This is a genomic window from Xanthobacter variabilis (assembly GCF_043831965.2).
Taxonomy (GTDB): domain Bacteria; phylum Pseudomonadota; class Alphaproteobacteria; order Rhizobiales; family Xanthobacteraceae; genus Xanthobacter.
Genome location: NZ_CM195533.1, coordinates 1,189,751 through 1,418,134 on the forward strand (window position 1 = coordinate 1,189,751; position 228,384 = coordinate 1,418,134).

Annotated in this window: 192 protein-coding genes, 2 tRNA genes and 1 other RNA gene (2 of these 195 only partly in view); 86 read left to right on the forward strand and 109 right to left on the reverse strand. The window is 67.7% G+C overall.

Annotated features, from left to right (window positions below; all coding sequences use genetic code 11):
• On the reverse strand, nt 1-919 hold the 5' portion of the coding sequence (locus V5F26_RS05160) for a phosphoenolpyruvate carboxykinase (RefSeq protein WP_394057325.1). Its footprint begins 695 nt before the window's first position; 919 of the gene's 1,614 nt are visible here — the first part of the coding sequence; its start codon is at nt 917-919; its stop codon lies beyond the left edge, outside the window.
• Between the two features lie 130 nt (nt 920-1,049).
• Nucleotides 1,050-1,796 (reverse strand): HugZ family pyridoxamine 5'-phosphate oxidase, encoded by a 747-nt coding sequence (locus V5F26_RS05165; RefSeq protein WP_394057323.1) that lies wholly within the window; start codon nt 1,794-1,796, stop codon nt 1,050-1,052.
• A 311-nt stretch (nt 1,797-2,107) separates the two neighbouring features.
• On the opposite strand from V5F26_RS05165, the gene V5F26_RS05170 reads away from it, so the two are divergent.
• The 7 genes from V5F26_RS05170 to V5F26_RS05200 all read left to right on the forward strand — a co-directional run bounded on the left by V5F26_RS05170 (nt 2,108) and on the right by V5F26_RS05200 (nt 8,023).
• Nucleotides 2,108-2,806, forward strand: a complete 699-nt coding sequence (locus V5F26_RS05170; RefSeq protein WP_394057321.1) for a response regulator transcription factor — start codon at nt 2,108-2,110, stop codon at nt 2,804-2,806.
• A gap of 99 nt (nt 2,807-2,905) precedes the next feature.
• A complete protein-coding gene (locus tag V5F26_RS05175) occupies nt 2,906-4,693 on the forward strand; it encodes a sensor histidine kinase (RefSeq protein ID WP_394057320.1) in 1,788 nt (595 codons plus the stop codon).
• Nucleotides 4,694-4,699: 6 nt separating this feature from the next.
• Nucleotides 4,700-5,149: an HPr kinase/phosphorylase gene (locus V5F26_RS05180; RefSeq protein ID WP_394946859.1), complete on the forward strand. Its 450-nt coding sequence runs from the start codon at nt 4,700-4,702 to the stop codon at nt 5,147-5,149.
• A 106-nt stretch (nt 5,150-5,255) separates the two neighbouring features.
• A complete protein-coding gene (locus V5F26_RS05185) occupies nt 5,256-5,657 on the forward strand; it encodes a PTS sugar transporter subunit IIA (protein WP_234053366.1) in 402 nt (133 codons plus the stop codon).
• Between the two features lie 19 nt (nt 5,658-5,676).
• A complete protein-coding gene (locus tag V5F26_RS05190) occupies nt 5,677-5,991 on the forward strand; it encodes an HPr family phosphocarrier protein (protein ID WP_394057430.1) in 315 nt (104 codons plus the stop codon).
• Between the two features lie 301 nt (nt 5,992-6,292).
• Nucleotides 6,293-7,768, forward strand: a complete 1,476-nt coding sequence (locus V5F26_RS05195; protein ID WP_234053367.1) for an ATP-binding protein — start codon at nt 6,293-6,295, stop codon at nt 7,766-7,768.
• Nucleotides 7,769-7,946: 178 nt separating this feature from the next.
• Nucleotides 7,947-8,023 (forward strand) — tRNA-Arg (locus tag V5F26_RS05200).
• Between the two features lie 466 nt (nt 8,024-8,489).
• Here the strand turns inward: V5F26_RS05200 and V5F26_RS05205 are convergent.
• The 8 genes from V5F26_RS05205 to rpsT form a co-directional block, all read right to left on the reverse strand.
• On the reverse strand, nt 8,490-8,612 hold the full coding sequence (locus V5F26_RS05205; protein WP_394946860.1) for a hypothetical protein: 123 nt from the start codon (nt 8,610-8,612) through the stop codon (nt 8,490-8,492).
• Between the two features lie 718 nt (nt 8,613-9,330).
• Entirely contained in the window at nt 9,331-10,860 is a 1,530-nt protein-coding gene (hisS, locus tag V5F26_RS05210) for a histidine--tRNA ligase (protein WP_394946861.1), read from the reverse strand.
• Nucleotides 10,861-10,987: 127 nt separating this feature from the next.
• A complete protein-coding gene (gene mdlC, locus V5F26_RS05215; protein ID WP_394946862.1) occupies nt 10,988-12,634 on the reverse strand; it encodes a benzoylformate decarboxylase in 1,647 nt (548 codons plus the stop codon).
• A gap of 171 nt (nt 12,635-12,805) precedes the next feature.
• The gene (locus tag V5F26_RS05220; protein WP_370640779.1) at nt 12,806-13,432 is read right to left on the reverse strand and encodes a L,D-transpeptidase; all 627 of its coding nucleotides are present in this window, start codon (nt 13,430-13,432) and stop codon (nt 12,806-12,808) included.
• 289 nt (nt 13,433-13,721) lie between these two features.
• Nucleotides 13,722-14,861 carry a DNA replication/repair protein RecF gene (gene recF, locus V5F26_RS05225; protein ID WP_394946863.1) on the reverse strand — a complete coding sequence of 380 codons (1,140 nt, stop codon included), beginning with the start codon at nt 14,859-14,861 and terminating at the stop codon, nt 13,722-13,724.
• 225 nt (nt 14,862-15,086) lie between these two features.
• Entirely contained in the window at nt 15,087-16,211 is a 1,125-nt protein-coding gene (dnaN, locus tag V5F26_RS05230) for a DNA polymerase III subunit beta (protein WP_234053595.1), read from the reverse strand.
• A 459-nt stretch (nt 16,212-16,670) separates the two neighbouring features.
• Nucleotides 16,671-18,104, reverse strand: coding sequence for a chromosomal replication initiator protein DnaA (dnaA, locus tag V5F26_RS05235; RefSeq protein ID WP_394947090.1), 1,434 nt, complete (start codon nt 18,102-18,104; stop codon nt 16,671-16,673).
• Between the two features lie 1,134 nt (nt 18,105-19,238).
• Nucleotides 19,239-19,505, reverse strand: coding sequence for a 30S ribosomal protein S20 (gene rpsT / locus V5F26_RS05240; protein WP_234053594.1), 267 nt, complete (start codon nt 19,503-19,505; stop codon nt 19,239-19,241).
• Between the two features lie 389 nt (nt 19,506-19,894).
• On the opposite strand from rpsT, the gene V5F26_RS05245 reads away from it, so the two are divergent.
• The 13 genes from V5F26_RS05245 (at nt 19,895) to trxA (ending at nt 38,657) form a co-directional block, all read left to right on the forward strand.
• On the forward strand, nt 19,895-20,896 hold the full coding sequence (locus tag V5F26_RS05245; RefSeq protein ID WP_234053593.1) for a complex I NDUFA9 subunit family protein: 1,002 nt from the start codon (nt 19,895-19,897) through the stop codon (nt 20,894-20,896).
• A 104-nt stretch (nt 20,897-21,000) separates the two neighbouring features.
• Entirely contained in the window at nt 21,001-21,690 is a 690-nt protein-coding gene (locus V5F26_RS05250; protein WP_234053592.1) for a phosphoribosylanthranilate isomerase, read from the forward strand.
• Nucleotides 21,687-22,898 carry a tryptophan synthase subunit beta gene (trpB, locus tag V5F26_RS05255; RefSeq protein WP_234053591.1) on the forward strand — a complete coding sequence of 404 codons (1,212 nt, stop codon included), beginning with the start codon at nt 21,687-21,689 and terminating at the stop codon, nt 22,896-22,898. Before V5F26_RS05250 ends, trpB begins: the two co-directional genes overlap by 4 nt.
• Nucleotides 22,895-23,236 carry a hypothetical protein gene (locus V5F26_RS05260; protein ID WP_394946864.1) on the forward strand — a complete coding sequence of 114 codons (342 nt, stop codon included), beginning with the start codon at nt 22,895-22,897 and terminating at the stop codon, nt 23,234-23,236. The genes trpB and V5F26_RS05260 overlap by 4 nt, the downstream gene beginning before the upstream one ends.
• 49 nt (nt 23,237-23,285) lie before the next feature.
• Nucleotides 23,286-24,113 (forward strand): tryptophan synthase subunit alpha, encoded by an 828-nt coding sequence (gene trpA / locus V5F26_RS05265; protein ID WP_394057306.1) that lies wholly within the window; start codon nt 23,286-23,288, stop codon nt 24,111-24,113.
• Nucleotides 24,114-24,237: 124 nt separating this feature from the next.
• The gene (gene accD / locus V5F26_RS05270; RefSeq protein ID WP_234053588.1) at nt 24,238-25,131 is read left to right on the forward strand and encodes an acetyl-CoA carboxylase, carboxyltransferase subunit beta; all 894 of its coding nucleotides are present in this window, start codon (nt 24,238-24,240) and stop codon (nt 25,129-25,131) included.
• Nucleotides 25,132-25,155: 24 nt separating this feature from the next.
• The gene (locus V5F26_RS05275; protein WP_394946865.1) at nt 25,156-26,484 is read left to right on the forward strand and encodes a bifunctional folylpolyglutamate synthase/dihydrofolate synthase; all 1,329 of its coding nucleotides are present in this window, start codon (nt 25,156-25,158) and stop codon (nt 26,482-26,484) included.
• 543 nt (nt 26,485-27,027) lie between these two features.
• Nucleotides 27,028-29,355: a sensor histidine kinase gene (locus tag V5F26_RS05280; RefSeq protein WP_394946866.1), complete on the forward strand. Its 2,328-nt coding sequence runs from the start codon at nt 27,028-27,030 to the stop codon at nt 29,353-29,355.
• Nucleotides 29,355-30,908, forward strand: coding sequence for a tRNA (adenosine(37)-N6)-threonylcarbamoyltransferase complex ATPase subunit type 1 TsaE (tsaE, locus tag V5F26_RS05285; protein ID WP_394057301.1), 1,554 nt, complete (start codon nt 29,355-29,357; stop codon nt 30,906-30,908). Before V5F26_RS05280 ends, tsaE begins: the two co-directional genes overlap by 1 nt.
• 17 nt (nt 30,909-30,925) lie before the next feature.
• Entirely contained in the window at nt 30,926-31,627 is a 702-nt protein-coding gene (locus V5F26_RS05290) for a nucleotidyltransferase family protein (RefSeq protein WP_394947091.1), read from the forward strand.
• A 31-nt stretch (nt 31,628-31,658) separates the two neighbouring features.
• Complete coding sequence (gene addB / locus V5F26_RS05295) at nt 31,659-34,709, forward strand: double-strand break repair protein AddB (protein WP_394946867.1); 3,051 nt, start codon at nt 31,659-31,661, stop codon at nt 34,707-34,709.
• Nucleotides 34,706-38,251, forward strand: a complete 3,546-nt coding sequence (addA, locus tag V5F26_RS05300) for a double-strand break repair helicase AddA (protein ID WP_394946868.1) — start codon at nt 34,706-34,708, stop codon at nt 38,249-38,251. Before addB ends, addA begins: the two co-directional genes overlap by 4 nt.
• A gap of 85 nt (nt 38,252-38,336) precedes the next feature.
• Nucleotides 38,337-38,657, forward strand: coding sequence for a thioredoxin (gene trxA, locus V5F26_RS05305; protein ID WP_234053582.1), 321 nt, complete (start codon nt 38,337-38,339; stop codon nt 38,655-38,657).
• 177 nt (nt 38,658-38,834) lie between these two features.
• Here the strand turns inward: trxA and rfbA are convergent, their stop codons facing one another.
• The 7 genes from rfbA to V5F26_RS05340 all read right to left on the reverse strand — a co-directional run bounded on the left by rfbA (nt 38,835) and on the right by V5F26_RS05340 (nt 49,207).
• Nucleotides 38,835-39,707 (reverse strand): glucose-1-phosphate thymidylyltransferase RfbA, encoded by an 873-nt coding sequence (gene rfbA / locus V5F26_RS05310; protein ID WP_394057296.1) that lies wholly within the window; start codon nt 39,705-39,707, stop codon nt 38,835-38,837.
• A gap of 184 nt (nt 39,708-39,891) precedes the next feature.
• Entirely contained in the window at nt 39,892-41,058 is a 1,167-nt protein-coding gene (locus V5F26_RS05315; protein ID WP_394946869.1) for a nucleotide sugar dehydrogenase, read from the reverse strand.
• A 331-nt stretch (nt 41,059-41,389) separates the two neighbouring features.
• Nucleotides 41,390-42,265, reverse strand: coding sequence for a phosphotransferase (locus V5F26_RS05320; RefSeq protein WP_394946870.1), 876 nt, complete (start codon nt 42,263-42,265; stop codon nt 41,390-41,392).
• Between the two features lie 5 nt (nt 42,266-42,270).
• A complete protein-coding gene (locus V5F26_RS05325) occupies nt 42,271-44,313 on the reverse strand; it encodes an ABC transporter permease (protein ID WP_394946871.1) in 2,043 nt (680 codons plus the stop codon).
• Complete coding sequence (locus V5F26_RS05330) at nt 44,310-45,344, reverse strand: quaternary amine ABC transporter ATP-binding protein (protein WP_394946872.1); 1,035 nt, start codon at nt 45,342-45,344, stop codon at nt 44,310-44,312. The genes V5F26_RS05325 and V5F26_RS05330 overlap by 4 nt, the downstream gene beginning before the upstream one ends.
• Before the next feature lie 203 nt (nt 45,345-45,547).
• The gene (locus V5F26_RS05335; protein WP_394946873.1) at nt 45,548-46,498 is read right to left on the reverse strand and encodes an ABC transporter substrate-binding protein; all 951 of its coding nucleotides are present in this window, start codon (nt 46,496-46,498) and stop codon (nt 45,548-45,550) included.
• A 255-nt stretch (nt 46,499-46,753) separates the two neighbouring features.
• Nucleotides 46,754-49,207: a GcvT family protein gene (locus tag V5F26_RS05340; RefSeq protein ID WP_445329472.1), complete on the reverse strand. Its 2,454-nt coding sequence runs from the start codon at nt 49,205-49,207 to the stop codon at nt 46,754-46,756.
• Between the two features lie 209 nt (nt 49,208-49,416).
• On the opposite strand from V5F26_RS05340, the gene V5F26_RS05345 reads away from it, so the two are divergent.
• On the forward strand, nt 49,417-50,202 hold the full coding sequence (locus V5F26_RS05345) for an inositol monophosphatase family protein (protein WP_394946875.1): 786 nt from the start codon (nt 49,417-49,419) through the stop codon (nt 50,200-50,202).
• Between the two features lie 726 nt (nt 50,203-50,928).
• Here the strand turns inward: V5F26_RS05345 and V5F26_RS05350 are convergent.
• Nucleotides 50,929-52,197 carry a methyl-accepting chemotaxis protein gene (locus tag V5F26_RS05350; RefSeq protein WP_234053573.1) on the reverse strand — a complete coding sequence of 423 codons (1,269 nt, stop codon included), beginning with the start codon at nt 52,195-52,197 and terminating at the stop codon, nt 50,929-50,931.
• A 218-nt stretch (nt 52,198-52,415) separates the two neighbouring features.
• On the opposite strand from V5F26_RS05350, the gene V5F26_RS05355 reads away from it, so the two are divergent.
• Entirely contained in the window at nt 52,416-53,537 is a 1,122-nt protein-coding gene (locus tag V5F26_RS05355; RefSeq protein ID WP_394057283.1) for a helix-turn-helix transcriptional regulator, read from the forward strand.
• Between the two features lie 67 nt (nt 53,538-53,604).
• On the opposite strand, the gene V5F26_RS05360 is transcribed toward V5F26_RS05355, so the two are convergent.
• Nucleotides 53,605-54,378: an SDR family oxidoreductase gene (locus V5F26_RS05360; protein WP_394946876.1), complete on the reverse strand. Its 774-nt coding sequence runs from the start codon at nt 54,376-54,378 to the stop codon at nt 53,605-53,607.
• Nucleotides 54,379-54,574: 196 nt separating this feature from the next.
• On the opposite strand from V5F26_RS05360, the gene V5F26_RS05365 reads away from it, so the two are divergent.
• Nucleotides 54,575-55,498 (forward strand): LysR family transcriptional regulator, encoded by a 924-nt coding sequence (locus V5F26_RS05365; RefSeq protein WP_394057425.1) that lies wholly within the window; start codon nt 54,575-54,577, stop codon nt 55,496-55,498.
• Between the two features lie 30 nt (nt 55,499-55,528).
• Here the strand turns inward: V5F26_RS05365 and V5F26_RS05370 are convergent, their stop codons facing one another.
• Nucleotides 55,529-59,458 (reverse strand): DNA translocase FtsK, encoded by a 3,930-nt coding sequence (locus V5F26_RS05370; RefSeq protein WP_394946877.1) that lies wholly within the window; start codon nt 59,456-59,458, stop codon nt 55,529-55,531.
• A gap of 238 nt (nt 59,459-59,696) precedes the next feature.
• On the opposite strand from V5F26_RS05370, the gene V5F26_RS05375 reads away from it, so the two are divergent.
• A complete protein-coding gene (locus V5F26_RS05375) occupies nt 59,697-60,902 on the forward strand; it encodes a BaiN/RdsA family NAD(P)/FAD-dependent oxidoreductase (RefSeq protein ID WP_394946878.1) in 1,206 nt (401 codons plus the stop codon).
• Between the two features lie 670 nt (nt 60,903-61,572).
• On the opposite strand, the gene V5F26_RS05380 is transcribed toward V5F26_RS05375, so the two are convergent.
• The 4 genes from V5F26_RS05380 to V5F26_RS05395 form a co-directional block, all read right to left on the reverse strand.
• A complete protein-coding gene (locus V5F26_RS05380) occupies nt 61,573-62,139 on the reverse strand; it encodes a DUF924 family protein (RefSeq protein ID WP_394946879.1) in 567 nt (188 codons plus the stop codon).
• A complete protein-coding gene (locus V5F26_RS05385; RefSeq protein ID WP_394946880.1) occupies nt 62,136-63,272 on the reverse strand; it encodes a CobW family GTP-binding protein in 1,137 nt (378 codons plus the stop codon). Before V5F26_RS05385 ends, V5F26_RS05380 begins: the two co-directional genes overlap by 4 nt.
• Nucleotides 63,273-64,011: 739 nt before the next feature.
• A complete protein-coding gene (locus V5F26_RS05390; protein WP_394946881.1) occupies nt 64,012-65,331 on the reverse strand; it encodes a D-alanyl-D-alanine carboxypeptidase family protein in 1,320 nt (439 codons plus the stop codon).
• A gap of 275 nt (nt 65,332-65,606) precedes the next feature.
• Complete coding sequence (locus V5F26_RS05395) at nt 65,607-67,391, reverse strand: glucan ABC transporter ATP-binding protein/ permease (RefSeq protein ID WP_394057273.1); 1,785 nt, start codon at nt 67,389-67,391, stop codon at nt 65,607-65,609.
• 330 nt (nt 67,392-67,721) lie between these two features.
• Between V5F26_RS05395 and rpmH the strand changes: the two genes are divergently transcribed.
• The 4 genes from rpmH (at nt 67,722) to V5F26_RS05415 (ending at nt 71,163) form a co-directional block, all read left to right on the forward strand.
• Nucleotides 67,722-67,856: a 50S ribosomal protein L34 gene (gene rpmH / locus V5F26_RS05400; RefSeq protein ID WP_029349589.1), complete on the forward strand. Its 135-nt coding sequence runs from the start codon at nt 67,722-67,724 to the stop codon at nt 67,854-67,856.
• A gap of 19 nt (nt 67,857-67,875) precedes the next feature.
• The gene (gene rnpA / locus V5F26_RS05405; protein WP_509210541.1) at nt 67,876-68,400 is read left to right on the forward strand and encodes a ribonuclease P protein component; all 525 of its coding nucleotides are present in this window, start codon (nt 67,876-67,878) and stop codon (nt 68,398-68,400) included.
• Entirely contained in the window at nt 68,397-70,232 is a 1,836-nt protein-coding gene (gene yidC, locus V5F26_RS05410; RefSeq protein WP_394057270.1) for a membrane protein insertase YidC, read from the forward strand. The genes rnpA and yidC overlap by 4 nt, the downstream gene beginning before the upstream one ends.
• A gap of 142 nt (nt 70,233-70,374) precedes the next feature.
• Entirely contained in the window at nt 70,375-71,163 is a 789-nt protein-coding gene (locus tag V5F26_RS05415) for an ArsR/SmtB family transcription factor (protein WP_394946882.1), read from the forward strand.
• 65 nt (nt 71,164-71,228) lie between these two features.
• On the opposite strand, the gene hemA is transcribed toward V5F26_RS05415, so the two are convergent.
• Entirely contained in the window at nt 71,229-72,512 is a 1,284-nt protein-coding gene (hemA, locus tag V5F26_RS05420) for a 5-aminolevulinate synthase (protein WP_234053563.1), read from the reverse strand.
• 167 nt (nt 72,513-72,679) lie between these two features.
• Nucleotides 72,680-73,336: a hypothetical protein gene (locus V5F26_RS05425; protein ID WP_394057267.1), complete on the reverse strand. Its 657-nt coding sequence runs from the start codon at nt 73,334-73,336 to the stop codon at nt 72,680-72,682.
• 528 nt (nt 73,337-73,864) lie between these two features.
• On the opposite strand from V5F26_RS05425, the gene V5F26_RS05430 reads away from it, so the two are divergent.
• Both V5F26_RS05430 and V5F26_RS05435 read left to right on the forward strand, forming a co-directional pair.
• Nucleotides 73,865-74,995 (forward strand): type III PLP-dependent enzyme, encoded by a 1,131-nt coding sequence (locus V5F26_RS05430; protein WP_234053561.1) that lies wholly within the window; start codon nt 73,865-73,867, stop codon nt 74,993-74,995.
• Between the two features lie 257 nt (nt 74,996-75,252).
• A complete protein-coding gene (locus V5F26_RS05435; protein WP_394946883.1) occupies nt 75,253-75,825 on the forward strand; it encodes a GNAT family N-acetyltransferase in 573 nt (190 codons plus the stop codon).
• A gap of 470 nt (nt 75,826-76,295) precedes the next feature.
• On the opposite strand, the gene V5F26_RS05440 is transcribed toward V5F26_RS05435, so the two are convergent.
• Complete coding sequence (locus V5F26_RS05440) at nt 76,296-77,726, reverse strand: homospermidine synthase (protein ID WP_394057266.1); 1,431 nt, start codon at nt 77,724-77,726, stop codon at nt 76,296-76,298.
• An 843-nt stretch (nt 77,727-78,569) separates the two neighbouring features.
• Nucleotides 78,570-79,787: a polyhydroxyalkanoate depolymerase gene (locus V5F26_RS05445; RefSeq protein ID WP_394057264.1), complete on the reverse strand. Its 1,218-nt coding sequence runs from the start codon at nt 79,785-79,787 to the stop codon at nt 78,570-78,572.
• A gap of 356 nt (nt 79,788-80,143) precedes the next feature.
• Here V5F26_RS05445 and V5F26_RS05450 point away from each other — a divergent pair, with 356 nt between their 5' ends.
• The 9 genes from V5F26_RS05450 to murI all read left to right on the forward strand — a co-directional run bounded on the left by V5F26_RS05450 (nt 80,144) and on the right by murI (nt 88,565).
• The gene (locus V5F26_RS05450) at nt 80,144-80,794 is read left to right on the forward strand and encodes a glutathione S-transferase family protein (RefSeq protein ID WP_370640782.1); all 651 of its coding nucleotides are present in this window, start codon (nt 80,144-80,146) and stop codon (nt 80,792-80,794) included.
• Nucleotides 80,795-81,305: 511 nt separating this feature from the next.
• Nucleotides 81,306-81,911, forward strand: a complete 606-nt coding sequence (locus V5F26_RS05455; protein WP_234053556.1) for an invasion associated locus B family protein — start codon at nt 81,306-81,308, stop codon at nt 81,909-81,911.
• Between the two features lie 315 nt (nt 81,912-82,226).
• Nucleotides 82,227-82,496, forward strand: a complete 270-nt coding sequence (locus tag V5F26_RS05460) for a YMGG-like glycine zipper-containing protein (protein WP_234053555.1) — start codon at nt 82,227-82,229, stop codon at nt 82,494-82,496.
• Between the two features lie 204 nt (nt 82,497-82,700).
• Nucleotides 82,701-83,048, forward strand: a complete 348-nt coding sequence (locus V5F26_RS05465) for a hypothetical protein (RefSeq protein WP_234053554.1) — start codon at nt 82,701-82,703, stop codon at nt 83,046-83,048.
• A 222-nt stretch (nt 83,049-83,270) separates the two neighbouring features.
• Entirely contained in the window at nt 83,271-83,594 is a 324-nt protein-coding gene (locus V5F26_RS05470) for a hypothetical protein (protein WP_394946884.1), read from the forward strand.
• Between the two features lie 206 nt (nt 83,595-83,800).
• On the forward strand, nt 83,801-84,877 hold the full coding sequence (locus V5F26_RS05475; RefSeq protein WP_394946885.1) for an extensin-like domain-containing protein: 1,077 nt from the start codon (nt 83,801-83,803) through the stop codon (nt 84,875-84,877).
• 166 nt (nt 84,878-85,043) lie between these two features.
• The gene (locus V5F26_RS05480; RefSeq protein WP_394946886.1) at nt 85,044-85,865 is read left to right on the forward strand and encodes a DUF429 domain-containing protein; all 822 of its coding nucleotides are present in this window, start codon (nt 85,044-85,046) and stop codon (nt 85,863-85,865) included.
• A gap of 111 nt (nt 85,866-85,976) precedes the next feature.
• A complete protein-coding gene (gene scpC / locus V5F26_RS05485) occupies nt 85,977-87,503 on the forward strand; it encodes a succinyl-CoA:acetate CoA-transferase ScpC (RefSeq protein WP_234053550.1) in 1,527 nt (508 codons plus the stop codon).
• 213 nt (nt 87,504-87,716) lie between these two features.
• Nucleotides 87,717-88,565, forward strand: coding sequence for a glutamate racemase (gene murI, locus V5F26_RS05490; RefSeq protein ID WP_234053549.1), 849 nt, complete (start codon nt 87,717-87,719; stop codon nt 88,563-88,565).
• A 248-nt stretch (nt 88,566-88,813) separates the two neighbouring features.
• Here the strand turns inward: murI and rpe are convergent, their stop codons facing one another.
• The 8 genes from rpe to V5F26_RS05530 all read right to left on the reverse strand — a co-directional run bounded on the left by rpe (nt 88,814) and on the right by V5F26_RS05530 (nt 98,577).
• A complete protein-coding gene (gene rpe, locus V5F26_RS05495; RefSeq protein ID WP_234053548.1) occupies nt 88,814-89,506 on the reverse strand; it encodes a ribulose-phosphate 3-epimerase in 693 nt (230 codons plus the stop codon).
• Between the two features lie 361 nt (nt 89,507-89,867).
• Nucleotides 89,868-90,932, reverse strand: coding sequence for a class II fructose-bisphosphate aldolase (gene fba, locus V5F26_RS05500; protein ID WP_234053547.1), 1,065 nt, complete (start codon nt 90,930-90,932; stop codon nt 89,868-89,870).
• Nucleotides 90,933-91,073: 141 nt separating this feature from the next.
• Nucleotides 91,074-93,113, reverse strand: a complete 2,040-nt coding sequence (tkt, locus tag V5F26_RS05505; RefSeq protein ID WP_394946887.1) for a transketolase — start codon at nt 93,111-93,113, stop codon at nt 91,074-91,076.
• A 454-nt stretch (nt 93,114-93,567) separates the two neighbouring features.
• Nucleotides 93,568-94,443, reverse strand: a complete 876-nt coding sequence (locus V5F26_RS05510) for a phosphoribulokinase (RefSeq protein ID WP_234053546.1) — start codon at nt 94,441-94,443, stop codon at nt 93,568-93,570.
• A 19-nt stretch (nt 94,444-94,462) separates the two neighbouring features.
• Nucleotides 94,463-95,542 (reverse strand): class 1 fructose-bisphosphatase, encoded by a 1,080-nt coding sequence (locus V5F26_RS05515; RefSeq protein WP_394057250.1) that lies wholly within the window; start codon nt 95,540-95,542, stop codon nt 94,463-94,465.
• 82 nt (nt 95,543-95,624) lie between these two features.
• Complete coding sequence (gene cbbX, locus V5F26_RS05520; protein ID WP_234053544.1) at nt 95,625-96,575, reverse strand: CbbX protein; 951 nt, start codon at nt 96,573-96,575, stop codon at nt 95,625-95,627.
• Nucleotides 96,576-96,694: 119 nt separating this feature from the next.
• Nucleotides 96,695-97,099, reverse strand: coding sequence for a ribulose bisphosphate carboxylase small subunit (locus tag V5F26_RS05525; protein WP_234053543.1), 405 nt, complete (start codon nt 97,097-97,099; stop codon nt 96,695-96,697).
• An 11-nt stretch (nt 97,100-97,110) separates the two neighbouring features.
• Nucleotides 97,111-98,577, reverse strand: a complete 1,467-nt coding sequence (locus V5F26_RS05530; protein ID WP_234053542.1) for a form I ribulose bisphosphate carboxylase large subunit — start codon at nt 98,575-98,577, stop codon at nt 97,111-97,113.
• A 96-nt stretch (nt 98,578-98,673) separates the two neighbouring features.
• On the opposite strand from V5F26_RS05530, the gene V5F26_RS05535 reads away from it, so the two are divergent.
• Entirely contained in the window at nt 98,674-99,594 is a 921-nt protein-coding gene (locus tag V5F26_RS05535; protein WP_394057248.1) for a LysR family transcriptional regulator, read from the forward strand.
• Nucleotides 99,595-100,212: 618 nt separating this feature from the next.
• Here the strand turns inward: V5F26_RS05535 and V5F26_RS05540 are convergent.
• Nucleotides 100,213-100,962: a hypothetical protein gene (locus V5F26_RS05540; protein WP_394946888.1), complete on the reverse strand. Its 750-nt coding sequence runs from the start codon at nt 100,960-100,962 to the stop codon at nt 100,213-100,215.
• 199 nt (nt 100,963-101,161) lie between these two features.
• On the opposite strand from V5F26_RS05540, the gene V5F26_RS05545 reads away from it, so the two are divergent.
• Nucleotides 101,162-101,893 (forward strand): response regulator, encoded by a 732-nt coding sequence (locus V5F26_RS05545; RefSeq protein ID WP_394057244.1) that lies wholly within the window; start codon nt 101,162-101,164, stop codon nt 101,891-101,893.
• Nucleotides 101,890-103,230, forward strand: coding sequence for an ATP-binding protein (locus V5F26_RS05550; protein ID WP_394946889.1), 1,341 nt, complete (start codon nt 101,890-101,892; stop codon nt 103,228-103,230). The genes V5F26_RS05545 and V5F26_RS05550 overlap by 4 nt, the downstream gene beginning before the upstream one ends.
• 431 nt (nt 103,231-103,661) lie before the next feature.
• Here the strand turns inward: V5F26_RS05550 and V5F26_RS05555 are convergent, their stop codons facing one another.
• The 7 genes from V5F26_RS05555 to V5F26_RS05585 form a co-directional block, all read right to left on the reverse strand.
• On the reverse strand, nt 103,662-104,543 hold the full coding sequence (locus V5F26_RS05555) for a 3-hydroxybutyryl-CoA dehydrogenase (protein ID WP_234053538.1): 882 nt from the start codon (nt 104,541-104,543) through the stop codon (nt 103,662-103,664).
• Nucleotides 104,544-104,756: 213 nt separating this feature from the next.
• Nucleotides 104,757-105,701, reverse strand: coding sequence for an electron transfer flavoprotein subunit alpha/FixB family protein (locus tag V5F26_RS05560; protein ID WP_234053537.1), 945 nt, complete (start codon nt 105,699-105,701; stop codon nt 104,757-104,759).
• Nucleotides 105,701-106,450 (reverse strand): electron transfer flavoprotein subunit beta/FixA family protein, encoded by a 750-nt coding sequence (locus V5F26_RS05565; RefSeq protein WP_234053536.1) that lies wholly within the window; start codon nt 106,448-106,450, stop codon nt 105,701-105,703. The genes V5F26_RS05560 and V5F26_RS05565 overlap by 1 nt, the downstream gene beginning before the upstream one ends.
• A 135-nt stretch (nt 106,451-106,585) precedes the next feature.
• Nucleotides 106,586-107,332 (reverse strand): rhomboid family intramembrane serine protease, encoded by a 747-nt coding sequence (locus tag V5F26_RS05570; protein WP_394057241.1) that lies wholly within the window; start codon nt 107,330-107,332, stop codon nt 106,586-106,588.
• A gap of 135 nt (nt 107,333-107,467) precedes the next feature.
• On the reverse strand, nt 107,468-108,046 hold the full coding sequence (locus V5F26_RS05575) for a cob(I)yrinic acid a,c-diamide adenosyltransferase (protein ID WP_394946890.1): 579 nt from the start codon (nt 108,044-108,046) through the stop codon (nt 107,468-107,470).
• A gap of 42 nt (nt 108,047-108,088) precedes the next feature.
• On the reverse strand, nt 108,089-108,283 hold the full coding sequence (locus V5F26_RS05580) for a twin transmembrane helix small protein (protein WP_234053533.1): 195 nt from the start codon (nt 108,281-108,283) through the stop codon (nt 108,089-108,091).
• Nucleotides 108,284-109,213: 930 nt separating this feature from the next.
• The gene (locus V5F26_RS05585; protein WP_394057239.1) at nt 109,214-109,657 is read right to left on the reverse strand and encodes a host attachment protein; all 444 of its coding nucleotides are present in this window, start codon (nt 109,655-109,657) and stop codon (nt 109,214-109,216) included.
• Nucleotides 109,658-109,926: 269 nt separating this feature from the next.
• Here V5F26_RS05585 and V5F26_RS05590 point away from each other — a divergent pair, with 269 nt between their 5' ends.
• The gene (locus tag V5F26_RS05590; protein WP_234053531.1) at nt 109,927-110,220 is read left to right on the forward strand and encodes a hypothetical protein; all 294 of its coding nucleotides are present in this window, start codon (nt 109,927-109,929) and stop codon (nt 110,218-110,220) included.
• 1,943 nt (nt 110,221-112,163) lie between these two features.
• On the opposite strand, the gene V5F26_RS05595 is transcribed toward V5F26_RS05590, so the two are convergent.
• The 9 genes from V5F26_RS05595 to V5F26_RS05635 all read right to left on the reverse strand — a co-directional run bounded on the left by V5F26_RS05595 (nt 112,164) and on the right by V5F26_RS05635 (nt 122,750).
• Entirely contained in the window at nt 112,164-114,533 is a 2,370-nt protein-coding gene (locus tag V5F26_RS05595) for a Tex family protein (RefSeq protein ID WP_394946891.1), read from the reverse strand.
• A 249-nt stretch (nt 114,534-114,782) separates the two neighbouring features.
• The gene (locus V5F26_RS05600; RefSeq protein WP_394057235.1) at nt 114,783-116,120 is read right to left on the reverse strand and encodes an aspartate aminotransferase family protein; all 1,338 of its coding nucleotides are present in this window, start codon (nt 116,118-116,120) and stop codon (nt 114,783-114,785) included.
• A gap of 41 nt (nt 116,121-116,161) precedes the next feature.
• Nucleotides 116,162-117,145 carry a phosphotransferase enzyme family protein gene (locus tag V5F26_RS05605; RefSeq protein ID WP_394946892.1) on the reverse strand — a complete coding sequence of 328 codons (984 nt, stop codon included), beginning with the start codon at nt 117,143-117,145 and terminating at the stop codon, nt 116,162-116,164.
• Between the two features lie 12 nt (nt 117,146-117,157).
• On the reverse strand, nt 117,158-117,856 hold the full coding sequence (locus tag V5F26_RS05610) for a cysteine hydrolase family protein (protein ID WP_394947092.1): 699 nt from the start codon (nt 117,854-117,856) through the stop codon (nt 117,158-117,160).
• A 2-nt stretch (nt 117,857-117,858) separates the two neighbouring features.
• Nucleotides 117,859-118,689, reverse strand: a complete 831-nt coding sequence (locus tag V5F26_RS05615) for a DeoR/GlpR family DNA-binding transcription regulator (RefSeq protein WP_394057232.1) — start codon at nt 118,687-118,689, stop codon at nt 117,859-117,861.
• Nucleotides 118,686-119,486, reverse strand: coding sequence for an ABC transporter permease (locus V5F26_RS05620; protein WP_234053526.1), 801 nt, complete (start codon nt 119,484-119,486; stop codon nt 118,686-118,688). Before V5F26_RS05620 ends, V5F26_RS05615 begins: the two co-directional genes overlap by 4 nt.
• Nucleotides 119,486-120,403: an ABC transporter permease gene (locus V5F26_RS05625; protein ID WP_394946893.1), complete on the reverse strand. Its 918-nt coding sequence runs from the start codon at nt 120,401-120,403 to the stop codon at nt 119,486-119,488. The genes V5F26_RS05620 and V5F26_RS05625 overlap by 1 nt, the downstream gene beginning before the upstream one ends.
• A gap of 16 nt (nt 120,404-120,419) precedes the next feature.
• Nucleotides 120,420-121,499 (reverse strand): ABC transporter ATP-binding protein, encoded by a 1,080-nt coding sequence (locus V5F26_RS05630; protein WP_234053524.1) that lies wholly within the window; start codon nt 121,497-121,499, stop codon nt 120,420-120,422.
• A gap of 108 nt (nt 121,500-121,607) precedes the next feature.
• Nucleotides 121,608-122,750, reverse strand: coding sequence for an ABC transporter substrate-binding protein (locus V5F26_RS05635; protein WP_394947093.1), 1,143 nt, complete (start codon nt 122,748-122,750; stop codon nt 121,608-121,610).
• Between the two features lie 265 nt (nt 122,751-123,015).
• On the opposite strand from V5F26_RS05635, the gene fabG reads away from it, so the two are divergent.
• Entirely contained in the window at nt 123,016-123,795 is a 780-nt protein-coding gene (fabG, locus tag V5F26_RS05640) for a 3-oxoacyl-ACP reductase FabG (protein ID WP_234053522.1), read from the forward strand.
• A 72-nt stretch (nt 123,796-123,867) separates the two neighbouring features.
• Here fabG and V5F26_RS05645 read toward each other — a convergent pair whose 3' ends face one another.
• The 18 genes from V5F26_RS05645 to V5F26_RS05730 form a co-directional block, all read right to left on the reverse strand.
• Nucleotides 123,868-124,467, reverse strand: a complete 600-nt coding sequence (locus tag V5F26_RS05645; RefSeq protein WP_394057225.1) for a HupE/UreJ family protein — start codon at nt 124,465-124,467, stop codon at nt 123,868-123,870.
• Between the two features lie 40 nt (nt 124,468-124,507).
• A complete protein-coding gene (hypE, locus tag V5F26_RS05650) occupies nt 124,508-125,566 on the reverse strand; it encodes a hydrogenase expression/formation protein HypE (protein ID WP_394946894.1) in 1,059 nt (352 codons plus the stop codon).
• Nucleotides 125,563-126,687 carry a hydrogenase formation protein HypD gene (gene hypD, locus V5F26_RS05655; RefSeq protein ID WP_394946895.1) on the reverse strand — a complete coding sequence of 375 codons (1,125 nt, stop codon included), beginning with the start codon at nt 126,685-126,687 and terminating at the stop codon, nt 125,563-125,565. Before hypD ends, hypE begins: the two co-directional genes overlap by 4 nt.
• A gap of 11 nt (nt 126,688-126,698) precedes the next feature.
• A complete protein-coding gene (locus V5F26_RS05660) occupies nt 126,699-127,001 on the reverse strand; it encodes a HypC/HybG/HupF family hydrogenase formation chaperone (RefSeq protein WP_394946896.1) in 303 nt (100 codons plus the stop codon).
• 19 nt (nt 127,002-127,020) lie between these two features.
• Complete coding sequence (locus V5F26_RS05665; protein WP_394057219.1) at nt 127,021-128,490, reverse strand: sigma-54-dependent transcriptional regulator; 1,470 nt, start codon at nt 128,488-128,490, stop codon at nt 127,021-127,023.
• A 1-nt stretch (nt 128,491) separates the two neighbouring features.
• Entirely contained in the window at nt 128,492-129,727 is a 1,236-nt protein-coding gene (gene hypB / locus V5F26_RS05670) for a hydrogenase nickel incorporation protein HypB (protein WP_509210558.1), read from the reverse strand.
• Entirely contained in the window at nt 129,658-129,999 is a 342-nt protein-coding gene (gene hypA / locus V5F26_RS05675) for a hydrogenase maturation nickel metallochaperone HypA (RefSeq protein ID WP_394057215.1), read from the reverse strand. Before hypA ends, hypB begins: the two co-directional genes overlap by 70 nt.
• Complete coding sequence (locus V5F26_RS05680) at nt 129,992-131,011, reverse strand: nickel-dependent hydrogenase large subunit (RefSeq protein ID WP_394946898.1); 1,020 nt, start codon at nt 131,009-131,011, stop codon at nt 129,992-129,994. Before V5F26_RS05680 ends, hypA begins: the two co-directional genes overlap by 8 nt.
• A complete protein-coding gene (locus tag V5F26_RS05685; RefSeq protein WP_394946899.1) occupies nt 131,008-131,979 on the reverse strand; it encodes a [NiFe]-hydrogenase assembly chaperone HybE in 972 nt (323 codons plus the stop codon). The genes V5F26_RS05680 and V5F26_RS05685 overlap by 4 nt, the downstream gene beginning before the upstream one ends.
• Before the next feature lie 7 nt (nt 131,980-131,986).
• A complete protein-coding gene (locus V5F26_RS05690; RefSeq protein ID WP_394946900.1) occupies nt 131,987-132,838 on the reverse strand; it encodes a hydrogenase expression/formation protein in 852 nt (283 codons plus the stop codon).
• Between the two features lie 22 nt (nt 132,839-132,860).
• Nucleotides 132,861-133,256, reverse strand: a complete 396-nt coding sequence (locus V5F26_RS05695) for a thioredoxin domain-containing protein (RefSeq protein ID WP_394946901.1) — start codon at nt 133,254-133,256, stop codon at nt 132,861-132,863.
• The gene (locus tag V5F26_RS05700; RefSeq protein WP_394057206.1) at nt 133,256-133,588 is read right to left on the reverse strand and encodes a HypC/HybG/HupF family hydrogenase formation chaperone; all 333 of its coding nucleotides are present in this window, start codon (nt 133,586-133,588) and stop codon (nt 133,256-133,258) included. Before V5F26_RS05700 ends, V5F26_RS05695 begins: the two co-directional genes overlap by 1 nt.
• Before the next feature lie 23 nt (nt 133,589-133,611).
• The gene (locus tag V5F26_RS05705; protein WP_394057204.1) at nt 133,612-134,235 is read right to left on the reverse strand and encodes a HyaD/HybD family hydrogenase maturation endopeptidase; all 624 of its coding nucleotides are present in this window, start codon (nt 134,233-134,235) and stop codon (nt 133,612-133,614) included.
• Between the two features lie 340 nt (nt 134,236-134,575).
• The gene (cybH, locus tag V5F26_RS05710; RefSeq protein ID WP_394946902.1) at nt 134,576-135,337 is read right to left on the reverse strand and encodes a Ni/Fe-hydrogenase, b-type cytochrome subunit; all 762 of its coding nucleotides are present in this window, start codon (nt 135,335-135,337) and stop codon (nt 134,576-134,578) included.
• 11 nt (nt 135,338-135,348) lie between these two features.
• Nucleotides 135,349-137,163 carry a nickel-dependent hydrogenase large subunit gene (locus V5F26_RS05715; RefSeq protein WP_394946903.1) on the reverse strand — a complete coding sequence of 605 codons (1,815 nt, stop codon included), beginning with the start codon at nt 137,161-137,163 and terminating at the stop codon, nt 135,349-135,351.
• Complete coding sequence (locus V5F26_RS05720; RefSeq protein WP_394946904.1) at nt 137,160-138,266, reverse strand: hydrogenase small subunit; 1,107 nt, start codon at nt 138,264-138,266, stop codon at nt 137,160-137,162. Before V5F26_RS05720 ends, V5F26_RS05715 begins: the two co-directional genes overlap by 4 nt.
• 294 nt (nt 138,267-138,560) lie before the next feature.
• The gene (locus V5F26_RS05725; protein WP_394946905.1) at nt 138,561-139,283 is read right to left on the reverse strand and encodes a hypothetical protein; all 723 of its coding nucleotides are present in this window, start codon (nt 139,281-139,283) and stop codon (nt 138,561-138,563) included.
• A gap of 74 nt (nt 139,284-139,357) precedes the next feature.
• Nucleotides 139,358-139,996 (reverse strand): DUF502 domain-containing protein, encoded by a 639-nt coding sequence (locus tag V5F26_RS05730; RefSeq protein ID WP_394946906.1) that lies wholly within the window; start codon nt 139,994-139,996, stop codon nt 139,358-139,360.
• A gap of 309 nt (nt 139,997-140,305) precedes the next feature.
• Here V5F26_RS05730 and ffs point away from each other — a divergent pair.
• From ffs to V5F26_RS05750, 4 genes are all read left to right on the forward strand, one after another.
• Nucleotides 140,306-140,404: signal recognition particle sRNA small type (gene ffs, locus V5F26_RS05735), an RNA gene on the forward strand.
• A 195-nt stretch (nt 140,405-140,599) separates the two neighbouring features.
• Nucleotides 140,600-140,821, forward strand: a complete 222-nt coding sequence (locus V5F26_RS05740; RefSeq protein ID WP_234053501.1) for a hypothetical protein — start codon at nt 140,600-140,602, stop codon at nt 140,819-140,821.
• A gap of 102 nt (nt 140,822-140,923) precedes the next feature.
• Nucleotides 140,924-142,771, forward strand: coding sequence for a DNA polymerase III subunit gamma/tau (locus V5F26_RS05745; protein WP_394946907.1), 1,848 nt, complete (start codon nt 140,924-140,926; stop codon nt 142,769-142,771).
• An 18-nt stretch (nt 142,772-142,789) separates the two neighbouring features.
• The gene (locus V5F26_RS05750) at nt 142,790-143,110 is read left to right on the forward strand and encodes a YbaB/EbfC family nucleoid-associated protein (protein WP_234053497.1); all 321 of its coding nucleotides are present in this window, start codon (nt 142,790-142,792) and stop codon (nt 143,108-143,110) included.
• Between the two features lie 675 nt (nt 143,111-143,785).
• On the opposite strand, the gene V5F26_RS05755 is transcribed toward V5F26_RS05750, so the two are convergent.
• From V5F26_RS05755 to V5F26_RS05805, 11 genes are all read right to left on the reverse strand, one after another.
• The gene (locus V5F26_RS05755; protein WP_394057192.1) at nt 143,786-144,262 is read right to left on the reverse strand and encodes a ferritin-like domain-containing protein; all 477 of its coding nucleotides are present in this window, start codon (nt 144,260-144,262) and stop codon (nt 143,786-143,788) included.
• A 325-nt stretch (nt 144,263-144,587) separates the two neighbouring features.
• Nucleotides 144,588-146,777: a polyribonucleotide nucleotidyltransferase gene (gene pnp, locus V5F26_RS05760; protein WP_394057190.1), complete on the reverse strand. Its 2,190-nt coding sequence runs from the start codon at nt 146,775-146,777 to the stop codon at nt 144,588-144,590.
• A gap of 318 nt (nt 146,778-147,095) precedes the next feature.
• The gene (gene rpsO / locus V5F26_RS05765; protein WP_234053489.1) at nt 147,096-147,365 is read right to left on the reverse strand and encodes a 30S ribosomal protein S15; all 270 of its coding nucleotides are present in this window, start codon (nt 147,363-147,365) and stop codon (nt 147,096-147,098) included.
• 229 nt (nt 147,366-147,594) lie between these two features.
• The gene (locus V5F26_RS05770) at nt 147,595-147,882 is read right to left on the reverse strand and encodes an SH3 domain-containing protein (RefSeq protein ID WP_234053488.1); all 288 of its coding nucleotides are present in this window, start codon (nt 147,880-147,882) and stop codon (nt 147,595-147,597) included.
• An 85-nt stretch (nt 147,883-147,967) separates the two neighbouring features.
• Nucleotides 147,968-149,029: a tRNA pseudouridine(55) synthase TruB gene (truB, locus tag V5F26_RS05775; RefSeq protein WP_234053486.1), complete on the reverse strand. Its 1,062-nt coding sequence runs from the start codon at nt 149,027-149,029 to the stop codon at nt 147,968-147,970.
• Nucleotides 149,026-149,460 (reverse strand): 30S ribosome-binding factor RbfA, encoded by a 435-nt coding sequence (gene rbfA / locus V5F26_RS05780; RefSeq protein WP_234053484.1) that lies wholly within the window; start codon nt 149,458-149,460, stop codon nt 149,026-149,028. The genes truB and rbfA overlap by 4 nt, the downstream gene beginning before the upstream one ends.
• Nucleotides 149,461-149,744: 284 nt before the next feature.
• A complete protein-coding gene (gene infB / locus V5F26_RS05785) occupies nt 149,745-152,930 on the reverse strand; it encodes a translation initiation factor IF-2 (RefSeq protein WP_394946909.1) in 3,186 nt (1,061 codons plus the stop codon).
• Nucleotides 152,927-153,760, reverse strand: a complete 834-nt coding sequence (locus V5F26_RS05790; RefSeq protein WP_394057182.1) for an RNA-binding protein — start codon at nt 153,758-153,760, stop codon at nt 152,927-152,929. Before V5F26_RS05790 ends, infB begins: the two co-directional genes overlap by 4 nt.
• 21 nt (nt 153,761-153,781) lie before the next feature.
• Nucleotides 153,782-155,389 (reverse strand): transcription termination factor NusA, encoded by a 1,608-nt coding sequence (gene nusA, locus V5F26_RS05795; protein WP_394946910.1) that lies wholly within the window; start codon nt 155,387-155,389, stop codon nt 153,782-153,784.
• Nucleotides 155,389-156,222, reverse strand: coding sequence for a ribosome maturation factor RimP (rimP, locus tag V5F26_RS05800; protein WP_394057179.1), 834 nt, complete (start codon nt 156,220-156,222; stop codon nt 155,389-155,391). The genes nusA and rimP overlap by 1 nt, the downstream gene beginning before the upstream one ends.
• A gap of 340 nt (nt 156,223-156,562) precedes the next feature.
• Nucleotides 156,563-157,045, reverse strand: coding sequence for a MarR family winged helix-turn-helix transcriptional regulator (locus V5F26_RS05805; protein WP_394057178.1), 483 nt, complete (start codon nt 157,043-157,045; stop codon nt 156,563-156,565).
• Between the two features lie 164 nt (nt 157,046-157,209).
• On the opposite strand from V5F26_RS05805, the gene V5F26_RS05810 reads away from it, so the two are divergent.
• Entirely contained in the window at nt 157,210-157,638 is a 429-nt protein-coding gene (locus tag V5F26_RS05810; protein ID WP_394946911.1) for an organic hydroperoxide resistance protein, read from the forward strand.
• Nucleotides 157,639-157,847: 209 nt separating this feature from the next.
• On the forward strand, nt 157,848-159,311 hold the full coding sequence (locus V5F26_RS05815) for a peptide MFS transporter (protein ID WP_394946912.1): 1,464 nt from the start codon (nt 157,848-157,850) through the stop codon (nt 159,309-159,311).
• Nucleotides 159,312-159,655: 344 nt separating this feature from the next.
• On the opposite strand, the gene rpoN is transcribed toward V5F26_RS05815, so the two are convergent.
• From rpoN to V5F26_RS05840, 5 genes are all read right to left on the reverse strand, one after another.
• Nucleotides 159,656-161,191, reverse strand: a complete 1,536-nt coding sequence (gene rpoN, locus V5F26_RS05820) for an RNA polymerase factor sigma-54 (RefSeq protein ID WP_394946913.1) — start codon at nt 161,189-161,191, stop codon at nt 159,656-159,658.
• Between the two features lie 34 nt (nt 161,192-161,225).
• Nucleotides 161,226-162,236, reverse strand: a complete 1,011-nt coding sequence (gene lptB, locus V5F26_RS05825) for an LPS export ABC transporter ATP-binding protein (RefSeq protein WP_394946914.1) — start codon at nt 162,234-162,236, stop codon at nt 161,226-161,228.
• 370 nt (nt 162,237-162,606) lie between these two features.
• Nucleotides 162,607-163,206, reverse strand: a complete 600-nt coding sequence (locus V5F26_RS05830) for an LptA/OstA family protein (RefSeq protein ID WP_394057171.1) — start codon at nt 163,204-163,206, stop codon at nt 162,607-162,609.
• Nucleotides 163,203-164,084 carry an LPS export ABC transporter periplasmic protein LptC gene (lptC, locus tag V5F26_RS05835; protein WP_234054211.1) on the reverse strand — a complete coding sequence of 294 codons (882 nt, stop codon included), beginning with the start codon at nt 164,082-164,084 and terminating at the stop codon, nt 163,203-163,205. The genes V5F26_RS05830 and lptC overlap by 4 nt, the downstream gene beginning before the upstream one ends.
• Nucleotides 164,085-164,272: 188 nt before the next feature.
• On the reverse strand, nt 164,273-164,893 hold the full coding sequence (locus V5F26_RS05840) for a ribonuclease D (RefSeq protein WP_234054210.1): 621 nt from the start codon (nt 164,891-164,893) through the stop codon (nt 164,273-164,275).
• Between the two features lie 406 nt (nt 164,894-165,299).
• Between V5F26_RS05840 and V5F26_RS05845 the strand changes: the two genes are divergently transcribed.
• Together V5F26_RS05845 and V5F26_RS05850 are read left to right on the forward strand one after the other, a co-directional pair.
• Nucleotides 165,300-165,977 carry a CVNH domain-containing protein gene (locus tag V5F26_RS05845; RefSeq protein ID WP_394946915.1) on the forward strand — a complete coding sequence of 226 codons (678 nt, stop codon included), beginning with the start codon at nt 165,300-165,302 and terminating at the stop codon, nt 165,975-165,977.
• A gap of 81 nt (nt 165,978-166,058) precedes the next feature.
• On the forward strand, nt 166,059-166,538 hold the full coding sequence (locus tag V5F26_RS05850; RefSeq protein WP_394946916.1) for a CVNH domain-containing protein: 480 nt from the start codon (nt 166,059-166,061) through the stop codon (nt 166,536-166,538).
• 54 nt (nt 166,539-166,592) lie between these two features.
• Here V5F26_RS05850 and ilvD read toward each other — a convergent pair whose 3' ends face one another.
• From ilvD to coaBC, 7 genes are all read right to left on the reverse strand, one after another.
• Nucleotides 166,593-168,446, reverse strand: coding sequence for a dihydroxy-acid dehydratase (gene ilvD / locus V5F26_RS05855; protein WP_234054207.1), 1,854 nt, complete (start codon nt 168,444-168,446; stop codon nt 166,593-166,595).
• A gap of 253 nt (nt 168,447-168,699) precedes the next feature.
• Nucleotides 168,700-169,236 carry a DUF6456 domain-containing protein gene (locus tag V5F26_RS05860; protein WP_394946917.1) on the reverse strand — a complete coding sequence of 179 codons (537 nt, stop codon included), beginning with the start codon at nt 169,234-169,236 and terminating at the stop codon, nt 168,700-168,702.
• 3 nt (nt 169,237-169,239) lie between these two features.
• Nucleotides 169,240-169,632, reverse strand: coding sequence for a helix-turn-helix domain-containing protein (locus tag V5F26_RS05865; protein ID WP_234054205.1), 393 nt, complete (start codon nt 169,630-169,632; stop codon nt 169,240-169,242).
• A gap of 508 nt (nt 169,633-170,140) precedes the next feature.
• Complete coding sequence (cysK, locus tag V5F26_RS05870) at nt 170,141-171,124, reverse strand: cysteine synthase A (protein WP_234054204.1); 984 nt, start codon at nt 171,122-171,124, stop codon at nt 170,141-170,143.
• Nucleotides 171,125-171,177: 53 nt separating this feature from the next.
• Entirely contained in the window at nt 171,178-171,618 is a 441-nt protein-coding gene (locus tag V5F26_RS05875; protein ID WP_234054203.1) for an RrF2 family transcriptional regulator, read from the reverse strand.
• Nucleotides 171,619-171,639: 21 nt separating this feature from the next.
• Nucleotides 171,640-172,104 (reverse strand): dUTP diphosphatase, encoded by a 465-nt coding sequence (dut, locus tag V5F26_RS05880; protein WP_394057161.1) that lies wholly within the window; start codon nt 172,102-172,104, stop codon nt 171,640-171,642.
• On the reverse strand, nt 172,101-173,345 hold the full coding sequence (coaBC, locus tag V5F26_RS05885; protein ID WP_394946918.1) for a bifunctional phosphopantothenoylcysteine decarboxylase/phosphopantothenate--cysteine ligase CoaBC: 1,245 nt from the start codon (nt 173,343-173,345) through the stop codon (nt 172,101-172,103). Before coaBC ends, dut begins: the two co-directional genes overlap by 4 nt.
• A 251-nt stretch (nt 173,346-173,596) precedes the next feature.
• Here coaBC and V5F26_RS05890 point away from each other — a divergent pair, with 251 nt between their 5' ends.
• The 20 genes from V5F26_RS05890 to V5F26_RS05985 all read left to right on the forward strand — a co-directional run bounded on the left by V5F26_RS05890 (nt 173,597) and on the right by V5F26_RS05985 (nt 198,597).
• A complete protein-coding gene (locus V5F26_RS05890; RefSeq protein ID WP_394946919.1) occupies nt 173,597-175,930 on the forward strand; it encodes a putative bifunctional diguanylate cyclase/phosphodiesterase in 2,334 nt (777 codons plus the stop codon).
• 504 nt (nt 175,931-176,434) lie between these two features.
• On the forward strand, nt 176,435-178,240 hold the full coding sequence (gene nifA / locus V5F26_RS05895) for a nif-specific transcriptional activator NifA (RefSeq protein WP_394057156.1): 1,806 nt from the start codon (nt 176,435-176,437) through the stop codon (nt 178,238-178,240).
• Nucleotides 178,241-178,540: 300 nt separating this feature from the next.
• Entirely contained in the window at nt 178,541-178,735 is a 195-nt protein-coding gene (locus tag V5F26_RS05900) for a 4Fe-4S dicluster domain-containing protein (RefSeq protein ID WP_234054198.1), read from the forward strand.
• A gap of 356 nt (nt 178,736-179,091) precedes the next feature.
• The gene (gene sufB / locus V5F26_RS05905) at nt 179,092-180,576 is read left to right on the forward strand and encodes a Fe-S cluster assembly protein SufB (protein ID WP_394946920.1); all 1,485 of its coding nucleotides are present in this window, start codon (nt 179,092-179,094) and stop codon (nt 180,574-180,576) included.
• A 39-nt stretch (nt 180,577-180,615) separates the two neighbouring features.
• The gene (sufC, locus tag V5F26_RS05910) at nt 180,616-181,377 is read left to right on the forward strand and encodes a Fe-S cluster assembly ATPase SufC (RefSeq protein WP_234054196.1); all 762 of its coding nucleotides are present in this window, start codon (nt 180,616-180,618) and stop codon (nt 181,375-181,377) included.
• Between the two features lie 5 nt (nt 181,378-181,382).
• Nucleotides 181,383-182,711 carry a Fe-S cluster assembly protein SufD gene (gene sufD / locus V5F26_RS05915; protein WP_394946921.1) on the forward strand — a complete coding sequence of 443 codons (1,329 nt, stop codon included), beginning with the start codon at nt 181,383-181,385 and terminating at the stop codon, nt 182,709-182,711.
• A gap of 5 nt (nt 182,712-182,716) precedes the next feature.
• On the forward strand, nt 182,717-183,958 hold the full coding sequence (locus tag V5F26_RS05920) for a cysteine desulfurase (RefSeq protein WP_394057151.1): 1,242 nt from the start codon (nt 182,717-182,719) through the stop codon (nt 183,956-183,958).
• 1,053 nt (nt 183,959-185,011) lie between these two features.
• Nucleotides 185,012-185,890: a nitrogenase iron protein gene (gene nifH, locus V5F26_RS05925; RefSeq protein ID WP_394946922.1), complete on the forward strand. Its 879-nt coding sequence runs from the start codon at nt 185,012-185,014 to the stop codon at nt 185,888-185,890.
• 75 nt (nt 185,891-185,965) lie between these two features.
• Nucleotides 185,966-187,471: a nitrogenase molybdenum-iron protein alpha chain gene (gene nifD / locus V5F26_RS05930; RefSeq protein WP_234053935.1), complete on the forward strand. Its 1,506-nt coding sequence runs from the start codon at nt 185,966-185,968 to the stop codon at nt 187,469-187,471.
• A gap of 110 nt (nt 187,472-187,581) precedes the next feature.
• Nucleotides 187,582-189,141: a nitrogenase molybdenum-iron protein subunit beta gene (nifK, locus tag V5F26_RS05935; protein ID WP_394058788.1), complete on the forward strand. Its 1,560-nt coding sequence runs from the start codon at nt 187,582-187,584 to the stop codon at nt 189,139-189,141.
• A 146-nt stretch (nt 189,142-189,287) separates the two neighbouring features.
• Complete coding sequence (nifE, locus tag V5F26_RS05940) at nt 189,288-191,195, forward strand: nitrogenase iron-molybdenum cofactor biosynthesis protein NifE (RefSeq protein ID WP_394946923.1); 1,908 nt, start codon at nt 189,288-189,290, stop codon at nt 191,193-191,195.
• Between the two features lie 10 nt (nt 191,196-191,205).
• Nucleotides 191,206-192,609: a nitrogenase iron-molybdenum cofactor biosynthesis protein NifN gene (gene nifN, locus V5F26_RS05945; protein ID WP_394946924.1), complete on the forward strand. Its 1,404-nt coding sequence runs from the start codon at nt 191,206-191,208 to the stop codon at nt 192,607-192,609.
• 24 nt (nt 192,610-192,633) lie between these two features.
• Nucleotides 192,634-193,029 (forward strand): nitrogen fixation protein NifX, encoded by a 396-nt coding sequence (gene nifX / locus V5F26_RS05950; protein ID WP_234053930.1) that lies wholly within the window; start codon nt 192,634-192,636, stop codon nt 193,027-193,029.
• A 111-nt stretch (nt 193,030-193,140) separates the two neighbouring features.
• The gene (locus V5F26_RS05955; RefSeq protein WP_234053929.1) at nt 193,141-193,614 is read left to right on the forward strand and encodes a NifX-associated nitrogen fixation protein; all 474 of its coding nucleotides are present in this window, start codon (nt 193,141-193,143) and stop codon (nt 193,612-193,614) included.
• A gap of 7 nt (nt 193,615-193,621) precedes the next feature.
• On the forward strand, nt 193,622-193,822 hold the full coding sequence (locus tag V5F26_RS05960; protein WP_234053928.1) for a CCE_0567 family metalloprotein: 201 nt from the start codon (nt 193,622-193,624) through the stop codon (nt 193,820-193,822).
• Nucleotides 193,823-193,882: 60 nt separating this feature from the next.
• Nucleotides 193,883-194,176, forward strand: a complete 294-nt coding sequence (gene fdxB, locus V5F26_RS05965) for a ferredoxin III, nif-specific (protein WP_234053927.1) — start codon at nt 193,883-193,885, stop codon at nt 194,174-194,176.
• 16 nt (nt 194,177-194,192) lie between these two features.
• Entirely contained in the window at nt 194,193-194,846 is a 654-nt protein-coding gene (locus V5F26_RS05970; RefSeq protein WP_394946925.1) for a nitrogen fixation protein NifQ, read from the forward strand.
• A gap of 657 nt (nt 194,847-195,503) precedes the next feature.
• Nucleotides 195,504-196,499, forward strand: coding sequence for a sulfate ABC transporter substrate-binding protein (locus tag V5F26_RS05975; RefSeq protein WP_394947094.1), 996 nt, complete (start codon nt 195,504-195,506; stop codon nt 196,497-196,499).
• A 126-nt stretch (nt 196,500-196,625) separates the two neighbouring features.
• Complete coding sequence (gene cysT, locus V5F26_RS05980; RefSeq protein ID WP_234053924.1) at nt 196,626-197,480, forward strand: sulfate ABC transporter permease subunit CysT; 855 nt, start codon at nt 196,626-196,628, stop codon at nt 197,478-197,480.
• A 67-nt stretch (nt 197,481-197,547) separates the two neighbouring features.
• On the forward strand, nt 197,548-198,597 hold the full coding sequence (locus V5F26_RS05985) for a sulfate/molybdate ABC transporter ATP-binding protein (RefSeq protein ID WP_394946926.1): 1,050 nt from the start codon (nt 197,548-197,550) through the stop codon (nt 198,595-198,597).
• A gap of 300 nt (nt 198,598-198,897) precedes the next feature.
• Here V5F26_RS05985 and V5F26_RS05990 read toward each other — a convergent pair whose 3' ends face one another.
• Nucleotides 198,898-199,944 (reverse strand): aldo/keto reductase, encoded by a 1,047-nt coding sequence (locus V5F26_RS05990; RefSeq protein WP_234053942.1) that lies wholly within the window; start codon nt 199,942-199,944, stop codon nt 198,898-198,900.
• A gap of 355 nt (nt 199,945-200,299) precedes the next feature.
• Between V5F26_RS05990 and V5F26_RS05995 the strand changes: the two genes are divergently transcribed.
• Complete coding sequence (locus V5F26_RS05995; RefSeq protein WP_234053922.1) at nt 200,300-201,664, forward strand: MFS transporter; 1,365 nt, start codon at nt 200,300-200,302, stop codon at nt 201,662-201,664.
• A 93-nt stretch (nt 201,665-201,757) separates the two neighbouring features.
• Here the strand turns inward: V5F26_RS05995 and V5F26_RS06000 are convergent, their stop codons facing one another.
• Complete coding sequence (locus V5F26_RS06000; protein WP_394946927.1) at nt 201,758-203,974, reverse strand: TonB-dependent receptor; 2,217 nt, start codon at nt 203,972-203,974, stop codon at nt 201,758-201,760.
• Nucleotides 203,975-204,147: 173 nt separating this feature from the next.
• Nucleotides 204,148-204,495, reverse strand: coding sequence for a DUF2946 family protein (locus V5F26_RS06005; RefSeq protein WP_394946928.1), 348 nt, complete (start codon nt 204,493-204,495; stop codon nt 204,148-204,150).
• Nucleotides 204,496-204,731: 236 nt separating this feature from the next.
• Between V5F26_RS06005 and V5F26_RS06010 the strand changes: the two genes are divergently transcribed.
• Nucleotides 204,732-205,127 (forward strand): hypothetical protein, encoded by a 396-nt coding sequence (locus tag V5F26_RS06010; RefSeq protein WP_394946929.1) that lies wholly within the window; start codon nt 204,732-204,734, stop codon nt 205,125-205,127.
• 124 nt (nt 205,128-205,251) lie between these two features.
• The gene (locus tag V5F26_RS06015) at nt 205,252-205,797 is read left to right on the forward strand and encodes a copper chaperone PCu(A)C (RefSeq protein WP_394946930.1); all 546 of its coding nucleotides are present in this window, start codon (nt 205,252-205,254) and stop codon (nt 205,795-205,797) included.
• Between the two features lie 108 nt (nt 205,798-205,905).
• Here the strand turns inward: V5F26_RS06015 and V5F26_RS06020 are convergent, their stop codons facing one another.
• Nucleotides 205,906-206,268 (reverse strand): EutQ-related cupin domain-containing protein, encoded by a 363-nt coding sequence (locus V5F26_RS06020; RefSeq protein WP_234053915.1) that lies wholly within the window; start codon nt 206,266-206,268, stop codon nt 205,906-205,908.
• A gap of 373 nt (nt 206,269-206,641) precedes the next feature.
• On the opposite strand from V5F26_RS06020, the gene V5F26_RS06025 reads away from it, so the two are divergent.
• The gene (locus tag V5F26_RS06025) at nt 206,642-207,439 is read left to right on the forward strand and encodes a DeoR/GlpR family DNA-binding transcription regulator (protein ID WP_394058771.1); all 798 of its coding nucleotides are present in this window, start codon (nt 206,642-206,644) and stop codon (nt 207,437-207,439) included.
• Between the two features lie 237 nt (nt 207,440-207,676).
• Here V5F26_RS06025 and V5F26_RS06030 read toward each other — a convergent pair whose 3' ends face one another.
• A complete protein-coding gene (locus V5F26_RS06030; protein WP_394946931.1) occupies nt 207,677-208,273 on the reverse strand; it encodes a hypothetical protein in 597 nt (198 codons plus the stop codon).
• Nucleotides 208,274-208,605: 332 nt separating this feature from the next.
• On the opposite strand from V5F26_RS06030, the gene olsB reads away from it, so the two are divergent.
• On the forward strand, nt 208,606-209,718 hold the full coding sequence (gene olsB, locus V5F26_RS06035; protein WP_394058767.1) for a l-ornithine N(alpha)-acyltransferase: 1,113 nt from the start codon (nt 208,606-208,608) through the stop codon (nt 209,716-209,718).
• A 110-nt stretch (nt 209,719-209,828) separates the two neighbouring features.
• Nucleotides 209,829-210,251: an alternative ribosome rescue aminoacyl-tRNA hydrolase ArfB gene (arfB, locus tag V5F26_RS06040; protein WP_234053911.1), complete on the forward strand. Its 423-nt coding sequence runs from the start codon at nt 209,829-209,831 to the stop codon at nt 210,249-210,251.
• An 868-nt stretch (nt 210,252-211,119) separates the two neighbouring features.
• On the opposite strand, the gene recN is transcribed toward arfB, so the two are convergent.
• From recN to def, 5 genes are all read right to left on the reverse strand, one after another.
• Nucleotides 211,120-212,817 (reverse strand): DNA repair protein RecN, encoded by a 1,698-nt coding sequence (recN, locus tag V5F26_RS06045; RefSeq protein WP_394946932.1) that lies wholly within the window; start codon nt 212,815-212,817, stop codon nt 211,120-211,122.
• 6 nt (nt 212,818-212,823) lie between these two features.
• Entirely contained in the window at nt 212,824-213,690 is an 867-nt protein-coding gene (locus tag V5F26_RS06050; protein WP_234053941.1) for an outer membrane protein assembly factor BamD, read from the reverse strand.
• Nucleotides 213,691-214,111: 421 nt separating this feature from the next.
• The gene (gene truA, locus V5F26_RS06055; protein ID WP_394946933.1) at nt 214,112-214,849 is read right to left on the reverse strand and encodes a tRNA pseudouridine(38-40) synthase TruA; all 738 of its coding nucleotides are present in this window, start codon (nt 214,847-214,849) and stop codon (nt 214,112-214,114) included.
• A 259-nt stretch (nt 214,850-215,108) separates the two neighbouring features.
• The gene (gene fmt, locus V5F26_RS06060) at nt 215,109-216,032 is read right to left on the reverse strand and encodes a methionyl-tRNA formyltransferase (protein WP_394946934.1); all 924 of its coding nucleotides are present in this window, start codon (nt 216,030-216,032) and stop codon (nt 215,109-215,111) included.
• A gap of 27 nt (nt 216,033-216,059) precedes the next feature.
• Nucleotides 216,060-216,578: a peptide deformylase gene (def, locus tag V5F26_RS06065; protein ID WP_394946935.1), complete on the reverse strand. Its 519-nt coding sequence runs from the start codon at nt 216,576-216,578 to the stop codon at nt 216,060-216,062.
• A gap of 81 nt (nt 216,579-216,659) precedes the next feature.
• On the opposite strand from def, the gene V5F26_RS06070 reads away from it, so the two are divergent.
• The 4 genes from V5F26_RS06070 (at nt 216,660) to V5F26_RS06085 (ending at nt 219,959) form a co-directional block, all read left to right on the forward strand.
• On the forward strand, nt 216,660-217,814 hold the full coding sequence (locus tag V5F26_RS06070) for a DNA recombination protein RmuC (protein WP_394058755.1): 1,155 nt from the start codon (nt 216,660-216,662) through the stop codon (nt 217,812-217,814).
• 91 nt (nt 217,815-217,905) lie between these two features.
• The gene (mutM, locus tag V5F26_RS06075) at nt 217,906-218,787 is read left to right on the forward strand and encodes a bifunctional DNA-formamidopyrimidine glycosylase/DNA-(apurinic or apyrimidinic site) lyase (RefSeq protein WP_234053905.1); all 882 of its coding nucleotides are present in this window, start codon (nt 217,906-217,908) and stop codon (nt 218,785-218,787) included.
• 159 nt (nt 218,788-218,946) lie between these two features.
• On the forward strand, nt 218,947-219,717 hold the full coding sequence (locus V5F26_RS06080; RefSeq protein WP_234053904.1) for an enoyl-CoA hydratase: 771 nt from the start codon (nt 218,947-218,949) through the stop codon (nt 219,715-219,717).
• 157 nt (nt 219,718-219,874) lie between these two features.
• Nucleotides 219,875-219,959 (forward strand) — tRNA-Leu (locus V5F26_RS06085).
• Nucleotides 219,960-220,269: 310 nt separating this feature from the next.
• On the opposite strand, the gene V5F26_RS06090 is transcribed toward V5F26_RS06085, so the two are convergent.
• Nucleotides 220,270-221,802 carry a YifB family Mg chelatase-like AAA ATPase gene (locus tag V5F26_RS06090; RefSeq protein ID WP_394058753.1) on the reverse strand — a complete coding sequence of 511 codons (1,533 nt, stop codon included), beginning with the start codon at nt 221,800-221,802 and terminating at the stop codon, nt 220,270-220,272.
• 254 nt (nt 221,803-222,056) lie between these two features.
• Here V5F26_RS06090 and V5F26_RS06095 point away from each other — a divergent pair, with 254 nt between their 5' ends.
• Nucleotides 222,057-223,334, forward strand: coding sequence for an MFS transporter (locus V5F26_RS06095; RefSeq protein WP_394058751.1), 1,278 nt, complete (start codon nt 222,057-222,059; stop codon nt 223,332-223,334).
• A gap of 96 nt (nt 223,335-223,430) precedes the next feature.
• Entirely contained in the window at nt 223,431-224,213 is a 783-nt protein-coding gene (locus V5F26_RS06100; protein ID WP_234053901.1) for a class I SAM-dependent methyltransferase, read from the forward strand.
• A 3-nt stretch (nt 224,214-224,216) separates the two neighbouring features.
• Here V5F26_RS06100 and V5F26_RS06105 read toward each other — a convergent pair whose 3' ends face one another.
• The 4 genes from V5F26_RS06105 to rsmI all read right to left on the reverse strand — a co-directional run bounded on the left by V5F26_RS06105 (nt 224,217) and on the right by rsmI (nt 227,105).
• Entirely contained in the window at nt 224,217-224,666 is a 450-nt protein-coding gene (locus tag V5F26_RS06105) for a PepSY domain-containing protein (protein WP_394058796.1), read from the reverse strand.
• Between the two features lie 41 nt (nt 224,667-224,707).
• Nucleotides 224,708-225,652 carry a glutathione synthase gene (gene gshB / locus V5F26_RS06110; RefSeq protein ID WP_394058749.1) on the reverse strand — a complete coding sequence of 315 codons (945 nt, stop codon included), beginning with the start codon at nt 225,650-225,652 and terminating at the stop codon, nt 224,708-224,710.
• A gap of 99 nt (nt 225,653-225,751) precedes the next feature.
• Nucleotides 225,752-226,144 carry a YraN family protein gene (locus V5F26_RS06115; RefSeq protein ID WP_394058748.1) on the reverse strand — a complete coding sequence of 131 codons (393 nt, stop codon included), beginning with the start codon at nt 226,142-226,144 and terminating at the stop codon, nt 225,752-225,754.
• Nucleotides 226,134-227,105: a 16S rRNA (cytidine(1402)-2'-O)-methyltransferase gene (rsmI, locus tag V5F26_RS06120; protein WP_394946936.1), complete on the reverse strand. Its 972-nt coding sequence runs from the start codon at nt 227,103-227,105 to the stop codon at nt 226,134-226,136. The genes V5F26_RS06115 and rsmI overlap by 11 nt, the downstream gene beginning before the upstream one ends.
• Before the next feature lie 145 nt (nt 227,106-227,250).
• Here rsmI and V5F26_RS06125 point away from each other — a divergent pair, with 145 nt between their 5' ends.
• The gene (locus V5F26_RS06125) at nt 227,251-227,469 is read left to right on the forward strand and encodes a hypothetical protein (protein WP_394946937.1); all 219 of its coding nucleotides are present in this window, start codon (nt 227,251-227,253) and stop codon (nt 227,467-227,469) included.
• A gap of 99 nt (nt 227,470-227,568) precedes the next feature.
• Nucleotides 227,569-228,384: the 5' portion of a sensor histidine kinase gene (locus V5F26_RS06130; RefSeq protein ID WP_394946938.1), read on the forward strand. It continues 564 nt past the right edge of the window; the window shows 816 of its 1,380 coding nt (coding positions 1-816); its start codon is at nt 227,569-227,571; its stop codon lies beyond the right edge, outside the window.

Sequence of the window (228,384 nt, forward strand, 5' to 3'; positions counted from 1 at the left end):
TGGGGTCGAGCCCCACATTCTCCAGCACCGTGCCGAAGCGGTTGGCGGCGGAGAAGATTTCCGGCTCCGCCTCCGCCGAGAGGCGAATGGTCTTGGCGTAGCAGCCGCCCTCGAAATTGAACACGCCCTGCGGGCTCCAGCCGTGTTCGTCGTCTCCCACCAGGGTGCGGCGCGCATCCGCCGAAAGGGTGGTCTTGCCGGTGCCGGAGAGGCCGAAGAACAGGCAGACGTCCCCCTCCACGCCCACATTGGCCGAGCAATGCATGGGCATGACGCCCTTTTCGGGCAGCAGGTAATTGAGGACGGTGAATACCGACTTCTTCATCTCGCCCGCATAGGACGAATTGCCGATGAGCACGATCCCACGGCTCAGATTCACCGCGATCACCGTTTCCGAGCGCACGCCATGGCGGGCCGGATCGGCCTTGAAGGAGGGCAGGTCGATGATGGTGAGCTCAGGCACGAAGCCGTCCAGCTCCTCCCGCTCGGGCCGGCGCAGCAGCGTGCGGATGAAGAGCGAGTGCCAGGCGAGCTCGGTATAGACCCGTACTTTAATACGGCAGGCCGGGTCGGCGCCGCCGTAAAGGTCCTGGGCATACAGCTCCTTGCCCTCGGCCGCGCCCAGGAAGTCCTGGTAGAGCGTCTCGAACTGGTCGGGGGAGAGGGCGCCGTTATTGTCCCACCAGACCGCATCCTCGGTGGTGGCGTCGCGCACCACGAACTTGTCCTTGGGGCTGCGGCCGGTATGGGCCCCGGTCTCGGCCACCAGGGCGCCGCCGGAGGAAAGCCGGGCCTCCATGCGCTCCAGGGCATGCTCGTAAAGCTGCGGCTCGAGAAGGTTCCAGTGAACGCCCGTCAGGTGCCTCAAGCCGAAGCTGTCCGCGCCGCAAGCCTTGTTGCGATGACCGGTCTCAAGCACGGCGTCTCCTCCATCCATTGTCTTCGCCGGCTTGGGCGCCGGCCTTGGGCGCGGGGGGGGGGCTGGTCCACGCGCCACAAGGCTAGAAGAAGACTTTGGTGAAGAAAAGACAATAAACGCGGCGCACTGTTCAGGCTGCGCTTGCTTTCCGGGCCTGTTCCACCAGGGAGACAAGATTTTTCCTGATCTCGCCGACGCTGTTGTTGCGCTGCGGAAAGATAAGGTGCCGCACCTGCTCACTGGATGCGATCTCGAAGCCTTCGGGGTCGATGCCCACCATGCGCCATGCCGCCTCGGGCGCCTTGGCCAGCACGGTGGCGTAGAGGGAGACGGCGTCCGCGTGGTCCGCATTCATGTGGGAGATGATGCCGTCATGGGCGGCGCGGATGTCGTCGGCGCCGGACCAGTCGGTGATCAGCTGCTCACCGGGCACGTCCACGATGCGGCCGAAGCCCTCGACCAGATGGGCATGGTCCAGGTCCACGCGGTAGAAGCCGAAATCGGCGAAGTCGGCATAGCCGGTGGCGGCTTCGTGGCGGGCGAGGTAGCGGGCGCGCACCAGCGGGTCACCCGCCTCCACGATGCGGCCGATGAGGCTGGCCCGCGCCGCATTGAGCGGGTCGGCGGCGCCGGCGTCCGAGATCATCAGCGACACGCGGGTGTCGCGGGCGATGTTCTTGGTGTGCCGGGCAAGCTTGGAGATGAGCAGGGTCGGCCGGCCTTCCGGATCGGTCGCCACCGCCACCAGGGAGGCATAGGGGCCGCCGTCCTCGTCCAGGGTGGCGAGCGTGCCGAAGCGCGCCTCGCGGATGAGGCGGCGGACGGTGGCGGCGGCGGTCACCGCCACGGGCGGGGCTTCGGATGCGGGTTCGGTCACGGTCGCGTCTCCCTCTTGTCGGCGGCGGAGGATGGCGAGGGGCCGGACGCTCCGCAAGGCCCGCGCGCGGCGCCGGGGCCACATTGGAGCCGTTCCGAGCAGGCCGGAACCCGCGCCCGGGAGGGGGGCGTCGTCCCCACCATCCACCGGCTTCGCGCGCAGAAGGTCGCGGAAGGTTTTGCGTCTGGCGAGAATCTCGCTATTTTGCGGCGATTGGTGCTTGAGTGTCACATTTTGGCCACGCGCAGCGGGTTCACAGGCGCGTTACGGCCGCAGGAACGCCGGCTTGCCCAACGGCTGAAAGAGGTGTCATGCCCACCATCGCCCTGGTTGACGACGATCGCAACATCCTCACCTCGGTGTCCATCGCCCTGGAGGCGGAAGGCTATCGTATCGACACCTACACCGATGGCGCCTCCGCGCTCGACGGCTTCAAGACCAATCCGCCGGATCTCGCCATCCTGGACATCAAGATGCCCCGCATGGACGGCATGGAGCTGCTGCGCCGCCTGCGCCAGAAGACCGACATGCCGGTGATCTTCCTCACCTCCAAGGATGAGGAGATCGACGAATTGTTCGGCCTCAAGATGGGCGCCGACGATTTCATCAAGAAGCCCTTCTCCCAGCGCCTGCTGGTGGAGCGGGTGAAGGCGGTGCTGCGCCGCTCCGGCGCCAAGGATGGCGTCGCGCCCCGCGAGACCGACAGCGCCAAGGTGCTGGAGCGCGGCAACCTGCGCATGGACCCCGAGCGCCACACCTGCACCTGGAAGGGCGAGCCGGTGACGCTCACGGTCACCGAATTCCTCATCCTCCAGGCCCTGGCCCAGCGCCCCGGCGTGGTGAAGAGCCGCAACGCCCTCATGGACGCGGCCTATGACGACCAGGTCTATGTGGACGACCGCACCATCGACAGCCACATCAAGCGCCTGCGCAAGAAGTTCAAGTCCGTCGACGAGAGCTTCGAGATGATCGAGACCCTCTACGGCGTCGGCTACCGCTTCAAGGAATGAGCGGGTTCGCGGCCTGACGGCGCGCGGCGGCCCGCCCGGAGCCTTCGCTCCGGGGCCGGGGGCGGCGCGCGCCGAAGCCGTGGCAATCGGGATCAGCACATGACCATGGAAGCCGACCATCGCGAGGGCGCGGGCGAACCGCCGGCGCGCGGGCAGGGGAACGAGCGTGAAAAGGGGCTGCTGGGGGCGCTGAAGCGGCTGCGCCGCTTCGTGGCGGTCAAGAGCTTCTCCTCCCTCACCCAGCGCATCGTGCTCCTGAACCTTGCCGGCCTGTGCGCGCTGGTTTCCGGCATCCTCTATCTGTCCGAATTCCGCTCGGGCCTCATCGACGCGCGCATCCAGAGCCTTCTGGTGCAGGGCGAGATCATCGCCGCCGCCATCGCCTCCTCGGCCCAGGTGGAGACCAATTCCATCACCGTGGACCCGGAACGGCTCCTGGAGCTGCAGGCGGGTGAAAGCTACGGCCCCGGCGAGGAAGGCTTCGCGCCGCTCGAATTCCCCATCAATCCGGAGCGGGTGGCGCCGGTGCTGCGGCGCCTGGTGGGCCCCACCCGCACCCGCGCCCGCATCTATGACCGCGACGGGCAGCTGCTGCTCGATTCCCGCTCGCTCTATTCGCGCGGCGAGATCCTGCGCTTCGACCTGCCGTCCCCCACCGAGCCGCGGCCGGGGCCGATGGAGCGCCTGTGGCGGGCCATCCAGCTCTGGTTCGGCCGGGGTGACCTGCCGCTCTACAAGGAATATGGCCCCCAGGCCGGCAAGAACTATCCGGAGGTCGCGACTGCCGCTCTGGGCGGCAAGGCAAGCGAGGTGCGGGTGGACGAGCGCGGCCGGGTGGTGGTTTCGGTGGCGGTGCCCATCCAGCGCTTCCGCGCCATCCTCGGCGTGCTGCTGCTCTCCACCCAGGGCGGCGAGATCGACGAGGCGGTGCGCGCCGAGCGGTTCGTGATCGTGCGCGTGTTCCTGGTGGCGGCGGCGGTGATGGTGCTGCTCTCTGTGCTGCTGGCCGGCACCATCGCCGGCCCGGTGCGCAAGCTGGCGGCGGCGGCCGAGCGGGTGCGCCGGCGCATCAAGACGCGCGTGGAAATCCCCGATTTCACCTCCCGTTCCGACGAGATCGGCCATCTGTCCGGCGCGCTGCGGGACATGACGCGCGCGCTCTACAATCGCATCGAGGCCATCGAAAGCTTCGCGGCCGACGTAGCGCACGAGCTGAAGAACCCGCTCACCTCCCTGCGCAGCGCGGTGGAAACCCTGCCGCTGGCCAAGACCGACAATTCCCGCACCCGCCTGCTGGAGGTGATCCAGCACGACGTGAAGCGGCTCGACCGCCTGATCTCCGACATTTCCGACGCCAGCCGCCTCGATGCCGAGCTCCAGCGCCAGGAAGCGGTGGCGGTGGACCTGAAGCAGCTCATGGAAATGGTGGTGGGCATGGCCCAGGACGTGCGCAAGGACGATGGCGTGCGCGTCTCCCTGGCCTTCGAGCGGGCGTCCGGCGCGTCTGCCTCGTTCGTGGTGCCGGGGCACGCCTCGCGGCTGGGTCAGGTGGTGGACAATCTGGTGTCCAACGCCCGCTCCTTCTCGCCCAAGGGCGGGGAAGTGCGCGTCACCTGCCGCCATCTGAAGGATGCGATTGAGATCATCGTTGACGATGACGGCCCCGGCATCCAGCCCGACGCCCTCTCGCGCATCTTCGAGCGCTTCTACACCGACCGGCCGCACCAGGGCTTTGGCCAGAATTCCGGCCTGGGCCTGTCCATCTCCAAGCAGATCATTGAGGCCCATGGCGGGCAGATCTGGGCGGAGAACCGCATGACGAAGGGGGCGGACGGTGAGGAGCGGGTGGCTGGCGCGCGCTTCCTCGTACGCCTGCCGGCGGGCTGAGGCGCCATGGCCGAGCCTCCCTCGATCCATGCGAGCTGCGTCGCCATCGGCGGGCGGGGGGTACTGATCCGGGGCGCCTCGGGGGCTGGAAAGTCGGCGCTGGCGCTCTCCCTCATCCTCGACGCGCCGCGGGTGCTGGAGCCGGCGGAACTGGTGGCAGATGACCGGGTTCTTCTGGCGGTGGAGGCGGGCGCGCTGGTGGCGCGGCCGGTCCCGGTCCTCGCCGGGCTGATCGAGGTGCGCGGGCTGGGGCTGCGCCGGCTGCCCCATCGCGACAGGGTGTCGCTGTCCCTGGTGGTGGATCTTCAGGCTGCCGATGCGGCACGCCTGCCGCCGGAAGAGGCGCAAACCGTTCTCATCTCTGGCTGCGCGCTCCCGCGCATCGCCCCCGAGCGCATTGAAACCGCAGCATTGTTGGTGGCCGCGGCGCTCTCTTGTGAACCTTACGAAAACTAAATCTGCTTTTGTGCGTTGCACCCCTTGCGTAATTTTTGAGCCGCTCTGAATATGGTGTTCCCCGCGATGCGGGAGGCCTTCATCGGGGGATGAGGGCGGAGGAAGCATGATCGGTCTTGTCCTCGTCACCCATGGTCGCCTCGCCGATGAGTTCTGCTCAGCGCTAGAGCACGTCATGGGGCCTCAAAACCAGATCGCCACCGTGACCATCGGGCCGGAGGACGACATGGAGCGTCGCCGACGCGACATCATCGACGCCGTGGAGCGTGTCCGCTCCGGCGACGGTGTGGTCATCCTCACCGACATGTTCGGTGGCACACCTTCCAACCTCGCCATCTCGGTCATGAACACGCCGGACGTGGAAGTGGTGGCGGGCATCAACCTGCCCATGCTGGTGAAGCTCGCCAAGGTGCGGGGCGAGCTGCCGCTGGCGGAGGCCGTGGACGTGGCCCAGGAAGCAGGCAGGAAATACATCAATGTCGCAAGCCGCGTCCTCGCCGGCAAATAGCGCCTTCGATCCCGCCCTTATGGAAGAGGCGGGTCTGGCCTGTGGCCATCCCATCGCCGCCGATGCGCTGGTGCGGGTGCTGCCCATCATCAACAAGCGCGGCCTGCACGCCCGCGCCTCCGCCAAATTCGTTCAGACTGTCGAGCAGTATGATGCCAAGGTCAGCGTATGCCGTGGCGGCGAGGAGGTGTGTGGCAATTCCATCATGGGGCTGATGATGCTGGCGGCCTCGCCGGGCACGTCGGTCACCGTCACTGCCCGGGGGGCGGCCGCCGAGGCGGTGCTCGACGCCCTGACGACCCTGGTGGCCGAGCGCTTCGGCGAAGAGGAATGACGCTCAAGGGCCGCGGCCTGGAGACGTTCCGCGTTTTCGCTCCATTCTGGTAGAGAAGCGCAAGTTACCGCCACCGCCCCAAAAAGACCCGCGCGACCGCGTGCGCCGCTTTGAGCGCGTTGTGATCGTGCTGCACAACCTCTTCTCTTTCATCGACTTTGGACCACGCTGCCGGGCGCCGATCGTTTCAATCTGCGCGGATTGTGGTCTAGCGCCTGGGCGCCACTCCGCTTATCTCTAGCGTTCACATTTCCGCGCGCGGTGCGCGGAAGCCGGGGACGGGCGTCTTGCCCAAGGTGCCATGTTCGCTTCGAGAGCCGACCAGCCCGCGACGAATCCGCAGCCTGCCCGTCGGCGCCGTTTCAGCCTGTCGGCCAAGCTGCTGGCGCTGACGGTGATCGTGGTCGCTGCGGTGGAAGCGGCTGTGCTCGTGCCCACCATCGCCAACTTCCGCATTGCCTGGCTTTCGGATCGCCTCGCCGCCGCCCGCACCGCGGCCCTGGTGCTGGACGCCGCCCCTCAGGACAGCATTCCCATGGACCTCACCCGCCAGCTCCTGGGCAGCGTGGGCGCCAAGGTGATCGTGGTGAAGCGGGAGGACACGCGCCGCCTGCTGGCCGTCTCCGACATGCCGCCGCAGGTGGACGAGCACCTGGACATGCGCGACGTGACCCTGCTGGGGGCGGTCTACGGGGCGCTGGACACGCTGACGGCGCCCAAGGGCCGCATGCTGCGGGTGGTGGGTGATCCGCCCTCGGGGGCCGATTTCATCGAGATTGTGCTCTCCGAGACGCCGCTGAAGCGGGCGCTGCTGCGCTTCACCATCACCACGCTGCTGGTTTCGCTGCTGGTGGCGGGGGCGGCCGGCGCGCTCGTCTATTTCAGCCTCAATGCGCTGTTCGTGCGCCCCATGCGGCGCCTGACGGAGCGCATGTCGGCCTTCCGCGAGAATCCGGAGGATGCCTCCCGCATCATCGTGCCGAGCGGCCGGCGCGACGAGATCGGCACCGCCGAGGAGACGCTGGAGGAATTGCAGCGGGCGCTGGTGCAGACCTTGAGCCAGAAAAGCCACTTGGCGGCGCTGGGCCTCGCGGTTTCCAAGATCAATCATGATTTGCGCAATCTTCTGGCCTCCGCGCAGCTGCTCTCCGACCGTCTGGCGGGGCTGCCGGACCCGACGGTGCAGCGCTTCGCCCCCAAGCTGCTGGCGGCGCTGGATCGCGCGATCACCTATTGCGAGCAGACCCTGTCCTATGGCCGCGCCATGGAGCCGCTGCCGGACCGGCGCGACGTGGACCTTGCCCATCTCCTCGACGAGGTGCGCGAGACCCTGGGACTGGGCGGCGGGGCGGGAATCGGCTGGGTGGTGTCCCTTGAGCCGGGGCTGAGGGTGGATGCCGATCCGGACCAGTTGTTCCGGGTCATCCTTAATCTCGGCCGCAATGCCATGCAGGCGCTCGAGGCGCGTGCGCCACTCGATCCCGAACGCGACCAGATCCGCATCAAGGGCAAGCGCCTCGGCACCACGGTGCAGATCGAGCTGGCGGATACCGGGCCCGGCATTCCGCCCGAGCGGCGGGGGCACCTGTTCGAGGCGTTCGTGTCCTCAGCGCGGCGCGGCGGCACGGGGCTGGGGCTGCCCATCGCCGCAGAGCTGGTGCGCGCCCATGGCGGCGAGATCCAGCTCATTGACTCCGCGGTGGGCACCGCCTTTCGCATCACCCTTCCCGATCTTGCGGAAGAGGGCCGCCAGCGTCGCGAGCGGCTGCGGGCCTGAACGCGGCTGTTATCCACAGCTTGGCGGCATTTGCGCGGTGAAATTTCGTTTGGCGCTTGCGCACCGGAACGAATGGGCGTAGCAGACGGACCTCGCCGGCGGAGAGATCCGCTGCGGGTCCCCGGGAGGCTCCAACCTCCAGTTCGCGCTCTTCGGGCCGAACCTGAACGGGGATGATGCGCCGGTAGCTCAGCTGGATAGAGCACCAGACTACGAATCTGGGGGTCGGGAGTTCGAATCTTCCCCGGCGCGCCATCTAAATCAAAGACTTAGCGCCTAAGGCCAAGTCGCCGCAAAATCAGAAATCGTCGCTGAGTCGCCTCCGGAAGGCCGGCGGTCCTGAAGTCGGACGCAGTCTGCTGAGGGCTTCCCAGATGAGCTCGAAGGCGTTGTCTTCCCACAGGACGTTGCACGCTCTACGTGCCGGGCGGCATCGTGCGGGGCCTTTCCGCGCCACAGGCCGGCGCGGTTGAGGGGAAGCGGCGGTATCGGACACCCACACGGCCCTCAAGGTTCCCGTGCGCTCGGGTGTCGTGGCTTCTGCCGCCGAGATGGAGAGGGCGCGCGGGTAGAGGAGGCGATCGGAAACGCTTCCACCAGCCCCTTCACGATCTCCTCGACGAAGTGGCGGGCCAGAGGTTGCCGTCGCCATTCGCGGTCGCGGCGAGGGGCTTCATCTTCTGGCCGGTCGCTTTGTCGCTCCGGCGCCCATCGGGCGCGCTCAAAAGGTGAACGCCTTCGTCCGCAGCACCCCTTTCTTGCTCTTGGTGGTTATGCCCGGCTGGTTTGGCTCGGCCTCGATCCGGTCGGCCACGCTCTTCACGCTGCCCACCTTGTCTTCCACGGCCTTCAGGCGTGGGTGGAGGCCGGCGACGCTCTGTTCCAGGCCCCGCCCCGCAGGTGCGTCCGTGGCGGGTGCGTCGGCGGTGTTGCGGGCATTTCAATCGGTGCATTCCATCGCGCGTCGCACATGCGGCCGATGTCACGCTGCACAGGCGCATCTGGCTCAATGCCGGGCGAGGATGATCTCAGGCCGATCAATGTGCTGAAGGGGCCGGATGCCGCCCGCAGAGCGCTGAGACCTCACTGCGAGAGGGACAGCTGCGAGGGTCTCCGCCGCACCGGCGCCCATCAGCTTGTACGTGCCCGGGGCAGCGGGGTTGGAAAGGCCGATCTCGCAGTTAGCCTTCAAGCTCGGCTCATCTTCCTCGATTTCGGTGCGGGCGCCGATGGGCGCGCCTGTGTGCTCAAGGGGCATGGTTTCGAGTGCGGCTCGGCCGACAGATCGCTCCAGCCCTGCGGGACCGGCTCGGCTGCGCGCGGCCCGCGAGCCGGTAGACGCCCGCCCCTGTCCTCCGGCAGCGCATTCCGCTCCATGGCGAGTGGTCTGACAGCCCGGATGGGCAGAGCCCAGCATCGCCCCCCAGCGCGGAGGCCGCCGGGAATTGAGAGGGCGCTTCCCCGTCTTGACTGCTCGGGGAAGCGCTCCTGCGTCCTGCAATGATCCCCCGCCTTGCGCGGGAAGCGGCCGTTGGCGCGAAAACACCCGTCCGGGCGGGATGTCAGTCGTCGAGGCCCAGCGTCGGGGCGGCGCGGCGTTCCAGTACGTCACGAATGGCGGCCACCAGCTCGTTTTCCTTCACCGCGAACTGGGCGGGGCGGGCGGCGCGATATTCCGCATTGTCGGCGATGGAGGCGGCGATCTTGGCGCCCTCCACCAGATCCTTGATCTGGAGCTCGCCGGCGGCCTTCTCGTTGGAGCCCTGGATCACCACGGCCGGCGCGCCGCGCTTGTCGGCGTATTTCATCTGCGCCTTCATGCCGCCGCCGCCCTGGTACATCTCGGCGCGGATACCGTTGGCGCGCAGGTCCGACACCATCTTCATATAATCGGCGAGGCGCGCGGGCTCCTTGTCCATGACCAGGATCACCACCGGGCCCACCTCCGCCTCGTCGTCCATCTTGCCGAGGAAAGCCAGCGCCGAGAGCAGGCGCGACACGCCGATGGAAAAGCCGGTGGCCGGCACCTTCTCGCCCTTGAAGCGGGCCACCAGCCCATCATAGCGCCCGCCGCCCGCCACCGAGCCGAAGCGCACCGGGCGGCCGTCCTCATCCTTGATCTCGAAGGTCAGCTCCGCCTCGTAGACGGGGCCGGTATAATATTCGAGGCCGCGCACCACGGAGGGGTCGATCTTCACCCGGTCCTCATAGCCGGCAGCGGCCACCAGCATGCGGATGGTGTTGAGCTCGTCCATGCCTTCCAGGAAGGCGGCATTGGTCGCAAGGGCGGCGGCCAGCTCCACGTCGCCGGGGATCTCCACCTTCACCCCGTCCGCGTCGGCAGTGACACCCTCGCCCGTGAGCATGGCGAGCACCACGGCGCTCTGGCGCTCGTTCAGGCCGGCGCCCTTGGTGAAGTCGCCGCTCTCGTCCTTGCGGCCGGCGCCCAGCAGCAGGCGCACGCCTTCCACGCCGAACTTGTCGTATTTGTCGATGGCGCGCAGCACCGTGAGCCGGCGCCCGGCATTCTCCTCGCCGGCGAGGCCGATGGCCTCCAGCACGCCGTCGAGCACCTTGCGGTTATTGACGCGGATCACATAATCCCCGCGCGGCACGCCCACGGCTTCCAGCGTGTCGGCGGCCATCATGCAGATCTCGGCATCGGCCGAGACCGAGGGCGCGCCCACCGTGTCGGCGTCGCACTGCATGAACTGGCGGAAGCGGCCGGGGCCGGGCTTCTCATTGCGGAACACATAGCCGGCGCGGTGCGAGCGATAGGGCTTCGGCAGCGCGTCGAAATGCTCGGCCACATAGCGCGCGAGCGGCGCCGTGAGATCATAGCGCAGGGACAGCCACTGCTCGTCATCGTCCTGGAAGGAAAAGACGCCCTCGTTCGGCCGGTCCTGGTCGGGCAGGAACTTGCCCAAAGCGTCGGTATATTCGAAGGCCGGGGTTTCCAGCGCCTCGAACCCGTAGAGGGCATAGACGGCGCGGATCTTGGCCAGCATGGAATGGGTGGCGGCAAGCTCCGCGCCGGTGCGGTCGGCAAGGCCGCGCGGCAGGCGGGCCTTCGGCTTCAGATCTTTCGCCATGGCACTCTTCAACGCTCAATTGGATTGGGAATCGTGAGGGCGTCTTATACCCATTTTCGTTCAGGGGAACCCCTCGAAAATGGGCCGCGCCCGCAATGGGCGCGGCGCTACTCACGCCTCCACCTGCTCAGATCAGCGGCGGAATGTCCGGATTGATGGGCACCTCGATCACCAGCGGGCCGGGGCCGGCAAAGCCCTCCTTCACCCGGGCCTTGAGGGTGTCGAGGTCGGCGATGCGCTCGGCCGCGCAGCCATAGCCCTTGGCGAGGCTGACAATGTCGATGCCGGGAATGTCGAGCCCCGGCACGCCGGGTGTTTCCTCCAGAACGGCGAAGGATTTCAGGATTCCATATTCGCCATTGCGCAGAACGATGAAGACGATGGGCAGCTTATGCTGCGCGGCGGTCCACAAGGACTGTACTGAATACTGAAAAGACCCGTCGCCGATGACCACCATCACCGGCTGCCGCCGCCCGGTGGACCGCTCGCCCAAAGCGATGCCCACGGAGGCCGGCAGGTTCCAGCCCAGCCCACCCGAGGCGAAGGTGAAGAAGGTCTCCGGCTCGGTGATGGGCCAGTGGCGGTGCAGATCGGCGAGGTTGGAGGGCGATTCCTCCACCAGCACGCAGTGGTCCGGCCGCACCTGGGCCAGGGCGGCGAACACGTCGGCGGCCGTGGGCACGCCGTTCGCCCCGCCCGGGGGCTGGTCCGGATGGCGCGCGGGATGGGGCGCCATGCGATGAGGGGCGGGCGCGACACGGCTCGCCGTGGCCGGGCTTTCCGGCGCCTTCACCAGATCGATGAGGGCATGGGTGGCGAGCACCGCATCGGCCACCAGGCTGTCGCCCACAGGTGCGCGGGCGGTCTCGGCCGGGTCATCGGAAATGTGCAGCAGGCGGGTGCCCTGTGGCAGGTAATCCCCCGCCACATAAGGATAATAGCGGAATACCGGTGCACCGATGACGATCGCCAGGTCATGCCCCTTCAGCCGCTCGCACAGCGGGCCGATGGCGAAGGGCAGGCCGCCGGCATAGAGCGGGTGCGTCTCCGGGAAGGGGCAGCGCTCGGACGCGGGCGCGGCGAAGACGGTCGCCCCCAGCTTCTCAGCCAGAGCCACCGCCGCCGGCCAGCCCTGGCCGCGATCAATGGCGGCGCCGAAAATGAGGGCCGGGGCCTTGGCCTTGGAGAGCAGGTCCGCGAAGGCGCGCAGCCGGTCCATATCCGGGGCGATGCGGCGGCTGACGCTGCGCAGCACGGCGGGGCCCGCCAGCGGCTTATCCCAATCGTCGAGCGGCAGAGAGAGGAAGACCGGCCCGGCGGGCGCCTGCACGGCGGTGGCGTAGGCGCGCATGAAGGCGGCGGGCACATCCTCCGGCCGCGTCGGCTCATAGGCCCATTTCACCCAGGGGCGGGGGAGCTGAGTGGAATCCACATTGGTGAGCCAGGGTTCCATCAGCAGCATCTCGCGGGTCTGCTGGCCGGCGGTGATGATGAGGGGCGTCTTGTTGAGGCTCGCCGTGATGAGGTTGCCCATGGCGTTGCCGAGGCCGGCGGCCGTGTGCACGTTCACCAGCGCCGGCTTGCCGGTGGCCTGCGCATATCCGTCCGCGATGGCGATGGCGGAGGCTTCCTGCAGCGCGAGGTGATAGGTGAAGTCGGCCGGAAAGTCCTTCAGGAAGGTCTCTTCCGTGGAGCCCGGATTGCCGAAGAAGGTGGTGAGGCCGAGCTTGCGCAGGAGATCGTGGGTAACGGTGCGTACGGTTGATGTCGCCATGGGGCCTCCCTCCGCGCGCTCCCTCTGCCGCGGCGCGACGCGACGGCACGGAACGCGGCCGGTAAGGTCCCTGAAATGCGCGTCATCCGCCAGCCCCCAAATGGGAACACCCCGCCGCGGCGCCCGCGACGGGGTGTTCTGGTGGCTTTCACCACTCCGGTGGCGCGTGCGTCAGCCGACGACCAGCACGCGGGTGCCGGAGGGCACGCGGCCATAAAGGTCGATGATGTCCTGGTTCAGCAGGCGGATGCAGCCGGAGGACACCTGCTGGCCGATGCTCCAGGGCTCAATAGTGCCGTGGATGCGGAACATGGTGTCGCGGTCGCCGTCATAGAGATAGAGCGCACGCGGGCCCAGCGGATTGTCCTCGCCGCCCGGCAGGCCGGCGGCATAGGGTCCATAGCGCTGGGGCTGCAGCTTGATCATGTTGGCCGTGGGGGTCCAGTGCGGCCACTCTTCCTTGCGCTTGATGGTGGCCCAGCCCTTGAAGGAATAGCCCTGCTTGCCCACGCCCACGCCGTAGCGCATGGCCTTGCCGTTCTTCTGGACCAGATAGAGGTACTTGTCGTTGATATCGACGACGATGGTGCCCGGCGCCACCTGCGGCAGGCTGCGGGGATAGTCCACTTCCTGGCGCAGATACTGGGGGTCCACCTCGCTGATGTCGGTGGCCTCAACCGGATGGGCCTCCCCATTCACGGGGCCGTACATGCTCACCATGGGGCTCACCCGCGGCGGCGGATTGGTGACGCATGCCGCCAGCATGAGGGGAGCCGCGAGAATGACGAGGCGGCGCATCAGAGATTCAGGCTTTATGGGATCAATGGCCATGGTCTGCCCAACACGAAACGAAACGAGTTGCCATCGCGCGTCCACGCACGGCGCGCGGCGGGAGGCCCGCCTGCATTCTGCGCATCTAATCGCGGTGAGGTGGCGTTAAGGTTAACGCCGGGCGAAAAACCGAAAGCGGCCTCTCGCAAGCGCGAGAAAATGTCTAGCACGGGGTGCCGTGCTTCGGGTGGCGTGCATGCAACACCCCCTGGGCGAATGGCGTTATGACTGGATTTTTTGCGTGTCTGCGGCGCGCTCACGCCTCGCGCATCAGGCTTCCGGGCGAGACCGTGAAACGCTGGGCCCCGCGCAGGGCGCAAAAGGCGTCCGGATCGGCCCCCGTCATCCAGACCTGGGCACCGAGACGCTCCAGGGCCTCGAACAGGCCGGCCCGCCGCTGCGAATCAAGGTAGGCCACCACGTCGTCCAGCAGCAGCACCGGCGAGAGGCCCTGCATGGCCGCCACCAGCCGGGCATGGGACAAGGTGAGCCCGATGAGCAGGGATTTCTGCTCGCCGGTGGAGCAGCGGGCGGCCGGCAGGCGCTTCAGGCCATGGCTCACCTGCAGATCGCACAGATGCGGGCCTTCCAGGGTGCGGCCGGCGGCGCGGTCGCGGCTTCGGTTGTCGCGCAGCAGGGCCCGGTAGCGGTCCTCGGCCTCGATCGCCGGCATCTCCGCCACCAGCCGTTCCACGGCCCCCTCGAGGGCGATCTGGGCGAACGGGAAGGGGGAGGCCTCGTCGCGATGGGCGGCGATCTCCCCCGCAAGGCGCGCCACCGTTTCCAGGCGCGCGGCCGAGACGGCCACCGCCAGCTCGGCCAGCTCGCGTTCCACCGCATCAAGGAAGCGCGGGGCGCCATTGTCCTCCAGCAAGCGGTTGCGCGAGCGCAGCGCCCGCTCCAGCGCATTGACACGGCTGCCATGGGTGCCGTCCACCGCCAGCACCAGCCGGTCGAGATAGCGCCGCCGGTCGGAAGGCGGGCCGGTGAACAGGCCATCCATTTCCGGGGTCAGCCAGATCACCTTCAGGTGGTCGAGAAAGGCGGTGGCGGAGGATGCCGGCTCGCCGTCGATGCGGCATCGGCGCTGGGCGGCGCCGGCTTCCTCCAGTCCGGTCCCGAGCCGGACTTCGCCCAGCGCGCCTTCCACCAGCGCGGAGACCGCCCAGATGGCTCCCGCCGCGTCATCGCCGGGCGCCTGGTAGCCGACATCCGCCAGCTGGGCGCGCCGCAGGCCGCGGCCGGGGGAAAGGAAGGAGACGGCTTCAAGCACGTTGGTCTTGCCGGCGCCATTGGGGCCGGTGAGCACCACGGGTCCGTCATCCAGCACCAGATGCGCGCTCACATAGGAGCGGAAGCGCGTGAGGGCGAGCTTGCGGATGCGGGCGTGAAGCATGGCCGGGAGCAATTCCAGCAGGGATGTGTCGCGGTCTTGCGTCCGGAATTGCGACAAAAGGCAAGCAGGCCGGCAAAAATCCGCCGGATGCTCGGAACTCAGTGTGTGTCAGCCTCGAGGGCCGGAAGTCCGTGGCTTCAGTCGCCGAGCTGCGGGCGGCGCCGGACGGCCCGCGTGGAAACGGCGCCTGTCGCCGTCCCACCCGTCGTCTTTACACCCGCGCCCTCACACCCGCATGGGCATCAGCACATAGAGGGAATCGGTCTTGGTGGAATCGCGCACCAGGGTCGGCGAGCCGGGGTCGGCCAGCTTCAGCTCAGCGGTGTCGCCCTCGAGCTGGGAGGTGATGTCCAGCAGATAGCGGGAATTGAAGCCGATCTCCAACGGCTCGGAGGCATAGTCCACCTCCAGTTCCTCGGTGGCGCTGCCCGAATCGGGGTTGGTCACCGAAAGGGTGAGCTTGCCCTCGGTGATGGCCAGCTTCACCGCCCGCCCGCGCTCGCTGGACACGGTGGAGACGCGGTCCACGGCGGCCGCGAACTCGTCCTTGTCCACGTTCAGGATCTTGTCATTGCCCTGGGGAATGACACGCCCGTAATCCGGGAATGTGCCGTCGATGAGCTTGGAAGTGAGGGTAATGGCCCCCACCTGCACGCGGATCTTGGTGGCGGAGACGGACACGGTGGCCTCCGCCTCCTTGTCCTCCAGCAGCTTCTGGATTTCCGCCACGGTCTTGCGCGGCACGATCACGCCGGGCAGGCCCGCAGCGCCCTCCGGCGCCTCCAGCTCGGCCTGAGCCAGGCGGTGGCCGTCGGTGGCGACGGCGCGCAGCATGGGTTTTCCGGTCTGGGCGGGATCGGTCACATGCAAATAGATGCCGTTGAGATAATAGCGCGTCTCCTCGGTGGAGATGGCGAATTGGGTCTTGTCCACCAGGCGGCGGAATTCCACGCCCTTCACCTTGAAGGTGTGGGGGAAGTCGCCGGCCGCGAGGTCGGGGAAGTCAGTCTCGGGCAGGGTCTGGAGCTGGAAGCGGGCGCGGCCGGCGCGCACCGTGAGGTTGCCGCGCTCGCCGCCGGCTTCCAGCTGCACCTGGGCGCCCTCGGGCAATTTGCGCACGATGTCGTAGAGCACATGGGCCGGCACCGTGGTGGCGCCTTCCTGGCCCACCTCGGCCGGCACCGTCTCCACCACCTCCAGGTCGAGGTCGGTGGCCTTCAGCTCCAGCCCCGATTTGCCGGCGCGCATCAGCACGTTGGCGAGGATCGGAATGGTGTTGCGCCGCTCGACGACGCGATGCACATGGCTGAGCGACTTGAGAAGCTCGGTGCGCTCGACGGTGACCTTCATGGCCCTGCCCGTTTGCTCTGTGCGCTAGCGCGTCCCGCGTTCGCCCCAAGGCGCGCGCCGAACACCTAGGCCATTGATCGACACGATTCCTTCGCGCAAACCCGAACTCGCGCTTGAAACCGCTCCGGAGCCGGTTCCCGCCGGATGCTGTCGATCCGGGTGGCGGGAACGCCTCCAAATTCGAGGATAGGAGCTTCGGCCCGGCCCGTCCCCTTCGGGGGGACCGTAACCTGCTCCAGGGTGGCGGCGTTCGCGGATGCGAGCGCCGGGCTGCCGACATTGCCGCCCACGCCCACGCAAAGCAAGGGCGCCGGACGATTTTCCCGCCCCGGCGGCGCTTGTCCGGCCAATCCACAGGGGGCCATCACGAACGAAGGCCGGCGCCAGGGTGCGGCGCCGGCCTTCGGGAGGGGAATATTGCCGTCGGCGGATGCGGAGAATGCCGCGCCCGCCCGCCGGTCACGCTTCCTGGACGGCGCGCTTCAGCACCTCGACCTCGTCGGCGAGGGCGCGATCGGTGGCGATCAGCCGGTCGATCTTGCGCACGGCGTGGAGCACCGTGGTGTGGTCGCGGCCACCGAAGCGACGGCCGATCTCCGGCAGCGAGCGCAGGGTGAGCGTCTTGGCCAGATACATGGCCACCTGGCGCGGCTTCACCACATTGGCGGTGCGGCGCTGGGAGAGGAGGTCGGCGCGCGACACATTATAGTGCTTGGCGACGATGCGCAGGATGTCGTCCACCCGCACCCGCTTGGGGTCGCAGGGACGGATGATGTCCTTGATGGCGTTCTCGGCCATCTCCAGGGTCACCGGCTCGCCGGTGAGCTGGTTGAAGGCGAGCAGCTTGTTGAGCGCGCCGTCGAGGTCGCGGCCGCTCTGGCCCACCGAGCGCGCCAGGAATTCCAGCACCGGAGCGGGAACCGTGAAGCCCTTGTGCTGCTCCGCCAGGGTCTGGTAGCGCGCCCTCAGGATCTCCAGTCGCAGGTCTTCCTCAAGGGTGGCGAGCTCCACCACCAGCCCGCCCGCGAGTCGCGAGCGCACCCGCTCGTCGAGATGCTCCAGCTCCGCAGGCACGCAATCGGCGGCCACCACCACCTGCCGGCCGCTATCGAGCAGGGCATTGAGCGTGTGGCAGAATTCCTGCTGGAGATTGTTGCCCTTCAGGAACTGGAGGTCATCGATCACCAGGGTATCGATGGTGCGCAGGGCATCCTTGAAGGCGATGGCGGAATGGGTCTTCAGCGCCGCCACGAAGCCGTACATGAAGCGCTCGGCGGTGAGATAGATGGCGCGTCGGCCCTTCTGGCCTGCCGCCCACACCACCGCCTGCAGCAGGTGGGTCTTGCCGAGGCCCACGGAGGCGTGAAGGTAGAGCGGGTTGAACACCGGGTTGGCGCCGCTGGCGGCTTCGGCCACCTGCCGCGCGGCCGCATGGGCCAGCGAATTGGACTTGCCCACCATGAAGGTGTCGAAGGTCAGCCGCGGGTCCAGCGGCGAGCCGGAGGACATGTCCGAGGCGATGGCATTGACGGTGGCGGGCGCCGCCGCCGCGGGGGTCGCAAGAGGGGCTGCGGGGGCGGTGGGGCGCGCCTCGGGGCTGCGCTCGCTCACCACTTCGCGGCGGCCGGTGGCCTTCAGCGGCACGGGGCGCGCCACGGCGCTGCGCACGGCCACGTCCACACGGCGGCTGCTTCCGCTCTCCTCCGCGAACAGCTCGCGGATGCGCGGCAGGTAATTCTCCTGGATCCAGGACTTCAGGAACCGCGTAGGCACCGAAAGATGCACGGCCTCGCTGGTGAGCCCGTCCAGCTCCATGCGCGCGAACCAGCTGGAGAACTTCTCTTCTCCGATCTCGTCATGCAGGCGCTGGCGCACACGCTCCCAAGGGGTCATTTCGGCATCGGTCCCAACTGTGGCGGCAAGGCCGGCCGGAAAGGCGGGTCTGCCGGATTGTGAGTCATCGGTGGAATGCGGTTTGAGCATAAAAGGCCATCCGCGCCCCGAGCGCGGCCCCGATTTTAGCGCAGACATTCTCCGCGCCCGGAAGTGGGCGGCGGGTGCTCATGCGCAGTCTTGGATCAAATGATGCGGGCCGGTCCCCGTTCGATGTCGCGCTACCGCGGCATCATGCGCTCATCCCGATCTTGCACGCGTGCCGACAGGCACGGATCGGAAGCGACCAGGCAGCCAGGGCTTCGCGGCTGGGCGGCTGCGGAGGAACGAGCCACACGGTGCACGGCAGAACCGAGGAAGAAGCAAGAGCTGCTGCATTCGATGCGCGATCCGTGCGTGAAGTCATAGCTGCCCCATCCGCCGCCGGCATAGGTGCCGCGGCCGTCGCTTGAATGAACCAGAATTCCTGCTGCTTTTAAATCATCCGAGAGTGGAATTGATGTCCGTTCTCAGAATGGCAGCTACAGCCTGAAGGCTACCTTTATGGAACATGAGATAGACACAGGAAGTGTCATGTATACTTAAAGTCACGACACTCCCCTCCTCATCCACGAAGAGCCCTGAAACCTTCAATCTGTAGGTGAAACTCGGTATCGCCCCCGAGGTGAATTTGACCATACACAGCCCCTCCGGGGGGTGCAACGCCTTTCCCTGCCCCTGTGGGATAGCGGGTAAAAAGGTCGCTTCTCACGCCGTCCACAGGTGTCCGGATCAGCCGGCAAACCTCTGGCGAAGCAACGAGAATCCCGGTGTTCCGTACAATCCTGCCAGTTTCGCGGAGCACGTGCATCTGGGTGTTTTCGTACCTGTCGCGAGCGTGGTGGGGAGGGGGTATCCGCCTTTGCCCTGTAAGTCGCTAAGCCGCATATCGATTTTCTGCGCGATGGAAGCGCGAGTGCAAAAAAGGATATGCAGCCTCCGGCTGTAGGGTAACTTGACGGGAGGGGCCAATTGCGCCAGCCCCCGATTCTCTCCCGGGCCTGACGGAATGCAGGCACGAAAAAGGCCCGGCTCAGCCGGGCCTTCGGGAATCTTCTCAGGGGAAGCGGATGTCAGCGCGCGGGGCGCTTGAAATCAGGCGCTGATCTTGCGCACCCGGGCCGCGAGGCGGGACACCTTGCGGGACGCGGTGTTCTTGTGCAGCACGCCCTTGGTGACGGCCCGCATGATCTCCGGCTCGGCCGCCTTGAAGGCAGCGGTGGCGGCGGCGGCGTCACCCGTGCTGAGGGCGTCCTCGAGCTTGCGCAGATAGGTGCGCACGCGCGAACGACGCGAACGGTTCACTTCGGTCCGGCGCTCGATCTTGCGCGCCGCTTTCTTGGCGGAAGGCGTATTGGCCATCGGCCGTCCTTGCTGGTTTGCGCAATGCGGATCGAAGCCTTGCGGCCAACCCGTCCTGCGTTGGAATGGCTGAAAACGCGGGCGGCTCACGCTGCCTGCGGAGTGCGGGGCTTATAGTGGGCACCGGCCCGCCCGTCAAGACGGCGGCGCGATTTGCCCCTTCACGCGCGTGGCCGCCGCTCCCTCGCGCCGCTGCCGTTGAATGCGGCTCTCGTCGCAAGGGCGCTTTGGCCGCTGGACGAAAACCGCCTCCATCGCGTATGTCGTGGCAACGTTCTATATAGAGTGTGTCCGGCGGCGGAGGGAGCGGTGTGCTCGCCCCCGCCGGACGTGAGGGCCGGGTCGATGGTCTTCGGGCCGGCGGACAGATTGAGGAGCGGGGGTCAGGCATGAGCGACGCGGTCGTGAGCGATTTGGCGGTGACCGATCGTCCGGTGAGCGACAGCCTCGTGACGGTGTTCGGGGGCTCCGGCTTCCTGGGCCGCCACGTGGTGCGGGCGCTGGCGCTGAGGGGCTATCGCCTGCGGGTCGCCGTGCGGCGGCCGGAGCTTGCGGGCTTCCTCCAGCCGCTGGGCTATGTGGGGCAGATCCAGGTGGTGCAGGCCAATGTGCGCTTCCCCGAGTCGGTGGACCGCGCGGTGGCCGGGGCTTCCGCGGTGGTGAACCTGGTGGGCGTGCTGGCCGAAACCGGCAAGCAGCGCTACGACGCGGTGCATGTGGCCGGCGCGCGCGCGGTGGCCAGCGCCGCCGCCAAGGCGGGCGTGCCGCTGGTGCACATTTCCGCCATCGGCGCGGACAAGTCCTCTCCCTCCGGCTATGGCCGCAGCAAGGCCGATGGCGAGGAAGCGGTGAAGGCCGCCCATGGCGAGGCCGTCATCATGCGCCCGTCCGTGGTGTTCGGGCCGGAGGACACCTTTTTCAATCGTTTCGCCTCCATGGCCCAGCTCTCGCCGGTGCTGCCGCTGATCGGCGGCGGCGTGACCCGGTTCCAGCCGGTGTTCGTGGGCGACGTGGCCATGGCGGTCGCGCGCGCGGTGGACGGCAAGGCCAAGGCGGGCGCCACCTATGAGCTGGGCGGCCCCGAGGTGCGCACCTTCAAGGAGCTGATGCAGCTGATGCTGCGTGAGATCGGCGCCAAGAAGACGCTGCTCTCCGTGCCGTTCGGCCTGGCGAGCCTGATGGCCGCGCTCACCCAGTGGATTCCCGGCGCGCCGCTCACCACCGATCAGGTGGCGATGCTGAAGGCCGATAATGTGGTGTCGGAAGGCGCCAAGACCGAGGGGCGCACCCTGGAGGGGCTGGGCGTCATGGCCACCGCCCTGCGGGTGGAGCTGCCCACCTATCTTTGGCGATTCCGCAAGGCAGGCCAGTTCACGCAACTGGAATTCTGATGATGCGGTGCCCGCCGGCTCCGCGGCGGGCGAGCGACAGGCCAGGGGCCGAAGCTTCGGCCCTGGTTTTCGGGGCGGGCGGATTTCATCCGGGGATCTGATCCATGGGATTTGAAATCAAGATCTGCGGCCTCAAGACCCATGAGGCCCTCGATGCGGCGCTCTCGGCGGGCGCCGATCTCGTGGGTTTCGTGCATTTTCCCAAGAGCCCGCGCCATGTTTCGCTGGCCGATGCGCCGGGGCTCGTCGCCCATGTGCGCGGCCGGGCGCTGAAGGTGGCGCTGGTGGTGAATGCTGACGATGCCCTTCTGGCCGACGTGGTTGCCGCGCTCGATCCGGACATTCTGCAGCTCCATGGTGCCGAGACACCGGAACGGGTGGGCGAGATTCGCGCCCGCTTCGGCCGCCCGGTGATGAAGGCGCTGCCGGTGGCGGTGCGTGAGGATCTTGCCCCCGTGCGCGCCTATGCGGCGGTGGCCGACCGGCTCCTGTTCGATGCCAAGCCAGCGCCCGGCGCCCTTCTGCCCGGCGGCAACGGGCGGGTGTTCGACTGGGAGCTGATCCGCGGCCTTGACGCCGGTCGCCCCGTCATGCTTTCCGGAGGTCTTGACGCCGGCAACGTCGCCGAGGCCATCGGGGCAACCAGGGTGGGCGGGGTGGATGTCTCCTCGGGGGTCGAAACGGCACCCGGGGTGAAGTCGCCCGAGAAGATCCACGCCTTCGTCGCCGCCGCGCGCCGCGCGAGTGCCGCCGCCCTTTGTTCGAACCTCCCATCGAAAGCCCAGGCTTCGTGAACGCGCCCAATTCCTATCGCACCGGCCCCGACGATCGCGGCCATTTCGGCATCCATGGCGGCCGCTTCGTCGCCGAAACCCTGATGCCGCTCATCCTGGAATTGGAGGCGGCCTATAAGGCGGCCCGGGCCGATCCCGCCTTCCAGGCCGAGATGGACGGCTATCTGTCCCATTATGTGGGCCGCCCCTCGCCGCTCTATTTCGCCGAGCGCCTCACCGAGCATCTGGGTGGCGCCAAGGTGTTCCTGAAGCGGGAGGAGCTGAATCATACCGGCTCCCACAAGGTGAATAATGTTCTCGGCCAGATCCTGCTCGCCCGCCGCATGGGCAAGAAGCGGATCATCGCCGAGACCGGCGCCGGCCAGCATGGCGTCGCCACCGCCACCCTGTGCGCCCGCTTCGGCCTGCAATGCGTGGTTTATATGGGCGCCGTGGACGTGGAGCGGCAGGCGCCCAACGTGTTCCGCATGAAGCTCCTGGGGGCCGAGGTGGTGCCGGTGCAGTCCGGCTCGCGCACCCTCAAGGACGCCATGAACGAGGCCCTGCGCGACTGGGTCACCAACGTCACAGACACCTTCTACTGCATCGGCACGGTGGCGGGCCCGCACCCCTATCCGGGCATGGTGCGCGACTTCCAGTCCATCATCGGTCGCGAGACCCGCGCCCAGATGATGGAGATGGAAGGGCGCCTGCCGGACAGCCTGGTGGCGGCCGTGGGCGGCGGCTCCAACGCCATGGGCCTGTTCCACGAATTCCTGGATGACCCGAGCGTGGAGATTTTCGGCGTCGAGGCGGCCGGGCGCGGCGTCGAGACCGGGGAGCACGCGGCCGCCATCATCGGTGGGCGGCCGGGCGTGCTGCACGGCAACCGCACCTATCTGCTCATGGACGGCGACGGTCAGATCAAGGAAGCCCATTCCATTTCGGCGGGCCTTGATTATCCGGGCATCGGGCCGGAGCATTCCTGGCTCAACGACGTGGGCCGGGTGAAGTACATTCCCTGCACGGACATGGAAGCGCTCGAGGCGTTCCAGATCCTCACCAAGCTCGAAGGCATCATCCCGGCGCTGGAAAGCGCCCATGCGGTGGCCAAGGTGCTGGAGCTCGCGCCGCAGCGGCCTAAGGATCATCTGATGGTGGTCAATCTCTCGGGCCGCGGTGACAAGGACGTGCCGCAGGTGGCCGAGATTCTGGGGACGAGCCTATGATGTCGAACGGATTGAAGGTCGCCTGCGCCGCCGCTCTCTCGCTGCTCGGCATCGGGAGCGCCCTGGCGGCGGCTCCCGATGGGCTGAAGCTCACCACCGGCCCGCTGCGCACCGACGCCGCGGGGGCCTTCATCTCGGTGGAGGTGGCCAACGCCACGCAGAAGGTGTTCGGCCAGATCGTGGTCACCTGCACCTTCGCCGGTGGCGGGCAGACGCTGGGCACCTCTTCCACCACCCTGTTTTCCACCGTGGGCGGCGCCACCGGCGCCGATCAGGTGCGCCTGTTCGGCGCCACCTCGGCCAAGGCCGCCAATTGCGAGATCACCAGCGCCCAGTGAGCGCGCCCTCTCCTTTCGGGGGGAGGCAACCCATGGCAAGTCCCATCCGATGACCACCCGCATCGCCGCCCGTTTCGCCGCGCTCAAGGAAGAGGGCCGCCCGGCGCTCGTGACCTTCATCACCGCCGGCGACCCCGACGCCGAGACCTCCCTCGGCCTTCTGAGGACGCTGCCGGGCGCCGGCGCGGACATCATCGAGCTGGGCATTCCCTTCACCGATCCCATGGCCGATGGCCCGGCCATCCAGGCCGCCGGCCTGCGTGCCCTCAAGGGCGGGCAGACCCTGGCGAAGACCCTCGCCATGGTGAAGATGTTCCGCGCCGAGGACGACGCGACCCCCATCGTGCTGATGGGCTATTTCAACCCCATCTACGTCTATGGCGTGGACCGCTTCCTGAAGGATGCGCTGGACGCGGGCGTGGATGGCCTCATCGTCGTGGACCTGCCGCCGGAGGAGGATGACGAGCTCTGCCTGCCGGCCCTTCAGGCGGGGATCGACTTCATCCGCCTCGCCACCCCCACCACCGATGACAAGCGCCTGCCCACCGTGCTGAAGCACACGGCGGGCTTCGTCTATTACGTGTCCATCACCGGCATCACCGGCTCGGCCACGCCGGACGCGGACGTGGTGGGGCGCGCGGTGGCGCGCATCAAGTCGCACACCGACCTGCCGGTGGCGGTCGGCTTCGGCGTGAGGACGCCCGAGCAGGCCCGCTCCATCGCCGCTGGTGCGGACGGGGTGGTGGTGGGCTCGGCTCTGGTGGAGGCCGTGCGGCACACGCTGGATGCCGAAGGCCGGGCGACCGCCAATACCGTGCCGGCCGTGGAAGCGCTGGTGGGCGGATTGGCGGAGGCGGTGCGCAGCGTCCGCCGCTGATCGCCGCACCGTGCCCATGGGTCAGGGGTCTGCCGCACTTTCGCCGCGACGGGCTCGCCATTAGATGGGATAATGCTGCACTGCGACGCGCGGCCGTGCCCGCTCGTCTCCGGAGAACTGTCCTGTGAACTGGATTTCCAACGTCGTCCGCCCGAAGATCCGCGACTTCCTGGCGCGCCGGGAGGTGCCGGAGAATCTGTGGGTGAAATGCCCCGAAACCGGGCAGATGGTGTTCCACAAGGACCTCGAGGCGAACCTCTATGTGATCCCGGGCTCCGGCTATCACATGCGCATGGACGCCGTGAAGCGCCTGAAGGCCACCTTCGACAACGGCGTCTATGAAGAGGTGCCGCTGCCGGAGGTCGCCATCGACCCGCTGAAGTTCCGTGATGAGCGCCGCTATATCGACCGCCTGAAGGACGCCCGCACCAAGACCGGCTATCAGGACGCGGTGAAGGTCGCCACCGGCCTTCTGGAAGAGCTGCCGGTGACCATCGCCGTGCAGGATTTCGGCTTCATGGGCGGCTCGCTCGGCATGGCCGCCGGTGAGGCGGTGGTGAAGGGGCTGGAAACCGCGGCGGACAAGGGCACGCCGTTCATCATGTTCGCGGCCTCCGGCGGGGCGCGCATGCAGGAGGGCATCCTGTCCCTCATGCAGATGCCGCGCACCACCGCCGCCATCCAGGAGCTGCGGGAAGCGAAGAAGCCCTACATCGTGGTGCTCACCAATCCCACCACGGGCGGTGTGACCGCCTCCTACGCCATGCTGGGTGACGTGCAGATCTCCGAGCCCGGGGCCCTCATCGGCTTCGCCGGTCCGCGGGTGATCGAGCAGACCATCCGCGAGAAGCTGCCCGACGGGTTCCAGCGCGCCGAATATCTCTATGCCCATGGCATGCTCGACATGGTGGTGCACCGCCACCAGATGCGTGAAACCCTTGGCCGGCTGTGCCGCCTGCTGATGAAGGCGCCCGCTCTGCCGCCCCAGGGCCGGTTGACCGGCCCGGAAGCGGCCTGAGGCATCCGAAGGCATTCGACGACCATGGCCCTGCCGCAGCTCAAGACCGAACCCGTGGAGATCCTCGCGCGCCTCTCGGCGCTGCATCCCAAGAAGATCGACCTGTCGCTGTCCCGCATGGAGCGCCTGATGGAGGCGCTGGGCCATCCGGAGCGACGGTTGCCGCCCGTGATCCACGTGGCGGGCACCAATGGGAAGGGCTCCACCATCGCCTTCATGCGCGCCATGCTGGAGGCGTCGGGGCGGCTGGTCCATGTTTACACCTCGCCCCACCTGGTGCGCTTCAACGAGCGCATCCGCCTGGGCGCGCCCGGGCGCGGGGAATTGGTGAGCGACACCCTTTTGGCCGCTGCCCTCGACCGGGTGGAGGCGGCCAATGACGGGGCGCCCATCACCTTCTTCGAGATCACCACGGCGGCGGCCTTCGTGCTGTTCTCCGAGCATCCGGCAGATGTGCTGCTGCTGGAAGTGGGCCTGGGCGGGCGGCTGGACGCCACCAATGTGGTGCCCTCGCCCCGCACCAGCGTCATTACGCCCGTGTCCATCGACCATGTGGATTTCCTGGGCGCCACGGTGGACGCCATCGCCGCCGAGAAGGCGGGCATCATCAAGCCACGCGTTCCGGTGGTGGTGGGCGAGCAGCAGCGCGAGGCCCTCGGCGTGATCGAGCGGCGGGCCCAGCGCCTGCACGCGCCACTGTTCGTGCGCGGCGAGCACTGGCATGTTCATGAAGAGGCGGGGCGCCTCGTCTATTCCGATGAGGACGGGCTGGTGGATCTGCCGCGCCCGCGCCTCGTGGGGCCGCACCAGATCGATAATGCGGGGCTTGCCGTGGCGGCCCTGCGCAGCCTGCGCCTGTCCGGCGCCGCGCAGGAAGCCGGCATCCTGGCCGCCGAATGGCCGGCGCGGCTGCAGCGTCTGGCTTCCGGCGCCCTGGTGGCACGCGCGCCCAATGGCTCGGAAGTGTGGCTCGACGGTGGCCATAATGCCGCCGGCGGTGCCGTTCTGGCGCATGCTCTGTGCGGGCTCGAGGAGCGCTATTCGCGGCCGCTGGTGATGATCATCGGCATGCTCGGCACCAAGGACGTGACGGGCTTCCTGGCGCCGTTCGCCGGGCTGGTGCGGGAGGCCATCGCCGTGCCGGTACCGGACAACGCGGCGGGTCTGAAGCCCGAGGAGGTGGCGGCCGCCGCCCAGAGCCTGGGCATCAATGCGCGGGTGGCGCCGGACGTGGCGAGTGCCCTCGACAGCCTGGGCACCACGCCCATGGTGCCGCCGGCGCGGGTGCTGATCTGTGGCTCCCTCTATCTCGCTGGCGCGGTGCTGGACGCCAACGGAACCCCGGTCGTCTGACCTCCGCGGCCGGGTCACGGACCCTGTGGATGGCGGGGACGCCCATGGCCGGGCCCCCGCCGCGCGCGCATGGGCCCACCCTCCCGCCCCTTCAACGCCTTCGAGCGCTCCGGTAAGGTCTGATTGACGAAGCCGTGCTTGATTCGGGCACGCGGGGATTGCGGATGAGCCTTCATCCCGGCCCGCGCCGCTTGAGCATGGCTGCCGGGGCTCCGTCCCGGGGCCGCGAATGGCGCGTTAAGGGTTCGAGGGAGCGCTCCACTTGGAGTGCGTGGGCGGTATTTGGTGGCGGAGCAGGGGCTTCGTGCTGGGGCGCCCCGATGGTCATGGCTGCCTGGTCCGGCCGGGACGGCGGCTTCAGCGAGAGGGCAGGGGCGAATGGCGGAGCACGGCGCGAAGCGAGAGGCGGCACAGCTCGTGGCCCGAATGCCTTTCCGCGGTGGGCAGCGGCGGTCGCGACCGCTCCAGGCCGGCTCCCTTTTTTCCAGGTTTCTTCCGGGGCTGCTGGGCTCGACCGCCCTTTGCGCCTTCAGCGTTCCGGCTTTGGCGGCGGGTGGCAACGGGCCTGCGGCGAGTGCTCCCCTCTATCTGTCCCTCGTCCTGGGCGCCGCTGCGGTCGCGGCCTGGGTGGTGGGAAGCCAGCGGGTGAAGAGCGCGCAGGCCGAGGCCCGGCGGGCTCGCGCCGAGGCGGAGGACGCCGCGGCCAGCGCCGCGCGGGCGCGGGCGGAAGCCCACAGCCTGCGCTCCCTGCTGGGGGGCGGCGCTGATTGCACCCTGCTGTGGCTGCGTCCGGGTGGGGCGGTGGAAGGCTTCGGCGTGCCGGATGAGGCGCGCGGGCGCTGGCTCGGCTCCACCGGCGTGCGCGAGCTGGAAGCAGGTGTGGCCGCCTTGCGTGGTGGGCAGGACCGCTTCGAACGCGACATCACAGCGGCAGACGGCCGGACCCTGCGCATTTCGGGCCGGGCCCTCAACGGGGCCGGCGTCCTGGTGGTGCATCCGCTGCCCGCGGGTGCCGGGCCGGCGGATGAGGATCTGCGGGCGGGCCTCATCGCCGTCCTGGATGCCGCGCCCGCGCCCGCCTGGTTACGCGCGCCCGATGGCACGCTGGTTTATGTGAACGCGGCCTTCGTCGCTGCGGTTGGGGCGGCCTCGGCCGATGAGGCGAGGGCGCAGGGGCTTGACCTGCTCGACAGCAAGGCGCGCACCGCCGCCGCCAGCGCCGAGGAGGGCTCCGGCGCCTTCCAGGGCCGGGTGCGCGCGGTCACGCGCGGCCAGCGCCGCCAGCTGGACGTGGTGGAGGTGGCCGGGCCCTTCGGGATCGCTGGGCTGGCCGTGGACGTGACCGACCTCGACGCCGCTCGGGCGGAGACGGCGCGCACGGTCGCCGCCCATCGCCGCACGCTGGATCAGCTCACGACCGCCGTCGCCATTTTCGGCGCCGACGAGCGGCTGGTGTTCCACAATGCCGCCTATGAGCGATTGTTCGATTTCTCGCCCGCTTTCCTGGATCAGCGCCCCTCGGACGGGCAGATCCTCGACAATCTGCGCACCCGCCGCAAGGTGCCGGAGCAGGCCGATTTCCCCGCCTGGCGTGCCCAATTGCGCGAGGCCTATCGCGCCCTGGAGCCGGTGAACGACTGGTGGCACCTGCCCGGCGGCGAGATGCTGCGGGTGGTCATCACCCCCAACGCGGAAGGCGGCGTCACCTATTTGTTCGACGACCTGTCGGAACATGTGGCCCTGGAGAGCCGCTACAACACCTTGATCCGCATCCAGGGCGAGACCCTCGACGCGCTGGCGGAGGCGGTGGCGGTGTTCGGCAGCGAGGGGCGGCTGCACCTTTACAACGAGGCCTTCCTGTCCTTGTGGGAGCTGGATGCCCAGGCTCTCGGCGACAAGCCGCACATCGACGCGGTGGCGGCCCTGTGCCGCTCGCGCCATGGGGAGAGCGCGGCCTTCTCGCGCATCCGCTCGGTGGTCACCGCCATGGAGCACCGGGAGAGCGAGACCCTGCGCCTGGAGCGGGCCGATGGCCGGGTGCTGGACGGCACCGCCCAGCCTCTGCCCGATGGCGGCACGCTGGTGACCTTCCGCGATGTCACCGACAGCGTGAAGGTGGAGCGCGCCTTGATCGAGCGCGCCGAGGCGCTGGAGGCGGCGGACAAGCTGAAGAACGCCTTCGTCTCCCATGTGTCCTACCACCTGCGCACGCCGCTCAACACGCTGATGGGCTATGCGGACATGCTGCGCGAGGGGCTCGCCGGCCCGCTGAACGAGCGCCAGCGCGACTATCTCGACCATATGCGCCAGTCCTCCGACCAGCTGCGCGCGCTCATTGACGACATTCTGGACCTCGCCAGCATCGATGCCGGCGCCATGGAGTTGGATCTGGCCGACGTCGATGTGCGGGAGATGCTGGAGAGCGTGGCGGAGGCCGTGCACGATCAGGTGGAAGCGGCGGGCGTGAAGCTGGCCATGGCGGTGCCGGCCGATGCCGGCCGCTTCACCGCTGATCCCAAGCGGGTGCGGCAGATCCTGTTCAATCTCCTGGCCAATGCCATCGCCGCCTCGCCCGAGGGCGGCACGGTGACGCTTGGGGCCGAGCGGCGGCCCGATGCGCTGGCGCTCACCGTGCGCGACGAGGGGCCGGGCGTGCCTCCGGAGCTGGCCGACACACTGTTCGAGCGGTTCGAGAGCCGCAATGCCAATCCGCGCCATCGCGGCGTCGGGCTGGGGCTGGCCATCGTGCGTTCCTTCATGACCCTGCACGGCGGATCGGTGAGCGTGGGGCCGGCGGTCCCCGGTGCCCGCGGCACCCTTGCCACCTGCGTCTTCCCCCTTTCCGGAAACTCGCACCAAGAGGCGGCCTGATGAGTGCCTTCATCCAGCGCATGTCCGATGAGGACAACGCCTATCAGGTGGTGTTGCCGGACCTCGCCGCCACCGAGCAGCTGGGGGTGATCCTGGCCTCCTGGTTTGGCGCCAACGACGTCATCACCCTGAGCGGCGACCTCGGCGCGGGCAAGACGGAGCTCGCCCGCAGCATCATCCGCGCCGTCGCGGGCAGCGACGACATCGAGGTGCCGAGCCCCACCTTCCCCATCATCATCACCTATGAATTCACCCGTGGCCGCGTGGTGCACGCCGACCTCTACCGCATCGTCGAGGACGAGGAGCTGGACGAGATCGGCTGGGACGAGATCGGCGATGACGCACTGTTGCTGGTGGAGTGGGCCGACCGTGCCGGTGAGCGCCTTTCCGAGAACCGGGTGGACGTGCTGCTGGCCCTCGCCCCGGAGATCGGGCCCAATGCCCGCGTGTGTGAGCTGACGGGCCACGGTGCGCTGGCCCCGCGGCTGAACCGCCTGCATGTGGCGGAAAGCCTGGTGGATTCCGCCGGCTTCGGCGGAGCGGAGCGGGAGTTCGTGCAGGGCGACGCCTCCAGCCGCTCCTACACCCGCCTGCTGGGGGCGGAGCGCAGCGCCATCCTCATGAACGCGCCGCCCAAGCCGGATGGCCCGCCCATCCGCGAGGGCAAGTCCTATAGCCGCCTCGTGCATCTGGCGGAGGACGTGAAGCCGTTCGTGGCCATGGATCGCGCGCTGCTGGCGCAGGGCCTGTCGGCGCCGCAGATCTATGCGGCGGATATCGATGCCGGCCTGCTGGTGCTGGAGGATCTGGGCCGCGAGGGGGTGGTGGCGGGTGACCCGCCCGCGCCCATCCGCGAGCGTTACGAGGCCGCCATCGGCGTGCTGGCCACCTTGCACAGCCGGCCGCTGCCGCAGACCCTTCACGTGGCCCCCCGCGTGGAACGGCCGCTGCCGCTCTACGATGTCGCCGCCTTCCTCACCGAGCTGGACCTGATGCTGGACTGGTACCTGCCGTCGCGCGGCGTGCAGGTGGACGGGGTGATGCGGGAGGAGTTCCACCTGTTCTGGCGGGGCGCGCTGAACCTGGTGCTGGCGGAGCCGCCCACCTGGGTGCTGCGCGACTATCATTCCCCCAACCTCATATGGCTGCCCGGCCGCGACGGGCTGCGCCGGGTGGGGCTGATCGACTTCCAGGACGCGGTGATGGGCCCGGCCGCCTATGACGTGGTCTCCCTGACCCAGGACGCGCGGGTGGATGTGCCGGAGGCCATGGAACTGCAGCTGGTGGGCCAATATGTGAAGGCCCGGCGGGAGGCGGACCCCACCTTCGACGTGCGCGGCTTCGCCCGCTCCTATGCCGCGCTCGGCGCCCAGCGGGCCACCAAGATTCTCGGCATTTTCACACGCCTGGATCGGCGGGACGGCAAACCGCAATATCTGCGTCATATCCCGCGCGTACGGCGCTATCTGGCGCGCTGCCTCGGCCATCAGGAGCTGGGCTCCCTCAGGAATTGGTATGAGGCGGTGCTGCCTGCGAAGGATCTGAACTCGTGACGCCCATCTCGAAGGCGATGGTGCTGGCGGCGGGCCTCGGCACGCGCATGCGCCCGCTCACCGACCGCATCCCCAAGCCCCTGGTTCCCGTCTATGGCCGCCCGCTGCTCGACCATGTGCTCGACGCCCTCGCCGAGGCGGGCATCGCGGAGGCGGTGGTCAATGTCCATTACCTTGCCGACCTGATCGAGGAGCATCTGGCTGCCCGCAAGGGGCCGCCCGCCATTACCATCTCGGACGAGCGCGGGGTGTTGCTCGAGACCGGCGGCGGTGTGCGCAAGGCGTTGCCGCTGCTGGCGCCGGGGCCGTTCCTCTCCATCAATTCCGACACCATCTGGATCGAGGGCACGCGCCCCAATCTCGTGCGGCTGATGGAAGGTTTCGATGCCGAGCGCATGGATGCGCTGCTGCTGCTGGCTCCCAGCGCCACTTCCATCGGCTATGAGGGGGCGGGCGATTTCGTGATGGACGCCAACGGCCGCCTGGCGCGCCGGTCCGAGCGCCTGGTGGCGCCCTTCGTCTTCGCTGGCGCCGCGATCCTCGCGCCGGACCTGTTCGAGGCGACGCCCGACGGGCCTTTCTCCCTCAATCTGGTGTTCGATCGCGCCGCCGCGCGCGAGCGCCTGTTCGGCCTGCGGCTGGATGGGGTGTGGATGCATGTGGGCACGCCGGAGGCCATCGCCCTGGCGGAGGAGGCGATCCAGCTTTCCAGCGAGTAGGATCGCGCATTCGCCGATTCTCTCCCGGAGAGTGCCCTTGCCGCGCGTGCTCACCATTCCGCCCACCGCGCCCTTCCTCTCCACCCTGGCGCGGGCTCTGCTGGACGGGCGGCTGATCGCGGGCTTCGCGCCCGGCGCCTCCGGCCCGTTGGGCCTTGCCGCCGCCACCGTGTTCCTGCCCACCCGCCGCGCCTGCCGCTTGTTCGCCGAGGCGCTGCTGCAGCAGGCCGGCACCGATGCGCTGCTTCTGCCCAGCATCGTGCCGCTGGGGGATGTGGACGAAGATGCGCTGGCCTTTTCGGAGGATGCGCCGGTCCTGGCCGCGCCCCACGCCACCGCGCCGGTGCATCGCCGGCTGGTGCTGGCGAGCCTCGTGGCCCGCTGGCGCGCTGCGCTGAAAGCGGGTGAGGGGCGGGCGGCGGTGGCCGCCGGCCCCGCCGCGACCCTGGCGCTGGCCGATGAGCTGGCGCGGCTGTTCGACGATCTCTCCACCGCCGGGGTGCCGGTCTCGCGCCTGGATGGCCTGACCCCGCGCGAGCTTGATCCCTATTTCGAGATCAGCCTCGAATTCGTGCGCATCGCCCGCATGGGTTTCGACGCCTATCTGGCCGCCGCCGGCCTCGTCGAGCCCGCGGTGCGGCGCGACGCGCTGGTGGATGCGGAGGCGCGCCGCCTCACGGCACTGGGGCTGGAGGCCGGCCCCGTGATCGCCGCCGGTTCCACCGGCTCCATGCCGGCGACCGCGCGCCTGCTAAAGGCCATTTCCCGCCTGCCGCAAGGCGCGGTGGTGCTGCCCGGTCTCGACCTCCACATGGAGGACGAGGCCTTTTCCCTGCTCATCGACCCCATCCAGGGCGCGCCCGACCACCCCCAATACGGCCTCGCCAAGCTGCTCAAGACCCTGGAACTGAAGCGGGCGGACGTGGAGCCGCTTGCCATCGGCGGCAGCCGCGAGCGGCTGTTGAGCGAAGCCATGCGGCAGGCCGAGACGTCCGACCTGTGGGCCCAGCTGCCGCAGCGTTTGCCGCAGGCCGAGCGCGCGCAGGCGGTGGACCGCCTTACCGTCGTGGAGGCGGACGATCCGCGCCAGGAGGCGCTGGCGGTGGCGCTGCTGCTGCGCGAGAGCCTGGAGCGTCCCGGCGAGATGGCGGCCCTGGTTACGCCCGATCGCGATCTTGCCCGCCGGGTGGTTTCGGAGATGGCGCGCTTCGGGGTGGCGGTGGACGATTCCGCCGGCACGCCCTTGGCCGAGGCGCCGGTGGGCCGCCTCGCCCGCCTTATCGCCCAGGTGGCGGCGGAGGGGTGGGCGCCGGTGCCGCTGTTTGCCCTGCTCAGCCACCCGCTGGCGGGCTTTGGCCTCGACCCCGAGCTGAAAGGCGAGGCCCTGGCGGCCCTGGAGCTGGCCGCCCTGCGCGGGCCGCGGCCCCGCGCCGGTGTCTCAGGGTTGCGGGCGGCGCTGGAAAGCTGTGATCCCGATGGCTTCCGGGGCGCCGACCCGCGCCGCCGCCTCACCGATGCCGCCTTGCACCGCGCCGGCCTGCTGGTGGACCAGCTTGAGGCGGCGATGGCCCCCTTGTCTGCCTTGGGCGAGCGCCGTGGCGCCCTGCCGCTGCCGGAGCTGGTGGCGGCCCATCGCGCCGCCTTCGAGGCCATTGCGGGCCCGCTGGACGAGATGGACGAGGACCCCGCCCGCGCCGCTCTCGCGCGCGCTTTCCGGGCGGTGGGGGACGCGGCGGCGGACGGACCTGAGCTCGCCCTTTTCGATTATGCCGACGCCGTCTCCTCTCTCATCGGCGATGCCATGGTGCGGCCCGTTGGCGAACGCCATGCCCGCCTGCGCATCCTGGGGCCGCTGGAAGCGCGGCTGGTACGGGTGGATCGGGTGGTGATGGGGGGGCTGGTGGAGGGCGTGTGGCCGCAGCAGGGGGAGACGGACCCGTGGCTCAGCCGGCCCATGCGGCTCGATCTCGGCCTCGATTTGCCGGAACGGCGCATCGGCCTGTCGGCCCATGACTTCGTGCAGGCGTTCGGCGCGAACGAGGTGGTGCTCACCTATGCCGGCAAGGTGGGCGGCACCCAGAGCGTGCCCTCGCGCTTCCTGAAACGGCTGGAAACCGTGCTGGGGCCGGACCTTACCGGCGAGGTGCGGGCGCGCGGGCGCCGTTGGACGGCGGCCGCGGCGGCCCTCGATGTGGCGCAAAGCGTGCCCCGCGCCACCCGCCCGGCACCGGCCCCGCCTTTGGCCCTGCGCCCGCGCCGGCTGACGGTGACGGAGATCGAGACCTTCCTGCGCGATCCCTATTCCATCTTCGCCCGCCACGTGCTCGGCCTCCAGCCCCTGGACCCGCTGGACGCGGCCCCCGGCGCGGCCGAGCGCGGCACGGCGCTGCACGCGGCGCTGGGCACCTTCACCGGCGCCTTCCCGCGCGATCTGCCCCGCGATGCGCTGGATCAGCTCCTGGCCCATGGGCGCGCCGCCTTCGCGCCGCTGGCCGCCTTTCCGGCCGAGCATGCGGTGTGGTGGGCGCGGTTCGAGCGGGTGGCGGCCTTCGTGGTGGAGTTCGAGCGCCGCCGCCGCGCCGGCTGCGACGTGATCGTGCCCGAGACGCCGGGCCAGCTCGATCTGCCCCTGGGCGAGAACAGCTTCCGCCTCGCCGGCCGGGCCGACCGCATCGAGGTGAAGCGCGACGGAACGCTCGCCATCCTGGACTACAAGACCGGCAGCGCGCCCACTGCCAAGCAGGTGGCCTCCCTCTCGCCCCAGCTCGCGCTTGAAGCGGCCATGGCGGCGCGCGGCGCCTTCCGTGACGTGCCGCCGCTGCCGGTGTCCGAGATCACCTATGTGGAGCTGAAGGGCGGCGCGGCGGGGGGTGAGGAAAAGCCCATCCGCTACAAGGACCGCAGCCCCACCGACGTGGCCGAGACGGCGCTTTCCGGGCTCATCTCCCTCTTGGCGGCGTTCGAGGACGAGGCCCAGGGCTACCGCTCCTTGGCCGCGCCTCAATGGCAGGGCGGCTATGGGGATTATGACCATCTGGCGCGGGTGCGCGAATGGGCGCTGGGCGGGGAGGAAGAGCAATGAGCGCGAACGCTGCCGCCGGGCCCGAGGAGACCTCCCGCTCCAAGGAGCCCACGGGCCCCAAGGAGCCGACTGGGCCGAAGGCCGAGGCCACCCGGCGCCAGTCCCTGGCTTCCGATCCCGCCCATTCGGCCTGGGTCTCGGCCAATGCGGGCTCGGGCAAGACCCATGTGCTGGCGCGACGGGTCATCCGCCTGCTGCTCTCGGGGGTGAAGCCGGCCCGCATCCTCTGCCTGACCTACACCAAGGCTGCGGCGGCCAATATGTCGAACCGGGTGCTGGGCATATTGGGCCGATGGGTGGGGCTGGACGATGCCGGGCTCGACGCTGAGCTCATCGGCGCCACCGGCGAGCGGGTGACGCCGGCTTTGCGCGCCCGCGCGCGGCGGCTGTTCGCGCTGGCCCTGGAAACGCCCGGCGGGCTGAAGATCCAGACCATCCACGCCTTCTGCGGCGGCCTGCTGCACCGTTTCCCGTTCGAGGCGGGGGTGGCGGCGGGTTTCCGTGAGCTGGACGACGTGGCCCGCGCCGAGCTGATGGCCCGCATCCGCCAGGATCTCATCATCGAGGCCACTTCCCGGCCGGACAGCGAGCTGGGCCGGGCCCTGGCGCAGCTGATGGCGGATCTCGCCGACAGCTCCATCACCGCCATGCTGGATGCCGCCATCGGCCAGCGCGAGCATATCGCCGGATTGGGGACGGGCGCGGTGGAGCGCCGCGCCGCCCTGGCGCGCGTCCTGGGCGTGCCCGCCGGGGCCGGGGTGGCTGAGCTGGAAGCGCAGATGCTGGAGAGCCCCCATCTGCCCTGGAGCGAATGGGCGGCGGCCGGCAAGGCCCTCGCCACCTCCGACAAGAAGACCGACCAGGAGCGGGCGGCCGCTCTGCTCGCCGCCTACGAATCCGGGAATCCGGAGGAGGCGCGGGCGGAATATCTCAGCGTCTTCCTTACCGACAAGCGCGAGCCGCGCGCCGACCGCTCGCTGGCCACCAAGTTCGTGGCCGACAATTATCCGGACCTGCTCGCCCGCATGAAGGCGGAGCGCGAGCGCCTCGCGGCGCTGGAAGGCGCCCTGCGCAGCGCGCGGGTGCTGGAGCGCACCGAGGCGGCTCTGGTGCTGGGCGCGGAGGCCTGCCGGCGCTACGAGGCGGAGAAGGCCCAGCGCGGCCTGCTCGATTTCGACGATCTGGTGGCCCGCGCCTCTGGCCTGCTCAATCAGGTGCCCGCTTCCTTCGTGCACTACAAGCTCGACCAGGGCATCGACCATGTGCTGGTGGACGAGGCGCAGGACACGAGCCCGGCCCAATGGCGGGTGGTGCACGGCCTCACCTCCGATTTCTTCTCCGGCGAGGGGGCCCGGCCGGGGGTGAAGCGCACCATTTTCGTGGTGGGCGACGAGAAGCAGTCCATCTTTTCCTTCCAGGGGGCGGACCCCCGCGCGTTCGGCTCCATGCGGTCGGAGTTCGCGCAGAAGGCGGGCGCCGCCGCGTTCCAGGAAGTGCGGCTGCCCCATTCGTTCCGCTCCGCTCCCGGCGTGCTGGAAGCGGTGGACCGCATCTTCGCCGGCGAGGATGCCCGCGCCGGGCTGACGCTGGATTCCTCCGCCCCGGTGCACGCCGCCATCCGCGCCGATGCGCCGGCTTTGGTGGAGCTGTGGCCCACCACGGTGCCGAGCCCGGTGCCGGAGGTGGACGACTGGCGCCGCCCCCTCGATGCCGCGCCGAGCGACGACCCGGTGAGCCTCCTGGCCCAGCGGATCGCGCGGTTCGTGCAGGCCGGCGTGCGCTCCGGCCTTGCCATGCCCTCGCGGTCAGGGCGGGCCATGCGGGCGGGCGACGTGCTGGTGCTGGTGCGCCGGCGTGGGCGGGTGTTCGAAGCCGTCATCCGCGCCCTCAAGGAGCTGAACGACCCGGACGTGGCGGTGGCGGGCGCCGACCGGCTGGTGGTGGCGCAGCACATCGCCGCCCTCGACCTGATGGCACTGGGCGATGCCCTTCTGTCCCCCGATGATGACCTCGCTCTGGCGAGCGTCCTGAAAAGCCCGCTGTTCGGCCTCACCGACGATGACCTGATGACCCTGTGCCCGGGCCGTCCGGGCCGGCTGGTGGATGCGCTCGCGGCTTCCGCGGAGCCCCGTGCCCAGGCCGCTACCCGCCGCCTCTCGGGCTGGCGGGACGAGGCCCTGGGGCTGCGGCCGTTCGATTTCTACGCCCGCGTGCTGGGGCGCGATGGCGGCCGGCGGGCGGTGCTGGCGCGGCTCGGCCCCGAGGCGGCGGACGTGCTCGACGAATTCCTGGCCCTGGCGCGCACCTATGAGGGCGCCGAGCCCGCCAGCCTCGCCGGGTTTCTGGCCTTTCTGCGCCGCGGTGGGGCCGAGACGAAGCGCGACATGGAGAGCGGCCGCAACGAGGTGCGGGTGATGACCGTGCACGGCGCCAAGGGCCTGGAGGCGCCCCTGGTGATTCTGGCCGACACCGTGGACCTGCCGCGCCCGCGCACTTCCGGCGGCTTTCTGCGCCTGACCGCTGAAGGGGGCCGGGAAGTGCCGGTGCTGGCACCGCGCAAGGCGGAGGATTCGCCCACCCTTGGCGCGGCCCGGGCGGCGGCGGCCGCGCGCGATCTCGATGAATATCGCCGCCTGCTCTACGTGGCCCTGACCCGCGCCGAGGATGCCCTCATCGTCTGCGGCGCGGAAACCGCGCTGCCGGCGAAGGACAAGGACCATGCCCGCCCGGACGGCTGCTGGTATGAGCTGGTGCGCACCGCGCTCGCGCCCGATGCGGCACAGGTGCCGGCCCTGGGCTTCGAGGGCACGGTGCTGCGGTGGGGCAAGGCGCCGCTGACGGAAGCCTTCGCCGCGGCCGCCCGCGCCTCCACCCCGGCCCAATCCCCTGCCGCGCCAGCGCCCGTGACCTTCACCGCGCCGCCGCCCCACGAGGCCCCGCCCCGGGTGCTGCGGCCCTCGCGCGCGGCACCGGCGCAGCCCCACGCCAAGGCCGAGGCGGCCGGCGTGCCACCCCTGGTGCGCGGCGACCTGGTGCACCGCCTGCTCGCCGGCCTCGCCGACATCGCGCTGGAGCGGCGGGAGGAGGCGGGGCTGCGCCTGCTGCGCCACGCCGGCCAGGGGCTCGATGCGGAGAGCCATGGGGAGATCCTGGCCGAGGCGATGGCGGTTTTGGGCCATGCGCCCCTCGCGGATCTGTTCGGCCCGCAGAGCCGGCCCGAGCTGCCGGTGGCGGGCCATCTGGACCTTCCCGGTGCCGGCCGGGTGGAGGTGAACGGCCGCATCGACCGCCTGGCGATTCTGTCGGACCGCATCCTCGTGGCCGATTTCAAGACCGACCGCACGCCCCCGCAAAACCTTGCGGGCGTGCCCCGCAGCCATGTGGCGCAGCTGGCTCTGTATGGCGCCGTGCTGTCGCGGGTGTTCGGCGGGCGGGCGGTGGAAGCGCGGCTGGTTTATACCGCCGAGCCGCGCGTGTTCGTTCTGGATGGGGCGGCGCTGGCGGGGGCCCTGGCCGCGCTTTCGGCGCTCACCTCGGCGTGACGCCGCTTGACGGGACGGGGAGGGCATCCCTACGTTCCCAGGCAACATTCAGTGGTTCTTTCATTCTGCCCCTACGAGGTATGTCATGGCCGTCGAAAAGGTGACCGATCAGAACTTCGAAACCGACGTGCTCAATTCCAGCGCGCCGGTGATCGTCGATTTCTGGGCCGAGTGGTGCGGTCCCTGCCGCATGGTGGCGCCGATCCTCGATGAAGTGTCCGGCGAGCTGGCCGGCAAGGTGCGCATCGTGAAGCTGAACGTGGACGAGAATCCGCAGACGGCTTCCAAGTACGGCATCATGTCGATCCCCACCCTGCTCATGTTCAAGGATGGCAAGATCGCCTCCCGCCAGGTGGGCGCCGCCCCCAAGGCCAAGCTGGTGCAGTGGATCAACACCGCGGTCTGAGGCCAGCGGGGGAGATGGCGGGCCCCGAGCGGGGCGCCAAATCCTGGATCCATATGCGTTGAAACGAAAAGGGCATCCGCGCGGTCTCGCGCGGATGCCCTTTTGCTTGACGCAGAGGCGATGATGGTGGCCTGACCCGCTCGCCGATCTGGGCCGGCGCGGTGAGCCGCTCGGGAATCAGGCGGTCTCTTCGGCGATTCGCATCAGATAGCGGCCGTAATCGCTCTTGCCGAGCTTCTCGCCCAGCTTGTGGAGCTGGTCGCGATCGATGAGGCCGGTGACGTAGGCGATCTCTTCCGGGCAGGCGATGCGAAGGCCCTGGCGGCGCTCCAGGGTGCGCACGAAGGTGGCGGCGTCCACCAGGCTGTCATGGGTGCCGGTGTCGAGCCAGGCATAGCCGCGGCCCATCTTCTCCACCTGCAGCTGGCCGCGCTCGAGATAGGCGCGGTTGACGTCGGTGATCTCCAGCTCGCCGCGGGCGGAGGGCTTCAGGTTGGCGGCGATGTCCACCACGCTCGGGTCGTAGAAATAAAGCCCGGTCACCGCCCAGTTGGAGCGTGGCTGCTTGGGCTTTTCCTCGATGGTGAGGGCGTGGCCCTGCGCGTCGAATTCCACGATGCCGTAGCGCTCGGGGTCATTGACGTAATAGGCGAAGACGGTGGCGCCCTCGGTGCGGTGGGCGGCGGGCTGCAGCAGCTCCGGCAGGCCGTGGCCGTAGAAGATGTTGTCGCCGAGGATGAGCGCGGAGCATTCCCCCGCCACGAAGTCGGCGCCGATGATGTAGGCCTGGGCGAGCCCGTCGGGCGAGGGCTGCACGGCGTAGGAGAAGGAGAGGCCCCATTGGCTGCCGTCGCCCAGCAGGCGCTGGAACTGGGGCATGTCCTGCGGGGTGGAGATGATGAGGATGTCGGTGATGCCCGCGCGCATGAGAACGCACAGCGGGTAATAGATCATCGGCTTGTCATAGACCGGCATCAGCTGCTTGGAGGTGACCAGGGTCAGGGGATGCAGGCGCGTGCCGCTGCCGCCGGCGAGAATGATACCCTTCATGCGTTCCCTCTGTTTTGCTGTGCGTCCCGCGGCGTCGCCGCCGTTTCTCCATGCCCGTGTGCGCTGAAACCGCGTGCGGAACAAGCGCCGGCGCGCGCGGCGCCAAGCTGCCGCGTCGTTTCGCCTTGCAATGTGCCCTGAAGAAGGCAGCCGGCGGAGGGATGGAGAGCCTGCGGGGCGGGGCTCAGTCCGAGCCGAACAGGTCGCGGGTGAAGACCTTGTGGGCGACATCGGCCAGTTCGTCGGTGCAGCGGTTGGCAACGATGATGTCCGAGTTGGCCTTGAAGGCGGCGAGGTCCCGTTCCACCGGCGAATTGAAGAAATGGTCATCCTTGAACTGCGGCTCGTAGACCGTGACGGGGATGCCCTTGGCCTTGATCCGCTTCATGATGCCCTGGATGGAGCTGTCGCGGAAATTGTCCGAGCCGGCCTTCATGGTGAGGCGGTAGATGCCCACATTGCGCGGGGCGCGGGCCAGGATGCGCTCGGCGATGAAGTCCTTGCGGGTGGCGTTGGCGTCGACGATGGCGCGGATGAGGTTCTGCGGAACGCTCGAATAATTGGCGAGCAGCTGCTTGGTATCCTTCGGCAGGCAGTAGCCGCCATAGCCGAAGGAGGGATTATTGTAGTGCCCGCCAATGCGCGGATCGAGGCTGACGCCGCCGATGATCTCGCGGCTGTCGAGGCCGAAGGCGAGGGCGTAGCTGTCGAGCTCGTTGAAGAAGGCCACGCGCATGGCAAGGTAGGTATTGGCGAACAGCTTGATGGCCTCCGCCTCGCCCGGCCCGGTGAAGAGCACAGGCACGTCCTCCCTCAAGGCGCACTCCTTCAGCAGGCCGGCAAAGGTGTGGGCTGCCTCGCAATGGTCGCCGACGATGATGCGGGAGGGATAGAGATTGTCGTGGAGCGCCTTGCCCTCGCGCAGGAATTCCGGGGAGAAGATAATGTTCTCCCGCCCCAGCCGCGTGCGCAGGTGCTGCACGAATCCCACGGGAATGGTGGACTTGATGATGATGGTGGCGTCCGGATTGATCTCCAGCGCCTCCCCGATCACCGCCTCAACGGAGTGCGTGTCGAAATGGCTGGTCTCCACGTCGTAATTGGTGGGCGTGGAGACAATGACGAACTGGGCTCCGGCAAAGGCCTCGGCGGGGCTCAGGGTGGCGGTGAGGTCGAGCTCCTTTTCCGCCAGATAGCGCTCGATGTCGGGATCGACGATGGGGGAGCGGCGGGCATTGATGCTTGCGACCCGCGCCGCGTCCACATCCAGCGCCATCACGCTGTGCCTCTGGGCCAGCAGCACCGCGTTGGAAAGGCCCACATATCCCAGGCCGGCGATCGCTATGCGCATGTTACTCGTGTCCCATCGGTTCGCCGCGCGCGGTCATTGGCGGTCGGGTCCGGTGGACGCAGCAGCCATGGGTGCATCCGTTCCGGGCCGAGGGCAGCCTCGCGCGAGAACGCTCTAGAGCAAATCCGGCAAAAGTGTCACGCGGTTTGCGCCCGGATCTCCTCCACCCCGTCCACCCGCGCCGCCAGGTCGCGCGTGACCTTGCGGCTGCTCCCAAGGCGCTGGGGCGCCTTCCGAGAGCTGTCGCGAAGGCCGATCTTTTACGGCGTTCCCATGACGTTATGGCGATGGGCCGGCGATAGAGACGAGACGGGCGCGCCGCCGGCCCTGCTCAGCGCAGGGCTTCAAAATCGGCGAGGGCACGCTCGAAGCGGGTGAGGTTCTTGGCCGTGTAAGCGCGGTAGTCGAAGTCGATGGTGGATTCGAGCTCCGAAATCATGCTCCACAGGCTTTCGCGCAACAGCGAGGCGACGAACATGGCCTGGAATTTCAGGCGCAGGGCGTCGTCCGGCTCGCGCCCATAATAGAGCTGGAGCAGCTCGCGGCGCTGGGCGAGATCCAATTCGTTGTTGGACGCGAGGTTGCCGAGGTCGAACAGGGGGGTGTTGAAGCCGCCATAGTCCCAGTCGATCAGCCACAGTTTCTTGCCGTCGTCGATGAAATTGCCGGGCAGCAGGTCGTTGTGGCCATACACCATCTCGGCCGGGCCAAGGGCGGTCTCCAGGCGCTCGGCGATACCCGCCAGGCGGCTCAGTTCCCCGGCGAGGCGGTGGCGCCGTTCGGAGAGGGCGGCCAGATAGTTGCGCAGCACATGGAAGGTCCAGAAGCTGAGCGCCGGCCCCCGGATGTGGCGGGTCACTTCGCGATGGGTGCGCTTCACCAGCTCCACCACGCGTGGCAGGTGGGCGCGCACATCGGCCTCGGTGAAGGTGTGGCCCTCGATGAAGTCGATGACGATGAGGCCGGGCTCGAAATAGCGCAGGGGCGGGGACACGCCCGCTGCCTCCGCCGCCAGCGCCGCGGCGCGCTCGTTGAAGCGCATCACATTGTGAAGCGGAATGTCGGCGCCGAGGCGGACCACATATTTGCGCGGTCCGTCCTCCACCAGGAAGTTGGAATTGGTGATGCCCCCGCCCAGCGGCAGGGGATCCACGGGCCCGCCCCAGAAGGACAGGGCCCGCACGCGGTCCACGGCTTTCGCGTTCATGGCTCTCAGTGTCCCTTGTGGGTCTTCAGGCGGGCGCTGCCGGCGGTGATGAGCCGGTCGGCGATCATGCCGATGAAGGCCACGCTGAGGCCCGCCACCAGGCCAAGCCCCACATCCGCCTTGGCGAGGGCGGCATAGGTGACCTGACCGAGGTCGCGGGTGCCCACCAAAGCGGTGATGACCAGCATGGACAGGGCCAGCAGGATGGTCTGGTTGAGGCCCAGCAGCATGTCCGGCACCGCCAGCGGCAGGCGGATGCGGGTGAGGATTTGCCGCCGGGTGCAGCCGCTCATCACCCCCGCCTCGATGAGGTGGGGCGAAACCTGCGCCACGCCGTGGGCCGTGTAGCGGATGGCCGGGGCAATGGCGTAGAGCACGATGGCGATGAGGGCCGTGAAGTCGCCCACCCGGAACAGCATCACGATGGGAATGAGGTAGACGAAGGCCGGCAGGGTCTGGAGCGTGTCGATGATCCACTCCACCGCCGTGCGCAGCATCGGCCGCTGGGCGCAGGCAATGCCCACGGGCACGCCGATGAGCACCGAGATCACCACCGCCACGCCGCACAGATAGACGGTGATCATGGTGGCCGGCCACAACCCCACCACCGCCATGAAGGCGCACATGAGGCCCACCGTGAGCGCCAGCCGCGCGCCGCCGAGCCAGTAGCCGGCGAGCGCCGTCACCGCCACCACCCACGGCCAGGGCAAGGCGAGCATGAACTGCTTCACCGGCGAGAGGACGTTGAGCAGGATAAAGGTCTTCACCGCCTCCAGCGGGCCGTAGAAGTTGATGTTGATCCAGGAGACGAGGTCACCCCAGAACGGCCCCGTTGAGAGTTGCCAGCCTTGCGGATAGAGGGCGATGGCGCGCCAGTGGTCGGCCGCGACCCAGCCCGCCGCCGCCACGGCGAGCGCGGCATAGACCGCGTAGGTGACCAGCTTCTGGCTGTCCTGCCGCCGCCGGTTGCGCTTGGCGCGGAAGGCCAGCGCCTGGGCGAAGCGATCGAGCAGGATGGCGAGCACGGTGATGGCGAGGCCCGCTTCCAGGCCGCCGCCGATGTCGAGCCGCCGCAGGGCCGCCAGCACGTCCCAGCCCAGGCCTCCGGCGCCGATCATGGAGGCGATGATGACCACGTTGAGCGAGAGCATGATGACCTGGTTCACGCCCACCATGAGCGCGGGCATGGCGGAGGGCACCAGCATCTTCCAGGTGATCTGGCGCCGGGTGCAGCCGGTCATGCGGCCGAGCGCGTCGATCTCCTCCGGTACCGCGCGGATGGCCACGATGGTGATGCGCACCATGGGCGGCACCGCATAGATGATGGTGGCGATCATGGCCGACACCGGCCCGAAGCCGAACAGGATCAGCATGGGCAGCAGATAGGCGAACACCGGCATGGTCTGCGCCACGTCGAGCAGCGGCGAGATCAGCCGCTCCACCGTCTTCGAGCGCACGCAGGCGAGGCCCAGCAGCAGGCCGCCGAACGAACCGATGATGGACGACACCAGCACCGAGGCGAAGGTGACCATGGCACTCGTCCACTGGCCGAACACCGCGAGATAGAGCAGACCCAGCGCCATGCCGAGGGCGAGCCGCAGCCCGCCGATGGCGTAGGACACGGCGGTGGCCGCGATCACCAGGGAATACCAGGGGATGGGCGGGAACAGCTGCACCGCCATGGAGCCTTCGCCCTGCATGATGCCGGTGGCGAAGATGGCCTTGGCCACCGAGAGCGGAATGTCGAGCAGGGCCGAGATGGCGCGGGTGATGTCGCGCACCGTGAACAGGCCAAAGCTGGCGCTGTTCATCAGCCACTTCATGAAGTCCGAGATCCAGGAGGCCAGCGGCACCTGCCAGGCATGGGGATATTTCCAGACCCAGGACGGAAGGTCTTCGTGGGGCAACATCACCGCGACGACGGTGAGCAGAGCCACCACGGGCCACACCAGGCGGCGCCAGGGGAAGGGGGCCGCGGTGGCCGGTTCCTCGGTGGGATCGCGGGTGGTGTCCTGTGTGGGCGCCATGGTCATGCCATCAGTGCTCATGCCGCCAGGCCCCGCGGCTCGCGGCCCACCAGCACGTCGATCATGGCCAGCCGGTCGATGGCACCGAGGATGCGGCCATTGTCGACCACGCCATAGATGCCATCGGCGGAGCCCACCTGATGGGCAAAGGTGGAGATGCGGGCCTTGGCATCGATGAGCCCGGCGAATTTCGCGTCGGCCGGGGCCGGCGTCATGATGGCGCGGGCGGTGAGGATCTTGGCGCGCGGCGCCTCGCGGGTGAAGGCGCGCACATAATCGGTGGCGGGGGTGAGCACCAGCTCCTCGGCGGTGCCGATCTGCTCCACCTTGCCGTCCTTCATGATGGCGATGCGGTCGGCGATGCGCACCGCCTCGTCGAAATCGTGGGTGATGAAGACGATGGTCTTCTTGAGCATGCCCTGCAGGCGCAGCACCTCATCCTGCATCTCGCGGCGGATGAGGGGGTCGAGGGCGGAGAAGGGTTCGTCCAGAAACCACAGGTCCGGGTCGGCGGCGAGCGAACGGGCAATGCCCACGCGCTGCTGCTGGCCGCCGGAAAGCTCGCTGGGGAAACGGTGCTCGCGGCCCTTGAGGCCCACGAGCTCGATCATCTTGTGGGCCTTCTCCAGCCGCTCGGCCTTGGTGCGGCCCTGGATCTCCAGGGGGAAAGCCACATTCTGCAGGATGTTGAGATGGGGCAGCAGAGCGAAATGCTGAAACACCATGCCCATCTGGTGGCGGCGGATCTGGATCAGCTCGCTCTCGGAATATTTGAACAGGTCGCGCCCTTCAAACAGCACCTCGCCGGCGGTGGGCGGCGTGAGGCCGGACAGGCAGCGCACCAGGGTCGACTTGCCCGAGCCCGACAGGCCCATGATGACAAAGGTCTGCCCGCGCTGGATCTCAAGATTGACGTTGCGCACGGCGGCGGTGACGCCGGCTTCGGCCAGGGTCGCGCCATCGGCGGAAAGGCGTCCGTCGGCGACAAACTTCAGGGCTTTCGCCCCGTACAGCTTGGCGACGTCGCGACAGGCGAGAACGGGATGGCTCATGGTGGTGGACCTTGGCTGCGTGGCCTTGGCTGGATGGCCTGGAAACGAAGGAACCGCCGCGCATCCGAAGGCTGAGGCGGCCCATCGGGTGCGGGTCTTCTGGCAGGGGCGCGGGCGGCGCTGACCTCCCGGCGCCGGTCGGCGACCGGCTGCCGGGAAGGCTGGAGCAAGGGCCCGTGGGGCACGCCCACGGGCCCCCGGCATCACTGCTTCTTCACCCAGGCCTTCCAGGTGGGCTCGTTCTTGGCGACCCAGTCGGCGGCCACGTCTTCCACCTTCTGGCCGTCGATATCCACGCGGGCGGCAAGCTCGCCCATGGTCTGGTTGTCGAACTTGTATTCCTTGATGATTTCGTAAGCGCCCGGCCACTTCTTGCTCATGCCGGACCAGGCCGCCTTCCAGATGGGACCGCGCGGCTTGGCGCAATCATACTTCATTTCCTTATTCACGCCCCAGGCCGGATCTTCGTAGCAGGCGGCCTCATAGGGCGGAAACTCCACGAACTCGCCCTTATACTTGATGGGCGCCCAGTGGGGCGTGTAGATCCACAGGATGATCGGGGCCTTGCGCTCATAGGCGCTCTTCAGCTCGGCGAACATGGCGGCGTCGGTGCCGGCATGGATCACCTCGAACGGCAGGCCGAGGGCTTCCACGCGCTCCTCGTCATAGCCGCCCCAGGTGGAGGGGCCGCCGAGATAGCGCCCCTTGGGGGCGGTGTCCGGGGTGGCGAAGGCGGCGCCGCACTTCTTCAGGGCCTTCCAGTCGGGCAAACCGGGGCACTTTTCCTTCATGTATTCGGGAAACCACCAGTCCTCGCGCGCTTCCATGCCGGAGGAACCCATATTCTCCACGCCGCCAGTCTTCACCGCCGCGTCGAGCGCCTCCTGGGCGGTGGTGGCCCACACTTCGGGTGCAACGGTCAGGTCACCGGTACCCATGCCCGAGAACTGGGCCAAGTAATCGGCCGGGACATATTCGACGTTATAGCCTTCCTTCTTCAGGATCTCACCCATGATGTGGGCGGTGAGAAGCTGGCCGGTCCAGTCGTTGAGGGTAATCTTGATGGGATCCTTGGATTCGGGCGCGGCCGAAGCCGTGCCGACCGCCATGGAGACCGCGCCCGCAAGGGCGATGCGAGACAGAGTGCGAAGCATGCGAAACCCCTTTGGAAGTTTTTCGGCGGCTTACTTCGAAGCCGTTCACTCAACGGAAATTTCAATTCGTCCCAGGAATGAGGCGGAGCATATTTTGTTTTTTTCCAACCTGCCTGCGCGAATTTGCGGCTTCGTGTGACTATTTCGTTGGCACGAAGCGGGGTCTCCTTTCGTCCGGGTGAAGGGGGGCTCAAGGGGAGGGTGGAAGCCGCCGCCTGAGGGGTTGGCGGCGGCTTCCGCGGCATCACTCGCCGGTCAAGCGAGGATCTTCTTCATTTCGGGATCGTAGAGCGGGGCCAGGTGCACCTTGGCCGGAACCCGCACGGTGGCCACATCCAGCTCATAGGTGCCGGAGAGTACGTAGGCCTCGTCCAGTCCTGCCTCAGGCTGGCGCACATAGCCGTAGCCGATGGGCTTGCCCAGGGTGTGGCCGAAGCCGCCGGACGACAGCCAGCCCACCCGCTCGCCGTTGCGATAGATGGTTTCGCGACCCAGAAGCACCACGTTGGGATCATCCACGGTGAAGCCGGCGAGGCGCTTCTTGAGCGGTTCCGCCTTCTTCTTTTCCAGCGCCTCGCGGCCGATGAAGGTCCCGGCCCCTTCCGGCTTGATGGCCCAGCCGAGGCCGCTTTCAAACGGGGTGTGGTCGGGCCCGATATCGGAGCCGGAGGCCCAATAGCCCTTCTCCAGGCGCAGGGTTTCGATGGCCCGGTAGCCCGCATTGCGGATGCCGAATTCGGAACCTGCTTCCATGAGCGCGTCATAGACCGTGGCGGCGAACTCCACGGGAATGTGCAATTCCCAGCCCAGTTCACCCACGAAGGTGAGGCGCAGCGCCATCACCGGCGCGCCGGCCACATTGAGCGTGCGCACCGTGGCGAACGGGAAGGCGGCGTCGGAAACGTCGTCGCGGGTGAGCTTCTCCAGCACCTTGCGGGCGTTCGGCCCCATGAGGGCGAGCACCGCATACATGGAGGACACGTCCATGAGATGGGCGTCGAGGCCCTGGGGCAGATGCCGCTTCAGCCAGTCGAAATCCTTGGTGGCTGCGCCCGTTCCGGCGACGATGTAGTAGCTGTCCGCTGCCAGCCGGCCCACCGTCAGGTCGCACTCGATGCCGCCCCGGGCATTCAGCATGGGCGCATAGGTGAGCGAGCCCACCGGGCGCGTCATGTCGCCGGCGCTGACTGCGGACAGCGCCTGCTCGGCATCCTTGCCGATGAGCATGAACTTGGCGAAGGAGGTCTGGTCGAACACCGTCACGCTCTCGCGGGTCGCCTTGTGCTCGCGGGCGACGGCGTCGGTCCAGTTGGGGCGGCCGAAGGTGTAGTGGTCCTGTGCCTCCTCGCCGGGGGCGGCGAACCAGTTGGGCCGCTCCCAGCCCAGCTTTTCGCCGAACACCGCGCCCTGCGCCTTCAGCCGGTCATAGAGGGGCGAGCGCCGCAGCGGACGGCCGCTTTTGTGCTCCTCGCTCGGCCAGGCGATGGTGTAGTGCTTGGCATAGGCTTCCAGCGTGCGCTGGCGCACCCAGTTCACGTCCTGGTGGTTGCGGCCGAAGCGCAGAATGTCCACGGGAGAGAGGTCGTAAGGCGGCTCGCCGCCGACGATCCATTCCGCCAGCACCTTGCCCGCCCCGCCGCCGGAGGCGATGCCGAAGGCGTTGAAGCCCGCGCCCACATAGAAGCCCGTGAGCTCCGGCGCCTGCCCAAGGATGAAGTTGCCGTCGGGCGTGAAGCTTTCCGGTCCGTTGATGAGCTGCTTGATGCCGGCAGTCTGAAGCGCCGGCACGCGGCCCAGCGCCAGCTCCATGAGCTGCTCGAAATGGTCGAAGTTCGACTGGAGAAGCTGGAAGTTGAACTTCTCCGGGAAGCCGTTGATGGCCCAGGGAATGGGGTTCGGCTCATAGCCGCCCATCACGAGGCCGCCCACCTCTTCCTTGTAATAGGTGAGGCGATCGGGATCGCGCAGCGTGGGCAAAGTGGAGGTGACGCCGGGGATGCGCTCGGTCACCATATATTGGTGCTCAACCGAGACCAGGGGCACATTGACCCCCACCATGGCGCCCACCTCGCGGGCCCACTGGCCGGCGCAGTTCACCACGATCTCGCAGCGGATCGGCCCGCGGCTGGTCTCCACCACCGTGACGCGGCCGTTCTCCACCTTGAAGCCGGTGACTTCCGTATCCTCGAAGATGCGGGCGCCGTTCATGCGCGCGCCCTTGGCGAGGGAGCCGGTGATGTCGGAGGGGTTGGCCTGGCCGTCCGTGGGCAGGAAGGCAGCGCCCACCACGTCCGAAATGTCCATGAGCGGCCACAGGTCCTGCGCCTCCTTCGGCGTCAGCAGGTGCATTTCCAGGCCGAAGGAGCGGGCGGTGGTGGCCTGGCGCTTCACCTCGGTCCAGCGCTCCTGCGTGCAGGCGAGGCGCAGGCCGCCATTCATCTTCCAGCCGGTGGCGAGGCCGGTTTCCTGTTCCAGCGTCTGGTAGATCTTCACCGATTCACCCAGGAGCTGGGTGATGTTGGCGTTGGAGCGCAGCTGACCCACCAGGCCCGCCGCGTGGAAGGTCGAGCCGGAGGTGAGCTTGTGGCGCTCGATGAGCACCGTGTCCTTATAGCCCAGCTTGGCGAGGTGATAGGCGGTGGACGTGCCGATGATGCCGCCGCCGACGATGACGACCTGGGCCTGGGTCGGAAACTCAGCCATGAAGATCCCCTGAGTGGTCCTGTGGCGGGCGGCGCGCGAAGCATGCAGTGGCGCCAGATTGGCCCGCGAACAGCCTCATGATTCCTGCCGCGCTGCGGTGAAGTCAACACAAATCCACAAATCGGTATTGCTTTGTGTGGCAAATAGAGGTTTTTGTGGCTTTGGCCAGTTCCGGCTGCTGCGCCGTCGCGCGATCCGTGGGGAGATGGAGTTCAATGAGCGGTTTCGATCTGGATCTCGATGCGGGTGTTCTGGCGGCCTTCGCCGGTGAGCTGGCGGACCTGGCGCGCGGGCTGGCCCGGGCGCATTTCCGCAAGACCACGGCGTTCGAGCGCAAGGCGGACGAAAGCCCGGTGACCATCGCCGACAAGGCCATTGAGGCCGCCCTGCGCGAGGCCATCGCGGTGCGCTTTCCCGGCCATGCCATCCTCGGGGAAGAGGCGGGCATGAGCGGCGGCGACGACCATCTGTGGGTGATCGATCCCATCGACGGCACCAAGAGCTTCATCACCGGCATGCCCCTGTTCGGCGCGCTCATCGCCTATGCGGAACGCGGCGTGCCGAAGCTGGGGGTGATCGAGGTGCCGCCCTTGGGCGAGCGCTGGGTGGGCCTGCCCGGCGCCACCACCTTCAATGGCGCGCCCGCGCATGTGAGCGGCTGCGCGGCGCTGGAGGATGCGCGGGTCTACACCACCTCCCCGGACTTCTTCGCGCCGGCCGATTGGGCGCGCTATGACGCGCTGAGCCGCAAGGGCGCCATCCGCCGTTTCGGCGGCGATTGCTACCAATACGGCCTTCTAGCCTCGGGCCATTGCGACCTGGTGGTGGAAACGTCGCTCCAGCCCTACGATTACATGGCCCTGGTGCCGGTGGTGGAAGGCGCGGGCGGCATCATGACCGACTGGCTGGGCCGGCCTCTCGGCCTCGGCTCCGACGGCAAGGTGGTGGCGGCGGCCTCGCCCGCTCTGCATGCGGCGGCCCTGCGTGAGCTCAGCGCCTGAGGGCGGAGGGACGGCTCCTCCGGCGCGCGCGCCAGGCAGCCCTGTCCTTCCGCAGGCGGCGGGTGTGTTTCCCCAAAGGCGCGATGAGCGTGGCGGCCGATGACGGCGGCGAGCACCCCTGAGGGGGAGGAAGCGGCCGGCTGTCTCCTGCGCAACGGGGCAGGGCGGGCGTTGCTCTTAATTGACTGTGTTGAGCTTCGCGGGGGAGGGTGAGGCGGGGCAGGCGCGGTATGCTTGTGCGCGAAAACGTCGGGCGCCGGCTCGCGCATGTTCCCGCCGGGGCTGGCCTCGATGCGTCCGGGTTCAATGTCTCGCGCCTTCGCAGCCGCTCGCGCGCCGGATCCACGGTTCCGCGACCGGCCTCGCCTCGGGCGTGGAAAGGCGCATCCTTCCGGCAGCATTCTTGGGGGCTGGAATGTGATCGGCCCCAGGGCCGGTCCGCCTTAGGCGTACGAGGCAGGTTTCCGCGCAGCCACCGAGGCGCTCGTCCGGCGCCACGCCCGCCCGTGAGACCGGGGCGTCGCGTCGACGACGAGGCCACGCCGGCGCGGCGAAGGGCAGGGTCCTGGCCCATCGCGACGGCCTCAAGGCCCGTCCACGCCACCGAGGCGGTCATGGCCCCGAGGCGGTCATTGCCCCCGAGCGGTCATGGCCCCGAGCCTCACTGTGCTCCGCAAAGCCGGAGCAGGCCCTCGCGGGTCCGTGATCCCCGAAATCCCACCCCGTCTAGGCCTGGTTGAGGGCGGTCAGGAACTGATCGACTTCCTTGCGCAGCTCGTCGGCCTGCCCGGTGAGGCGGGTGGCGGCGGAGAGCACGGTTCCGGCCACCGTGCTCGTCATGTCCACCGCCTCCGCGACGCCGGAAATGTTCCGGGAAATCTCGCCGGTGCCCAGCGCCGCCTGCTGCACGTTGTCGGAGATTTCGACGGTCGCCGTCACCTGCTGCTGCGCGGCCATGGCCACGGCGGAGGCGACGTCATTGATGTCGGCGATGGAATGGCTGATCTCGCGGATGGCGCCCACCGTGGAGGTGGTGGCACCTTGGATATCGGCGATCTGTGAGGAGATTTCCTCGGTGGCCTTGGCGGTTTGCTCGGCCAGGGTCTTCACCTCGCTCGCCACCACGGCGAAGCCCTTGCCGGCCTCACCCGCGCGGGCCGCCTCGATGGTGGCGTTGAGGGCGAGCAGGTTGGTCTGGGCGGTGATTTCCTGGATCAGCTGCACCACCGAGCCGATCTTGTCCGCGTCCTTGGCGAGGCGATCCACCACATCCCCGGTGCGGTTGGCCTGCTCCACGGCGGTGGCGGCCATGTCGGAGGCCTTGGACACCTGCCGCCCGATCTCGCGGCTGGAGGCGGTCATCTGCTCGGTGGCGCCGGCCACCGCCTGCACGTTCGAAGAGGCGTCGAGGGAGGCGGAGGCCACCACATTGCTCTGCTGCTGGGTCTGCTGCGAGATCTCCAGCATGCGGGCGGCACTGCTCTGCAGCTCGCTCGCCGCCGCGGTGAGGGCGCCCACGACGGTCTTGATGACGGCCTCGAAGTTCCGCGCGAGGGTGGAGATGCGGTTGCCGTGGGCAATCTTGGCTTCCGCCTCGGCCCGGTTGGCCGCCTCCAGCTCGGCGGCGCGGATGAGGCCTTCGCGCAGCACCTCGAACGAGCGGGCCAGATCGCCGATCTCGTCCTTGCGGGCCAGATAGGGAATGGAGAAATCGGTCTTGCCGTGCTGGAGCACCGCCGTGACGTCGACAATCCGCCGCAGGGGCGGAACGATGGTCAGGATCAGGATGCAGACGATCACGCTGCCGACGGCAATGCCCAGCAGGCCGAACACCAGCGTTGGCGTGAATGAGTCCGGATGGAACTCATAAAGATTGACCAGGTGCAGGATGAAGAAAGTCCAGGCTGCCACGATGGGGGGCAGAAAGCACAGGACGATCCGCAGGCCCAGACCCTTCGTAAAAATGCCAAGGAGGGTTAGGATGTAATTGAGCACGCTGGCGTTTCCTCGCCTCGATGCAAATCTACATAGAATGATGGTATATTTGTAGTGTAGCGTGGACGTGTTTCGGAAACTTTACCAGTCTCCATGGACCATATGGAGCTTGCCGGAAGCTGGGCCGCAACGCCAGTGCTCGGTTCGCGAGAAAATGTGCGGATCCTGAGTTTGGGGTTGTGAAAAGTCTGCCTTATGCTCGCCATAAGGGGGCGCGGATGGCGGATACCGACATTCTGGAGGTGATCGAGGCGCTCTACGGGGCCGCGCTCCAGCCCGATCAATGGCCGCAGGTGCTCGACCGGATCGCCCACGCCTTTGGAGCGGTGGGGGCGTCCATGGTGCCGCTCGGGGCCGAGCATATGATGCGGGCCATGGTTTCGTCCGAGCTCGGCGATCTCAAGGCTGCCTATGACGCGCTGTGGTGGCGGCACGACACGCCGGCCCAGCGGGTGGTGGCGCGCGGGGTCCTGCCGGGGACGGCGAGCACCGATCGGCTGGTGATGACCGAGGAGGAAATCCGCCAGGATCCGTTCTACCAGGAATTCCTGCACGGCTACGGCGTGGGCGAGCTGCTGGCGGCCATCACCGGCAGCCGGGATGGGCAGCTCGTCTCGGTGGCCGTTCACAATCCCATCAAGCGAGACCGCTACCCGCCGGACGACGTCGCGCGCATGGCGGGCCTTGCGGGCCATATCGGACGCGCCCTGTCCATCAGCACGGCGCTGCTGGAGGCGCGCGTGGTGGCGAGCGATTTCGCGGACGCGGTGGACCGCCTGGCGTGGGGCGCCTTCCTGCTGGATCGCGACGGCGCCGTGCGGCATGTGAACGTGATGGGCGAGCGCCTGCTGGGGGACGGGCTGAGCGTCGTCACCCGCCGGTTGCGGGCCGCCCAGCGGCAGGATGACGAGCGGCTTCAGCGCGCCATCGGCGCCGCCCTGCCGGGCGCGGCGGCCGCCCCCGCCCGCGGCGTGCTGATCCGCCGTCCCAGCGGCCGGCCCGCTTTGTATGCGCAGGCGGTCCCCGTCTACCGGCAGTTCGAGGGGCTGGAATTCATCACCTTTGGTGCGGGTGGCGCCATGGTGCTGGTACGGGACCTGGGCGCGCAGGTGCCGCGCCTGTCGCAGCATCTGCGTGACCTGGGGCTGACGCCGGCGGAAGCGCGCGTCGCCGAGGCCATCGGCCATGGCGAGCGCCTGCGCGACATCGCGGACAACCAGGGTATTTCCTATGAAACCGCGCGCAGCCACCTGCGCGCGGTGTTCGCCAAGCTCGGCATCGGCCGCCAGACGGAGTTGGTGGGCCTCCTGAGCCGGCTGGCCTCCGCCATCTCCCGTTAGGGGGCTTTGCGCGGGGCGGATCGCCGCGCGCGTGCGGAGGCACGTCAACTCCATGCGCTGGAGCGTCTTACTTGGTGGTGTAGCCGCCATTGACCAGGATGGTCTGGCCGGTCATCCACCAGCCCTCCGAGACCAGCATGCGCACCCAGGGCACGATGTCGGCGATGTCGGTGAGCCCGGTCTTCGAGAAGGCCGAGAGCGCCGCGGCGGTCTTGTGATAGGCCACCGCGTCCTCACCCTCGGCGGGGTAGAAGAAGGGGGTGTCCATGGGGCCGGGGCCGATGGCGGTCACCGAGATGCCCCGTGGCCCGAACTCCTTGGCCGCCGCGCGGGTGAAGTGCTCCACCGCCGCCTTGGTGCCCGCATAGGACGCGTAAAAGGGCGTGAAGGCGCCCAGCAGCGAGGTGACCAGGGTGACCACCTTGCCATTGTCGTTGAGATGGCGCCCCGCCTCCTTCAGGAAGAAGAACGCGGCCTTGGCGTTCACCGCGCTCATCTCGTCGTATTCGGTCTCGGAAATCTCCAGAATGGGCTTCTTCAGCACCTTGCCGACGGTGTTGATGGCGATATCCAGCCGGCCGACGGCGGCCGCGGCGTCCGCAAACAGGCGCTCCATGGCATCGGCGGTGGTGAGGTCCCCCTGAAGGGCGATGGCCTCGGCCCCCGCCGCCTTCAGGGCGGCCACGGTTGCCTCCGCCTCCGCTTTCGCGCCGGGGCTGTTGTAGTGGATGGCGATGGCGCGGGCGCCATGCGCGGCGAGATCGCGGGCGATCAAGGCGCCGAGATTCTTCCCGCCGCCGGTGATGAGCGCCGTCTTTCCGCGGATTGCGTGATCGGTCATGACGAGAATTCCTGTTCCGACGCATTCATGGGCAGCGGCGGCGGGGGGCGTCCGGCTTCCGCTGGCGCCCTGCCGCGCGCGTCCGCCGGCTGCCCCCTCACCGCCGCCGGGTGCAAGGTTATCGTCTGGACATGGCGGATAAATCCGTTCCTGATGACATCACTTGTCGGATTTTCCGAACAATCGGGGGCGCGCGGTGGACCGCATCGATCTCTTCCGCATCTTCGCCCGAGTGGTGGAGTGCGCGAGCTTCACCCGGGCGGCGGACACGCTGGGCCTGCCGCGCTCGTCGGTCTCGGCTGCGGTGCAGGAACTGGAGGCGCGCCTGGGCACGCGCCTGCTCCACCGCACCACCCGCAAGGTGGCCCCCACCCAGGACGGCGCCGCTTTCTATGAGCGCTGCCTGCGCCTGGTGGCGGACGTGGAGGAGGCCGAGAGCCTGTTCCGCCACGGCGCCTCCATGCCCGCCGGCACGCTGCGGGTGGATGTTCCCGGCCGCATCGGCCGGCTGATCGTGGCGCCCGCTCTGCCGGATTTCCTCGAGCGGTACCGGGGCATCGACATCGAGCTGGGCGTCACCGACCGTGCGGTGGATCTGGTGGAGGATGCGGTTGATTGCGTGCTGCGGATCGGGGAATTGAGCGACAGCGGCCTGATCGCGCGGCCGCTGGGCCGGCTCGATCTCATCAATGTGGCGAGCCCGGCCTATCTCGCTCGCCATGGCGCGCCGCTCGCTCCGGACGATCTCGACGGCCATCTGGCGGTCAATTATGCCTCGCCCTCCACCGGCCGGGTGGCGCCTTGGGAGTGGATGGAAGAGGGGGCGATGTGCTCCCGCGTCGTGCGCGGGCGGGTCAGCGTCAACAGCGCGGAGGCGGCCATTGCCTGCTGCCGCGCGGGGCTGGGGCTGCTCCAGATCCCCGCTTATGACGTGCGGCGGGACATCGAGGCGGGTGCGCTGGTGGAGGTGATGCCCCTTTACCGGGCGGCCCCCATGCCGGCGACATTGCTTTTTCCCCACCGCCGGCAGCTCTCGCGCCGGCTTCAGGTGTTCATGTCCTGGCTGGAGGATCTGTTGCGGCGCGAGCAGGTCCTCAGCCCGCCCCCGACGGCAGCTTGAGAGGGGCGCCTGCCTGGCGCCCCGCCCCGATCAGTGGTCGTCGTCGCGGTCGCGGCCGAAGGAGAGGATCTCGCGCTTGCCGGCATGGTTGGCCGGGCCCACGATCTGTTCCGCCTCCATGCGCTCCATGAGGCTGGCGGCCTTGTTGTACCCCACCTGCAGCCGGCGCTGGATGTAGGACGTGGAGGCCTTGCGATCGCGCAGCACGATGGCCACCGCCTGCTCGTAGAGATCGCCGCCGCTGTCTCCCATCTCGCTCTTGTCGAACACGGCGTCGTCGGAGCCGGAGGGGCCTTCCGCCTCCTCGTCCTGCACCACGTCTTCCAGATATTCCGGCCCGCCCTGGGCCTTCAGGAAGGCGACCACGTGCTCCACCTCCTGGTCGGAGACGAAGGGGCCGTGGACGCGGGTGATGCGCCCGCCGCCGGCCATGAAGAGCATGTCGCCCTGGCCCAGCAGGGTTTCCGCGCCCATCTCGCCGAGAATGGTCCGGCTGTCGATCTTGCTGGTCACCTGGAACGAGATGCGGGTGGGGAAGTTCGCCTTGATGGTGCCGGTGATGACATCCACCGAGGGGCGCTGGGTGGCCATCACGAGGTGGATGCCGGCGGCGCGCGCCATCTGGGCCAGGCGCTGGATGGCGCCCTCGATCTCTTTGCCCGCGACCATCATGAGGTCGGCCATCTCGTCGACGATGATGACGATGTAGGGCAGGGCGGAGAGGTCCATCTGCTGCTCTTCATAGAGCGCCTCGCCGCTTTCCTTGTCGAAGCCCACCTGCACCTGCCGGGTGAGCACCTCGCCCTTCTCGCGGGCCTCCGCCATGCGGGCATTGTAGCCGTCGATGTTGCGCACGGCGAGGCGCGCCATCTTGCGATAGCGGTCCTCCATCTCCTTCACCGCCCACTTGAGGGCAATGATGGCCTTCTTGGGGTCCGTCACCACGGGGGTCAGCAGATGCGGGATGCCCTCATAGACCGACAGCTCCAGCATCTTGGGGTCGATCATGATGAGCCGGCAGGCTTCCGGCGTATGCCGGTAGAGCAGGCTCAGGATCATGGTGTTGATGGCCACCGACTTGCCCGAGCCCGTGGTCCCGGCCACCAGCAGATGGGGCATGCGGGCGAGATCGGTGATGACCGGCACGCCGCCAATGGTCTTGCCCAGGCAGATGCCGAGCTTGGTGCGCGCCTCCTCGAACTCATGGGAGGCGAGCAGCTCGCGCAGCCACACCGTGTCGCGCCGACGGTTCGGCAGCTCGATGCCGATGACGTTGCGCCCTTCCACCACCGCCACGCGGGCGGATACCGCGCTCATGGAGCGGGCGATGTCGGCGGCGAGCGCGATGACGCGGGAAGACTTCACGCCCGGCGCCGGCTCGAACTCATAGAGCGTCACCACCGGGCCGGGATTGGCGTCGATCACCTCGCCGCGAATGCCGAAGTCGCGCAAAATCTGCTGCAGCATGGCCGAGCTCTGGTCGAGGAATTCCTCGGAGAGCTCATAGTCCGGCTCCAGCTGGGGCGGCTCGCCCAGAAGGTCGATGGGCGGCAGGTGGTAGGCGAAGGGGTCATGCGCCGGGTCCACCACCGCCGGCAGGCCGGCGGGCGTGGCGAGGGCCGGCAGCGCCGCCTCGGCGGGCACGTCGATCACGGGGGCGGTGGCTTCCGGGGCGCTGGCCGCGGACGGCTCGGCCGTGGCGTCGGTACCCTTCTCCGCCGGGGCGTCGAGGCTGCCATTGATGCTCAGATGGTAGGGCTGCCAGGCGAAATGGGCGTGGATCAGGTCCGCGGCACGCGCCGCCGCGTCGGCTTCCGGCGCGAGAGGTTCGGGCGCGATGGGGGCAAGGTCCTGCTCAAGGATCTCGGGCAGGGCAAGGCGGCCAACCACGATCATCCGCGTGAGCGGGCGCAGGTGGGCCGGGGCAAGGTCTTCCATGAGCGGATCGGCGGCGGCTGTCTGATCGGGTGTTTCGTCGAGGAAGGCGGAGGCGCCCTCAAGGGCGGCGGCGGCGAGCTGGGCTAGTGTCCCGTCCAGCGGCACGCTTTCCGCCGCCTCGCTCATCTGGTCCGTTTCATCGGCGGCCACAATTTCGGAGGGGGCCGCTGCCTCAGATGCGGGGAGCTCGGCCATGGCGGCGGCCGGCACGTCCGCGTCGGCCGCGGGCGCCTGCACCGACACGTTCGTGTCGGACATCTCCAAGGCTGCATCGGAGGCGGCCATGTCGACCATGGTGACGCCCGGCGCGGAGGTGTCTTCCATCACCGGTGCCGCCGCCATGCCGGCGTCCTGCGGCGCGGCTTCGGCCACGTCCGGGGAGGGGCCGAACGACGAGGTGGCGGGATCAAACGCGGCCATGGTCAGTTCAGAAACACCTTCGCTGAGGGCGGGCGTGGTCGCGGCGTCCATTGCCGGCTGCGGCGCGTCGGTTGCGGCAGCGGTGAAGTCGGCCTCGAAGGCGGTGGCGTCGGTGAATGGCTGGGCTGCGGTGTCCATTCCGTCCATGACCATTTCGGCCGGGGTCTCCTCGGGGAATTGGGGGGCGGGCGCGTCCGCCACATCGCCGGTGCCGGCGAGCGCGGGATCCTCAGCGAAGGCCGCCGCCCCGTTCAGGATGGCCTGCGGAGGCAGGGCTTCGGGCTGTCCCGCAGCGTCGGTGCCGGCTGCGGCCGCATCGACCGGAGCACTGAATTCCGGAGCGGGGAAGGGCTGCGCCATCGCAGCCTCAGACATCTCGGGCTCCATGACGGGCAGGTCTGGGGCGGAGGATTCCACAAATTCCGCGTTGCCGATGAAGGCTGGCGCCGGGCCATCGCATGACGCGAATTCGACGGGTGCGGTGCCGAAGTCCGGCGCCTGCGCGGGAACGCTGTCGCAGGGCGCCGGGGCGAATTCCGGCGTTTCGCTGAAGCCCTGGGCCGAGTTGTTCATCATGGCGGGCTGTCCGCTCGCGTCGGGCTGTGCATTCGCGTCTTGGGGCGCGAAGGGGGCCTCGCTGGTGGCGTTGGCCTCGCCGAGGGGCGGGGTCCAGCCCATGTCCGCAGGGGCCGGGGTTTCCGGTCCCGCCGCGCCGAGGGGAGCGGCGCTGGCGCTAAGGCCCGAGCCGTCGGTGCTGAAGGCGGGCGGCGCCGCGCCATCGTCCGACCAAGCCATGACCGGCGGAGTGGCGAACACGGTCGAATCCGCAGCGGGGAAAGCCGGAGCGTTCTCCATCTCGGTTTGCTGGGGCAGGGAGGTCGGCTGCCAGACCGGCTCCGGGTTCCAGGCTCCGGACGCGGCATGGGGCGCGCCGGCGAATTCATCGGCGCCGAAAGCGTTCTGCTGCGGGGCAAAGGGCTCTTGAGCAAGCGGTTCCTGGGCGAACGCCTCCTGGGCGAACGCCTCCGGCGCCAGGGGGCCGGCGGTAGGGGCCTGCGGCTGCGCGGCGTCGCTCTCGGCGGTGGTGTCGAGGTCCGGCGCCGGGGTCAGGTCCTGCCAGGAGAGGACGGTCTCGCGGCCCTGCTCGTCCACGCTCCAGCCTTCAGCGTGATGGCCGAAGGCGCGGGCGTGCTCGGCTTCCTCACCTTGGGTGCTCTCGCGGGCGGCGCGCAGCGCCGGCAGGTCGGCGAAGGCCTGCTCAAGGGCGGCGATATCGGCCTTCACGCTGGGAATCGGGGCGGCGTCGTCCTGAATGTCGAGGGGCATTTCCAGGAAGTGCCAGGAGGCGCCGGCCGTGCCGTAGCTGGGCAGCGGCTCGGGCTGCGTCTCCTCGGGCGGGCGCAGCAGGTGGTCCGGCGTGCGGGTGAAGCGGGTATTTTGGTCCAGACTGAAGGGCCGCAGCCAGCTCGGCACGAAATCGGCGTTGATCCAGCTATGGACCGTGGAGCCGTCCGGATTCGCCGGGAGCATGTCCTCGTCTTCCTCCGAAACCAGGAGCGAGGGGAAGTTCACCATTCTCGGAGGCTGGTTCGAAGAGGACATCGGAGCAAATCCAGGGCTACTCGGTACGCATCAAGGCATAGGCGCGCGACCTTAAAAGGAGGTTTCGTGCGCCGGCTTCCTCGCCTCCACGGCCCCGGGCCTGTGCATGACGCTGGGGATGGCGCGTGCGAGAGGCCGTGGGGTACGGAAATCCGCGAGCGTTCCCGCGTGACGATTGACGCGGGCCCGCTTGGGCGAAACAACGCGTGGCAGCGCATTTCGAGAGTTTCCGCCCGCAATGGCTTCCACATCCGTTTCCATCATCGGCGCCGGCCCGGCGGGGCTCATGGCCGCCGAGCGCCTGTCGGCCGCCGGTCTCGGCGTTCATGTGCATGAGCGGATGCCCTCGCCCGCGCGCAAGTTCCTGATGGCCGGGCGCGGCGGGCTCAATCTCACCCATTCCGAGCCGTTCGAGCGATTCCTCACCCGCTATGGGCCGCAGGCCGGCCGGCTCGCGCCCGCCCTTTCTGCTTTCACCCCGGATGATCTCAGGGCCTGGGCCGAGGGGCTGGGCGAGCCCACCTTCGTGGGCAGCAGCGGCCGTGTCTTTCCCGAGAGCTTCAAGGCCAGCCCCTTGCTGCGGGCGTGGCTGCGGCGCCTGGCGGGGCAGGGGGTGAACCTCAACACGCGCCACCAGTGGCTGGGCTGGGATGGCGCCGGCCGCCTGCGCTTCGCCACCCCTGAGGGCGAGCTGCTGGAGCAGCCGGCGGCGACCCTGCTCGCCCTCGGCGGGGCATCCTGGCCGCGACTCGGCGCCGATGGCGGCTGGGTGGGGCTGCTGCGCGCGCAGGGGGTGGAGGTGCGAGATTTCGTGCCCGCCAATATGGGCGTGCGCTGCGCGTGGTCCGATCTGTTCCGTTCCCGCTTCGCCGGCACCCCGCTGAAGCGCATCGTCGTGCGCTGCGGTGAGGCGCGCGCGGCCGGTGAGGCGGTGGTCACCGAGGCGGGGCTGGAGGGCGGTGCCATCTATGCGGTGTCGCGGGCGGTGCGCGAGGCGCTGGCGGCGGACGGTGCCACGCTGCATGTGGACCTCCGGCCTGATCTCGATGTCGCGCGCCTTGCCGGGCGCCTGTCGGCGGCGCCGTCCCGGCTCTCCTTCGCCAACCTGCTGCGCAAGGCCGCTGGCCTTTCCCCGGTGGCGGCGGGTCTGCTGCGCGAGGCGATCGGACCCGCCCGGCCGGCGGATGCGGGTGCCCTCGCAGAAGCCATCAAGGCCGTGCCGCTGACCGTGACCGGCGTGGGTGATCTCAGCCGGGCCATTTCCAGCGCCGGGGGCCTGGCCTGGGACGAGGTCGGCGCGGACTTTCAACTTCGCCGCCTGCCCGGCGTTTTCGTGGCGGGGGAAATGCTGGATTGGGAAGCGCCCACCGGTGGCTACCTGCTGCAAGCCTGCTTCGCCACCGGGCGCGCCGCCGCCGAAGGCATTCTCGCGCGCCTCAGCTGATGGCGCCCGGCTTCAGGTCGCCCTGGGGCCTGGGCGGGGCCAGGTTGATCGACATTCAACAGGTCCGGTCGACATTCTCGAGACACGGGTTGCCGAGGGCTCGGTCCCTCTCCCGTTCTCGGGTGAGGGGCGCGCGGGCCGCCGCAGTGGCGCACAGGCCCCCGATTCAAGGCCTTCGGCATTTTCGAGGGGTTGTCCCAGGTCTCGCTGCCGGAGCCACGTTCCCACGTTTCGCCCCCCAACCCGCTCCCGCAGGCGGGAGAGGGAGCTGCGCCACGAAGAACGCGCCACGAGGCAAGCGCCACAGGAAAGCATCACGGGGAACGCGGTCGTGGGCCAGAAGCCACGCCACATGCGATGAATGCCCATCAGCCCTTTGGCTGGATCGAGATGCGCGCATAGGTTGGGCAAGCGCGCCTCCCCTCCTGGCTTCCAGGGGCGGGACGGGGACTTCCCGTAACGCGGCCAAGTCTTCCAGCGTGGCCAAGTCTTCCGACGGCGGGCCGTGAACGCGCGACCGCCGTCCACGGTGGAGCCTCTCTGCCGCTCTGCTGCGTCCAAGCCCCTCGGTTTCCGCCCCTCGCACCGGTCGGAGAGCTGTGACGTGCGGACCGACCGGATGGCAGCCATGGCCCTGCGCTGAATGCCGCCTGGCACCCGGCGGGCTCGATCAGCCCTGGAAGCCGCCAGCGTCGAGATAGGCCTGCTCGGCCGGTGTCATGGCGCGCCCGAGGATCGGGTTGCGGTGGGGGAAACGGCCGAAGCGCGCGATGGCCTCCTGGTGGAGCAGGGCATAAGCGAGCCCGTCCTCGTCCCCGGCCTGGCGGTAGAGGTCCACGCAGCGCTGCTGGCTGGCGTCGTCCTCCGCGTGCATGTAGGGCAGGTAGAAGAAGCCGCGCAGGCTCGGCGCGGCGTTCACCAGCGGGGCTTCGTCGAAGCCGCGTGCGATGGCTCGTCCCGCCACCGTGCGGGCCCGCTCATCGGTGGCGAAGGCGCGGGGCGTTGCGCGGAACACGTTGCGCGGCACCTGATCGAGCAGAATCAGCAGGGCCGCCGCGCCTTCCGGGGTGTCCTCCCAAAGGTCGAGGCGGCCGGCGGCGGCTTCCTCGTGGGCCGGCAGCAGTCGGGCGCGCACCTCATGGTCGAAGCTGGCGCCGCCGCCGAACCAGCGCTCGCGCCCGGCCGCGCGCCACCAGGCGAGGATATCGGCGGGGTTATCGCGGAGGCCCTCGCTCATCGCGGCAGGCCGGGCGGGGCGAGGGGATTGTCCGTGAGGGCGGCGCGATCGGGCGAATCGACTTCGGGCACGCCGAGGAAGGCGTTGAACAGGCGCTCGATCACCTTGGGGTCGAGATCGCGCACGATCATCACCAGCCGCGTGCGGTGGTCGTCGTCGGGCCAGGCGGGCAGTCGTGCGGGCGGATGCAGCACGTGCTGCACGCCGTGCAGCACGATGGGCGCCTGCGGATCCTCCTTCACCTTCACGATGCCCTTGAGCCGCAGCAGGTTGGCGCCATGGGTGGCGCGCAGCAGCTCCAGGAACAGGTCGAGGGTCGAGGCCGGAATGGCGGCGTCGGTGGCGATGGTGAAGGCGCGGATGCGCCCATCGTGACGGTCGGGGTCGGGGGTGCCCGCGGTGGCCTCGGCGGCGGCCACCGCCTCGTCCGAGAGCCAGCGGGCCACGTCGGGGCCCTTGGCGGTGGGATCATAAAGGCCGGTATCGAGCAGCGTGGCGGCGGACGCCTCGGTGCTCTCCAGCAGCCGGGCGGCGGGGGCGAGGCGCCGCAGCCGCGCCCGCAGGGCATCAAGTGCGCGGCGCGCCTCATCGGTGGTCATGAGGTCTGTCTTGGTGAGCACCAGGCGGTCGGCCATGGCCGCCTGCTTCACCGCTTCCTCATAGCTGTCGAGGGTCGCTTCGCCATTCACCGCGTCGATCACGCACACGAGCCCGTCCAGGCGGTAGCGCATGGCGAGGTAAGGGTGCGTCATCAGCGTGTGCAGCACGGGCGCGGGATCGGCGAGGCCCGTGGTCTCGATGATGACGCGGCTGAAGGGCGGCAGGCGGTCATTGTCGCGCCCGCGCAGCAGGTCCTCCAGCGCCGCCACCAGATCGCCCCGCACGGTGCAGCACAGGCAGCCGGAAGAGAGCATGACGATGCCCTCCTCGACCGGCCGCACGAACAGGTGGTCGAGGCCGATCTCGCCGAATTCGTTGATGAGCACCGCAGTGTCCGCCAGCGCCGGATCGGCCAGCAGCCGGTTGAGCAGCGTGGTCTTGCCCGCGCCCAGGAAGCCGGTGAGCACGGTGACGGGAATGGGGGCGGGCGGGCCGCGACGGGCGGGCGCGTCTTCGGAAGCAGGCTGAGGCATGGCCGCAAGCTACCCCATCGGGCCCGCCCGCGCATCCGCCTTCATGCTCGTCTCGCGGCAGCGACGCAGGGCTCTGGCTGCTGGACGCGGACTGCTGCGCCGGGAACGGGGCGTGCTTCCCGCACGGAGAGCCCGTGGTGTCGCCGGACGCCGCCCCGGGGGCGGGCGAGCGGAGCGTGGGCTACCTGCAGGCCGGTGGCCGATGCGCCGGCTCTGCAGCCGTGTCGCGCCCGTCTCGGAACATGGTGCAGCGGACTCGGCGGCTACGGCATTCCCGCATGAGGCGGGAGCCGGTTCGCGCGAGGGACGTGCGCCAAAACAAAAGGATCAGCGGTCTCAGTGTTTCCATGAAACAGCAGACACCGGCTGGTGCGAAAGCGGGGCCTCGAACCTCAGCGTGGCGCGCGGCACCGACGGTTCCCCGCCACCATTCCCACCGACGCGACGCAGGGGGCTCAAGCAGGAGGCTCAATCCGCGATAGGGGCCAGCGCGCGCCACTGATCGCCAGAAGAGCAGACCGGAAGGGGACGTCGAGCGGGCGCGCCGGGAGGGCGTGCGTCGGCCCTTACGGGCTCTAACCGCGCAAGGGGCGCGGATTCCTGTGCTCCGGCGCGGACCTGCTGCCGCGCGGCGGTCGGGAGAAGGGGCCGCACGCGCAATGCTGGCTCGTGCATGCCGGCGGAGGCAAGGGGCGCTTCGCTCAGGCGCGGTGCGCCATGGCGTCGGAACCCGCCCGGCTTACTCGCCCGATTTGGCTGATCCGGTGCTGGCGGCGAGGTCGGGCCGCGGCATGGAAAGGGGCTTGGGGGAAAGCTTGGGCTTTGCCGCCGGCTTCGGCGCCGGCTTCTGCTCGGCGGAGGTCGCCTTGGCCTCCTTGGCGGGCTTCTTGGTGCTCGGCTTGGAGGCGGGCTTGCCCGCGGCGTCGCTGTTTGCCGGCTTCTTGGTGTTGCTGGCGGCCGCCGGCTTCTTCTTCGGCTTATCGTTCTCGTCCGGCGCATAGGCGGAAGCGAGATCCTGCGGAGCGGACCGCGTGCCCACGAAAACCGGAATGGGCGGCATGGAGGGCGGCAGCGGCTGCAGCAGGTCGGCGCCCGAGCGCGGCTGGGTGGGGCCACCGGCGGCCAGGGCGAAGGAGATGGCCTGGCTGTTGATGCCCGGGCTGTCGTCGTCGGCCTCCGAGGCGGTCACCGCGCGCTTCCCGCCACAGACATAGGGCGTCATGTTGAACGGGTCGCCGCCCACATTCTGAATGGCGGAGAGGGTGGGGGCGGCTGAGCCGAAAATGTTCCAGGAGGACTGGAAGCCCTTCTCGAACAGCATGGCGGCCTCCTCCGCGCGGGCGGTGCCGGAGCGGGCGCCGAGCACCACGGCGATGAGCCGCTTGCCGCCGCGGGTGGCGGTGGCCACCAGATTGTAGCCCGAGCCGCAGACGAAGCCGGTCTTCATGCCGTCGGCGCCGGGATAGCGGTCGATCAGCTTGTTGTAATTGCGCAGCACGCTCTTGCCGAGCTTGATGGCCGGGATGCGGAACAGCATCTCGTGCTCGGGGAAATGATAGATCAGCGCCCGGGCCAGAATGGCGAGGTCACGGGCGGTGGAAACCTGGCCCGGGTTCGGCAGGCCGTTGGGGTTCTCGTAATGAGTGCCGGTCATGCCGAGGTGGGCGGCGGTGGCGTTCATCTCGTCCACGAAGGCGGGCATGGAGCCGCCCACGCCTTCGGCCACCACCATGGCCATGTCGTTGGCCGACTTCACCAGCACCATCTTGAGCGCGTTGTCGAGGGTCACCACCGTGCCGGGCTTGAAGCCCATCTTCGAGGGTGACTGCGAGGCCGCGAGGGCGGAGACGGTAAGCGGGCTGTCCATGGTGAGGCGGCCATTCTTGACCGCGTTCAGCGCCACATAGACCGTCATCAGCTTGGTGACGGAGGCCTGGTACCAGGGCTTGCCGGCGTCCTGCTGCTCCAGCACCCGGCCGGTGTCGGCCTCAACCAGGAGAACCGGATTGGCGCGGGCCGGGCCGGCGCAAAGGCCGGTCACCAGGACGGCGCCGGCCACGAGCCTCAACGCCGCGGCGTTCACACGCGCGGTCCATGCGGCAAGATGGGATTTCGAGCGCGCCAACCTGTTCCGCTCCCTTTGTTGGAAGGAGGCCCCCGCCTGAAGGTCCCTTTCCTAGCCGGTTTCGCAGTCGCGGGAAAGTCGAAACCATTCCGCGCCCCGCGCGACGCGTTGAAAACGCCGGGAGCGAACGCCCAAGCTTGCCACATTTGCTGCCACATTCTTGCCGAATTCTGGCGGCGCGCGTGAAAATGCTTCCCGCCGCCGGTGGTTCAGGTTTCCGCCAGGGGCTTCTCCCGCGCCGGGGCCTCCACCATGAACTGGGCCTGCGCCAGCGCGGCGAATCGCCCGCCGAGGGCCACCAGCTCGTCGAAGGTGCCGGCCTCGATGACGCGGCCGTGCTCGAACACCAGGATCCGGTCCGCGTTTCGCACGGTGGCGAGGCGGTGGGCGATGACGAAGGTGGTGCGGCCTTTCATCACCTCGTCGAGGGCGGCCTGCACTTTTGCCTCGGTGGCCGCATCCAGGGCGGAGGTTGCTTCGTCCAGGATCAGGACCGGCGGATTCTTCAGCAGCGCGCGGGCAATGGAGAGGCGCTGGCGCTCGCCGCCGGAGAGCGCACGCCCGCGCTCGCCCACCACTGCCTGAAGGCCGAGGGGGTTGCGCTCCACCAGCTCCAGCGCCTGGGCGCGGGCGAGCGCCGCGCGCAGCTCGGCCTCGGTGGCGTCGGGCTTGCCCACGCGCAGATTGTCCTCGATGGAGCGGTTGAACAGCAGCGGCTCCTGGAACACCACGCCGATGCTCTTGCGCAGCGAGGAGAGGGTGGCGTCACGAATATCCATGCCATCAATGCGGATGGCGCCGGACTGCGGATCGAACACCCGGTGAAGCAAAGCCAGGGCGGTGGACTTGCCCGCACCCGTGGTGCCCACGAAGGCGAAGGTCTGCCCCGGCTCGGCATGGAGCGAGACATCCTCCACCGCCGGCCGCTTGCCGTCATAGGAGAAGGACACGTCGTCGAACACCACATCGCCCTTCACCGCCACCAGCGGGCGGGCATGGGGCCGGTCGCGCACCGCGCCGACCGTGTCCAGCACCTCGAAGAACTGGGCGAGCTGGGGCGCGGACATCATCAGCCGGTTGAAGAAGCTCACCGTGTGATCGAGCCGGCCGATCAGCATGTTGGCGAAGGCCACATAGGTGACGATCTCGCCGATGCCGGCAAGGCCGTGCAGATAGAGCCACGTGCCGATGAGCAGGATGGCGAGGATGGTGAGCGTGGTCGCCGCCTTGGTGGCCATGGACACGACCGCCCACCAGGACAGCACCGGGATCTGCACCCGAAGCACCCGGTTCACCGTGTCCTTCAGGCCGCCCACCTCCGCCTCGACGCGGGTGTAGCTCTGGATCACGGCAACGTTGCCGAGCGCGTCCGAAGTCTGCTCCGCGAGATCGGAGTTATATTCCTCCACCTGCCGCTGCATGGTCTCGGTGCGGCGGATGACATAGGCCGTGATGACGCCGAACACTGCCATCAGCACGATCAGCACCAGCCCAAGCCGCCAGTTGATCCAGATGCCCACCGGCACCAGCACCACCAGCGAGAGGATGGCGGCGCAATCGTCGCGGAAGAAGGAGAGCCAGAGGCCCCACAGGGCATCCACGCCTTCCAGCATCACCTTCAGCAGGCGCCCGGAATGGGTTTCGCCGTGGAAGCTCAGGGGCAGTTGCAACACGTGCTCGAAATACTGGGTGAGCACGCTGAGTCGCCGCCGGTGGGAGAGCCGGTCCGCATGGAGAGAGATGAGGACGCCGGCGCCGATGTTGAACAGGCCGAAGGCGACCCAGGCCGCCAGCAGCGGGGTCAGCTCCTGGAAGGTGGGCAGGCGGGTCGCGGCCTGGGCGGCGGCCAGCGCATCGATGATGCGGCCGAACAGGATCGGCTCGGCGAACTGGGCAATGGCCAGCACCAGATTGGCGAGGGCCAGCAGGGCCCCCATCCGCGCCTGCGGACCGAGCAGAGCGAGGGTGCGCAGATAGACGCGGATCAAGTTCATGGGACGCCGGCTTCCTGGAAAGATGCCCCGTAAGGGTGGCGGAAGATGCGCCCGCAACCCCGCGCCGCGCAAGGGCTTCTCCGGCCATGTGCAGGGCTGGCTGACGCTGGGTCGCCGCGCGCGTTCACGCTTGTGGGGGCGATGCGGTGATTGACGGATGGGCCCGGCCCACCTATAAGCCTCGCCAACTCAGGCGGCTCTGGCGGCCGGAGCTCAGTGGGTATTTGCGTGCCGGCTCATCTTACGGGGCGGCATGGCGGCGCAAGCCGTTGCCACTCTGGGTGCCGTCCCTTGCGCTTAAATCACCTTTAGAATTCGGAGAAGAGACCCGTGAAGCGCACCTATCAACCCAGCAAGCTCGTGCGCAAGCGTCGCCACGGCTTCCGTGCGCGCATGGCGACCCGCAACGGCCGCAAGGTCATCGCCGCCCGCCGCGCCCACGGTCGCAAGCGTCTGTCCGCCTGACGGCGGGCCGGGCGGAGCCGTGCCGATCGTGGATCAGCTCCGCAAACGCCGTGATTTCCTTGCGGCAGCCAAGGCGGAGCGCGCAGGCGTCTCCGCCTTCCTTCTGCAAGGGCGCGATCGCGGCGACGGCGGTGACGTTCGCATCGGTTTTACGGTCACCAAGAAGACCGGCAACGCGGTGGTGCGCAATCGCATCCGCCGCCGTTTGCGCGAGGTGGCCCGCCAGGTGGTGCCCGATGCCGGGCGCCCCGGATATGATTATGTGCTGGTGGCGCGCGAGCAGGCGCTTGCCGCGCCATTCGGCGCTCTTTTGAGTGATCTCGGCAAGGCTTTGCGCAAGCTCCACGATCCCACGCGCGTTGCGCGATCCGGGGGCTCCAGGCGCACACCCCGCAGCCCCGTCGAGCGCCAGATGCGCGAGGGTGGCGCCAAAGGCGCATCGCCGCAGGGCGTTGCGCCAGCCCTGGGCGACGCCCCACATTCCGATTCGAAAATCAGTTCCGACCCCCAGGCGCCATCCGCCGACGGAGGCCATTCGGCATGAGTGACAACCGCAATATGATCATCGCCATCGCTTTGTCGGTGGTGATTCTCATCGGCTGGCAGTTTTTCTATGGCATGCCGCAGGCGGAGCGGCAGCGTCAGGTGGCGGAGCAGCAGCGCATCACCGCGTTGCAGGAGGCCCAGAAGGCCGAGAGCTCGACGCCCGCGCCCGGCAGCGCCGCTCCGGCGCCCGGCTCCGTGCCGCAGGCGGGGGGCTCCACCACCCCGACCAAGGCCCTGACGCGCGAGCAGGCCATCGACGCCACGCCGCGTGCGCTCATCGAGACGCCGCGCCTGAAGGGCTCTATCTCCCTCAAGGGCGCGCGGGTCGACGACCTGCTGCTGACCGAATATCACGAGACGGTGGACCCCAAGAGCCCGAACATCGTTCTGCTCTCTCCCTCGGGCGCGCCGAATCCCTTTTATGCCGAGTTCGGCTGGGCCGCTGCGGCCGGCGCCGGCGCCAAGGTGCCCGGGCCCGAGACGCTGTGGACCTCCAATGGCGGCAAGCTGACGCCCGAGGCGCCCCTGGTGCTGACCTGGGATAATGGCGCGGGCCTCACGTTCCGCCGCACCTTCACCGTCGACGACCATTACATGTTCGCCGTGAAGGACGAGGTGGAGAACAAGGCGGGCACCGCCGTCACCCTCTATCCTTATGCTCTGGTCTCGCGCCACGGCATGCCGCACACCTCCGGCTTCTACATCCTGCATGAGGGCCTCATCGGCGTTCTGGGCGATAATGGCCTGCAGGAAGTGACCTACGCCAAGATGGACAAGGAGAAGCCGCAGGCCTTCTCCGGAGCCACCGGCGGCTGGATGGGCATTACCGACAAGTACTGGGCCGCGACGGTCATTCCCGACCAGAGCGTGAAGTATGACGCGAAGTTCTCCAGCGCCATGGTGGGCAACACCCAGACCTTCCAGGCCGACTTCCTCGCGGCTCCGAAGACGGTGGAGCCGGGCGCCACGGTGTCTACGAAATCCCAGCTGTTCGCGGGCGCCAAGGTGGTGCAGGTGGTCGATGGCTACCAGCACAGCTACAATATCGATCGCTTCGACCTGCTGATCGACTGGGGCTGGTTCTACTTCATCACCAAGCCGCTGTTCCTGGTGCTGGACTGGATCTACAAGCTGGTCGGCAATTTCGGTGTCGCCATCCTCATCGTGACGGTGATCCTGAAGGGCATCTTCTTCCCGCTGGCCAACAAGTCCTACGCCTCCATGGCGAAGATGAAGGCCGTGCAGCCCGAGCTCACCGCCATTCGCGAGCGCTACGCCGACGACAAGGCGAAGCAGCAGCAGGCGATGATGGAGCTGTACAAGAAGGAGAAGATCAATCCGGTCGCAGGCTGCCTTCCCATCCTGATCCAGATCCCGGTGTTCTTCGCGCTCTACAAGGTGCTGTTCGTCACCATCGAGATGCGGCATGCGCCCTTCTTCGGCTGGATCCGCGACCTCTCGGCGCCGGACCCGACCACCATCTTCAACCTGTTCGGCCTCATTCCGTGGGATCCGGCATCGGTTCCGGTGGTTGGCGTCTATCTGATGCTGGGCGCGTGGCCGATCATCATGGGCATCACCATGTGGGTGCAGATGAAGCTGAACCCGGCCCCGCCGGACCCGACCCAGCAGGCCATCTTCAACTGGATGCCCATCATCTTCACCTTCATGCTGGCCCATTTCGCGGCTGGTCTGGTGATCTACTGGGCCTGGAACAACACCCTGTCGGTGGCCCAGCAGGCGCTGATCATGAAGCGCAATGGCGTGAAGATCGAACTCTGGGACAACATCAAGGGCGCCTTCAAAAAGAAGCAGCCCGCCAAGGGGTGAGGCTCCGCCTTTTCCGTTGCCGTAAGCGCCGCCGGTCGAAAGATCCGGCGGCGCTTTGCGTTTGAGGCTGGCGGTTACGTGCGTCGCGTCCTGCGCGCTGTGGTCTTAGTGCAATATGTGACTATATTGACACGTGAGTAATATGGCACATATTAGCGGCATGGATGACGTCTTCGCTGCGCTTGCCAGCCCGGTTCGCCGCGCACTGCTCGACCTTCTCATGGCGAAGGACGGGCAGACCCTGGGGGAGCTTGAGCGCCAAACGCAGCTCACCCGCTTCGGCGTGATGAAGCATCTCAAGGTGCTGGAGGACGCGCATCTGGTGCTGACGCGCAAGGTGGGCCGGGAGAAGCATCATTATCTCAACCCGGCGCCCATCCAGCTTGTGAGTGACCGCTGGATCTCGCGCTATGCCGCTCCCCACGTGGCGGGCATGGCGAACTTGAAGGCTCTTCTAGAAGGAAGCATTCCCATGTCCACCGCGCCGACCCACGTCTATGAGCTCTTCATCCGCGCCACGCCGGAGGCCCTCTGGGCGGTGCTGACCGACGACAGCAAGACGCCGCTCTATGAGCACTTCAACATGACCAGCCGCACTGACTGGCGTGTCGGTGGCGCGCGGGACTACTTCATGGGCGAGCGGCGGGTGATCGAGGGCAAGCTGGTTGAGATCGACCCGCCGCGCCGTCTGGTGATGACGTTTTCCGCTCAGTGGGCGCCGGATGTTGCGGCGGATCTGCCGTCCCGCGTGACCTGGGAGATCACGCCCGTGGGCGAGGACGCCTGCAAGCTCACCTTGACCCATGATGGGTTCGCGGCCGAGACGGCGACCGCCAAGGCGGTCGTCCATGGCTGGCCGGAGGGGCTTTCGCGCCTCAAGACGCTGGTGGAAACCGGCACTGCCTTCGTGGTCGAGGCGCCCGCGGCTTAAGGGTCGCGGCTCCAAAAGAAAATGCCCCGGCGAGCCGGGGCATTTTGCATTCGGAGAAGAAACCTTCAGCCGCCGGCAACCGGCAGCGGAATGGGCGCCGGGCCCAGGGCCACGCGCCGCGAATCGGGGCGCTCCACCACGCGGTCCGCATAGGGCAGCTCCAGCCGCTCCCACACATCCGAAAGCGCCTTCGCCAGATGGGCGATGAGGGCGTCGTCGTGGAACGGGGTGGGGGTGATGCGCAGGCGCTCGGTGCCGCGCGGCACCGTGGGGTAGTTGATGGGCTGAATATAGATGCCGTATTCGGCCAGCAGCAGATCGCTGGCCATCTTGCAGGCCTTGGCGTCGCCAACCATCACCGGAACGATGTGGGTGGGCGTTTCCATTTGCGGCAGGCCGGCGGCGGCCAGCGCCGCTTTCACCTTGGCCACCTGCGCCCGCTGCCCCGCGCGCTCCGCCTGCGAGTCCTTGAGGTGGCGGACGGAGGCGGCTGCCGCAGCGGCGATCGCCGGCGGCAGAGCCGTGGTGAAGATGAAGCCGGGCGCGTAGGAGCGCACCGCATCGATGAGTACGCGCTTGCCGGTGATGTAGCCGCCAACCACGCCGAACGCCTTGCCGAGCGTGCCTTCGATGACGTCGATGCGGTGCATCACGCCTTCCTGCTCGGCCACGCCGCCGCCGCGCTCGCCATACATGCCGACGGCATGGACCTCATCGAGATAGGTCATGGCGCCGTATTTCTCGGCGAGGTCGCAAATGCCAGCCATGGGGGAAATGTCCCCGTCCATGGAATAGACACTCTCGAAGGCAATGAGCTTGGGCCGGTCGCCGGCCGCCTTCAGCAGCTCTTCCAGGTGCTCAAGGTCGTTGTGGCGGAAGATGGCCTTCTGCCGGCCGCCGTGGCGCACGCCCTCGATCATGGAGTTGTGGTTGAGCTCGTCCGACAGCACCACGCAGTCGGGAATGAGCTTCACGATGGTGGAAATGCCGGTGTCGTTGGAGATGTAGCCCGAGGTGAAAACCAGGCCCTGCTCCTTGCCATGCAGATCGGCGAGCTCGCGCTCGAGCATCACGATCTCATGGCTGTTACCGGAGATGTTGCGGGTGCCGCCCGCGCCGGCGCCGCGCTCCTGGGCGGCGGCGCACATGGCTTCGATCACCTTGGGATGGCTGCCCATGCCGAGATAATCGTTCGAGCACCACACGACGATGTCGCGGGGGCCGCCCGGCGAATGCCAGACCGCGCGCGGAAAATGGCGCGCGTCGCGCTCGATCTCGGCGAAGGTACGATAGCGGCGCTCCTTGCGCAGAGCGTCGATGGCGTCAGCGAAGAAATGATCGTAATTCATTCCGGACCCTGCAGACGGCGCGCGGATCGCCGGCAAACGACCCTGCGTTCTTTTCATATTATGATTCCACCTTGCGCCTTGTATTGATGCCAATCAAGGGTGCGCGAGGGGTGCGCGGCGATCGAGCGCGGGTCCGGTGGGGCAGGGGACCTTCGGGGCCTTCCGATTCAATGGGTGAGCGCGGGGAGCTGAGGCAGGAAGGCATCAAAATTGGCGCTGACCTGCTCCCGGGTTCGGGCCATGGCCACCACCGTCACTGTCGCTGCCGGGCCGGGGATGAGGCTGGTGACGACGAACAGCTTGTCGCCATTGGGCTGGGTCCGCTCCTGCCAGGCACTGAAGACGTTGATTCCGTCCAGACTGGTGACCGAGCGCAGGCTCACCACCGACTTGGCGCGGGGATTGGCGGCGTTATCGCTGACATTGTTCTCTTCCTGGAGACGCATGAACGTCTCGGCGGTCATATTCGCCAGCACCTCATGATGGCGGAAGATCGTCAGCACGGCGCCCGATCCCCCGCAGGCCGCCGACTGGCAACGGAAGGTCATCATCCCGTTCCGGGGTGGCAACTGGAGCCAGCCCTCCACCGCCGGCGGGCGGCCTGGCTCCACGGCGGCCGCCTGCGGCGCGAAAGCCGCACTCAGCAGCGCCGCCGAAATCAGCGCGGGGAGCAGGATCGGTCGGGCATGTTGCCGAGGCATCAGCGGGCCTGTGGGTGAGGGTGAGGGCAGCGGGCGGGCACTGCAAAATTGTAGGGCCATTCCCGTTCCGCCGTCGCCTTGATTTTCATCAAATTGCCACTTGCGCCGGCAGGCCGAATCCACTAAACCCCGCCTCGCCCAAATTCGCACGTGCCTGTGGTCGCGTGTCGGTCGGTAGGATCTCCGGACAAGAGGCCGGAAAGCTGCCAGGCGACCGATAGCCGGAGGGAACCGGCCCACCCCGCTCCTCAATGCGGGGGACGTGACTTGAAGCAACGACGTAAGGGCTTTTTTGGTCTCAGCCGCCCCTCCAAAGGTCGGCGACACTGAAGAGGCGCTACATCTTGCCGGCCGTGCGGAGCGGGATTTCCCTCTCCAAGCGTGCGCAGTCGTCTCAAGTTCGCGAGGCTTTCGCCCCTGCGAGCTGTTCGGCTGCCGTTCGGTCCCATGATGCGGCCGGTTGAGAGACCGGCGAAGCGGGTATGGCCCGCGGCCGTGACGGCGTGTCCACATCGCCGCCTCGCCGCATGCGCATGCCCCGGATGGGCCAGAAAACCCACCTTCGTGCTGAAGGCGGGAACGGTCCCGTTCGTCCTGTCGGCGCGCGGCTTCTCCGCGTTTCACTTGGCTTCAGGTCACGGGGAGGACACCATGACCGATCGCATCCGCGAATTCCTGCGTACCCGACGAGAGGATGGCCCCTGCGTGGTGGTGGACCTCGATGTGGTCCGCTCCAATTACCAGGCGTTCGCCCGCGCTTTGCCCGACACCCGCGTGTTCTACGCGGTGAAGGCGAACCCGGATGCCGCCATTCTCCAGGCCCTGGAAGAGCTGGGTTCCTGCTTCGATTGCGCCTCCACCGGCGAGATCGACATGGTGCTGGCCACCGGTGCCGGCCCGGAGCGCATCTCCTTCGGCAACACCATCAAGAAAGAGCGCGACATCGAGCGCGCCTTCAAGGCCGGCGTGCGCCTGTTCGCGGTCGATTCCTACGAGGAAGTCGAGAAGATCGCGCGCGTTGCTCCGCGCTCCAAGGTGTTCTGCCGCATCCTGTGCGATGGCGCGGGCGCCGAATGGCCACTCTCCCGCAAGTTCGGCTGCGAGCCGGAGCTGGCGGTTGAGGTGCTGGAGCATGCCCACCGCCTGGGCCTCGTGGCCTATGGCGTGTCCTTCCATGTGGGTTCCCAGCAGAAGAACGTGAACGCCTGGGACAGCGCGCTGGCCTCCGCCGGCCGCATCTTCCGCGAATGCGGGGAGCGGGGCATTTCCCTCTCCATGGTCAATCTGGGCGGCGGTTTCCCCACCCGCTATCTGCAGGACGTGCCGGCCGCCCGCTCCTATGGCGAGGCCATTTTCTCGTCGCTGCGCAAGCACTTCGGCAACCGCATTCCGGAAACCATCATGGAGCCGGGCCGCGGCATGGTGGGCAATGCCGGCCTCATCGAGGCGGAAGTGGTGCTGATCTCCAAGAAGTCCGACACCGACGCCATGCGCTGGGTCTATCTGGACATCGGCAAGTTCGGCGGCCTGGCTGAGACCATGGACGAGGCCATCCGCTATCCGCTGCGCACCCCGCGCGATGGCGATGACACGGCGCCCTGCGTCCTCGCCGGCCCCACCTGCGATTCGGCCGACGTGCTTTATGAGAAGACGCCGGTGCACCTGCCTTTGTCGCTGGCCATCGGCGACAAGGTCATCATCGAGGCTTGCGGCGCCTACACCACCACCTATTCGGCGGTGGCGTTCAATGGCTTCCCGCCGCTGAAGTCCTACGTGATCTGACCGTTTCGGGCGCTTCCCGCGCGGCGTGAGTTCCGACCTTCTCCGGCGCGTGGCGTGGGGGTGGGCGGCTTCGCGCCTTCAGCAGGCTGGCCCATTGTCCGGCGCCGCGTTGGCGTCCGGGCTCCTCCGGCACCGGCATCCGCCGTCCGGAGGCGATGAGGAGGGGGCTTTCCCCTCGTCTTCCGCACCGTCCCCTTAGCCGGGTTTTCGGCCTGGTCGCAGACGCGGCCGGGGACGGCATTCTTCACGTCTCGGTTATGGCACAGGAGGTGCCGGTGACTGACATTGTGCTGGAATCCGTGGAAGATGTGGCCGCGCGCGAGGTCCTGCTGGACCTGTGCCTGGGCGAGGATCGGCGCGCCAAGTCCTCCGAGCGCCTGCGTGAAGGCCGGCTGCCGGCCGAAGGGCTCGCCTTTTCCGCCCATGGGCCGGACGGCCGCCTGGCGGGCACCGTTCGCCTGTGGAACGTGTGCGCCGGTCCGGGCAAGGCGGCGCTGCTGCTGGGGCCGCTCGCCGTGCACCCCTGGTTCCGCAAGGACGGCCTGGGCGGCGCCCTGATGCGCACGGCGCTGGATGCGGCGCGCGCGCGCGGCCATGGCGCCGTGGTTCTGGTGGGCGATGCTCCCTATTACGCGCGCTTCGGCTTTTCGGCGCAGAAGACCGGCGAATTGTGGATGCCGGGGCCGTTCGACCGCAACCGTCTGCTCGGCCTGGAGCTGACGGCGGGCGCCCTCGATGGCGCGCGCGGCCTCATCAGCCCCACTGGTGTGGAGATCGGCCGGCCCTCCCTCGACGAGCTCATCGCCGGCGAGCTGCGCCGGTCGGCCTGAGGCGTGCGCACCGCCGCCCGTTCGCGCGATTGCACGCGGGCCGGTGGTTTGCGTCGGCCGCCGCCGCGGCGTCGAGGCGGTCCTCCGCTTCGCCCGCTGTCCGGCGCCGACGCGCAGCCTTGGCCGGTGCCGCGCCAGCCCCCTCTCCCTTGCCCCCGTCACCCGTGCCCCGAGCCTCCTTGCTCAGGGTTCTGGTGCGGGAGCGGGGAGCGGGGGCTTTCGTTTGCTTACGACCCAAGAAACGCGAGATTGACGGGCGGCGCCGTCCACGTCTGGTTTTGCTTTGCCGTCGGCGCGCGACCAATAAAAAGGCCCCTCTCCGCGTGGAGAGGGGCCTTTGGTTTGCCGGCAGTCGAGGAAACGCGAGATCGCGGGGCGCCGGCGGCTGGCTTTGCTCTGCCTTCGGCGCGCGGCCAATAAAAAAAGGCCCCCCTCCGCGTGGAGAGGGGCCGTGTTGGGTGACGCTGCGGTCAGCGCACGATGATGTTTTTGAATTGCCAGGGATCCTCGAGGTCGATGTCCTCGGGGAACAGCTTCTGGCGGCCGGTCATGGGCGTCCAGTCGGTATAGGTGCCGATGACGGGGCCGAGATAGGGCATCTGCACTTTCAGGCAGCGATGGAAGTCCAGTTCATCCGCCTCGACGATGCCCGCATTGGGGTTCTCCAGCGCCCACACCATGCCCGCGAGCACGGCGGAGGACACCTGCAGGCCGGTGGCGTTCTGGTAGGGCGCCAGCTCGCGGGTCTGCTCGATGGAGAGCTGGGAGCCGAACCAATAGGCGTTCTTGGCGTGGCCGTAGATGAGCACACCCAGCTCATCGATGCCGTCGACGATCTCATGCTCGTCCAGGATCTTCCACTTGCCCTGGAAGTGGCCGCCATTGCCGAACATCTCGTGCAGCGACAGCACGGCGTCGTTGCAGGGGTGGTAGGCATAGTGGCAGGTGGGGCGGTAGACCACCTTTTCGCCGTCCCGCACCGTCAGATAGTCGGCGATGGAGATGGCCTCGTTGTGGGTGACGAGGAAGCCGAATTGGGGCCCTGGCGTCGGTGTCCAGGAGCGGACGCGGGTTTGGGCGCCCGGCGAGAGCAGATAGATGGCCGCGCCGCAGCCCTCCTTATGGGTGCGCGCCTCCGGGGGCAGCTCCTTCTCATGGGTGCCCCAGCCCAGCTCGGCCGGCTGCAACCCTTCCGACACGAAGCCCTCCACGGACCAGGTGTTCCAGAACTCGCCCATCACCTTGGGGTTGCGAGAGCGCTGGGTGTCGCGCTCGGCGATGTGGATGCCCTTCACGCCCAAAGCGCGGGCGAACTGGGCCCATTCCGCACGGTTCTGAGGCTCGGGCCGGTCAAGGCCGGTGTCGGCGGCGATGTTGAGCAGCGCTTGCTTCACGAACCAGGACACCATGCCCGGATTGGCGCCGCAGGTGGACACCGCCGTGGTGCCGCCAGGATTGCGGCGGCGGGCGTCGAGCAGGCTTTCGCGCAGCGCGTAATTGGTGCGCGCGGCATTGTCCATGCTCTCATCGAAGTAGAAGCCCTTCCACGGCTCAATGACCGTGTCGACATAGAGCGCGCCGAGCTCGCGGGTGAGCTCCATGATGGCGATCGAGGACACGTCCACGGAAAGGTTCACGCAGAAGCCCTGGCCGCCGCCATTGGTGAGCAGGGGAGTGAGCAGCTCGCGGTAATTCTCCGGCGTCACCTCGGACTGGATGTAGCGGATGCCGCGGGCATCGAGCAAGGTGCGGTGCTCCGCCACCGGGTCGATCACCACCATGCGGTCTCGGTCGAAGTCGAAATGACGCTCGATCAGCGGCAGCGTGCCGCGACCGATGGATCCGAAACCGATCATCACGATGGGGCCGTCGATCGTCGCGTGTACCGGCCAGTCGCTCATAATAGGGAACACTCCTCCTGAAATATGCCCGTTATCCGGACACGAGCACCATGGAGGATGAAAACCGGTGCCGTCAACAGGCATTCAGCCGCGCCCCCGAAGGCGCGGTATGAAATTTCGGTCGCTGCCGGCGTACGAATGATCCTGATCGACTTGTTGAATCCTTCAGATGTCACAACTCTGCTGCGTGTTTCCGATTGTGATGACTGCTGCCGGCTTCGGGATTTCCAATATCAGAGGCCGCGCAGCGGAAAAATGCCACGACCAATGCGGGGTTGTCATAATATCTTCATTCGTTGTCGCGCCTCTTTCTGAGGTTTTCTTGCTTTTGCTGCCGTTGCGACAGGCGCCGGACTGAGTTTGGGCGCGCGTGCCGGTCCCGCTCGGCGGTCTACGCCCGGCGCGGCGCGGTGCTTCCGTCCCGTGGTGATGCAGGGGGCTGTCGGAGTTGTGCCCCTTGTGGCGCGCGCGGCCTGCGGACGAACCCGCATGGCGATGTGCCGGCATGGCTGATGGCCGGACGCAAAGAGATCAGGGGTATTCCTCTCCACGCTCGCGCCGTGCCCGGCGGCGCGCCATCGGCTCCACTGCTCGGCAGGGGCGGCACGCATGCAGGGGGGTGAAGTCGGCGCGCGCCAGAAGCGCCGATGACCGCGTGAGCGCGGACCCGGACAATGCGGCCCGGCATCCGTGAGGCCGCGGGATTACTGACGGTATCCGCGTTCCGCCGCAGGCATGTCCCGTTTCATGGAGCGGGGACATGCCACCCAGGTTGGTCGGCGCATCTCCTGCCCGCGGCCCGCATCGCTGGGAATGCGTGTCCGGCCGCGGTGGAAATCAATCTCAGTCGCTGGCCAGGATGTGGTTGCGGACGATGGGATAGACCTGCCCCGCCCATTTGCGGCCAGAGAAGACGCCGTAATGACCCACGCCGGCCTGCATATGGTGGCGCTTCTTGTGGGGGCGAAGGTTCCGGCACAGCTCCTGGGCGGCCACGGTCTGGCCGAGGGAGCAGATGTCGTCGCGCTCGCCTTCCACGGTGAGCAATGCGGTGCGCCGGATGGCGCCGAAGTCCAGCGGACGCCCGCGATAGGTCAATTCACCTTTCGGCAGGCGGTATTCCTGGAACACGTAGCGCACGGTCTGGAGGTAGAAATCCGCATCCAGATCGAGCACCGCGAAATACTCGTCGTAGAAGTTCTTGGTGGTCTCGGCCTTTTCGTCGTCGCCCTCTGCCAGGCTGTTGTAGAGGTCGAAGTGCGCCTTCATGTGGCGGCCGAAATTCATGTTCACGAAGGCGGTGAGCTGGAGGAAGCCCGGATACACCCGCCGGCCCGACCCGGCGAACCCGCGCGGCACTCGTGAGATGAGATTGCGCTCGAACCAGCTGATGGGCTTGGTGGTGGCGAGCTTGTTCACCGCCGTGGGATTGATGCGGCAGTCGATGGGCCCGGCCATGAGGGTCATGGAGCGCGGCGTTGCCGGATTGTTGTCCTGGGACATGACGGCGGTGGCCACCAGGGCCTGCACGCAGGGCTGGCACACCGCCAGAAGGTGGGCCCCCGGCCCCAGCACCTCCAGGAAACGGATCACATGCTCCACATAATCGTCGAAGGCGAAGGGGCCCTCGGACAGGGGCACGTCCCGCGCATTATGCCAGTCGGTAATATAAACGTCATGGTCCGGCAGCAGGGTCTTGACCGTGTTGACCAGGAGCGTCGCGAAGTGACCGGAGAGGGGCGCCACCACCAGCACACGGGGCTGGGCCACGTCCGTTTCCTTCTTGAAGTGCAGGAGGGTGCCGAAGGGCAGAACGGCGGTGTTCTCCTCCGTCACCGGCACTTCCTGGTTGCCCACCTCCACGGTACGGATGCCGAAATCGGGGCGCCCGTGACTGAGGCCGGCGCGCTCCACCAGCTCACAGGCGGCGGAGATGTGGCGCAGCCCGGCATGGGCGAAGCCGTTGATGAGAGGACCGTTGAGGGTCTGCCGCGTGAGCCCCGCCGCAAAGCGCAGCGGCTGCATGAGGTCGGCTTGGGTCTGATAGGCCAAATACATCATGGCTCCCTACACCACCGGGCTCCGGCGGAGGTCGGCAGCACCAAACGAAGAAGGCACCCGATCATGTGGCTGAACCGTCCTTCCGCTCCGCCTTCGAGCTTAAGCGACATCGCGCCGAAAGCGAAACCTTAAGTTATTGTCGCAGGGACGTTTTTGCTCTTTCCTGGTCGCGAGTTCAGTTGTACCTGTTAGAGAGATATTGAAGCGCGGCGTGGTGCATTGCAACATGCTTCGTCACCGGGGCCGAAGGTTTGTCGCTCCCACCCCCCTCGCCAGCACCTGGCGGGGGCGGAGCGCGCCGGAGGTGCCACCGTGTCGTCCCGAAGCCCGTGGAACAGCCGAGGCGTATGGCAAACATGGCAACTCTCACCATCTCCAGCAAGAATTACTCCTCCTGGTCGTTGCGCGGCTGGCTCTTGTGCAAGATGGCGGGCCTCGCCTTCGAGGAAGAGCGGGTGCCGGTCGATGATCCGGACGCGAAGGCGGAGCTGCTGCTGCTGTCCCCCTCCTTCCTGGTGCCGCGCCTGGTGCTGGACGACATCACGGTGTGGGACACCCTGGCCATCGGCGCCATCCTGGCCGAAATTTTCCCTCAGGCGGGGCTGCTGCCGGCGGACCGCGCGGTGCGGGCCCACTGCCTGTCTATCTCGGGCGAGATGCATTCGGGCTTCGCAAATCTGCGCTCGGCGCTGCCCATGAACATCAAGGCCCGTTATCCCGGCTTCAAGGTGTGGGCCGGCGCCCAGGCGGATATCGACCGCATCCTGGCCATCTGGCGCGGCTGCCTCACCGCCCATGGCGGGCCGTTCCTGATGGGGGCCACTCCTACGCTCGCCGATGCCATGTACGCGCCGGTGTGCTCGCGCTTCACCACCTATGACGTCACCGCCGACGCGGAAACCACGGCCTATCGCGACCGGATCATGGCGCTGCCCGTGATGCAGGAGTGGATTGAGGGCGCCCTTGCCGAGCCGGATGAGCTGGAAGAGCTCGACGTGGAGTTTTGAACCCCAGCGCGGCTGACCGGCGACTGGAGGCATCCCCTCCGGTTCACCGGCTGTGGCCAGTGCTGCAAGGCGCGGCTTGATCGCGGCGGCAGTGTCCGCGCGGGGTGATCCGTCGCGAGATGGTGGCCGCCTTCAGGTCTGCGGCCGGCGAGGGGGCGGGCGGCCCCTTTCCCTTTCCCTTTCCCTTTCCCTTTCCCTTTCCCTTTCCCTGGCCCGCGTGCTCCGGCAGAGCCGGGCTGTGGGGAATAGCCCACACCGAACGATGGATTCTCCTCTACAGCCGAAATGCAACCCCCGCGTGCTGGAGGCCGTGGGCGGATTGGGGAGATACCCCTATTCCTGGTAGCTGGGTCGGATTCGACGGGGCCGCCGGAGGCCGTGGCTGGCGCGCCTGATCCCTCGCGCGTACAGGTCCGGGTGTCTGGGGCCGTCAGCGGACCTGTCTTCATCGGCGCCTGCCCATTGGAAGGCTGGCATCGCTTCACCTGTCGCTTGCATGAGGTTTCGTTCGATGGCGCTTTCTGCTCGTCTCTTCACGTCCGCCGGCGGCGCGGTGCTCGCTCTGGCGGTCGGCCTCGTGCTGGGTGGCGCTGGCGCGGCACAGGCCCAGAACGCCGCTGCTTCGGGCAATCAGGCGAAGAAGCCGGCTGCCGCCGCCGAGCCCGCGGGCCCTCAGGCCACCACCGCCACCTATGGCGATTGGGTCGTGCGCTGCGTGGTGCCCCAGCCTCAGGCGGCGAAGGTGTGCGAGGCGGTGACCGGCGTCCAGGCGCAGGGACAGCAGGGCCTGCTCACCCAGATCGTGGTGGGCCGCGCCGCGAAGGACCAGCCGGTGCACCTCATCGTGCAGCTCCCCGCGGGCGTTTTCCTGCCGCCGGGCGCCACGCTCTATCTCGACGACAAGGCGAAGAGCGGCATCGACACGGTGTTTTCCTCGTGCCCGCGCGGCTGCTTTGCCGATGTGGAGCTGAAGGCCGACCAACTGGCCGCCCTGAAGGCCGCGAAGGGGCCGGGTCGGCTTGAATTCGTGGACGCTGCGCGCAAGCGCATCGCCGTGCCGATCTCCTTCAACGGTCTGGGCGCCGCCACGGATGCAGCCCTCAATCCCAAGGATTGAGGCACTCGGGCTCACGGCAGGGCGTTGGGGCTGGCGGCAGCCCCAACGCAGCTGACCCCGCGATGGGGCCGTGGCCCGACGCGTTGGGAGTGCTCGCAAAACGGGTGTTTCTCGTCGGCTCGTCCGCTGGCTGGCGGCTGACAGATATTGGCCGCATCGGTTCGTCCTGTGTTATATGCCGCAGCGTCGGACCGTGTTCTTGACTGGGCGCTCAACCTCGCCCACAGGCACTGCGGAGCCTGCCCCGGAGCATGTCTTGGGTTCGGCTGGATATCTCGGCCCGCTTGGGCGAGATCATGGGCAAGGGAGATGACAATGAAAGCGGCTCTCATTGTGGGTAGCCTGGCGCTCGCTCTCGCGGGATGCAGCGAATATTCCCGTCAGGATCGCGCGGTGGGCGGCGCCCTGCTGGGCGGTGGCGCTGGCGCGGCCATCGGCGCTGCGGCCACGGGCACTGGCACTGGCGCCCTCGTGGGCGGCCTGATCGGTGCCGGCACCGGTGCCATCATCGGCGCGGAAACCACCCCGAAGGCTTGCTGGGCGCGTGACGCCTACGGCAACCGTTACCGGGTGCAGTGCCGCTGACGCCGGCATCAAGGCCAGTGGAGTAATGAAGGGCGCTCATTGAGCGCCCTTTTCATTTGGGACCGTCCTCGCCCCCCGCGGCGCGGGGAACCGGGCCCGGCATCGCGCGTTATATCCCCGCTTACCAAGGTTGCTTGAGCGCGCGGGGGATGCCGTTCACGCGGAAGGCGGGATTGGTCTCGCGAAAGGCGGGGTGGTCCGGCCGTGGAAGGCGATGCGCTCGCGCTCATGCGGACGCAGACATGCTCGCGCATGGAGGATGCCATGAAAGCAATGCAATCCGCGGCCGGGAGGCCCCCTGCCGCATGGCCGGCGAGTGAGGTTCATCGCGGCTACGACACGATGGAGTTCGCGCCGCAGGATTGCGGACGCGATTTTCCCCAGGCCGTGATGCGTCGGCGCCGTATTCGGGTGCGGGATGAGGAGCAGGCCCTGCTGCGGCGTGTCGCCGCAGAATTCTCGGCCAACAACTCGGTCCACGAGGTGGCGGTCGAGGATATGGAGGATGATCAGGCGGTGGGCGATGGCTCCAGCCGGCTCTATCGGGATTGACCCCGCCAGCCAGTCCTCCGCGCGGGGGAGTGGTACGGTGTTCTCCCATATTGAATCGGGGTGGGGAGGGTGTCACACGGGGGCTTCCGTCGGCGCGGGTGTTGCGCGTTTGCCGGCGGAGCCAGCGGCACCAGGGCTGGCCAGCCGGGCGACGTGCTTGCGATGCGCGGCGCGGCGCCTGCCTGTGGTGTCGGCAGGTCCCACCCCCGTGCTTCCTCCCCAATGACCTTGCAGGACCAGAAAGAGACCCGCGGCATGCGCACTCCTCATCGACGCGATATCTCCGCGCGACAGGATCTCCTGGGTCGCGAGCTGCGCCAGCTGTTCGACGATTATGTCCAGGAAGATATGCCGGAAGAGTTGCAGAAGCTTGCGCTTCAGTTGCAATCGGCCATGGAAGAACTTCCGCCCACTGGCGCCACGCAGCACGCCCGCGTCGCTACTCCTGCGGATGACGAGCGGGTTGGGGGCGAGCAGCCGCCCGCGACTACCGACGCCCCGGCCATCCCAGCCGTTGCCGCCGGCAAGCCGTCGGTCCAAGGCTGAGGCGCCGCGACTGGGGCCGACTGGGTGCCCCCTCGCGGCCTGCATCCTTCGCGGGTGCCTCCCCGCCACCGTTCCGGACAGGCGGCGTGATGGGTGCAGGCCTGTGCCCCACCTTCGCCGATGGACCCTGGAAGGGGTCTCGGAAAGGGTGAAAATCTCTGCCGCTTTAACTTCTCCGCAACGCCACATCCGCCAGTGTTCCGCCCATGATGCGCGGCGGACCTTGGTATCTCGTTGCTCCGCTCGTTTGCGCGGTTCTGCTCTCCGGTTGCCGTTTCGGCGATGATGGGCGGGATTCCTGGCGCACCGAGGCTGAAGAGCAGTGCCTGGCGGAGAAGGGCGTAGTGCCTTCCGCCTTCATGGAGCCGTTGTCGGCCATCAACGGCGATGGTGCGTGCGGCATGGAATATCCCTTCCGTGTCCATGCCTTCGCCGAGGGCAATGTGGTGGTGGAGCCGTCCGCCCGGCTCGCCTGCCCGGTCATCCGCGAGCTCGATGCCTGGGTGCAGACGGTGGTGGAACCGGCCGCAGAGGCGTGGCTGGGCCAGCCGGTGGTGGCCATCCGCCAGATGTCCTCCTATTCCTGCCGCAACATGAACGGGCAGGCGAACAGCAAGATTTCCGAGCATGCCTTCGGCAATGCGCTGGATATCGGCGCCTTCCGCACCGCCGACGGCCAGTGGATCACCGTCAAGAACGGCTGGAAGGGCACGCCCGAGGAGCGCGGTTTCCTGCTGCAGGTGCAGGCTGGCGCCTGCGAGCGCTTCACGACCGTGCTCGCGCCCGGCTCCAATATCTTCCACTACGACCATATCCACGTGGATCTGATGCGCCATGCCAAGGGCCGCATGATCTGCAAGCCCGCGCCCAAGCCCATGCCGCTGCCGGCCGGCGCCATGGCCGCCGCGGGCCGGCCCATGCCCGTCGCCATGCCGCCGCAGCCCCAGCCGGAGATGCAGCAGCCGGCGCCCCTGGCTGCGCCGGAACCCATTCCCGAACGTCCGCAGCCGCTGCCGCCGGAGCCCGCCGCCGCGCCAATGGCGCCGCCCGCCCCCGTGCCGGCGCAGCACCGCCAGCAGCCGGCTCCCCGCCCCAATGGCAACCAGCTGCCTCCGGGCTGGCAGGTGGGGCCGGAAGGCATGCGGCCGCCCGGGCCCATGTCCTATGCGCCCTCCGGCAATGGTGACATGACCGGATCACTGCCGAAGCGCCAATACTACTCGGCCCCCGTGCCCCAGCCCTCGACGATCCCTCTCCCGCAGGCCCGGGCCGGCGAGGACTGAACCGGAGCCTGGCGACGCCATGAGCAGGCAAGGCGTTGCGGTCCAAGGTGCGGTGGTCGAAGTCGCGGTGGTCCAAGTCGCAGCTGACCAAGTTGCGGCGGTCCATGGTGCGGCCGACCAAGCCGACGTAGGCAAGGCTGTTACGAGCGAAGTGCCCGGAACCCAAGTGCGCGCCAGCCAAGTGCGCGCCAGCCAACTGCCCGCGAGCGAACCGCCCGCGAGCCCGCTGCCGGTGGAGCGGCTGTTCCTGGGCGTCGATGGTTGCCGGGGTGGCTGGATCTGCGCGCGCTGGAACGGCGCGGACCTCTTGCACATCAGCCGTGTGGAGCGCCTCGCGGACCTGTTCCCGTCGCCGCCCTTTCCCGTGGTCGCCATCGACATGCCGATTGGCTTTCCGGAACGGGCGGGGCCCGGCGGGCGGGAGGCCGAGCGCCTGGTGCGGCCGCTGCTGGGCGGCCGCCAATCCTCGGTCTTCTCTGTGCCGTCGCGCGCCGCCGTGATGGCCGGGCTGCAGCCGGGAGAGGACGAGGGCAAGCGCTATCGCGCCGCCTGCGCCGCGGCCCTGGCATCATCCGATCCGCCACGGGCGGTGGCCAAGCAATGCTTCCACCTGTTCCCGAAGATGGGCGAGGTGGATGCGCTGCTGCGTGAACGTTCCGAGCTGGTGGAGCAGGTGCACGAGTGCCACCCCGAGGTGGCCTTCTGGGCCATGAATGACGGCCAGCCTCTGCCGTTGCCGAAGAAGGTGAAGAATCGGCCCCATCTCCCCGGGCTGGAGCTGCGGCGGTCTCTACTCGCGTCCCGTGGGATACCGGTGGATGCGCTTTCAGCGCAAACCGCCCTTGCACTGAGAGCGGGGCTCGATGACCTGATTGATGCGTGTGCGTGTGCCTGGAGCGCCAAAAGAGTCGCATATGGCAAGGCTTTGCGCTTTCCCGATCCGCCCGGGCGCGACACTTTGGGCCTGCCCATCTGCATCTGCGCGTGAGGCGCTTATTGTCTATAGTCGAATTCCGAGGAAGCCATTGCGCTGGCTATGCGCGGTGGGAACACTGTTTTGGGAACACTGTTCGAGGAAACCCTCGGGGGAAACGCCACCATGCCTCAAGACCGCATTCGCCTCGCCTCCCTGCGTGACAAGATCGTGTCCGCGGACGAGGCTGCCAGCCATATCAAGGATGGGATGATCCTGGGCATGAGCGGGTTCACCCGCGCGGGTGAGGCCAAGGCGGTGCCCATGGCGCTCGCCGCCCGGGCGAAGGAGGCGCACGCCAAGGGCGAGCCCCTCAAGGTCACGCTCATCACCGGCGCCTCGCTGGGCAACGACCTCGACAAGCAGATGGCCGAGGCGCACCTGCTCTCGCGCCGCATCCCGTTCCAGTCCGACCCGGCGCTGCGCAAGGCCATCAATGCCGGCGAGGTGATGTTCGTCGACCAGCATCTGTCGGAGACGGTGGAGCACCTGCGCACCCGCCAGCTGGGCCCCATCGACGTCGCGATCATCGAGGCGGTGGGCATCACCGCGTCCGGTGGCATCGTGCCCACCACGTCCGTCGGCAATTCGGCCACCTTCGCCATCCTGGCGGAAAAGGTGATCGTCGAGATCAACCTGACCCAGCCGGCCGAGCTGGAAGGCCTGCACGACATCTACATTCCCACCCGCCGCCCGTTCCGCGAGCCGATCCCGGTGGTGACCCCCGAGAGCCGAGTGGGCTTGCCCTTCATTCCGGTGCCGCCGGAGAAGATCGCCGCCATCGTCATCACCGAGAAGCTGGATTCGGCCTCCAACGTGCTGCCGCCCGACCATGAGACGGCGGCCATCGCCTCCAACCTCATGGAGTTCCTGGGCCATGAAGTGAAGGTGGGCCGGCTCACCGAGCGCCTGCAGCCGCTCCAGGCCGGCATCGGCACCATCGCCAACGCGGTCATGCACGGCTTCATCGAGAGCCCGTTCCATGACCTCACCATGTATTCCGAGGTGCTGCAGGATTCGACCTTCGACCTGTTCGACGCCGGCAAGCTGAATTTCGCCTCGGGCTCGTCCATCACCCTGTCGAAAGCCAAGCACGACCAAGTGATGCCGCACATCACCGACTACAAGTCGCGCCTCATCCTGCGGCCGCAGGAAATCTCCAACCATCCGGAGATTATCCGCCGCCTGGGCATCATCGGCATCAACACGGCGCTCGAGTTCGACATCTATGGCAATGTGAACTCCACCCATGTGGGCGGCACCCATATGATGAACGGCATTGGCGGCTCGGGCGACTTCGCGCGCAATGCCTATCTGTCGGTGTTCGTCACCAAGTCCATCGCCAAGGGCGGCGCGATCTCCTCGGTGGTGCCCATGGTGAGCCATGTGGACCACACCGAGCACGATGTGGACATCCTTGTCACCGAGGTGGGCCTCGCGGATCTGCGCGAGCTGGCGCCGCGCGAACGGGCGCGCGTCATCATCGACAATTGCGTGCACCCCTCCTTCCGCGACGAGATGGAAGACTATTTCGCCCGCGCCACCGCGCGCGGCGGCCACACGCCGCACGTCATCGAGGAAGCCCTGTCCTGGCATGTGCGGGCCCGCGAGACCGGTTCCATGCACGCCAAGGCGGAACGCAAGATCGCCTGATGCCCGGCAGGCCCGCGAGTATCGCTCGCGGGCCTCGCAGTTCCGCCGGGTCGGGTTCACACGGCCCACCCGGCTGCGGGCGTGCCATGCTCTCCCGCCATCGACCGCCGGATCTTGTCGCTTCCGCATGGTCCATCTCCCCGGCGCAGCAGCTGGTCGCGGCATGGTTTCAACCTCTGGCCCCGGCGCGTCTTTCGCGGCATGAAGTTCACCATGAATATCGGTGTCTTCGATTCGGGGAGCGGCGGCCTTACGGTCATGCGTGCCCTCGACGCGGCCCTGCCGGACCGGAACCTCATCTATCTCGGCGACCACGCCCACGCGCCCTATGGCGACAAGTCGCCCGAGGAGATCTACGCCCTCACCGTGCGCGCGGTGGAGCGCCTGTTCCGCGAGGATTGCGGGCTGGTCATCCTGGCCTGCAACACGGCCGCGGCGCGCGGGCTGCGGCGCTTGCAGCACGAATGGCTGCCCCGCCTTTATCCCGAGCGGCGAGTGCTCGGTGTCATCGTGCCGGTGGTGGAAGAGGTGACCGGGGTGCCCTGGATCGCGGACCAGCCGCCCCTTCCCCGTGTGGATGGCGCCGCCAAGGTGGCGGTGGCCGTGTTCGCCACGCGCCATACGGTGGACAGCGGAGCGTTCGCGGGGGAGATCCACAAGCGCGCGCCCCATGTGGCGGTGTGGCAGCAGGCCTGCCCGAGCCTGGTGCGCCTGATCGAGGATGATGCCGGCGAGGCGGAGCTGGCTCGCGCGGTCGAGGGCTATGTGGCCGACCTGCGCGCGGGCATGGGCGGCCGCGAGCCCGATGTCTGCATCCTCGGCTGCACCCATTATCCGCTGGTGGAGCCCCTGTTCCGCCGCGCGCTTCCGGCGACGACGCAGATCCTCTCCCAGCCCCAGGTGACGGCCATGAGCCTGCGCGCCTATCTTGACCGGCACCCGGATCTCGACACGCGCGGTGCCGGCGTCCGCCGCTTCCTCACCACCGGCGCACCGGACCTCGCGTCACGGATCGCCTCCCGCTTCTTCGGCCGCGCGGTGGCGTTCGAACCGGCGCTGTGACGGCATGATCTGAGGGCCCCGGGGCCGAACCGGTCGGCGCCCCGGAGGCGTGGAATGGACCTGTCGGGCTCCCGGTCGCGTCGGCCTTGCGCAAGCGTCACGGCTGATGGCGCGGGCGATTTGAGATGTCCGGTCTCGATGTTCTTTCCCGCGAGCGCGCGTCCCGCCGGTGCCGCCGCAACCCACGGATGGAAAAGGCCCGCGAGCCAGGCTCACGGGCCTTCATTCTCAGGGGGCGGCCGGCCGGCTCAGGCGGCCGCGGCGGGGCCGGTGGCGGCCGCGATCTCACCCTTCATGGCGGCGATGGTGGCGGCGTAGTCCTTGGCGCCGAAAATGGCGCTGCCAGCCACGAACGTGTCGGCGCCGGCCGCCGCGATGGCGCCGATATTGTCCACCTTCACCCCGCCGTCGATCTCCAGGCGGATGTCGCGGCCCGAGGCGTCGATGCGCTCGCGGATCGCCTTCAGCTTGTCGAGCGCGCTCGGAATGAAGGCCTGTCCGCCGAAGCCGGGGTTCACCGACATCACCAGCACCAGGTCGAGCGCGTCCAGCGTGTAGTCGAGCACCGAGAGGGGGGTGGCCGGGTTCAGCACCAGGCCCGCCTTCACGCCCTTGGAGCGGATGAGCTGGAGCGAGCGGTCCACATGCTCGCTGGCTTCCGGATGGAAGGAGATGAGGCTGGCGCCGGCGGCTGCGAAGGCCTCGATCATGCCATCCACCGGCTTCACCATCAGGTGCACGTCGACGAAGGCGTCGGTGGTCTTGCGCAGGGACTGGAGCACGAGCGGGCCGATGGTGAGGTTCGGCACGTAGTGATTGTCCATCACGTCGAAATGGATCCACTCGGCCCCACCGTCGAGCACCGCCTGCACCTCGGCGCCGAGGCGGGCGAAGTCCGCCGAGAGGATGGACGGGGCGATGATGGGGTGCGCGCGGGCCATGGGAGCCTCCTTGAGGGGTCTTCGATCGATGCTCTTCATACCCGGCCTTGGGCCGGTTCTCCACGTCATGGTGATGACAGGTGCGTGGCCCGCCGGGGCCGGGGCGCCGGGTGAGGTCGCTCCCGGCACCCCGGCCCTTCGCCGCGGCGGCTGCGCGCCGGCGGCTCCGCGTCCTGCCCGGGGACGGCAGGTCACCTGTCGGTCCCACGCGGTCAGCGTCCGCGTGGGGGGCATCAGCCCCTCGACGCCGGTCTTCGACCGGAGCCAGCGCGCTTGCTCAAGCGCCGCGCGAGGGGCCTCAAAGGCCGAAGACGCAGGCCCATGAAGCATACCCAAGGGGCAGGCCCATGGGCCTTTGGCATCAATGCACCGTCTGGCTGAGGCTGCCGGCGGCGTAGCGCCGGGCCATGTCATCCAGGTCGATGGGGCGGATCTTCTCGGCCTGGCCGGCGGAGCCGAACGCCTCGAAGCGGGAGATGCACACCTTCTTGGCCTCGTCCATGGCGGCGGTGAGCAGCTTGCGCGGATCGAACTCGGAAGGGTTCTTGGCCGCCACCCGGCGCATGGCAGCGGTCATGGCGAGGCGGATGTCGGTGTCGATGTTCACCTTGCGCACGCCGTAGCGGATGCCCTCCTGGATCTCCTCCACCGGCACGCCATAGGTTTCCTTGATGTCGCCGCCATAGGTGCGGATCTCTTCCAGCAGCTCCTGGGGTACGGAGGAGGAGCCGTGCATCACCAGGTGGGTGGTGGGAATGCGCTGGTGGATGGCCTTCACCCGCTCGATGGCGAGAATGTCGCCGGTGGGCTTGCGGGTGAACTTGTAGGCGCCGTGAGAGGTGCCGATGGCGATGGCGAGCGCGTCGCACTGGGTGGCCTTCACGAACTGGGCGGCCTCGTCCGGATCGGTGAGCAGCTTGGAATGGTCGAGGGTGCCCTCGGCCCCGTGGCCGTCCTCCGCCTCGCCCTTGCCGGTTTCCAGGGAGCCGAGGCAGCCCAGCTCGCCTTCCACCGAGACGCCCACCGCATGGGCGAATTCCACCACCTTGGCGGTGACGGCGGTGTTGTACTCGGTATCGGCGGGGGTTTTGCCGTCTTCCTTCAGGGAGCCGTCCATCATCACCGAGGAGAAGCCGGACTTGATGGCCGCGAGGCACACGGCGGGGGAGGCGCCATGGTCCTGGTGCATCACCACCGGGATTTCCGGATAGGCTTCCACCGCGGCGGCGATGAGGTGGCGCAAAAACGGCTCGCCCGCATATTTGCGCGCGCCCGCCGAGCCCTGGAGGATGACCGGCGATGAGGTGGCGCGGGCCGCCTCCATGATGGCCTTCACCTGCTCCATGTTGTTCACGTTGAAGGCCGGAAGGCCGTAGGAATGCTCCGCCGCATGGTCAAGCAGCTGGCGCATGGACACGAGGGCCATTGTCCTCTCCCTTGGTTCGTCTGTCGTTTGTGCGGGTCGCTTCCGCCGCCGCACGGGCGGCGCGCTCCCGGGCTCCGTTGATGGAAGGTGGCGGCGGCTCTCTTCCGATCCCTCCCCCGCTGGCGGGAGAGGGCATGTGGCTCACTCGGCCGCGCGGCGCACGGCTTCAGCCACCTTCTCGGCGGTGAAGCCGAACAGGGGCCAGAGGTCCTTTTCAGGGGCGGATTCGCCGAACCGGTCGATGCCGATGGCGGTGACGCCGGAGCAGCCGAGCCCCCGCCAGCCGCGCGTCACCCCCGCTTCCACCGTCACGATAGGGATGATGGCGGGAACCAGCGCCGCGCGCGCTTCCTCGGACAGCGCCTCGAACCGGTCGCGGCAGGGCATGGAGACGAGGCGGGTGGGCACGCCCTCGGCCTCCAGAAGCTCAGCGGCGGCATGAGCCAGCTTCACCTCGGAGCCGGTGGCCACCAGCACCGCCTTGGGCGGCGCGGCGCTCTCGCGCACCACATAGGCGCCGTCGGCCATGGCTTCCGCCTGTGTGGCCGAGTGCTCCCAGCACGGCAGGTTCTGGCGCGAGAGGATGAGGGCGGACGGGCCGTTCTTGCGCGCGAGGGCGCAGCGCCAGGCCACCAGTGTTTCCACCGTGTCGGCGGGGCGCCAGACATCCAGGTTGGGGATGAGGCGCAGGCTCTCCACATGCTCCACCGGCTGGTGGGTGGGCCCGTCCTCTCCCAGGCCGATGGAATCGTGGGTGAGGATGTAGATGACCCTTTGCCCCATCAGCGCGCTCATGCGCATGGCGTTGCGGGCATAGTCCGAGAACACCAGGAACGTGGCCACGAACGGGATGAAGCCGCCGTGCAGGGCGATGCCGTTGGCGATGGCCGACATGCCGAACTCGCGCACCCCGTAGAGCACCTGGTTGCCCGCCGGGTCCCGCGTCACCGGGGTGGAGCCGGGGAAGGTGGTGAGGTTGGAATGGGCAAGGTCCGCCGAGCCGCCCAGGAATTCGGGCACCGCCGGGGCCAGCGCCGCCAGCGCCTGCTGGCTGGCCTTGCGGGTGGCGATGTTCTCCTTCTTCGCGATGGCGGCTTCGAGCGCCGCATCGAAGGTGGAGGTGAAGGCTGCGGAAAGGTCGCCGGCCAGGCGGCGGCGGAATTCGGCGGCCTCGTCGGGATAGGCGCGCTCATAGGCGGCCATGCGGGCTTCCCAGGCCTGCTGGCGGGCGGCGCCGGTCTTGCGGGCGTCCCACGCGGCATAGACCTCGTCGGGAATCTCGAACGGCGCGTGGGTCCAGCCCATGGCGGCCCGGGTGCGCGCGATCTCGTCCGCGCCCAAGGGCGCGCCGTGGGTGTCCTGGTGGCCCTGCTTGGTGGGCGCGCCCCGGCCGATGACGGTCTTGCAGCAGATGAGGGAGGGCTTGCCGGTTTCCGCCAAGGCGGCATCCATGGCCTTGGCGAGGGCGGCGGGGTCGTGGCCGTCCACATCGCGCACGACGTGCCAACCATAGGCCTCGAAGCGGGCGGGGGTGTCGTCAGGGAACCACTCCTCCACCTTGCCGTCGATGGAGATGCCGTTGTCGTCATAGAAGGCGACGAGCTTGCCGAGGCCGAGCCGCCCCGCCAGGGAGCAGGCCTCGTGGCTGACGCCTTCCATCAGGCAGCCGTCGCCCAGGAACACGAAGGTGCGATGGTCGACGATGGCGAGGCCGGGCCGGTTGAACTGGGCGGCCAGGGTCTTTTCCGCCAGCGCCATGCCCACCGCATTGGCGAGGCCCTGGCCCAGCGGGCCGGTGGTGGTCTCCACGCCCGGCGTCATGCCCACTTCCGGATGGCCGGGCGTGCGGGCGTGGAGCTGGCGGAAGCGCTTCAGCTCGGCGATGGGCAGGTCATAGCCCGTCAGGTGCAGCAGCGCATAGATGAGCATGGAGCCATGCCCGTTGGAGAGCACGAAGCGGTCGCGGTCGGGCCAGGAGGGATCGGCGGGATTGTGCCGCAGATGCTCGCGCCACAGCACGGCGGCGATTTCCGCCATGCCCAGGGGGGCGCCGGGATGGCCCGATTTCGCCTGCTCCACCGCATCCATGGCGAGTGCGCGCACGGCGGCGGTGACGGGCCAGGCCAAGGCGCCCGGGGAACGGTCGAGGGCTGGTTCTGTCAGCACGGCGTGCGCGGTCATGATGTTCTCTCCCTTCGCAACCTTGGGTCCCCTTGCGGCTTGTTTCCCTTCGCTCTGAAGGTTTGCGCGCTTGGGCTTGGGGGCCGCGGGCTTGGCTTGGATTTCGACGGCCCGCGGGCAGGGCTCCCGGGCCGTTGGCCGAGCCCGCGTGATGCAAGCCCGCATGATGTTTGAGCGGACCCGCCCGGCACCGGGCGGCATCGCGCCGCTGCCGCAGCCCGCCCCGCGAGGGGAGGGCGATGACCGGGGTGGTCCCCGGCATGGCCCGGGTCCGGCGCGGCGCGAGAACTGGGGGAGGGTGGCTGCCACGCGTCCTAGGGCTCATAGAACGTGCCACCCTCCCCCTGTCTCCCCCACGCGCGGGAGCGGAGCACGCGGGCCAGCCGTTTCCGTTCGGCGCCAGCTGGGCCGGCGCCGGGAGCAGGTCCGCGATGTGGTTTCGGGAAGGCGGGCCTCAGCCGGCCCGGCGCTTCCGGTCCATCAGCTTCATGATGAGGGGCGTCAGCAGGAGCTGCATGGCGAGATCCTGCTTGTTGCCCGGAATGACGATGGAATTCGCCCGCGACATGAAGCTGTTGTGGATCATGGAGAGCAGGTACGGGAAATCGATGCCGTGGGGGTCGCGGAAGCGGATCACCACCATGGATTCGTCCGGCGTCGGGATCCAGCGGGCGACGAACGGGTTGGACGTGTCCACCGTCGGCACGCGCTGGAAGTTGATGTCCGTCTCCGTGAATTGCGGGCAGATATAGTGCACGTAATCGGGCATGCGGCGCAGGATGGTGTCAGTGACATCTTCCGTGGAATAGCCGCGGGTGGCCTTGTCGCGATGGATCTTCTGGATCCATTCGAGGTTGATCACCGGAACCACGCCGATCTTCAGGTCCGCATGCTGGGCGATGTTGATGTCGTCGGTGACAACGGCGCCGTGCAGGCCCTCATAGAAGAGCACGTCGGTGTCCGCCTCCACATCCTCCCACTGGGTGAAGCGGCCGGGCTCGGCGCCGTAGAGCTTGGCTTCGCCCGCATCGTGCACATAGTGGCGGAAGCGGCCGGAGCCGGTGGCGCCATAGTCCCGGAACAGGGTTTCCAGTTCCCCGAGCAGGTTGGTGTCGGGGGAAAAGTGGCTGAAGTGCTTGTTGCCCTTGGCCGCCTCGGCGGCCATCAGCTCGCGCATTTCAAGGCGGTCGTAGCGGTGGAAGGCGTCGCCCTCCACATAGGCCGCCTTCACGCCCTCGCGGCGGAAGATCTGCTCGAAGGTGCGCTTGACCGAGGTCGTTCCCGCGCCCGAAGAGCCGGTGACGACGATGATGGGATGCTTGACCGACATTCTTGAGCCCCGCCGGAAATCAGATGAACAGGCCGCGCCGCGTGAACAAGGGCGAGCGCTCGCCATGGCCCGCGGGCGAAAGGTGGTAGCGCGCCACGCGCGTCACCTCGTCCTTGGCGCCGAACACGAACGGCACCCGCTGGTGCAGCGCCTCGGCGGTGCGGTCCAGGATGTCGGCGCGCCCGTCGCAGGCGGCGCCGCCCGCCTGCTCCATCAGGAAGGCGACCGGGAAGGCCTCGTACAGCAGGCGCAGGCGGCCGTGGGCGTAGCCCTTCCGACCGTCGCCCGGATAGAGATAGATGCCGCCCCGGCGGAAGATGCGGTGGGCATCGGCCACCATGGAGGCCACCCAGCGCATGTTGAACTCGCGCTCACGCGGGCCATTCTTGCCGGCCAGGCAATCGTCCACATAGGCGCGCACGGGCTCGTCCCAGTGGTGGTAGTTCGACATGTTGATGGCGAACTCCGCCAGGCCCTCCTTCACGCTCACCGCCGCATTCACCAGGCGGAACGTGCCCTCGCGGTCCAGGGCGAAGTGCCACGTGCCGGCACCGACCGTGAGCATCAGCGCCACATGGGGTCCGTAGACCACATAGCCGGCGGCGAGCTGGTCGCGCCCGTTCTGGAAGAAGGCGGCGGGATCGGCGGCGTTTGCCCCCTCCGGCCGGCGGAACACCGCGAAGATGGTGCCCACCGAAATGTCGGTGTCGATATTGGACGAGCCGTCGAGCGGGTCGATGGCCACCAGCAGCGGGGCGTCCGCCGCCAGCAGCACGGGGGCCTCGTTCTCCTCGGATGCGACCGCGGCCACCGGGGCTTCGGCCAGGGCGCCGATGACGAGATCATTGGCGATCACGTCCAGCGCCTTCTGTCCCTCGCCGGCCTCGCCGGAAGAAAGGGTGGCGCCGAGATCGCCGCTGAGCGGGCCTTCGGCGATCCTGGCGGCGAGCGCCACCGCCCCCTTGGCCAGGGCGTTGAGGGTGAGGGCCACCTGCCGGCGCGCGCTGTCCTCGCCCGCCCACTCGTCGAGCGCGGCGGAAAGGCTGATGCCGGATGTGGCGCAAGGCGCGGCGGCCGGCGCCGCCTGAGGCTCCAACATGACGTTCGTCTCCCTGAGGGCTTTGCCCTTGCGGACCGTTCGGCGGGCCGTCGTCTGATTTGATCCAGATCGGACTTTAGTCTTACACGCTCGCCGCGCTGCGCGGGGCGTCGATGCCGCCGGAGAAGACGCGACTTGCGCGCACATCCCCTTCGGTGATGGTCTCCAGCGCCTCGCGATCGATGAGGCCGGCGGTGTCGAACAGGCGCAGCGACTGGCGCAGGCGCATGCGATCGAAGGCGTTGCGGATGGAACGGGCGTTGGCGAAATTCGGCTGGCCGCGCCGCGCCGTCACATATTCCACGAGCGCCCGCTCGGCCTCGGGGCTGAAGCGATAGTCGGCGGCGTCCGCCATGGACCGGGCGATGGCCACCAGCTCCTCATCCTCATAATCGGGGAAGTCGATGTGGTGGGCGATGCGGGAGCGGAAGCCGGGATTGCTTTCAAAGAAGCGGTCCATGCGGTCCTTGTAGCCGGCAAGGATCACCACCAGATCGTCGCGCTGGTTCTCCATCACCTGCAGCAGGATCTCGATGGCCTCCTGGCCGTAATCGCGCTCATTCTCGGGCCGGTAGAGATAATAGGCCTCGTCGATGAACAGCACGCCGCCCATGGCCTTCTTCAGGATCTCTTTGGTCTTCGGCGCGGTGTGGCCGATATATTGGCCCACCAGGTCGTCACGCGTCACGGAGACCAGGTGTCCGCGCCGCACATAGCCCAGCCGGTGGAGGATTTGGGCCATCTTGAGGGCGACGGTGGTCTTGCCGGTGCCGGGATTGCCCGTGAACGTCATGTGCAGGGTCGGCGCGCCGGCGGTGAGGCCCAGTTGCTCCCGCGCGCGGCCGATGACGAGATGGGCCGCGATCTCGCGGATGCGGCGCTTCACCGGCTTCAGGCCGATGAGGTCGGCTTCGAGGTCGGCCAGGAATTCCGGCACCTCGCTTTCGGTGAAGAGAGCACCGAGGTCGAGCTTGCCGTCGGCGTCCCGCGCCGGCAACGCGGCGGGCGGAGCGGAGAGGGTTGCGTCCAGCATCACTCGATCCTCGGCTAAGTTGCGCGGTGGGAACAGCCGCGCTGGTGAAGCGGTGAAAGGGGATCAGGGGCCGCCCGCGAAGGCAGACAAACGCGGGCGGCCGGCGCCGTCATTCGAGGTCAGCGCGCCTCGAACTGGGCGCGATGGCGCAGGGCATAGCGCTGGGTGCGGCCTTCCCACTCGGTGCGGTCGAGGCGGAAGCCATCTTCCTTAGCCGGCCGCTGGACGATGAAGGAGAGGCGCACCGTCTCCCAGCCGCGGCTGGAGTCGAAGGCATTCACCCGCACATAGTGGTTGGGGAAGGTGTTGCGGCAGGCGGCGATCTCGCTGAACACGCCGGCCGCGTCCTTCAGGTCGAACATGGGCGGGCCCCACATCTCCCAGTAATTGTTCCGGGGATGGGGATCGTCCGTGTATTCCACCGAGACCGCCCAACCCTGCTCCAGGCAATACTGCACCTGGGCCTTGATCTGCGCGTCGGTGAGGTCGGGCAGGAAGGAGAAGGCTCCTTGGGTAATGCGCATGTCTTCTCTCCTCAGGCCACGGACGCGGTGGGCACGTAGTCGGACGTGTCGGTGGAGGCGTAGTTGAAGGTCACCTCGCCCCAGGTATCGAGTGCGGCCTTGAGCGGGGCGCAGGTCTTGGCGGCGTTGATGAGGATTTCGGGGCCCTCATTGCGGATGTCCCGGCCCTCGTTGCGGGCGAGGATCATGGCTTCGAGCGCCACGCGGTTGGCGGTCGCGCCGGCCTGGATGCCATCGGGATGGCCGATGGTGCCGCCGCCGAACTGAAGCACCACATCCTCGCCGAACAGGTCGATGAGCTGGTGCATCTGGCCGGCGTGGATGCCGCCGGAGGCCACCGGCATCACCTTGCGCAGGCCGCCCCAATCCTGGTCGAAGAAGATGCCGCGCTGCAGGTCGGTCTTCGTCGTCATCTCGCGGCAGACATTGTAGTAGCCCTGCACGGTCATGGGGTCGCCTTCCAGCTTGCCCACGGCGGTGCCCGCATGCAGGTGGTCGACACCGGCCAGGCGCAGCCACTTGGCGATGACGCGGAAGGAGACGCCATGGCTCTTCTGCCGCGTGTAGGTGCCATGCCCCGCGCGGTGCATGTGGAGGATCATGTCGTTCTCGCGGCACCAGTTGGAGATGGACTGGATGGCCGTCCAACCCACGATCAGGTCCACCATCACGATGGCGGAGCCGAGCTCCTTGGCGAAGTCCGCGCGGCGGTACATCTCCTCCATGGTGCCGGCGGTGATGTTGAGGTAGTGCCCCTTCACCTCGCCGGTCTCGGCCTGGGCCTTGTTGACGGCTTCCATGCAGTAGAGGAAGCGGTCGCGCCAGTGCATGAAGGGCTGCGAGTTGATGTTCTCGTCATCCTTCACGAAATCAAGGCCGCCCTTGAGGGCCTCATACACGACGCGGCCGTAGTTCTTGCCGGAAAGACCCAGCTTCGGCTTGGTGGTGGCGCCCAGAAGCGGGCGGCCGAACTTGTCGAGGCGCTCGCGCTCCACCACGATGCCCGTCGGCGGGCCGCGGAAGGTCTTCACATAGGCCACCGGAAGACGCATGTCCTCCAGGCGCGCGGCCTTCAGCGGCTTGAACGAGAACACGTTGCCAATGATGGAGGCGGTGAGGTTGGCGATGGAGCCTTCCTCGAACAGGTCGAGGTCATAGGCCACATAGCAGAAGTACTGGCCCGGCTGGCCCGGCACCGGCTCCACCTTGTAGGCCTTGGCCCGGTAGACGTCGGCGGCGGTGAGGCGGTCGGTCCACACCACGGTCCAGGTGGCGGTGGAGCTTTCACCGGCGACTGCGGCCGCGGCCTCGACGGGATCCACGCCCTCCTGGGGGGTGATGCGGAACAGCGCCAGGACATCGGTGTCCTTCGGCTGGTAGTCGCCATCCCAATAGCCCATCTGGGCATATTTCAGCACGCCCGCGGCGTACCTCTTCTTCGCATCCTTGATCTGCCCGATGGCGGCGTCGGCACCCATGTTGGCGGCCCTCCTGTTTTGTTGGACCAAAGTTGCATCCGGCCGCGATTTATGTAAATTTGAATGAACTGAACACAACATTCCGGAAAATGGAATATGGCGCTGCACCTGACATTGAAGCAGCTCCGCCTCGTTGCCCTGGCGGACGCCATGGGGTCCTACGCAAAAGCGGGACAGGAACTGGGTTTGAGCCCACCGGCGGTGACCGCTCAGATGAAGGCGTTGGAAGACGAGCTTCAGATGCCGGTGTTCGAGCGCATCGGTGGAAAGATGCGACCGACGGCCGCGGGACGGGAGCTGATTGCTGCGTCGCAGCGCGTCGCCCTGGCGGTGGCGGACGCTGAGCGCGCCATCGTCGCCCTGCGCAGCCCGGAGCAGGGCTCGGTGGTGGTGGGCGTGGTCTCCACCGCGAAATATTTCGCGCCCATGGCCCTGGCCGCCTTCCGCAAGCGCTTTCCGAGCATTGAGCTGAAGCTGGTGATCGGCAACCGCGCCGAAATCATCTCCGGCTTGAAGACCCTCGATTTCGACCTGGCGGTGATGGGCCGCCCGCCGGCGGAGCTGGACGCGGAAACGCTGGTCATCGGCGACCATCCCCATGTGATCATCTCTCCGACCGAGCACCGGCTGGCGCGGCGCAAGCGCCTGTCGCCGCATGAGCTGGCCAAGGAGGCTTTCCTGGTGCGCGAGCCGGGCTCGGGCACGCGCATCCTGATGGAGCGGGTGTTCGAGGAGGCGGGCGCCCAGGCGCCTGCCATCGCCATGGAGATCGGCTCCAACGAGACCATCAAGCAGGCGGTGATGGCGGGGCTGGGCCTCAGCTTCATTTCCGCCCACACGGTGGCCGCGGAGGTGGCGGACGGGCGGCTGGCGGTTCTGGATGTGGCGGGGCTGCCGGTGATGCGCCAATGGCTGGTGGTGCGCGCGCGGGAGAAGCGCCTGCTGCCGGCGGGGCAGGCCTTGAACGAATTCCTTGCGGAAGAAGGCGGCAGCTTCCTGCCGCGGATGTCGCGCTGAGAGACATCGTGCCCGTGCGGGTGCGGATCGACGCCGGGCCGGCGCAAAACGGCGCAGCGGGCGCGCCGAGGCGCACCCGCTGCTAGGAAGGGACGATCAGGGCGGCGAGAATCCCTTCCTGTTCCGATGCCCCCGACCGTGGGGGCGATTTCAATCCCCTGCGCCGTGCGCTGCGGTCCACCGGGGGGCGGTGGGGCCGAGTCGGCGGCGAGAGGGCGGCAGCGCTGGCCGCGGATGCCTCTGGGGCGGAGGCGGATCCGAACGCGGAACGCCTTGGCTCTGAGGGGAGCGGCGAGCGCGCCGGAGCGCGCTCGCCGTCGGGAAGGGATGATCTCAGGGCGGCGAGAGTCCCTTCCTTCCCAAGGCCCCCACCGTGGGGGCGATTTCAATCCTGCGTGTCGTGTTCCGGTCCACCGGGGGGCGGTGGGGCCGAAACGTCGGCGCGGGCTGGCTGCGCTGGCCACACATGCCCCCGGGGCGGGGGGCGGTTTCAGGCGCGCGTGGTTGTCGCGCCTGGGATGGATGGCGAGCGCGCCGAAGCACGCTCGCCATCAGGAAGGGACGATCAGGGCGGCGAGTATCCCTTCCTTTCCGAAGCCCCCTGCCTGGGGGCGATCCTCAATCCTCTTCGCTTGGCCCCGGGCCGCCGGGGGGCGGTGGAGGCGGGGGGAAGCCGCCGGGCGGAGGCGGCAGCAGGGCCGGCTCGATGCGCGCCAGGCGCTCCATCTGTTCCTGCGTCAGCTTGGTCTTCAGGGTGCTGATGGCCCGCGCGATGCGCTCGCCCACACGCCCCTGTTCCTGCAGCCCCCCGGCAAGCGCCTCCAGGGCGCCGAAGGGGGCCGGCGTGACGGCATTTCCGCCTTCGGCCGTCGTGCCTTGCGGGCAGGCCGGCGCCGGGCGGCGCGGCCGGCACGGGGCGGGCGGCGGTGCGCTCGCCTGGAGCGCGTCGGTCAGGTCGCGCCAGGCATCGAGCTGGTCGGCGCGGATGCCGATGGCAGCCTCAGCTCCGGCCAGGGCCCGCGCATAGCCGAGCGGGTCGGGGCGCGGACCGGGCGGCGGCCCCATCGGCCGGCGGCCCGGATGGCCCATCGGGCGCTCGGCCCCGGGCGGAGGACCCATGCGGCGGGCGTCGGGGCCCTGCGATCTCGGCTCGCCGGCCGCGAAGCGGGGGCCTTCCGGCGCCGCAGGCGGGGGAGCACCGAAGGGCACCTCCAGCGCGGCCATCTGTACCGCGCGGTCGGACTTGGCCGATTGCTCCATCGGCAGGCGGTCCTGGATCTTCGCCGGGCTGCCCTGGGCGAGGGCGGCCCCCGCCAGGCAGACGGCGACGCCGGACAACAAAGCCAGCCGAACGGTTCGAGGTGTCATGTCCATCGCCCTTGCGACGATTGCGATGGAGGCACCTTGGGCCGCTCCTGTTGCTGCCGAAGGTCTGCTGGTATCCCAATTTGTCCGCCGCGCGCCGATTTGTAAGCGAACGTTGCCGGGGGCCTCGTGGCAAAGAAGTGTTGCACCCGGTGATGCCGGGAAACGGTCGAGGGCGGTTAAGGTCCGGGGAGACAGGAGAATGAGGCCCGTGGACATTGGTGCGCATGTTCTCGTCGTCGACGACGACCTGGAGATCCGGAAGCTGCTCGGCCGTTATCTGGTGGGGCAGGGCTTTCGCGTGACGACGGCGGGAGACGGCCGGGAGATGGGCGAAAAGCTCGCCACTCAGCGAATCGATCTTGTGGTGCTGGATCTGATGCTGCCGGATGCCTCCGGCCTGGATCTGTGCCGAGAGCTGCGCGCCACCTCCAACGTGCCGGTGATTCTGCTGACCGCCCTGAAGGAGGATGTGGACCGCATCATCGGCCTTGAGATCGGCGCCGACGACTATCTCGGCAAGCCGTTCAACCCGCGCGAGCTGGTGGCGCGCATCCGCGCCGTGCTGCGGCGCGTGGCGCCGAGCGGGGGGGAGCAGCAGTCAACGCCTGCCAGTTTCCGATTCGCCGGCTTTCGCGCCGAGCCGGATCTGCGCCGCGTCACCGCCGAGGATGGCAGCGAGGTGACCCTGACCGGGGCCGAGTTCGACCTCCTGATGGCGTTCCTGGAGCGCCCGGGCCGCATCCTCTCGCGTGACCAGCTGCTGGACATCACCAAGGGGCGGGAGGCCGGGCCCTTCGACCGTTCGGTGGATGTGCTGGTGAGCCGGCTGCGCCGCAAGCTGGGTGACCAGGGCAATTACCAGATCCTCAAGACCCTGCGGAATGGCGGCTACCAGCTGGCGGTGCGGGTGGAGACCGAGGAAGCGTCATGAAGAGCCTGCGCGCGCAGGTCACGGCGCTTCTTGTGGTGGCCATGGTGCTGGTTGTGGCGTTCGCCAACGTCGCCTCCTTCTTCCTCACGGCTCCGGGCGGCCCGCCGCCCCATGTGGCCGACGACGCGGCGGAGCACATTGCCTTCGTGGTGGCGCTGGCCACCAAGGCACCCCATGCCGGGGAGACGGCCGGAACGAGCGGAATGGGCTTTCGCGGCAGCCCGCCGGCTGGGGACCTCAACCCGTTTGCCACCAATCAGCTTCGGGAAGCCCTGGCACGGCTCGGCATCTTCTATCCCGTCGAGGTGCTGAACGTGCCCGGGGAAATGGCGCCGATGGCGGCCCTGCACCTGCCCGACGGCCGCTGGCTGGTGACGCGGGCCAATCTCTATGGCCCCCTGCCGCCGCCGCCTCCGGGCGCGCCCGGGCGCGCCGGCTGGACGCTCAACCTTGCCACCTGGTTCGTGCTGATGGTGGCCGGCATCACCCTGGTGGTGCTGTTTGTCATGCGCCGGCTCATGAAGCCGTTGTCCCTCATCGAGGAGGCGGCGGCCCAGATCGGCCCCAATGGCGAGCCGCCGGTGCTGCCCGAGGAGGGGCCGGAGGAGGTGAGGGCGGCGGCCGCGGCCATCAACCGCCTCTCCGCGCGCCTCAAGGCGGCCATGGACAGTCGCATGCGCATCGTCGCCGGCGCCGCCCACGATCTGCGCACGCCGCTCACCCGCATGCGGCTGCGCGCCGAGTTCATCCCCGATGACGAGGAGCGGGCCCAATGGCTTTCCGACCTTGCCGAGCTGGATCGCATCGCCGACAGCGCCATCCGCCTCGTGCGGGAGGAGGTGGAGGCCGGGCCGGGCGAGCCCGTGCGCCTCGACCTGATGGTGCAGGAGGTGGTGAGGGAAGTGGCGGAGACGGGCGGCACCGTGGCGCTCCTGGGGGTTGAGCCCGTGCTGGTGCCGGGGCGTCCGCTCTCGCTGAAGCGCGCGGTGCGCAACCTGGTCGTCAATGCCGCCACCCATGGCGGCGGCGCGCGGGTGGCGGTGCGCTGCGATGGCGCGCCCACCGGTGGCGCCATGCGGGCCGTGCTCACCATCGAGGATGACGGCCCGGGCATTCCCGAGGCGCTCATGGGGCAGGTGTTCGAGCCCTTCTTTCGGGTGGATCCCGCCCGCCAGACCAAGATTCCGGGGGCGGGGCTGGGCCTTGCCATCGCCAACGAGATTTTGGGTCGTCACGGCGGAAAGCTCACCCTGGTCAACCGCCCCGGCGGCGGCCTTCTCCAGCGGGCGGAGCTGCCGGCAGTGGCACCGGAGACGGGGAATCACGGCCCGGGCTAGCCGTTGCTTTCCCGCGCTTCCGAGCGAACGGATTCCCGCTTCGCGCGGAAGCCCCCCGGACGTCGAAGCTGCGAGGGGGCAGCAGGGCCGGGATGTGCCGCTGCAGTCATGAAGCCGCACGGCCCCGGCCGGGGCGCCCCGGAGGAACATCCACAAGTCTGCCCGTATGAGGTTGCAGCTTCGCTCCTCCCGGTACAGCCGATCCAGCCGCCGGCTGGCAGATTGTCGCCGCCGCCCAGGCTGCTGGCCTTTCCCGGCGCGGGGCCACGGCCCTCGCGGCTTCCTGCCTGTGGCAGGGGCGCCTGCCGGGGACGAGCGGCGCCGCGAGGCAAGGTGCTTGGGAGCACAGGCGGCACCCGCCGGGACGGGGCCTCAGAACGAAAAAGGCCCGGCGCGGGGCCGGGCCTTTGGAACCTTGGAGCGCTGACGGCTCAGCGGGTGGGGACGGGCTTTTCGCCGCGATAGTCGTAGAAGCCGCGCTTGGTCTTGCGGCCGAGCCAGCCGGCCTCGACATACTTCACCAGCAGCGGGCAGGGGCGGTACTTGGAATCGGCCAAGCCTTCGTGCAGCACCTGCATGATGGCAAGGCAGGTGTCGAGGCCGATGAAGTCCGCCAGCTGCAGCGGGCCCATGGGATGGTTGGCGCCGAGCCGCATGGCCTTGTCGATGGCGTCCACCGAGCCCACGCCCTCATAGAGGGTATAGATGGCCTCGTTGATCATGGGCAGCAGGATGCGGTTGACGATGAAGGCTGGGAAGTCTTCCGCCACCGCATAGGTCTTGTGGAGGCTGGAGACGAACCCCTTCGCCACATCGAAGGTCTCGTCGTCGGTGGCGATGCCGCGCACCAGTTCCACCAGCTCCATCAGCGGCACCGGATTCATGAAGTGAATGCCGATGAAGCGCTCCGGCCGGTCGGTGGCGGCGGCGAGGCGCGTGATGGAGATGGATGAGGTGTTGGAGGCCAGCAGCGCCTCGGGGCGCAGCACGGCGCACAGGCCGGTGAAGATCTTGCGCTTCACCTCCTCGCGCTCGGTGGCCGATTCGATCACCATGTCGCAGGGAGAGAGGTCCTCGGTCGCGGGGGCGACGGAGATGCGCGCGAGCGCGGCCTGGCGGGCGTCCTCGGTGATGGTGCCCTTGGACACCTGACGGGCCATGTTGCCGTTGATGGTGGCGATGCCGGCGCGGCAGCGTTCGGGATCGGCGTCGCTGAGGAACACGTCGTAGCCGGCGAGGGCGCACACGTGAGCGATGCCGTTGCCCATCTGGCCGGCGCCGATAACCCCGACCTTCTTGATCTCGATCGGCATGATTCTCTCATTTCGCATGAGGGGCCGGCGGGACGGCACCCGGATGAGGATGGCTGCGCGGGGGGCACCGCTGCGGCCGTGATGTTCCTTCCGAGCACGAGGGGCTCGGGCGCCCTCGTGCTCCTTGTCGTCATGTCCCGGCGGAACCCTTGCGGGCCCGGCGGCCTAAGGTCCCGCCGGCGGGCGGCGGAACCAGGTCGGGACCTTGGGCGATCAGCCCTTCACCTTGGCGATCTCGGCCTTCAGCTCTGGTACCACGGTGAAGATGTCACCCACGAGACCATAGTCGGCCACCTGGAAGATGGGGGCTTCCTCATCCTTGTTGACGGCAACGATGACCTTGGAGTCCTTCATGCCGGCCAGGTGCTGGATCGCGCCGGAAATGCCGAGCGCCACATAGAGCTCGGGGGCGACGACCTTGCCGGTCTGGCCCACCTGCCAGTCGTTGGGGGCGTAGCCCGCGTCCACCGCGGCGCGCGAAGCGCCGACAGCCGCGCCCAGCTCGTCCGCCAGCGGCTCGATCAGCTCGGCGAACTTCTCGCGCGAACCCACCGCGCGGCCGCCCGACACGATGATCTTCGCGGCGGTCAGCTCGGGGCGGTCGGAAGCGGCGATGGCCTCTTCCACGAAGGTGGAGAGCGCGGGATCCGCGGCCACGGCAGCGGCCTCGATCGGCGCCGAGCCGCCTTCGGCGGTAGCGGCGAAGGAGGCGGTGCGCACCGTGATGACCTTCTTGGCGTCGGTCGACTTCACGGTCTGGATGGCGTTGCCCGCATAGATGGGACGCTCGAACGTGTCGGCGCCGTCCACCTTGATGATGTCGGAGATCTGCATCACGTCGAGCAGGGCCGCGACGCGGGGCAGCACATTCTTCACCATGGCGGTGGAGGGGCCGACGATGGCGTCATAGCCTGGGGCGAGCGCCACGATGAGCGCGGCCAGCGGCTCGGCCAGGCGGTGCGCATAGAGCGCGTCGTCGGCCAGCAGCACCTTGTTGACGCCGGTGAGCTTGGCGGCGGCCTCGGCAGCGGCCTTGGCATCCTTGCCGGCCACCAGCACGTCCACCGGCGCGCCCAGGGCCAGGGCCGCGGTCAGCGCCTTGGCGGTGACGCCGTTGAGAGCGGTATTGTCGTGTTCCGCCAGAAGCAAAGTCGCCATCAGATCACCCCCGCCTCGTCCTTGAGCTTCGCCACCAGTTCGGCCACCGAGGCCACCTTCACGCCTGCCTTGCGGCCGGCCGGCTCGGCGGTCTTCAGCACCTGGAGGCGCGGCGCCACGTCGACGCCGTAGTCCGCCGGGGTCTTGTCGGCGATGGGCTTCTTCTTGGCCTTCATGATGTTGGGCAGCGACGCATAACGCGGCTCATTGAGGCGCAGGTCGGTGGTGACGATGGCCGGGCCCTTCAGCTTGATGGTCTGGAGGCCGCCATCAATCTCACGGGTGATGGCGAAGCCGCCGTCTTCCACGACCACCTTCGAGGCGAAGGTCCCCTGCGGCCAGCCGAGCAGGGCCGCGAGCATCTGGCCGGTCTGGTTGCAGTCGTCGTCGATGGCCTGCTTGCCGAGAATCACGAGGCCGGGGGCCTCTTCGCCCACCACGCCCTTCAGGATCTTGGCGACGGCGAGGGGTTCCACCGCGGAATCGGTCTTCACCAGGATGCCGCGGTCGGCGCCCATGGCGAGAGCGGTCCGCAGGGTTTCGGAGGCCTGGGCCGGGCCGATGGAAACGGCCACCACCTCGGTCGCCTTGCCGGCTTCCTTCAGGCGCAGGGCTTCTTCCACGGCGATTTCGTCGAACGGGTTCATCGACATCTTGATATTGGCCAGCTCGACGCCCGAGCCGTCCGATTTCACCCGCACCTTGACGTTGTAGTCCACCACCCGCTTCACGGGCACCAAGATCTTCATAAAGGCGTGCTCCCCGTCTAACACCATGGAGGTCCCGAGCGCGCGCGAGCCGCGCCGGAGGCTCCTCCTTCCTTCGGGTTCCCTGCATTGCAGCAAACCTTGGGGCGGGCAACGTAGGAGGGGCCCGAAACCGTGTCAACGCTGGCGAAAATCGCCCCGGGCCTTGTCCTCTCCGCGCACCGAGGGCACGCCGGATGGATCGGGATCGAGCAGCGCGACGCCGGGCCGGCGCATCACCAGCACCAGCACCCCGCCCGCCAGGAAGCCGCCGAGGTGCGCGACCCATGCGGTTTCCCCCTCGCGGGCCATGACAACCTGCCAGATCTGCACCGCCAGCCAGACCCCGATGATGAGATAGGCCGGCACCTTCAACGGCACCTTCATGAACACCAGCGCCCACAGCCGGACGTTGGGGTGCAGCACCAGATAGGCGGCGATGACCCCCGCCACCGCGCCCGAGGCACCCACCAGCGGCCCTTCCGCCTCCGGCTGGACGACCACATGGGCGATGGCCGCCGCCACCCCGCACAGCAGGTAGAAGAGGAGGAAGCGCAGGTGGCCGAGGGCGTCCTCCACATTGTCGGCGAACACCCACAGGAAGGCCATGTTGCCGATGAGGTGCAGCCAGCTGCCGTGCAGGAACATGTAGGTCACGAGGGTCAGGTCGGCCGGTGGCGCCAGAAAGCCTTCCGGCAGCACCGCCAGCCCCGACACCACCGCCGGGATGGCGCCGAAGGAGACCATGCCGGCTTCCTCCGGGTGGCCCGAAATGCCCCCCTGCAGCAGCGTGTAGACCAGCACGTTCACCGCGATGAGGGCATAGGTGACGTAAGGCCGGCGCACATGTTCCAGCGGGTTGATGTCGGCGATGGGCACGAACATGAGGGCCTCGGGGCGGTCATGGCCGGTGGCGCGGGGCCCGCATGCTAGAGCATTTCCCCGTTCCGCGGAAACGGGGAGGGGTCCTCATTCATCGAGCTGGCGTGTCTTCCTCACGCCAGCTCCGGTCGGCCGCGATCAGCGGCCGCCGCCGGGCACCCACAGCACGTCGCGGGCGCCGCGGGCATTGGTGTAGCGGCTCGCCACGAACAGGAAATCGGACAGGCGGTTCATGTACTGGATGGCCGGCTTGCCCACCGCGTCCTCGGCGCTCTGGGACAGCTCCACCATCTCGCGTTCGGCGCGCCGGCAGATGGTGCGGGCGAGGTGGAGATGGGCGGCCGCCGGGGTGCCGCCGGGCAGCACGAATGAGGTGAGCGGCGCCAGCTCCGCATTGAGGGTGTCGATATCCTTTTCCAGGCGCTCCACCTGGGCCGGCACGATGCGCAGGGCATCGCCGGGCGCCTCGTTCGCCGCCGCGGGCGTGCACAGGTCGGCGCCGAGATCGAACAGGTCATTTTGAACCCGGTTCAGGATGGCATCGAGGGCCGGCGCATCGGCCAGGTGCAGCCGGGCGAGGCCGACGGCCGCATTAGCTTCGTCCACGGAGCCGTAGGCCATCACCCGGAGGTCGTACTTCAGTACCCGTGCGCCGGTGCCGAGGCCGGTGGTGCCGTCGTCGCCGGTGCGCGTGTAGATCTTGTTGAGCTTCACCATGGGTGGAGGTGCCTTCTGGTCGAGAACTGGGGAAGGGGACGGTCAGTGGTGCATGGCGAACACCGTGGCCGCCACCAGGGCGACCGCGATGAGCTGGGCCAGCACCCGCAGCCGCATGAGCTTCTGCGAGCGGCGCGGGGAGCCGCCCGAGGCGAGATTGTAAAGGCCCAGGAACAGCACGCCGGCCACCACCGCCAGCGCCAGCGGAATGAAGACATAGATGGACCATTGCAGCATGGCGGCCGTCCTCCCCGTTCCGTCCTTGTCGCCCTTTTGCCGAAAGCGGATGGCCGCGCTCTCGCGGAGAGAGGCCGCACGGTTTGGGGGCGGATTTGCCGCCAGGATAGGGCAGTGCGGGCGTTCCGGCGAGCCCGCCGCGGCGCGCCGAAACGCCTGTGGGGAACGCGAGGGAGGGCGCGGCGGGTGTGGGGAGGTCTGCGGCTGGCCCCAGGCACCTTCGCCGTGGTGGGTGAAGCCGGTGGCGCGCCCCTTTGCTGCTGCGGGAGCGGGCAAACGGCCATCGATGCCGCGGGCCCCCTGGAGCTGGCTCATCGCCCGGCACGCGGCAGCCCGCTCCCTTGGCGGAGCACCTCGATGTCCGGCGGACGTCCGTTTGCCCGGCTGTTGCACCGGTTGCCTTGGCCATTGGGGGGGGGCTCTGCCACCGCTGCGGCTCGCGCGGTCTAGGGCGGTTGTCCCGGGACAACAGGCAGGGGGCTTCGATGCGCGCGAGCACCCCGGCGCCGCACCCGTGTTTCCGCGCTCATCACCTCGTCCGCAGGGCGCAAGCCGCAAGGCCGGCGGAGCCGCGCCGAGGGCTGGTCAAGCTTAAGCGCACGTGGCGAGAGGTGCGTGGCCACGCGGAAAGCTCTCCTTCAGCGGCTCCGTCTTGCCTTCGCGCTGGGGATAAGGAGACGCGCCGGAAATGTGGGCCTGGCCGAGCGACGGAGCACGGGGCCTCGAAACGCCGAAATGGCCATTCCGCCTTGAACGCGCCGCTTCCGCGTCAGCCTGGGCGTGCCGGCGCTCTCCTTTAAAAATGGAGGGCGAACGATGCCGTTATTCCCCTTGTCGCACCTTGGCGTCGTGGGGCACGCCCCCTCCCGATGCGGATGGGCGCCCGCCCTCCGGGGTGGGGGCGGGCGCTGCATCACTGAAAGCCGTGCCTCAGGTGGCGATGCGGCGGGCAATCTCGTCCACGGGCAGTTTCACGAGGTCCTTGGCCACCTCGCCGTCCACCAGTCCCCGCGCCTGCGGGCCGAGGGCGTCGCGCAGGGTGCCGAGCGCCTTGGGCGGGGCGACCAGCAACAGCCGGCGCAGCTCGCCAGAACTCGCAAGCGCGTCAAGGCGCTCCGCCACGCGCTTGAGGAAGGCGATCTCGGCCTCTGTATGGAGATCGGCCTCCTCGACGGCGCTGCGCGATACGCCCGCCGATTCGTGCACCCGCCCGGGACGCTCGGTGCCGAGCGCGGTGGTGCTCTCGTGCGGCTCGCTCACCGTGTCGACCACCGCGAGCTTGGGTTCGGGCGGGATGCCCGAATCAGCCAGCAGCAGCGCCTTCGCGCCATCGGCCACCACCACCAGACGATTGCATTTGGGGAGCGTACCCATCGACGTTTCTCCTCGTTCTGCCGTGCGTTCCGGCCCTTGATTTCGCCCCAGCATCGGCGCCGGCGGCCGGCCGTGCCTTGCGCGGGATCAAGCTGCCCTTCCGCCGCGATCACTTCTTGCACGCGGTCCGCCGTGTCTGCGACTCCTTGGCGGCACGGCGCCCTTGCACAGTGTGTCGCACGCGTGAGATCATAATGCTTCATGTGGCGCTCGGCGAAGACGAAACGACCCGCGGGGCCGTGCGGGAGCGCGGAAAAGGGGAAGGGACGATGCCTTTTCTCGTCAGGTTTCTTGTGACCCACGCGGTGGTTGGCATCTCGCTGGCGGTGGCGCTGGTGGGGGCCATGGTGGCGTTCAACGTGGCGGGCCTCGGCAAGCTGGCCAGCACCGAGGACGGCATGCTGGGTCTGGTGCTGCTCACCTTTGGCCTGGGCGTGACCTTCGGCAGCGTGCAGATGGGCTTCGCCGTTATGCTCATGAGCGACGGCAAGGAGCCGCCCCGTGGCCGCCGCGTGCTCTCACGCCTCGTTCCGCGCACCGTGAAGGTGACCGCGCACCGCTGACGGCGGGTGGCTGATCCGCCAACGCCGGATCGACCGTCACAGGATGACGCCGAGTGCGGCGTGCCCTCCTTCGCTTGAATGGAGAGTGAGGGCTCACGCGCGTGAACGGGTCGCTGGCGAGAGCGCCTCATCCCTTGGGGGGATAGCGGCGCCTGGGGGCATAGCGGCGCCGTGAGGTTCCGTACTCGCGCCATTCATTGTGGCGCTTATCGTGAGCATCCGCACGCGCCCCCCGTTGCAGCGGGCGCGCCGCCGGCCGCTTGGCATTGTCGCTGCCTCTGGCCCTCCTGATGGGCATGGCAGGGGCCAGTGCCGTTTCAAATCGCTGCAGAATGACGGCTTGAGGCGGCGTGGCCTGCGCAGTGCGGTCCTGTCCCTTGTCGCCGCGTCTCTTGCCTCGCCCCGCGCCGCCCCGATGGCGTGCCGCAGGCCGAAGATCCGCCGTGACGCGTGTGCGCTGGAACGCTCTTATGGCCGCCTGATGGGGGACGGCGCAGCCGGCGCGTCTCCACTCTTTCAGAAGAGGCGCGAGGCGCAGTGGGCCCGCGTCGCGCGGCCTTGGTTGCCGTGCCGCGCTTTTGCGCCCCTTCTGCCTTTCTTTCCGATCCCTCCGCTGCAAATGCTGGACGTGGGGTGGGGTGCTCCAGGTCGGCGTTATCCGCGCTCCCGGTGGCGCTCTGGTGGGGCAGAACGTAGCCCGCGCGGTTGTCGTGTCTCAGGTAACGCACAGCAGAGTCGCGCCGCCCCGCCGAGCGCCGGATTTGCCCTGCAGATGCGCTTTCGCGGGTGGCGCACCGCCTTTCCCGCCCCTCCGCCCGCTGGCGGAGGCTATGTCGTTGTGCGGGGGCTCCGGACTGCAGTCGTGGCCGCCCAGATAGGGCCGTGAAGGAATGCGCGCGGCCTCAATCCTTCAGACCAAGCCCCACAAAGCCGCGATGGTCCCCGCGCGGCGTGCCGCCTCTGCCGATGCGTTTTCGCGGGCGGCGCGCTGCCTTTCCCGCTCCCTCTGCCCGCAGGCGGAAGGCATGTCATTGAGCGGGGGCTCCGGAGTGGTGTCGTGGCCGCACCGTTGGGCCGGTGAAGGAATGCGCGCGGCCTCAATTCTTCAGAGCAAGCCCCACAAAGCCGCGATGGTCCCCGCGCGGCGTGCCGCCTCTGCCGCCCCCTCCGCCCGCAGGTGGAAGCCGTTTGAACAGGGGCGCGAAAGTCGCATCGCGGAGGCCGCGATGGCGCCGAACCGGATTTGCGTCGGCGAAGCGTTTCGCGGGGCGGCGTGCCGCTCCTCCGGCTCCCTCTCCGGCTGGCGGAAGCCGTGTCGTTGAGCGCGAGCTCCGGAGTGGCGTCGCGGTCGCCCCGATGGGGCGGCGACGCTGCTCGCGCGGTCCTAATCTTTCAGACGACGCACCTCAGCCGCGATAGCCCGCGCGGTGTCAGTTTTGTCTTGCCGATGCGTTCTCGCGGGCGGCGCGCTGCCTTTCCCGCTCCCTCTGCACGCAGGCGGAAGACGTGTCGCTGAGCGGGGGCTTTGGAGGGGCGTCGTGGCCCCCCCGATGGGGGCGAAGCTGCTCGGGCTGCCCGATCCCTCAGATGACGCACCGCAGAGCTGCGATGGCTCTGCGCGGCGCCGGGTTTGTTCTGGTGATGCGCTCTCGCGGGCGGCGTGCCGCTCTCCCCGAACCCTCTGCCTTCTGGCGGAAGCCGTGTCGGTGCGGGCGGGCTTTGGAGTGGCGTCGTGGCTGCCCCATGAGGCCGGCAGGTGCCTCGCGCGGCCCCGATTTTTCAGGCCATGCGCCACAGAGGCGCGACGGCGCCGCGCCGCGTCGTGTGTGCGCATTGCTTCGCGGGAGGCAGGCCCGCCGCAATCCGCCTCCGCACACGGGAAGGGGGCTGGAAGGCGCCGGTGGGCGGCGCCCGTCCCGCAGATGGAGATGGCGTGGAGCGCGTTATTTGCCCTTGCGCCGCATGGCCTCGGCCAAAGCGGCGCCGAAGGCGCCCTGGTTCGCGCCTTGATCGCGGCCGCCCGGCGCGCGGCGTTGATCGCGCCCCTGGGGGGAGGGGCCGCCCGCGTTCCGGGTGGGGGCGTCCTGGCCCTTGCCGCCGGCGGGGCGGGCGCCGCCATCGTCCTTGCGCATGGACAAGGCGATGCGCTTGCGCTTCACGTCCACGTCCACCACGCGCACCTTCACCACGTCGCCGGCCTTGACCACCTCATGGGGGTCCTTCACGAACCGGTCGGCCAAAGCCGAGACATGGACCAGCCCGTCCTGGTGCACGCCGATATCCACGAACGCGCCGAAAGCGGCCACATTGGTCACGGTGCCTTCCAAGACCATGCCCGGCTTCAGGTCGCTCATCTCGTGAACGCCCTCGGCGAAGGTGGCGGTCTTGAAGGCGGGGCGCGGATCGCGGCCGGGCTTCTCCAGTTCGGAGAGGATGTCGCGCACCGTGGGCAGGCCGAAGCGCTCGTCCGCGAACACGCGCGGATCGAGCGCCTTCAGGGCCGCCGTGTCGCCCATCAGCGCACGCACGTCGCGTCCGCAGGCGGCCACGATCTTTTTGGCGACCTCATAGGCCTCCGGATGCACGGCGGAGGCGTCGAGCGGCTCGGCCCCATCGGGAATGCGCAGGAAGCCGGCGGACAATTCGAAGGTGCGCGGGCCGAGGCGGGAAACCTTGAGCAGCTCCTTGCGGGTCTTGAACGGCCCCACCGTGTTGCGATGGGCGACAATGGCTTCCGCCAGGGACGATCCCAGCCCCGACACGCGGGCGAGCAGAGAGGCCGAGGCGGTGTTGAGGTCCACGCCCACCGCGTTCACCGCGTCTTCCACCACCGCGTCGAGGGCCTTGGCGAGGCGGGCCTGATCCACGTCATGCTGGTACTGGCCGACGCCGATGGACTTGGGCTCGATCTTCACCAATTCGGCCAGCGGGTCCTGGAGCCGGCGGGCGATGGAGACGGCGCCGCGCAGGGACACGTCGATATCCGGCATTTCGGCGGCGGCCACGGCGGAGGCGGAATAGACCGAGGCGCCGGCCTCGCTCACCACCACCTTGATGGGCTTCTTGCCCTCGGCGTCCGGCGGCAGGGCTGAGATGACGTCGGAGGCCAGCTTGTCGGTCTCGCGGCTGGCGGTACCGTTGCCGATGGCGATCAGCTCCACCTGGTGGCGGCGGATGAGGTGGGCCAGCTCCGCCATGGCGCCCTGCACGTCGTTGCGGGGCTGGAAGGGATAGACGGTGGAGGTGGCCAGCAATTTGCCGGTGCCGTCCACTACCGCCACCTTCACGCCGGTGCGGATGCCGGGGTCGAGCCCCATGGTGGCGCGCGAGCCGGCCGGGGCCGCCAACAGCAGGTCCTTGAGGTTGCGGGCGAAGACGTGGATGGCCTCCTCTTCCGCCCGCTCGCGCAGCTCGCCCATGAGGTCGATGGTGAGATGGAGCGAGAGTTTCACCCGCCACGCCCAGCGCGCCACATCCAGGAGGAAGGCGTCGGCCGGGCGGCCGTTCGCCAGCGGGATCTCGTAGGCCTCGGCCACCAACCTTTCCACCGGCTTGATGGGGGCGGTGGCATCCTCGTCCACCACCAGGTCGAGGGTGAGCATCTCCTCATTGCGGCCGCGCAGCATGGCGAGCACGCGGTGGCTCGGGGCCGTGGCCCATTTCTCCGTGTGGTCGAAATAGTCGCGGAACTTGGCGCCCGCCTCCTCCTTGCCCTCGGCCATTTTGGCCTTGAGCACGGCATTGCCCTTCATATAGGTGCGCAGCCGCCCCACCAGATCGGCGTTCTCCGCGAAGGTCTCGACCAGGATGTCGCGGGCGCCGTCGAGCGCGGCCTTCACGTCCGCCACCTGATCGTTGAGGAAGCGCGTGGCGAGCTCAGCCGGCACCGTCGTGCGATCGGACAGGATGGCTTCGGCGAGGGGGGCAAGGCCCTTTTCGCGGGCGATCTCAGCCTTGGTGCGGCGCTTGGGCTTGTAGGGAAGGTAGAGGTCCTCCAGCTCGGCCTTGGTGGGCACGGCGAGGATCCTGGCGCGCAGATCGTCGGTGAGCTTTCCTTGCCCCTCGATGGAAGAGAGCACGGTGGCGCGCCGCGCCTCCAGCTCGCGCAGATAGGACAGGCGCTCTTCCAGGGTGCGCAGTTGGGTGTCGTCGAGGCCGCCGGTCACCTCCTTGCGGTAGCGGGCGATGAAGGGCACGGTCGCGCCCTCGTCCAGGAGCCCCACCGCCGCGCTCACCTGCGCCGGCCGGGCGCTGATCTCGCCGGCAATGATGCGGGCGATGGCTTCGGTATCACCGTGGGGCTGGGCGGCCATGGGAGCTCCTCTGCGGCGCTTTCGAGCGAAGCGGGGACCGGTTCGCGTGAAGAAAGCGCGTTAATTCAATAATCTAGAGCCTTTTCCCAGATTCCGTAAAACAGGGAAAGGCTCCCGGCTTGATTCCAGGGGTCCCGGCCTTAGCCCAGGGTTGAGGCGCTGTCACGGCGGTGATGAAAAACCCACAGAAAAGCCCCCGGCATCGTTTCGGACACCGGGGCTTGGAACTGGTCGGCCGGGAGGATGGGCTCATGCCCCGAGGATCTGCTCCATGGCATCGGCGAAGCGCTCGGCCTGCTCGATGCTGAGGCACAGAGGCGGGCGCACCTTCAGCACATGGCCGAGGGGGCCGGCGGCGCCGATGAGAATGCCCTTGTCACGCAGCCTGTTGATGAGGGCGGAGGCCCCCGCCGCGTCGGGCGCGCCATCTTCCGGCGAGACGATCTCGACGCCCAGATAAAGGCCCGCCCCGCGCACCTCGCCAATGGCGGGGCAGCGGGCGCGTGCGCCTTCCAGCCGCGCCACGATAAAGGCGCCCACCCGGCGGGCATTCTCCATCAGCCCGTCCTCGGCGATGGCGTCGAGCACGGCGAGCCCGGCGGCGCTGGCCACCGGATTGCCGCCGAAGGTGTTGAAATAGCCGAACTCGTCCGCAAAGCGCGCGAGCAGCTCGGGCCGCGTGACCACGCCGCCCATGGGGAAGCCGTTGCCCATGGGCTTGCCCATGGTGACCGCGTCCGGCACCACGCCGTGGCGGGCAAAGCCCCACATATGGCTGCCGGTGCGAGCGAAGCCCGGCTGCACCTCGTCCGCGATCACGAGCCCGCCCAAAGCGCGCGTGGCGTCGAAGGCGGGGGCGAGGAAGCCCACCGGGTCCGCATAGACGCCGTCGGAGGAAAAGATGCTGTCCACCAGCAGGCCGGCGAAGGCAATGCCCTCGTCCGCCATGGACTTGGCGGCGGCGGTGATGGCGGCGGCGAAGCCCGCGCCCACGTCCGCCCCGTAATGGCGCGGATGGGGCGGGGGCACGGTGCGCACGTGCGCGGGCGGCGCACCGGTTTTGTAGGAGGAGGGGGAAACCTCCGTCACCGCGCTGGTGTTGCCGTGATAGGCGGTCTCGGTGACGACCACGCCCATGCCGCCGGTCCAGCCCCGGATGAGGCGGAGCGCGAGGTCGTTGCTCTCCGAGCCGGTGCAGGTGAAGGCGACATTGGTGAGGGGCGCCGGAAAATGGGCCAGCAGCCGCTCGGCATAATCATGCACCTCGTCGAAGAGGTAGCGGGTATGGGTGTTGTAGCGCCCCATCTGGCGGGAGACGGCTTCCACCACCTTGGGGTGGCAATGGCCCACCGAGGGCACATTGTTATAGAGGTCGAGATAGGTGCGCCCGTCGGCGGTGAAGATTTCCGCACCCTTGGCGGCGACGATGTGCAGGGGCTGCTCGTAGAACAGCACGGATGTGGCGCCGAAGCTGCGGCGCCGCCGGGCCACGAGCTGCGCCACGTCTTCGCTGAGGGCGCTGGTGTTGTCCGCCGCGAAGGCGTTGAGGGCGAGGATCTGCTTTTTCGCGCGAGCCGTCTGGCCCATGGGTGCACCTATTCTTTCGTTCGTCTTTGGCCCGGTGGCGGTCAGCCGTGGCGGGCGAGGAAGGCTTCGGCGAGAGCGAGCGTGCCTTCGGTGTAGGGGATGCCCATGGCCTGGCCGGTGGGCGTTTCCGCGTGGGAGGCCACCCAGGCCGTGAGCTGGATGCGCCGGAGCATCACGAACAAATCGAGCTGGTCGGAGGCCTCGGCCGGAAGCGGAGCAACCGTGCGATAGCCCTCCATCCATGCGGCCTTGAGGGCCGGCACATAGGGCTCATGCTCCAGGAAGGAGATGGCGGCGGCGAAATCGAACAGGAACCAGGACAGGCCGCAATCATCGAAATCGATGAGCGCCAGCTCGTCCCCGTTCACCAGCAGGTTGGCGAGGCGCAGGTCCGCATGGACAAGGCCGAAGCTGTCCGGCTGGGAGAGCGGCAGCAGCCTTTCCTTGAGCAGGGCCGCGGTGCGCTCCAGCAGCGCCTGGCCCTTGGCGTCGAGGCCCAGGCTGGCGCGGAAATCGCCCCAATGGGGGGTGTCGCCGAGGGTTGTCTCGAAGTTCCACACCTTGCGGGTGAAGCCCTCTGGCTTGGTCCAGGCGCGGGCATGGGCGTGAAGCTTGGCGTGGATGGCGCCGAGCTGGCGGAACCAGCCCACCAGGTCCTCGCCCTCCGCCGGCTCGCGGCCATTGAGGAACTCGAACGCCACCACATGGCGGGTCGTGCCCTCATCCTCGATATCGGCGATGAGGCCGCCATTGATCAGCGGAATGGGGCGCGGGGTGGTGATGACCTCATCCGCGCGCAGCGCCTCGATCCAGGCGAGTTCGGAGGTGATCTCGGCGCGGCTGTGATAGCCCGGCCGGTGGACGCGGAAGACGAGGGGGCCGGCCTCCTTGTCGGTGACGCGGAAGGTGGCGTTCTCGGAAATGGTGAGCAGCTTCACCTCGGCATCGGTGCCAAGGCCCCAGCGGGGCAGGGCGCCGCGCACGCCGTCCTCGAGCCGCTTCAGGAATTCGTCGTCATAGAGCACGCAGGTTCTCCCTCACGGCCGTTCGTCCAGCAACGCCTTGAACTCGTTCAGCTCCATCACGTTGCAATAGATCATGTTGATGATTGCGAGCTCGGCGTCGTGCAGGGCCATGGAGGCGGCCGCGCAGCAGTCCTCCAGCACGATCACGTCGAAGCTCTCGTCCGCGAGGCTGCGCACGGTGGACGCGATGCATTGGTCGGTGAAAATGCCCGCGCAGACCACGGTGCGGATGCCCAGATTGTGCAGCATCAAGCGCAGATTGGTGCCGGTGAGGGCGGAATCCGTGGTCTTGGTCACCACGATCTCGTCGCCCTCAGGCGCCACCCGATCCACGATCTGGCTGGCGGCCTCGTCCTTGGGCAGCAGCAGATTGTTGAAGCCGGGCTTCTTCTGGCTCAGGGAGCGGTCGCGCCCGTCGAGGGTCTGGCAGGCGATGCGGGCGTGCAGCACCTCCATCCGCCGGCCGCGGAAAGTGGCGAGGGCCTGGGCGATGTTGGGGATCACCACATCCGCCATGCGGGCGTGGAAGGGCGTCCAGGCATCGTAATGGGCCAGCTCGGCGCCCGAGAGGCTCTCGCGCGCCGGGCGCTCCAGATAGGTGTTCTGCACGTCGATGACGAGCAGGGCCGTGGCCTCCGGCAGGATCTGAGGATCCTCAGGCTCAGGCGCGGTGGCATAATAGAGGGAGCGGTGGCGGGTCTTCCAGTTCACGCTCATGGCTCCCCCCTTTTGCGGGCAATCACCAGCTCGGTGCGGGCGCGCTCCATGGCGCGGGCGATGGGGGCGGGCGGCGGTTCGTCGGTGACGAGACGGTTGATGTCGTGCCAGCGGCCCCAGATGGCCAGCGCCTGCTGGGAAAACTTGGTGTGGTCCGCCACCACCAGCGTTTCCACCGCCCGCTGCATCATGGCCTTGTAGACGGAGGCGGCGCCCGCCTCGGCCTCGCTCATGCCTTCGGCGGTGATGCCGCTGGCGCCGAGAATGGCCCAGTTGGCATTGTAGGACTGCAGGAAATCGATGGTTTCCGCGCCCGTCATCATGCCTTCCCGCCCATTGTAGCGGCCCGGGCACATGAGCACCGCAATGGTGGGATTGGCCGCGAGCACGGTCGCCACCGAGAAGGAATGGGTGATGACGGTGATGTCGCGGCACTCCGCCGCCATGCGGCGCGCCACATGGGTGGTGGTGGCGCCGGCGCCGATGGCCACCACCTCATTGGGCTTGAGGAACCTCACCGTGGCGGCGGCCAGCGCCTCGCGCTCCGCCACCATCAGCAGGTGGCGCTCGCTCACCGAGGGCTCGGTGCCCAGGGGGCGCACGGCGCCACCATAGGTGCGGTTGATGAGGCCCTTCTCGTCGAGTTCCAGCAGGTCGCGACGGATGGTTTCCGTGGACACGCCGAGCTCGGCCGCCAGCTCCGACACGCGCAGGGTGGAGGAGGCCATCAGCTCGCGCACGATGCGCTCGTGCCGCGCCTTCTTGGAGAGGCGGGCGCGGTCCGCCTCCGGGGCCTCGGGCAGCTCGGTGGGCTCGTTCGCGCTCATGCCGCCCGCGCCTTCTTCACGATGGCGCCGAGAAGCGCGCCGCCCAGCAGCACGGCCGCCGCCGCCAGGGTCGCCATGGTGCCCAGCGCCGGAACCATGGGCGAATAGCCCGCCACCATCTTGGCATAGAGCCACTTGGGCACCGTGGAATCCGCGCCGGCCGTGTAGAGCGAGAGCGGGAAATTGCCCCAGGAGAGCAGGAAGGCGAACAGGGCGCCGGACCAGATGCCGGGCCACAGCAGCGGCAGCGTCACGTTCGTCATCACCTCAACGCGCGAGGCGCCGAGGTCGAAGGCGGCTTCCTCCAAAGAGGGGTCGAAGCCGTAGACCTTGATGGCGATGACCAGCGTCACCACCGGGACGATCCACACCATGTGGGCGAACACGGCGGTCATCCACGACGTGGTGATGCCCAGCGCCGAATAAGCCAGCAGCAAGGCAAGCCCGAGCACCGGCTGGGGAAAGAACACCGGCAGCAATATGAGCTTCTGGTAAAGCTTACGCCCCTTCCAGTCATAGCGGGCAAAAGCGAGGGCGCCGAAGAAGGCGATGACCACGGAAAACACCGTCACCACCGCCGCCACCAGCAGCGAATTTTCCACGATCATGGAAATCTCGATGGAATCCGTCGTCTTTTCCCACCATTCCCAGGAAAAGGCGCGGATGGGGAAGGCGAAGTAGCGGCCCTTCGAGACGCTTGCCAGCGCCACGCAGGCGAGGGGCAAATAGACGAGCAGCACCACGAAGGCGGACCACAGGGCGATGAACACCCGGGTGCGCAGCTTGTCCTGTTCCATCAACGCCTCCCCAGCAGACGGTCGAGATCGAGCCGCGCGAAGACGGCCAGGGTGAGGGCGCCGATGAAGGCCGTCACCAGCACCGCCAGGGCCGAGCCCAAGGGCCAGTTCTGGGCATAGGTGAAGGCGATCTCGATATCGTGGGAGATGACGATCACCGATTGCCCGCCCAAAATCTTAGCTTCCGACACCGCGCCGATGGCCAAGACGAAGGTGAGCAGCATGCCGATGAGAATGCCCGGCATGGCCAGCGGCACTTCCACCTCGCGCCAGATCTGGAAGCGGTTGGCGCCCAGGTCACGGGCCGCGTCGATGAGGTCGCGCGGCACCATGGAGAGGCCCAAAGTGAGCGGAAACAGCATGAAGGGCAGGTAGGTGTAGACCATGCCCGCCAGGATCGCCCCCGGCGTGTAAAGAACCTCCGGCGCGCCACCGAGGCCGAGCCACTTCAAGCTGCCGTCGAGCACACCATTCTTGATGAAGAACAGCACCCAGCCATAGAGCCGCACATTCTCCGACACGAACAGCGGAAACACGAACAGCACCGACACCAGCGACGACCAGCGCCCGAACAGGAACACCATGCCATAGGCGATGGGATAGGAGATCACCGCCAGCAACGCGCAGGTCACCAGCGCGAAGCCGATGGACCAGGCGAAGGACAGCCACACCGTGTTGTCCGGCGAGAACAGTTCCGCATAGTTCGCGAGGCTGAACGCCCGGAACACGTCGAACGAGCGTGGCGGCGCGAACGAATAGGCGAAGATGGCGATGAGCGGGGCGAGGAAGCCCGCCGCCAGCAGCACCACCACGGGCACCGCGCAGCGCGCGCCGGCGGCGGCCCAAAGGGCGGCGAAGCGGGCGGAGAGCGGCGCGCGAGAGGCCTCCGGCGCGCCGGCCAGGGTTGTTTCGGTCATGGCGTTGCTCATGGCGTCACGCCTTCACCGAGATGGCGTCGCGCACGTCCCAACCCAGGCGTACATTGCGATTGGCGGCCGCGGGCAGGGCATTGGAGCGGGAGAGCTCCACCAGCATCACCTTGTCGCCCACCCGCACCTGATACTGGATGCGTGAGCCGAGCGAGTATTCATTATAGACGACACCTTCAAGAGTATTGTCCGCCTCCTCGCCATCATTGAGGAAACGCATGAATTCAGGCCGCACCACCACGAAGGTGCTGTCCGCCTGGGGGGCGTCCTTGGGCGGCGCCGCGCGGAAGGCGCCGGGCAGGTTGACGCCGCGCCAGCCCTCTCCCTCGCGCTTCAGCTCGATGACGTTCACCTCGCCCACGAACTCGGACACGAAGCGGTCCACGGGGGCGGCATAGATCTCTTCCGGCGTGCCCACCTGGATCAGCCGGCCCGCGCGCATCACACCGATGCGGTCGGACATCACCATGGCCTCTTCCAGCGAGTGGGTAATGTAGATGAAGGTCTTGCCGGTCTCCCGGTGCAGGTCCTTCAGTTCCTTTTCGAGGATCTTCTTCAGCTTGTAGTCGATGGCCGAGAGCGGCTCGTCGAAGAACAGCACTTCGGGGTCATAGGCCAGCGCCCGGGCGAGCGCCACGCGCTGGCGTTCGCCGCCCGAGCACTTCATGACGTTCTTGCCATAATAGCTCGCCGGCAGGCGCACGATGGCCATCAGCTCTAGCGCGCGGGCCTTGCGGGTGGCGGCATCCACGCCCTTGATCTTCAAGGGGAACTCGATGTTCTGCCCGACGCTCATATGGGGGAACAGAGCGAGCGACTGGAACACGAGGCAGGTGGGGCGCTTGTTGGCGGGCACGTCATTGATGCGCTCGCCATGCAGCGTGATGTTGCCCTCGCTGGGCGCCTCCATGCCGGCCAGCATGCGCAGCATGGTGGTCTTGCCGGAGCCCGAGGGGCCGACGATGGTGAAGAACTCGCCCTCGAAAATGTCGAGGTCGATCTTCTCCACGGCGGCGAAGTCGTTGAAGGTCTTGCGCACGCCCACGAGCTGGAGAATGGGCTTTTTGTCTTTGATGTCGGTCACCTTAACTCTCGCTCATGTGTGTCGTTCTGGCGGCGGTGGGGTGTGGCCCCTCCCCGGATCGGTGGGGAGGGGCCCAAGGCGCCGGTCAGGCGCGCCCCGGGGGCAGCCTCAGCCGCGCACGCGCTTGGCGGCGGTCATGATGTCGAGGGCCTGATCGTAATCGGGCACGATGTCGTATTCGACGCAGCGGGCCATGTCCTCTTCCAGGCTGTCCCACTGGATGGCTTCCAGCTCGGTCTTGGTGAACAGCTTGAAGCAGTCCGGATTGCCCATCTGGGTCACCGGATTGTAGGTGCCCTCGGCAAACGCCACCGTGTGCGCCACCTCGGGCTGCTGCACATATTTCAGGAAGGTCTCGGCCAAGGGCGAGAGCTGGGGATTGTTGACGAGGGAGGTCACCTCGATCCAGGCGATGCCGCCCTTGCCGCCGGCCATGGGGCCACGCAAAGGCGTGATGCCGCGCATTTCCGGATAGCCGTCGGCGCGGGCGGGGGAGACCGAATAGGTGCCGCCGGTGAGGTGCAGGTCGATCTCGCCGGAAATGAGCGCCTGGTTCATGGCCGCGATGTCGCCGATGAGCTTGGCGCCCTTGAACACCCGCTTGGCCGTCTCCTCGAACTTCGCCATCTCGTCCGGGGTGTGCTTCTTGAACGGGTCGATGCCCGCCACCACGAACAGGCCGAAGACGTTCCAGTCATCGGATTCCAGGATACCGTATTTGCCGGCGAGCTTGGGGTCGTTGAACAGGTCCCAGCCCACGTCTTCGGCGGTCTTGCGGTCGATCTTCTTGGTGTTCACCACGAAGGAATAGGGTCCGAACCGCTGACACATGCCCAGCAATTCGGTGCCGGAATCGTCCATGGCCCACTTATAAGGCGGCTTGAACTGGGGGAGCATCTTGTCGAAATAGGGCTCGAAGGTCTCGCGCGGGAGCGGCCTGATCAGCTTCTCCGGGTACATGACCTTGCGGGCCCAGGGATTGTTGACGTTGATGAGGTCCCACACATTGGTCTCGCCGGCGCGCAGGCGGTTGATCATGGTGGGGTCGTTGGTGAGGCTTTCGGCCTTCACGGTGGCGCCGTGGGCCTTGCGGAACGGGTCCAGCACCTGGGCCGAGTTGTAGCCCTCCCAGCACAGGATGTTCAGATCCTTTTCCCGGGCCGCGAAGGCGCTGCGGGCGCCCGCGAAAGGAGAGGCCGCGAGGGCGAGACCGCCCGCCGCCATGCCCTTGAGAACTGACCGCCGATTCATCGTCATGGAGTTCGCCTCTGGCTGCTCACGCATCTGGAAGGGGTCCCCCGGGGCATGCCTCCCCCGTGGCCGCGCCGGCTGTTCCGGGCGGGCGAAAGGGCTGCTCAAATGTGGGACTCTTGTTGAACTATGTTGGATGTTAAACGCCGACTGTTGGGCTTTACAACACCTTTTTAGCCGGGCAAGCTGGTTTTTGCCAACTTTCGCGCCAGAGGGCGCATCTGCTCAAAACTCGTCCAAAAAGCTCACCTAAGGGGAAGTCAGCATGTTGAAGGCGCTCGCGGGACGCACGGTCATCGTCACCGGCGGCAGCAAGGGGATCGGCAAGGGCATCGCGAAGCGCTTCGGCGCGGCGGATCTCAATGTGCTGGTGGTGTCCCGCTCGCTGAAGGAGGCGGAGGCCACCGCCGCCGAGATCGGTCCCAATGCCTCGGGTTTTGCGGCCGACGTGTCCGATCCGGAAGAGTGCAAGGCGTTCGCGCAGGCGGCCTTGGAGCGTTATGGACGCATTGACGTGCTGTGCGCCAATGCGGGCATCTTCCCCGCCGCCAAGCTGGACGTGATGACGGCGGCCGATTTCGACCACGTGATGAATGTGAACCTGAAGGGCACCTTCCTCTCCGTGGCGGCGGTGATGCCGGCGATGAAGGCGGCCAAGTGGGGGCGGATCGTGGTGACGAGCTCCATCACCGGCCCCATCACCGGCTATCCCGGCTGGGCGCACTATGGCGCCTCCAAGGCCGGCCAGCTCGGCTTCGTGCGCACCGCCTGCATCGAGCTCGCGCCCTGGGGCATCACGGTGAACGCAGTGATGCCGGGCAACATCAAGACCGAGGGGCTGGATGGCCTGGGCGCCGATTATCTCGCCAAGATGGAGGGCTCCATTCCCCTGAAGCGGCTGGGCAGTGTGGATGACATCGCCAATGCGGCCCTGTTCTTCGCCTCCGAGGAAGCCGCGTTCATCACCGGCCAGACGCTGGTGATCGATGGCGGGCAGGTGCTGCCCGAATCGCTCATGGCGCTGGAGGAAATGGCGGTGGTCTGAGCCCCCGCCAGAAAATGAAAACGGCCCTCTCCCACGGGGAGAGGGCCGCTTTTTGTCGTAGGCGTCAGCGCCTCAGAGCACGCCGCCGATGAGGGCGATGCCCGCCACCGCCACCGCCGCGCCGGCGCCGCGCACGAACTTCTCGCCATGGGTCTCGCCGAAGCGGCCGATGGCCATGCCCAGGCCAATGCCCGCCACATGCAGCAGGCCGGTGGCCAGCATGAAGCCCAGGCCATAGCTGAGGCCGGAGGCATCCAGCGGCATTTCCGTGCCGTGGGCATGGCCGTGGAAGATGGCGAAGAAGCCCGCAAGCGCCATGGCCACCGCCAGCGGCGCCTTGAGCCCGAACGCCACCACCGCGCCCAGCACCACCACCGACAGGCCGATGCCCAGTTCCACGAACGGCACGTTCACGCCCGAAACACCGAGCGCGCCACCCACCGCCATCAGCGCCACGAAGGTGGCCGGCACCGCCCAGATGGCGCGCCCGCCCAGCTGCCAGGCGAAGATGCCCACGGTGACCATGGCCAGCATGTGGTCCAGCCCGCCCAGCGGATGGCCGAAGCCGTGCACGAAGCCGTGGGTGGCGCCGACCCCGGTATGGGCGAAGGCGAGGGTGGGCAGGGTGGTTGCAATGGCGGCCAGAAGGGCCGTGCGGGAGAAGTGACGCATCAAGGGGGCTCCTTAGGGTCTTGGTGTTCTCAAAGGGGGGTCAACAGATGCGGGGGAGTTGATCGCCGACCAGCATGTCGACGATGCGCTCGCCCCCGAAACGGGTTTCCATGGTGACGCGGCCGGGCCGCCCGTCGCTCACCGTGCCGATGATGGCCGCCTCGCGCCCCAGGGGATGGGCGCGCAGCGCGGCGAGCGCGGCCTGCGCCTCTTCCGGCGGCACCACCGCGAGGATCTTGCCCTCATTGGCAAGATAAAGGGGGTCGAGCCCCAGGATCTCGCAGAAGCCCTGCACCTCCGGCCGCATGGGCAGAGCAAGCTCCGACAGCCGCACGCCCACCGCGCTCGCCTCCGCCAGCTCGTTCACCACCGCCGCGACACCGCCGCGCGTGGCATCGCGCATCATGCGGATGCCCGGCGCGGCGGCGATGAGCGTTTCGATGAGCCCATTGAGGGGTGCGCAGTCGCTCTCGATCTCAGTATCGAGAGCGAGGTCGCCGCGGGCGTTGAGGATGGCCGCGCCATGGTCGCCCAGAAGGCCGTTCACCAGCACCACGTCGCCGGGCCGGGCCCGGGTGATGCCCACGTCGAGGCCGGCGCGCACCACGCCGATGCCGGTGGTGGTGATGAAGAGTTTGTCGCAGGCGCCGCGCGCCACCACCTTGGTGTCACCGGTGGAGATGGACACCCCCGCCGCCCGCGCGGTCTCCGCCATGGAGGTGACCACCCGGCGCAGCACCTCCACGTCGAGCCCCTCCTCGATGATGACGGCGCAGGAAAGCGCCACCGGCACCGCCCCGCCCACCGCAAGGTCGTTCACCGTGCCGCAGATGGCGAGCTTGCCGATGTCGCCGCCGGGGAAGAACAGCGGGTCCACCACGAAGCTGTCGGTGGTGAAGGCCAGCCGGTCGCCCTTCGCGCTGAGGGCGGCAAGGTCGAAGCGGGCCTGGTCCTCGGGCGCACCATGACCTTCGCCGGAAAAGGGGGCGAGGAACACGTCGTCGATGAGGTCGCGCATGGCGCTGCCGCCGCCCCCATGGGCGAGGGTGATGGTCTTGGCCCCGAAGGCGCGGCGCTTGGGAACGGGCTGCGCTGTCATGCGGCTTCTCCCCTCAGCCCGCCATATTGGTAATAGGCAGCACAGGCGCCCTCGGAGGAAACCATGAGCGCGCCGAGCGGGGTTTCCGGATTGCAGCCCTTGCCGAATTCCGGGCAGGCCCACGGCTTGGCGGCGCCGGTCAGCACCTCGCCGCAGCGGCATTGGGCGGGGTCGGCCACCTTCACGTCCGGCACCGCGAAGCGCTTTTCCGCATCGAAGGCGGCATAGGCCTCGCGCAGCCGCACTCCGGACCCGGCGATGGAGCCCAGGCCCCGCCACTCGAAAGTGGCGCGCGGCTCATAGACTTCGTTCACCGCTTTCAGCGCGGCGGGATTGCCCTCCACGGGCACCACGCGAGCATATTGGTTCTCGATGCGGGCTTCCCCCGCCTCGATCTGCCGCAGCACCATGAGCAGGGATTGCAACAGGTCGATGGGCTCGAACCCGGCCACCACCAGCGGCTTTTTGAACTCTTCGGCGATGAAGCGGTAGGGCGTGGTGCCGATTACCATGGAGACGTGGCCCGGCCCGATGAAGCCATCAATCCCGAAATCCTCCTGGGAGAGCAGCGCCCGGAGCGTCGGGATGATGGTGATGTGATTGCAGAACAGGGAGAAGTTCTCGACCTTCTCCCGCGCCGCCCGCAGCACCGTGAGGGCGGTGGACGGCATGGTGGTCTCGAACCCCAGGCCGAAGAACACCACCTGCCTGTCGGGATTGCGCCTCGCCAGAGTGAGCGCGTCCAGGGGCGAATAGACCATGCGCACATCGGCGCCCTCGGCCTTGGCCTGGAGCAGGCTTTTCTTGGAGCCGGGCACCCGCATGGCATCGCCGAAGGTGGCGAAGATCACCTCTTCCCGCTCGGCGATGGCCACGCAATCGTCCACCCGCCCCATGGGCAGCACGCACACCGGGCAGCCGGGGCCGTGCACGAACTCCACGAGATCCGGCAACAGACCTTCCAGCCCGTAGCGGAAGATGGCGTGGGTGTGCCCGCCGCACACTTCCATGATGGCGAACGGCTTGTCACGCCCGCGCTCCAGGCGGGCGGAGATGGCCTCGATCTCCTTCACCAGGGTCTTGGCGAGAGCGGGATCGCGGAATTCGTCGACGAAGCGCATAGCGTTCCTCCTCAGCGGGCCGGTGCGGGGACGGGCTCGATGCTGCCTGTGCGCAGGGCCTCCATCTCCGCTTCCGCCTCGCCGATCTCGGTGAGCACCTTGAGGGTGGCGGCGGCCTCCTCCTCGTCGATGATGCTCATGGCGAAGCCCACATGCACCAGCACCCAGGCGCCCACCAGCGCTTCGAGGGGTTCGCCGGGCGGGGCCACGCACACCACGTCCACATTGCGGCGCACGCCGGAGACGTCGACCACGCACAGCATGGCGTCCGCGTCGGCGACGGCGACGATGCGTCCTGGAATGCCGAGGCACATGGCGGTTCTCCGTTCTTCTTCAGTGCGAGCTGGCGAAGGTGGCGCCGCGGGCGATGCCGTAGCGGTCGAGCTTGGCGCGCAGACCCACCCGCGAGAGGCCCAGTTCTTCGGCCGCGCGGCTCTTGTTCCAGCGGCAGCGCACCAGGGTCTCGGTGAGGATGGAGGCTTCCATCCGCTCGATGCGGTCCTTCAGCGGGCCGCTCTCGGGCAACGCGATGCTTTCCGGTTCCGCCCGCGCGGTGGTGACGGCGGCGGCGCGCAGAACGTGGGGAGAAAGCAAATCGGCGCCCAGCATGTCGCGCTCGGCCAGCACCAGCATGCGGGTGATCTCGTTCTGCAATTCGCGCACATTGCCGGGCCAGTCATAGGCCTTCATGCAGCCCAGCGCCTCTTCGCTGAAGCCCTTGGCACGCTTGCCGTGCTGGGCGGAGAGCGCGTCGAGGATGCTCTGCGCCAGCACCGGAATGTCGCCGCGCCGTTCCCGCAAGGCGGGCAGGGTCAGCACCATGGCGCAGAGGCGGTAATAGAGGTCCTCGCGGAAGCGGCCCTGGCCCACTTCCCCATAAAGGTCGCGATGGGTGGCGGCGAGCACGCGCACATTCACCCGCTTGGATTCGTTGGAGCCCACCGGGCGGATTTCGCCTTCCTGCAGGAAGCGCAGCAGCTTCACCTGGAAAGCGGGGGAGATGTCGCCGATCTCGTCCAGCAGAATGGTGCCGCCATCCGCCTGGTCGAGCAGGCCGATGCGCGTGACATGGGCGCCGGTGAAGGAGCCCTTCTTGTGGCCGAACAGCTCGGATTCCAGCAGGTCGTCCGGGATCGCTCCGCAATTCACGGCGAAGAAGGGGCGATCCGAGCGCAGGCTGGAATAATGGATGGCGCGGGCCAGCAATTCCTTGCCGGTGCCGGTTTCCCCATGGATCAGCACCGGCACGTCGAAGGTGGCCACCTGGGCGGCGCGGGTGCAGGTCTGTGACAGGGGGCTGCCGGGGGCGCGGATGAGCGTGTCGAAATGGAAGATCTGCGCCACCCGCTCGCGCTGGGCGGCGAGCCGCGCCTCGGCGGTGGTGGCGGTGAGCTTCATTTCCAGGCTCAGGCGCTCATGCTCGCGCTGCAGCTCGAACAGATGGGCGGCATTGCGCGCCGCCAACAGCAGCTGGTCCGGATGCCAGGGCTTGGGGATGAACTGGTAGATGCCCGCCGCATTGATGGCGCCGATCATGTCTTCCGGCTCGCTATAGCCGGTGACGATGATGCGCAGGATGTCCGGCCAGCGTTCGCGCACCTCGGTGAGGAGGGCGACGCCGGAGGTGCCGGGCATGCGCTGGTCGCAGAAGATCACCTGGATCCACTCATTCTCCAGGATGCGGCGGGCCTCGTCCGCGTCGAGGGCGGTGAAGACGTCGAAATCCTCGTCGAGCACCCGCGCGATGACTTCCACCGAGCGCGGCTCGTCGTCCACCACCAGGATGGCGGGGCGGCGGGTCATCTCAAGCCCCCTTCGCCGCGGGGGCGGCGGCGGCGCGCAAGGCGCGAGCCCGGGCCTCGGCGGCGCTGGCGAGGGCATCGAGGCGGGCGGCGCGGGCGCCGTCCAGCCAGGCGGTCCAGCGGGCCAGGCCCACATCGCCCCGGGAGGACACGCGCAGGACCTCCGCCTTGGGGTTCACCCGCGCGATGTTGCGTTCCAGCGCCGCAAGGTCCGCGTCCACATAGGGCGCAAGGTCGGCCTTGGTGATGAGGACGAGGTCGGCGCCCTGGAAGATATCGGGATATTTCAGGGGCTTGTCGTCACCCTCCGCCACCGAGATGAGGGTGACGCGCCGCGTTTCCCCAAGATCGAAGGCGGCGGGGCAGACGAGGTTGCCCACATTCTCGATGAAGAGGACGCCGCCCTGGGGCAGCGGCAGCTTTTCGAGGGCGTGGCCCACCATGTGGGCGTCCAGGTGGCAGCCCTTGCCGGTGTTGATCTGCACCGCCGGCACGCCCACGGCGCGGATGCGCTCGGCGTCGTTGTCGGTCTGCTGGTCGCCCTCGATGACGGCGGCGGGAATGCGCCCCGCCAGCGCCTTCAGCGTCTCGACGAGGAGGGTGGTCTTGCCCGCCCCCGGCCCGGAGAGGAGATTGAGCGCGAGGACGCCGGCCGCTTCCAGCCGGGCCCGGTTATCTGATGCGTAGGCGTCGTTTTTGGCGAGGATTCCGGTTTCGATTTCGACCATGCGTGCTTGGGAGAGACCAGGTGCATGGGCGCGCGCGGGCCCTCGTCCGAAGTCGAGGGTCTCCTGCGGCGCGTGAGCGCCACCATGATGATGATGATCACCACCGTGGTGAGGCACGCTGTGATGAGCGTCAGGGCGAGATGCATGGTCCTGCGTCAGGTCTGGCGAATGTTCGATCGAAGGTTCTTGGACGTGACTATACGCGACCGCGCCGGACTTGGTCACTGCCTCATGAGCATGGTGCGCGTGGGCGTGCTCATGTTGGTGCTCGTGGGGGTGTTCATGTTGGTGTTCATGGGCGTGCCCATGCGCGCCGTGATGCTCGTGCGGGTGGCTGTGCGTGGTGCCGTCCGCATGGGTATGCGTGTGCGCGCCGTGCGCGTGGCCGTGGGCTTCGGAAATGGTGGCGCCGTCGCCGCCGCAGCCGCAAACCGTGCACATCACATCACCTCCAGGTCCTTGATGGTCATTTCGGTGCCGCCATTGGGCAGAAGCCGCTCGCCGCCGCATCGCGGGCAGGGGTCGAGCCGGTTGGCGAGCGGCACGGTGTCGTTGCAGTCGAAGCACCAGGCGGTGCCGGGCTCGTCCAGCACCACCAGCTCGGCGCCCTCGGCGAGCGAACCCTGCATCACCACGTCGAAGCCGAAGCGCAGCGCTTCCACCTCCACCCCGGCGAAGCGGCCGATGGCGAGGCGCACCCGCGTGACCTTCGAGAAGTTCTGTCGCTGCGCGGCGTCTTCCATCGCGCTGCGCAGGCTTTCGCACAGGGCCATCTCATGCATGGTCGAGCGCTCCTTCGAGATCGAGGGTGACCGGGACGCATGGATTGATGGCCGAGAGCAGGAAGCGCGCCGCCAGCGGGGCGTGCGGGGCCGAGGGATCGAGCGTCGCGAAGGCCTGCTCCAGCAGGCCGCCGGGGGCAAGGTTCCAGGCGCTGGGCGAAAGGATGCGATAGCGCGCCACGCGCCCGCCTTCCACGCGCGCCCCATGGCCGAGCAGGCCGCGCGCCGCATCGGCAAGGCCGGTGCCCGGCGCGCCGGAGGGGGCGGGCGGGGCGGCGGGTGCGGTCAGCAGCGCCAACAGATCCGTCAGGCGCGCCAGCAGGCGCACGAAGAGGCTCGGTCCCTCGGCAGGCAGCAGGGCCGTGAACAGCGCGCTTCCCGCCACCCGGCCGAGCGCGCCGGTCTCGCGGAAGGGCAGGGGGCGGGCGGCGCCGTCATGCTCCAGTTCGGCCGCAAGGGCGCGGGAAAGGTCGACGGCCGTGAGCTCGGGCAATCCCACGCGCCCCTCGGCCGGGTCCAGCTCGCGGGAGAGGCGCGAGAGAATGCGCGCCGTGGCCGTTTCCCCCGCGCACAGCCAGGCGCCCAGCTCCGAGCGGGAGAGGGCGCCGAAATCGCGGTGCGCCAGGCGCTCGCCCACCAAAGCGGCGCGCAGGGCGGCATCGGCCTCGGCGCTGTCCTGCGCCAAGGCGCGCAGGGCGGTGCGGTTGGGCGCGCCATCGAGCAGGGTCGGCCAGCCATGGAGAATGGCAAGGGCATGATCGCGCACGCTTTCCCGCGCCATGGCCCTGTCGTTCGCCGCCACGGGCAGGCCGAGGGCGCGGGCGGCCGCGAGGCCATGGGCGGCGCCGCACAGATTGAAGATGCGGGGCGCGAGGCTGGCGGCCTCCTCCACCGGGCGTCCTTCCAGCGACTGGGCCGGGTCCGCGCCCTCCGTGCGCACGACGCGCCACCCCCGCGAGCCCGGAGCGGGATCGCGGCTGATGGCGATGTGGCGGAGGGCGGCGCGGCTCATGGTTCTTGCGCCTGCGGGTGCGCGGTGGCCACGGCTGGCGCCGGCTCTTCCTTCGCGGCGAGGCCGGGGCCGAAAATCATGGCCCGGCGCGACAGGGCCGTGGGCGCCCCGGCGGCTTCGCCAGAGGCGGACTCGGGCGAAGCGCGGTCCGAGATGGCGGGATCCGATATGGCACGATCCGATCTGGCGCGCTCCTGCTCCTCGCGGCGCGCGGCATCCTCCTCCGCCCGGCGGCGGATCTCGCCGGAGCGGCTGCCTTCCTCGCGATTGGCGGGGTCGAGCAGTGCGGGGATCACCGCTTCCGCTGTCTCCACCGCCTGCAGCATGGAGGAAAAGTCGAACATGGGGGAGAACAGGGAGCAGGCCTTGTAGGGCCCCGTTTCCGGCCGTTCGGCGGAGAGGAATTCATAGATGCCCGAGGGAAATTCCAAGAGCTCGCGGGTGCCGGTGGGCAGGCCGGACCAGTCCTCATTCACTCCCGGCAGCAGGATGATGTTCATGAACCAGGGCGTTACCAGCACGCCGATGACGCGGCCCTCATGAATGCGGAAGCCCACTGCCTTCACTGACAGGGAGCCGTTGACGAACGGCACGCCCTTCATGCGCGCGGCGTGGATTTCCTGGAACACCGCCTCGAACCGGCCGGGCGCGGTGGCCAGGGTGCGGGCGAGGGCCGCCTCTTCCGGCGTCGGCTCACTCACCACGGCGGAGAGGCCGGCGGCGCCACCGTCCAGAACCATGAACTGGTCGCGGGCGCCGTCGCACACCGGGCAGCGCCAGTGGTCGGGCAGATCGTTGAAGGCGGTGCCGGCCGGGACCTGCCAGGCCTCGCAGCCCTCGGCCGGGTCATAGACGTGCCAGCACACCTTGCATTCCAGGCGCGCGGTGGGCGCGAGCCGCGCCCGGTCTCCCAGATAGGAGCCCTCGAAGGTGCGCAGCAGAGCGGGGGAGGAGAAAGCGGCGCTCATGATGCCCTCACGCCACCGCGTCCAGCACTTCGATGAGGCGCTCGGCGGAATCGGAAATGTCCTCCGGCGCCGCGCATGCCACTTCCGGCACCTCGCAGATCTCGATGGTGTCGAGAATGAGCACGTCGGTGGAATTGTAGAAGCGCACCCGCCACACGCCCTTCAGCGCGGTGGAGTCGATGCGGCAATTGCCATAGCCGCGCGAGAGCACCACCGTCGCCCCCTGGCCCAGTCTCTCGTCGAGCATGGCGAGGTCCTCCGGCGTGTGGGGCAACAGGGACAGGTTGATGACGTGGGGCGGGTCGCCGGCGGAGCGGCTGCGGGCGCGATGGTCGATCTCCACCAGCAAGGTGGGGGCGTTGAAGATGCCGGGGCCGGTCGCGTCCGCGAGGCGGGCGGTGTCGATGGTCCAGGTCTCGTCATGGGCGCGCAGGATGGCGCCGCGGGGGAAGGCGGACACCTCCACCCGGTCCGCCCCCTCGCTGCCCGACAGGCGCCACACCCCGGCGAAGGTCGCTTCCTGGATCGCCATGGCGCGGCCCGGCGCCGACACCTTCACGGCCACTTCGCCCTCGCCCAGGGTCTCGTCCACCAGAGCGAGGTTGTCCCGGTCCAGATGGGCGAGCGGCACGGTGAGGCTCGCCCCCGGCGTCCAGCCCTGGAGGGCGGCGATGATGTCCTTCATCACCGCCAGAGCGGGGGCGAAGCGGGTCTTGTCCTCCACCTCGGGCAGATGGGCCTCGAAGGTGCGCATGCCCGACGGCATGGGCATGTAGGCAAGGCCCTCGTCCTCGGCGGTGGACTGGCTGCCGGGACCGAAGCCGACGGGCGCCTGGACGGCGAAGGGGCTGGAGGACATGGCGGCGACCTTTCGGGGCGGATCAGTGCGTGGCGGTGGAGGGGGCGTCGATAAGGGCGCCGAGCCGGTCGAGATATTCATCCCAATCCCGCATGCGGGAGATCGCGCCCAGGGGCACGCCACCGCGCAGCACCACGATGGCCGGCAAGGCCAGGTTCAGCGCCTCGCGGAAGCTGGCTTCAGCGCCCGGGCCCGCAACGGCGCCGCCGATGCGTTCCTCACCCCCCAGGGCCTGCACCAGCTCGGGCAGCACCACGGCGATGTCCGGGCTCTCCAGATGGACCTTGCCATGGGCCGGAAGCAGCACGAACAGGTCGCGCCCATCGAGGCCGGCGGCGTCCTCGGCCGTGGCGAGATAGGGATAGGCGCGCTCGGTGATGAGGCGGCGCACGAGGGGGTGGAGCGCATCCTGCGACATCAGGCTTCCTTTCGGCCGGCGGCATAAGCGGCGGCGAGATGGGGCGGCAGCTCCGGCTCGCGATGGGCGAGATCGGCGAAGGCGCGGTCGATGAGACTGCTGTCGGCCGCGCCCGCCATGATGGCGGCGACCCCTTCCAGCGCCTCGGTGATCAGGCGGGCTTCCTCGGCATCCAGCCGGCGGCGCGCGGTGCCCTGGAACACCAGCACGTGGTCTCCCACCCCGGCCTCGGGCACCAGGATGAGGTCCACCCGCTCCGTGCGCCCCTCGGCCGAGCACAGGGCGAAGGCGCCGTCTGTGGCATCGATGCGCATGGGCAGGCCGAGGCACATGATCTTCTGTCCTTCCGAGGGCTTCAGGAGCGGTTGAGGATGCGCGGGTCGCCGATGCGGCAGGCATCCTCGGCGCTGGGGCGGCCGGATTCGTAGGAATCGCGGGAGACGGCGGCGGTCACCAGCGTGTCGTCCGAAGCCTCGCGCCGGGTGATCCAGGTGTTGAAATCGGCGGTCAGCACCTTCACGACGCGGGCGGCCGCGGTGTCCACCTGGGCGGCCACCGTCTCGGTGAGGCCGCCGCCATAATCGTCGAGCACCTCGGGCTGCACGCCCACGAGGACGATGCGGCTGGGCACGCGCTCCCGCAGAGCGAGAAGGCCGAGGATTTCCTGGAAGCCGGTCTGGTGCAGGCTCACCTTGCGGGCGGCGAGCACCTTGGGCACCTCCTGATCCACCAGGACATGGAGCGTGCCGGGGGGCAGGCCGTAATCCACCGCATCGACGATCACCAGACCATCGGTTTCTTCCAGGTAGGGCAGCAAGTAAAGGCCCTGGGTGCCACCGTCGAGCAGGGTTACATTTTCAGGAAAGACATAGTCGCGGTCGAGCGCTTCCAGGACACGGACGCCGAAACCTTCGTCCGCCCACAGGATGTTTCCAATGCCGAGCACCAGAATGCGCGCGTGTATACCCTCGTCGGTCATGCGACGTCTCTCCTTCGGCCCATCCTCCCACGGCAGTCTGGCGCCGCCTGAATTGAACTAGATCAATTCAAGGACTGTGCCAGCGGACCGGGCAGGTGATAACGTGTTGATCGCCCAAGTGGCCATTGCATGCCGCCAGCATGGCGGCCGCGTGACAGCTGGAAATAGTGTGATCGAACGCCGGCTGAAGTGAAAGCGATATGTTCAATTTTGGCCGCATCAGCGGTCATTTCCGGGGGCATGGGGTGCGCTCGTCCACCCGCCGGGGCCAACAGGCTCTGCGCGCAAAGAAAAAGGGCGCGGCTTGCGCCACGCCCTTGTCTTAAGACTGCGCCTGCCGTCACACCGGATCGTCGTCGCGGAAGGTGCGGTAGCCGTTGGTGATGGCGGAAACCATGGTCTGGCGGCTCATGATGTCCTCGCGGATCACCGAATAGACGTGGATGATCACGAACAGGATGATCACCCACATGCCGATGTGGTGCAGCGTGTGCACCTGCATGGAGCCGCCGAGCAGCGGGATGACCCAGCCGAACATATTGTTCTGCCAGCTCCCGAGCCCGGTGCCCTCCGAATAAAGGGCGAAGCCGGTGACGATCATGAAGATCGTGCCGAGCACCATCACCAGGAACAGGAAGGTCTGCGCCAGGGGATTGTGGCCCACGAACTTCAACGGCCGCGGCTTCAGGAAGGCATACCACTGGATCTCGGTGAAGAACCCACGCCAGAAGCTCTTCTTCCAGATGGGGAAGGTGAACAGCTCACGCGAATACTTGTTGCCCACGAACGCCCACAGCACGCGGCCGATGAAGGCCACCGCCAGGATGTAGCCGGCCGAGAAGTGGACGAAGCGGATGGTGCCCATCAAATAATGGGAGCTCGGCTCGCCCGACAAAGTGGGGAAGGGCGAGCCGATGAAGTAGCCGGTGATGCACAGAACCACGATGCACAGGGCGTTCACCCAGTGCCACAGGCGCACCGGCGCCTCGTAGACATAGACGGTGGTCAGGTGCTTTCCACCCGTCACCGCCCCATTGGCCGGGGCGGTTTCCGCCGTGGCCTCAGGCGGAGGAGTAGTGCCGGAGAGCGACGCGTCGGTCATGGCTCACCTCCCTAGCGCACGGTGACGCGGGCCAGCTCCTCGCCATCGTCGGACATGACGTGGGTGGAGCAGGCGAGGCACGGGTCGAACGAGTGGAGGGTGCGCAGGATCTCCACCGGCTCCTCGGGACGGGCCATGGGCGTGTTGAGAAGAGAGGCCTCGAACGCGCCGATATTGCCCTTGGGATCGCGCGGCCCGCCGTTCCAGGTGGTGGGCACCACGCACTGGTAATTCTCGATCCGCCCGTCTTTGATCTTGATCCAGTGGCCGAGGCCGCCGCGCGGGGCCGCCACCGTGCCCACCCCCTTGGCCTCCTTCGGCCAGGTGGAGGGGTCCCACTTCTCCATATTGGCGGTGGAGGTGTCGCCGGCCTTGATATTGGCGATGAGGGCGGAAAAGTCGTCCAGCATCATGTGGGCGCAATAATGCGCTTCCAGCGCGCGGGCCAGCGTCCGGCCGATGGTGGAGGGCAGCGCCTGCTTGGGGGTGAGGTTGGTGCCGGCCAGGCTGTTGAAGCGGCCCAGCGCCTCGTCCACCTGCCCCTTCACGAACGGCACGCCATGGGCATAAGCGAGGATGTAGCGGGCGAGCGGGCCCACCTCCACCGCATTGCCGCGCCAGCGCGGGGCCTTGATCCACGAATACTTGGCGTTCTCGTCCACCTGCTTGATGTCGGTGCGGGTGCCCTTGAAATTGGGGCCGAGATCGAACTTGGGATCGGTGATGCCGTCCCAGGGGTGCAGGCCCTTGTCTTTGTCGGCTTCGCCATAGGTGTACCAGGAGTGCGCCACGAACTCCTGCACCTGGTCGGGGTCGCGCGGGTCGATGGGATGGATCTCTTCCCAATTGCCGTTGAGGATGACGCCGCCGGGCAGGCGATCGGTCTTCTTCTGGCCCTGGATGGCGGCATAGTCGCCATAATCCATCACGTTCTGGCCCGAGAGGCCGCCGCCATAGAGCCAGCCCTTGTAGAAGCTCGCAATGGCGATGACGTCCGGCACCAGCACGTTCTGGGAAAACTCGAACGCCTCCTGGAGCTTGAGCTGCACGAAGTTCAGCCGCTCCATGTTGAGGGGGGCGCCGGCGGCCATGTCGCCATTCATGTTGATGGCGCAGGGCACGCCGCCCACCAGATAGTTCGGGTGGGGGTTCTTGCCGCCGAAGATGGTGTGCACCTTCACGATCTCACGCTGGAAATCCAGCGCTTCGAGATAATGGGTCACGGCCAGCAGATCCGCCTCGGGCGGCAGCAGATAGGCCGGGTTGTCCCAGTATCCGTTCTTGAAGATGCCGAGCTGCCCCGATTCCACGAACTTCTTCAGCCGGTTCTGCACATCGCGGAAATAGCCCGGCGAGGACTTGGAGTGGGCGGAGATGGACTGCTGCAGCACGCTGGTGGCCTTGGGATCGGCCTTCAGCGCGTTCACCGGGTTCACCCAGTCGAGGGCGTGGAGGTGATAGAAGTGCACCACGTGGTCGTGCCACTGGAGCACCTTCGCCATGATCTCGCGGATGAGATAGGCGTTGTTGGGGATGGTGATGTTGAGCGCGTCTTCCACCGCCCGCACGGAGGTGAGCGCGTGGCAGCCCGTGCACACGCCGCAGATGCGCTCCACGAAGGCCCAGGCGTCGCGCGGGTCGCGACCCTTGAGGATCACTTCCAGGCCGCGCCACATGGTGCCGGTGGAGACCGCGTTGCGGATGACGTTCTCAGCATCCACATTCACCTCGCAGCGCATATGCCCTTCGATGCGGGTGACCGGATCGACGACGATGCGCTTGCCTGAGGTGTCGAGGGAAAAGCCGTTCGGCGTCTGGATGGTCACTTCTCGCCTCCCTTATCGGCGCCGTTGCTGTTGTCGTGCTTGGTCTGGGCGCGCTTCAGGGCGCTGATGGCGGCATGCACCGCCACGCCGCCGCCCACCACGGCGGCGGCCGCAAGGCCCACCTTGTCCGCATTGCTCTCGATGCCGAAGCCGGACTGCTTCAGGTCCGCCAGGCGGGCATACCAGGAGCCCTTGTCCCAGAAGCCGTCTTCCGAGCAGCCGATGCAGCCGTGGCCGGACTGGATGGGGAAGGACACGCCGTCGTTCCAGCGCACGGTGGAGCAGGCATTGTAGGTGGTCGGGCCCTTGCAGCCCACCTTGTAGAGGCAATAGCCCTTGCGCGCGCCTTCGTCGTCGAAGCTTTCCACATACTGGCCGGCGTCGAAGTGCGGCCGGCGATAGCATTTGTCGTGGATGCGCTGGGAATAGAACATCAGCGGCCGGCCCTGGCGGTCGAGCGCGGGGAGCTGGTCGAAGGTGAGCATGTAGGTGATGACGCCGGTCATCACCTCGGCGATGGGCGGACAGCCCGGCACCTTGATGATGGGCTTGTCGAAGATCACCTCGTGCACGGGCGTGGCGCGGGTGGGGTTGGGCCGGGCCGCCTGCACGCAGCCATAGGAGGCGCAGGAGCCCCAGGAGATGATGGCCTTGGCGTCGGTCGCGACCTTCTTGAGCTGGTCCACGAACGGCTTGCCGCCGATGATGCAATACATGCCATCCTCGTTGAGGGGCGGGTTGCCCTCCACGGCCAGGATGTAATTGCCCTTATACTTGGTCATCACCTCTTCAAGGATGGCTTCCGCCTGGTAGCCGGCGGAGGCCATGAGCGTGTCGTCGTAATCGAGCGAGATCATGGAGAGCACCACATCCTTCACCAGAGGATGGGCGGAGCGGATGAAGCTCTCCGAACAGCAGGTGCATTCCAGGCCATGGAGCCACAGCACCGGGGTGCGCGGCTTGGTTTCCATGGCGTGTGCGATCTTGGGCGCGAATTCCGGCCCGAGGCCGAGCGCCGCCGCGGTGAGCGAGCAATATTTCAGGAACGACCGGCGGGTAATCCCCTGCCGCCGCATCACTTCATAAAACGTCTCGAGGGCCATCAGGCGTTCCCCCCTTCCCTGTTTCCCATTCGCCGCCGGCCCTTTACCGGACCGACCCCACCCACGCCGGCAACCCGGCCCCTGGCATTACCCAATGCCCGCCGGAGGTGAGACGGCGGAACTTGGAAGGATTACAGCAAGGGCCGTGCCAGGGGTGGAGAGGAAAGGGATTTCAGGGGGTTAGGGGGTGATGACGGGGTGTGCGGTGGATGGGGGGAATACGCTTTCCAGGGGAGGTGGAAAGGGGGTTGCCGACCTTTGCGGCAAGTGGGTCAGATGGGCATAATGGATGCGCTAACGTATTAATATATTGGCTGGCGGGTCAGGGTTATCATCATTGTCATCAATGTATTTTGGATGTGACAATATTTTTTTTGAAAATAGCAGCCGTCTCGCTTCATCTTCAGTAATGGTCTCTGGAGAAAGCAGGCGTAATTGTTCTGGTTTTATCGCTACCCTTTTCTGGGTAGGTTTGTGTCGATGTCTTCTGCCTGGAATATGGATTTTTTCATTTAAAAATGCAGAGTCATCAACATTCAGGCTCCCGAGAAGTTTATCGAGCTCCGCTTGAATGGAAGCAGCCTCCTGCTCGCGTACGTCCGCATTGAGAGAATCGTAGTGTTTTTCTAGTTTTTCAATTCTTTTTGAAATCCTATATATTTTGCCAGCGGTTTTGGTTCTCCGCTCTGCGCGAAATATTTGAGAACTCGAAGGTTTAAGTTGCCGATCTACGTATTCAATAGTTTTTCTAGCGAAATACAGGCCGTCTTGAAATAGTTCTCTTGCGCCATCCTTAAATTGAGGGTATACAGATATGGCAGTGTATAGGCTAACGGCGACTGTGGCCCAAACGCGTATGCTCCCTTCTTCAATATCGACCTTAATTTCTACCCGAAATGGGTATATTGAGCTGGCAATTTCGCTGGTCTCGCTGAGGATGGCCTCTCCCAACACATCGGCGTTGCGATGAAGCCTAAATGGCTTAAGATGAATATATCCTTCGGCGATTTCGGCCATTGCTCTGATTCGGCTGTTGCTCTTTAACTATGGCTACTTCCTTAGGTTGTGCAATAGCGCGAATCCATTTGACCTCATCCCTCCGTCCCGGGAAACACCAGCCCCGCCTTCCGCAGCGCGTCGCCCGAGCCCAATCCCATGCGCTTCACCACCATCATGGCCTGGGCCATGGGGATGTTCAGGGGGACGATGCGGTCTTTCGGGACATAGAAGAGGTCGCCGGACATGGGGGTCGGGGCGCGGGGGATGAAGACGGCGGCCCAGCCGTCGGGAATGTCTTCCAGCTGGTAGCCGAGCTGCCAGGCGCCGTCGCGGCTGATCAAGGCCGGGGTGACGCCGGCCATGCTTTCCACCTGGGTCAGGCCATCGGCCATGCTTTTCACGAGCTGGTATTGCGGCACGCCGCCCAGCAGGGAATTCTCCCAGAAGCGCGTCACCCGCCGGCCGTGGCGCGTGCTGGCGGCAAAGCCGGCGCCGAAAGCCACGAGCAAAATGAGCACGAGGCCGATGAGGCTTTCCCCGCTCACCCCCACATAATCTTCCACCGGCACCAGATGGGACACGGGCTTCGCCAGCGCGCCCACCAGCTTGATGGCATGGCCGAGCACGATGAGCACCAGCACCATGGGCAGCAGAAACACCATGCCCAGCACGAGCCGCCGCCCCATCAGCACCAGGAACGACCTCGGCTTGTCCTGACCGCGCTGCGCCATGGTCCCCATCCCCCAAAGAAACGCCACTGCGTGCAACCGGCCTTTGCAGGGCGCCGCGTCTGCACGAACAGGTGATGTCTATCGCACCCCAGGGGTCCGAGCCACTCCCGTTCGCTGACCGCGCTGGGCCCTCGCGGTGACCCAGTTTCAAGACGAAAGCGCGCCTTCGGTTCCCCCGCGCGTGCGGGTGGGGACTGAAAACGGGGCGGCCAACCGCGAGACCGTGGCCTGTGCGCTGGCGCGGGATGGAGGGCTTGCTTTGCGCGCCTGCCCCTTGCATCGCGGTCGCACCCCTGCCATATAGCGCGTGGGAGGTTGGCGGTGGACGAGCCACTCGCCAACCGGGTCAGGTCCGGAAGGAAGCAGCCCCAACGAGCCCGGTCTCGGGTCTTCGTCCAGCCTCCCACCCCACTCGCATCACCGCATCCGAAGCGCCGCGCCCTCAGCGCGGCGTCGGGGCGGGTGCGTTCTCTCCACAGGGCTGTCCGCATTGTCGCAATCCTGCTTGGATCGGCGGATAGACGGGGCGCGCCCCGACGGCTGAAGCTTTGCTTCACAGGGGCAAATCCGTGCCGGAGTCCGGCTTGCCAAGGAGATCAGCGCATGTGGGTCGTTGTCTTTCTCGTCGTCAATGCCTTGTCCGGTCCGGATGTCCGGGTCGTGAAGGAGGCCGCTTACTCCACCGAGGACGCCTGCAAGGCCTCCATCACCCGCAACGTGCCCGCCAAGCTGGACGCCAAGGCCAAGGCCGAGTTTGAGCAGGGCTATCGCCGCTATGTGTGCGTGCGCGTGGGTGACCTCGACGTGCTCACCAAGGCCAAGTAGGCCGCCGCGGCGCGGGCTCGAAGCAGTGGAGCATCTGCGGATCTTGGGCGCGCCACGCACCATCGCGTGGCGGCCGTGGCGCGGATGCACTATGTAAGACCCATGAGCGAGAACACCCGCGACGACCTGAACGCCCCCGCCAGCGCGACGCCGGAGCATGACGGCCCCGGCCTCGATTTCGGCACGCCCACGCAGCCCCCGGCTGCGGTGCCGGTCCCGGCCACGCCGGGCGCCTATCGGGTGCTGGCGCGCAAGTATCGCCCGCAGAATTTCGCGGACCTCATCGGCCAGGAGGCGATGGTCCGCACCCTGAGGAATGCGTTCGCCTCCGGCCGCATCGCCCAGGCCTATATCCTCACCGGCGTGCGCGGCGTGGGCAAGACCACCACCGCCCGCATCCTCGCCCGCGCCCTCAATTACGAGCCGATGGATGGTTCGCCCGGCGGGCCGAGCCTTGATTTGTCGGTGCCGGGCAAGCACTGCCGCGACATCATCGAATCGCGCCATGTGGACGTGATGGAGATGGACGCCGCGTCCAACACCTCCATCAACGACATCCGCGAGATCATCGAAAGCGCGCGGTATCGCCCGGTGATGGCGCGCTACAAGGTCTATATCATCGACGAAGTGCACATGCTCTCCACCGCCGCCTTCAACGGCCTGTTGAAGACGCTGGAGGAGCCGCCGGAGCATGTGAAGTTCATCTTCGCCACCACCGAAATCCGCAAGGTGCCGGTCACCGTGCTCTCGCGCTGCCAGCGCTTCGACCTGAGGCGGGTGGATGCGGGCGTCTTGGCCGATCACCTGAAGGGCATCTGTGCCAAGGAAGGCGTTTCCATCGAGGCGGAGGCCCTGTCCATCGTGGCGCGGGCGGCGGAAGGCTCGGTGCGCGACAGCCTCTCCCTGTTGGATCAGGCCATCGCCCATGGCGGCGGCAACGTCTCGGCGGAAGAGGTGCGGCGCCTGTTGGGCCTTGCCGACAAGGGACGCGTGATCGACCTGTTCGAGGCGCTGATGCGCGGCGCCATGCCCAAGGCCCTGGCCGAGTTCCGCGACCAGTATGATGCCGGCGCCGACCCGGCGGTGATCCTCACCGATCTGGCCGAATTCACCCATCTCGTCACCCGCCTGAAGATCGTGCCCGATGCCGCCAATGACGCCGCCTTGGTGGAGGCGGAGCGGGTGCGCGGCGGCGAGATGGCGCAAGCCTTGTCCATGCGCGTGCTGGCGCGGGCCTGGCAGATGCTCCAGAAGGGCATCGGCGAGGTGCAGCAGGCTCCCAAGCCCGTGCAGGCCGCCGAAATGGTGCTGGTGCGCCTGGCTTACGCCGCCGATCTGCCCACGCCCGATGAGGCCCTTCGCCGCCTGAAGGACCAGCCCTCGCCTTCGTCCGCGCCGCCCGCGCCCATGCCCTCCGGCGGTGGGGGAGGGGGCGCGCGCCTCGCCCTTGCGGCGGCCACGGCGCAGCCCCGGCCCGCGCCGGTCGCCGTCGCGCCCGCGCAGGCCGGGCCAAGGCTGGCGAGCCTTGCGGATGTGGCGGCGCTGGCCAGCGACAAGCGCGACCTGCTGCTGAAGCTGGCGGTGGAAACCCAGGTTCGCCCGGTGAAGTTCGAGGACGGGCACATTGAAATCGCCCTGAGCCCCGGCGCCAGTCCCGTGGTGGTGGGCGACATCGCCAAGAAGCTCACGGAATGGACCGGCCGGCGCTGGCTGGTCTCCCTCTCCCAGGAGCAGGGCGGGCCCACGCTTTCCGAGGAGCGCGACGCGCGCCAGGCGGAGCGGGAGGAGGGCATCAAGGCCCATCCCCTGGTGGCCGCCGTGCTGGCGCGCTTTCCCCGCGCCGAAGTGGTGGATGTGCGCACCCGCGAGGACGAGGTGGATGAGGCTCTTCCCCCAGCGGAAGAAGACGCCTATGCGGGTCCCGGACCCGATGACGAGATTGAATATTGACCAAGGAGAAATGAGGCCATGCGTGACCTGTTCGGCATGATGAAGCAGGCCAAGGAGCTGCAGGAGCGCATGCAGCAGATGCAGGCCGAGCTCGACACCATCGAGGTGGAAGGCGCCTCCGGCGGCGGCCTCGTCACCGCCCGCGTCACCGCCAAGGGCGAGTGCAAGGCGGTGCGCATCGACCCGTCTCTGGTGAAGCCGGACGAAGTGGAGATCCTGGAGGATCTCATCGTCGCCGCCCTGGCCGACGCGCGCGGCAAGGCCGAGCGGGTGATGCAGGAAAAGATGCAGGGCCTCACCGGCGGCCTGTCCTTGCCGCCCGGCATGAAGCTGTTCTGATCGCCGCCGGGGACGCCCCCGGGTCTTTGGGGATGCTAGTGACGCCAGCGCGGTGTGCCCCATCGGCTGAGGCGTCGCCGTCCTCATAACGGTCAGGCCGGGTCTGCGTCTGCGGTTCGGGGCCTCTGGGCCGTCAAGACGCACCGACGGGTGGGGCTCGTTTCCTCGCCCGCTTGCGGCCGAAGGCCAGGGAGCGGCCGGCTCGCCGGAGGCAAAAGGGGGGGCTTCGCCTCGCTGCTCGGTTTACATGCCCCCGCTCTGCTCCTTGCCCAGCGCTTCCCCTTGAGGGGGTGAGCGGCGCAGGTGCCTGACAAGCGCTTTGGTGGTTGGCAAGACCTGCCGTGTGCCGGCTGTCGATTGGCCATCGATGCTGGCGACTACGGTTTGGTCTCCCCGCCGATCGGGCCGGGACCCTTCCGGTTGCCGGTGCTGCTTGCGTGCGCGACGGGCGGATTGTCTGCGCAGGTTCCGCATTTCCCGCATGTCTGCCGGCGTCGCCTCACCGGCCCCTGGGCCGTCACCACAGGCCGCTGCGGCGCCGGGACGATGCGTGCGGGAATAGCCCGGAACACAAAAGGAGCGCAGGTCGCGCCGGCTGCCGGGAGGCGCCAGCGCGACCTCGATCCGAAGCGGCCACCCTCCGGCCGCCCCCCGGATCATAATGCGTGGCGGCCCTCAGCTCGCGGTGACGGGGCGGCGGTCTTTATAGGCGGCGATCCATTTGTGGATCTCGCGCACATGCTCGGACTCTTCCTCGAAGAATTCCTGCGCGAGCGCCTTGATTTCCGGATCCTCGGTGGTGTCGAGGATGGACTTGTAATAGTCGCGGCTGGCCTCCTCGGCCTCACGCGCGATCTCCAGGGCCTCGCCATGGCCGAGGAAGGGATCCGCGGCCCAGATGCGCGCGGTTTCCGGGCTTTCAAGGTCGGGCCACTGGTATTCGTTCGGCTTCATCTCAGGAATGTCGCGATACATGGCGCGCGCCCGCGCGTCCGAGAGATGCATGCGGGAATAGTCGGACAGGCGGCGGAACAGCTGGCCAACCTCGGCATTGCCGCAGCTCTGCATCGCATCGGCCAGCTCGCCGAAACGCAGGGCAGCTTCTTCCTCGAGCTTGGCTGCGTAAGCCAGAAATTCCTCGACAGTCTTCAAGATGGGGTCCTCCAAGGCAAAGGCGTGCCGATGTCACGGGCGCCGCCGGCCGCTGCGGATGGATGCTCGCGCTCAGGAAACCCTGTCTTCACGGCGGAAGGACACTGTGTGACGCGAGTGAAAAAGAAGATGCACAAAAATTAAACAGCGCCGGACGGGTTCATCCGAACATCGGGAAAGACAACTTTCCCTCATTACAGCGGATAGGCTGCGCCTTGATTGACATAAGTCATAGAGTTGCGAATTCCGGAGGAGCGGCGCGCAAACGAAAGGGGCGGCCTTGCGGCCGCCCCTGCGTTAAATCGAGACAGGAATGGCGTGCGGATCACTCCGCCGCGCCGGCCTCGCCCTTGTTCTCGCCGTCGGCGGCCTTGGCGGCCTCCTTCTCGGCTTTCTCCTTGGCTTCCAGGTCCTCGCCGGTGGCCTGGTCGACCACCTTCATGGACAGGCGGGTCTTGCCGCGCTCGTCGAAGCCCATGAGCTTGACCTTGACCTTGTCGCCTTCCTTGACGACGTCGGAGGGCTTGTTCACCCGCTCCTTGGCCATCTGGGAGACGTGCACCAGGCCGTCCTTGGACCCGAAGAAGTTCACAAAGGCGCCGAAGTCCACCACCTTCACCACGGTGCCTTCATAGATCTGGCCCACTTCCGGCTCGGAGGCGATGGACTTGATCCAGTTGATGGCGGCCTTGATGCTGTCGCCGGAGGCGGACGCGATCTTGATGGTGCCGTCGTCCTCGATGTTGATCTTGGCGCCGGTCTTCTCGACGATCTCGCGGATCACCTTGCCGCCGGAGCCGATCACTTCGCGGATCTTGTCCACGGGGATCTTCATCACCTCGATGCGCGGGGCATGCTCGCCGAGTTCCGCGCGGGCGCTGGTGAGGGCCTTGGCCATCTCGCCGAGAATGTGGGTGCGCCCGTCCTTGGCCTGGGCCAGGGCGACCTTCATGATCTCCTCGGTGATGCCGGCGATCTTGATGTCCATCTGGAGCGAGGTCACGCCCTGCTCGGTGCCGGCCACCTTGAAGTCCATGTCGCCGAGGTGATCCTCGTCGCCCAGGATGTCGGAGAGCACGGCGAACTTCTCACCCTCGAGGATGAGGCCCATGGCGATGCCCGCCACCGGGCGCCGCAGCGGCACGCCCGCATCCATCAGCGCCAGCGAGGAGCCGCAGACGGTGGCCATGGACGAGGAGCCGTTGGACTCCAGGATCTCGGAGACCACGCGCAGGGTGTAGGGGAACTCGTGCTTGGCCGGCAGCATCGGGTGGATGGCGCGCCAGGCCAGCTTGCCGTGGCCGATCTCGCGGCGGCCGGGCGAACCCATGCGGCCGGTCTCGCCCACGGAGAAGGGCGGGAAGTTGTAGTGCAGCAGGAAGTGCTCCTTGTAGGTGCCCTCCAGGCTGTCGATGAACTGCTCGTCCTCGCCGGTGCCGAGGGTCGCGACCACCAGGGCCTGCGTCTCGCCGCGGGTGAACAGGGCCGAGCCGTGGGCGCGCGGCAGCACGCCGACCTCGGACACGATCGGGCGCACGGTGCGCACGTCGCGGCCGTCGATGCGGATGCCGTCGTCGAGGATGTTCCAGCGCACGATCTGGGCTTCGAGGTGCTTGATGACCTCGGCCACCACCTGCGGGTTAGGCACCGCGGTGCCGCCGAGCGCCAGCTCCTCGTAATACTTCTTCACCTTGGACTTGGCGGCGCCAACGGCCTCGTAGCGGGCCTGCTTCTGCTTGATCTTGTAGGCGGCGCGCAGGTCGGCCTCGGCGATCTCCTTCACCTTGGCCTCGATGGCGGAGACGTCGGCGGGCTGGAAGGCGCGGGGTTCCTTGGCGGCCTTCTCGGCCAGCTTGATGATGGCCTCGATCACCGGCTGGAAGTGGCGGTGGCCGAACATCACCGCGCCGAGCATGATCTCCTCGGGCAGCTCCTTGGCTTCGGACTCGACCATGAGCACGGCGTCGGACGTGCCGGCAACGACCAGTTCCAGGTCGCTTTCCTTCACTTCGTCGACGGTGGGGTTGAGCACGTATTCGCCGTCGATGAAGCCGACGCGGGCGGCGCCCACCGGGCCCATGAAGGGAATGCCGGACAAGGTGAGGGCGGCGGAGGCGGCCACCATGGAGACGACGTCGGGATCGTTCTCCAGGTCATGGGCGAGCACGGTGATGATCACCTGGGTGTCGCACTTGTAGCCATCGGGGAAGAGGGGGCGGATCGGCCGGTCGATGAGGCGGGAGACCAGGGTCTCCTTCTCGGAGGGACGGCCCTCGCGCTTGAAGTAGCCGCCGGGAATGCGGCCGGCGGCGTAGGACTTTTCCTGATAGTTCACGGTCAGGGGGAAGAAGTCCTGGCCGGGCTTCGGCTCCTTGGCGGAAACCACGGTGGCGAGCACCTTGGTGTCGCCATAGGTGGCGAGCACGGAACCGTCGGCCTGGCGGGCCATCTTGCCGGTTTCCAGGGTGAGGGTGGTGCCACCCCAATCCAGCGTTTCGCTGTGAATGTCGAACATGTGGTCTTGTCTTTCTCTCATGGCAAACGGGGAGAGCCATGAGCAAGACGGCCGGACGCGCCGCGCGAAGCCACCCTTTTCAAGAAGGGGCCCCGACGGTGGCGTCCGGCGATCCTGCCATGACTCGTCCCTTGTGTTCAGACTGCGCGGCAGGCCCCATGCCTGCGGCGACGGCGCGCTTTCATGGCGCGCGCCCTCGGCTGGGTGCCGGGCCCTTATGCTTGCGGCGCCCCGGCGACCTTGGTGCCGGGGTTCCGATTGATCCCGCGCCCTTGCGGGCGCTGCCGGATCCGGGCGGGCCCAGATCCGGTCGACGCATCAGCGGCGGAGGCCGAGACGGCCGATGAGGGACTTGTAGCGCCCCTCGTCCTTCTTCTTCAAATAGTCGAGAAGGCTGCGGCGCTGCGAGACGAGCTTGAGCAGCCCGCGACGCGAGTGGTTGTCCTTGTGGTGGGACTTGAAGTGCTCGGTGAGGTTCACGATGCGCTCGGTGAGGATCGCAACCTGCACCTCGGGCGAACCGGTGTCGCCGTCCTTGGCCCCGTAATCCTTGATAAGCGCCTGCTTGCGCTCTGCCGTGATCGACATCAGTCAGTCCTTTCAAAAGAGATGGAAAAAACGCGTCGCCCGCCATTTCCCCTCGGTGTCGCCGGATGGCGGCCGAAGGTGGCGAAGGGGCGCGGGTCGGCCGGGCCGGGATGTCGTCCAGCACGGTCGAAACAGCAACGCGAAAAGCGGCACCCGAGGGCACCGTCCGCGCGGCGCGACTATAGCGGATTTCTCCTTGAGGGCTAGCGGAATATCGCCTGCGAGCCTTTCAGAAGCAGGAGACGAACTCGCGATAGACCCAGCCGAGCGGGCGGCCGGATTTGTGTACCGCGACATAGACCCAGGGGCGCCCGCGGGAATCGCTGGCGTGGTCCAGAATGGTCACCAGTGTTCCGTTGGGGATGGTGCCGACCACTTGCCCTTGGGGCGCGGTGCGCACATTCAGTGGCGTTCCCGTGGGGTCGGTGACCCTGCACCGGCTCTGAGCCGAGGCCGGCGAAGCGGCGGCGAGCAGGCTCGCCGCCAGCAGCGTGAATGCGAAGACGTGCCGCGACATGGGCCCCTCCCTCTCATCGGCCGGCACTCGAACCTGGTGGGCCGGGTTCGATGGCTGAGGAGAGGCCGAGGTCGGCGGTCCGCTCCTATCGGTTGGCCGGCTTGGCCGCCCGACGCGCCCAGTTAAACACGCGATGAGGGTAGATTTCACCCCCCTCAACGTCGCCGATGGCGATCAGCGCGTTCTGGCAGAAGATGGCCGCATGGCCCTCGACGATGGGGGCATCGCGCCCGCGCAGGATCACGCTCTGCCCGCAGCGCAGGCGGTGGGCGTCCGGCGGGGTCACCGAGATCTGCGGCACTTCCTCGAGCGCGAATTCCACCGGGTCGAGCGCCTCCATCAGCGCCTCGTCGCCCACGTCGGCCCGCTCGCGCAGCTCGTCCAGGGGCACGAGGTCCTCTTCCAGGAAGGGGCCGACGGAGGTGCGGCGCAAGGCGGAAACGTGCCCGCGCGTGCCCAGCAGGCGGCCGAGGTCGCGGGCGATGGCGCGCACATAGGTGCCCTTGCCGCACTGCGCTTCCAGAACCGCGTGGTCGATGTCGGGGCGCTCCACCATTACCAGGCTGAAGATGCTGACGGGGCGGGCCTCCAGCTTCACTTCCTCGCCTTCGCGGGCGAGGTCGTAGGCGCGCTCGCCGCCGATCTTCAGGGCCGAGTAAGCGGGCGGGACCTGCATGATCTCGCCGTGGAATTGGGCGAGGGCGGCGACGATCTCGTCATCGGCGGGGCGGACGTCGGAGCTGGCGACCTCCTTGCCCTCGGCGTCGTCCGTGTCGGTCTCGATGCCGAAGCGCACCGTGAAGCGATAGGTCTTGCGGCCGTCCATCACATAGGGAACGGTCTTGGTGGCCTCGCCGAAGGCGATGGGCAGGCAGCCCGACGCCAGCGGGTCGAGGGTGCCGGCGTGGCCGGCCTTCTTGGCGCCGAACAGGCGCTTCACCACGGTCACCGCCTGGGTGGAGGTGAGGCCCACGGGCTTGTCCAGCAGGACCCAGCCATCAAGGTCGCGCTTGGGCACGCGGGGGCGGTTGTCCTGCTCGCGTGGGGCGCGGGGGCCGCGGCCGCGGGGGGCGTTGGCGTGGTCGCCGGTCTGCTCCGGCTGGGGCGCTGCTTCGGGGGCGGAGGCGGCGGCAGATGCGGAAGTCATTCGCGGTTGGTCTCTTCGTCGTCGCTATCGGAATCCAGGTCGGGCACGACGTCGCGCGCCACCTGGGGAGAGCGCAGGAGCGCATCCATGCGGGCGCCCTCGTCGAACGAGGTGTCCTCGCGGAAGCGCAGCTCCGGCACGGATTTCAGCTCCACCCGGCGCGCGACCTCGCTGCGCAGGTGGCGGCGATTGGCTTCCAGTGCCTTCAGCACCGGGGCGAGGTCCTTGCCGCCCAGGGGCATCACGAAGCAGGTGGCCACCTTCAGGTCGGGCGACATGCGCACTTCCGGCACCGTGATGATGTGGCCGGAGAGGACGGGGTCGATGTGGTCGCCGCGCGAGAGCACATCGGCGAGGGCGTGGCGCACGAGCTCGCCGACGCGCAGCATGCGCTGGGAGGGGCCGCCTCCCGTGCGGGGTTCAGGTCTCATGGGTCGATAAAGCCTCAGCGGCGCCGTGGCGGAGCCGGGCGCCTGTTCCTTCAGGGGGAGCGGACGGGCTTGGACCGTGCCGCTCCGGTGATGTCTTCGCGTGATGTCCACGTCACTGCGGAGGACTCACGCCGTGCCCCGGCCGCAGGGACCGGGGATGGCAGGGCCGTGCCCATAACCGCGACGGGAAAAGCAAACGCGCGCCATTGCCGACGCCCGCTTTGCGTTTCCCTGCCCCTCCCTTTGGCGGGAGGGCGTGCGGCGTTACGCGGAGGCGCGGTGGCTCACAGCGAGCGCTGCACCGTCTCCACGCGATAGCACTCGATGACGTCGCCCTCGCGCATGTCCTGGTAGTTCTCGAAGGACATGCCGCATTCCTGGCCGGCGTGCACGGTGTTCACCGCATCCTTGAAGCGGTTGAGGGTCGAGAGCTTGCCCTCGTGGATCACCACGTTGTCGCGGATGAGGCGGACATGCTGGCCGCGTTCCACCACACCGTCGGTGACCAGGCAGCCCGCCACCTTGCCGACCTTGGACACGGCGAAGATCTGACGGATCTCCGCATTGCCCAGCATGGTCTCGCGGGTGATGGGGGCCAGAAGGCCGCTCATCGCGTGCTTCACGTCATCCACGAGGTCGTAGATGATGTTGTAGTAGCGGATCTCGACACCGGCCCGCTCGGCCGCGTCGCGCGCTTCCTTGTTGGCGCGCACGTTGAAGGCGATGATGGCCGCGCCGGAAGTCTCCGCCAGGGTCACGTCGCTCTCATTGATGCCGCCGGCGCCGGAATGGATGATGCGGGCCTGCACCTCGTCATTGCCCACCTTCTCCAGCGCGCCGATGATCGCTTCCACCGAGCCCTGCACGTCGCCCTTGATGATGAGCGGGAACTCCTTGCGGCCGGCCGACTTCACCTGGCTCATCATCTGTTCCAGCGAGCCGCGGATGGCGGTGGAGCGAGCCGCCGCCTTCTCGCGCTTCTGGCGCTGACGATAATCGGTGATTTCGCGGGCGCGGGCTTCGTTCTCCACCACGGCCAGGCGGTCGCCCGCCTCCGGGGTGCCGTTGAAGCCGAGCACCTCGACCGGCATGGAAGGGCCGGCCTCGGTCACGTTGCTGCCGATGTCCGAGATGAGGGCGCGCACGCGGCCCCATTCGGCGCCGGCCACCACGATGTCGCCCACGCGCATGGTGCCGCGCTGCACCAGCACGGTGGCCACCGGGCCACGGCCGCGATCCAGCTTGGCTTCCACCACGGTGCCTTCGGCGGCGCGGTCGGGGTTGGCCTTGAGATCAAGGATTTCCGACTGCAGCGAGATGGCATCGAGCAGCTTGTCGAGGTTGATCTGCTCCTTGGCGGAGACCTCCACCTCGAGCGTCTCGCCGCCCATGCTTTCCACCTGCACCTCGTGCTGGAGCAGCTCGGTGCGGACACGCTCGGGCTTGGCGCCGGGCTTGTCGATCTTATTGATGGCCACGATGATCGGCACGCCAGCGGCGCGGGCGTGATTGATGGCCTCGATGGTCTGCGGCATCACGCCGTCATCGGCCGCCACCACCAGCACCACGATGTCCGTCACCTTGGCGCCGCGGGCGCGCATGGCGGTGAAGGCGGCGTGGCCGGGGGTGTCGATGAAGGTGATCTTGCCGCCGGACGGCGCGGTCACCTGGTAGGCGCCGATGTGCTGGGTGATGCCACCGGCCTCACCCGACACCACGTTCGCCTTGCGGATGGCGTCGAGCAGCGAGGTCTTGCCGTGGTCGACATGGCCCATGATGGTGACCACCGGCGGGCGCGCCACCAGATCCTCGGCGGCGTCGGGCGTGTCGAACAGGCCCTCTTCCACGTCGGATTCCGAGACGCGGCGCACCGTGTGCCCCATCTCCTCGGCGATCAGCTCGGCGGTATCGGCGTCGATCACGTCGGTGATCTTCATCATCTGGCCCTGCTTCATCAGCAGGCGGATCACATCCACGCCCCGCTCCGACATGCGGTTGGCGAGTTCCTGGATGGTGATGGTCTCGGGCAGGATCACCTCGCGGGAGATCTTCTCCTTGCTCTCCTGCACGCGATTGCCGGTCATGCGCTGGGTACGGCGGCGGAACGAGGCCACCGAACGCTGGCGCTCGTCGCTGTCCGACAAGGCGGTGACCACGGTGAGGCGGCCGCGCTGCTTCTCAGCGGCACCCGGGGTGCGGGTGGGCTTGGGCGGCGTGACGACGCGCGCACCGGGGCTGCGGCGCAGGGGACCACCGGCGCGGCGCTCCTCTTCCTCGCCCTCGCCGGGCGCGCGGGGCGTCAGCGGGCGCGCGGTGGTGGTGCCGGCGGGACGGGCGGCGGCGGTGCCGGAGCCCTGCTCCTCGCCGAAACGCTTGCGCGCTTCCTGCTCGGCCTTGCGCTTCTTTTCCTCTTCCTGGGCGCGGCGGGCGTCTTCCTCGCGCTTGCGCGCCTCGGCGGCCTCACGCTCGGCGCGTTCGGCGCGCTCGCGCTCGGCGCGGCGGCGGGCTTCCTCCTCCGCGATGCGGCGCTCCTCCGCCATCCGCGCTTCCTCGACGGCGCGGGCGCGCGCATCGGCAAGGGCGGTGGCGCGAGCGTTGCGCTCCTCCTCGGTCAGGGTGCGCAGCACCACGCCGGAACCGCCCTGGCGCTGGGCGCCGGGACGACCCTGCGGGCCGCCGGAACGGCGATCGGCGCCGCCGCCCGAGCGCTGGGACTGGCCGGAGCCCTGTCCGTGGCCCTGACCCTGGCGGTTCGACTGCGGCGCGCCGGAGCGCTGGGGGCCGCCGGAACGCTGCGGCGCGTTCCCGGTCGGACGGGGGCCGGAGTGGCCGGCGCCCTGATGGCTGGCGCCGGCACGCGGCGCGGCGGGGGCCGCCGGGCGAGCCGGAGCTGCGGGCGCGGCCGGAGTGGCAGCCGGCGTCGCCGCGGCCTTGGGGGCCTCGGCCGGCGCTGCGGCCTGCGGGGCGGCAGGAGCCTTGGCCTCGGCCGGGGCCGCCGGAGCGGGCGCCTTGGGAGCCTCAGGAGCAGGCGCCTGCGGTGCGGCGGGAGCCGGGGTCGCCGCCACCGGGGCCGCGACGGGCTCGGGTGCGGCGACAGGCGCCGACACGGGTGCCTCAGCCTGAACGGGAGCGACCGGCGCCGGCGCGGCGGGCGCGGGTGCCGCCGGGGCCTTCGCCTGCGGCGTGGCCGGGGATGCGGCGGCGGGAGCCGGAGTGGCAGTGACCGGCGCGGCGGGCGCTGCCGCAGGGCGCGCGGGGGCGGCCGGCGCCGCCGGGGCGGCAGCCGCGGGCTGGGCCGTCTCACCAGGGATGACGCGGCGCTTCACCTTCTCCACCACGACCGCCTTGGAGCGGCCGTGGCTGAAGCTCTGGCGCACAGTGCCCTGTTCCACCGGGCGCTTCAGGGTGAGCGTCTTGCTGCCGGAGGCGGGGTGGAGCGTCTTGTCGCCGGGTGTCTTCGTATCGTTCATTCCGTATCCGTTCCTTGCATCCGGCCGGGCGCTCGGCTGCTGTCCTTGTCTTCGCCACTCTGGTGATCGCCTGAGGAAATCAGAGCCTCGGAAACCAGAGCGTCAGAAACCGGGGTTTCTTGAGAAACCTGTGTTTCACGGCCCCCGCTCACGGGCGCCCCGCGCTCGTCGCCGGCGGGGATCCCCGTCCGCCAGCGTTCGAGCTTGCGGCAGCGCGCGAGAAATCCCGCTGTCGTCGGATGCGCAAGCAGGGCCGCATGTACCACATTTGACCGCCCCAACGCCAAGTCCAAATCAACGCCGGGCAGGGAATTGACGATGTCCGCAACCCGCGAGCCGGAGGCGGCCGCCTGGCGGGCGTGGGCATCGAGTTTGCGAACGCCATCGGGGCTCGCGTCGGAGGCGTGCACGAGCACTGCGACCGAGCCGGAGGCGAGCGCTTGCTCCACCTTCATGGTGCCCGTCACCACCCGTCCCGCTTTGTTGGCGAGCGAGAGGCTGGCGCGGGTGTCCTTTTCGAGCAGGCCTTCCACCAGGGCCACAAGGCCTGGTGTGGGCGTGCCCTTGCCTTTGAACGCGCGGCCGAAGGCCTTGCGCTTCAACGCGGTTTCCAGGTCGGCGCGTGTGGCTCGAACCCACGCGCCGCGTCCCGGGAGCTTCCGGGTGAGGTCAGGGACGATCTGTCCGTCCGGCCCCACCACGAAGCGCAGCATCTGTGAGACCGGCGTGACCTGCCGCGTGGCCAGGCACAGGCGCGACAAAGGCGCCCGCGGCGAGCTCAGCCCGCGCGGTCCCTCGTCCGTCTCCACCTCGACCATTTCTGCAAGCACTGCGGGTCATCTCCTTTGCTCTCAGGCGCCGGCCGGGGGCGTGGCATCAGCGTCCTCTTCGGCCTCGTTGGAGGCCTCCTCGGCGCTGATCCAGCCTGCGGCGACACGGGCATGCATAATGAGCTGCTCGGCATCCTCACGGGAGAACTCGAAGCCGTCGAGGGCGCCGGCATGGCGGATGGTCTCGCCGTCCTTGCGCTCGGACCAGCCAATGAGGTCGTCCGTGGCGCAGCCGGCCAGGTCCTCCACCGTCTTGATGTCGTTCTCGCCGAACGCCACCAGCATCTTGGACGTCACGCCCGGCAGCGGCTTCAGGTCGTCCTCGACACCGAGTTCCTTGCGGCGGTTGTCGAGGGCTTCCTCCACCTCGGCCAGATGCTTCTGGGCGCGGGCCTGGAGCTCGGCGGCGGTATCCTCGTCGAAGCCCTCGATGGAAGCGAGCTCCGAAAGTGGCACGTAGGCAATCTCTTCCACCGAGGCGAAGCCTTCGGAAGCAAGCAGCTGGCCCATCATCTCATCCAGGTCGAGCGCTTCGGAGAACATCTTGGTGCGCTCGGCGAATTCCTTCTGCCGCCGCTCGCTCTCTTCCTGCTCGGTCATGATGTCGATGTCCCAGCCGGTGAGCTGGGTGGCGAGGCGCACATTCTGGCCACGGCGGCCGATGGCCAGCGACAGCTGGGCGTCGGGTACCACCACCTCGATGCGCTCGCGATCCTCGTCGAGCACCACTTTGACCACCTCGGCCGGGGCCAAAGCGTTCACGATGAAGGTGGCGATGTCCGGGTTCCAGGGGATGATGTCGATCTTCTCGCCCTGCAGCTCGTTCACCACCGCCTGCACGCGCGAACCGCGCATACCGACGCAGGCGCCGACCGGATCGACGGAAGAATCGCGGGAGATGACGGCGATCTTGGCGCGGGAGCCGGGATCGCGGGCCACCGCCTTGATCTCCACCACGCCGTCATAGATCTCCGGCACTTCCTGGGCGAACAGCTTCGCCATGAATTGCGGATGGGTGCGGGAGAGGAAGATCTGGGGGCCACGCGGCTCGCGGCGCACGTCGTAGATGTAGGCGCGGATGCGGTCGCCAGTCTTCACGGTCTCGCGCGGCAGCAGCTCGTCGCGGCGCAGGATGCCCTCGCCACGGCCGAGATCGACCACCACGTTGCCGTATTCCACGCGCTTGACGAGGCCGTTCACCACCTCGCCGATGCGGTCCTTGTATTCGTCATACTGCCGGTCGCGCTCAGCCTCGCGCACCTTCTGCACGATGACCTGCTTGGCGCTCTGCGCGGCAATGCGGCCGAAGTCGAAGGGGGGCAGGGTGTCGGCGATGGTGTCGCCCACCTGGGCCACGGGATTGTGGCGGCGCGCGCTGTCCAGCGTGATCTCGGTGGCCGGGTTCTCCACGTCGTCCACCACCAGCAGGTGGCGGGCGAGGCGCAGTTCGCCGGTGCGCGGATTGATGTCCGCGTGGATGTCCGTCTCCTGGCCGTAGCGCGAGCGCGCGGCCTTGGCGATGGCATCCTCCATGGCGGCAATGACGATGGAGCGGTCGATGGACTTCTCCCGCGCGACCGCGTCGGCGATCTGCAGAAGCTCCAGTCGGTTTGCGCTGACGGCCACCATCAGTGCGTCTCCTTCACGGTGCTGATGATCTCGAAATTGGATTTCTTGGCGTTCGACTTCTTCTTGGACGGCTTCTTGCCGGTCGCGCTGTTCTTGGCCTTCTTGCCGGCGACCTTGCCCGTGGCGGCCTTGTTGGCCACCGGCTTGCGGGCCGGCGCGGCGGGCGCGTCGTCGTCCGCCAGATTATCGTTGGCGACCTCGTCGTCGAAGGCGATCTCGCCGCCTTCGCCTTCCAGGAAGGCTTCCTCGTCCTCGTCCAGCTCGGCGCCGGCGGCCTTGGCGGCGCGCAGGGCGGCGGTGATGAGGGCGTCGGTCAGAACCAGCTTCGCGTCGTGGATGTCGCCCATGGGCAGCAGGACGGTGGCTTCCTCGTCGGCGCGCGCGTCATCGCGGCGCACCACGGCGGAGTCACCCTCGGTGCCCACCAGGTGGCCACGGAAGCGCTTGCGGCCGGCGACCGGCACGCTCATCTCCACCTTCACTTCATGCCCGGCCCAGCGCTCGAAATCCGAAGCGCGCACCAGCGGGCGGTCGATGCCGGGGGAAGAGAGTTCCAGGCGGTAGGCGCCCGCGACCGGGTCCTCCACGTCCAGAACCGGGGAGAGGGCGCGGGAGGCGGCCTCGCAATCGTCGATGGTCATGGAGCCGTCGGGACGCTCGGCCATGATCTGCACGGTGCCGCCGTCGCGATTGGTCACCTTCACGCGCACCAGGCGGAAGCCGAGCGCGCCAAGCACGCCATCGGCGATGGCGGCCACGCGGGCGGCCACTCCGGTTTCGGTGATGAGGCGCGGTTCGTTCGGGTCGTCGCGCTCGAGGCGGGTGTCGGTCATGTCCCTCCGGGACGGCTGGGCGGACGGGCTGGTCGAAAGCGCACGCCGCCGGGTCTCAATTCATGGGCCGGAGCGTCTGCGATCGAAGACCGGGAAAGCCCGGATAAACAGAAACGGAGCGGACCCCCGCGGGGACCCACTCTCATCACCTTCGACTGCGATGGCGCTGAGGCATCCCCATGTGGGGACTGGCGCAAATATAGCTGGAATCGCGGCATAAGCAAGACGCGCCGCGCGGCGACACGCAGACCTTTGCGGGAAAATCCGCCTGGCGCCCCCGCCGAACGGCATTGTGCCGCATGCCGGGGGCTTGGTGGGCAGGGCCAAGAGGCGTGCGAGATCAGCTCCTGCCGTCACCGGCGGCAAGGCTCGCCTGCTCCAGATGGGCGGTGAGGGCCGTGATGTCCTGCTGCAGGCGGGCGAGATCCGGCAAAGCGAGGCCGGTGGCGTCGAGAATGCACGCCGGAATGCTCTGCGCCTTCTCGCGCAACGCTTGCCCTTGTGGCGTGAGTCGCACGCGCACCACGCGCTCGTCCCGCGTGTCGCGGGCGCGGGTGAGATGGCCCATGGCTTCCAGCCGCTTCAAAAGCGGGGTGAGGGTGCTCGATTCAAGGGAGAGGCGCGCGCCAAGGGCACCCACGGTCTCGCCGTCCTGCTCCCATAGCGCCAGCATCACGAGATATTGCGGATAGGTGAGGCCGATGGCGTCGAGCAAGGGCTTGTAAACGCGGTTGAAGGCATGGCCCGCCGCATAGATGGCGAAACACAGGAGCTGGTCGAGGCGCGGGCGCAGGGGCTCGCTGGGCGGTGGCGGTTTGGTCATGGAGGGGCTCCGTTCGGGCCGGGAACCGGGTCCCGGCAAAATAATTATCGCGCGATATAATCGCAAGCGCTTGACATGCCGTCTCGGTGGCGAGATATATCGTACACGATTTAATCGTAAGCGTGTTTAACCCCATGACCCCTGGTTCAAGAAAGGAAATCCCCATGTCCGTGAATGTTCTCTACCGCACCTCCGCCCGTGCCACCGGCGGCCGCGATGGCCGTTCCGGCACCCTCGACGGCAATCTGGATGTGAAGCTGGTGGTGCCCAAGGAGCTGGGCGGCCCCGGCGGGGAGGGGGTGAACCCCGAGCAGCTCTTCGCTACCGGCTATGCGGCGTGTTTCCTTGGCGCCATGAAGTTCGTTGCCGCGCAGGGCGGCGGGGTGAAGGTTCCGGCCGACGCGACTGTGACCGCCACCGTGGGCATCGGCCCCCGCTCGGACGGCGGCTTTGGCCTGGATATCGCCCTCGCTATCGACCTGCCGGGGGTTGAGAAGGAGGCGGCCCAGACCCTCATCGAGAAGGCGCACTTCGTGTGCCCCTATTCCAACGCCACCCGCGGCAACGTGAACGTGGCCCTTAGCCTGGCGTGACTGCCGGTGGCCCGCCCGTAATCGGCGCGGGCCACCTCTATGCCGGGCAAGAGAGGCTGCCGCTGCGAAAAGATCACGGCGCGGCAAAAGATGGCCGATCGCCCCAAAGACCCCCTTGGACCCGGCCGGTTCCGCCTTACTCTGGGACCGGTTTCATCAGGGGGCGGAGGCGGCGTGTTTCCCTCGCCGTGCTCCGGCGGGGGAAGAGCATGAGCGTTGCCAGCATCGGGGCCGGCGCGGCCGGCGTGGAGACGCGCCAGCCCACCGGCCTTTATTTTCTGTTCGCCGCGGAGATGTGGGAGCGCTTCTCCTTCTACGGCATGCAGGCGCTGCTCGTGCTCTACATGGTGAACGTGCTGGGCTTCGGCGATGCGCGCGCCAGCCTGACCTATGGCGCCTATGCCGCCTTCGTCTTCCTCACTCCCATCATCGGCGGCGCGCTGGCGGACCGGGTGCTGGGGTTCCGGCTTTCCATCATTATCGGCGGCCTCATCATCATGGTGGGCCATATCGTGCTGGCGACGCCGTTCGCCGAGAACAGCCTGTTTCTGGGCATGGCCTTCATTGTCATCGGCACCGGCTTCTTCAAATCGTCGGTGTCGGCGGTGGTGGGCCAGCTCTATGGGCCCGATGATGTGCGGCGGGACGGCGGCTATACCCTGTTCTACATGGGCATCAATGTGGGGGCGCTGCTGGCGACGCTGATCGTCGGCTATGTGGGCCAGAAGATCGACTGGCACCTGGGCTTTGGGCTCGCGGCCGTGGGCATGGCCATCGGCCTCGTGGTGTTCGTCGCCGGCACGCGTCATTACGCGCCCGCGACCATGGTGTGTCGCCGGCCGAAGCTGGTGCTGCCGGTGGTGGTGGCGGCCCTGGTGGCCGTGCCGGTGATGACCTGGCTTCTGGCCGTGCCCGACGGCGCCAAGACCATGATGCTGGTGGGTGGTGGCCTCACCTATGCCTATGTGGTGTATCGCGCCTTCACGGCCGAGCCGGAATACCGCCGGCACCTGGTGGCGATCCTGGTCTATGTGCTGTTCGCCAGCTTCTTCTGGGCGCTCTTCAAGCAGAAGGACGGGCCGGTGCTGCTGCTGGTGGACCGTGCCATAGACCGGCACATTCTGGGCTATGAGGTGCCCACCGCCATGTTCACCTCGGTGAACCCCTTCCTCATCCTGGTGCTGGCGCCCCTGTTCGCCCGCCTGTGGGGGGCGTTGGGCGCCCGGGGACGGGAGCCTTCCACCGGCCTCAAGTTCTTCATGGGCATCCTGCTGGCCGGGCTGGCCTTCAGCCTCATCGCCATCGGCGCGTGGCGGGCGAGCATCACCGGGGAGCCGGCCTCCATGCTCTGGGTCCTGGGCGGCCTGTTCCTGCTCACGGCGGGGGAATTGTCGCTGTCGCCGGTGGGGCTGTCCATGATCTCGGCGCTGTCGCCGCCGAGCCTGACGGGGCTGATGTTCGGCGCGTGGTTCCTCTCCACCTCCTTCGGCGCCTATGCGGCGGGCTGGATCGGCTCCATCGCCACCGTGCCCGAGGGCGCGGCCGCAAGCATGGCCGCCTATGCGGCCGCGGTGGCGGGCGTCTACATGAAGGTGGCACTGCTCGGTCTCGGCGCGGCCGTGGTCTTCCTGGCGCTGCTGCCGGTGATGCGGCGCCTCGGGGCGCATCACTGAGGTGCGCTGTTCGGGCGTGGGCGGGGCGGGCTATGGGCTGCGTTCAAGCGGAAGCCGCGGGCGCCGCTTGAGGCCTTAGGTCCGCTGAGGGCCCGAGTGGTGCGGGGCGTCGCGGGCTCGAGCATTTCCGTGTTTCGCGGAACCGGGGAAGCGCTCCAGCTCATGGGGCCGCGGCGTTTGCGCTGAGCGAGCCGGTGCCCCCTTCGCGCGAAGATGCGGTGGAAATGCCGATTTGGATTGCCCGCATCGGCGCGCGATTTGAGGAGCACGGGCGCGGCGGGTGGCGAAGGCCCTGCCCCACCACAAAGCGCGGCGTGAGGTTCAATGCGCTGCGCGATCCGCGCTCAGCTTGCCTCGCTGCGCAGGGCCATCTTTTCGCGCCGGCGCTGGACCGAGGAGGGGATGTTCATGCCCTCCCGATACTTGGCCACCGTGCGGCGGGCGATGTCGATGCCGTCTTCCTTCAGCTTTTGCACCAGCGTGTCGTCGGAGAGGATGTCGGTGGGCGCCTCGGCATCGATGAGGCTCTTGATGCGATGGCGCACCGCCTCCGCCGAATGGGCCTCGCCGCCGCCGGACGCGGAAATGGCCGAGGAGAAGAAGAACTTCATCTCCACCACCCCACGCGTGGTGGCGATGTATTTGTTGGAGGTCACCCGCGAGACGGTGGATTCGTGCATGCCGATGGCATCGGCCACCGTGCGCAGGTTCAACGGCCGCAGATGGCGCACGCCGTGCAGCAAAAAGGCGTCCTGCTGGCGCACGATCTCGCTCGCCACCTTCAGGATGGTACGGGCGCGCTGGTCCAGGGAACGGGTCAGCCAGCTCGCATTCTGCAGGCACTCGGCGAGGAAGCTCTTGTCCTCGGCCGATTTGGCCACCTTGGCGACGGTGGCGTGATAGGTCTGGTTCACCAGCACGCGCGGCAGGGTCTCGGAATTCAGCTCCACCAGCCAGGCGCCGTCGGGGCCGGGACGGACATAGACGTCGGGTACAAGCGGGTGCACCACGCCGGAGCCGAAGGCGAGGCCCGGCTTGGGATCAAGTCGGCGGATCTCGGCGATCATGTCGGCGATGTCGGCGGCATCCACCCCGCACACGCGCTTCAGGGCATTGCGGTCATGCCTGGCCAGCAGTTCCAGGTTTTCCACCAGCGCCTGCATGGCGGGGTCGTAGCGGTCGCGCTCCTTGAGCTGGAGGGCGAGGCACTCGGCCAGGGTGCGCGCGCCGACCCCGGTGGGCTCGAAGCTCTGGATGAGCTTGAGCACGTCCTCCACTTCCTCCCGGCTGGCGGCGAGCTGCTCGGCCACCTGGTCGAGATCGCCGCTGAAATAGCCGGTCTCGTCGATGAGGCCGATGAGGTGCATGCCGATGAGCCGGCGCGCCGGATCGGTCTCCGCCACCGCAAGCTGGGCTTCCAGGTGGTCCGCCAGGGTGGTTTCGGCGGTGAGGAAGGCTTCGGGATTGTAATCCTCGCCGCGCTCGCCGCCGCCCCATTCGGTGGTGGAGGAGGAGGGGCTCGACGATGAGGTGGGCGCGGCACGGTCCGCCGGGGCGTCGTCGGGAAAGACGTTGCCGAGATCGGTGTCCAGGCGGGTTTCCATTTCCGCCCGGCTCGGCTCCATGTCCTTTTCCATCCAGTCCCCGGACTGGGCGTCGCGGTCGCCGGCCGGCGGCTCGGGTGCCTCGATCTCCGGGCTTTCGGCGGGGCCCCCATCCTCGCTCGCGCGTTCCAGCAGCGGGTTGCGCTCCAGCTCGGCCTCCACATAGGCCACCAGCTCCATGTTGGAGAGCTGCAGCAGCTTGATGGCCTGCATGAGCTGCGGCGTCATCACCAGCGACTGGCTTTGCCGGAACTCGAGCTTGGGGGTCATCGCCATGCGCGATCCTCCTCGGGGCGAAGGAGGGGAGCTGTCATAGGCGGAACTCCTCGCCGAGATAGAGCCGCCGCACGTCCGGGTCGGAGATGATGGATTCGGGGTCGCCTTCCTTCAGCACCGAGCCGGAATGGATGATGTAGGCGCGGTCGATCAGCCCCAGCGTCTCGCGCACATTGTGATCGGTGATGAGCACGCCGATGCCGCGGGTGGTGAGGTGGCGCACCAGCGCCTGGATGTCGCCCACCGCGATGGGGTCGATGCCGGCGAAGGGCTCGTCCAGCAGCATGAAGGAGGGGCGGCTGGCCAAGGCGCGCGCGATTTCCACGCGCCGCCGCTCGCCGCCCGACAGGGCGATGGAGGGCGACTTGCGCACATGGGTGATCTTGAACTCCTCGAGGAGCTGCTCCATCTCCTCGCGCCGCTTGCGGCGGCTGGGCTCGGTCACCTCCAGCACGCCCATGATGTTTCCCTCCACGGTGAGGCCGCGGAAGATGGACGCCTCCTGGGGCAGGTAGCCGATGCCGAGCCGGGCCCGGCGATACATGGGCATGGGGGTCACGTCGTGCCCGTCGAGCTCGATGCGTCCCGCATCCGCCTTCACGAGGCCGGTGACCATGTAGAAGCAGGTGGTCTTGCCCGCGCCATTGGGGCCGAGCAGGCCCACCGCCTCGCCCCGCCGCACGAACATGGAGACATCGCGCACCACCTTGCGCCCGCCATAGGTCTTGGCCAGGCCATAGGCGGCGAGGGAGCCGACCCCGGCATGGGCGTGCGGATCGTCGTCATAGGGCGCGTCGTGATAGGCTGACGGGTAGGCCGGGGCATTGCCGGCTTCACGCCAACGGGTGTCGCCCGCCGGGGCGGATTGTGACGCCCATGTGGCATATGCGTCATTGGTGGCATTTGCGTCATTGTTGGAGGCGAGCCGCTGCGAACCGCGCGGCACGCCGGCCGTGTCGTGGTCCGTGTCGAAATCGGCATCCACGAGGATTTCATTGCTGCGGCGCTTGGCTGCGCCCTTGCCGAACAAGGAAAGGACGTTCAACTCTACCTCCGGCCCGCGGCCCTCAAGAATGCGGCCCCCGGAGTTAGGTTTAAAGCGTCCATGGCAGGGATGCAACGTTACATGCAAAAAATGGGCCGTGGCGTGTCGGCGGTCGCCGCAACCGCGCCGTTGCTATCGCCGTCCTCCGCGGCCAGGATCGCCGCGCCGTCAGCCGCGAGTGGTCCGTGACACCGTCACGCGCATGAAGGCAGGGCCCCGGCCGGAAGCTGATGCTGCCCCGGCAATGCGACGGATTGCGGGCACCCGCCTCGGCGCCCGGTGAGGGGGCGCCCTGCCCCCTGACGCATCGGCCTCAAGCCGTCCTTGCCCGCGCCGAGCGCCGTACGGCAGGGCGGGCGCCCGAAGCGCCTCAGCGGCCCGGGGCGGCTCCAGGGGCGCCCTGATTCTTCAGGCTTCCGGGAACGATCAGGCTTTCCACCCGTCCACCCTCGAAGCGCGAGACGCCGCTGATGAGGTTCACCACCAGCTTCTGCCCGCGAATGACGTTCGGCCCCTGGGTGAGCACCACCGGCTTGCCGGTGAGGGTGACGGTGTTGGACTTCATCTCGAACACGCCGGTTTCGCCGGTGGCGGTCTGGTCTTTGGTGCGCACCACCACGCCGCCGGCGGCCTCCAGCTTGCGGATCTGGCCCTGCTTGAAGCCGGCACCATCCTCGGGGGAGGCGCTGCCGTCATAATAGACCTGCAGGTCTTTCGAGGTCAGCGTGGTGTCGCCCTGAACCACCACCACGTTGCCGGAAAAGACGGCGACCTTGTCCTTGTCCCGCACCTCCAGCGAATCGGCGTTGATGCGCACCGGCTCGTCGCGGTTGCGCGCGAAGCCCTGGAGGGCGTTGGGCACGTTCTGCGCCTGCGCCAGGACCGGGCCGGACGCCAGGGTGGTGCCGGCGGCCGTCGCCATGGCGGCCAGCATCAGGGTGGCGAAGGCACGGCGGGTCGAAAATGTCATGGCTGCGGCACCGGTCGTGGAGAGGTGATGAGGGGAACGTGCTCGGCCTCTCCCGGCGCCACCGTGTCGGCCTTGCCCTGCGCCTCGGCGCGGGCTTCGGCCTGGGCTTGCGCCTGGGCGCGGGCCTCGGCGTCGGCGCGGGCCTTGGCGGCCTTGGCCTGTTCGGCGGCCTTGGCTTCCTCGGCGCGGGCGGCCTTGGCCTTGTCGATGTCGGAGATGCGGAAGTCGAGCTGGACATGGCCCTTGAACAGGGCCTTCTCGCCGCGATCGCTCACGGTGAGGGAATCGGCCACCAGGCGGCCGTTGAGATAGGTGAAGGTGACGGGACGCTCGGTGGTGATGGTGCCCGACTTGACGTCCACCTCGGCATTTTCGAGCTGGCCGCCATAGCCGCCCTTCATGGCGAGTTCCACCCCGTCGTCGAGGGTGATGAACTGGCTCTTGGTGTCGAGGCTGCCTTTCTTGGCCTGGACGCTCGCCCAGCCCTTATCCGCCATCTCCATCTTCGCCTCGATGTCGGTCAGCTCGATCACGTCGGGTCGGGTGAGATCCTGGGCGGCGGTCTTGGCGGTGACGGAATAGCCGCGATTGTCGTCGGTGAAGCCGGACAGCTTCGGAAATTCCATGGTCAGGCGCGAGCCCGAGAGGGTCAGGTGTCCGATATCGAACGGCAGCTCGATCTTCACCTGAAGGCTCTTGAACAGCGCGCCCACGCCGATCACCGCCACGGCGGCCAGAACGGCGAGGGGCAGAAGGCGGCGGATCCAGCGCACACGGGCGCTGTGCCGCTGCGCCCGGCGGAAGTCGGGCGGCGGGGGTGGGCTGAAGGCGGTGGCCTCGTCAGTATCGAGATCGCGTGGCGGCACGTGTCGGTTCATCTTCCCCTTCCGGCGGCAAGGTGAATACCGGCTCGCACCGCAGGTCTCCGGGATCCAACGCCCCACGCGCCGGTGACCTTGCAGCGCGTCGCCCCGCGTGCCGGGCGGCCAAATTGTCCGAAATGCGCGCCGCGCGCAAGTGAGCCCGATAAGGGCTTGCTGCGGCGCACATTTCTCGCAGGCGCCACTCAGGCGTGGGCGAAGATGTCCTGTTCCGCCCAGCCCGCGAGGTCCAGCGCGGCGCGGGCCGGCAGGAAGGCGAAGCAGGCGGAGGCGAGGGCGGAGCGGCCTTCGCGCGCCAGCATCTCTTCCAGCTTGGCCTTCAGGGCGTGCAGGTGCAGCACGTCGGAGGCGGCATAGGCGAGCTGGGCATCGGTGAGCTCGCCGGACCCCCAGTCGGAGCTCTGCTGCTGCTTGGAAATGTCGACGCCCAGCAACTCGCGCAGAATGTCCTTCAGGCCGTGGCGGTCGGTATAGGTGCGCACGAGCCGCGAGGCGATCTTGGTGCACCACACCGGCTGCGGCATCACCCGGAAGGTGTGCTGGAGCACGGCGATGTCGAAGCGGCCAAAATGAAACAGCTTGGTCACATTGGGGTCGGCCAGCAGGCGGGTCAGGTTGGGCGCGGTCTTGGCGTTGGCGCCCTGGGGAATCTGGACGAGGTCGGCGCTGCCGTCGCCATTGGAGAGCTGCACCAGGCACAGCCGGTCGCGGAAGGGGTTGAGGCCCATGGTCTCAGTGTCGATGGCGACCACGGGCGCGGCCACGAAATCGGCGGGCAGGTCACCCTGGTGCAGGCGAATGGTCATTGGCTGTCGGTTCTCGTTCCCAAAGGTTCAAAGGAAGGCGGCGCGCCCGATGCCGGGCGCCGCCGCCTGATGCGTCCCTGACAGAGCTACGCGCGAGGCGGCAGGGAGCGCAAGCGGATGTCGCAGGCTTTCCGCCGTCGTGGTAAGAGCGCGAGCGGGCGGACGGAGCCGGCACCGTGCTGCCAGTGGCGGTACGTCACGCAGGTTGTCGTTCGCATTCCGCACCAACATCGGCGCGATGGGGCGCGAAGTGCCGATGTGCTGCCGTTCTGTCGCATCTTTTCCCGCCAAGGCGCTGTTCCCTCGGGGCTGGAGCGGCGTTTTGCGTGGACGAGGCGCAAGGAAGGCATGCGCTGGAAGAATGTTTGGCCTTTGGGTTTCGCGCCAATTCGGGCTGGGAGTTGACATGAAACGACGTGTGACCATGGGCCGGGGATGGGCGGGGCTGCTCGCTCTCCTGGTGCTTCTTCTCGCTGGCGCGTCAGCGCCTGCCCAGGCGCAGCCGGCGCCTCCGGGGACCTACCAGCGCACCTGCCGCGATGTGCGTGTGCATCGGGGGAGCGACCTGACCGCTCTGTGCGAAACCGCGCGGCGCGGCGTCTTCACCGCCACCCGGCTCGACGATTTCTTCACCTGCCGCGGCGACATCGCCAATGTGGACGGGCATCTGTGGTGCGAGCGCGGCCGTGGGCCGGGGCCGCGCCCCCTGCCGCCTCCGGGCACCGGCAACGGACCGCCCGGTTCCTATCGCGCGTCCTGCACCATGATCGACCAGCGGGGGATGATGCTGGCGGCCACGTGCCGCACGCGCGGTGGCGAATGGCGGCCCACCGAGATGAACATGCTGGGCTGCATCCCCGGCACCGACATCAGCAACGACAACGGCAATCTGCGCTGCCGTCGCCAGCCGGTGCCTCCGGGCTCCTATCTCCAGACCTGCCGCGACGCGGTGGCGGCCGGCCCCTGGCTGGCGGCTTCCTGCCGGAACATGAACGGCGGCTGGCAGAATACCCGGCTGAATGTCGCGACCTGCGGGCCGCGGCCGAATATCGTGAACTTCAACGGCAATCTGATCTGCCGCTGATTCGAAGGTTGGGGGGACGCCGCGGCGTCCCCCCTTTCGTTCGTGCCGCCGGGTGGCACCGGAAAAGGGGAGTGGGGCAGGATGATCGGCCGGTGGGCGTGGCCCCTGTTCGCATGCCTCGTCGTGATCGGGGCGGGTGCGCCGGCGCGGGCCGGGAATGCGCCCCCTGGCACCTATCTCGCCTCCTGCCGCGATGTGGTGTTGCAGGGCAGCACGCTCATCGCCATCTGCTCGGCTCCGGGCGGCTATTGGCTGGCGGCGCGGCTGGAGGATTATCCCTTCTGCGTGGGGGATATCGCCAATCAGAACGGCAAGCTGTTCTGCATGCGCGCGTCATCGGTGCTCGGCGTCGAGACGCCGGCCGGCCGGGCGGCGCTGGGGCCTCCGCCGGTGGGCTCCTACATGGGCAGCTGCCGTGACATCCGCCTTGATAATGGCTGGCTGAAAGCCACCTGCGCCGACCATCAGGGGCGCTGGAGCGAGAGCGCCATCACGGGCAACTGGTGCGGCCTGTTCGGCAAGGATATCGCCAATGTGGACGGGCAGCTCACCTGCAGGTGAGCACCCCCACGGGGCGATGGAGGCGCATCGGGGAGGCCCGATGCGCCCTGTTTCTCAGCGCTTGAGGCCGCGCACGTCGCGCACCGCGCCGCGGGCGGCGGAGGTGGTGAGCGCCGCATAGGCCTGGAGGGCCTGCGACACCACGCGATTGCGGTTTTCCGGCTGGAAGGCCTTTTCGCCCTTCGCCTCCATGGCGGCGCGGCGGGTGGCGAGCACCTCGTCGCTCACCGCCACGCGCATGATGCGGTTCGGGATATCGATTTCGATGATGTCACCTTCTTCCACCAGGCCGATGGCGCCGCCTTCCGCCGCTTCCGGCGAGACGTGGCCGATGGACAGGCCCGAGGAGCCGCCGGAGAAGCGGCCGTCCGTCACCAGCGCGCAGGCTTTTCCGAGGCCCTTCGACTTCAGGTAGGAGGTCGGGTAGAGCATCTCCTGCATGCCGGGGCCGCCGCGCGGACCCTCATAGCGGATCAGCACCACGTCACCGGGCTGGATCTTGCCATTGGCGAGGATGGCTTCCACCGCCGCGTCCTGGCTCTCGAAGATGCGGGCCGGGCCCTTGAAGGTGAGGATGGAGGCATCCACGCCCGCCGTCTTCACGATGCAGCCATCGAGGGCGATGTTGCCGAACAGCACCGCGAGGCCGCCATCCTTGGAATAGGCATGGGCGAGGTCGCGGATGACGCCGTTTTCGCGGTCGGTGTCCAGGGTATCCCAGCGGCTGGCCTGGCTGAAGGCCACCTGGGTGGGCACGCCGCCGGGCGCCGCGCGATAGAAGGTGGTGACGCTTTCGGCGGTGGTGCGCTTCACATCCCAGCGGTCCAGCGCGTCCTTGAGGCTGGCCGAGTGCACGGTGGGCAGCTCGGTGTGAATGAGGCCGGCGCGGTCGAGCTCGCCCAGAATGCCCATGATGCCACCGGCCCGGTGCACGTCCTCCATATGGATGTTGGCCACGGCGGGGGCCACCTTGCACAGCACCGGCACCTTGCGGGAGAGCCGGTCGATGTCGGCCATGGTGAAGGGCACCTCGCCCTCATTGGCGGCGGCGAGCAGGTGCAGCACCGTGTTGGTCGAGCCGCCCATGGAGATGTCCAGCGTCATGGCGTTCTCGAACGCCTTGAAGGTGGCGATGGCGCGCGGCAGCACGCTCGCATCGTCCTGCTCGTAATAGCGGCGGGCGAGGTCGACGATCAGATGGCCGGCTTCCACGAACAGGCGCTTGCGGTCGGCGTGGGTGGCCAGGATGGAGCCGTTGCCGGGCAGCGACAGGCCCAGCGCCTCGGTGAGGCAGTTCATGGAATTGGCCGTGAACATGCCCGAGCACGAGCCGCAGGTGGGGCAGGCGGAACGCTCCATCACCTGCACGTCGGCGTCGGTGACCTTGTCGTCGGCCGCCGCGATCATGGCGTCGATCAGGTCCACCTTCTTCGGGCCGGTGGAGAGCAGCACCTTGCCCGCCTCCATGGGTCCGCCGGAGACGAACACGGCCGGGATGTTGAGGCGCAGCGCCGCCATCAGCATGCCGGGTGTGATCTTGTCGCAATTGGAGATGCACACCATGGCGTCGGCGCAGTGGGCGTTCACCATGTATTCCACGCTGTCGGCGATGATCTCGCGCGAGGGCAGGGAATAGAGCATGCCGTCATGGCCCATGGCGATGCCGTCATCCACCGCGATGGTGTTGAATTCCTTGGCGACGCCGCCCGCCTTCTCGATCTCATGGGCCACCAGCTGGCCGAGATCCTTCAGGTGCACATGGCCGGGCACGAACTGGGTGAAGGAATTCACCACTGCGATGATGGGCTTGCCGAAGTCCCCGTCCTTCATGCCGGTGGCGCGCCACAGGCCACGGGCGCCGGCCATGTTGCGGCCATGGGTGGAGGTGCGGGAGCGGTATTGGGGCATGTTCCTCTTCGCCTCTTCGTGCGCGGTCTTCCCGTGCGCCTGAGCTTGGTGCGCGGGGTTCTCGTTCCGGGGGCGCTCGCCGGCATCTTCGTGCGCGGCCGGGCGATCCGGCGCAAGATTATGGCGGCTGTCTTAGAGCGAATTCGGGCGAAGTGAAATCATTTCAAGAGGAGCCGCGCGCCGGGGAGACATGCGGCGGTCTCATGCGGGAGCCACAAGCGCGCGCCGCACCCTCCCCGGAGCTTATGGCGGATCAGGCGGAGGCTGGATCGTCGTCGGGGGCGCTCCAGGCGCGGATAGGCGAACGCTCGCGGCCGGTCGCGGTGGTGGCGAGGCCGTAATGGGCGGCCAGGCGGTCCAAGGCGAGGCCCAGCACCACCTTGGCGGTGCGCGCCGGCCAGCGCCGGTCCGATTCCACCTCCTCAAGCCCTTTCAGGAAGCAGCAGACATCCACCAGCACGCCGGAGAGCTCTGGCCCCACGGCCGCCAGGGCCCTGTCGAACCGCTCCTTCGCCGCGAGCACCATGTCGGTGAAGGCCTCGGGGCCATTGCCGCCGCCGGGCGTCGGGTCCCAGCGGCTGGTGATGCGGGGGGTGAGGTTGGCGCGGGTGAAATCGGCCCGCAAGCGCTCTCCGGCGGTAAGCTGGGCGGCATCCACCAGGGGGCGGCCATCGCGTCCGGACCGGCGGGCGAGCCAGGTGAGGGGGCTTTCCGCGAGATTGCAGCGCGGCTTTTCGGTGGACGAGGCGGCGCGACGGCGCGCGCGGGACGCGGGGGCTGCTGGTGCCATGCGTCAGTGCTCCGCCGCCCAGCGCACGCAGGCTTCGAGCTGCGCCACGCGGCGGTCGAAGGCGGCCCGGTCTCGCTGGTCCTCGATGCGCCGGCAGGCATGGGCCACGGTGGTGCGATCACGGCCGAAGGCGCGGGCCACATCGGTCTGCGACAGGCCGAGCACCACATGGGCGAGATACATGGCGAGCTGGCGCGCCGCCGCCACCGGTGCCTGTGAGCGCCGCAGGGCCAGCAGCGTTTCCACTGCCACGCCGCTCGCCGCGGACACCAGGGCGATGACGATCCGGGCGCGATCGGTGGGGTCGGTTCGGGACGGAAGGGCGTCGCGCGAGGTGTTGGACGGGGGCAGGCTGCCCGCTGCGATGTCGGGCAGAGGGGGGTGGATCTGACGCATTACAACCTCGCATGGTAGGTATCTTTTCCTACACCCATCATGCAGTGCGGCAAGCGACAGAGGATGCTCACGCCGGTGAATTGACCCGCGAATTTATCATATCAACTTGAAAATACGCCGAGTTTCCGGGTGTTCCCCGGTTCCTGAAGGGTATTGAGATAGGAATTTATCCCCCTCTTCGCGTTGTCGGTCAGCATGGACCCCAATTGGCGACATGGGATGCGGCGATGGAAGGGAATGTGCGGGCGCGGCCGGTCAGGGCCTTCCGTTGTGAGGAGGCCGAGGCTCAGGTGGAGCGGATGCGGGTGGCGCTGGCAGTGCTGCTCTCCACGCCCCAGGACATTGCCCGGGCGTTGCGCGCCGCGCGGCGGGAGGCGCGGATGGGCGCGCGCGGCTATGACCCTGCGCGCCATGCCGCCCTGGTCCGGCTTTGGAAGGCCAAAGGAGAGGAGGCGGGCAGGGCCGGGCGGCCGGGCGGCGCGCCCGACCGCGAGGGTGTGCCCTCGGCTCAGAGCCCTTCGAACAGGGCGGTGGAGAGATAGCGCTCGGCGAACGAGGGCACGATGGCGACGATGGTCTTGCCGGCCAGCTCCTCGCGGGTGGCGATCTCGAGCGCCGCGGCGATGGCCGCGCCGGAGGAGATGCCGGCCGGAATGCCCTCGTAGCGGGCGAGCGCACGGGCGGTGTCGAAGGCGGTCTGGTTGCCCACGGTCACCACCTCGTCGATCACCGAGCGATCGAGCACGTCGGGAACAAAGCCGGCGCCGATGCCCTGGATCTTGTGGGGACCGGGCGCGCCGCCGGACAGCACCGGCGAGTCTTCCGGTTCCACCGCCACGATGCGGACGGAGGGCTTGTAGGCCTTCAGCACCTGGCCAATGCCGGAAATGGTGCCGCCAGTGCCCACGCCGGCCACCACCACGTCCACCTTGCCCTCGGTGTCGTTCCAGATCTCCTCGGCGGTGGTGCGCCGGTGCATTTCCGGATTCGCCTTGTTCTTGAACTGCTGGGGCATCACCGCCTTGGGCAGTTCCTGGATGAGCTGCTCGGCCTTGGCCACGGCGCCCTTCATGCCCAGGTTGGCGGGGGTCAGCACCAGCTCGGCGCCCAGCAGCGCCACCATCTTGCGGCGTTCCATGGACATGCTCTCGGGCATCACCAGGATGAGCCGATAGCCGCGCGCGGCGGCCACGAAGGCGAGCGCGATGCCGGTATTGCCGGAGGTGGGCTCCACCAGCACCGTGTCGGCGTCCAGCACCCCTTCCTTTTCCATCGCCTCGATCATGGCGACGCCGATGCGGTCCTTCACGCTATTGATGGGATTGAAGAATTCGAGCTTGGCGAGAATGTCGGCCTTGGCGCCGCGCAGCTGGGGCAGGCGCTTCAGGCGCACCAGGGGCGTGTTGCCGATGGTCTCGGTGATGGAATCGTAGATCACGCCGCGGCCGGGGCGCGGAAGCTTGGCGGGAATGACTTTGGCGGATTCGACCATGGTCGCTCTCCTGAAGATCGTGAAAGGGTTTCGCAGCTCCGGGGAGGGAGCTGTCAAATGGCAAAATCAATGTTGTTGCGTTCGGGGCCGTGGCCATTGTCGTCGGCGGCGCGGCACAGGTCTTCCAGGGTCACGGCGTCGAGCGCGGTGTCGAAGGTGCTCTCGGCCGCGGCCACGGCGGGCTGCACCACCTCGGTCACGAGGGGGGGGAGAATGATCTCCTTTTCCTCCTCGGAGCCTTCAACGACCCGGACAATCTCAGCGACGGAGACCCGTCGGCGCTCGCGCGCCAGCTCATAGCCGCCGCGCGGGCCGCGAACGCCCTTCAGCACGCCGGCATGAACCAGGGCCTGCAGCACCGGCTCCAGCCGGCGGGGCGGAAGGCCGTGACGGGCCGCGAGGGCCTTGGCCGCGACCGGCGTACCGCGCGCATGCACGGCAACGTCCACCACGGCGGCGATGGCGAGAAGGCTTTTGTCGGATAAGCGCGGCATGTCCGTGTGGCTATCCCTGAATCACGCGCCGGATAGGCCTGTAGAACCAAAACCACCGACGCTGCGCGCAGTTTCCATCAATTCCCCGGATTCTTCCAGCATTATTTGCGTGACCGGTGCCACCACCAATTGAGCGATGCGCATGCCCCGCGTGAAGGTAAAAGGCGCGCGCCCCAGATTGATGAGGATCACTTTCATCTCGCCCCGATAGTCGCAATCGATGGTGCCAGGGGCATTTAACACGGTAATTCCGTGCTTCAGGGCCAAGCCTGATCGCGGCCGCACCTGGCCCTCATAGCCCTCGGGCAGGGCCAGGGCGAAGCCGGTGGGCAGGGCGGCGATGGCGCCGGGGGCGAGGGTTTCCGGTGCGTCTTCCGCGACCGCGCAGGGCAGGTCGAGACCGGCGGCGCCGGCGGTGGCGTAAGCGGGCAGAGCGAGCCCCTCGCCGTGGGGCAGGCGCAGGATGGGGACGACGGGGCGGCTCATGCCGGGTTCTCCTTCTCGTTGGGTGTGCCCTTGCCCAGGGTGGCGGCGATGCGCTCCACCAGCCGGGCCGCCACTTCGCTCTTGGAGGCGGGGGGCCAGTGCTCGACGCCCTGGGCGCTGACGATGTGCACCGTATTGCTGTCGCCGCCCATGATGCCGGTGGCGGGGGACACGTCGTTGGCCACGATCCAGTCGCAGCCCTTGCGCACGCGCTTGGCCTCCGCGTGGGCGATCACGGTTTCCGTCTCGGCCGCGAAGCCCACCACCAGGCGCGGCCGCAGGCTGGGGTGGCGCGACACGGTGGCGAGGATGTCGGGATTCTCCACCAGCGTCAGGGTGGGCGCGCCGCCGCCATTCTTCTTGATCTTCTGCTCGGCCGCGCCCGCCACGCGCCAGTCGGCCACCGCGGCGGCGAACACGGCGGCATCCACGGGCAGGCTCTCTTCCACCGCGGCCAGCATCTCGCGGGCGCTTTCCACGTGAATCACCCGAACGCCGGCCGGGTCGAGCGCCTCCGCCGGTCCGCTCACCAGAACCACTTCCGCGCCGGCGGCGGCGGCGGCGGCGGCGATGGCGTGGCCCTGCTTGCCGGACGAGCGGTTGGCGATGTAGCGCACCGGGTCGATGGGCTCATGGGTGGGGCCGGAGGTGACCAGCAGGCGCCGGCCGGCAAGGGGCCCTTCCTTTGCAGCCGGGGTGGCCAGGCGGAGGGCAATGGCTTCCAGGATCTCCATGGGCTCGGCCATGCGTCCCTCGCCGAACTCGCCGCGCTCGGCCATGGCGCCGGAATTCGGGCCGACCACGGAGATGCCGTCGGCCAGCAGGGTGGCCATGTTGCGCCGGGTGGCGGGGTGGGCCCACATGCGCGGGTTCATGGCGGGGGCCAGCAGAACCGGCTTGTCGGTGGCGAGCAGGGCCGTGGAGGCCAGGTCGTCCGCAAGGCCATGGGCCATCTTGGCGATGAGGTCCGCGGTCGCCGGCGCCACCACCACCAGGTCCGCCTCTCGCGAGAGGCGGATATGGCCGATATCGTGCTCCGCCGTCAGGTCGAACAGGTCGCAGAACACCCGCTCTCCGCTGAGCGCGCCGACGGACAGGGGGGTGACGAACTGCTGGGCCGCCGTGGTGAGGATGGCGCGCACGGTGGCGCCGCGCTCCTTCAGCCGGCGGATGAGGTCGAGGCACTTATAGGCGGCGATCCCGCCACCGATGATAAGGAGAATGCGCTGCCCGGCGAGCATCGGCTGGCTCCGAAAAAGGCCACAGGAGACCGCCCCGCCCTTGTGGCGGGAGGCTTGCGGGCCATATAGCGCGGGTTGCCCCTCCGGCGCGAGCGCCGCCGGTCCTGCCTCGCGGAATACCGCTATGGGCGCTCCGCCTGTGGGCCTGTGGCACAAAGCGTCTTGATGCGGGGGCGTGCGCGCAGATAATTGACCAGCTTGAGCTTTTGCTTGCGTATCGAGTGGTGATGGGGTGTGCGGTGGGGGCGAGCATGGTGCAGTCGAGCACGTCCGAGGGACCTCGCCTCACGGCTTTTGGCGGTGAGTTCGTCGACCAGGAGACGGAGAGGACCTTCCGCGCGGATCGCCTGGACGAGGCCAAGCGCCACGCCCGCCAGTTGTTCGCTCTCTCGGCGGTGCTGAACGCGCTGTTTCTGCTGAGCGACTGGCGATTCGAGGGCACCGCCCATTTCGCCGTGGCACTGGCGGCGCGTTTCGGCGTGATCTTCATCTCCCTGTTCTGCCTGGTGGCGGCGCATCTCACCCGTCGCGTGCATCAGCTGGATCTCGTGGACACCCTCTGGCAGTGGGGCGCGGGCGTTGGCGTCGCGGTTCTGGTGGGCACGCGCAGCGAGCTGGCCCTGTTCGTCGTGATGATGCTGCCCATCGTCTATTATCTGACGGTGCCGGTGCCGTTCTGGCTGTGTCTGGTGAATGGTATCGGCGTCAGCGTGATGCTGCTGGCGGGCTATCTGGATCCGGCGGATCCCTGGCGCCTCTCGGCCGGTCTCGCCCTGGCGGTGGCGACCCTGAATGCCGCGCTGATGATCATCGTCTCGCGCTCGAATCGGCTGGACCGGCTGCAATGGGCGGCGGTGAAGGCCGCGCAGAAGGCCAATGCCCTGCTGCGGGAGAGCGAGGACCTGCTGGAGAAAACGTTCCAGGCAGTGCCGGTGCCGCTGCTGGTGAGCGCCATCGGTGACGGCAGCGTGCTGAAGTTCAACGAGGCGGCGCTGCGCTTTTACGGCGCCACCCCCGAGCAGGCGCGGCAGGTGAAGACCACCGACGTCTATCTCGCGCCACGGCAGCGGGCGCAGCTCCTGCAGCGTGTGCATGGCGAGGGGGTGGTTACCGATTTTTCCTGCTCTCTCAAGCTGGGCGACGGCAGCCGCCGCGATGTGCTGCTGGCCGCCGCGCAGATCGAGCTGGGCGGCAGGCCGGGCATGGTGGCCGCGGTCATCGACATCACCGAGCGGGCGGCGGTGGAGCAGCAGGTGCGCTATGCCGCGACCCACGACGCCCTCACCGGCCTGCCGAACCGCGCCGCCTTCCAGGCCCGGCTTGAGGCCGCCATGGGTACGCGCCGCCCGGCCGAGGGCGTCTGCCTGCTGCTGATCGACCTTGACGGCCTGAAGGATGTGAACGACTCGCTGGGCCACGATGCCGGCGATGTGGTGCTTTCGGAGACAGCCCAGCGGCTCGCCGCATCGCTCGACGGCAACGGCATGGTGGCGCGGCTTGGTGGTGACGAGTTCGTGGTGCTGCTGGTGACGGCGGAGGCGATGGAGGAGGGGCGCCGGCTGGCCCAGCGCATTCTCGCCGATCTGCGCCGCCCGGTGCCCTATCTGGGGCGCCAGCTCTCCACCAAGGCCAGCGTCGGCATCGCCTCCTGCCCGGAGCATGACTGCACCTATGGCGAGCTGATGAAGGACGCGGACCTCGCCCTTTACGCCGCCAAGCAGCAGGGCCGTAACCGCCTGATGATCTACACGCCAAGCATGCGCCAGGCCGTGTCGGAACGGGTGACGCTGCTGCGTGACATGGTGGATGCGCTCGCGGAGGACCAGATCGAGCCCTTCTACCAGCCCAAGGTCTCGCTGATGACCGGCAAGCTGGCCGGGTTCGAGGCGCTGGTGCGCTGGCGGCGCTCGCCCCACACGGTGCTGGCGCCGGCGGCCTTCGAGCTGGCGCTCATGGACCGCGAGGTGGCGGTGATGATCGGCGAGCGCATGGTTCGCCGCGTCAGCAGTGACGTGCGCGGCTGGATCGAGGCGGGATATGATTGCGGGCGCATCGCCATCAATCTTTCGCCGGCAGAATTCACCCATCCGGAGCTGGGCACGACACTGTTGCGCCAGTTCCACGCCGCCGGTGTCGCATCGGACCGGTTCGATGTGGAGATTACCGAGACCGTTTTCCTGGGGCGCAATTCCGACTATGTGGCGCCGATCCTGGATGAGCTCTACCGGGCCGGCGTGCGGGTGGCGCTGGATGATTTCGGCACCGGCTATGCCGGCCTCATGCACCTGAAGCAATTGCCCATCGACACCATCAAGATCGACCGCGGCTTCGTCACCGACATTGAGCAGGACGCCTTCGATACCGCCATCGTCTGCGCCGTCATCGAGATGGGGCGCAACCTCGGCATGCGGGTCGTGGCCGAAGGCGTGGAGACAGCCGGACAGGCCCGCTTCCTGCGCGAGCGGGGGTGCGAGCTCGCCCAGGGCTTCCTGTTCTGCCGACCCTTGCCGAGTGGAGATGTGCCGGCCTTGTTGCGCGCCGAAAACGAGCAGACCGCGCGCGCTCGTCTTGATCTTTTCCTTTGAAGGACGCTCAACCGCTGCGGGTGAGGGGCGTGGCGCCTATTTCCCCTGGTGTTTTGTTCCGACTTCAGGTTGAATCGTTAGTATAATTATGATGGCATGGGTTGCGGTCCGGCATATTGCGATGATGTCGGCCTCAAAAATGCCGGCGAATGTCTAGAAGTCGCCGTATTTCTTGTTGCGAAACAAATTATACCGATCGCGATTTCCGGGGCGTTGTCGCAGATGTGACCAAAAATACCACCCCTCTCCCTTTTTTCATTTGATGAGCGATTGCAGCGCCTTATGGCGGCATGCCTAGGAAGTAGGCACTTTTGCCTGCAGGTTGTGCACGACATCAGAACAAAACTAAATCAAAATGTCGATAATCATACAAATACGCCAAGACATGACGGGGGAACGGTCCGAGGTGACGGAGACAGCACCATGGCCATCGAAGAAGCGGTTCACTCTGCAGCAGTTCGTTCGGAAGCGGTTCATTTGGAGCAGGATCCTGCATCTGCGCACATGCCCCTCGTTTCGTTGAGCGATGTAGCGCTCACGGGGATCTATGAAATATCCAAGATCCTGACGGGGCCGAACCGCCTGGAAACGACGCTGTCGAGCGTGGTGAATCTGCTGTCCTCTTTCCTGCAGATGCGCCATGGCGTGATTTCTCTTCTCGAAGACGACGGCATTCCCGACATTACCGTGGGCGTGGGCTGGAATGAGGGCACGGACGAGCGTTATCGCGCGCGGCTGCCCGAAAAGGCCATTGGCCAGGTGATCGCCACCGCGGTGCCACTGATCGCGGAGAACGTGGCGAGCCACCCCGCCTTCAGCGCCGCGGATGCGACTGCGCTTGGGGCCTCCGAGGACACGCGCGTGTCGTTCATCGGCGTGCCCATCCGCGTCGCCTCCCGCGTGATCGGCACCTTGACCATCGACCGGGTGTGGGACGGGCGGGCGGTGTTCCGCCTTGATTCGGACGTTCGCTTTCTCACCATGGTGGCCAATCTCATCGGCCAGACCGTGCAGCTGCACCGCGTGGTGTCGCGCGACCGCGAGCGGCTGATGGCGGAAAGCGGCCGCCTGCAGAAGGAATTGTCGGAGCTGAAGCCGGCCCGTGAACGCCGCAAGGTGTATGTGGACGGCATCGTGGGCGACAGCCCTGAGATCCGCGCCCTGCTGGAAAAGATCACCATCGTGGCCAAGTCCCATTCGCCGGTGCTGCTGCGCGGCGAGTCGGGCACCGGCAAGGAGCTGATTGCGAAGGCCATCCACGAGCTTTCGAATCGGGCAAAGGGACCGTTCATCAAGCTCAACTGCGCGGCGCTGCCGGAATCGGTGCTGGAATCCGAGCTGTTCGGCCACGAGAAGGGCGCCTTCACCGGTGCCGTGGGCGCCCGCAAGGGCCGCTTCGAGCTGGCCGACAAGGGCACGTTGTTCCTCGATGAGATCGGCGAAATCTCGCCCGCCTTCCAGGCCAAGCTGCTGCGCGTGCTGCAGGAACAGGAGTTCGAGCGGGTCGGCGGCTCGCATACTCTCAAGGTGAATGTGCGCGTGGTGGCGGCGACCAACCGCAATCTTGAAGAAGCGGTAGCGCGCAATGAGTTCCGTGCCGACCTTTATTACCGCATCTCCGTGATCCCGATCCTGGTTCCCTCCCTGCGCGATCGGCGCGGCGACATTCCGTTGCTGGCCAATGAGTTCCTTGACCGGTTCAACCGTGAGAACGCGCGCGAGCTGGAATTCGGCCGCGATGCCATGGATGTGCTGCTGCATTGCGGCTTCCCGGGCAATGTGCGCGAGCTTGAGAACTGTGTTCAGCGCACGGCCACCCTGGCGCAGGGCGAGGCCATCCATCGCGACGACTTCGCCTGTCGCCACAACGAGTGCCTGTCGGCGCTCCTGTGGCGCAATCCGGCCGATATCGGCACGCGCCGGCCGGTGGATATTCCGCTTCCGGTGGTGTCACCGCCGCCGCCCGCAGGGGCCGGTGAACCGGCCAATTCGAACCATGCCCCCCGGGGCGCGGCGCCCGTTTCCGCCCCCATGCCTTCGCCCATGGGGGCTCCGATGGGCGCGCCCGTGTCGTCCCCCATGTCTTCCCCTATGTCGGCGCCGATGAGCGCGCCGGCGGCGGCCTCCGGTTCGGTGGCGGTGGCGCGCCCGGCCGGGGATCTCGACGACATGTCCGAGCGCGAGCGCCTGGTGGATGCCATGGAGCGCGCGGGCTGGGTTCAGGCCAAGGCGGCACGCCTGCTGGGGCTGACGCCCCGCCAGATCGGTTATGCGCTGAAGAAGCACGACATCGAGATCAAGCGCTTCTGACCCCCGCCACTTGTCCGGCGGGGTGTTTGGGGAAGTCAAAAAGGCCGGCGGCATCGGTGCGCCGGCTTTTTTGCGTCAGCTCAACGTTGTCTCTATTTAAAAGTGCGTATTATTCGCAGTAATTCTCGGGCCCTGCTGGAGGGTGGGGGTGTCGCACTCGCGACACGGTGTCGGGTGCGCGACAGCGCGAAATCACCCCACTCCGGGAAAATACTGATGTTGTTTCAATGAATTGCCATCTGGCACGCGGCTTGAAAGGGAGGTGGCGCCTGCCATCATCTGCACAAGCGGAGCTAGCCCATGGCCTACAAGATCATTACCTCTCAATGCACCGTGTGCGGCGCTTGCGAGTTCGAGTGCCCCAACGCTGCCATCAGCCTGAAGAACGACACCTACATCATCGACCCCAAGAAGTGCACCGAGTGCGAGGGCAGCTTTGACAGCCCGCAGTGCGCCGCGGTGTGCCCGGTGGAGAACACCTGCGTTCCGGCCTGATGGCCTGGGCCGGCCGCGAGGCTGGCGGGCGCCCGGGTTTCGCCTGCGGCGCTTCTTCTGCCGTCCGTCGACGGCGCGCCCCTTGGTTGCGCGTCGTCCGGAGATCGGGCGGTCCGGTGGCGCCACGCGCTCCGGCCTGCTCCCGGCTCACGCGGGCAAGACGCGCCCGGTGTGTCTTGTCCTGATGGGATCGATCACATTTTGCTGTCGATCCCTGGTTTCAAGGTCGAACTCCGGAGTGCCGCCGCGTTGATTTCGTCGCGCTGATTTCATGGCGCGTGCGGCAGGTTTCCGGGTCTCATACGGTGCGCCAGTCTCGGGTGCGCGGAACACTGGGAAGTTGAACGGAGGACGACATGGCGGCCGTACAGGAAACAGTCGAACAGGTTCGCTCCATCGACGTTGACCAGTACAAATACGGGTTCGAGACGCAGATCGAGTCCGAGAAGGCACCCAAGGGGTTGTCTGAGGAGGTCATTCGCTTCATTTCGGCTAAGAAGGAAGAGCCGGAATGGATGCTGGAATGGCGCCTCGATGCGTATCGCCGCTGGCTGAACATGTCGGAGCCGACCTGGGCGCGCGTCGACTTTCCCCAGATCGATTTTCAGGATCTCTACTATTATGCCGCGCCGAAGAAGTTCAAGGCGCCGAAGTCGCTGGACGAGGTGGATCCCGAGATCCTGAAGACCTATGAAAAACTCGGCATCCCCTTGCGCGAGCAGGAAATCCTGGCCGGTGTCGAGGTGCCCGAGGGCGAGCGGCCGAAGATCGCGGTGGACGCGGTGTTTGACTCGGTCTCCGTCGCGACCACCTTCAAGGAAGAGCTGAAGGCCGCCGGCGTCATCTTCATGCCCATCTCGGAGGCCCTGCGGGAGCATCCGGATCTGGTGAAGAAGTATCTCGGCTCCGTTGTTCCCACCACGGACAACTTCTACGCCACCCTCAATTCGGCGGTGTTCTCCGACGGCTCGTTCGTCTACATCCCGCCGGGTGTGCGCTGCCCCATGGAGTTGTCGACCTACTTCCGCATCAACGAGAAGAACACCGGGCAGTTTGAGCGCACGCTCATCATCGCCGATGCCGGCTCCTATGTTTCGTACCTGGAGGGCTGCACCGCCCCGCAGCGCGACGAAAACCAGCTGCATGCCGCCGTGGTGGAGCTGGTGGTCCTCGATGATGCGGAAATCAAATATTCGACGGTGCAGAACTGGTACCCCGGCGACGCCGAGGGCAAGGGCGGCATCTACAATTTCGTCACCAAGCGCGGCGATTGCCGCGGCAAGAATTCCAAAATCTCCTGGACCCAGGTGGAAACCGGATCCGCGATTACCTGGAAGTATCCGAGCTGTGTGCTGCGTGGCGAGGGCTCGTCCGGCGAGTTCTACTCCATCGCCATTTCCAATGGCCGCCAGCAGGTGGATTCCGGCACCAAGATGATCCATCTGGGCAAGAACACCACCAGCCGCATCATTTCCAAGGGCATCTCGGCGGGCCGCTCCAACAATACCTATCGCGGTCTCGTTTCGGCCCACAAGAAGGCGGTGGGCGCGCGCAATTTCACCAATTGCGACTCGCTGCTCATCGGCGATCAGTGCGGCGCCCACACCGTGCCCTATATCGAGGCCAAGAACCCCAAGGCCCAGTTCGAGCACGAGGCGACCACCTCCAAGATTTCCGAGGACATGCTGTTCTACTGCATGCAGCGCGGCCTTTCCCAGGAGGACGCCGTCGCCCTCGTGGTGAATGGCTTCGTGCGCGACGTGCTGCAGCAGCTGCCCATGGAGTTCGCGGTTGAAGCGCAGAAGCTGATCTCCATCAGCCTTGAAGGCAGTGTCGGCTGAGCCGGCGTCGACGTCATCTTGAATCAGAGGATCCGTGCCATGACCCCCTTGCTGGAAATCCGCGATCTTCATGCCGAGATCGCCGGCGGTCGGAAGATCATCAACGGCATGAACCTCACCATCAATCCGGGCGAGGTCCATGCCATCATGGGGCCGAACGGCGCGGGCAAGTCCACGCTCTCTTATGTGCTGTCGGGCAAGCCGGGCTATGAGGTCACGGGCGGCGAGGTGATCTTCCGTGGTGTGAACCTGCTGGAGCTTTCGCCCGATGAGCGCGCGGCGCAGGGCCTGTTCCTGTGCTTCCAGTATCCGCTGGAAATCCCCGGCGTCTCCAATATGGCGTTCCTGCACACGGCGGCCAACAGCCAGCGCAAGCAGCGCGGTGAGCCCGAGCTGACCTCTCCGGAGCTGGTGCGCAAGGTGCGCGAGCTGGGCAAAAAGCTCGGCATCGACACCGACATGCTGAAGCGCCCGGTGAATGTGGGCTTTTCCGGCGGTGAGAAGAAGCGCAACGAAACCCTGCAGATGATGCTGCTGGAGCCGTACCTGAGCATTCTCGACGAGGCGGATTCCGGCCTCGACATCGACGCGCTCAAGGTGGTCTCCAATGGTGTGAACCTGATGCGCTCGCCGGAGCGCTCCATGCTGGTCATCACCCACTACCAGCGGCTGCTCGATTACATCGTGCCGGACGTGGTGCATGTGTTCGCCGCCGGCCGCATCGTGCACACCGGGGGCAAGGAGCTCGCGCTGGAGCTCGAGGCCACCGGTTACGCCCAGTACCAGAACGAAGCGGCGTGACGACCATGGCCGCAGATGTCCGCCTCATGAAAACCGCCGCGGAGCTGGCCCTGGCCGATGCCTTCGCCTCCGTGAAATCCACCCTGCCGGGCGGCGCCGATGTGGCCGCCCAGCGCGAAGCCGCGTTTGAGACGTTTGCGGAAGCGGGTCTGCCGCACCGCCGCGTGGAGAGCTGGCGATATACGGACCTGCGCGCCCTGCTGCGCGAAGCTCCGCCCCTGGCACCCGCCCCCGGCACCGAGGCGCTCGCCCGCGCTGTCGCCGCCTGCCCGATGCTGGCGGGGATCGACGCGCGCCGGCTCTATGTGGTGAATGGCACGTTCGCGCCCGATATTTCGGACCTGGCGAATCTCGAGCCCGGTCTTTCGGTGGCGTCCCTCGCGCAGGTTCTCGGCTCGGGCAGTCCGCTGGCGGCCCAGATCGGCAAGACGGTGCCCAGCACCGATGCCGCCCTGGCGCTGAACACCGCCTTCATGGGCGACGGCGTGGTGATCTGCTTGGCGGAAGGCGCGAGCCTGTCGCGCCCCCTGCATCTGGTGTTCGTCACCACCGAGGCGGGCGTCACCGCCACCTTCACCCGCTCGCTTCTGGTGATGGGCAAGTGCGCCTCCGCGCTTGTTCTGGAAAGTCACGAGGGGCCGGCGGGCGCGGCCTACCAGGTCAACACCGCGCTGGAAGCGGTGGTGGGTGAGGGGGCCAATCTCGAGCGGCTGAAAATCACCGCCGAGGGTGATGAGGCCCTGCACATCTCCACTCTGCTGGCGCAGGTGGAGGCGGGCGCCAAGTTTGCCAACGCCAACTTCACGGTGGGTGGTGCGACCATCCGCAACCAGCTTCTGGTGCAGCTTGCGGGTGAGAATATCGACGCCAGCCTGTCCGGTGTCAGCCTCATTGCCGACAAGCAGCACGCGGACACCATGCTGGCGGTGGAGCATATCGCGCCCAATTGCCAGAGCCGCGAGCAGTTCCGCGCGGTGCTGGACGGCTACGCCCAGGACATCTTCCAGGGTCGCATCTCGGTGCGCCCCGGCGCGCAGAAGACCGATGCGCGCATGATGAGCCGGGCCCTGCTGCTGTCCGACACGGCGGAATCCGACAACAAGCCGGAGCTGGAGATCTTCGCCGACGATGTGCAGTGCGGCCACGGCTGCACCACCGGCTCGCTCGATCAGCAGCTCAAATTCTACATGATGGCTCGCGGTATTCCGGAGAAGGAGGTCGAGGCGCTCCTGATCCAGGCTTTCGTGGGTGAGGTGATTGATGCTATCGGTCATGAAGGGGTGCGCGTCGCCCTGGCCGACGCCACCCGCAACTGGCTCATCGAGCGGAAGTGAGATCGATGCATCCCGCTGTGACCAACGGCGGCTATGACGTCATGCGGGTGCGCGAGGATTTTCCAATCCTCGGCATCCAGGTGAACGGCAAGCCGCTCGTCTATCTCGACAATGGCGCATCGGCCCAGAAGCCCCAGGCTGTGCTGGACCGGATGAACCAAGTCTACACGTCCGAATATGCCAACGTGCATCGCGGGCTGCATTACCTCGCCAATGCCTCCACCGAGGCCTACGAGGGCGGTCGCGAGCGCGTGGCGCGCTTCCTCAATGCCCGGCGCAATGAGGAGATCATCTTCACGCGCAACGCCACCGAGGCCATCAACCTCGTGGCGGCCACCTATGGGCGCACCCACATCAATGAGGGTGACGAGATCGTGATCTCCATCATGGAGCATCACGCCAATATCGTGCCCTGGCACTTCTTGCGGGAGAGCAAGGGCGCCGTCATCAAGTGGGCGCCGGTGGACGACGAGGGCAACTTCCTGCTCGACGAGTTCGAGAAGCTGCTCACCGATCGCACCAAGATCGTCGCCATCACCCAGATGTCGAACGTGCTGGGCACCACCGTTCCGGTGAAGGAAGTCACGCGCATCGCCCATGCCCGCGGCATCCCGGTGCTGGTCGATGGCTCGCAGGGCGCCGTCCATCTCGATGTGGACGTGCAGGATATCGACTGCGACTTCTACGTGATCACCGGCCACAAGCTGTATGGGCCCACCGGCATCGGCGCCCTCTACGGCAAGTATGAGATCCTGGAGGGCATGCCGCCCTTCATGGGTGGTGGCGAGATGATCCGCGAAGTGCGGCTCGACACCGTGACCTATGGCGATCCGCCCCATCGGTTCGAGGCGGGCACGCCCGCCATTGTCGAGGCGGCGGGCCTGGGCGCGGCGCTCGACTACATCAATTCCATCGGCAAGGAGCGCATCCGCGCCCACGAGCAGGACCTGCTCAAATACGCCATGGAGCGGCTGCGCGAGCTGAACTCCATCCGCATCATCGGCACCGCCAAGGACAAGGGCGCCATCATCTCCTTCGAGATGAAGGGGGCCCATGCCCACGATTTCGCGACACTGATCGACCATGACGGCATCGCCGTGCGCGCCGGCACCCACTGCGCCATGCCGCTGATGGAACGCTTCGGCGTGACCGCCACCTGCCGGGCGTCCTTCGGGCTCTACAACACCCGCGAGGAAGTGGACCGGTTCGTCCAGGCTCTGCAGAAGGCCGAGAGCCTGTTCGGTTGACGCCTTTGCCGCCGGCTTAAGGGCCGGCGGCCGCTCCCGGGCCTGCGCCGGTCGAGCCACTTCCGAAATGCGCGGCGCTTGCGGGCGACCAGCCTACCATAGGAAGCGCCCCCAATCTCTCCCCTCCCGATGCTCCTGCACGATGTGCCGCCGGCTTGGACCGTGCGGGGCAGGCGTTTCGGCGCTTGTGGTGGGGGCCGTTCCCTACTGGCGCGCCGGCGGCCCGCGTTCGCGAATGCGCGGTGGGGGGGATGTGGCGCAGAGGCCGCGTGGGCCAGATCGTGCCTACCGGCTGTTCCGCGCTGTGCATGCGCCAACCCGCCTGAAGGCGCGGTGGGTCTCGCGCGATATCGGTTCTCGCCCCAAGCGCTCTCATGTCGCTAGCGTGTCGCCCCTAGGTTGGTGCGAAGCGAACGCCGCCTGCGCGCGCGCCTGCCACAGGTGCTGCGCCTCCGAACCGACCCCGACCGCACCTCCGGTTGGGCGGGCGGCACGGCTCTTCTTCAACGCTAAAGCATTGGCCACCGAAGCGCCGCGTTCGGGAGCTGTCGCGCTGTGCTCCGCCGGTGCCGGGCAGCCGCAGCCGGCGCCGCGCAGTCGCCGCGACTCGCATCCACGCCCCAGGGCGGTGCCGCAATGAGCGCCCCGCGCTGTGAGAATGGACGCGGCCGTACATGTCCCCTCGACGTCCTGCCTCGCCCCGTGCGCGCGCCTCTTTGCGAGCATGTTTCATTTCGAACAGTGCCAAAGGCGGATGTTGGGCCCTGGCGGCCTGTGTCGGTTTCTGAACACGCCCCGGATTCTCCGACACGCCGCGCTATCCCTCTACATTTGAATAGTTTTTGACTGCGGCAGTGACTGGCACGCTCGTTGCTATCTTCTATGCGGGCAACAGGTTGCAGGCTTTGTGGGCTGCCAAGGAGCCACGTCCGCATCTGCGCCGATGCGCTGAGTGCAAGGGGTGCGCCCGGGCAACGGGGGTGCATCAGGTCAAACGGCGGCAACCGCCCTCGGGCGTTCGCCGACACAGGTGAAGTTCATTAGGAGAGCAAGATGTCGCTGCGACAGATCGCGTTTTACGGCAAGGGTGGTATCGGCAAGTCGACCACCTCCCAGAACACCCTGGCCGCTCTGGCGGAGATGGGCCACAAGATCCTCATCGTGGGCTGCGACCCGAAGGCCGACTCCACCCGCCTGATCCTGCACGCCAAGGCCCAGGACACCATCCTGTCGCTGGCGGCGAACGCCGGCTCGGTGGAAGACCTCGAGCTCGAGGACGTGATGAAGGTCGGCTACCAGGACATCCGTTGCGTGGAGTCCGGTGGTCCGGAGCCGGGCGTGGGCTGCGCCGGCCGCGGCGTGATCACCTCCATCAACTTCCTGGAAGAGAACGGCGCGTATGAGGACATCGACTACGTGTCCTACGACGTGCTGGGCGACGTGGTGTGCGGCGGCTTCGCCATGCCCATCCGCGAGAACAAGGCCCAGGAAATCTACATCGTCATGTCCGGCGAGATGATGGCCATGTATGCGGCCAACAACATCTCCAAGGGCATTCTGAAGTATGCGAACTCCGGCGGCGTGCGCCTGGGCGGCCTGGTGTGCAACGAGCGCCAGACCGACAAGGAGTTGGAGCTGGCGGAGTCCCTGGCGAAGAAGCTCGGCACCCAGCTGATCTACTTCGTGCCGCGCGACAACATCGTGCAGCACGCCGAGCTGCGCCGCATGACCGTGATCGAGTATGCGCCCGAAAGCGCCCAGGCCCAGCATTACCGCAACCTGGCGACCCGCGTGCACGGCAATGCCGGCAACGGCATCATCCCGACCCCGATCACCATGGACGAGCTCGAGGACCTGCTCATGGAGCACGGCATCATGAAGGCCGTCGACGAGAGCCAGGTCGGCAAGACCGCTGCCGAGCTCACCGCCTGAGTGTGATGACGCCGGCCGGGACGCTCCGCGACCCGGCCGGGACGACGGCAACCCCAACGAGAGCGAGATTTCAAGATGAGCTTGGCCGAAAAGCAGAGCGTTGCTGAAATCAAGGCGCGCAACAAAGAACTCATCGCGGAAGTTCTCAAGGTTTATCCCGAGAAGACCGCGAAGCGTCGCGCGAAGCACCTGAACGTGCACGAAGCCGGTAAGTCCGACTGCGGCGTGAAGTCCAACATCAAGTCCATTCCGGGCGTGATGACCATCCGTGGCTGCGCGTATGCCGGTTCCAAGGGTGTGGTGTGGGGTCCCATCAAGGACATGATCCACATCTCCCACGGCCCGGTTGGCTGCGGCCAGTATTCCTGGGCGGCGCGCCGTAACTACTATATCGGCACGACCGGCATCGACACCTTCGTGACGATGCAGTTCACCTCCGACTTCCAGGAAAAGGACATCGTCTTCGGCGGCGACAAGAAGCTCGCGAAGATCATGGACGAAATTCAGGAGCTCTTCCCCCTCAATAACGGCATCACCGTCCAGTCCGAGTGCCCGATCGGCCTCATCGGCGACGACATCGAAGCCGTGTCGAAGGTGAAGTCCAAGGAATACGACGGCAAGACCATCGTGCCGGTGCGTTGCGAAGGCTTCCGTGGCGTGTCCCAGTCCCTGGGTCACCACATCGCCAACGACGCCATCCGTGACTGGATCTTCGACAAGCAGGATCCGAACCGGGTCGCCCCCTTCGAGTCCACCCCCTATGACGTCGCCATCATCGGCGACTACAACATCGGTGGTGACGCCTGGTCTTCCCGTATCCTCCTCGAGGAGATGGGCCTGCGCGTGATCGCCCAGTGGTCGGGTGACGGCTCGCTCGCCGAGCTGGAGAACACCCCGAAGGCGAAGCTGAACGTTCTCCACTGCTACCGCTCGATGAACTACATCTCGCGGCACATGGAAGAGAAGTTCGGTATTCCGTGGTGCGAGTACAACTTCTTCGGCCCGTCCAAGATCGCCGAGTCGCTGCGCAAGATCGCCAGCTACTTCGACGACAAGATCAAGGAAGGTGCTGAGCGCGTCATCGCCAAGTACCAGCCGCTGATGGACGCGGTCATCGCGAAGTATCGTCCGCGCCTCGAAGGCAAGACCGTGATGCTGTACGTGGGCGGCCTGCGTCCCCGTCACGTCATCGGCGCCTACGAGGACCTGGGCATGGAAGTGGTCGGCACCGGCTACGAATTCGCCCACAACGACGACTATCAGCGCACCGCCCAGCACTACGTCAAGGATGGCACGATCATCTATGACGACGTGACCGGCTACGAGTTCGAGAAGTTCGTCGAGAAGATCCAGCCTGATCTGGTCGGTTCCGGCATCAAGGAAAAGTACGTCTTCCAGAAGATGGGCGTGCCCTTCCGCCAGATGCACTCCTGGGACTATTCGGGCCCGTACCACGGCTATGACGGCTTCGCCATCTTCGCCCGCGACATGGACATGGCGATCAACTCTCCGGTGTGGAAGATGACCAACACCCCGTGGAAGAAGTCTCCGTCCAAGCCGACCATGCTCGCCGCCGAGTGATCGAGCGCGGTTAGCACCAGCTAGCGCCAGCTTGTCCCAGCCCCTCCCGCACGCGGGAGGGGCAACGGGAGAGGCACGTCGAGTTCAAGACCCACCATAAGGGGTTCGCTATGCCACAAAATGCAGATAACGTGCTCGATCACTTCGAGCTTTTCCGTGGTCCCGAGTACCAGCAGATGCTGGCCAACAAGAAGCGGATGTTCGAGAACCCCCGCGATCCCGCGGAAGTGGAGCGGATCCGCGAGTGGGCCAAGACCCCTGAGTATCAGGAAAAGAACTTCGCCCGCGAAGCCCTGACCGTGAACCCGGCCAAGGCCTGCCAGCCGCTCGGCGCGGTGTTCGTGGCGGTCGGCTTCGAAAGCACCGTTCCCTTCGTGCACGGCTCGCAGGGCTGCGTGGCGTACTATCGCTCGCACTTCTCGCGCCACTTCAAGGAGCCCACCTCCTGCGTGTCCTCGTCCATGACGGAAGACGCGGCGGTGTTCGGCGGCCTCAACAACATGATTGACGGCCTCGCCAACACCTACAACATGTACAAGCCGAAGATGATCGCCGTCTCCACCACCTGCATGGCGGAAGTCATCGGCGACGACCTGAACGCGTTCATCAAGACCGCGAAGGAAAAAGGCTCGGTCCCGGCCGAGTATGACGTTCCCTTCGCCCACACCCCGGCCTTCGTCGGCAGCCACATCACCGGCTACGACAATGCCATGAAGGGCGTGCTCGAGCACTTCTGGGACGGCAAGGCCGGCACCACTGACAAGCTGGTGCGCGAGCCCAACGAGAAGATCAACTTCCTCGGCGGCTTCGACGGCTACACCGTCGGCAACATCCGCGAGATCAAGCGGATCTTCAACCTGATGGGCGTCGAGTACACCATCCTCGGTGACAATTCCGACGTGTGGGACACCCCCACCGACGGCGAGTTCCGCATGTATGACGGCGGCACCACCCTGGAAGACGCGGCCAACGCCGTGCACGCCAAGGCCACCATCTCCATGCAGGAATACTGCACCGAGAAGACTCTGCCCTTCATCAAGGGTCATGGTCACGAAGTGGTCGCCTTCAACCACCCGGTCGGCGTCGCTGGCACCGACAAGTTCCTGATGGAAGTCTCCCGCATCACCGGCAAGGAGATCCCGGAGGAGCTCGCCCGCGAGCGCGGCCGCCTGGTTGACGCCATCGCCGACTCGTCCGCCCACATCCACGGCAAGAAGTTCGCCATCTACGGCGATCCCGACCTGTGCTACGGCCTGGCCGCCTTCCTGCTGGAGCTCGGCGCCGAGCCCACCACCGTGCTGTCCACCAATGGTGGCCCGAAGTGGGCGGCCAAGATGCAGGCGCTGTTCGACAGCTCGCCCTTCGGCGGCAACTGCAAGGCCTATCCCAACAAGGACCTGTGGCACATGCGGTCCCTGCTCTTCACGGAGCCGGTGGACTTCCTGATCGGCAACACCTACGGCAAGTATCTGGAGCGCGACACGGGCACCCCGCTGATCCGTATCGGCTTCCCGATCTTCGACCGTCACCACCATCACCGCCGTCCGGTGTGGGGTTATCAGGGTGGCATGAACGTGCTCATCACCATCCTGGACAAGATCTTCGACACCATCGACCAGAACACCATCGTTCCGGCCAAGACCGACTACTCCTTCGACATCATTCGTTGATGTCTTCGACCCGGGCGGGACTTTCCCGCCCGGGCTTCGTTGCGTGACCGCGAGCCGATCCGGGAGCCCCACCCGGGCCGACCCGACAGGGAGACCATCCGAATTTTCCGCGATCTGACACAGCCCCGACGTTGAAGGAGAGATCCATGAGCTCGCTGTCGAACACGATTCAGGCCGTCTTCAACGAACCGGGATGCGCGAAGAACCAGAACAAGTCTGAAGCCGAAAAGAAAAAGGGCTGCACCAAGCAGCTGCAACCCGGCGGTGCCGCCGGCGGATGCGCCTTCGACGGCGCAAAGATTGCGCTCCAGCCCTTCACCGACGTCGCCCACCTCGTGCACGGCCCCATCGCCTGCGAGGGTAATTCCTGGGACAATCGCGGCGCGAAGTCCTCGGGCTCGAATATCTGGCGGACGGGCTTTACCACCGACATCAACGAGACGGACGTGGTGTTCGGCGGCGAGAAGCGCCTGTTCAAGTCCATCAAGGAAATCATTGAGAAGTACGACCCGCCGGCGATCTTCGTCTACCAGACCTGCGTGCCCGCCATGATCGGCGACGACATCGATGCGGTCTGCAGGGCGGCGAAGGAGAAGTTTGGCAAGCCGGTGATCCCGGTGAACTCGCCCGGCTTCGTGGGGCCGAAGAATCTCGGCAACAAGCTTGCCGGAGAAGCCATCCTCGACCATGTCATCGGCACCGAGGAGCCGGAATACACTACGCCGTACGACATCAATATCATCGGCGAATACAATCTGTCGGGCGAGCTGTGGCAGGTGAAGCCGCTGCTGGACGAACTCGGCATCCGCGTCCTGGCATGCATCTCTGGCGACGCGAAGTATAAGGACGTGGCCTCCTCCCATCGCGCCAAGGCGGCGATGATGGTCTGCTCAAAGGCCATGATCAACGTGGCCCGCAAGATGGAGGAGCGCTACGACATCCCGTTCTTCGAGGGCTCCTTCTACGGCATCGAGGATTCCTCGGACTCCCTGCGCGAAATCGCGCGGATGCTGATCGAGAAGGGCGCCGATCCGGAGCTGATGGACCGCACCGAGGCGCTCATCGCTCGCGAGGAGAAGAAGGCCTGGGAAGCCATCGCCAAGTATAAGCCTCGCTTCAAGGGCAAGAAGGTGCTGCTGATTACCGGCGGTGTGAAGTCCTGGTCTGTCGTCGCGGCTCTTCAGGAAGCGGGCCTTGAGCTGGTCGGTACTTCGGTGAAGAAGTCCACCAAGGAAGACAAGGAGCGCATCAAGGAGCTCATGGGGCAGGACGCCCACATGATCGACGACATGAAGCCGCGCGAAATGTACAAGATGCTGAAGGACGCGAAAGCGGACATCATGCTCTCGGGCGGCCGGTCGCAGTTCATCGCGCTCAAGGCCAACATGCCCTGGCTCGACATCAACCAGGAGCGCCACCACGCCTATATGGGCTATGTGGGCATGGTGAAGCTGGTCGAGGAGATCGACAAGGCGCTCTACAATCCCATCTGGGAGCAGGTGCGTAAGCCCGCCCCGTGGGATAATCCCGAGGATTCCTGGCAGGCCAAGGCCATCGCGCAGATGGAGGCGGAAGCCGCCGCCCTCGCTGCTGATCCCGTGGCCGCCGAGGCGGCGCGGCGCGCCAAGAAGATCTGCAATTGCAAGAGTGTGGATCTGGGCACCATCGAGGATGCCATCACGGCGCACAGTCTCACGTCGGTGGAGGGCGTGCGTCAGCACACCAATGCCTCGGGGGGCTGCGGGGCCTGCTCGGTCCGCATTGAAGAGATCTTCGAGAACATGGGCGTGGCCGTGGCGGCCGCGGCGGAGGTGATCACTGACCCGGTGGCCGCCGAGGCTGCGCGCCGGGCGAAGAAGGTCTGCAACTGCATGAGCGTGGATGTGGGCACCATCGAGGATGCCATCCGCGCGCAGGGCCTGACGACGGTCGAGCAGGTGAAGACGCAGACCAAGGCTTCCGGTGGCTGCGGCAACTGCGCGGAGCGGGTGGGCGATATCCTGTCCAGCGTGAACGGCGGCTCGGCGCCCGACGCGCTGGTGGCGGCGGAGTGAGGGCGGCAAGATGGCGAAGCTCGTTCCCTCCAAGAAGGCCTGCACGGTCAATCCGCTCAAGATGAGCCAGCCCATCGGCGGCGCCTTGGCGTTCATGGGGCTGCGCGGCTGCATGCCGTTGCTGCACGGCTCCCAGGGCTGCACCTCGTTCGGCCTGGTGCTGTTCGTGCGCCACTTCAAGGAAGCCATTCCGCTGCAGACCACCGCCATGAGCGAGGTGGCCACGGTGCTGGGCGGCCTTGAGAATGTCGAGCAGGCGATTCTCAACATCTACAATCGCACCAATCCCGAGATCATCGGAATCTGCTCCACCGGTGTCACGGAGACCAAGGGTGACGACGTGGATGGCTATATCAAGCTCATCCGCGCCAAGTATCCGCAGCTCGCGGACTTCCCGCTCGTCTATGTCTCGACGCCCGACTTTAAGGATGCGTTCCAGGACGGCTGGGAGAAGACCGTCGCCAAGATGGTCGAGTCCCTGGTGAAGACGCCGGAGCCCGGGGCCGCCAAGGACACGAAGCGTATCAATGTGCTGCCCGGCTGCCACATGACGCCGGGCGACCTGGACGAGCTGCGCACCATCATTGAGGATTTCGGGCTGGCCCCGTCCTTCCTGCCGGATCTGGCGGGCTCTCTGGATGGTCACATTCCCGACGATTTCACGCCGACCACCATCGGCGGCATCGGCGTTGAGGAAATCGCGACCATGGGTGAGGCGGCCTGGACCATTGGGATCGGCGCGCAGATGCGCCGGGCGGTGGATGCCATGGAGAAGAAGACCGGCTCCAGGGGAAGGGTGTTCGAGCGCCTGTGCGGGCTCGCGCCCAATGACGAATTCATCATGTTCCTCAGCGAGGTGTCGGGAAAGCCGGTGCCGCGCAAGTATCGCCGGCAGCGGGGCCAGCTCGTGGACGCGATGCTGGATGCCCACTTCCACCTCGGCGGGCGCAAGCTCGCCATTGGTGCCGAGCCGGACCTTTTGTTCGACATCGGCTCTATGCTGCACGAGATGGGCACCCACATTGTCGCGGCCGTGACGACGACGCAGTCCCCGGTGTTCGAAAAGCTGCCCACCGAGGAAGTGCTGATTGGCGATCTGGAGGATCTGGAGACCCTGGCCAAGGAGCGGGGCTGCGACCTGCTGATGACCCATTCCCATGGCCGCCAGGGCGCGGAACGGCTGAAGATTCCGTTCCACCGCATCGGCATGCCCATGTTCGACCGGCTTGGCGCGGGCCACCAGCTCTCGGTGGGCTATCGCGGCACGCGGGACCTCATCTTCAATCTCGCGAACCTCGTCATCAAGGATCACGAGGAGAACCACGAGCCGACCCCGGAAACCTGGCGCGACCCGTGGAATGCGGACGGCCATGGCCACGAAACTGGCACGACTTCTGCAGCGACCCATCACTAAGAAGAATGTCGAGGCGAAAGCACCATGAAAGTCGCATTTGCTACGCAGGACATGAAGCGCGTCGATGCTCATTTCGGTTGGGCGAAGCACATCGCCATCTATGAGGTGAACCCGGAAGAGCACCACTTCATCGAATCCGTCGAGTTCGACGGCGACCTGAAGGAAGACGGCAACGAGGACAAGCTGGCCCCGAAGATCGAGGCCATCAAGGATTGTGCGATTCTCTACGTGGCCGCCATCGGCGGCTCGGGCGCGGCGCGTGTGGTGGCGAACAATATCCACCCCATGAAGGTGAATCAGCCGGAAGAGATCTCCGATCTGATCGACAAGCTTTCGGAAGTTCTGAAGGGCGCTCCCCCGCCGTGGCTGCGCAAGGCCCTGAACAAGGGCAAGGAGCGCAGCTTCGATTTCGAGGATTGAGGCGTCTTTCGCCCCCAGTCGTTCGCGTCAAACCCGCGGCATCGCGGCTTGATGCTTTTCCTTCACGCGGCGCAATTGCGGCCGCCCGAAAATGCTCGAGAGGACGCCCCCATGGCCGAAGCAGCTGAAGCCGCCGTCGCAACGGTTCCCGCGGAAGAGTCGCCCTTTGTCAAGGAGCTCATCAAGGTCTGGCGCGCCCAGGACACCCACGGCGCCTGGGAAGGCAAGAAGGATCTCGACCTGATCGAGCCCTACATCATCGACAAGGAAGCGCGCCGCGCGCTGCCGATCATCGGCGATCCCGATCCGGAGACCATCTGGCGGCTGGAGCTGTTCTTCAACGCCGTGTGCCTGCTCATCGAGCGCGAGACCCGCGTGATGATCAGCCCCATGCTGAAGATGAGCCACGAAGGCTTCGGCCGCATGGTGCTTATCGGCGGCCGGCTGATCGTGGTGAACAAGCAGCTGCGCGACATACACCGTTTCGGCTTCGACAATCTCGGCAAGCTCGGGGAAGAGGGCATGAAGTATGTCACCTCCGGCGTCGAGATGATCAAGAAGTTCCCGGAAGTGGCCAACTACTGAGGCGACCATGAGCGATATCGATGCCCTGAAGGCGGAACTCAAGAAGCTGTCGGCCAAGGCCACCCAGGCCAAGATGGACCTTCATGACCTCTCCGAGGAACTGCCGGTGAACTGGGAGCAGATCCCGGTGGTGGCGAAGAAGGCCCATGATGCCTTTGCCGACCTGGAAAAGAAGCGGGCGGAGCTCAAGGCCCTCGAAGCGGCGTGACGCGCGCCGGTTGATCCTGGCGGCCCGGGGCGGGCCGCCTGAACCTGGAAGGTCTTTCCCATGTCTAACGAAACCCGAGATGGTCGAGCTTGGCAGCCAGACTACCTGCTCGACATCGATGCCGGGAAGTGCATCGGCTGCGGGCGCTGCTACAAGGTCTGCGGCCGGGATGTGATGACGCTCAAAGGTATCAACGAGGACGGCGAAGTGGTCAGCCTCGATGATGACGAGGATGATGACGTCGAGAAGAAGGTGATGGTGATGAACGATTCGGGGGCCTGCATCGGCTGCGGTGCCTGCGCCCGAGTGTGTCCCGCCAACTGCCAGATCCATGGGATGGACAAGGCGGCCTGATCAAGGAGCAGCGGCGATGACGGCAGAAGAGGTCTACGACCAGCTCCTCGCAACGCCCGGTCCCGTCGATTGCGACGCTTTCGACCGGCATGTCGTCGCCGCGATCCTCTCCCTTGCCGTGGTGGAGGGGCGCGCATCCGGACAGGGCCCGCTGCAGGGCGTCGGCCTCTCAGGGGGCGAGCTGCGCCGGCTGCTCGGCCTTGCCTTTCAGCACCTGGGGGCGGAGGCTGAAAAGTGGTGCGCGGCATCCGCTCCCGACGTGGACAAGGAAGAGCAGTCCATCCGCGATATTCTGGGCATGTATTGCACGAGCGGCGATGCTCTTGAGCAGCTGTTGGGGGCAATGATTGCCCGGCGCTGCAAGTCGCCCCACCATTTGTGGCAGGATCTGGGGCTGCGCAATCGCGGCGAGCTCTCCGAACTGATGAAGCGCCACTTCGCTCCGCTGACGCAAAAGAATCGCAACGACATGAAGTGGAAGAAGTTTCTCTATCGCATGGTCTGCGGTTCGGAAGGCTTCACCTTGTGCACGGCGCCGGTGTGCGCGGAGTGCGATGACTTTCACGTGTGTTTTGGGGCGGAAGATGGTGAGTCCCGCTTGGCGTGGGCGCGAAACGGCAGGCCATCCTCCGAGCCCCCGGTGACGGAATTCCCCGCGGCGGCGGAATAAGCGCCGCGAGCGATTAGCGTTCGCGGTGCCTCTCACCGCGTCGGCGCGCCTGGCGCAAGCTGAACACTTCATTCTGCAATCCGAAAAAGCTGCCAGTGTCCGCGCGGGCGCGGTCCTGCGTCTCCAGTCTTGGAGCGCAAGCGGTGAGGGGGGCGCGCCGACCGAAGGCGTGCCATGCCTAGCCCCTCGTCACGCCCAGTCGTCCGCAGTCGCGCCGCCTCCCGAGGCTCTGCAACGCGGTAACCTGCGGCTTGTCCCACGGGCTGGCGGACGCGTCCGGCGTCGGTGCGCTCGGGCTTTCCCATGGGGCAAATTGCTCTATCCCCGCCGCGGCGGCCGCCGTCCCGTCAGCATTGATCGCGGCGCATGTGGGAGCCCTGAGCCGCGTGCCGGCAGCTCTCGGCTGAGGGCGGTGGCGGGCCTGCAGCTGCTGATGGATCCAAGATCGACAAGGATGGGCGCATCTCGGTGAAAACCCGTGCGGGCACGGGAATATCGGCGCGCCGCCCATAAATCGATTAATACCATCATATTTATCGATTTATGTTGACGGTGCGGCCAGAGGGTGCGATCGTCGCTCTCATAAAGCGTTCGGCGCATTCGCCTGTTTCCTCTGGAGGTCCCATGAGCGCACGTCCCTCGTCCATCCGCGCCTGGATGGCGGCTCTTGTCCTGGCTGTGGCGGCGGGCGGTGTTGGCTGCAAGGGGGCTATCGCCGGGGAAACCACCCTTCTGAACGTGTCGTACGACCCCACGCGTGAGCTTTATGCGGACGTGAACAAGGCGTTCGGCGCCCAGTGGGAGAAGGCGCACCCCGGGGAGCGGCTGACCCTTCGCCAGTCCCATGGCGGTTCCGGCAAGCAGGCCCGCTCTGTCATCGATGGGCTGGAAGCGGATGTGGTGACGCTGGCGCTCGCCTATGACATCGACGCCATCGCGGCGCGCGGGCTGCTGGACAAGGATTGGCAGAAGCGCCTGCCCGACAATTCCTCTCCCTACACGTCGACCATCGTGTTCCTGGTGCGCAAGGGCAATCCCAAGGGCATTAAGGATTGGGACGACATCACCAAGCCCGGCATCAAGGTGGTGACCCCCAATCCGCGCACGTCCGGCGGCGCCCGGTGGAACTATCTGGCCGCGTGGGGCTATGCGCTCAAGAAGTTCGGCGGGGATGAGGAGAAGGCGAAGGCCTTCGTTCAGGCGCTCTACAAGAATGCCCCGGTGCTGGACACCGGCGCGCGCGGCGCCACCGTCACCTTCGTGGAGCGGGGCATCGGCGACGTGCTGATCGCGTGGGAAAACGAGGCCTATCTCTCGGTGAACGAGCTCGGCCCCGACAAGTTCGATATCGTCACCCCCTCCGTGTCCATCCTGGCGGAACCGCCGGTGGCGGTGGTCGACAAGGTGGTCGACAAGAAGGGCACGCGCACCGTGGCTGAGGACTATCTGAAGTTCCTCTACACCCCCGAGGGGCAGGAGCTGGCCGCGCGCCATTATTATCGCCCGCGCAATGCCGAGGTGGCCGCCAAGTACAAGGACAAGTTCGCGCCGGTGGAGCTGTTCACCGTGGATGGGGTGTTCGGCGGCTGGCAGAAAGCCCAGAAGACGCACTTCTCCGATGGCGGCGTGTTCGATCAGATCACCGGACGGTAGCATTGGGCATCTTCCCGTCATCAGCGACCACGCGACAGGGTGCGGACCGGGGCCGCGGGGTGTTAGGAATGCCCTGCGGCGCCCTCGTTTCCCCCGTCAGCGCCGGAGAGCGGTGAACTGTCCGTCATGTCGAACCTTGCGTTTCCTTTCGCACGCCGTCGGCCCCGGAGCGTCATACCCGGCTTCGGGCTCACGCTCGGGCTGACTTTGACGTGGCTGAGCCTGATCGTGCTCCTGCCCATGGCGGGGCTGTTCATCAAGACGTCGGAGCTCACCTTCTCGCGCTTCCTGTCCATCGTCACCGCCGAGCGCACGGTGCATGCGCTTCAGGTGTCGTTCGGCCTCTCTCTGGCGGCGGCGGTGGTGAATGCGGTGCTCGGGCTCGTGGTGGTATGGGTGCTGGTGCGATATGATTTTCCTTTCCGCCGGGTGGTGGATGCGCTGGTGGATATCCCCTTCGCCCTGCCCACGGCCGTGGCGGGCATCGCGCTGACGGCCATCTATGCGGAGAATGGCTGGGTGGGTTCGCTGCTGGCGCCGCTCGGCATCCAGGTGGCGTTCACCCCGCTCGGCATTCTGGTGGCGCTGGTGTTCATCGGCCTGCCGTTCGTGGTGCGCACGGTGCAGCCCGTGCTCACCGATCTCGACCAGGAGCTGGAGGAGGCCTCCGCCAGCCTCGGCGCCTCGCGCTGGCAGACCATTCGCCGCGTGGTGCTGCCGGCCATCGGGCCCTCGCTGGTCACCGGCTTCGCCCTGGCCTTTGCGCGCGGGGTGGGGGAATATGGCTCCGTCATTTTCATTGCCGGCAATCTGCCGGGCGTGTCGGAGATTGCTCCGCTGCTCATCGTGATCCGGCTGGAGGAGTTCCGCTATGCGGACGCGACCGCCATCGCGGTGGTGATGCTCCTGGCCTCGTTCGTGCTGCTGGCCGCCATCAATGGCCTGCAGCGCTGGAGCGAGCGGCGCGGGAGGGCATCATGAGCCCACCTTTCTCGTTCTTCCGCGCGCTGCCGCGCTGCCGCAAAGCCCGCTTTTCAGGAACCCGCCCATGAGCATCGACATCGTCGGCGTCACCAAGCGCTTCAAGTCCTTCACCGCCCTCGACAATGTGTCGCTGCACATCAATAGCGGCGAGCTGGTGGCGCTGCTGGGCCCCTCGGGCTCGGGCAAGACCACCCTGCTGCGCATCATTGCGGGGCTCGACTGGCCGGATTCCGGCGAGGTGCATTTCGATGGAGAGGACGCGCTCTCCCGCTCGGTGCGCGAGCGCAATGTGGGCTTCGTGTTCCAGCATTACGCTTTGTTCCGCCATCTCTCGGTGTTCGAGAATGTCGCGTTCGGCCTGCGTGTCCGGCGCGGCCCGGCCAAGCTGCCCGAGGCAGCCATCCGCGAGCGGGTGAACGAGCTTTTGTCCCTGGTGCAGATCGACTGGCTGGCGGATCGCTATCCGGCCCAGCTCTCGGGCGGCCAGCGGCAGCGCGTGGCGCTGGCGCGGGCGCTCGCCATCTCGCCGCGCGTGCTGCTGCTGGACGAGCCCTTCGGCGCGCTCGATGCGAAGGTGCGCAAGGAGCTGCGGCGCTGGCTGCGGCATCTGCATGAGGAAATGCCCGTCACCTCCGTGCTCGTCACCCACGACCAGGAGGAGGCGCTGGAGGTCTCCGACCGCATTGTGGTGATGGGCCGGGGTCATATCGAGCAGGTGGGCGCCCCGGAGGATGTCTATCGCAATCCGGCGACTGCCTTCGTGCACGATTTCATCGGCGAAACCGTGCGCCTGCCGGGGGAAGTGCGCGGCGGGGCGCTCTATCTCAAGGGGCAGCGGCTGGCGCTCGATGCCCAGGGGGTGGGCGATGGCCCGGCGCAGATCCTGGCGCGCCCCCACGAGGTGGAGCTGGCGCCGCCCGAGGGCGCGCCGTTCGCCGGCCGGGTCCTGGCCCTGCGCAGCTTCGGCCCAAACCGGCGTGTGGATGTGGAGATCGCTTCCGATGCCGGCACCACGGTGGTGGAAGCCGCGGTGCCCACCGATCGGGAGATTGCCGTCGGCGCCCAGGTGGGCCTGCTGCCCCACCGCTACCGGGTTTTTTCCGCGACCGCCTGATGCGGACGCCCGCGCGTACCGGGCCGAAGACGTGTGCCAAGGGGGTGTCCCAGGGAGAGTCTCAGGGGCGCGCGAAGGGCGGGGGAGTCCGCGGCATGGACCTGGCTCAGCCCGCCGGCCTCAAGGCGCGCCGGCTGAGCGCCCGTTGATCACCGTCACTGGCCGGACCGTCGAAGCGTTCAGTTCGGTTTCATGGCTCCCCCCCTGGCCCCGTAAGCAGTCGGCCGGGGACCGGGGCGTGAGCTGCGCCCCACGCCCTTGCCACCATCCCGGCCCGCCTGCGCGGGGCCCATCCCGGCCTCAGGGGGCCGGGTTGCCGTGGAGCTGGAACACGGCGTTCACCTTCGCCTCGATCTCCGGCGTGATGGCGAGCGTCGCCGTGGCCAGCGTCTCCTGAAGCTGGGCGACGGAGGTGGCGCCGATGATGTTGGAGGTCACGAACGGCCGGCTGGTCACCCAGGCCTGGGCCAGCTGAACGGGCGACAGCCCCAGCTCCGCCGCCAGGGCGAGATAGGCCTTGATGGCCTCTTCCGTGCCCGGCTTCTCATAGCGTTGGCCGCGATTGAACAGGGTGGTGCGGGCGCCGGCGGGGCGGGCGCCATTGAGATATTTGCCGGTGAGATAGCCCTGCGCCAGCGGCGAATAAGCCAGCAGGCCCACCTGTTCGCGCGTGGCGAATTCGGCCAGCCCCTCCTCATAGGTGCGGTTGAGGAGGTTGTAAGCATTCTGCACCGACACCACCCGCGGGCCGATGCCCTTCTGCGCCGCCATCAGGAAGCGGTGGAGGCCCCAGGCGGTTTCGTTGGACAGGCCGATGTGGCGCACCTTGCCGGCCTTCACCAGATCGGCCAGCGCCGCCAGCGTCTCCTCGATGGGGACTTCCGGAGCGTCGTTCTCCGAGCGCGTGGCGGTGGGGCTGCCGAACAGGGGCACCGCGCGGTCTGGCCAGTGGAGCTGGTAGAGGTCCACATAATCGGTCTGCAGCCGGCGCAGCGAGGCGTCGATGGCCTCGTTGATGTTGCGCGCGTCGAGGCGCGGATTGGAGCCGTCGGCCCGCAGCCAGGTCTGGGTGGAGCGCCCGGCGACCTTGGTGGCGAGGATGACCTTGTCCCGATTGCCGCGCGCCTTCAGCCAGGTGCCGATGATGCGCTCGGTGGACCCTTGCGTCTCCGCCCGGGGCGGAATGGAATACATCTCCGCCGTATCGATGAAGTTGATGCCGGCATCGAGCGCGAGATCGAGCTGGGCGTGCCCCTCGGCCTCCGTGTTCTGCTGGCCGAAGGTCATGGTTCCAAGGCAGATGGACGATACGGCGAGGCCGCTGTCTCCAAGGGGACGATACGCGATCATGGGGGCTCCGCGGGGCGAGGATCGGGGCTGGATGGTGGGTTGGCGCAGACCCTAGAGCATTTCCGTGCCCACGGGCAGCCGCTGGCGCAGGGGAATGCCGCGCAGGGTGGGCGGCAGTATCATGGATCGTGCCGCCGGCCATGCGGTGGATGCAGGGCGGCCGTGCAAGGCGCTGCGACGGCTGGCCAAATGTCGCGCAATAATCTATCAGGCCGCACCGGTTACCTAACGCGCGAGCGCGCCAAAGGCACCCTCTGCGCGATCGAAAATTACCGAAGCTTCTGCCACGGTCGACGCCCGGCGGTGTCTGCGCCCTCTGGACGCGGCAGAAGACGTTTTGGAACACAAAGACATGTCATCCACAGCATCAGCAGCCCCCCTTCCGGACGAGGGCGCCCCGGCCCTCGTCAATCCCCGCCACCGGGTCATTCTGGCGAGCCTGGTGGGGACCACCATCGAATTCTACGATTTCTACGTCTATGCCACCGCGGCGGTGCTGGTGTTTCCCCACCTGTTCTTCCCGCTGGGCAATGACACGGTGGCGCTGCTGGCCTCGTTCGCGGTGTTCGGCGCGGCCATGGTGGCGCGGCCGTTGGGCGCGGTGTTCTTCGGTCATCTGGGCGACAAGCGTGGGCGCAAGATTACCCTGGTGGGGGCGCTGCTTACCATGGGCATCGCCACGTTTCTCATCGGCTTCCTGCCCACCTTTCCCATGGTGGGGTGGCTGGCGCCGGCGCTGCTGGTGATCCTGCGTCTTGCCCAGGGCTTCGCGCTTGGCGGCGAGTGGAGCGGGGCGGCCCTGGTGGCCACCGAGAACGCGCCGGAGGGCAAGCGCGCCCTTTACGGCACCTTCCCGCAGCTCGGCGCGCCCATCGGCTTCATCATCGCCAATGGCCTGTTCCTCATCATTGCCGCAGTGATGCCGTCCTCCGACCCCTCGCGCCCGTCGGCGGAGTTCCTCGATTGGGGCTGGCGGATCCCGTTCCTGTTCTCCGTTGTCATGGTGGCGGTGGGGTTGTGGGTGCGCCTCAATCTGGTGGAAAGCCGGGCCTTTTCCAACACGGTGAAGGAAGGGCGCGTGCACGACGTGCCGCTGGTGGCGGCGGTGAAGACCTATTGGCGCGAGCTGATCCTGGGCACCTTCTACATGCTCGCCACCTATGTGCTCTTCTATCTGATGACCACCTTCTCGCTGAGCTATGGCCGCGCCGCCACCTCCGCCGCGTTGCCGGGCCTGGGCTATGACTACCGCACCTTCGTGCTGATGATGATCGTGGGCGTCGTGTTCTTCGGCCTGTTCACCCTGGTGTCCGGCCCCTGGGCTGACCGCTGGGGACGCCGGCGCACGCTGATCGGGATCACGCTCGCTATCGCCGTGTTCGGCCTCACCTGGGTGCCCATGCTGGCGGGTGGCTTCGCGGGGGTGATGGCGTGGCTCATCATCGGCTTCTCGCTCATGGGCCTCACCTTCGGCCCCATGGGCGCGCTGCTGCCGGAGTTGTTCCCGGCCAATGTGCGCTACACGGGCTCGGGCATCGCCTACAATGTCTCCTCCATCCTGGGCGCGGCGGTGGCGCCGTTCATCGCGGTGGCGCTCTGGGCCTATGGGGCGGGCAGCCCGTTTTGGGTGGGCGTCTACCTCACCGCCATGGCGGTGCTCACCCTCATCGCCTTGCTGCTCGGCAAGGAGACGCGGGATATGGATATCCACGCCTGAGGGGCGCCTTCCAGGATCATGACGGGGAACGGGCGGCCCAGGGGCCGCCCGTTTTCGTTGAGGTGGAGGCCTGAGGCCTCGGCCGGGTGCGGCTCAGAACTTCACGGTGAGCCGGGTGTTGATGGAACGGCCGGGGCCGGCCACCGCGTAGCCCCAGGCGGGGGAGGTGCCCATCATGGACGGCACCCGGTAGTTCACCAGGTTGGCGCCGCCGAGCGGCAGGTCATATTCCGTATCGAGGATGTTCTCGACGCCGAAATCGAGGCGCACCATCTGCCATTCATAGGATGTGCGGAAGTTGAGGAGTGCATAGGCGCTGGTTTCCAGCTCGTTGCGCACCTGGCTCACCAGCACCTTGGCGGACACCATCTGCAGTTCCAGGCTGGTGGTCCAGGCGCCCAGCGTATTGTCCAGCGCCACCGTGCCGTTGAGCGGCATCATGTGGTAGAGGTTCACGCCGTCGGTGCGCTGGCCCTGCACGAAGTTCAGGTTGCCGCGGAACGCCCCCTGGCCGAACGTGTCGCTGTCCCACAACGCCAGCTTGCCGTCGATATTGACGCCGTAGAGCCACGCATCGTGGTTGGCGAACTGCAGGAACACGAAGTTGTCGGTCGTATAGAGATTGCTGGGCAGGCTCTTCAGGCAGCCCGCGAGCGAGCAGCGGTCGGCGTCGATATAATCCACCACATAGCTGTAATAGGGCGACACGCGCAGCTGCCACACCTTCTGCGCGGCATCATGCCAATTGGCGGTGAAGCTCACGGTGTGGGCGGCTTCGGGCTCCAGATCCAGATTGCCCACATAGCCGTTGCCGTCGCCATACCAGCCGATCATCTTCATGGCCATGGCGTTGGAGGACCACGCATAGCGCTCGTAGAGATTGGGCGAGCGGGTCTTGCGCGCCAGGCCCAGCTCATAGAGGCCGGTGGAGTTTGGCTCGTAGCGCAGGAGCGCGGTGGCGTCGAAATTGATGTCGGTGCGGGCGTGGCTCTCGGCGTTGAAGGCGTCGGCCTGGGCGCCGTACATCATCGTATTGTAGCCCTGCACGTCGCCGGTATTCATCCAGACGATGTCATTGCGCAGGCCGAAGCTGGCGGTCCACTTCTCCGCCAGCTCCTTCTCCCACTCGGCATAGGTGCCGACCCGCAGGCGCTGGCCGTTATTGATGTTCCAGAAGGTGTCCGGGCTCATCATCATGGAGCCCGCCACCGGCGGCCACCAGTCGTCCAGGTTGTTGTAGAAGACCTCGTTGCCGATGCGCATGAGCGTGTCCGGGGAAAGGCCCATCGTCGCCTTCACCGTATAGCCGATGTCCGTGGAGCGGGTGTCCATGGGCATGTCGCCGTCCTTGTCCGGCTCGATGAAGCCCATGGTGTGGCGGATGCGGTTGAAGAAGGTGGTGGCTTCCAGCTTGCCCCAGTCGAACAGGCCCTCATAGCGCCCGTTCACGAAGATGCTCTTGTTCTCCACCAGGTCCATATACTGGTTCACGAAGCCTTCGGTGGGGATGAACTGGCCGCCCACCTGGAGGGTGAAGATGTTGTCCTGCAGCTTCTTCGAGATGGAGAGCGCGTGGTTCTGCGTCTCGTACATGGTGGACTTGATGGTGGTGCCGTTGCCGGACGTGTAGTCGCTGGCGCGCGCCCAACCGCCCGTATAGGTCACGCTGGTGTCGGCGTTGGACACGGTGGCGTTGGCGTCCACGCCATAGGAATTGCCGTTGGAACGGTAGAAGCCGGAGACCGAGCCTGACACCTGCAGCTGATCGCCCGGTGTGAAGCGGGCCGGGGCAACGCTGACATCCACCTTGGCGCCGGTGAAGTCGCCGCCCACGCTCACCGGCGCGGTGCCGTAATAGACCTTGGCGGTCGACACCATGGCCGGATTCACGAACGACATGGGCGGATTCATCTCGTTCGGGCAGGCCGGGCTGAAGATCATGCCGTTGATGGCCACCTGCACGCGGTCCGCGCCCATGCCGTTCACCGCCGGCAGGCTGGAGACGCCGCCCGCGCCCCATGAGGCGCCGCCGGGGATGGCGTCGATCAGCGATCCCGAATCACTGGTGAAGAGGGTGGCGGCGGCCGCTTCCGCGCCGCTGATGGTGGCACCGTCTCCGGGCAGCGGCGCGCTGTCGCCACCGCTCGCCGTCTCGGCGGGCGGGCGCACCACCACGGTGGGCAGCTGGGAAACGCCCCTGTCCTGGGCCGCGGCGGGCAGGATGGTGGCGCCGAAGACGGCAAGGGCTGGGCAGAGCAGGGCGCTCGACAGGCGCAGGGCGCGCCGGAGGCGCGGGTTTGTGTGTTGCATGGGTGTTTCCACGAAAGCTTTCGGGTGGCGTCAGCCACAGGGCGCGCGCACCGGCGGATTCGAGCGCGACCGGGTCTGCTCGAACGACACGCCAGCCCGCGCGGCGACCCCGGGGGCGCGCACGTCAGGTCTTGAATGATGAGACGAAGGAGCCCGCTGCGGCGGGCGCGAGATCAGGCGAAAGCTGGTGGTGCGCGGGGTTGGTGGGGCCGGCGCTGCTGCGCCGTGCGCAGCCCGTCGCGCACGATGACCCGATAATGCACCTCTATGGCGACGCGGTCGATTTCCGGTGTCGGCACGGGGGGCGGCAGCACTGCCGCGTCCACCCGCGACAGGCAGAGCGGGCAATGGGCCGCGGCTTTCTGCGGTTCGCCGCCGGTGTCGCCAGCGGTGACCTGGCTGCCGACGCACAAGGGCGTGGCGAGCGCGGTGCCGCCCACCAGGCTGGCGCCCAGGGCGCTCATCAGCATGATCTGGAACACGAGGGCATAGGCGGCCGTCCAGGCCACCACCAGTCCCATCGTGCTGAATCCCTTGCGCCGCCCGATCATTCTCCCATCCCCGCTTTGCTGGCTAACACGGCGGCTGACGAAAAGGAAAGGCCAACGATCCGGTTCCGGGGTGCGGCGTTGCGTCGGAGGCGTGATCGGGCGCTTGACGGAAGCGGCGCGTTTGGCTGTGCTCACGCGCAAGAACTTCATCCGGCCGTTTCGCCTCGCCGCGGAACGACCGGAGCATGGGTTGAAAGGGAGACGCCGTGGGCAGCAGGGGGCCGGCAGCCGGATGGGCCGCATGGCGGGGCGCGATCGCCCTGGCCGTCGCCTATGGGCTGGTGGGTCAGCTGGTGCTGGCCTCGGCGGTGCTCGCGCTGGCGGTCGGTCCGGAGCGCGCGGGCAGCTTCCGCACCGTGCTGTGCACCCCGAGCGGGGGCGCCGCGCCCGAGCATGCGCCCGCTGGCAGCCACCTGCCGGCGTGCTGCCAGCTCGGCTGCGGTTTTCTCAACACCCTGGCGCCGACGCCGCCGGGCGGTGGCCTTGCGGCGCCTCTTCTCGCCTTCGTGCGCCTTGCCCGCCTTGGGTCTGAGCCGCAGCTTTCCCCGCCCCTGGGGCGCCGCAGCGCCCATCTGGCGCGGGCGCCGCCGCCGGCCGCCTGATCCCGGACCCACCCCTTTCCATTGATCCGACCGGCGCCGTCAGTAGCCGCGCAGCTCTGCGCCGTGGCCCGCCCGCCGGTTCTTTCCCACGCCCCCTTCACGGGAGGGGGCCAAGGAGCTCGTCATGTCGAATCTTTCCCTGAAGTCCGCCTTCTCCGCCGCCGCGCTCTCGCTCGGCGTTCTGACCGCCTCGCTGGCCGCCACCGTCGCGCCGTCGCTGGCCCACGACTACAAGTTGGGCGCGATCGAGATCGAGCATCCGTGGGCGCGCGCGACGCCCGGCGGCGCCACTGTGGGCGGCGGCTATCTGGTGCTGAAGAACACCGGAGCGACGGCGGATCGGCTGGTGTCCGCCACGGCGCCCTTCGCGGGCAAGGTGGAGATCCACGAAATGGCGGTGACCAATGGCGTGATGACCATGCGCCCGCTGCCCGATGGCCTCGCCATTCCCGCTGGCGGCACCGTGACTCTGAAGCCGGGCTCCTACCACATCATGTTCATGCAGCTGAAGCAGCCCCTGAAGGAGGGCGAGACCGTGGACGGCACGCTGACCTTTGAGAAGGCGGGGACCGTGCCGGTTCAGTTCAAGGTGGAGAGCCTGGGCGCCGGCGCCGCGGGCCATGCCCCTGCCAGCCAGGGCCATTCAGGTCAAGAGCATTCCGGCCACTGAGGTGCCGTGATGAACCGGCTCACGGGCGGTGCCGCGCCGCCGCCTGTGAGCCGGAGCTCATCGCGCTGATTAGCCCCGCGTCCGCCCGATGCTGAAGCGTCTCGGTGCTCAGCCGTCGAGCCGCTCGTACGCCATGTGGGTGGTCGGCGCGCCGGTGGGGTTGGGTGCGTAGATGCCCAGAAGCCGGGCGTAATCGGGGGCGCAATAGCGGCCGATGGAGCCGGCCGGCACTTTCACCATGTCGCCGGCGGTGGCCTCCACGGTCTCTCCGTCGCAGGTCACAAAAAGCAGGCCTTCCAGCACATAGGCGTATTCATCATGCACATGGGCGTCGCTCCAGGCCTCGCCGCGAAGTTCCCATTCCATGATGACGGGCTCGGTCCATCCCTCCGTGGGCGGCGGCGTGAACCAGCGGACCTTGGGAGCCCCTTCGCCCGTGAGAGGCGCGCGCGCCAGCTTGATCGGTGCCATCTTTCCGTCCCGTGCTCCCGCTCTCCCGCGGCTGGCCGCGGATCCCGCGAACGGGGCGAGAGGGCTGATCGAGGCAAGCACAGCCCGTTGGCGAATGCAAATCACCAGCGGTGAAATGCACATTGAATTTGGCAATACGTGCGTTTGCGTGGCTTTATGCGCCGGTACATGGAAGGCGGAGGGCGCGCAGAAGTCCCACGGCCGGTGCGCCCCGGTGTGTGGGCACCGTATGCGGTCGGGGAAGGCGGGGCCAGCTGCCCGCAACGGCACGCACATCCTGCCCGATCTCCTGACAGCGGCGATGTTTTGTGGCATTCATCTCCATATCCGGCCGCGTGTCTTCCGCTGCGGCACCGGAAACTGTGGTTGACCCATGTCTCTCAAGCGTCAGAACGAAATTCTCCAGGTGGTGCGGTCCAAGGGCAGCTATTCCATCACCGAGCTCGCCTCGCGGCTGTCGGTTTCCACGGAAACCATCCGCCGCAACATCCAGCCCCTGATCGAGGATGGCACGCTGCTGCGCTTTCACGGCGGCATCATGATTCCGGAGGTGGCGGAGGAGCCGCCCTTCCAGCGCCGCATGCATGTGAACAACGAGGCCAAGTGGGCGGTTGCCGCCATCGTGCGCGACCAGGTGCAGGACGGCGACAGCCTCATCCTCGACAATGGCACCACCTCCGCTTACGTGGCGGATGCGCTTTCGGCCCATTCGCGGCTCACGGTGGTCACCCATTCGGTGCAGATCGCCCACCGGCTCGCCTCCAAGAACGGCAACCGGGTGTTCATGTCGGGCGGGGAGCTGGGGGGAGAGGATGGCTCGGCCATGGGGCCGTCCACCATCGAGTTCATCCGCCAGTTCCAGGTGCGCTACGCCTTCATTTCCGTGGGCGGCATCACCCTCGCCGGCGAGCTTGGGGACTTCCACCTGTTCGAGGCGGAGTTTGCGCGCGCGGCCATGCAGCAGGCCCAGGAAGCCTGGGTGATCGCTGATCGCACCAAGTTCGGCCGCGAGGCGCCGGTCACCGTGTGCCAGCTCGCCGCCGTTGATACCATCGTGTCCGATGGCCCGCCGCCACCCGAATTCGCCGCCCGCTGCCGGGCCTCGGGCGTGCGCATCGTCACCCCGTCCGTGCCGGTGGCGGCGCCCAGGGCGGAGACGCGCGCAGGCTGAAGCGCCGGGCGTTTGCCGCCGCCGGATTTCTCCGGAGCATCTTTGGTTTCACCGAGCCGCGGGATGCTTCAGGCCTTGATATCAAACGCTTTATTCGTGCGACGGGTATCTGCTTCGCTTGAAAGGCGTCGCCATCCACGGCCCGCGCGCCGGGCTGTCCGCCGCCCGCAGACCCCGGAGGGGGCGCGGGCCGTCCCTCCGGGTTCCGGTGTTCGTGCCCTCGCGAGAGGGGGCGGATCACTGGCCGGCGTTGATGCTGATGCCTTCCAGGTAGCTGATCTGGGCCAGGTCGCCGGGCTGCACCTGCTGCAGGTCCGCCAGCACCTTGGGATCCACGGCGCGCAGGGTACGCACGCCGCCGTCCGGGCCCTCGAAGGTGATGGTGCCGGCCTGCTTGTTCACATCCACGAAGATGGTGGTGAGCGTGACGGCGCGGATGCCGAAGCCCTCGGGCCAGCCGGGCAGGCCGTCATTGATGGCCACGTCGCTGAGCACTTCGCCGGGCGTGCCCTGACGCGCCTTGCCGAGGGCGGTGACGACGCCGGGAACCACGCGGATGAGCAGGCGCTCGCTGTTCCGGTAGGCTTCGAGATCGCCGAGGATCAGGGGGGCGGTGACGGCCCAGCGCTTGCCCGTCGGCAGCTCCAGCACCATGCGGCGGGTGGCCGGATCAGCGGAGACGAAGCGCGCCTGGAACACGAGCACGGGCACCGTGCCGACCCCCGCAATGGTGACCATTTCGCTGGAGGTGGGCTGCGGCTGGGCCAGGGCGGCGCTGCCCGCCCCCAGCACCACGAGAGCGGACAGGGCTGCCGCCACGAGACGAGACTTCATGATGATCCCCCAATGCGCGGTGCCCCCGGCCTTTCCGGTCTGCGCGCCGCGGCGAGATAAAGCCAGATACCGCACCGTCGTCACAACGGGGGCGTGCCCACAATCGCGTGGCAGCCTTAAGGCCGTGTCAATACGGGCAAACCATTGTCACACGCGCGTCCGAAATCTATGGTGAATGTGACAGTCACGTTCGGATGCGTGTTGCGACATGCTCCGAACATCGCTTCGGTCGTCCGGCCTGCCCGGAGCGCCGCGCGGTGGCGTCATAAAAGGGTGGGCGGCCCGCGAGATGACGGTTTCGTCGCCTGCGGCGGCTCGGGGAGGGTCGGCGCATGAAGCGCATCGGTGAGACGCAAGCCGGCTTCAATCTGCCGGCCATGGTGGGGCGAGGCCTCGACGCTGCCAAGGAGGTGGCGCGAGAGGGATTTGCGCGCTGGCCGGGCTTCAAGGCCACCGACGCTGCGGGCAAGCGGACGACGCTGCCGGGCGGCGATGCGCCATTCGCCTTCTTCTTTGACAAGGCCAAGGCGGCGCCCGCCGGGCGGCCCCCCATGCCCGCGCCGCAGAAGCTTGTGGCCGACTTGCGGGCCTATTCGGGAATCCGCCACCGCGAGGCTGTGCCCGGGGACGAAACGCTGGTTCTCGGCCGGCTCGGCTCCCTTGAGGTGCGCCTGGCGCGCACGGCGCGCGACGTGCGCCGCGCCCAGCGCCTGCGCTACAAGGTGTTCTACGAGGAAATGTCCGCGCTGCCGGATGCCGCCACGCGCCTCGCCCGCCGCGACATGGACAGCTTCGACACCATCTGCGACCACCTGCTGGTGCTGGATTATGACGCCGGCAAGATGGTGCTGGGCCGCCGCAAGCCGAAAGTGGTCGGCACATACCGGGTGCTGAAGCAGGACGTGGCCGTGCGCCACGGCGGTTTCTACACCCAGGGCGAGTTCGACGTGGCGCCCATCATCGCCGCCCACCCGAACCTGCGCTTCCTGGAGCTCGGCCGCTCCTGCGTGCTGAAGCCCTACCGCAACAAGCGCACGGTGGAGCTGCTGTGGCACGGGGTGTGGACCTACATTCTGCGCAACAAGATTGACGTGATGTTCGGTTGTGCCAGCCTTGAGGGCACTGACCCGGACGCCATGGCCCTGCCGCTCTCCTTCCTGCACCACAACGCACTGGCGCCGGAGGAGTGGCGCGCCCGTGCGCTGCCCGGTCGCCGGGTGGAGATGAACCGCATGGCCAAGGCGGACATCTCTCCCAAGGCGGCGCTGCAGAGCCTGCCGCCCCTGGTGAAGGGCTATCTGCGCCTGGGTGGCTTCGTGGGCGATGGGGCGGTGGTGGACCAGCAGTTTGGAACCACCGACGTGCTGATCATCCTGCCGGTGTCGGTGCTCAGCCCGCGCTATGTGGAACATTTCGGCCCCACGGCGAACCGCCACGCCATCTGACCGCCGCTGGCGCGCGAGCCGGGGCCCGGTCCCGCGCCCTCGCGCGGCGCCGGGGCGTGGCTCTTGCGCGGCATCGGCGCTATAGGGGGCGGTCACCCTGCGGACCCGCCATGATCGAGATTACCCAGCGCCTCGCCATCTCCGAGGACGACATCGAGTTCGCCTACATCAGGGCCTCCGGGCCCGGCGGGCAGAATGTGAACAAGGTGTCGAGCGCGGTGCAGCTGCGCTTCCATATGGCGCGCTCGCCAGATCTTCCCCACGGCGTGAAGGAACGGCTGGCGCGTCTCGCCGGACGGCGGCTGACGCAGGATGGGGTCATCGTCATCCAGGCCCAGCGCTTCCGCACGCAGGAGCGCAATCGGGAAGATGCCATCGAGCGACTGGTGGAGCTGATCCGCTCGGCCACGGTCGTCGCGCCCCCGCGCCGCCCAACCCGGCCGACCCTCGGCTCCAAGGAACGGCGTCTGGCCGCCAAGGAGCGCCGCGGCAACATCAAGAGCCTGCGCCAGAGCAAGCCGCATCTGGACTGAGCCGGCCATGGCAACGGGCCGGTTTCTGCACCCGGCTGGGCGGGCTTCGAGATGCGGGTCCTGGCGTTCCGGCGTTCATTGCCGACGCTGGTCATGATGGCCTTGCGCTCGACCGCTCTCGGCAACGGCGGGCCACGGGATGCGGGCGGGAACCTGTGGCTCTCGCCTGAAGGCGCCTTGCCGGTCCCGGCGACCGGCGCTGACCAGCCTCGGCCTGACGCAGGCCCCGCGGCCGCAATCGCTGCCTTCTGTCGAGCCGAGGGCTAGGGCATCCCCCCGCGCGGCACGGCCGCTCGCAGGGGATGCCCAGGCGCTGTCGCATCCAGGCCGGGGCTCCGAATCGCGGGGCGGAGGCCGTCGGGTCCGGAGACGCCCTTCCGCGGCCGGCGCCTGTCCCCTGGGCCCCTGCCGCTCTTGATGCTGGCTGGTCCCTGAAGGCCCGCAGCCGGTCGTCTCCCCCAATCATCTCGCTTGAGCAGCCGATGGGCGGCCGACACGCCGGAACAGCTCGATCGCGTCACGCCCGCCTAAGCCCGCTCCGGTGTCGCTTTGGAGCCAGCGGGCGTTGGCTCACAGGCCCCCAGGGGGCGCCTCAGCGGGTGCCGGAGCCGCGTGACCACGGCAGTCGTTGCGACCCGTCCGGGTGTTCGGGAAAGCCTGAAACAGTAAGCTTTTGTGTGTGACCCGCTGGATTCGAGCTTACTGGTTCCCACGCCACTCGAAAACGCTGTGGCTGCCTCTCGGGGGCGGCCGGCGGCATCCGGGATCGCTCGCCGGAACGCGCGTGCTTGAGAAGGGGGTTCCTCGAGCAGCCAAGCCCCTTCCGCGGAAACGAATGCCCTGTCGATCTTCGGCGGGCCTGGAAGGTTCAGCGCGCGGCCTTCAGAAGCCGGTCGGCGGCGGCACGGGCCTCGTTGGTGACGGTGGCGCCGGCGAGCATGCGGGCGATCTCCTCGCGCCGCAGTTTCGGTGTCAGGGCCGCGACGCGCGTGGTGACCGGCGCCTCTCCCGGCGCGACGGGGGCATCTGGCACCGCCGGGACCGCATCCTTGGCGATGAGGAGGTGATTGTGCGCGCGGGCGGCCACCTGGGGTGCGTGCGTGACGCACAGCACCTGAACCTTTTGGGACAGCCGCGCCAGCCGCTGGCCGATGGCATCGGCAACGGCCCCGCCAACCCCGGTGTCGATCTCATCGAAAATGAGCGTCGGCGCCGATCCGCGATCGGCCAGCACCACTTTCAGCGCCAGCAGGAAGCGGGCGAGCTCACCGCCGGACGCCACCTTCATCATGGGGCCCGGCCGGCTACCCGGATTGGTGCGCACCCAGAATTCCACTGCATCCTGGCCTTCCGGCCCCGCATTGCCGGGGTCGCTGGTCACCTTGGTGAGGAACTCCGCCCGCTCCAGCTTGAGCGGCGGAAGTTCGGCGCCCACCGCTTCATCCAGCGCCCGCGCTGCCGCGGCCCGCGCCTGCGACAGGTGCTCCGCCCCGCTGCGATAGCTTCGTTCAGCCTCGATGGCGGCGGCATCGAGCCGCGCAAGGCGGGCCTCCGACTGGTCGAGGTCCTCAAGCTGGGTCGAAAAGCGGCGCGTCACCTCGGGGAGGGCATCGGGCGTAACCGAGAATTTGCGGGCGGCAGCGCGCAGGGCGAACAAGCGTTCCTCGATGCGCTCCAGCTCGCGCGGCTCGAAGTCCGCATCGGCAAGGGCGGTTTCAAGATGCCCGCGCGCCTGCTCCAGTGCGTCCAGGGCCTGGTCGATGGCCTCGACGGCGGGGCGAATGACATCCTGCGATTCACCCGCGCGGCGCTCCAGCCGTCGTACCGCGGCCGACAAAGAGGGGATGGGGGAGGAGCCGCCCGCCACCGCGTCCAGCGCCTCGGAGAGGTCGGCGGCGATTTTTTCGGAGCGCATCATGTTGCTGCGCCGCTCGGACAGCGCGGTTTCCTCGCCGGCTTCGGCGCCCAGCTCTGTGAGCTCCTCGACGGCGTGGCGAATATAATCCGCTTCCTTTTCCGCCGCTTCCAGGCGCGCGCGCTCTTCCCGCGCGGCCTCGCGCGCCTCACGCCAGGCCCGCCACAGCCCGCTGAGAGCGGCGGCCTCGGTCGAAAGGCCGCCATATGCGTCAAGGAGCGCGCGGTGTGTGGCGGGATCCACCAGGGCGCGGTCCGCGTGCTGGCCGTGCAGTTCCACCAGGCTCGCGCCGATTTGGCGCAGGGTCTGCACACTCACGGGTGCGTCATTCACGGCGGCGCGGGTGCGCCCGTCCGCCATTTGGGTGCGGCGGATGATGAGCTGGTCCTCGTCCGGCAGGTCGGCTGCCGTGAGAATCGCGTGGGCGGGATGGTCAGGCGTGAGGTCGAAAGCCAGTGTCACCTGGCCGTTGGGCTGGCCGTGGCGCACCAGCGTTCCGTCTCCCCGCCCGCCGAGGGCGAGGGAGACCGAATCAAGAAGAATGGACTTACCCGCTCCCGTCTCACCGGTGAGGACGGTGAGGCCCTCCGACAGGGTGAGATCGAGTTTCTCGATGAGGACGATGTCCCGGATCGAGAGCGATGCCAGCATGGGTGATCAGCCGAGTCCCATCTTCTTGAACGCCTGGCTGATCCAGGACGCCTTGTTCTCCTGCGGCTCGACGCCGCTGGATTTCACGAGCTTGTAGGCGTCCTTATACCACTGGCTGTCAGGAAAATTATAGCCCAGAACGGCGGCGGCGGTCTGCGCCTCGTTCACCACGCCGAGCGCCATATAGGCCTCGGTGAGGCGGAACAGAGCCTCTTCCACCTGTCGCGTCCGCTGGTATTGAGTAACCACAACCTTGAAGCGGTTGATGGCGCCCGTATAGTTGCGCTGCTCCAGGTAGTAGCGGCCGATCAGCATCTCCTTGCCGGCGAGCTGGTCGCGGGCGACCTCGATCTTCTTCTTCGCCGTGGCCGCGTACTCGGTGTTCGGGTACTTCCGAACCACCTCTTCCAGCGCGTCGAGGGCCTGGCGGGTCTTGCGCTGATCGCGGGTGATGTCGGGGATGTTCTCGTAGAGCGACGAGGCCACCAGGTACTGGGCGTACGCCGCGTCCTGCGAGCCCGGATAAAGCGACACGTAGCGCTTTCCGGAGGCGATCGCCTCGTCGTACTTGCCTGCCTCGAAATAGGCATAGGTGCTCATGATGAGCGACTTGCGCGCCCACTCAGAATAGGGGTGGGTGCGGTCCACGTCCTCGAAGCGCTTGGCGGCCTTCTCCGGCTCCTGTTTGCGCAGGAGCGTCAGACCTTCATTGTAGATCTTCTCGGCCGGCTCGTCGGGGGGGATCACATCGTCCTTGTCGCTGGCGCAAGCGGAGAGCAGGGAGCCGCCCACCAGCAGCACGGCAAGGCTGAGAGCCCGGCCCTTGCCCTTGACGATCGCGCGCAAGCGCCGCGCTTCGTGGAGGAAAGTCATCACGTTCAGGTTCCGTCCCGCGCCGGATGGCGCCGCTCTTCTAGACCATTCCAGCGGCCCGATGAACCGCCAAAATGCTTCAGACCATTGCATTGACGCGTATTCTTCCCGCGAACGGGTCCCCACCTCGCCCGAAGAGCCCCCTTTTAGCAGGATCGCGGCGGGGGGAAAGTGAAGGCCTGTGGCCATCCCCGTCCTTCCCCACTCCCATCGCTGCCAGGTGGGGCGGAGCTGCCGCGCCGGCCGGCCGAGGCTTCGCTCATGCGCGCGTCGCCCCCGCGCGCCCCTGAAACCGTCGTGACCGGTTGATGCCGGACGACGTTCACATTTGCGGTATCGGGCCTTTCGGTCGGCAATGTGGCGAAGGTGGCTACGGGCGTTATCATGGCCCCGACCTGTGGCGGGCCTGCCACGACACCGCTCAATAGCTCACCGCCGCGAGATAGAGCCCGCAGGCGGGGGCCATGGGGCCGCAGCGGGTGCGGTCGGTGGCGTGTAGAGCTGATTCAAGATCGTCCGCGCTCCAGCGGCCTTCGCCGACTCGCATCAGCGAGCCCACCATCGAGCGCACCTGATGGTGAAGGAAGGAGCGCGCAGAGGTGACGACCCGAATCTCGTCCCCGGAACGGCTGACATCCAGCTGGTCGAGCGTCTTCACTGGGGAGGCGGCCTGACACTCGGCGGCACGGAACGTGGTGAAATCGTGCTTGCCCAGCAGGCGCTGCGCCGCTTCGTGCATGGCCGCGGCGTCCAGCTTTTGCGGAATGCGCCAGGCTCGGTCTCGATCGAGCGCGAGATCCGGGCGCCGGTTGACGATGCGATAAAGGTAGTGCCGCCGAGTGGCCGAAAACCGCGCGTCGAACGTCTCAGGCACCCGCTCCGCATGGAGCACCGCCACGGGATGAGGCCGGAGTTGCGCGGTCATGGCGTCACGCACGGTGTCGGTGCGCCACTCGCGGGCGAGATCCACATGGGCCACCTGGCCGGTGGCGTGCACGCCCGCATCCGTGCGGCCGGCGCCGGAAACCTGCACCTCCTGCCCACAGAAGCGATGGAAGGCTTCCATCAGAACGCCCTGCACGGTAGGGAGCGCGGACTGCACCTGCCAGCCGGCGAACTGCGTGCCGTCATATTCGATGGTCAGCTTATAGCGCGGCACGTCCCACCACGTTGTTAGGAAGACTCGCAAACATGGCTCTCATCGCTAATTTTGTCAGGCATGACAGAAGCCGGTGCAGCGTGCACGACGAAGTGGATGCCCAGGTTATTAGCTTTCAGTCTCCGGATGGCCCAATCCTTCAGATCGACACTTGCGGCCGCGGAACCCGAGAAAACCCGGGGAAAATCAGTCAGTCGATTCAGCTCAACAAAACGAGTGCAGCCGAGCTATTTCAGATCCTCAAAGCGGAATTCAATTTCTAGTTGAGCCGGCTCCCCGGTGGCAGGGCGTTTCCGCGTAGAAAAGTGTCGGCGGCCATGGGCTGCTTACCGGCTTTTTGCAGCTCCTGCAGCCGCACCGCGCCGCTGCCGCAGGCGATGGCGAGCCGATCGTCGAGGGCCTCGCCGGGCAGGCCGTTGCCTTCCGCCAAGGTGGACCGCAGCACCTTCACCCGCGTCTCGGGCGTGCCGAGCGGAAACCACGCACCGGGGAAGGGCGACAGGCCGCGAATGTGGTCGTGCACCTCCTGGGCCGGGCGAGACCAGTCGATTCGCGTTTCGCCCTTCTCGATTTTGGACGCATAGGTCACGCCGGCTTCGGGCTGGGGCGTGAAGGCAAGTCCGCCCCGTTCCAATGCCGACAGTGCGCGCGCCATGAGGTCGGCGCCGACCAGCATCATGCGGTCGTGCAGCTCGCCGGCGGTGGTGTCCGGGCCGATGGGCAGACGCTCGACCAGGCCAACGGGGCCGGTATCCAGCCCAGCTTCCATCTGCATCACGGCGACGCCGGTTTCCTTGTCGCCGGACATAATAGCGCGCTGGATGGGCGCGGCGCCCCGCCAGCGTGGCAGCAGCGAGCCGTGAAGATTGAGGCAGCCAAGACGCGGCGCCTCAAGGATTGCGGGCGGCAGGATCATGCCATAGGCCACCACCACCGCCACGTCCGCCTGATGGCTGCAAAAGGTCTCTGCCGCTTCGTCCGAGCGCAGCGATTTGGGGGTGAGCACGGGGAGGCCAAACTGGTCGGCCACCCGGTGCACCGGAGAGGGGGTCAGGTCGAGGCCCCGGCGGCCGGCCGGAGCGGGCGCGCGCGTATAGACAGCCACCACATCGTGGCCGCGACCGACGATCTCGGTGAGAGTGGGCACAGCAAAATCCGGCGTGCCCATGAAGACGATGCGCATGAAAACGGTCCGAGAGAGGTCGATGCGTCAGCTTACGGCAACCCGCCGCGAGGCTTTCGTGAACTTCTTCATCACTCGGTCCCGCTTCAGCTTCGAGATGTGGTCGATGAAGAGCACGCCGTTGAGGTGGTCGATCTCGTGCTGGACACAGGTGGCGAACAGGCCGTCCGCCTCCACCTCCCGCACCGCGCCGTCAATGTCCTGGAACCGCACGGCCACCCGCGCCGGCCGCTCCACCTCCTCGTAATAATCCGGGATGGAGAGGCAGCCTTCGCTGTAGACGGAGGTTTCCTCCGATTCCGCGATGATCTCAGGATTGATGAGCGCCACGGGCTTCTTGTCCTCGCCCTCGCGCGCGACGTCGATGGTGATGACCCGCTTCTGCACACCAACCTGAATGGCCGCCAGGCCAATGCCCGGCGCGTCATACATGGTCTCAAACATATCCTCGACCAGCTTCCTGATCTCGGAATCGATCTTGCCGACGGCCTCCGAGGTGGTCCGCAGCTTGTGGTCGGGAATGATGAGGATCGGTCGCGTGCTCATTGGAAGGGAAATAAGCGAAGCCGCGCCCGCGGTCAAGATGTTCCATCTTTGTTCCGCGTGCGAATCGGGCTATGCAAGTGCATGTCTGACGTGCTGTTCACCCTTGCCGGCCATCCGGTCCTGATGGGAGAGGCCCTGGCTGCCGCGCTGGCGGCGGGGCTGGCGCTGCTGGCGGCGGTGGTGGTGGGGCTGTGGCGCTCGGGGGCCGCGCGCGCCGCGCTGGCGGCCGAGGAGGCGCTGCGGGGGCAGGAGTTCGACCGCCGCATGCGCGACCTCGCGCGTATCCAGCACGAGACGGCGGGGCGGGTGCAGAGTTTGGCGGAGGTGCTCTCCCAGCGCCAGAGCGAGTTGGCGCGGGCGGTTTCGGAACGGCTGGACGCGACCTCGTACCGGCTGGGCGAGAGCATGACCGCGTCCGCGCGCGCGACCCACGAGACGCTGACCCGTATCGCCGAGCGGCTGGTGATGGTGGAAAAGGCGGAGCGCAGCCTTTCCGACCTCTCCGCGCAGGTGGTCTCGCTGCGGGACACGCTGGCCAACAAGCAGGCGCGCGGCGCCTTTGGGCAGGCGCGGATGGAAGCGCTCATCCGCGACGGGCTGCCGAACGACACGTTCGCGTTCCAATATACGCTCTCGAATGGCCGGCGGCCCGATTGCGTCATCTTCCTTCCGGGCGACGCGCGGCCCCTCGTCATCGACGCCAAGTTTCCCCTTGAATCGGTGACCGCGTTTCGGGAGGCGCCCTCGGCGGAGGCGCGAAAGGCTGCGGCCGCCCGGCTCAAGGCGGATCTCATGAAGCATGTGACCGATGTGGCGGAGCGCTATCTTCTGCCGGGGGAGACGCAGGACATTGCCCTCATCTTCGTGCCGTCGGAATCGGTCTATGGCGAGATCCAGGAGCATTTTGACGGGGTGGTGCAGGCGGCCTACCGGGCGCGCATCGTGCTCGTTTCCCCATCGCTGCTGATGCTCGCGGTGCAATTGGTGCAGGCGATCGCCAAGGATGCGCGCATGCGCGCAGAGGCGGACCGCATTCGCGCAGAGGTCGGAGCGCTGGTGGCGGATGTGGGCCGCCTGCGTGAGCGGGTGGGGGAGCTCTCCCGCCATTTCGGCCAGGTGGGCGATGATGTGGCCCGGGTGCTCGTCTCCGCCGACAAAATCGCCAAACGGGGCATGCGCCTGGAACAATTGGAGTTCACCACGCCACTCCAGCCGGAGGGTGGGGCCGATGCATGATTACATCTTGCGCAAATCGTCCGACTGCCTGATTCTACATCGCCGGTGAACGAATCCCGGCCTTTGCGCGATTCTGGCGAGCTGAAACGAGATGCCTGAACTGCCCGAGGTGGAAACCGTCCGCCGCGGCCTCATTCCCGTCCTTCAGGGCGCCGTGATCGAAAGCGCGGAGGCGCGCCGGCCCGATCTGCGCTGGCCGCTGCCCGAAAACTTCGCTCAACGCCTTGCTGGCCGCCGCGTGGTGGCTCTCGGTCGGCGCGCGAAGTATCTCCTGGCGGATCTCTCCGGCGGAGAGGTGATGATCATGCACCTCGGCATGTCCGGCTCCATCCGCATCGATGGTGCGAAGATGAAGGGGGCACCCGGCATTTTCCACCATCCGCGTGGGGAGGGCGGGCCGCACGATCACGTGGTGCTGCACCTGGCCAGCGGCGCAACGGTGACCTTCAATGATCCCCGCCGCTTTGGCGCCATCCTGATCGTTCCCTATGATCGTCTGGAGAGCCATCCCCTGCTGCAGGGCCTGGGGCCCGAACCCCTCGGCAACGAGTTCAATGCGCAATATCTGGCGCAGGCTTGCGTGCGGCGCCACACATGCCTGAAATCCGCGCTGCTGGATCAGAAGATGGTGGCGGGGCTCGGCAACATCTATGTGTGCGAGGCGCTGCATCGCGCCGGCCTTTCACCGCGCCGCGGCGCGCATACGCTGGCGACGCGCGAGGGCGCGCCGACGCGGCGGGCCGAGCGGCTGGTGACTGCAATTCGCGACGTGTTGCGCGAAGCCATCCAGGCGGGCGGCTCCTCCCTGCGGGACCATCGGCAGGTGGACGGGCAGCTGGGCTATTTCCAGCACGCCTTCCGGGTCTATGACCGGGAGGGGGAGCCGTGTCCGACGCTGCATTGCAAGGGCACCATTCGGAGGATCGTCCAGGGCGGGCGATCCACCTTCTATTGCCCGGTATGCCAGCGCTAGGCGCAGATTTTATCGGGCCGCGCGCCTGCGAGATGTGGCAATGCGCTGCTATTTTGTCCGCCCCCATTCCCCAAACGTTGAACTCGGGCTAGAGCACTAGGCAGCCTTGAGAGGGGACGCAAAGGTCCGCTGGCCGGGCGGCAATGGGGAGACATTGGGATGGCATTCGAGACGATCTTGGTGGAGCGGCACGAGCGCGTGGGCCTCATCCGGCTCAACCGGCCGCAGGTGCTGAACGCGCTGAACTCCGACCTCATCGGCGAGCTCAACGTGGTGCTCGACGCGTTTGAGGCGGATGCGGACATCGGCTGCATCGTCATCACCGGCTCGGAGAAGGCGTTCGCGGCCGGGGCGGACATCAAGGAGATGCACGCTCTCACCTATCCGGAGAGCTATGACGATGATTTCATCACGTCGTGGGAGCGCCTGTCGCGGGTGCGTAAGCCGGTGATTGCCGCGGTGGCGGGGTTCGCGCTGGGCGGCGGCTGCGAGCTGGCGATGATGTGTGACTTCATCCTGGCGGCCGACACGGCCAAGTTCGGCCAGCCCGAGATCAAGCTGGGCGTGATGCCGGGTGCCGGCGGAACGCAGAGGCTCACGCGCTTCGTGGGCAAGTCGAAGGCCATGGAGCTGGTGCTGACGGGCAGACTGATGGGCGCTGCCGAAGCGGAGCGGGCCGGTCTCGTGTCCCGCGTGATCCCTGCCGCGGAGCTGGTGAGCGAGGCGCTGGCGGTGGCGAAAACCATTGCCGATATGTCGCCGACCGTCGCCATGCAGGCGAAGGAGAGCGTAAATCGCTCCTACGAGACCACGCTTGCGGAGGGCATCCGCTTCGAGCGTCGCGTGTTCCAGGCCATGTTCGCGCTGGAGCACCAGAAGGAAGGCATGCGGGCCTTCATGGAAAAGCGTCCTCCGAACTTTAAGCGCTGATGCCGGCGGGCGGGCCGCGCATGGCCCGCCCCTTTAAACCGGTTTCGGATGCGTCCTGTGGATATCTCAAGATCTTTGCCGAATGAGATCGGGGTGTGTTGACAGGGGAGGGGCGGCCCCGTATCAGAAGCCTCCCGACGGCCTCACGGCCAAAGGGGCCCAGGTGGCGGAATTGGTAGACGCGCTGGTTTCAGGTACCAGTGGTGAAAGCCGTGGAGGTTCGAGTCCTCTCCTGGGCACCATTTGCTCTTATGAGCTGGCTGCCTTTCCCAAACATCAGCGCCTCCAGACTTTTCTGTTGATGGCGTGAAAAAGGGCAAGCTACCGCGCGTCAGTGCCAGTAATCGACTGGCGTGTAACCATCTCTATGCAATGGCACTGAGATGGGCGGCGCGGTGTCTATGAGCTTGGGAGCGCCGCGCTTTTCATCGCAGCTTCAGTCGCACGGTTTTACCTGCGTCCAATCGTGGTCCGGCGCGCGCCGCAGCGATTCAGAACGCGCCCCGAGCCCGTTCGCCAGTCCCTCACCGCTGATTTTCGCTTAGCGCGTCCTCAGGCGGCGGAGCGTGTGCGGTCGGCGGCGGCGCGATAGGCCAAGGCTTCCGCAAGGTGTCGGCGACCGACCGAGTCCGCGCCGTCGAGATCGGCCAGCGTCCGGGCCACTTTCAGTACACGGTGGTAGCCGCGGGCAGTCAGGCGCATGGCGTCGGCAGCATCGCGCAGGAGCTTGGCGCCGGCGGAATCCGGACGTGCCACCGTTTCGAGCAGGGGGCCGGAGGCCTCGGCATTGGTGCCCACTTCTGGGCGGCCGAGGGCGCGATAGCGCTCCGCCTGCATCTGGCGCGCCATGGCGACGCGAGCCGCTACCTCGAGCGAGCCCTCGGTGGGCGCCGGCAGAACCAGATCCGACGCGCTCACCGCAGGGACTTCCAGATGGATGTCGATGCGGTCGAGGAAGGGGCCGGATAGGCGGGCCTGATACTCGTCGGCGCAGCGTGCCCCGCGCTTGCAGGTGTAGCCTGGCTCTCCCGCGCGTCCGCACCGGCAGGGGTTCATGGCCGCGATGAGCTGGAAGCGCGCGGGATAGGTGACGCGGTGATTGGCGCGCGCGATCAGCACTTCACCGGTTTCCAGCGGCTGGCGCAGCGAATCCAGCACCTGGGGGGAGAACTCGGGTAGCTCGTCGAGGAACAAGACGCCATTATGGGCAAGGGAGGCTTCGCCTGGCCGGGCCTTGGCGCCGCCCCCCACCATGGCGGCCATGCTGGCGGAATGGTGCGGCGCGCGGAACGGGCGGCGGCTGACTAGCGCTCCGTCTTCGATGGCACCCGCCACCGAGGCGATCATGGAAACGGACAGCATCTCCGCCGGCGCGAGCGGAGGGAGGATGGAGGGCAGGCGCTGGGCCAGCATGGATTTGCCAGCGCCCGGCGGGCCGATGAACAGAAGATTGTGGCCGCCCGCCGCGGCCACCTCCAAGGCGCGCTTCGCCGTTTCCTGCCCCTTCACGTCCCTGAGGTCGAGGCCGTTCGTCCCGGCGGCCTTCATGCGCGGCTCGGGACGCGACATGGCCTGGCGCCCGGTCATGTGATTGGTGAGCTCGATGAGCGTGGCGGGAGCGAGGATCTCCATTTCGGGGCTCGCCCACGCGGCCTCAGCCCCGCACGGCTGCGGGCAGATGAGCCCGTGCCCGCGCGCATTGGCACCGATGGCGGCGGGAAGAACGCCGGCCACCGCTGCCAGAGTGCCGTCCAGCGCCAGCTCGCCCACCACGGTGAAGCCCGCCAGTGCTTCCCCTGGGATGGCGCCGATGGCGGCCATGAGGCCCAGGGCAATGGGCAGATCGTAATGGGAGCCTTCCTTCGGCAGGTCGGCGGGGGCGAGATTGATGGTGATGCGGCGGGCGGGCAATGCGAGACCGGACGCGATCAGCGCCGCGCGCACGCGCTCCTTGGCCTCGGTCACCGCCTTGTCGGGCAGGCCGACGATGCTGAAGGCGGGTAGCCCCGGGGCCACGTGCACCTGCACATCCACCGGGCGTGCCTCCACACCCTCGAATGCGACCGTCGCCACCCGCTGGATCACCGCTCATCCCCCACTCAGCCCTGGATTGCAAAATCCTACCCAAAGGTACAGCCTGCGGCAAGAACGAAATGGGAACGCAGTTGTGGAGCGGAGGCGCTGACGGGCGCAACATCCGTGGTCGCGTGCCGAGGGGGCGGGCGCGATGCGTGCGCGCGGGCTGGCCGATGTGGTATTCAGGATGTGGTATTCACATGGGCTCACGGCACGCCGGCTTTGGCGCGGGCCGGGCATGGGGCAGAGGCGGAGACAGGCTGATGGCGGCGACGCGTTTCCGGTTCGTGGTGGTGTTCCTGCTGTTCGCCATCACGGTGGTGAACTACATCGATCGCGCCGCCATTTCCTATGCCATTCCGCTCATGGAGCAGTCGCTGGGGCTATCGAAGCTGGATGCCGGCACGATCCTCGGCGCGTTCGGCCTCGGCTATGCGGTGACCACGCTGATCGGCGGCATCGCGGTGGATCGATGGGGCGCGCGGGGCGTGCTGGCGGTGGCGGCCCTGGTGTGGAGCGTCTCCATCGGCCTGACGGGTGTCGCCACCGGTTTCTTCGCGCTCTACGCGGCACGGGTCATGCTGGGGGTGGCCGAGGGGCCGAATTTTCCCGCCATGACCGGGGCGGTGGGGCGCTGGCTGCCGCCGCACGAGCAGGCGAGCGCCCTCGGCTATGCCCTGGTGGCGGTGCCGGTCGCGCTGGCCGTGGGCGGGCCCGTGGTCACCCAGCTTCTGGCGCATCTGGATTGGCGCTGGACGTTCGGTGTGCTGTTCCTGGTCTCCATCGCCTGGGTGCCGCTGTGGCTTCTTCTGTTTCGCAATGCGCCCGAGCAGTCGCGCCATGTGAACGCGGCGGAGCTTGCGCGCATCCGCTCGGGTCGGCCTGAGGCGCCCGGCGCGCGCGCCAGGGGCGCGGCGGGGGCGGGCGGCGTGGCGCGGGTGCTGCTGACGAACCCGACTCTGGTCGTGAACTATTGGGCGTTCTTCGTCTTCGGTTACTTTCTCTTCTTCTTCATGACCTGGCTGCCGAGCTACCTGCACCAGGTCTACGCTCTCGACCTCACCACGGTGGGTGCCTTCACGGTGCTGCCGTGGCTCGCGGCGGCAGTCGTGCTGTGGGCCATGGGGCATTGGTCGGACCACCTGTTGAAGGTGACGGGCCGGCTGCGGGTGGCGCGTTCCTATCTCATCGCCGGCACGCAGCTGGTGGCCGCTCTGGCCGTCATCCCGGTGGCGTTTGATCCCAGCCTGCCGGTGGCGGTGGCCTGCATCACCGTGGCGGTGGCCGCCTCCATGGGCGCCAACGCGGCCTATTTCGCGGTGAATGTGGATATCGTGCCGCACCGGGCCGCGACCGCTATTGGCATCATGGATTTCGTGTTCGCCTTGGCCGGGTTCCTCGCGCCCGCGCTCACCGGCTGGGTGCTGCACCTGCGCGGCTCGTTCGCGGATGGGTTCCTGCTGATGGCGGGGCTGGCCCTGTCCTCGGTGCTGCTGGTGGTGGCTTTCCACCACCCCGATCGGGATCGTGCAGCGGCTTGAAGGGCGCGCCGGGCGGAGACGTGCGAAGGCGCTTGCGGCGCGACGCGCTTGCGCCCACCCTCAGCAGCCGTGAAGCAATAAGATCAGGAGGATACGATGGGCGAGGAGACTTCGCGCGCCACCAATATCGAAGGGCTGGTGACGCGGCAGTTCGGGCCGCAGGCCGGCGCCTATGTGGAAAGCGCGGTGCACGCGCAGGGGCCGGACCTGGAAGCCCTGGCGGCGGTGCTGAAGCGGGAGCGGCCGGGCCGCCTGCTCGATCTGGGCTGCGGTGGCGGCCATGTGAGCTTCACCGCCGCGCCCTTCGTGGGCGAGGTGGTGGCCTATGACCTGTCCGATGACATGCTGGCGGCGGTCGCTGCGGAGGCGAAGCGGCGCAACATCGGCAACATCGTCACCGCCCAGGGCGCGGCGGAGGCCCTGCCTTTTCCCGATGCCTCGTTCGATGCGGTGGCCTCGCGCTACAGCGCCCACCATTGGCGCAGCCTGCAGACCGCGCTGGGCGAGGCGCGGCGCGTGTTGAAGCCGCGCGGCCGGGCGCTGTTCATGGATGTGGTGGCGCCCGAATGGCCGGTGGCCGACACCTTCCTCCAGGCCCTGGAGCTGCTGCGCGATCCGTCCCACGGGCGGGACTTCTCCCGCATCGAATGGGAGGCACACCTGGCCGCCGCGGGCTTTGCGGTGGAGGAGGTGAAGGAACACCGGCTGCGGCTGGAATTCTCTTCCTGGGTGGCGCGCATCCGCACGCCGCAGGCCCATGTGGACGCCATCCGCAGCCTCCAGCGGGGCGCCAGCGGGGATGTGGCGAAGCATTTCGAGATCGAGCCCGACGGCACCTTCACCCTCGACACGCTGACCCTGGTGGCCCGCGCGGCGTGAGCCTCAATCAGGCTTTGAGGAGAGGATCTTGCCGGTGAGCGGATCCACCTTCGCCTCGGTGCGCGCGCCGGCGCGGTCGGTGAGCTCGACCTCGTAGTGGTCGTCCTCGGTGTCGATCTTGCGCAGGGTGAAGCCCTGGCCCTCCAGGTGGCGGGCCACCTGGGCCAGGGTCAGCCATTGTTCGTGCACCGGGCCGGCGCGGCCCTCATATTTCGTGGTCACCAGCTCGGCCGTGACAGGGTTGACGCGGGCTTCCACCCGGTTGCCCTGCCGGTCGATGAGGTCGGCCTCGAAGCCGTCCGGCTCCCGCTCCATCTTCTGTACGCGAAAGCCGTTTTCCGCGAGGTGGGTGGCGATGTCGGCGACGGATTGCCATTGGCCGGCCGGCGGCTGCGCCCAGGCGGGGGTGGCGAGCAGGCCGAGCAGGGCCAGGGCGGGCAGGGTGAGACGCATCACGGGCTTCCTCCGCGGTGGTGGAGCGGGACGCCGCGCGCTCAGGCGCGGCGCTTGTCCTCGATCTTGTCCCAGATCTGCGCGGCGATATCAGGCCCGCCGAGGCGCTTCACCGCCCTGAGGCCGGTGGGGGAGGTCACGTTGATCTCCGTCAGGTTGCCGTCGATCACGTCAATGCCCACGAAGAGGAGACCCATGGCCTTCAGCGAGGGCCCGATGCGGGCGCAGATTTCCAGCTCGCGGTCGGTGAGGTCCGTGGGCTTGGCGGCGCCGCCGCGCACCATGTTGGACCTGAGATCGCCCTCGCTCGGCACCCGGTTCACGGCGCCGGCGGCCTCGCCATCCACCAGGATGATGCGCTTGTCGCCGTGCTTCACCGCCGGCAGGAAGCGCTGGATGACCCAGGGCTCGCGGAAGGTGACGGCGAAGAAATCGTACAGCGAGCCGAAGTTGAGATCGTCCGCCGTGAGCCGGAACACGGCGCCGCCGCCATGGCCGTACAGCGGCTTCATCACCACGTCGCCATGCTCGGCGCGGAAGGCCTTGATCTCTTCCAGATCGTGGGTGATGAGCGTGGGCGGCATCAGCTCAGGGAAATGGGTGACGAAAATCTTCTCCGGCGCGTTGCGCACATGGGCCGGGTCGTTCACCACCAGCGTCTTGGGATGGATGCGCTCCAGCATGTGGGTGGTGGAGATATAGGCCATGTCGAAGGGCGGGTCCTGCCGCAGCAGCACCACGTCATAGTCGGAAAGGACCACCCGGCGCTTCTCGCCCAGCTCGAAATGGGCGCCCACCTCGTCCTTCACCTTCAGGGGCTCGATGGTGGCGAACACCGTGCCGTCGCGCATGGCAAGCCGGTCGGGCGTGTAGTGGACCAGGGAATGGCCGCGCCGCTGGGCTTCCAGCAGCAGGGCGAAGGTGGAATCGCCGGCCACATTGATGCTGGCGATATGGTCCATCTGGACCGCGACCTGAAGGGTCATGAAAATCTCCGCGCCGTGAACCCGCCCGGCGGCCTGCGCCATGCGGGGGCTCTGGAGCTTATCTATAGCGCGCGCCCGCCGGCCGCCAGTTCACGCACGTCAACCGAGCTCCGCCTCGAACGCACCGGGCAGATGCTCCACGGCGGTGCCGGCGATGAGAATGGCGTCGAAGCGCATGTTCAGGCTGGAGAGCTCCGGATGGCCGGCGAGCCAGGCCTCGGCGGCGGCGGCAATGCGCCGCTGCTGGCGGGCGAGCAGGGATTCGGCCGCTGCCTCAAGGCTGGCGCGCTGCTTCACCTCGCAGAAGACGAGCAGGTCGTCGCGGCGGGCGATCAGGTCGATTTCCCCGGCCTTGGTGCGGGCGCGCCGGTCCAGGATGGCGAAACCGTGGGCTTCCATGAGCCGCGCCGCGCGCCCTTCCGCCGCCACGCCGCGCGCATAAGCGGCGCGCTGGGCGGGGGTCCGGGCCGGCGCGGCGCGCTCATTCGTCATCGGCGGGGTCGTCGCGGTCGCCGGCGTGGCGGGCCTCCACCAGGGCCAAAGCGCGGGCATAAACCTCGCGCTTCGGGCGCCCGGTCATGGAGGCGACGGCGGCCACCGCGTCCTTCAACGAGGCTTCGTCCAGGGCGCGGGCCAGGGCGGAATCCACTGCATCGTCCCCGGCGGCTTCCTCCAGGGGCGGGCCCACCACCAGCACGATCTCGCCCTTGGGCGCATCGGCGCTCGCATAATGGGCGGCGAGCATCGGCAAGGTGTCGCGCCGCACCTCCTCGAAAGCCTTGGTCAGCTCCCGGCACACGGCCGCGCGACGCGGGCCCAGCACGGCGCCGAGGTCGGCGAGGCTCTCGGCCAGGCGCGGGCCGCTCTCGTAAAAGACCAGGGTGGCGGGCACCTGGGCCAGCGCCGTGAGGCGGTTCTTGCGTTGCCCGGCCTTGGGCGGCAGGAAGCCGTCGAACAGGAAGCAGTCGGTGGGCAGGCCCGCCGCCACCAGCGCCGCCAGCAAAGCCGAGGCGCCGGGCAAAGGATGCACCGTGTGGCCTTCGGCCGCCGCCTCCACCACCAGCTTGAAGCCGGGATCGGACACCAGCGGCGTGCCGGCATCGGAGATCAGCGCCACCTTGTCGCCGGCCGCGAGCCGCGCCAGCAGCTTGGGCCGGGCGCTGGCACCGTTATGGTCGTGATAGGGCACCAGCGGCGTGTGGATGCCATAGCGGTCGAGCAGCCGGCGCGACACGCGCGTGTCCTCGCAGGCGATGACATCCGCCCCCGCAAGGGTTTCCAGCGCGCGGATGGTGATGTCGCCCAGATTGCCGATGGGGGTGGCCACCACATGCAGCCCACCCGCCAGCTTCGGCGCCGTGACCGTGGTGCCGGCCAGGATGAAGGTGTGCGGATGCTCCCCCGCCGTGGCGGGGCGGCCGTGCGCGGGGATCGTGCTCGAATGCGTGCTCATGGAGGCGAACATAGCGCCGGACGGCGCGGAAGGGGAGCTGCCTTGCAGGCGGCGTTGACGTCGGTCTTTTACGCTCTTGATGAACGCAAATGTGCACCTCACTCTACCCTCGTTAGGCACCGGCAATGCAGATGAGGAGGTATAAATGTCCGATGACCAAGAATACGATGATGACGATGATGACGATGATGACGAGGTTCTTGGTCCTGCTCCTGCGTGGCTCGGACTTTTGACGTGGGAACAAAGGGAGTGGAGAAGGACGCAGATCCTTAGGGGTAGGAACCCTGACCCGTATATCGAGGAAAGGCTCCGAGAAGCAGGTAGCTGGCCTTTGAATGAAAAACGAAAAACTCCGAGAAGTTGATCGGATCATTGCGCTGTCTCAGCGTTGCGCCGGCATGTTTCCCGGGATTAGCATGGCCGCCCCTCCGGCCTCGCCCGGATGATGATCGAGGATGAAGCCATGCCCGCGGGGGAGGATCTGCCGCTTGCGCCCCCGCTCCCGCCGTTCGGCCGGGAGGGCGACATCGGCGCGGCCGAGGCCGACCAGGCTTGGATCTCCGTCATCCAGAAAATGGACGAGGCCTATGCCGAGCTGGTGAGCCAGCAGGTGGAGCTCGAGGCCAAGAATGTCGCCCTGGAGGAGGCCCAGGGCTTCATCGCCGGGCTGCTCGGCGCCATGACGGACGTGCTGGTGGCCTGCGATCTTTCGGGCCGGGTAGAGCAGGTGAACCTCGCCGCCGAGCGTGCCTTCGGACAGCATGCGGACGCGCTGCTGGGCCGGCCTTTGGCCGCGCTCATCGATGCCACCTCGCCCACCAGCGCCGCCGACGTGCTCGCCACCATGGCGAGCCGGGACCGCATCGTGGATCGCGAATTCTTCCTCGCCACCCCCGAGGGGCCGCAGCCGGTGGCTGTGAATGGGGCGCTGAGGTTCGATCCGCGCGGCCGGGCGGTGGGCATCGTGCTGGTGGGCCGGCCCATCGGCGAATTGAAGCAGGCCTATTCGGACCTCGCCAGCGCTCATGAGCATTTGAAACGCACCCAGCAGCAACTGGTGCATGCGGAGAAAATGGCGTCCCTGGGCCGACTCGTGGCCGGCGTGGCGCACGAGCTCAACAATCCCATCTCCTTCGTCTACGGCAATGCCCACGCTCTGAAGCGCTATGTGGACCGGCTGATGGCCTATCTCGACGCCGTCCATGGGGGCGATGCCGCGGCCGCCGTGACCGCGCGCGCCGCGCTTCGGGTGGACCGGGCCCTGGCCGATATTCCCTCC

What these genes read in the sequence shown, in the direction of transcription:
- V5F26_RS05970 (WP_394946925.1), top strand. Translation starts at nt 194,193, where the DNA reads ATGACGGCAGAAGAGGTCTACGACCAGCTCCTCGCAACGCCCGGTCCC.
- V5F26_RS05315 (WP_394946869.1), bottom strand. Translation starts at nt 41,058, where the DNA reads ATGCGCATAGCGATCGCCGGCCTGGGATATGTGGGCCTTTCCAACGCG.
- def (WP_394946935.1), bottom strand. Translation starts at nt 216,578, where the DNA reads ATGAGCACGCGACCGATCCTCATCATTCCCGACCACAAGCTGCGGACC.
- rpe (WP_234053548.1), bottom strand. Translation starts at nt 89,506, where the DNA reads ATGGCCCGCGCGCACCCCATCATCGCCCCGTCCATCCTCTCGGCGGAC.
- fba (WP_234053547.1), bottom strand. Translation starts at nt 90,932, where the DNA reads ATGGCCCTCGTGTCCATGCGCCAGCTGCTTGACCATGCGGCGGAGCAT.
- V5F26_RS05875 (WP_234054203.1), bottom strand. Translation starts at nt 171,618, where the DNA reads ATGCCGCGCTTATCCGACAAAAGCCTTCTCGCCATCGCCGCCGTGGTG.
- scpC (WP_234053550.1), top strand. Translation starts at nt 85,977, where the DNA reads ATGCCTCAAGACCGCATTCGCCTCGCCTCCCTGCGTGACAAGATCGTG.
- cbbX (WP_234053544.1), bottom strand. Translation starts at nt 96,575, where the DNA reads ATGCTGGACGCAACCCTCTCCGCTCCGCCCGCCGCGTTGCCGGCGCGG.
- addA (WP_394946868.1), top strand. Translation starts at nt 34,706, where the DNA reads ATGAGCGCGAACGCTGCCGCCGGGCCCGAGGAGACCTCCCGCTCCAAG.
- pnp (WP_394057190.1), bottom strand. Translation starts at nt 146,777, where the DNA reads ATGTTCGACATTCACAGCGAAACGCTGGATTGGGGTGGCACCACCCTC.
- V5F26_RS05665 (WP_394057219.1), bottom strand. Translation starts at nt 128,490, where the DNA reads ATGACCCGCCGCCCCGCCATCCTGGTGGTGGACGACGAGCCGCGCTCG.
- V5F26_RS05220 (WP_370640779.1), bottom strand. Translation starts at nt 13,432, where the DNA reads ATGCGCCGCCTCGTCATTCTCGCGGCTCCCCTCATGCTGGCGGCATGC.
- V5F26_RS05625 (WP_394946893.1), bottom strand. Translation starts at nt 120,403, where the DNA reads ATGACCGAAACAACCCTGGCCGGCGCGCCGGAGGCCTCTCGCGCGCCG.
- V5F26_RS05435 (WP_394946883.1), top strand. Translation starts at nt 75,253, where the DNA reads ATGGCACAGGAGGTGCCGGTGACTGACATTGTGCTGGAATCCGTGGAA.
- lptC (WP_234054211.1), bottom strand. Translation starts at nt 164,084, where the DNA reads ATGAACCGACACGTGCCGCCACGCGATCTCGATACTGACGAGGCCACC.
- V5F26_RS06030 (WP_394946931.1), bottom strand. Translation starts at nt 208,273, where the DNA reads ATGAAGTCTCGTCTCGTGGCGGCAGCCCTGTCCGCTCTCGTGGTGCTG.
- nifX (WP_234053930.1), top strand. Translation starts at nt 192,634, where the DNA reads ATGAAAGTCGCATTTGCTACGCAGGACATGAAGCGCGTCGATGCTCAT.
- V5F26_RS05810 (WP_394946911.1), top strand. Translation starts at nt 157,210, where the DNA reads ATGTCCGTGAATGTTCTCTACCGCACCTCCGCCCGTGCCACCGGCGGC.
- arfB (WP_234053911.1), top strand. Translation starts at nt 209,829, where the DNA reads ATGATCGAGATTACCCAGCGCCTCGCCATCTCCGAGGACGACATCGAG.
- V5F26_RS05590 (WP_234053531.1), top strand. Translation starts at nt 109,927, where the DNA reads ATGCCTTTTCTCGTCAGGTTTCTTGTGACCCACGCGGTGGTTGGCATC.
- V5F26_RS05830 (WP_394057171.1), bottom strand. Translation starts at nt 163,206, where the DNA reads ATGACATTTTCGACCCGCCGTGCCTTCGCCACCCTGATGCTGGCCGCC.
- mdlC (WP_394946862.1), bottom strand. Translation starts at nt 12,634, where the DNA reads ATGGCGACATCAACCGTACGCACCGTTACCCACGATCTCCTGCGCAAG.
- V5F26_RS05555 (WP_234053538.1), bottom strand. Translation starts at nt 104,543, where the DNA reads ATGCCGATCGAGATCAAGAAGGTCGGGGTTATCGGCGCCGGCCAGATG.
- trxA (WP_234053582.1), top strand. Translation starts at nt 38,337, where the DNA reads ATGGCCGTCGAAAAGGTGACCGATCAGAACTTCGAAACCGACGTGCTC.
- V5F26_RS05530 (WP_234053542.1), bottom strand. Translation starts at nt 98,577, where the DNA reads ATGGGTGCCGACGCCGCCATCGGGCAGATCAAGGATGCGAAGAAGAGG.
- V5F26_RS05540 (WP_394946888.1), bottom strand. Translation starts at nt 100,962, where the DNA reads ATGACACCTCGAACCGTTCGGCTGGCTTTGTTGTCCGGCGTCGCCGTC.
- V5F26_RS05595 (WP_394946891.1), bottom strand. Translation starts at nt 114,533, where the DNA reads ATGGCCGCCCAGCCCCACGGTGATACCGAAGCCATCGCCCGCATCATT.
- rpsT (WP_234053594.1), bottom strand. Translation starts at nt 19,505, where the DNA reads ATGGCCAATACGCCTTCCGCCAAGAAAGCGGCGCGCAAGATCGAGCGC.
- rfbA (WP_394057296.1), bottom strand. Translation starts at nt 39,707, where the DNA reads ATGAAGGGTATCATTCTCGCCGGCGGCAGCGGCACGCGCCTGCATCCC.
- V5F26_RS05415 (WP_394946882.1), top strand. Translation starts at nt 70,375, where the DNA reads ATGGCACATATTAGCGGCATGGATGACGTCTTCGCTGCGCTTGCCAGC.
- V5F26_RS05440 (WP_394057266.1), bottom strand. Translation starts at nt 77,726, where the DNA reads ATGAGCGACTGGCCGGTACACGCGACGATCGACGGCCCCATCGTGATG.
- V5F26_RS05890 (WP_394946919.1), top strand. Translation starts at nt 173,597, where the DNA reads ATGGTGCAGTCGAGCACGTCCGAGGGACCTCGCCTCACGGCTTTTGGC.
- olsB (WP_394058767.1), top strand. Translation starts at nt 208,606, where the DNA reads ATGAAGCGCATCGGTGAGACGCAAGCCGGCTTCAATCTGCCGGCCATG.
- V5F26_RS05475 (WP_394946885.1), top strand. Translation starts at nt 83,801, where the DNA reads ATGATGCGCGGCGGACCTTGGTATCTCGTTGCTCCGCTCGTTTGCGCG.
- V5F26_RS06070 (WP_394058755.1), top strand. Translation starts at nt 216,660, where the DNA reads ATGTCTGACGTGCTGTTCACCCTTGCCGGCCATCCGGTCCTGATGGGA.
- mutM (WP_234053905.1), top strand. Translation starts at nt 217,906, where the DNA reads ATGCCTGAACTGCCCGAGGTGGAAACCGTCCGCCGCGGCCTCATTCCC.
- V5F26_RS05750 (WP_234053497.1), top strand. Translation starts at nt 142,790, where the DNA reads ATGCGTGACCTGTTCGGCATGATGAAGCAGGCCAAGGAGCTGCAGGAG.
- rimP (WP_394057179.1), bottom strand. Translation starts at nt 156,222, where the DNA reads ATGACCGACACCCGCCTCGAGCGCGACGACCCGAACGAACCGCGCCTC.
- V5F26_RS05645 (WP_394057225.1), bottom strand. Translation starts at nt 124,467, where the DNA reads ATGCGTCACTTCTCCCGCACGGCCCTTCTGGCCGCCATTGCAACCACC.
- V5F26_RS05455 (WP_234053556.1), top strand. Translation starts at nt 81,306, where the DNA reads ATGGCGCTTTCTGCTCGTCTCTTCACGTCCGCCGGCGGCGCGGTGCTC.
- V5F26_RS05195 (WP_234053367.1), top strand. Translation starts at nt 6,293, where the DNA reads ATGTTCGCTTCGAGAGCCGACCAGCCCGCGACGAATCCGCAGCCTGCC.
- V5F26_RS05770 (WP_234053488.1), bottom strand. Translation starts at nt 147,882, where the DNA reads ATGTCGCGGCACGTCTTCGCATTCACGCTGCTGGCGGCGAGCCTGCTC.
- V5F26_RS05620 (WP_234053526.1), bottom strand. Translation starts at nt 119,486, where the DNA reads ATGGAACAGGACAAGCTGCGCACCCGGGTGTTCATCGCCCTGTGGTCC.
- cysK (WP_234054204.1), bottom strand. Translation starts at nt 171,124, where the DNA reads ATGGTCGAATCCGCCAAAGTCATTCCCGCCAAGCTTCCGCGCCCCGGC.
- V5F26_RS05525 (WP_234053543.1), bottom strand. Translation starts at nt 97,099, where the DNA reads ATGCGCATTACCCAAGGAGCCTTCTCCTTCCTGCCCGACCTCACCGAC.
- recN (WP_394946932.1), bottom strand. Translation starts at nt 212,817, where the DNA reads ATGCTGGCATCGCTCTCGATCCGGGACATCGTCCTCATCGAGAAACTC.
- V5F26_RS05330 (WP_394946872.1), bottom strand. Translation starts at nt 45,344, where the DNA reads ATGAGCCATCCCGTTCTCGCCTGTCGCGACGTCGCCAAGCTGTACGGG.
- V5F26_RS05335 (WP_394946873.1), bottom strand. Translation starts at nt 46,498, where the DNA reads ATGCTTCGCACTCTGTCTCGCATCGCCCTTGCGGGCGCGGTCTCCATG.
- V5F26_RS05245 (WP_234053593.1), top strand. Translation starts at nt 19,895, where the DNA reads ATGAGCGACGCGGTCGTGAGCGATTTGGCGGTGACCGATCGTCCGGTG.
- V5F26_RS05635 (WP_394947093.1), bottom strand. Translation starts at nt 122,750, where the DNA reads ATGAATCGGCGGTCAGTTCTCAAGGGCATGGCGGCGGGCGGTCTCGCC.
- V5F26_RS05955 (WP_234053929.1), top strand. Translation starts at nt 193,141, where the DNA reads ATGGCCGAAGCAGCTGAAGCCGCCGTCGCAACGGTTCCCGCGGAAGAG.
- V5F26_RS06100 (WP_234053901.1), top strand. Translation starts at nt 223,431, where the DNA reads ATGGGCGAGGAGACTTCGCGCGCCACCAATATCGAAGGGCTGGTGACG.
- V5F26_RS05470 (WP_394946884.1), top strand. Translation starts at nt 83,271, where the DNA reads ATGACCTTGCAGGACCAGAAAGAGACCCGCGGCATGCGCACTCCTCAT.
- V5F26_RS05345 (WP_394946875.1), top strand. Translation starts at nt 49,417, where the DNA reads ATGAGCGGTTTCGATCTGGATCTCGATGCGGGTGTTCTGGCGGCCTTC.
- V5F26_RS05985 (WP_394946926.1), top strand. Translation starts at nt 197,548, where the DNA reads ATGAGCATCGACATCGTCGGCGTCACCAAGCGCTTCAAGTCCTTCACC.
- sufD (WP_394946921.1), top strand. Translation starts at nt 181,383, where the DNA reads ATGGCCGCAGATGTCCGCCTCATGAAAACCGCCGCGGAGCTGGCCCTG.
- ilvD (WP_234054207.1), bottom strand. Translation starts at nt 168,446, where the DNA reads ATGCCCCAATACCGCTCCCGCACCTCCACCCATGGCCGCAACATGGCC.
- V5F26_RS05565 (WP_234053536.1), bottom strand. Translation starts at nt 106,450, where the DNA reads ATGAAGATCTTGGTGCCCGTGAAGCGGGTGGTGGACTACAACGTCAAG.
- sufB (WP_394946920.1), top strand. Translation starts at nt 179,092, where the DNA reads ATGGCGGCCGTACAGGAAACAGTCGAACAGGTTCGCTCCATCGACGTT.
- V5F26_RS05840 (WP_234054210.1), bottom strand. Translation starts at nt 164,893, where the DNA reads ATGACCATTCGCCTGCACCAGGGTGACCTGCCCGCCGATTTCGTGGCC.
- V5F26_RS05960 (WP_234053928.1), top strand. Translation starts at nt 193,622, where the DNA reads ATGAGCGATATCGATGCCCTGAAGGCGGAACTCAAGAAGCTGTCGGCC.
- V5F26_RS05745 (WP_394946907.1), top strand. Translation starts at nt 140,924, where the DNA reads ATGAGCGAGAACACCCGCGACGACCTGAACGCCCCCGCCAGCGCGACG.
- V5F26_RS05695 (WP_394946901.1), bottom strand. Translation starts at nt 133,256, where the DNA reads ATGTCGCAGGATGCGCTCCACCCCCTCGTGCGCCGCCTCATCACCGAG.
- V5F26_RS05260 (WP_394946864.1), top strand. Translation starts at nt 22,895, where the DNA reads ATGATGTCGAACGGATTGAAGGTCGCCTGCGCCGCCGCTCTCTCGCTG.
- V5F26_RS05380 (WP_394946879.1), bottom strand. Translation starts at nt 62,139, where the DNA reads ATGAGCGAGGGCCTCCGCGATAACCCCGCCGATATCCTCGCCTGGTGG.
- gshB (WP_394058749.1), bottom strand. Translation starts at nt 225,652, where the DNA reads ATGACCCTTCAGGTCGCGGTCCAGATGGACCATATCGCCAGCATCAAT.
- V5F26_RS05545 (WP_394057244.1), top strand. Translation starts at nt 101,162, where the DNA reads ATGAGGCCCGTGGACATTGGTGCGCATGTTCTCGTCGTCGACGACGAC.
- V5F26_RS06080 (WP_234053904.1), top strand. Translation starts at nt 218,947, where the DNA reads ATGGCATTCGAGACGATCTTGGTGGAGCGGCACGAGCGCGTGGGCCTC.
- V5F26_RS05445 (WP_394057264.1), bottom strand. Translation starts at nt 79,787, where the DNA reads ATGATGTATTTGGCCTATCAGACCCAAGCCGACCTCATGCAGCCGCTG.
- V5F26_RS05535 (WP_394057248.1), top strand. Translation starts at nt 98,674, where the DNA reads ATGGCGCTGCACCTGACATTGAAGCAGCTCCGCCTCGTTGCCCTGGCG.
- V5F26_RS05175 (WP_394057320.1), top strand. Translation starts at nt 2,906, where the DNA reads ATGACCATGGAAGCCGACCATCGCGAGGGCGCGGGCGAACCGCCGGCG.
- V5F26_RS05690 (WP_394946900.1), bottom strand. Translation starts at nt 132,838, where the DNA reads ATGTCCTCCAGCCCCTTCGCCGTCCAGGCGCCCGTCGGCTTCGGTCCC.
- V5F26_RS05685 (WP_394946899.1), bottom strand. Translation starts at nt 131,979, where the DNA reads ATGAGCGCCGCTTTCTCCTCCCCCGCTCTGCTGCGCACCTTCGAGGGC.
- V5F26_RS05850 (WP_394946916.1), top strand. Translation starts at nt 166,059, where the DNA reads ATGATCGGCCGGTGGGCGTGGCCCCTGTTCGCATGCCTCGTCGTGATC.
- V5F26_RS05865 (WP_234054205.1), bottom strand. Translation starts at nt 169,632, where the DNA reads ATGCGTCAGATCCACCCCCCTCTGCCCGACATCGCAGCGGGCAGCCTG.
- V5F26_RS06025 (WP_394058771.1), top strand. Translation starts at nt 206,642, where the DNA reads ATGTCTCTCAAGCGTCAGAACGAAATTCTCCAGGTGGTGCGGTCCAAG.
- nifA (WP_394057156.1), top strand. Translation starts at nt 176,435, where the DNA reads ATGCCCCTCGTTTCGTTGAGCGATGTAGCGCTCACGGGGATCTATGAA.
- V5F26_RS05995 (WP_234053922.1), top strand. Translation starts at nt 200,300, where the DNA reads ATGTCATCCACAGCATCAGCAGCCCCCCTTCCGGACGAGGGCGCCCCG.
- recF (WP_394946863.1), bottom strand. Translation starts at nt 14,861, where the DNA reads ATGCTTCACGCCCGCATCCGCAAGCTCGCCCTCACGCGCTTCCGCTCC.
- V5F26_RS05975 (WP_394947094.1), top strand. Translation starts at nt 195,504, where the DNA reads ATGGCGGCTCTTGTCCTGGCTGTGGCGGCGGGCGGTGTTGGCTGCAAG.
- V5F26_RS05700 (WP_394057206.1), bottom strand. Translation starts at nt 133,588, where the DNA reads ATGTGCCTCGGCCTGCCCATGCGCATCGATGCCACAGACGGCGCCTTC.
- V5F26_RS05680 (WP_394946898.1), bottom strand. Translation starts at nt 131,011, where the DNA reads ATGAGCCGCGCCGCCCTCCGCCACATCGCCATCAGCCGCGATCCCGCT.
- rsmI (WP_394946936.1), bottom strand. Translation starts at nt 227,105, where the DNA reads ATGAGCACGCATTCGAGCACGATCCCCGCGCACGGCCGCCCCGCCACG.
- V5F26_RS05170 (WP_394057321.1), top strand. Translation starts at nt 2,108, where the DNA reads ATGCCCACCATCGCCCTGGTTGACGACGATCGCAACATCCTCACCTCG.
- V5F26_RS06015 (WP_394946930.1), top strand. Translation starts at nt 205,252, where the DNA reads ATGTCGAATCTTTCCCTGAAGTCCGCCTTCTCCGCCGCCGCGCTCTCG.
- V5F26_RS06000 (WP_394946927.1), bottom strand. Translation starts at nt 203,974, where the DNA reads ATGCAACACACAAACCCGCGCCTCCGGCGCGCCCTGCGCCTGTCGAGC.
- dnaN (WP_234053595.1), bottom strand. Translation starts at nt 16,211, where the DNA reads ATGAAGGTCACCGTCGAGCGCACCGAGCTTCTCAAGTCGCTCAGCCAT.
- V5F26_RS05920 (WP_394057151.1), top strand. Translation starts at nt 182,717, where the DNA reads ATGCATCCCGCTGTGACCAACGGCGGCTATGACGTCATGCGGGTGCGC.
- V5F26_RS05180 (WP_394946859.1), top strand. Translation starts at nt 4,700, where the DNA reads ATGGCCGAGCCTCCCTCGATCCATGCGAGCTGCGTCGCCATCGGCGGG.
- V5F26_RS05510 (WP_234053546.1), bottom strand. Translation starts at nt 94,443, where the DNA reads ATGTCGGTCAAGCATCCCATCATCGTCGTCACCGGCTCTTCGGGCGCG.
- V5F26_RS05395 (WP_394057273.1), bottom strand. Translation starts at nt 67,391, where the DNA reads ATGAACTTGATCCGCGTCTATCTGCGCACCCTCGCTCTGCTCGGTCCG.
- V5F26_RS06050 (WP_234053941.1), bottom strand. Translation starts at nt 213,690, where the DNA reads ATGACTTTCCTCCACGAAGCGCGGCGCTTGCGCGCGATCGTCAAGGGC.
- V5F26_RS05275 (WP_394946865.1), top strand. Translation starts at nt 25,156, where the DNA reads ATGGCCCTGCCGCAGCTCAAGACCGAACCCGTGGAGATCCTCGCGCGC.
- rpsO (WP_234053489.1), bottom strand. Translation starts at nt 147,365, where the DNA reads ATGTCGATCACGGCAGAGCGCAAGCAGGCGCTTATCAAGGATTACGGG.
- nifE (WP_394946923.1), top strand. Translation starts at nt 189,288, where the DNA reads ATGAGCTCGCTGTCGAACACGATTCAGGCCGTCTTCAACGAACCGGGA.
- V5F26_RS05430 (WP_234053561.1), top strand. Translation starts at nt 73,865, where the DNA reads ATGACCGATCGCATCCGCGAATTCCTGCGTACCCGACGAGAGGATGGC.
- tsaE (WP_394057301.1), top strand. Translation starts at nt 29,355, where the DNA reads ATGAGTGCCTTCATCCAGCGCATGTCCGATGAGGACAACGCCTATCAG.
- V5F26_RS05805 (WP_394057178.1), bottom strand. Translation starts at nt 157,045, where the DNA reads ATGACCAAACCGCCACCGCCCAGCGAGCCCCTGCGCCCGCGCCTCGAC.
- V5F26_RS05325 (WP_394946871.1), bottom strand. Translation starts at nt 44,313, where the DNA reads ATGAGCACTGATGGCATGACCATGGCGCCCACACAGGACACCACCCGC.
- infB (WP_394946909.1), bottom strand. Translation starts at nt 152,930, where the DNA reads ATGAACGATACGAAGACACCCGGCGACAAGACGCTCCACCCCGCCTCC.
- cysT (WP_234053924.1), top strand. Translation starts at nt 196,626, where the DNA reads ATGTCGAACCTTGCGTTTCCTTTCGCACGCCGTCGGCCCCGGAGCGTC.
- yidC (WP_394057270.1), top strand. Translation starts at nt 68,397, where the DNA reads ATGAGTGACAACCGCAATATGATCATCGCCATCGCTTTGTCGGTGGTG.
- V5F26_RS05290 (WP_394947091.1), top strand. Translation starts at nt 30,926, where the DNA reads ATGGTGCTGGCGGCGGGCCTCGGCACGCGCATGCGCCCGCTCACCGAC.
- hisS (WP_394946861.1), bottom strand. Translation starts at nt 10,860, where the DNA reads ATGGCGAAAGATCTGAAGCCGAAGGCCCGCCTGCCGCGCGGCCTTGCC.
- coaBC (WP_394946918.1), bottom strand. Translation starts at nt 173,345, where the DNA reads ATGCTCGCCGGGCAGCGCATTCTCCTTATCATCGGTGGCGGGATCGCC.
- V5F26_RS06125 (WP_394946937.1), top strand. Translation starts at nt 227,251, where the DNA reads ATGTCCGATGACCAAGAATACGATGATGACGATGATGACGATGATGAC.
- truB (WP_234053486.1), bottom strand. Translation starts at nt 149,029, where the DNA reads ATGACTTCCGCATCTGCCGCCGCCTCCGCCCCCGAAGCAGCGCCCCAG.
- murI (WP_234053549.1), top strand. Translation starts at nt 87,717, where the DNA reads ATGAATATCGGTGTCTTCGATTCGGGGAGCGGCGGCCTTACGGTCATG.
- V5F26_RS06095 (WP_394058751.1), top strand. Translation starts at nt 222,057, where the DNA reads ATGGCGGCGACGCGTTTCCGGTTCGTGGTGGTGTTCCTGCTGTTCGCC.
- hypE (WP_394946894.1), bottom strand. Translation starts at nt 125,566, where the DNA reads ATGACAGCGCAGCCCGTTCCCAAGCGCCGCGCCTTCGGGGCCAAGACC.
- V5F26_RS05740 (WP_234053501.1), top strand. Translation starts at nt 140,600, where the DNA reads ATGTGGGTCGTTGTCTTTCTCGTCGTCAATGCCTTGTCCGGTCCGGAT.
- V5F26_RS05600 (WP_394057235.1), bottom strand. Translation starts at nt 116,120, where the DNA reads ATGGGCCAGACGGCTCGCGCGAAAAAGCAGATCCTCGCCCTCAACGCC.
- V5F26_RS05845 (WP_394946915.1), top strand. Translation starts at nt 165,300, where the DNA reads ATGAAACGACGTGTGACCATGGGCCGGGGATGGGCGGGGCTGCTCGCT.
- V5F26_RS06105 (WP_394058796.1), bottom strand. Translation starts at nt 224,666, where the DNA reads ATGCGTCTCACCCTGCCCGCCCTGGCCCTGCTCGGCCTGCTCGCCACC.
- V5F26_RS05355 (WP_394057283.1), top strand. Translation starts at nt 52,416, where the DNA reads ATGGCGGATACCGACATTCTGGAGGTGATCGAGGCGCTCTACGGGGCC.
- V5F26_RS05580 (WP_234053533.1), bottom strand. Translation starts at nt 108,283, where the DNA reads ATGCTGCAATGGTCCATCTATGTCTTCATTCCGCTGGCGCTGGCGGTG.
- hypA (WP_394057215.1), bottom strand. Translation starts at nt 129,999, where the DNA reads ATGCATGAGATGGCCCTGTGCGAAAGCCTGCGCAGCGCGATGGAAGAC.
- V5F26_RS05560 (WP_234053537.1), bottom strand. Translation starts at nt 105,701, where the DNA reads ATGGCGACTTTGCTTCTGGCGGAACACGACAATACCGCTCTCAACGGC.
- V5F26_RS06115 (WP_394058748.1), bottom strand. Translation starts at nt 226,144, where the DNA reads ATGACGAATGAGCGCGCCGCGCCGGCCCGGACCCCCGCCCAGCGCGCC.
- V5F26_RS05460 (WP_234053555.1), top strand. Translation starts at nt 82,227, where the DNA reads ATGAAAGCGGCTCTCATTGTGGGTAGCCTGGCGCTCGCTCTCGCGGGA.
- V5F26_RS05725 (WP_394946905.1), bottom strand. Translation starts at nt 139,283, where the DNA reads ATGGCCGAAATCGCCGAAGGATATATTCATCTTAAGCCATTTAGGCTT.
- nifD (WP_234053935.1), top strand. Translation starts at nt 185,966, where the DNA reads ATGAGCTTGGCCGAAAAGCAGAGCGTTGCTGAAATCAAGGCGCGCAAC.
- nifK (WP_394058788.1), top strand. Translation starts at nt 187,582, where the DNA reads ATGCCACAAAATGCAGATAACGTGCTCGATCACTTCGAGCTTTTCCGT.
- V5F26_RS05320 (WP_394946870.1), bottom strand. Translation starts at nt 42,265, where the DNA reads ATGAACGCGAAAGCCGTGGACCGCGTGCGGGCCCTGTCCTTCTGGGGC.
- V5F26_RS05815 (WP_394946912.1), top strand. Translation starts at nt 157,848, where the DNA reads ATGAGCGTTGCCAGCATCGGGGCCGGCGCGGCCGGCGTGGAGACGCGC.
- hypB (WP_509210558.1), bottom strand. Translation starts at nt 129,727, where the DNA reads ATGCGGCGGCGAGCGGCTTCTGCCCAATGGCGGCACCGAAATGACCAT.
- V5F26_RS05705 (WP_394057204.1), bottom strand. Translation starts at nt 134,235, where the DNA reads ATGACCGACGAGGGTATACACGCGCGCATTCTGGTGCTCGGCATTGGA.
- V5F26_RS05575 (WP_394946890.1), bottom strand. Translation starts at nt 108,046, where the DNA reads ATGGTGAAGCTCAACAAGATCTACACGCGCACCGGCGACGACGGCACC.
- sufC (WP_234054196.1), top strand. Translation starts at nt 180,616, where the DNA reads ATGACCCCCTTGCTGGAAATCCGCGATCTTCATGCCGAGATCGCCGGC.
- fdxB (WP_234053927.1), top strand. Translation starts at nt 193,883, where the DNA reads ATGTCTAACGAAACCCGAGATGGTCGAGCTTGGCAGCCAGACTACCTG.
- V5F26_RS05860 (WP_394946917.1), bottom strand. Translation starts at nt 169,236, where the DNA reads ATGGCACCAGCAGCCCCCGCGTCCCGCGCGCGCCGTCGCGCCGCCTCG.
- V5F26_RS05615 (WP_394057232.1), bottom strand. Translation starts at nt 118,689, where the DNA reads ATGAGCGCGAACGAGCCCACCGAGCTGCCCGAGGCCCCGGAGGCGGAC.
- nifH (WP_394946922.1), top strand. Translation starts at nt 185,012, where the DNA reads ATGTCGCTGCGACAGATCGCGTTTTACGGCAAGGGTGGTATCGGCAAG.
- V5F26_RS05450 (WP_370640782.1), top strand. Translation starts at nt 80,144, where the DNA reads ATGGCAACTCTCACCATCTCCAGCAAGAATTACTCCTCCTGGTCGTTG.
- fabG (WP_234053522.1), top strand. Translation starts at nt 123,016, where the DNA reads ATGTTGAAGGCGCTCGCGGGACGCACGGTCATCGTCACCGGCGGCAGC.
- fmt (WP_394946934.1), bottom strand. Translation starts at nt 216,032, where the DNA reads ATGCGCATCGTCTTCATGGGCACGCCGGATTTTGCTGTGCCCACTCTC.
- V5F26_RS05900 (WP_234054198.1), top strand. Translation starts at nt 178,541, where the DNA reads ATGGCCTACAAGATCATTACCTCTCAATGCACCGTGTGCGGCGCTTGC.
- V5F26_RS06005 (WP_394946928.1), bottom strand. Translation starts at nt 204,495, where the DNA reads ATGGGACTGGTGGTGGCCTGGACGGCCGCCTATGCCCTCGTGTTCCAG.
- V5F26_RS05370 (WP_394946877.1), bottom strand. Translation starts at nt 59,458, where the DNA reads ATGTCCTCTTCGAACCAGCCTCCGAGAATGGTGAACTTCCCCTCGCTC.
- nifN (WP_394946924.1), top strand. Translation starts at nt 191,206, where the DNA reads ATGGCGAAGCTCGTTCCCTCCAAGAAGGCCTGCACGGTCAATCCGCTC.
- dut (WP_394057161.1), bottom strand. Translation starts at nt 172,104, where the DNA reads ATGAGCCGCCCCGTCGTCCCCATCCTGCGCCTGCCCCACGGCGAGGGG.
- rbfA (WP_234053484.1), bottom strand. Translation starts at nt 149,460, where the DNA reads ATGAGACCTGAACCCCGCACGGGAGGCGGCCCCTCCCAGCGCATGCTG.
- V5F26_RS06020 (WP_234053915.1), bottom strand. Translation starts at nt 206,268, where the DNA reads ATGGCACCGATCAAGCTGGCGCGCGCGCCTCTCACGGGCGAAGGGGCT.
- nusA (WP_394946910.1), bottom strand. Translation starts at nt 155,389, where the DNA reads ATGGTGGCCGTCAGCGCAAACCGACTGGAGCTTCTGCAGATCGCCGAC.
- V5F26_RS05385 (WP_394946880.1), bottom strand. Translation starts at nt 63,272, where the DNA reads ATGCCTCAGCCTGCTTCCGAAGACGCGCCCGCCCGTCGCGGCCCGCCC.
- V5F26_RS05570 (WP_394057241.1), bottom strand. Translation starts at nt 107,332, where the DNA reads ATGTTCGTGCCCATCGCCGACATCAACCCGCTGGAACATGTGCGCCGG.
- dnaA (WP_394947090.1), bottom strand. Translation starts at nt 18,104, where the DNA reads ATGACCCCTTGGGAGCGTGTGCGCCAGCGCCTGCATGACGAGATCGGA.
- V5F26_RS05550 (WP_394946889.1), top strand. Translation starts at nt 101,890, where the DNA reads ATGAAGAGCCTGCGCGCGCAGGTCACGGCGCTTCTTGTGGTGGCCATG.
- tkt (WP_394946887.1), bottom strand. Translation starts at nt 93,113, where the DNA reads ATGACCGCGCACGCCGTGCTGACAGAACCAGCCCTCGACCGTTCCCCG.
- V5F26_RS05660 (WP_394946896.1), bottom strand. Translation starts at nt 127,001, where the DNA reads ATGTGCCTCGGCATTCCAGGACGCATCGTCGCCGTCGCCGACGCGGAC.
- V5F26_RS05515 (WP_394057250.1), bottom strand. Translation starts at nt 95,542, where the DNA reads ATGTTGGAGCCTCAGGCGGCGCCGGCCGCCGCGCCTTGCGCCACATCC.
- V5F26_RS05730 (WP_394946906.1), bottom strand. Translation starts at nt 139,996, where the DNA reads ATGGCGCAGCGCGGTCAGGACAAGCCGAGGTCGTTCCTGGTGCTGATG.
- V5F26_RS05250 (WP_234053592.1), top strand. Translation starts at nt 21,001, where the DNA reads ATGGGATTTGAAATCAAGATCTGCGGCCTCAAGACCCATGAGGCCCTC.
- V5F26_RS05375 (WP_394946878.1), top strand. Translation starts at nt 59,697, where the DNA reads ATGGCTTCCACATCCGTTTCCATCATCGGCGCCGGCCCGGCGGGGCTC.
- V5F26_RS05585 (WP_394057239.1), bottom strand. Translation starts at nt 109,657, where the DNA reads ATGGGTACGCTCCCCAAATGCAATCGTCTGGTGGTGGTGGCCGATGGC.
- V5F26_RS05185 (WP_234053366.1), top strand. Translation starts at nt 5,256, where the DNA reads ATGATCGGTCTTGTCCTCGTCACCCATGGTCGCCTCGCCGATGAGTTC.
- hemA (WP_234053563.1), bottom strand. Translation starts at nt 72,512, where the DNA reads ATGAATTACGATCATTTCTTCGCTGACGCCATCGACGCTCTGCGCAAG.
- cybH (WP_394946902.1), bottom strand. Translation starts at nt 135,337, where the DNA reads ATGACCGACGCGTCGCTCTCCGGCACTACTCCTCCGCCTGAGGCCACG.
- rpoN (WP_394946913.1), bottom strand. Translation starts at nt 161,191, where the DNA reads ATGGCGATGACCCCCAAGCTCGAGTTCCGGCAAAGCCAGTCGCTGGTG.
- V5F26_RS05360 (WP_394946876.1), bottom strand. Translation starts at nt 54,378, where the DNA reads ATGACCGATCACGCAATCCGCGGAAAGACGGCGCTCATCACCGGCGGC.
- hypD (WP_394946895.1), bottom strand. Translation starts at nt 126,687, where the DNA reads ATGCGCTTCGTCGACGAATTCCGCGATCCCGCTCTCGCCAAGACCCTG.
- V5F26_RS05190 (WP_394057430.1), top strand. Translation starts at nt 5,677, where the DNA reads ATGGAAGAGGCGGGTCTGGCCTGTGGCCATCCCATCGCCGCCGATGCG.
- trpA (WP_394057306.1), top strand. Translation starts at nt 23,286, where the DNA reads ATGACCACCCGCATCGCCGCCCGTTTCGCCGCGCTCAAGGAAGAGGGC.
- V5F26_RS05720 (WP_394946904.1), bottom strand. Translation starts at nt 138,266, where the DNA reads ATGGCCCTCGAGACGTTTTATGAAGTGATGCGGCGGCAGGGGATTACC.